Below are 230,686 nucleotides of genomic sequence, written 5' to 3'. Positions count from 1 at the left end.
TAGTCCTTGCTAAATACCGGACGGTGCCAATTTTACCCTAATAAGGGAGTTTAAATGTCTTTGAGAATAGTCATAGTCTGCGCATTCTGCTTGATGATGCTCTCCATAGCGAGTGCTGAAAGCGTCTCATTGCCTTTAAAATCCGTGAAGAAGCCTTCTTCAGATCTGATCAGCAGTTCAGGAAGTCCTTTGGATGTCGGCCAAGCGGCCGCTCTTGCGAACCAAGGAACGGATCTAAGTCTTCTTAATCCCCAAGAAAATAAAATGTGGCAAAACCGTATTTACCAAGCCACCGAAGAGATCGCCGGGACTTATCCTGTTGCCAACAATGGCGTTCAGTTCCTTTCTGAGGAAGCCGCTTTGCCGTTCACCTATATGTCTCGCGTTCAATCCCGTGAAAATCCAGGATTGTTCTATCGTTTAAGTCTCAGCCGTTATAGCCACACGACCTTGATGCGTGCGGCTCTCTTAAGGAAACTTGGCTACTACGTTCCGTCTCCAAAGTACTACCGCAATCTTCGTGTTTTCTTCGCCAATGAAGAAGAAAAAAAATCCTTCCTAAAGAACGCTCAAGAAAGCATGATCTCTGACTTCCAAAGCCGCGGTTGGGTGAGCCAAGACGATGCGGGCAGCCACTCCGTTGTTTTCACAGACGCTGTTCTTGAACCCGCTTTGGCAGAGTATTTCGATATTCAATGGGGTTACGCTCCAGATCCAAACAATCCAGATCAATTGCCAGCGGTACAAAGATTCTCTCGTTACAGAGCTTACCGTGCGTTGATTCTTCCATTTGCTCTTGTTGACGTTCCAGAAAGTATCAACCGTTTCTCTGCGAAATTCGGTTCGGTTCTTTCCGGTCACGTTGTGATCAATCATCCTTCGGCGGAATCATTTTCTGCTTGTACTTACGAAGATGCCCGCTGGTTGGTCAGACGTCTGGCAGATCTTCGCTACCAGGACATTCAAGACATCGTAAAAGCCGGTGCGTTTCCAAAAGAACTTGAAGAGCTGGTGCTGGCAAAACTTCTTTACCGCGTGAACAACGCTTTTGAATTGTTCAATCTTAAAGGCAATAACGGTTTGCCTCTTCCAGATTTAGAAAGAATCAATTCTGCCAACGGCCTCGTTCAAAACGGAAAGGTGATGAAGGAATTCGTTCCTGGTTATCCGCAGCGTTTTGCGCACGGGGACCGTCAATCGCCATTCCAAGATGGCGATTTGGAACGCTACATCGGTATCCGTGCGAAGTCGGCAGCCATCGGTACGGCTTTAAATCATATCAATGAAAAATTAGATCTTCTGAAGGTCAGCGATCTTTACCAAGGTCGTCGCGAAGAGATTTCACAAAGAATTGCTCAACATATTAAAGAAAAACCTCTGGAGCCGTTGTATCAGAATGTCGAAGCCTGGGGTGGCCCTGTAGGGGGATTTAACCTCGCAGCCACTCGTCACGTGACGACGGGAACTTATTTCGGAAGCTCTGCGCCGATTCAATTGGTGGATAACTTAAGCGTTGCAGGTCGTTTGGGTTACTTCATGACTCTGGATGGAGTTCCAAATGTGATTCCAGCATTTGGTGCTAACGTCATGGTGATGAGAGATTACACTCACGTTCGTCCTCTTCTTTCTATTAAAGAAGGTACGAAAGTTCCATGGCAGGATCTTTTGATTCCGAAATTCATGAACAACGTCTCTAAAGTTTTGACGGAAAAAGATCTTGTAAAGTCGGCCGACGGTAAGAGCATGCGTCAACCTTTGGATGCATTCTTGGCAGACATGCGTGAAGGTGAAGTATTCACCATCACGGATTCCATCGCTTTGTCAGCTTATGGCCAATTGTCGTCTTCCCTTGATGTATTGATGGGTATTTCACCATTGAGCTTCATCACCTCCGTGTCAGTCGGCGCAGATGGTTCAAGAGCGATTCTTCGTCAAACAAGCTTCATGAGAACTAAAGAAGGCGTGCAAGTTTACGTGCGTGCACAAACGGGTAAAGCGTTGGGTGCGACACTGGACTTTAACTTCTTCATCAATGTTATGCGTGTCCGTGCTAACACGACATGGACTGATTTGAATACCGATGCCTTCGTCATTGACTACAACCCTGAGTACGCGGAACTTTTGGATACAGGCAAAGTCGATCAAAAATTCGTTAAAGATTTTGTCGACACTCGCGATAATTTAAAGCCCGCTCTTCGTGCACTCTTTAAGAGCAACGATCCTGAGTTGTTGTATGCGAAATTTTCGCACAAAAAATTTGAGATCGACCACGACCTTAAAACCAAAGAACTTCGCACGAAGTTCCTTGCTTGGCGCGTGAATTCTTTCAATGAAGATCACTTGCTTAAAATCCGTTATCCGCGCAGCTCTGAGGCTCCGGATATCGATCCTAAAGATGAAGAAGTGACGTTGTTCTCAAATAAAAAAGGAGAACTCAAAGGTCGCGATCTTCTTGGTTTTGCCTCTGACTGGATTGACGGCATTTTGAACAAATGGTCGCCGAAGAGCCGCGTGGACTTAGCCCGCAGTGATGATCCAAATCCAGCGAATACGCCATTTGGTAAAGCGTATTGGAGAACCGTCAACACAGAGTCTGATTTGACGGTGAATTCAAAACAATATCCTTCCGTTGCGATCGTTCAACACGTTTGGGGCGGATGGCATTTAAATCGCAAAAAGTTCTTTAAACTTTTGGATGAAGTTCAAGGCGAACTCAATGGAGCTCCATTGATGAACTATCGTTTGATTGAGCCAGAAGCTTTTGCCAACGTGACTGCCGTGGATTTCTATCGTATCACAGCGAATCTTTCGATCTTGCCAGGTGGTTTAGATAAGATCCGTAATTTGATCACACAGCCCGACGCCGACGGAAAAGCAGCTAGAAGACATAAGTTTGTGAGTGGTCTTTTCCAAAAACTCAGCGAAAAGATGGGTCATAAAGCCCGTGCCAACGACAAAGAAATGTTCGACGACATGATGTTGATCCTGGGTAACGGCAACATGGAAAAGGGCAAAGGCAAGTACTGGGAAATGTGTGAAGAAGCCCAGCAAAAAAGCCGTGGCGGTAACAATGACCGTGGTGGTAGCGACATTCCAACTTCTGCCTGGGTGAATGGAACGAATTACGTTTGTATGGTTCCTTGGATGGAGAAGCTTTTGGACCTTTCTGCAAAGTATCCGAAAGACAAGCTGTCACAAACGCAGTGGATGACAAATGTGATCTACGTGCTTGAAGAAGCGATTCCACTTCCTCAGTTGTTGAAATTCTTAGGTGAAGAAAATTACATCTTTTTTGTTCGTATCAATGGCTTCCGTACCGGCGATGAAGACGGTGACTTGGAATACTTCTCAAACACTTTGGGAGATCCAAAAAAGAATATCGATTACGCCAGCGGTTTAATTGCGATGTTTGCGAATAAAACGCGCATCTCTCCAATTGAGCTTGATCGTTCGCAAGGGAGCTTCCGATGAGACACTTACTCTTAGCTCTTTCGATTTTAACCACGGTGTCCGCTCATGCGGCGGATCCGTTCTCGGCTTATCAGTGGGGGCTTAACAATCAAGGCCAACCGCAAATGGTGGATCTTGATCCTTTGCATACGTACAAAGTTCCTGCGCGCGCGCAACAAGACGTGCGCTTGCCTGTTCGTCAAAAAGCGCAAAAGAAAATTCTGGTGGCGGTGTTAGATACGGGCATTCAGAAAAGTCATCCTGATTTAAAAACGGTGATTCACAGAAATGAACCGGAGTGCCGTGCTTTAGCAAAATTCAAAGCCTGCCTTGAAGAAAACGACCGTAAAGTCTGTGAAGCGAAGTGGATGGATTTAAAAAATCCTGAAGTCGATCAAGATAAAAACGGATATCCACTGGATTGCCAAGGGTGGAGTCTTCTTGGCGGCGTAAATGCTGCCGGAATTCTGGGCCGTCCTGACTTTGACGATGAACAAGGCCACGGAACCCACGTAGCGGGTATTATTGCTGCCGAAGCGGACAATAATATCGGTGTCCGCGGTTTAAGTGAGAACGTGGAAATCCTGCCGGTGCAAGTGATCGGTGTTCAGCCTAGTGAACCGATCAAGCCTTTGTCTATTTATGATGACCCGACAGAAGCGGGGAAAGAGTCTATCAAAAGAAGTCTCGGTGACGTTGTCGCTCGTGGTGTTATCTATGCGATGCGCTCAGGCGCTAAAGTGATCAACTTCTCTATGGGTTGGCCACAGACTTCAGACTCTGAGTTCATGAGAAAAGTGATCGAAGAAGCGCAAGCACGCGGCGTGATTATCGTCGCCGCAGCGGGGAACGACTCAACAAGAGCGTTGTTGAGACCCTGCGCTTACCCCAACGTGATTTGCGTTGGTGCTTCCGGTCCCGACGGAGCGATGACACACTTTTCAAACTATGGAAGTGGCGTTGATATCGTGGCTCCTGGTTTAAATATTTTGAGTACGTTCCCGGAAGGCAAACGCCCTGTGCGTTTCCGTTCAACACTGGGTTATGAATATCTTTCTGGAACTTCGCAAGCGTCTCCTTTCGTTGCTGCGGCGGTGGCAGAAATGTTAGCACGCGGAATTCCGGCCAACGAAATTTATCCGCGCCTTGTTTTGGGAGCGAGACCTCTTCTTAGCAACCTTTCTTTGCTTGAAGGCGGCTCTCATGAGAAAGGACAAGTTCTCAGCCCAGAAAGGGAAATTTATAAGAAATATTCTGTGGCAGGAAATTTAGATTTAGAAAGATCTTTGAAAGTCCAACCACAGCCTTTCATTACGATCGCGAATAAAGAAAAAACGGAAATCCCTTGGGATCGTAAAAGCAAAGATCTGTATTTCGAAATTTCTTTTGTAAATAAATGGTCCGATGTCGACGTTTCTAAGGTGAAGATGAACCCGCAATTCATCAAACCTCATCCAGAAGCGGTTCGTCCTTGGATCACATCGGTCAAAGAAGTGGCTCCGTATCCTTCAATGTGGAAGTCAGGTGAAGTTCGTAAGTACGTTGTTGCGATGTCTATCGTAGACAATGCAGATTCTTCACAATCTCGCATTCCAAGTGAGTTGGATTTAACAGTGGACGTAAAAGTCGGGGACCAAGAGCCGCGCCGTTATGTTTTTGAAACTGAAATCACGGTGGACGTAAACGAAAACATGGCGGGAAAAGACATCCGCACGTACCCTATCGTGGGCATGCCAAAAGGACGCGTTTCTTTCATTCCTTTAGATCAAAACTTGGATAAAAATCCCGAACAACGCGATTACTTGGCGTTGATGGAAAATAAAAATCAATGGCAGTTGTGGGTGATTGCGGATTCCGGCATGGGCTCTTACAACGCTGTCGGTGGCACAAAGATTCGTATCGAAGGCAACAGTGAAAATCTCTTAGATAAAGTCACGGCTCGCATGGATATGAATGGTGACGGCCAAAGCGAATACGTTTTGGGCGTGCTGGAAGATAAGAGCGACGACGAAAATGCCAAGGGTTCGCCAATGAGTTTTTTCGTTTTTGATAAATCGATGAAGCTTATTGAAAGCTTTGGCTACAATGGTGAGATGGCAGCGATGCCGCTGGATGCTTCTCAGATCTACTGGCAGAAAATCGGTGGGACCAAGCGCCCAGCCTGGATTGGCGGAGGTAAAGATCCGGACCGTAAGCGCAGCTTGAGAGACCGTTGGGAAAATCCAAACGATATCGAAAAACAAAAACTTCGTTTCTACTTCCTGAATGAGAAGAACGAACTTAAAGCCCTGGAAGAGTACGAAGACTATAAAATTGTGGATGTGATTCAACCGCGCCAAGATCAGATTGAAGCCGGCCGTGTTTCTATCTTGCTTGCTAAAAACCAAGGGACGGAAGCGAAGCCCTCTTATTTGTACAACTTTGCCGTGGCGGAAGTGGTTAACGGAAAGATTGAAAACTTCATGGAGCTTGATTTGTTCCATGATACGAACGTCTACCGTAATATTTTAGATACGCGCGTTGATAAAATTCAAAGCCTTGATTATGCCAAAGATGAATTCGCTGGCAGCTTCTGGTTCGGTGAAGGGCTCAGTCGTCAGCAGCGTTTGACGTTGTTTGATAATAAAAACTGGGATCTCTTGGATCGTCAGTTGGCAGCTCAGCGGTCCCAATTTGACTCCGCTTTGCGTGTCAGAGCGGTTTTCGCGGGGCTTCAACGTAAGGGGGCCTTTGTACTTACAAACTCCGAAATTCAATATCATGACCTCATCACGAACCAGGTTTGGAGTCGCAGCTTAGACCGTTACACGTTCTTCCCAGACAACCTTTTTGTCTCTCTATATATACCACTCACGATTCGCGATGCGCGCGACGCATCAACAAAGCTTCCTGCGATCTTTACAACGGAAGGCGCGGGTCTCAGCCGTGGTGTCAAAATGTTGGTACCGATTTTTGCAAAGGATGGCTCTGCAGTCGAACTGGTGTCACCGGCTCGTTTGAGATTTAAGTCGTCGGGTTGTCGTTCAATGGAAACGGCCGTCTTCGAAGGATCCAAAGGCGCCCACTCGTTTGACTACTACTGCGGCGATAAATTGCTGCGAGTTAACTTGACTTACTAAATAAAGAATCGTTTTTAGCGGTTTTGAAAATAAAAAAGATTCCATAGGAGGAACCACGAATGAAAAATGTATTGCGTACGATGGTAGCAGCAGTTGTAGCAACTAGCTTCGCAGCCTGCGGTGGCGGCGGCGGCGGTGGTGGTGGAACACCAGGCGGCGGCGGAACTACACTCTACTATCCTTATGAGACTGTTTACGGTGATGCTTGTAAAACTCAAGAAGCAACTCCAGGTTGCACATTCTTCGCTTCTAACGGAAAGAGAATCACAGTCACTGAAGATCCTCACTACAATGACTACGGTCACGGTTCTGACGACCTTTGGTATGTTAAATTCGATGCTTCTGGTAAAGCAGCGGTTTACGATGATTTGGGTCGTTTCCAATACTATGCAAACGTTTCTGAATTTGCGGGTTATGTTGGCGGTACAACTATCGGCGTAGGAACAACTGGTTTCTATTGGGAAGATATCTCTAACGGAACTTATTGGTTGGGTAAAAACGGCGTTCTTTACAATGCGAACACGGGTGAATCTAACTACGGTCAAGCGATCAACGAGAAAAATGCTTCTTCTGCATCAGATACAAACTTCGCTGCTTTGAACTCTGATACAAATAAGAAACTTGTTAAAATGGCTTCTGAGAAGTTGATGAAAGAATACGGCTTCAAACAAGACAAAGCGGTTGCAGTTGCTTCTGCATTGAACTCTTGGGCGGTAGCTGCTGCTGAGCGCGGTACGACTTCTGAAAAAGACATGGACAAAACTTTCAAAGCTGTTTTCGGTGTTCAGTTCTCTGACGCTCTAGCTGCTGCGAAAGACTTGGCAATGGGTGACAGCTCTTCTATGCAAGATTTGACTAACAGATCTGCGTCTGAATTGGGTTTGAAACCTCACCAAGCTCAAAAATTCATGAAGGGCATGTACAAAAAAGCTCTTGCTAACTGGGGTTACGACGAAAACAGCTTTAACTGGTAATCAGTTGGCTCTTAGTTAAGGCCTACAAAAAACCCACAACGGTTAACTCTGTTGTGGGTTTTGTTTTTTTATTGCCGACGATTTTAAACTTAGAAGTAAGCAAGAATTCCAACAGCCGTTGCAAGGCCTGAGATCGTGGCATCGCTGCCAACGCCACCGGATTGTTTTTGATAAATGTAGCCGGCATCAATGCGGAAACCGACATTGCTGCCAGTCGGGAACCATTTCACAAAAGGTCCCACGAAGAAATCCATCAAGTCTCTTTTGCTGCCAGAACCACTGTCAATTTGTCCCATAGAAGCTGTGCCGCCGACACCATAAAGAAAGGCCTCGCCAGGTGTGTTTGAAATCAGGTTGTAGTCGGCAAAGCCACCCACTTTGTAGGACGTTGTTGTGATGCTTCCTACTTGATCAGAAGCATAAGTCAGCAAAGGCCCGAATTCATAGCTTCCAAAATTCCAGCCGAACTTACCCGTTAAAGAAAGATCCGTTTCATTTTGTGCGCCGGCGGCATCGGATTTCGTATTCATAAGGCTTGCGCTTAAAGCGACAACGTATTTGCGAGATGTTGTGGAAACCGAAGAATCAGCAAACTCATCAGGAGCCAATTCATAAACTTGTCCGCTTTGAAGGCTACCGCCAGAAAACTCGATAACGGCTTGGTTGCCTTTCACGCGACGAACTTTGATTTTTTGCGCGAAGGACGCCGAAGAAAACGTCAAAACTGCCAATGCAAGAAGCCAGTGTTTCATTATGATATACCCCTCTTAAGACTAAAGTCTTTCAATCCACAAAGAGACTGTCAATGAGAACGTGAATCACAACAAGACGTTAAAATTTCTCGAATTTAAGTTTTACCTGTTTATAACCGAAAAATTTATATAAGGGGAAGGGAGTCAGAATGTCGTCTTCCTGGGGAGACATACCGGCGTGGGCCTATGGGGCTGCGCAGGCATTAATGCAATCATTGAAGCTGGTTGATCCGGCGACTTATGCGCATTGCTGCCGAGTCGGTGAGATGTCTCGTAAATTAGCGCGCGATGCTGGTCTTAATGAATACGAGCAGAAGCTTGCGGAGTTCGCAGGTCTTTTTCACGATATCGGTAAGATGGGGGTTCCCCAATCTATCATTTCTAAGCCTGGAAAATTAGATGATGCTGAGCACGTGATCATGCAAAGTCATCCGGTTCTAAGTGAGCAGATCATCAATCCTTTAAGTCATGACAAATTTTTTGCTTCGATCTTGCCAGCCATTCGCGGTCATCATGAACGCGTGGATGGAACAGGCTATCCCGACAAAAAACGCGGGGATGAAGTTCCTCTTTTAGCTCGTATTATTTTAGTTGTTGATACGTACGATGCGATGTCGCAAACACGCGCTTATCGCAAAGGCCTTCCGGTGGAAGTGGTCTACGCAGAACTGCAAAGATGTTCTGGCACTCAGTTCGATTCCCAGCTTGTGAAAACGTTCTTGCAAGCGCACAAGACATGGGAAACGCAAGAGGCGGATCAAGACACCTTAAACCACCTCATCAAGAAGATTGCCTAAGCAATCTATTTCATTTTATTTGTACTTTCGAAGATTTTATCAGCGGATTTGGCAACAAATCCCTGATAAAGTTTGCCGTTTTCAAGCGGGTAGCGCTTCGCAAATTCATAGTAGCAACCTGGAATATTGAAAGTGCCGTCATCAAACTTCACAGGAATTTCAGACGCCATTGTCGAGCTTTGCTCTAGATAATCCGCTGTCGTTCCTTTGATTTCTCCGCCGGAAGAGTTCAAAACAAAGCCTTTGCTTTTAACAAACTCATTAAGAACGCGGATGTCGTTAAACTTTTTAAGCTTGTTGATGTTGATCGTAAAGTGGTTCGGACGGAAGCCATAAGCTGCCACCCAGGAAGCGTATTCACTTTCTTTTGCCAGCTCAGCGTACAAAGCGTGAGTCATTTTCCAAGGACGTCCCGCCATCGCAAAATCTTCGCGCTCCATTTCAGAGTCAGGAAGTTGGTCGACAAGTTTATTCACAGTTTCGCGAATGAAGGGCGACACCTTTTCAAGTTCCAATTCGCTGATAAAGATTTTTGGCATGTCTTCATTGGGATGCTCATAGTGTTTTGCATAGAGTTTTTTCTCTACAAAAGTGTAATCACCTTTTTCAACATAGCCGTATTTTTTGAATTGTTTTGCCAAAGATTCAATACCCAAACGCGGATGGTTGAATGTGCGAAGAGCAATGTGGTCATTAATCACTGTTTCGCCTTCCGCAACAAAAAGATCGTGAATGCGTTTAGCAGCAGGATTAATTTGGCAATAGTCGACCCACATTTTTTCCAAAAGTGTCTCTAGGCTCATCATAAACAGTTCTCCTAATGAATGACCGAAGGTTACCGCTCTTAAATCGGAGGCGCAACGGGTCCGGCGCATAACTTTGAGCGTTATTCATTGGAGCTGGAGGATATTTCGCCAACAATAAGCGCTATGACGTCATTGCCTGAGATCCAACAAATTGAAAAAAGAATCCAGAGCCTGGGAAGTTCTGTCCGCTCTGAAGTTCTTGCCTACAGTGAGCTTGGTTCCTTGCGTTTTCCCATCTACAAAGTGACTTTCGGAAGTGAAGACCCCAAAGCACCAGTCCTGGGTTTTACAGGCGGCGTGCACGGTCTTGAACGCATTGGCGCGCAAGTGTGTGTGGCTTTGATGAATTCATTGGCGGAGCTGGCTCAGTGGGATGAGACGATCAAAAGAACTCTGCAAGATATTCGCGTGTTTTTTATTCCTACCGTGAATCCTGTTGGTATTTACAAAAAAACACGCAGCAATCCGCGCGGGGTGGATCTGATGCGCAATGCTCCTGTTGAAGGGGACGCTCCCGCACGATGGGTCGGTGGTCAGCGTTTTAGCAATCGTTTTCCTTGGTATCGCGGTGAAGTGGGAGCGCCGATGGAAATCGAAGCCCAAGCTTTGATCGCGGCCGTTGAAAAAGAAATTGCACAGAGCTCGTTGGCGGTGACGATCGATGTTCACTCGGGTTTTGGTTTTCAAGATCGCATTTGGTTTCCCTATGCGAAAACGATCAAACCATTTCCAGATCTTCCACTCGCATACTCGCTCAAAGATTTGTTAGATCGCACTTATCCTCATCACTTTTACCGTTTCGAACCTCAGGCGCAAAGTTACACGACTCACGGAGACCTGTGGGATTACCTTTATGACAATCATCTTCAAGCACGGGGAGAAAAAACTTATCTGCCGTTGTGTCTTGAGATGGGTTCCTGGTTGTGGGTGAAAAAAAATCCATGGCAAATTTTCCGCGCGGAAGGACCATTTAATCCAATCAAAGGTCATCGCCAGCGCCGAACGCTTCGTCGCCACAACACATTGATGGAATTTTTAATTCGCGCCGTAGCGTCTCCGCAAGCGTGGGCGGCTCTATCGGAATTGCAAAAAGAAGACTTTGATAAAAAAGCACGGGAGTTGTGGTATGCCACAAACTAAAAATTGGATTCTATTGCGAGGCTTGGCTCGTGGCGTAGGCCACTGGGGATCTTTTGTTGATAAAATGAAAGAGCGTTTCCCCGAGGATAATTTCGAATTGATTGATCTTCCCGGAAATGGCGCACGTAACGGCGAAAAAAGTCCGACAAATATTTCTGATTATGTCAAAGACCTGCGCTCTCGCTCCGAGTTTGTTAAAAAAGGGGAGCCGTTCAACGTCCTTTCCGTTTCACTCGGCGCAATGGTCACCGTTGAGTGGATGCGCGAGTATCCGCACGAAATCAAAAAAGCCTACTTGGTGTGCACAAGCTCTTCAGGATATTCGCCGTTTTATCAGCGCTTTTTGCTAATGAATTATGTCAAATCAATGAACTTGCTGGGCGCAAAAAACGATGAAGCTTTGTGGGAGAAAACTATTTTAGGAATGGTGACCAACAGTCACGAGCGTCGCGAAGCTGAAATCTTGCCGTTGATGGCCTACACAAAAGAACATCCGATGAGCATTGAAAACATGCTTCGTCAAATTTTCGCGGCATCTCGCTATCGTTTTCCAGAAGAAGCTCCTGGCGACATCCAACTTTTGGGTTCATACGGGGATCGTTTGGTGTCACCAAAGTGCACGCTAAGGATTGCCGAAAAGTGGGGACTAAAACCCACAATGCATCCGTGGGCTGGCCACGATATTCCGATTGACGATCCGCGTTGGCTGGTTGAGCACTTACTCTAAAAACAGCCTTCTATGGTATTTTTTTAGGGGTAAGTATTTCAAATCAAATGACGTTTTTTTACCATCAGCTCTCGTATATTTGATTTGAAGCATATCGACACGTGGCTCCGTTGACTCCCGAGGCCTTTTCTTATTCTCTACAGTCTGGACTTTTATCCAGAGGCGGATGTGAGGATAAGAACCTACATCGCGGCAGCACTTACCAGTGTTTCCGTGACCACAAAAGCGAAAACTCAAACCCTGAGCGTGAAGGATCTTCAGGCTCAAGGGGTGAGCTCTATTGAAGAGCCGAAACTTTCGTCTTCGCCAGCGCAGGTCTATGGACAAATCCGCATGGAGGGAATGCAATACTTCACTCCAATCCCAGAATCTCCACAACTTTCCTTTAGCCAACTTCTTTCAGCTCGCTTGTCCGCTCTTAAAGAAACTTCTTGGATCGACATGGCCGCGGATATTTCAGGCGGTACGTTTTTCTCTCGTGGGCAATCTCACTTCGTCGTGCATGAGGCCTATCTCGCTTCGCATGGCAATACGCCCTTTAAAACCTTCTTAGGGCGTAAAAAGAAGGACTGGAGTGAGATGGATCGCCGTTGGCAATTGGGCCTGTGGCAGCCGAAGTTTGCCATCGACACTCTTCGTCCGGAAGAACAAGGTTTAACGGGGCTTTTTGTCGACTACAACACGCAAGGCTGGGAGATCCTGGGCTTTGCAACCCCTGTGTTTATTCCGAGCATGGGACCTGATATCCGCGAAGAGGGTGGCGGCCTTGTTTCTGACAGCCGTTGGTATCGCGCCCCTTCACGCAATTACGATTTCAACAACCACATTAATACCATCAGCTACGAATTGGACATCCCTGATATGGCGAAGCTTGTCGGCAATGGCGGGGTTGGCTTTATGGGGCGCTTGGGTAACAAGGAAAACGGCCCGTGGATTGTGGCTAGTGCCGGTTACATGCCAGTGAATGAGCTGATTTTAAAACGTAAAAACTTTAAAGACGTTTCTGAAGATAAAGTGGATGTGACGGTGTCTCCAGATGTAGGTTATCACGGCATCTATTCTTTGGATATCGGTTACGCTTTCTCAAATCTCAAAGCTTCGTTGTCTTACTTGCAAGATGAACCGAAAGAAAAACTTCCTGAGGTGGATTGGTCCATTCAAAGTTTGAAACCGATCAAAGCCTATTCGGCGGCGTTTGATTTCTCCTTAGCCAATATCTTTACAAAAACTTTGGCGTTTCAGTTGGAGTATTTGAAAGTCGATGGCGGCGGTATTAAAGACGTTCTTTCAAATGGAAGTCCTGACGATTTCACATTGTTTGACCAGCGTTTGAAATTCACGAACGCGCTTTCGTTTCGTGTGGAAGGCCAGCTTGCAAGCTTCTTCCGCCGTCCTTTCGTAACAAGATTCAAGTATCTATACGACTACGATCAAAGAGGCTCTTTGCTTAATACAGAGTTCCTCTATTATCCGAGTCAAAAGTGGGCCGTTGTTATGGGCGGCGATATTTTAGGGGTGCAGGATGAGTCCTACAATCCCTCAAGTTTTCTCAATCAATATCGCGCCAATGACAGGGTCTACGGAGGCATGACTTATGTTTTCTAAGACTGATTTAAAGAGAGGCTTCGCAGCACTCTCTTTTTGCATTTTATCGGCGGGAGTTCTTTCGGGCTGTGACTCGAAACTCGGCGAGGAACCACCTCCGCCAGAGAGCCAGGAATTCAGTGGCACTCAATGTCTTTCGGAGATGAATCCCGTTGTGAAGGACTTCATCGTCGGGAATGCAAAAAAAGAAGACGTTGAAAGAAGCTGGGATTGCGCGACGAGTGCGGTTGAAAAATTTAAGCGCTACGTGCGTGGACGTGCAGCGGATCGTTACACTCCTCAGGAACTCGCGACATTCTTAGAAAAAAACTTTCTTGATCCAAAACAAAATCCTAAAATCACTGTCGGCTTGCAGACAGAATTTATGAAGCTTAAGCAGGTCTTCGTTGGTGGAAGTCCTGATTACATCACTCGCTCTGAAATCGATAAATTGATTGTCTTGTTTAAAAACTTCCGTGAAATGACGGTGGCCCTGAATCCGTATATGAAAGTCTTGTCGCTCAATTGGGCGGTGACGGATTCAAACAAGTTGCAACTCGATGTTCGCTATTTCGAAGATGCGAATAAAGAAGTTCAAAATGCCGCTCGCACTTTGGCTTCGTTGATTGAGAAAAACGGGCAGGGTTATAAGCTTTCTGACTTCGTTTCATTGATGGAAGAAATGAGTTCTTTCTTTGGTGAGAGCTGGGAATTCCCGAAAACAATCATGAAGTACATGCCGGTTGTCCAAAAAGTAAAAAAAGCTTTGGCCGGTGGTGATGAGAACACGATTACACCGAATGAATGGCGTCGTTTTTCTTTATTGGGTGCCCGCGGTTACGTTCAGTATCTTCGTTATTATTACTTCATTAAATCTGTCCCTGAAACGGGAACTGGCTATCGCCTTTCTTATCTTTCTCGCACGGTGGAAGATGTCTTGTCCGTATTCCAAGATCTGGTTGCAGAAAAACCTGAAGGTGTTGTTTCCCGTGATGAAGTGACGGAACTCCTTAAAACATTGCAAGTGGTATGGCCGGACTTCAAAGTTTCAAACAAACTTGTTTTTGAAGCGATGAAAGTAAAGCAGCTTTTCTTTGGCGGCAGTGTGGACTCTTTCACAACGACTGACTTTGAAACGGCCCGCTTAAAAGTCAGCCGGATTAAAATCTTAGTAGAGCGTTTCCTTCCTTATTATTCTATCTATGGCCGTGAGTGGGAACCAGAGATTTACGAACCTGAGGAAGCACAAAAGCTTTTCATGGAGTCTCAGTTTGTTTTGGAGGCGACAGTTCGCGAAGCCGGTGTGTTGTTTGAAGGCGCTTATGATCTTAAGGATCTCACAAGCCTGATTCACGAAGTGGAGCTTTTGTATCCACCGAAAGAAGTGGGCTACGAAGAACAAGTGAAAAAGTATCTGCCAATGGTGATCGATGTGAAGAACATGATCCTGGGCGGAAATGACTCTTCTTTGCGCAAAGGCAACTGGAGCGTTCTTTTAGGTTTTGCTGCCAGATTCTATTCGGATTTCCTGTATTATGACTATTTCGTAAAAGAAAAACCTATGGAGCAGCCGCTCACGGTCAGCTACTTGTCAGTGCTCTCAAATCAAAGTTTGAACATCTTGCGAGATCTTTTGATTGCGAAAAAAGAGAGCCAGTTCACTCGCGCTGAACTTAATAAAATTGCAGAGCACTTAATTAAGCTAGAAGTTCTGCCAAAGGGTTTGAAAGCCGAATCGCTCGATCAAGTTTTGGGTGTGGTGCTTAATAATATCTTTGTGAACCCAAACCAACGCATTGATGGTTACGTTCCTAATGCTCTGAACTTGGCTTCGATTGAGGTCATCCGCCATGAACTGCAAGTGTGGTTGGACTCGGAACTCTTTATTGCAACACTGACTGAAAACTGGAAGCCAGAAGACGGCCTTAATGCGAAAGCACTGAGCGATGTTTTAAAGAACGCTAAAAAAGCCGATACCGCAACAGAACCATTGCAAGCGGGCTTGGGTGAGTTCCTTTTATCGGTGGACACTCCTGTGCCAATCACTTTAGACAGTGAAAGCCGCGTTATTATCTCGAACAAGTTTGAGCAAGTTTATACAAAGCACACTCTTCGTCAGATGAATCTTTATAGAGGCATCACAAGACTTCTTCTTCGTTCTTTTGTGAACGATAAAGAGCGTGTAGCGACGTACAAAGGAGCCATCCTTGATGAAGTTCAGTCGGCTTTCTTTACTTTGAAGCCGGTCCTCGTGGAAATGGGATTGATTGAGCCGAAGAACGTGACCTTCGCATCTTCGCGTTTCCGTGAAGCGAATATCTTTGTTCCGCATTCAGATGGAAATACCTTGGCCTCTTACGCTGAAGTGACAGACCTTGTTGCGATGATCTGGTCGGGCGTGAACATCAATACGATGTTGCGTGAAGATCTTGTGCGCGTTTGCTTTAAGCACGGCGAGAAAGTGACAAACGATTCTCTGGTGGGTTTGAGTTGTGCTCGCGCTGCTTACAAAGATTCTATGCCGAAAAATATGACGGCCACGCCGGAGTATTTGAAATTCATGAAGGCCGCTTCGAAAGACGAGTGGGCTATTTACATGAATAACGTCTTTAAAGCTGCGGGTTATGTTCCGAATGATCAGAACATGGCGAAGATGGAAGACATCTCTTTGGCTCCGCACGTGATGCAATATATTGAGATGGTTTTTGCGCGCTTTGATAAAAACAAAGATGGTTTCATTTCGACCGGTGAGTCGTTAAATGCCTTCCCGGCGTTTAAAGGTATTCTTCTTGAGCTTGCAAAAGATCAAATCGCGAAGGGGACGTTGAAAGAATCAGACTTGTTGGATCTTTTCACGTACATCCTTCGTTATGGAAAACCACCAGAAACGATCAAAGAAAAACTTCGTTTCGTGTTGAAATGGAGAGGCAAACGCGACAATTGGGACGTATGGGCCGACCGTGTTCAGCTTTCTGAAATCTTAGGGTACATCGCCGACCAGGTGACTGCGGCGGCGAAGAAGGCCAAGGCAGAAGGTTCTAATCAAGAACTTTCTGTGAATCTAAACGTGCTGCCGTCACCGTTGAGTTCTGAATAATCAAACCGGTAAACGAACCGCCTCCTCGTTGAACGGGGAGGGACGAATTTAAATCTCCCGAACGGTCTGTATCTACATCCGCCGTGGCTGGAGCATACTCCACCATATTGCGTCTCCAGACAAAGACTCGCGCTTTGGAATTCACGTTGTGAACTTCAACGATCACATCAATAGAAGTTGGGAAATAAAAAGACATCTTGGAGCTATTCACCATGGCCGAGTTGCCGTTAAAGCTCACTTGCGCATTCACGCTGGCGCCGGAGCGGGTGAAGGTGACTGCAATACCATCATTTGAAGGAATGATGCTGTTGGAAGAATAAAGAACTACCGCGACCGAACTCATCGAAAGTGTGTCCAGCGAGGCCTTTAAGGCGATAGATTTACTGGAAGAGACAGTCAATAGTTCACTGAAACGAATGGTTCCGGAGCCTTGAATTTTATCGGAGCTGTATTCAGAAAAAGTAGAGGAGACTCTAGTGTTAGAGTCGATACCAGAAACTTCTTCCGGTTCGACTCCTGAGCACGCTGCTAATGAAAAGAGACTTAATACTAAGAGGGACTTTAGAATGAGTTTTTCCACATCATTGACTCTACTGGAATTGGTTTTTTGTCGTTATACTTTGCCGACGGTTTGACGTTGTAAGCCGTCAAAATATCGCCCTTTACTTCAAAGTATATCAACTGACCAATCGGCATACCAGTATAAACACGCACTGGCTGTTTCACCGAAATTTCCAGAGTCCAATAATTGCAGAAACCGACATCGCCTTTGCCTGCTGTGGCATGGATGTCTATTCCGAGACGACCTACGCTTGATTTTCCTTCTAAAAATGGGACGTGTTTTAGAGTCTCTGTGTACTCTAAAGTAACGCCCAAATAGAGAGTGTCCGGCATGAGAACAAACCCCTCTTCAGGAATTTCAAAGGTGCGAATCTTGTTATGCTTCTTGGCGTCCAGCGTCTTTTCTTCGTACACAGCTAGAGTACTGCCTAAATGAACATCGTAAGAGTTCGTTCCCAGGCACTCTCTGCGGAAAGGCTCAACTTTAATGGAGCCTGCTTCCATGTGTTGGAGAATCTGCTGATCCGTAAGAATCATTACTTAGTTTCTCTGTGAACTGTGTGGCGTTTTAGATTTGGATTGTATTTCTTTTTCTCAAGACGACTAGGAGTTTTAGTTTTGTTCTTAGTCGTAGTGTAACGAGAAACAGGTTTGCCTTCAGCGCGAGCTTCTGTGCACTCAAGAGTGATGATGATTCTTCCTGATTTTTTTGCCATTGCGGTGCCCCTTAAACTTCAAGTTTGTACTGCCATGCGTAATATGGAAAAAATGACAATACCTTTTCAAAGGGGGTCAAGGTATCAAAGGAAAAAGGAAACTTCAACAGACAATTTCGTGTCTAAGGGGAGAATTCGTGAACTCTTGGAGCCTTTTTCTAGTATCCGTGCTTTTGTCGGCCTGTGCTCATGCCCAAACTAGTGGCATTTTGAGGGGAAACACCCAACAGCCGGTCCGTTTGCAAGAAACCGTCAGTTCTGTTGCCCCAGGTTCTATCGTCATTATCGGAGAAAACCACGGATTTAAAGAACACCAGAACCAACAGCTGGCGATTATGACAGCCTTACGGGCTGAGGGCCTTAAGGTCTCTGTGGGAATGGAATTTTTTACATACACTCAACAGGACCTCGTAGACTCCTACCGCAAGGGCGCATTGACGGAGCCAGAATTCCTTAAAGCCATTGCTTGGGGAAGTCCCTCTTATGACTACTATCGCAGTCAGGCTGAGTTTCCGCTGCTTTCTGAAGGGGCTATGACCCTGGCGTTGAATGCGCCTCGTTCGTTGACTGGCAAAGTCTCTAAGCAAGGTTTGAGTTCTCTTACTCCTGAAGAGTCGGCATTGCTTCCGCCGCAGTTTTCGTTGGGTCGCGATTCTTACAAGCATCGTTTTTTAAGCATGATGCCTCATCTGCCAAATCCGGAAGCCGGAGAGCGCTACTTTGCTGCTCAGTCTATTTGGGATGACACGATGGCGTGGAGAGCAACGGAGTTTATTGCCGCTCACCCTGACCAGGTCTTGGTGATTGTCGTTGGCGAGTTCCATGTTCAGTACGGTGGAGGTTTGCCAGACCGAATTCATGCAAGAGCGCCTCAGGTTCCGGTTCTGACCTTTTCTCAAGTGAACACTTTGGATTTAACGGAAGAAGAAATTGCGACCGAGATCGCACCTTCTCCGGTCGAGGGACCGCGTGCTGATTTCTTGTGGCTCGCTCCCGCACAAAGTCTAGGGTTGTAAAGATTCTTTGAGCTTCTCTTCATGTTTTCTTTAAACTAAGACTGCAGAGGAGCCCTTACTATGTTTCCCCTAGAAACCCGCATTTTGGTTATCGATGACATGCCTTCCATCCGTGATCTTGTGAAGAACACGTTAAAGGCAATGGGTTATAAAAATATTCAAGAAGCTGCTGACGGTGAAGAAGGTCTGAAGGTTCTTGTTCAGAGCAACACTCCGGGAACGCAAATTCAATTGGTGATTTCAGATTGGAATATGCCAAAGATGAAGGGACTTGAACTTTTAAAACAAGTTCGTGCCACAGCGGAGTGGAGCAATCTTCCATTCGTACTTCTAACATCCGAGTCTGAGCGGGATCAAGTGACGGAAGCGGTTCTTGCCGGTGTCTCTCAGTACATCGTGAAACCATTCTCTGCGAAGATTTTCGAAGATAAGTTAAAAGCCGCTTACATGAAGCACAACAAGGCTTAGTCGATTTTTCACTTCGTGTTACGGGAAAATCCGTCGTCTCATTATGAGACAAGGAATTGGCGCCAAGAAGGACACCGTGTTTACTGTCTGAGCGCTCTTTGCACTTCAAAGATGTCTTATTGAGTTTTTAAGCAGGCACATGCTGTGCAACCTCTGCTTGTGAGGAAAATTATCAAGAGAGGTTCTTAATGAAAAAGCTAGTTCTGGTTTTAGCCGTATCCATGATGTCTGTAACTGCCTTTGCTAAATCGATCGAAATCACCGGAGAGAAAGCGGAAGCTCTGTTTTTTGAAATGGAGAAATCAGGAGCGACGATGACCATTCATACCCCGCGCTTGACGGAGTACAGCTCTAAGAATGTCACTTGTGTCGCAGAGGAACAATACACCGAAGACGGTGAGCGCACAGGTGTCGCGAGCTTCACGTGTCTGATTGACGTTGCTAAATGATTTTTAAGCGGCGATAGGTGTTTTTTCGTCTGATTTTTTGAACTCGGTGATGTAAGGCACTTCAACGAAGAGTGTTGTGCCTTTACCGAGTTCAGATTCGACCCACACGCGGCCTTGAAGTTCTTCGGCTGCGACTTTGATGGCATCCATTCCCACGCCACGGCCTGAGATTTCTGTCACTTGTTCACGAGTCGAAAATTGACTGTCAAAAATATGTTGGATCACTTCTTGGTCTGACTTGTTGCGAGTGTCGATCATACGTTTTGCCAACTTTTCGCGAATTTTTGATGGATCAATACCACCACCATCATCTTTGATTTGAATCATCAAGGATGGTTTTGAACCTGTGTTCTTGATTTCAACATTCACTTCAACATGACCTTCTGCGGTTTTTCCTTGATCGATGCGCGTGTCGGGAATTTCAATTCCATGATCGACGGCGTTTCTGAAAGCGTGCACAAGGGTAGAGAACAGAGAATTATAAATCTCCGGAATCACCATCACGGTGCCATTATTGATTTGCAACGGCGCCATCATCTTGTCAATTTTTTCAGCCAAACGAAGCATCACTTCGTTGTAGGGCTCTAGGAATTGAGACACGGGCTCCATCGCAAGTTCTAATAAAAGTTCCTGCGCGACAGGACCGCCACCAGGCAGAGTTCCTACCTTGCGAGCGATGTCGTTTAATTTACTGATAGCAATTTCAATTTGGCGTTCTTCTGAAGTTGCAGAAGAACCCAAGATGTCGCGCGTTTCTTCAAGGAACTTAAAGAAGTATTCTTCAATTTCAAAACACTTCGCGCGCAATGAAATAAATCCGGCTTGTGTCCAATTTTCTTTAAGCTCTGCCAAAAGGCTTTCACCTTGGTGGCAAGCTTCAGCGACTTCTTTAATAGAGAAAAGGGCCGCACCACCTTTAAGAGTGTGCAAGTTGCGGAAAAGAGTTTCTGAGTCATAAGGACCGTCGTCCTTAGATACCTCTTCGCGCACGGAAATTAAAAGTCCTTGTGCTTCTTGGATGAAGCGGTGGATTTCGCGTTTTGACTTAATCATATTGATGATCAGTTTTGCGTGTTCTTTTTCTGTTTCGGCTTGTTTTTGTGCCTCAACCAGTGAAGTGATATCGGAAGCGACAACAACAACGCCTTCCATCGCACCTTCGGTGGAACGAAGCGGGTGGTATTCAAGAGCGATATTGCGATTCTTTGAATGCGGATAAGTCACGGGGCCTAATGGTGCTAAGTCTTCAAATGGCAGCATTTCCATGAAAAGGGTTTGCATCCATTTTTTGAAACCTTCGACTTTGTTTTCAGGAAGTTTTAAAACATCCCAAATGAGTTTTCCATCGGGCTTCGATTCCACTGTGGTTTCGCAGGCCTTTGAAGAAACGTCGAGGATATGACCTTCAGAATTAAAGATGAAGAAGCCTTGTCCCAAGCTATCAAGAAGAGCGGACATGGTTTGATTGAGACGCGACAACTCGCGCGTGCGGTCGGCGACCATTTGCTCGAGGTTTTTACTGTAATTTTCAAGTTGGACTTTGGCTTCTTCAAGGGCTTTGATGACGTCTTCTTTTTGTTCAAGTTCGGCGCGATATTTTTTCTGAAGGCGTTCTTCCAAAGTCACGTCGCGCACAAAGACAATCCAGTTTTTATCCCCCATAGAGTCAAAAATAGGTTGCAGTGTGATTTGTACTTTTCCTTCGCCACCTTGGGACGTTTTAAAATTCACTTCTTTGTAAGGAGTGGCGTCGCAAATATGAATCAACTTATCAAGACCCTCAATCGGTTCACTAAACTCAAAGAGTTCAGAGAACTTCATGCCTCTTGTGATTTTGCGAATAGAAAGACCTGCGACGATCGCGGCCGTTTCGTTGCAATAGACGACCTTTTGCTCAGCATTTAGAACAAACACAGGTTCCAAAAGGGTGTCAAAGAGGGAGTACTGAATCTTCATTTTACAAACGTCTCATTTTTTTGATGGTAAAGAGTAAATTCACGCTTTTCTGTCCATTCAGACATTTCAGCGTCGCCTTTAGATTCCGCACGCACGCGCCAGTAGATTTTTCCAAGTGGAACGCGGTCTTTAATCAAATAACGATTTCCTTGCAGAGATTTTGCAATCAATGTGCGAGAGAAATCCGCTTTATCTGAAATTTCAATACGGTAAGAAGTTGCACCTTCCACCTTTTTCCATTCAAGCCAGATAAATGGTTCCATTTCCGTTTGCAGGAAGATCGAAGCATTGTTAAATGGCTCTAACAACGAAGGAGAAGAAAGAGGCGTACGGAATGTATAAAGCACTTCTTCGATATTTGAGAAACCTGTTAAAGGTTTGTTGCTTTCATCCATCGCCTGCACGCGCACGTGGTAGCGACCTGGATCCGGCACGGTTAAAGTCCCCGCATTGGATGAATATTCCAGTTGTTGTGGATGTGCGAAATTCTTATCCTTGTCCATTTGCACAAGATAGGATTTCGCAAATGGAACTTCAGACCAACTGATCGGAGTTTCTTTAGGGCCCGGAGCTTGGCCAATGGCATTGATCGTCTTCATCGGATCTAACGTGAGACCATCCATGTTGATATCAATTGTTCCAGTTTCACTCGGCTCACTCATAAGACCGTTCAGTCCACGAGCATAAACGCGATAGAAGTATTGACCTGGACGATATTGTGACCAAGACACTTGGTTTTGTGTGATATCGTATTTTTCAACTTCTTTGAAGCTAGCATCTTTAGAAATTTGCAAGATGTAGTTCTTCGTTTGTAGAACAGGTTTCCACGCCAGCTTCGGAGATTCCGGAGACGCCGGATTGCGATCTTTTCCTGTTGGAACTTTGAAGTCGACTTTCTTCGTCACAAGAATAGGGCGGTTTGGACGCTCTTCTTTGTGCGCAAAAAGATTCAAGGTGAAAGACACGGGCTCAGACCATGGAGATGGTTTTTGCGATTCTGTCTGACCTTGCACGCGCACCCAATAAGTTCCCGCAGGAAGTTTTGGAGTGACCGCCGCTAAAGTATTTGTCTGCCCTTCTTTCACAATCGTTGTGAATTCCGCATCGGAAGCCACTTGCCATGTGAAGTTTTTAAGAGACTCTTGCGCGCGCCATTGGATTTCCGTGCTTGTTTCCAAAGCCTCTTGAGGTTTTACTTTCAACTCAAGATTGATTTGCGCTGCTTGAGTCGGCGTTGTGATTTGCGGACCCACCAGATGAGTGATTTGCATGTGTTGAACTGGTGATGTGGCTGCCAATTGACCATTGTGGTCCGTCGCTTTCAAGCGCCAGAAGTAAGAGCCAGGCTCTAAAGGTTCAACCACTTGCGTTTTTTTATCTTGAGTCAGTTTTGAAATCGCCACATGACTGAAATCTTCCGTTGGCGAGATTTCAAGTTCAAAGCGCGCGACGTCTCCTTTGCTCTCCCATTCAAAAGGAAGAGGATCGTCAGGATTGATACGAAGCCAGTTTGTATTGTCTGCCGTTTTTAAGAACAGTTGCGGTTTTTCAACTTGTTTTACTTCCCCTTTTTTAGTGACAGCGACCACCGCGTTTTTCGGAAGCTCTTTGACAGCTTGTTTCTTTTTATCAACGTACTTCACGTCACCGGAAAGTAATTTCAAGTCGACGTTACCGCTGTGAGCTTTGTTGAACTGAATTTTAGATTTTTCAGGGGAGCCTTGTTGGCTCTCAAGTTTGAATTCTTCTGTGCCGGATTTGATTGTCAATGAAGAACCTTGCGCCAATTCGCCGACAAGGTTTCCGTAGCGCAAATCCAGATTCATTTGACCGTTTTTCAAGTTCAAAGTGATTAAAGAGTTTGGCTGGATTTTAATCTGAGTTCCGTCTTGCAATTGAATTGTTGCTTCGGAACGATCACCAGTAAAGATCGAATCGTTTTGATAGACAGCATCTTTGCGAGAAGCGGGGACCCAACTGAATGTATCAAGATTTTTGCGGCGAACGTCGTTTTGTGAAATCGCGACGTCACCGATGAGTTCTAATTTTCCGTTGTTGACTTTCGGGAATAGCAAAGAGTCATCGTACAAAAAGTACGAGAAGGCCAACAGAGCTACGATGGCGCATACAAAGATGATTTTTTCTGTTTGTCCAAAACGTGACATAACACTCCTGCTTGAGGGCTTATCGGTTGGAAATGACGAATGATTTACGGACCTTAGGCCAAGTTACATGAGAATTTCTTTTCGGGTTTCCTGTTAAAGGGCATACTGAACTCGTGAAAAAACGTGGCATATCAATAAGATATAAGATTCTTTTACTGCTCACTTCACTACCTTTAATTACACTGACTGTGTATTTAATTTTAGCGTTGAAGATTTTTGAAGACGACAAGATCGCCTATGTCTTTGATTCTTCAAGCAGTATGTCAGGAACCATGGCGGCTCAAATTAAGACACAGCTCAATGCTGTGCTTGGAACGACGAAGCCGATCTTTCAAGATTACCTCACCCAACAAAAATTCACGCCGGTTTCTGATTCTATTTTCATGAATGAGTTCAATCTTGAATCCATCGTGGTGTTTACTCCGTCACAAAGCGGTGCTTTTGAAAAAGCAGCGACTCTTGAAAAAGTTCCGGATCAGACAGCGAGTGTTTTGGCTTCTTTGCAAAATCAAATACCGTCGTATTTCGCGGAAGTGGAAGCCACACGCCGTGTGGTGAAAGTGCCTTTCAGCGACGATCGTATTTTCATCTTTGAAAAAGTCAGCGATGAAACAAAAACACGCAATACGGTGTTTCTTGTCATCGTGCGTATGAGCGAAGCCTCTGAAATGTTCAGAGCAGCAATGTCGCAAAAAATGTATTTGATCTCTCAAGATGGAACTGTGCTTTTTGGTCCGGATGGAATGCCGGGAAAGAAACTGCAAGAGACGGTGACGCCGTCTTTCTTGAAAGGCTCTTCTGCGAAAGTAGCACAAGGGGCCGAGACGGATAAAGCTGCTGATGGCACAGATCTTTTGGTGTCTTTCTCTAAAGCGGGTTTCGGTGATTTGATTGTTGTAACAACGGTAGAAAAAGAAAAAGCTTTGGGTGCCGTGCAAATCCTGATTCGCAAATCTTTGATTTTTTTCGGAATCTTGATTTCGGTAACAATCATTCTCAGTCTTTTTGCTTCCAGCGGTATCACGCAAGCTCTTACTCAGCTTTTCAACGCGACTAAAAAAGTGGCGGAAGGGGATTTCAATATTCGTGTGGATGTGAAATCCACGGATGAAGTTGGAAGTTTGGCGGATAATTTTAATATCATGGCGGCGGAAGTATCACGTTTGTTAGATCAAACGGCTGAAAAAGCGCGTATGGAATCCGAACTTCAAACGGCGAAAACCGTGCAAGAAACTCTTTTCCCTGAAACACGTGCGAAAATCGGGCCTTTGGCCATTGCCGGTTACTATGAGCCTGCCAGTGAGTGCGGTGGCGACTGGTGGCACTACTGTCAAATCGGAAATAAAATCTTCTTGTGGATCGGGGACGCCACAGGGCACGGTGCTCCGGCTGCCTTGATTACGAGTGCTGCAAAATCCGCTTCAACGATTATTGAGCGGTTAAACATTTCGCCATCAAAAGCTCTCGAACTTTTGAATCGCAGTATCTATGACGTTTCAAAAGGTCGTATCATGATGACGTTCTTCTTGGCGTCTTTTGATTTAGACACGGGCGAGTTGGTGTACTGCAATGCCTCTCACGAAGCGCCGTTCTTGATTAAAAAAGGTGAGGGGCCTCTTAAGAAAAAAGATTTAGTGCCCCTTAATGAAGTGAATAATCCCAGATTAGGGCAAGCGCGTGATTCCGTTTACCAACAGACGAGCATTCAGGTAGATGAGGGTGATTCTGTTTTCTTCTATACGGACGGAATTCCCGACATTCAAAATCCTGGAAAAGAAGCTTGGGGCGAGAGAGAATTTATCAAGGCCCTTATCGCCGCGAACAAAGACTATCCTGGCGTGAATGATTCGGTAGATCGTTTCGTTGTGAGCTTCCAAGGCCATCGTCAGGGAGCAACCTTAGTCGATGACGTGACATTTTTTGTGGTCAAACGAGAAGGTCTTAATTAAATTTAAATCTGTACGTGAATGAGGAGAAGAACCATGGGTAAACTCGATGTGAAAATGAATAAAGCTGCTGATAAACTCACAGTTCAAATGGCAGGCACGATCGATGAGGACGTCGATTTTTCTCAGTTTAATTTGACGGGAAACCAAGCCATCGACGTGGAGTTGAGCGGTCTAAAAAGTATCAACTCTTGCGGTATTCGCGAGTGGATTAAATGGATAGGCACGGCGGGTGGAGCACAGATTTCATTCAGCAATTGCCCGAAAGTGATCGTCGATCAAATCAACATGGTCGATGGATTCTTGCCTGCAACCGGCAAAGTAAATTCATTTTTTGTCCCGTACTACAATGATGATTCTGGTTCTGAAAAGAACGTTCTGTTTCGTTATGGGACAGAATTCAACGAGGGCGGCGTGACACCTCCTGCATCCGTGAAGGATGAAGAAGGGAACGAAATGGAAATGGATGTTATTGAATCCAAATATTTTAAGTTCCTCAAAAAGTAAGAAATCTTCGACATAGGTCTAGAAAATGCTGCGGGTCCTGGATGACAGGCCCGCTTTTTCTTTTTTATTCTAAATAGATCCGACTTATAGACCGACAAGGAAATGTGGAACCAGGAAAAACAAAGATCCTAATTTTGGAAGATGATGAAAGCGTCGGGCTGGCTTTAAAAGAAGTCCTCAGTCGCGCCGGTCATCACGTCTTTTTGGCGGCTCGTCCTGACGAGGCCAATACCATCTTATCCACAAACACCAACATCGAATTCCTCTTTTGTGACTGTCTTTTGCCGCAAATGACGGGTTTGGATTTTATCAAACAAGCGCGCACAAATTATCCTTCATCGCGTTTTAAAGTCGTTTTGATGAGCGGTATCTACACGGATAAATCATTCATTCAAGAAGCCACACAAAGTACACAAGCCGTGGCGTTCTTGAAAAAGCCTTTTGAGATGGAGCAAGTTCTTAAACTTGTTAAGAAAGAAGAAGCTCCGAAAAAAGAAGAATCCAGCGCACGTAAATTGCTTTATCAAATGTTTGCAAACCCGACAGTGACCAATCGTCAAAAAAGAAAGGTCATTGAATCCATCGAAGAGGTGAGCGGGTTTGACTTGCCGTTCTTATATTCATTGCTTGTAGAAACAAAGAGCAGTGGTTATTTGAATATTTATAATGCCGATGGCTCCGTCTCTGGTATCACGTTCTGCAATGGCAATATCGTCGGCGTGGACGTGGACGATAAGACGACGTTCTTAGGGGAGATGTTGATCCAAAGTGGTTATGCGACTCCGGAAGACGTGCAAGCGGCTTTGCGTGACAAGAACAACCGCCGTATTGGTAATTACCTTATTCAAAATAATCAACTGAGCCCTCATGCCTTTGATTTGATTTTGATGGAGCAAATGAACATCCGCTTGGTGCGCACGATCGTGGATCAAAAAATCCGCGTGAACTTTGCGTCGGCTGAAGTGGAGATGAGCAGCCCAAGTATTGATGCTGATACGTTGTCTTATTATCTGCATGACTGGATTGCTTCTAAGATTTCTATTAGCTGGCTTAAGTCTTTGTATGTGATGTGGTCCGGAAACGTGATCGTGAAAAGTCCGACATTCCGTGATGATCATCCGGCTCTTTCGATGTCGTTGTTAAAGTCTTTGGATGGTTTGACTGTGAAGCTCAACAACCAAATGACATTGACCCAGCTTTTGGATGTCAAAGGTTACAGTGAAGTTGCCGTTTATAAGGCGATTCATTTCCTTTTGACGAAAGGTTTGATCGTCTTTGCTCAGCGTGCGGCATTCACAAATCCGCTAGAGCAATTGAAAGTTTTAAAGAAAATCTGGGCCGAGCTTGATGGCAAGAACGGTTACGAAATTGTGGCTTATATGGAAACAGGTTCCGGTGGAAGTTCTATGGATTCTGCATTGGCGGACTTCATGACTATTATCGGAGATCAGCCGCAAGACACCGCATCTGAAGTTTATACGGTGTGGAGCAAAATCAAAAAAGCAGCCGAAGAAGCTGTCGCCACATCTCGTGATACGAATAAGATCGATCAGTTCCGTCAAGCTTCACAAAAATCTGAAGCGGAAGCGAAACTCAAAGCCACGACCTTGATGGAAGAAGTAAAAAAAGCTCTTCAGTACAATCAGTTTGCAAAGGCTTTAGAGCATCTTGCGGAAGTGGCGAAACTCAATCCACAAACGCAGCAGCTTCATCTCTATAGTTCATGGGCTAAATTGGGCTCTGTAGATCCTATGAAGAAACAGTTTGTCTTAAAAGAAGTGGAACTTGAGCTTATGCAAGTTCCACCGGATGAACGCTATGATACATTATTCCCATTCGTGATTGGTTTATTCAACAAAACCAAAGGGGATATGGTGGCTGCGCGCAAATCTTTCGAAAAGAGCGTGGCGCTCGATCCATCTTTCATTCCTGCGCGCCGTGAAATCTCCATGCTTTCTGCGGCTAACAAAAAGCAGGATGTTTTCAATATGGACCTTAAACAGGTTGTTTCAGGCTTTTTTAAGAAGCGTTAGAATTTCCAGAAGACTCCCGCATTCACACCAATTTGGCTTTCTTCTTTTGCGGCAGCCGGATCGTATTTGTAATCGCTGAAATCAAGCCCGTAGCGCAAATACCATTGCGAAGAGAATTGCCAGTAAGCTTGAGCTTTGAGCATATAGGCTGATTTCAGTTTAAAATCACTTCCTGAAGAACCTGCGAAGTAATGAAACTTCAATTCTGACCATTGCATAAATGGTTTTAACCAGCGTCCTGGTTTTTTAATCCAGAAAGCTCCTAATCCAAAAGCAGTCGCACTCGCGCTTTCACCTTGAATCATTTGTAAAGGCAATGAAAGGCCCCAAGTTTCATCAATCAAGTTGAAACCTTCTTTGGCTCTCCACAAAAGTTCCAATGTTGTGAAATCCACTTTCGGTTGATCGTCTTTTTCAGTCAGATGTTGCTGTCTTTCTAAAGCCAATCCCCAACGGAAACGGGACCAGTTGGTGTTGATCATCAAGAAATTTTCAATCCACCATTGGAAGTCCACCGAGCCAAAAACAAGACCTGACGGCGTGAGATAATGAGCACCCAATCCTAATCCAAAAGGTTGCCCGCGGAAAACATCGTAACCCACAGTGAAGTCGTGTCCTTCTGAAATCACAGAAAGATAGCGGCGAGTTTCGACACCCGCGGGGATGTTGCGAACGGTCCAATAGAATTGGTTTTTCTTTGTTGGTTCTAATTGCGCATCGGGGTCTTTTTCAGGAACTTTCACTTGCACACCTTCCGGGCTCACGCCACTAAAAGATAGCTGGGAAGAATAAGTGCGTGAAACAGATTTAGCTGAAATATAAGGTCTGCTCTTTTCACGTGGCAATGTGCCGCGCACGTAAAACTCTTGGCGCATTGGAATGTCGCCATCACCTTTTAAGTACAGAACAGGGCGGCCTTTCGGAAGAGTAATCTGCCAGTCTTCATCAGAAAGTTTTTTAACTTTGCTTTCGTCAACGGGTTCAGCTCCTGAAGCGGTGAGGATGATTTTTTCCCCGTCATCAGAAACAACCACGTCTTTGAAGTCAACGTCCTTTTTGCGCGTTTCAATTTCTAAGAAAGCGCCTGTTTGAGTTTGAGCTTTGAATGCGACATTTTCACTGCGGTCGTTGAGATAAATGATCCCTTGATTGCCGACCACTTTGCCGTTGATTTCAATTTGCGCGGCTTTCTTTGTGCTAGAGCGCGCTTTGACCACCATTTGGCCTTGTTGTGAGCTGAGATAAAGTTCTTTGGAGCACAGATACAAACGTGTCTCATCGCTTTCACGGTAGATACAAAACACCATGAACGGGAAGTACTTCATATCATCAACAACATTCGCTTCAACATCGTCGATGGCAAAAGTCGCAATTTCAGAACGCAAAGCTTCTTCCCCTTCTTGGGCGGCCCCTTGAGAAATTTTTAAATTGTCTTTTGTTAGCAGAGCATTGAAGACGGCTTTGCCAGAGTTGTTTTTAATCGCCAATTCGCCGTCTTTGATAAGCCCCGCAGGCCAAGTGAAACGAATACTGTAGGTGCCTCGTTTTTTTGCGGAAGGTTCAATCTGAAAGGTCACTTGGGTTGTGTCGATAAGGATGTCACCGACTTTCAAGCGATCTTCATCGAGCAAAGTGTATTCGAATCTTTGCGGAAGAACTTGCAGATTGTTTTTGTCTGCTTGGAAATACAAAGGCTTTAGTTTCGAGCGGCCTTGTGCAAAAGAAGAACACGCGATGCAAAAACAAAGTAGACCCAGCAGAGTTCTCATCATTGCAGAAGCTCCTTTTTGATATCCTCAGCACTTTTGTGAGCCATGATGGCTTTGATGACTGATAAAGACGTTGTCATTTTCGAAAGGAAGTCCTCGTTGTGAGTGATCACCACGCGACGGGGATGGCCTTCCCAAGCTTGTTTGATTTTTGTATTTAGATCCCAAGCTTCTTGGAAAGTTTCTGTACGAATCGGATTGTTCGTGTCGTAAAAATCCATGGAAGCCGTGTCGAGGTGGATCACCCAGTCATAGCGGGCCAGTTCCTGCTCGCGAGAGCTTTGAATGGAATTAAAGAAATTCAATTCATCTGCGGGCCAATAGGCAACGCTGTCCAAAGAACCACGATCGCACACGATCAAAGGTTTTTGGCTAAGCAGGCAAATCATCTCTTCAAGCTCTTTTTGTGTGTAGTAAATCGCTTTTTGCGCATGGATGATACCCTGGGCATCTTTGTAGCGCGGAAAACCGCCACGGTATAAAATACTTGCTGCTTCAGGAACGACAGCGCATTTTTGTCCAAGCTCTTTTTTTAGAGCTTCGATAAGAGTTGTTTTACCGCCCGAAGGGCCCCCAGTGATCGCGACTTTAACGTAAGAATTCATACATATAGGATCACTAATTCAGAGGGCAGGGTCAAAGTAAAAAACTAGAGCATATAACGCAGTCGGAAGGCGATTTTGTAGACAATCCTTGCGAGCCACGAAGGAGCCGCAAGATCTTTTTCGGCAACCAGTTTGGAATTCTTAATATCGACACTCCATTGCTGAAGCATGTTTGTGAGGCTGGCCTCGTCACGCAGAACGACCTCCACCTCAAGATCGTGCAAAACACTGCGGTGATTGAGGTTGAAAGAGCCGATAAAGACGTCGTTATCTATAATCATCGTTTTCGCATGCAAAATCGTCTTTTGATATTCGTAAATAGAAATTCTTTTTTGCAAAAGGAAGCGGACAATATTAAAAGCCGCCCATTTTACTGCAGGTACATCGGATTTTCCGGGAATAAGAATTTTAACGTCCACCCCGCGACGGGCGGCTTTTAAGAGAGCCAACAGCAAAGAACGGCGGGGTAGGAAATAAGCCGTCGTGATGTACAATCGCGACTGTGCTCCAGAAATGCGACGTAAAAGATCGCGGTACAATTGACGGCGCATGCGCTGAGTGGTGTTGAGGCGAAGCAAGCTGTCATGCGTGTCTTTGCGAAGTCTCCAGCGGGACACCCAAGAAAGCAGCCCTTTTACATACGTGCGCAGGTAACTGATTTGAAATGCCAGCACCAAGCGACTCAAGTCTTCGCCTTCAATATAGACACCGGTGTCTCTCCAGGCTTTTTCTCCAACAAGACTTTCACAATGATCTTGTGTGAAATTTAAACTGCCTAAATAAGCGCGTTTTTCATCAATGATCGTGATCTTGCGGTGGGTGCGACGATTCATACGTTTCATGATGAGGGACGCATTTAGCGAATATTTTGCAAAAAGTCGTCTTGCCCACAAAAGTGGATAGGGAAAGGGATGAAAAACACGGAACTCAATCCCGCGCTCTTCACACATTCGATCGAGTTGCGGAATGTAGTAGTAGGAGCCAAAACCATCGACAACAATTTTGATCGTGCAGCCGCGCTCGCGGGCTCTGGTTAATTCTTCCAAAATAGTTTGCGTAAGTTTATCTATGGCAAAAATATAAGATTCGATAGTGATGCTACGCTGAGCTTTGCGTATATCTTCGACGAGACTGTGAAAGTACTCGTCTCCTGAATGAAATATGCGAATCTGACTCCATGACTCCATATGTCGATTGTTCAATAAATAATTAAAAAAGTCGACAGCAAACCAAGGGGGAGGGCAAACTCGAATTATGACTAAGTGCAATCTATGGAATTTTAGAAAAGCTATGGCTGGTGCCGTTTTAATTTTGGCTTCTTGCGGAGCGACATGGGCGCAGGCGGCGTTGCCTCCGACAAAAACGACAGTGATTTATTTTGGCCAACAGAAAGCTGAAGACTTTGAATTGAAGGTAAAACCTGTTTTCGAAGAAAAGGTCCGTCCTTGCAAAAGCTGCGAGATCGTCAACTTCACTCCTTATACAAAAGAAGGCGCTGTTGACATGGAGGCTTTGCACGAACGTGTTGAGTCTTTGCCTGTGGGAACAAGCTTTGTCTTTTTTGATTTTAATATGAAAGTGAATGAGGCCAATAAAGACCTTATTGAAACTTTAAATAAAAAAGCTGATTCCGGTTTGATGATTGTTGGAACAGCAGGCATTCCAAAAACGTCGGAGGCTTCGGGGCCTTTGAGTCGCACTGTTTTGGGACAAATCCACGGCGCCATTATTATCGGTGAACTCGGAGAAAGAGACCGTTTGATGCCAACAGGTTTTTATGGCCCGGAGATGCTCACAGCTCTTCGTCCTCCCAAGGATATGTTGGGACAAGGCTACAGTCCTTTGATTTTTGCAGCAGCTTTGGCCGAGAACTGGCAAAAACGCAGCTCTTCAGAGTGGGTTGAGTATCTTAAGAATAAGAAAATGAAAAGTCGTAAGATCTGGTTGGAACTGGGAGATATGTTCTAATTAGCGTCCCGGGAAAAGCACCACGCGTTCATGATATTCAGAAGGAACGCGTTCCCGAATTAAGCGAAGTGCCTCTTTGTCGGAATAGCGGCTGGAGGCGTGAATGAACACAATCTGTTCGCTTTCAATATCTTTCAGTCGTGGAACGATTTCATCCAAATGTGTGTGGCCCCAATGGCGGGCTTGTTCGACGGTCTTTTTTTCATCAAGATAAGTGGCTTCCAAGAAAAGAATTTTAGATTTTCGAACCCAATCAAAACTATCTAAAAACTCAATTTGCGTGTCCCCAGTGAAACTCACCACCGGAGTGTGATGAACCTCATTGACGTCGATGTTTTGGCGACGAAGTTCAACGATTTCCTCCTTTGAAAGACCGCCGTATTCTCTTTTTAGTTTTTTATGAGTTTCAAAAACCGTGTAGCCGAAGGATTCAATTCGGTGAAGGGTCGGGAAGACCTTAACATAAGTTTGCGCGTTCAAAGGAATTTCATCACCACTTTGCACGCCGATAAAATCATACTTGTATTGATGCTTTTCGATTTGTTCCCAAAGCTTCATGATTTGATCAAGAGGCTCCACCAAGGACTTCGGCATATAGAATTTGCCGGGCTCTTGAGAAGTCATGGCTTTTTGCGAGATGATGTACGGAATGCCAGCCGAGTGATCAAGATGGCCGTGACTGATAAAGAAATGCTTTAAGTTTAAAAGAAAGGGATAACCTTGAGCCACATCAAAGCTCAAAGAGAGTTCCGGCATGGCTATCGCTGTGCGAATACCCGACAGCGACAAACCATAGAATTTATACTTTTGATAATTCCAACTCTCTCCGGCTTGAACTGACATGCTACATACAGCGAGCCACAAGGTCGTGACCGATCCATGCGACTGGAGATTTTGGTTGCCAAGAATCATGCAACATCACGTAACCACAAGATTTAAAGACCACTTCGCTGAGCACAGCAGTGATCAAATTCTTCTGATCTTTGTGAAGGTCAAACAAGTAGTCCGAGCTTTTTAGCATGTACTCCATTTGATCCTGGCGAGAGTGTTGTGGCCACTGTTCGTATTTTGAGAACGCCAAAGTCAGATCATTTGTGAGGTATTCATCGGTAAATTTGATGATCTGGTCAAATGTGACATCATCTTTAAGCAAAGCTTTACATTGTGCCAACACTTGTTCGCCGTGTTTTTTATCTCCGGCATCTTTTTGAATAGCTGCAAGCAAAGGATAAAGTGATACTTCAACGCCTTGAAACACCGAACTTGAGTTTGTCAAAATCTCTGGGCAGTTGTAAACGCAGCAGTGCACGCCTTGTTTTGCGAATTCTTCAGAGTATTGTTCCAAAGCCATTTTCGCCCAACCTTGGAAATAGCAGGTGTAAGTTTGCCACTTGTAATGACCACGAATCATCACTTCGGTTCCGTGATAGCCGTAAGCTGTGTAAGACACGTGGTTGCCTTGCGCTTCCAATTTTTTGCGAAGAGGTGTTGAAAGTTCAACGAGGTGACGGAATGTTTCCGCTGTCACTTCTTTAAAGTTTCTCAAACTGAATTGACCGATTTGTGAATCCAAAAGAGCTTGCGTTGGGATATGGCGATCGCCTGTGCCTTTAAATGCACGGTTTAAAAGTGGCATCAAGATTTTCGCACGCGGAACACCACCAGCCATCAAGTGCGCAAACAAAACGTTGGCTCCGGCAGGGATGTGCTTTTCAAGTTCTTTCAAAAAAAGTTCGGTGTTTTTTCTGAAACGGGTCGTTCCATTCTTTTCAGACTCCTCGATCGACTTCCAATCCAAAGTCGTCTTATCCCATTCTCCCATTTTGATATCTTTAAGCTGGTCACAAGGAGTGACACCTTTAGAGTCTGGCTCCATGTCGAAACCGGCTTCTAGAGGAACGTTGATAAAAGGTTGGGGAATGTTTGCGGTTTCTTCCGCTGTCAAAGCACGAAGAGATCCATCTTTTTCGCGGCGACCGACAGTGGCGCGCACAATCGTCATGCCACGACGTTCGGCTTCTTCAACCAAACCATTTGCATAACCGCGCGAGAAAAGTTCGCCAAATAACACAAGAACGTCGCCCTTTTTATACGGGCTCAAAGCTGGTTTCTCGTGAAGAGGGAAGAGTTGCGTCATAAATTAACCTCACTGTTAGAGGGCTATACTGTGCCGGGCACCACGGACGGTCAAGCTTTTGACTCTCCATGGCCCGGCGGGTAATCTTTAGTTTGGCGATGGAGGATATAAATGCGCGTAGTGAGTATGGTTCCGTCTTGGACGGAGACGCTATTAAAAGCGGGTGTGCAAGTTGTTGGACGCACGCGTTTTTGCATTCATCCTCCAAAAATGATCACGAATATTCCCATTGTGGGTGGGACCAAAGAAGTCTCTTGGGATTTAGTTATCGATTTAAAACCGGATTTGGTTCTTTTAGATCAAGAGGAAAATCCACTTGAGATGGCTGAGGAGTGTCCTGTTCCTTATTTGGCAACGCATGTTTCTTCGTTACAAAGTTTGCAGACAGAATTAGCACGCTTGGGAGAGCACTTTAAAAATCCGCAACTCATGGAACTTTCTGTCGATTGTCTGGATATTTTAGAGGCACCCGTGCCGCAATGGGATTTTCAAAAAATTCCAGCGTTCATGGAATGGGTGAAAGCGCCGTCACAAGGATATAAACAAGTCGCTTACATGATTTGGAAAAAACCGTGGATGAGTGTCAGTCGTGAAACTTACATCGGTTCCGTTCTAGAGAAATTAGGCGCAAAACTTGTCGAGTATCCTGAAGGGGAGAAGTATCCAGTTGTCGAATTAGAAGAAATGAAAGACACGTTCTTCTTGTTTTCGTCAGAACCATTTCCATTTCACAAAAAAATCGGTGAACTCAAAGAACTGGGCATCGAAGGCGCTATTGTAAACGGAGAATCTTATTCTTGGTTCGGCGTTCGCGGCATTGAATTTTTGCGCGAAACTCTTTTAAAAAAATAATCTGTGTTCTGGCACTCGTGCTTTAAAACAAGCTGAGAAAATAAAAAATCTCCTGTAAGAAAATTCTTAGGGAGGTCTTATGCTTTTCACTTTGGAATCACCCGCATTTAAACCTCATGAAGAAATTCCTTCTAAATACACCTGTGAAGGTGATGACAAGTCGCCACCTCTTCGTTGGAAGGGGGCGCCCGCCGGCACAAAAAGTTTCGCGATCATTGTCGATGATCCGGATGCACCAGATCCAGAAGCTCCGAAACAAACGTGGGTCCACTGGGTGCTTTTTAATATTCCTGCGTCTGTGAGTTCCTTGCCTGAAGATGTAGCAAGTTTACCGAAAGGCTCTTATGAAGGAGTGAATGATTGGATGGCTGTGGGATATCGAGGTCCATGTCCTCCTATTGGAAGACACAACTACCATCATAAAATCTATGCGTTGGATGCGGTTCTTCCGCACATGGAAAATCCCTCGAAAGCTGACTTGGAAAAAGCCATGAAGGGTCATGTTTTAGCGCAAGCCGATTTAGTGGCGACGTACAAGAAGCATCACCACTAAATAAACGAATCGACGAGATGGGGCTGCGCTGATTTTGAAGGAAGAAGTCTACCAGAAGAGTTTTGGATGTCTTCGTTTCGGCATTCTAAGACTCCTTCATCCATAGTTCGAGATGGCCATTTTCAATGTGTTTTGACGTGAGCATTCTCCACGAGGGTGGTATTCGGCCTCCAAACCCGTGGTAGGTAATTAACATTTTTCCTGTTTCTGCCCAGGCAAGTTGTCTGAAAACTTCAGATGTGTAATGAGCAAAATACTTAGAATCTAAGTCAATATTATTCTCGATCACGCAGAAGCGGCTTCCGTCTTGATGTTCCTGAAAAGGATTGTAGAGATAATAGACATCATACTCAGACCAATCAAGGTCTATCATGTTCATTGATTTTATCGAAATCTGTTTTAAGTTATTTTGTTTGATGATCGCCTGCGCGATTTTTACAAGATTCGTACGTTGTTCAATTCCGTGAATTTCGTGCGGCGTGAGTATTTGCAAAAGAAAGCAGAGTTTTCCCACTCCGCAGCCAATATCTATAAAACGAAGCTTTGGTTTTTCATTGAGCCAAGAAGCAATTTGTCTTGCGACCTCAATGGAGGACCAATGAATATCCGAGACCACTTGATAGTAAGGCGGAAAGATAGTGTCGAATTCTTGATCCCGAACTTTTTCGCCATTTAGAATGCGACGGATGAGATTTTCCGATAGTACTGGTGGGGCTGTGAATGTCTTCGGATATTGTTTGAGAATTTCAATATCTGACAAATTAAATAGATTCTTAGGAAGAGAGGGCTTCATGTTTTCACGCTCGAGTGTTTAATGCAACTTGTTGCATTAACGATAGTAACTCAGAAAGTGTGTCTGTGTCTCTTTAAAACGATACAATTCGTGGCTAATCCCTGTGAAATTGGATTGGAAGAAAGGAACCTCTCTTCCGCCGGAGATTTAAGAAAACTTAATATCTCCTACTGAACCAGATACATTCCCGGATACGCAGGACCTGACATTTGGAAAAGCTGCTCCATCATCTTGGTAGCCTGGACTTGTGGGTCCTCTTCTTTTTCCGCCGTCGTCGGCATCTTCGCATTGCCTTTCATCGCAAGAACGAATCTGTTAAAGTCATTCTTAGAACGAAGAGCGATAAAGAAGTTTCTGTTGCGAGCGTCACCATTGTCTTGCATTTGTGAGCTGTTAGACTCCTGGGCAATCAAATAGTAATTCTCTATGATATCCACGGGAGCTGTGCGCACAGTGCCTTCGCAGATCATCAAGCCGCGTGTTGTTGCTGTCGCCATTTCTTCTTCCGTCAAACGAGGGTTTAAGAAACCTAAGTAGTCGCGACGACCGAACCAAGACTTTGTGTCTTTGATGAAAAGAATTGGGTTTAAACGAACCACGGCACATTGCTCGTACTTATTCACACGTACTTTAAAGATATTTTGTTGCACTGTCATAGACGTGGAACCACTCACAGTCACAGAGTTGCTGGCACTATTTGAGTCCGATGTCGCCCAGGACATTGAGTATCCCAAATCCACACCGATAGAGAAAAGATCCAAGAACTTTTTCGACAAACCGAACTTCGCACTGATGCTTGTTGAGCGTGTTTTAGAAGTCGAGTGAGAAGCGCTCACGGAAAAACTTGTTCCCACAGAAAGACCTTGGTTCAGACCTTTCACGAATTGAGCGCCGCCAAGTTCTTTGATCATCATCTGTTTTTCTACTTGGAAGAACGCCGAAGGATTTTTTGCAACGGCATTGTAGCAGCTCATACCAAGACCCATCACGGCTTGTTGGCTGACGACGCCACCTTTATTGGCATACATCTTTTGCAGGTAATCAGAAGCCCAGAAAGCACACAGCTTTTGCGCAAGCGCTGGAGCCAAAGTTCCTTTGTTCGCGAAATCTTGCAAATCCGCTTTCGTCACGATCAAGCGTTCATTCAGTTTCGTTGTGCCCAAAAAAGCTTTTACAAGGGGAGCCTGGACATCGGCTTCTTTGAGTGAAATCAAATCCAAGTTGTTTTCTTTCGCAAATTGCGCTTTTTCAGAGCGAGCTTGAATTCTTTGGCGCTTTTCTGCTTGAACTTTAAGACCTTGCTCGACAACTTGTTTTACAACAAATTTTAGAGAGGCCTCGTTAGTGCCTTTTCCGTTGAGCAAGAAACTGCTCACGCCAGAGGCATCCAACATACGAAGAGGACGAGACGCTTCATCAATATTCAAAGTCACAGGACCCACAAAAGTCGGCGTTTCAAGACCTGTTGAAGTGTCAATCGCAGACTCTAAAGAGTCGTTGGCATTTTTCAAAGTCACTTGGCCGTTCGCGACGGTCACTTTGTTTTCGTCAATCGGATAGATCTCAACAAGCATGTTGTTGCGATTTCCCAAGGCTTTTAAGTCTTGAGTTTGAAAAGTGATGTCCGTGTTGATTTGACCACTCAGAACATTCACAAGTTTATCCGCAGATGTAACATAAGTGTTCGAAGTGTCATAGTCGCGGTTTTGTACGACAGCAAGTCTTAACAAGTAAACACCGTCACGAAGTTTTTCAACTTCGGCGCGACCATTTGCCAAGCTTGAGTAAACAAGAAGGCGAGGGTCCATCTTCATTTGAACTTTCTTTGTCACAGTCAGATTCAACATGGAATCAACGCTGTAGTTGTAAGAAAGAGTATTATAACTAAAGCCATCCACGATCAATTGCGTGCGCGGGCGTTGAGTTTCCTGGCAGCTTAAAATCAATTTCTCGCTTGGATCAACGTAACGCATATCACGAGCCACCGCACCTTGAGATTCCCAAGGATTGACGATGATCTCTAGTTTTTCGTTCATACCTAAATCTTTGTTTTCGATTTGAACGAAACCTTTTAAGTAGCGTTGGCAGTCAAAGTATTTAAACGTGATGCTTTCATCCCAGTTAAGGCAAGAGTTGTTGTCCGTTTTAACGCTGACACTGGAAGCTTCTTCTGTCTCTGATTGACGGAATTTTGTGATTTTAAATGTATGAGCACGTGTGTTTTTCTGGTCAAGACCGTTACGCACACAAGCTCTGATATTGTAAAACACTTCGCGAGTGGCTGTTTTTTCCTGGCCTACGCGGATAAAACGGAACTCCAATTGAGACACTTCGATTTTTGGCTTTTGGTAAGTTTCAGCGTCAATTGTTGAAGTCGTAGAGCCTTCTTGTTGTTGGTCTGTTTGAGACTTCTGAGTCACTTCAGTCAAAGTCGCATTCACGTAGTTAGAAATCTTGAAATCTTTTGTTTGCGCCACCAAAGTATTGAGTTTTAAGAATGAAGAACCTTTGATTTGGTCGTATTCACCCAAAAGATAAATACCATCAAAGCTTGTAAGACCTTGCGGACCGTTCACAGGTTGCAACTCAAGACCCAACATGATTTGGCCGCGCGTTGGAATTGCAGGTAAAGACATTGTGGATTTCACAGCCAAGCTGCCGTTATCCATCTTCACATCCATAGGCGCTGTCTCTGTCAAAAGACGACGAATTTCTTTATCACCTTGTTGATAGATGTGAACAAGCTTTAAGCGCGCTTTGAATGAGCCCGCCGTCAAAGGACGAAGGAACATCTCGCCATTCATTTTCGTCAGTTGGATAGAAGGATTTGGGCGCATTTCAACAAGAAGCTCAACGCCATCGCGAGTGAGTTTTTGTTCTGTCACGAAAAGGCGGCCATCTTCCACCCACAAAGGGCGTGAAGTGATTTGGTTGTCTTGAGAGAAACCTTTCAAAGCAAGCTTCGCCGCTTGAGCATCATCCACCAAACGAGGAATGTTATTGCCATCATCAGGATTCAAAACAGGCGCAAGGCTTTCACCATGCGACCAAGGATTGATGGCAAACGCCACCTTTTGCGAACCCTTGTGAAGTCCTGTTCCTTTGATATGTCTTTCGATACGGATGTATTGAGATTCTGCCAAAAAGTTAAAACTCACGCGCTCGGCCCAAGTTAAGCAGCCCGCTTTATCAGAAGTCACTTTGGTGTTCACTTCTTCAACGATGAATTCATGGCCGGAAATCGCTTTATCATAAGCCACGTCTTTTACGCAGGCTTGAAGATTGAAAACTTTAGAAGAAGGCAGAGCGAAAGTCCCTTGAACAGAAACTTCAAGAGCTTTGGATTTATCCGCCATCGCTTGCGCTGTGAATGTCGCCGCACTGGAACCTGTGTCGTTCTTATCTTTAGGGCTTGGCAAGTTACAAGCTGCCAGCGCCGTTAGAGCATAAAGACCTAAGAATGTATGAATGAGGTTTTTCTTAGAGATCAGCATAGAAAGTCTCCAGCTTAATGAACACAGTCTTTTCGCGAGATTGCACGGTATTGGCAAACATCACTTCTGAATCAATATACTTTAGACCGACAAGGAAGCCTTCTTTATTGAAAGCCAAAGAGCTTTCAGCGGCATAACCCACGCGGTTTGTTTCAAAACCGGAAGCATTGAAATAAGCCACAGCAGCCTCTGGTGCGACAGAGAAATAACTTCCGCCAATCACTAAATCCATATTCTTTGTCAGGTGAACTTCGCCGTTGGCATAATAACGATAAGCTTGGTTGTCTTTGGAAACGGCTTTTTGATTCATCACGTATTCACCGCCAATGTTCAAATCCAAGACCGAGAAAACAGGGAATTCAAATTCTGTTGAAGCTTCGATTCCTTCATATTTATTCGTAAATGCATATTGAGCGTCAGAAATTTTATCGACCTCATTGCCAAGCAAACGGGATTGTTGAGCCACTGCGGAAGGAAGATTGTTAAAAACAAAATATCCCGCCGTTGTTTTCCAATAAAGATTTTTAGCCGCTTGCCAATTGAGTTTTAAAGCTGCCCCATTCAAAGAGGGCGTTGCCTCAAGCTCTTTTGTGTTTGTGCTTAAAGATGTTGAAGTTGGAATAGCGGATTCCAGAGCCAAGCTTGATTTAAAGTTTCCGTATTTTAAGAGGCCTTCCATACGAGCTGCCGGGAAAGCCAAGTTGTCCATTAAAAGTTGCGTGTGCATGTGTCTTTGATTCAAAGCCCCTGCAGAAAGACGCAATCCTTGGAAAGGAAGATAATGAGCGGCCGCTTGATTTAAAGTGATTTTATTTTCTGGTTTATCTGCGCCATCCACGGATTGGGTTTGACCTGATTGCAAACGCAATGTCGGTTGGATATCGAGTTGAAGTGAGCTGCTAAGCAGATATTTTGCTTTGATTTCCGCACGGATATCAACGATTTTAGCTTGGCTTTGCTCGTCGTGCACGTCAGAACCCGAAAGACGCAAACGCCATTCAGCAGAGAATTTGCTTTCTTTCTTTGTCTCAGGCAAAGCCGTGCTGATCTGACCTTGCGCCCATGTTTGCGCAGTCAGTATCATAATGAGACAAACTGTTGATATTGCGGTTCTTTTCATTCCAACCCCGTATTCCTACAGTGACCATTTCAAGTTTCATGCTGAGGAGTTGGAGTTTCATTTCAAAAATAGAAGGTTTGGTATGGGCACCTTTATACACCTGACGTTTTTTGTCGCCCAGGTTGGAATCGCATATGAAGAGGTCTCGGGTCTTTAGTAGACTTGCTTGCAAGCTTGAAGGCAGCCTTTGGCGTCTTTCTGGGACTCACCAAACGTTGCTCCACGGAGAGTGGCAACGTAGTCCTCTTCGTCATAGTGAGTGCTGCGTTTGCAGTCTTTTAAATCGCGTTCTTCCTTAAGCCATCCGACGTAATCCGCCGTTTTATAGTTCGTGGTTTGGGAGATTCGACAGCCCATATAGCAGTGAGCGCGTTTGTCTGATTTCATCGAGTTCGCGAAGTCTTTCTCTGAGGAATAGACATTGTAAGCTTTTAAAAGAGAAAAGGGATTAGGGGTCCCAGGAGCGTGGGATCGCCAGCGCGACAGCTCTTCTTGATAATCTTGATCGGTTGCAAAGGCTTTTCCAGTACGTGGATTTCCCTCACTTTGATAGCAAAGAGAATCCGCCAAGGCATGAGAAGAAATAAGGCTGAGTATCAAGATCCAACGTTTCATAATTCGCTCAAGATATCAGAAAAGAACAGATGGAGGCGGTGGAACAATTGGGAACGAAAAGTTTTTAAAAGCAGTGACGATATTGGCCACCGGGAAACATCAAAGTCTTGTAACTTGCATTGGTTCCGTTCCTCCTTGAGAATAGAGACTATGTTTCGTAAACCGTTTTCTTTTTTAATTTCTTTAGTCATCTCGTTCACTGGAGGAACGGCGCTTGCGGAAACATGGGTGGTGGCGACCTTGGATTGGCCTCCGTATATTTGCTCTTCGTGCCCCCAAAACGGAGCCGCCGCAGATGCCATTCGCAAAGTTCTCAGCAAAAAAGGGATCACGATTGAGTTTGTTTTTTCTCCGTGGGTGCAGGCTCAAAAAAACGGAGGAAAGCCTTCTTATGTAGGGTATTACCCGGCATGGAAAGAAGAAGTTTTGCCGGGATTTTATTCTTCTGAGGCTTTGTTCACATCGCCAGTCGTGTTTTTGCAAAGAAAAGACAAACCTTTGAAGTGGAAAGAGTTGAAAGATCTTAAAGGAAAAACTTTTGCGGTGACTCAAGGGTATGGCAACACCGAAGAGTTCAATCATCTGGTTCAGAAAAAAATGATCAAAGTGATGCCGCTTTTAAGTGAAACGGCGACTATTGAAAAACTGGTCGAGGGCCTTGTTGACGGTGTTCTTATCGACTACAGAGTGGCGCAGTACTACTTAAAAAACAACTCTACAAAATACGCAGGGGTCTTGGAGATCAATCCGAAAATCATTGAAACAAAATCGCTGTTTTTTTCTTTCAATGAGCACAATAAGGAAAAAATCCGAATTCTCAACGATGCCGCAGAGAAAATAAATTTCTCCAAAATCGTTGATGAATACGTCATTCGCAATCTTTAATTATTGCAAAACTTTTTCAATCGAAGAAAGTACGCGCAATGTGGAATTGCGGTTTTTGCCGATTTCCGCGCGAATCTCTTCTTTGATGTGCGGAATCTGTTCCTGATGCTTTTTCATTCGCTGTAAAAGAACTGCGATGTCTTCAGCCGAATGCACCACTTGAACGATCATGCCCGAAGAAAAATTCTTCTTTTGGTAAAACAAAGCTTCACGGTTGTTGCGATGAAAAGGGCCTACCAGCACAGGTAAACCCGCCGCGAGGGCTTCCATCACACTGTGCACTTGTTTTTTAAAAGAACCGCCGACAAAGGCGATATCGGCCCAAGTGTAAAGCTCCGCCAAAATTCCGACTTGATCCACAATCAAAATAGAACCCGCAGGCCATACTTGCGCTTGCGAGTATCTAACAAATCTCAAGCCCAAATCGTGCATTTTCTTTTCAAGGCTGTCCAGGTGTTCAGGCGTTGTTTCATGAGGTGCAATGATCACCTGCATATGAATGATCTTTAGTTTTTCCAGAGCCGGTAAAAGAACGGCTTCATCTTCAGGCCACGTGGAACCCGCAATAAAAATAAAATCCTCAGGGCTGGGGATCAATTCACTTTTAAGAGCCTTCGGATTTTCAAGACGGTGAAAGACTTGATCAAAGCGCGTGTCACCGCTAGCCATAATCGGAACTTTTAAATGCAAGGATTCAAGATTCTGAATGTCTTCTGCCGACACGCAGTGGATCTCTGAAAGATGACTTAAAGCAAAGCGGGTCAAGTAACGAGTGATCCCTTTCAGACGAGATGAATTGTCAGCAAAAGTCGCTGAAAACAAAGCTGTCGGAAGATTCTGTTTTTTGGCGACAGAAGCTAAAACCGGCCACACATCCGTGCGGGAAAATAAAAGAATGCGGGGATTCCATTTCTTAATAAATTTCGCAACTAAAAAATCTAAATCCCAAGGAAGGGCAGCCCACACATCGACTTCATGAAGACCTGTTAAAATCTTTTTTGCTGACGGTGAAGAGTACGTCACCAGAATGGGAATATCAGGATGTTGTTTTTTTAGTTCGCGAATCACAGGGCGCGCGTATTCAATTTCTCCGCTGGCCGCATGAATCCAAAAAGGACGAGCCAAGGCGATTTCATTTTCGCTGTGAGCTTTTTTGATATGGTAAAAGCCTTGATTTTTGTCTTCGATCATTTCGCGCAATTTGCCGTTTAAAAAGGGACGGCAAAGCTGCAAAAGAAAATAGGCTAGCGGAACGATCACGAATTTATAGAAATAAAAAACAAGAATGCTCATGGTTGACGATCCAGGATGTTTTTAAGCTCTGTGGCGATTTGTTTTGGTGTGATATCGACAAGGCACTGATGGAATTTTTCTTTGTTTACGCACGGACCTTGTCCATGTTTGCTGCACGGACGACAAGGCAGTTCGATTTCCATAATTTTCGTCGAAGAACGTGAAGGAAAGCCAAAAGGCGCAGGACCCATCAAGGCAATCGCCTTTTTTCCTAATTGTTCCGCCGCATGCAAAAGCCACGTATCGTTAGTGATCAAAGTTGCTGATTGTGCAACCACTCCGGCACTCACAGGTAAAGAGCATTTTCCCGCAAGATTCATCACGCGCTCCGGAGCGACATCGCGAATGTCTTCAATGAACGAATCTTCTGGACCGCCGAGAAGGACAAATTTTTGGTTGGGGCAAAGAAGAATCAATTCTTTCCAATACTCTTTGGGCCAGCGTTTTAGAAAATGCGCTGCCGACGGAGCTAAAGCCACACAGCCGTTGTAGTCTTGTAAAATCTCTTGCGCTTTTTTGTAGCTCTCTTCACTTAAAAAAAGCTGCGGAGCTGCCGGAGGAGTTTTGGAGACACCCCAAGGACGAAGGGGCTCTAGCAAATCGCGCTGACCCGAGAACGGCATTTCAAAAGTGTTGATGCGAAAACGGAAAAGTAAAAATCTTTTCCAACGACGGATCGAGCGACGAATAAAGTGCGCGCCGATTCCTAAAAAACCCAAAGGTCTTAAGACCCACGAAATCACACGTGAGCGCATGTTGTTGTGAGCATCGTAGATATGCGTGAAATTCTCGCGACGCATTTGCATAGTGAGATTTATCAATCCACCAAGGCCGGCTTTGCGATCAAACTCCCACACGCGATCAATATTCGGATGACCTTTCAGTAGCGGTGCCATGTCTTTGCGTGTGACCCAGTGAATTTCTGCCGCAGGATAGGTTTGTTTGATAGCCGAAGGAACGCTCAAAGTCTGAACGACATCTCCGAAGGCGGAGAAGCGGATGATTAAAAATTTGGCAGTTTTGGCGTTCATGGAGCAAGCCTAGCAAAGACGCCGAAAAAGGTCACTTGTTTAAAAGTTTTTAATAGGATTGTTCGTAAAGTCGCCCTCAAGGGGGCACGGGCTTTGATCTATAAGCGTCTGAATAGGAGGCCTATGCCTTTCGTCCGTCGCTTTTTCTCATCTTTGATGGCGGCAGCTTTTGTGCTGTTGGCACCTTATTTTGCTTGGTCTCAGGTGCAGACTGAGATGCGACTTTTTTCGGACTCCTTTATCAGCCCGACCTTTGAAGCTACGCAAAAAACCAATTATCAATTTGTAGGTGCTCAGCTTAAAACCGATCCTTTTACGGATGAGACGTGGAAAGTGGATATATCGGGCGGTGTCGCTATGGGCGCGCCACTTCTGAATTATCTCAATTTCGCAGAAGCCTATATTCAGAGCCGTCAAAATGAGAATGAAACTTTTTATTTTGGCCGGAAGCGCATGTTGTGGAATGAACTCGATGCTCGCTGGGATTTGGGTGTGTGGGAGCCGCTCTTTAAGTGGAATCCTCTTGCTCCCGAACGCCAGGGCTTGACCGGTCTTTTCTGGCAAATCGATAAGCCTTATTACACTTTGATGCTCTTTGCTTCTCCCTTATATCTTCCGGATCAGGGACCCAGTTTTGAGATTGAAAATGGAAGTTTCGTAAAAGGAAATCCGTGGTTCCGCCGTCCTCCAGAAAGCATTCGTATTTGGAGTGAGGCGACAGCGATTGATTATAAATTTGAGAAACCCAATGAATCGCAAATCGTTTTACAAAACTCGTTTGGTATGAAGCTTTCCTTTGGCGATCCTCAAGCCTTCCGTGCACAGCTTAGTTATGCGTATAAACCGGCTAATCAGTTGGCGATCGGATACGAGGGAAAACTCGATATCGGACAGCTCAAAGGGGCTGTGAATTTACAGCCGCAAGTTTTCTATCATTCGCTTTTAGGCGGAGACGTCAGCTATAAAATGGATCAAGTGCGTTTCGGAGTCAGTGGTACTTTAGATCGTCCGAATAAAGATGATATTTTTGAAGAGCAGTGGACACATCCGGTTTTTGAAGACGCCTTCTTAGTCAGCCCCTTTGTGGAATGGAATAACGGTCGTTGGGGTGTAAGCGTTCAGCATTTGGATGTGTTTGGTGGAAACGTAAAAGAAGAAGGGGAACTTGCTAATCCGAATCGCGCTGCTTTGATGAGCCGCTATCCTTATAAGCAGGCGCAACAGATTTCTCTTTTAACGAATTATCCGTTTAGAAAAAATCGCCGTTTGATTGGAAAGCTCAGTTATACACATTCTGATAAAAACTCATTTGATCTGATTCGTCTAAGCACGCGATTCCGCATCTCGGGCTTGTGGTCCGTGATCGGTGAAATGCAAATCGTGAAGGCCGGTCCGTTAACGGCGGATAATCAAAATGAAATTGCGCAGTTCGAGAATAATGATCGTTTGATGGTAGGAGCCGCGTATGTTTTCTAAAACTAAAATCAACATCGCCTTAGCGGCGGTTCTGGCTCTTTCCTCTGCGGGTTGCAGTGAATTTTTAAATGGCAAAAAAGCCGAGCCAGAAGTGATCGAGTTTTCAGATGCCCGCTTTGCGTGCCTTAAAGATATTCCGAATCAGTTGCAGAAGTATTCTGTCGGTGATGCTGTTGAAAAAGACGTGCGCGACGGTTTTGATTGTATGACCGATGCGCTGAAGTATTTTAATAAACGCACCTTTGGTTCCGTTGAAAACGGTTACACTGTCGAGGAAATGCGTAAGTTCTTTGGAAAATACTTCTTAAAAAAGAATAACGTGTCGCCGGAATTTGCAGCTGAGTTGATGAAAATTAAAAAAGCTCTTCTTGGCGGATCCACTCTTTATATTACGAAAGACGAAATAGTCCGGTTGATTGATATTTTGAATATTGTGCGCGACGAAGCTGTTCAATTGGCTCCGCACGTAAAGATTCTCTTAAATCAAACCAGCCAAAAAAGTGCCGAGTGGGAAAAGATCACGTCTGCCACGAGTCAATTGCGCACAAGTCTGCAGCGATTGTTGGTGAATACGCAGATCGTAAAATCAGAATACAGTTTTGACGATGTCAAAAGAGCTCTCTCTGGATTTTCAGAATTCATCCGCGGTAATGAGCCTTTTGCACCCTATGATCTTTATGGTGAATGGATCCCTGTGGTTGAAGGGGTTAAGAATGTTTTAATGGGTGAGCGTGCTCACTTTGTGGATTTAAAACAATGGAGCGAAAGTCTTGATACCTTGATTGACCTTTATGAGTTGGCGTTGAAATATCACTACTCATTAAGCGATCTTCATTTTGAAGATTCGGGAAAACTCCGTCAGGCGAGCCAGTTTTTATACCAGGGTGTGAGGCTTCTTATGAACTCGCATCAAATGAAAACGCTCGGGCGTATTCCTGTGGAAGATATCGATAATTTGATTGATCAGGCTCTTCCCAAGTTGACGATGTCCATTCGTCCGAAGTCGATGAAGAAAACGTATCGTGCGGTGTTGATTAAAATCTTAGATCCAGATAAAAAATCAGATCCGCGTTCGCTTTTGGGGTTAGAGAAAAAACATCTCACGACATTGATCGGCGAATTTAATATCTGGCGCTTGCAGCAAAGTTTTATCGACAGCATTCCGATGGCGGATTCTGACGGAGGAATCACTCCGCAAGAGCTTTTGGCTGCCTATAATAAATTTAATAAATCTTTTGTTATTGAAAAAGGACTCACGGAAGACGCTTTCGAACAAAGAGCTTTGGAAAATGCCTGGGCTGATTACGGAGAGCTTTTAAAGAACCCAATGCCAGTGAGCTTCAATAAAGAAGGCCGTTTGTTGATTGATCAAAAAAGTCCCGCAGCAAAACAAACCTGGGCTTCGTTGATGAAGGCCAACCTTATGCGAGCCCTCTCGCGCATGTTGCTTGTTGGGTACGGGGAAAAAACCAAAGGTCGTTTGAGTGAAGCGGGAATGACAAAGGCTGGGCTTATCAGCTGGTATGATGATTTCCAAGAGCTGGGTCTGGATTTAAAAGCCTTTGATCCTCGCTCTGCCAATTCCGGAGGACGCAGTTTCCTTGAAGCCAATTTCTTTACGTTCAGCGGAAATGGCAATGATCTGATGGATCAGAAAGAAACTTATGAATTTGTGAGCACGTTGTTCGCCGCGGGTCTTTCGACATCTGAGGCGGTGAGTGATCACATGATCGCCGCTCAATGTGCGATTTCCGAAAAAGACGTCTTTGATAAGCCGTTTTTCAAAGAAAGCTGTTTTAAAGACCAGCTTCGAAAACACATCGGCGTGTATTTTAATAACCTCCCCGGTCTTGTGCAGTATGTGAAATCTTTGAGTGCCGCGGAGTGGGATCAGTTTTACAATTATTTGTCGGTCGCATCCGTCGCCGTGAATCAAAAAGTCGGCTATGTGGAAACAGCGAACATCCGCACGATGGTGACAATCCTGCACTATATCGAGGGTGTTGTGGTGATGTATGACCAGGATAAAAACCAGCGTCTGTCCTTGGACGAAGTTTATGGAGCGTCGCCGCGCTTTATTCCATTCTTTAGAACTGTCACTGATACGAAATCCGAGACTTTGTTAAAAGAAGGATTTGCCTATTTAGTGTTCAAAGGTGGCATCCCAGGGGCGGCAGACCTCGCTGGATTCCAGTTCAGCAAAATGTGGGGTGTCGGCGAAGCCACACGCATGGAAATTGTGCGCTTGTTTGGAACGCTGAAGGATCAATTGAATAAGGCCAAAAACTAAGATACCGTGAGCCTTAATGACTTTAAGGCTCTTTTTATCTGCATTGCTGACTCTAGGCTCTGGCTTTACTTGGGCGTCCTCTATGGACGACGAAGTTCCTATCATTGTGCGTGAGCCCGCAGCAGAAGACGCCCGCGCTATTCATCCGGAATCCCGTGCCCGCGTTCAATCTATCATCGACAATAAAACACTGAAGGCGATCAGCACTTTCAGTGACTGGTACATCGGAGAGATCATTGCGCTTGAATCGCAAACTCCGGCGGCTGGCATTATCGGGTTTGTGGAAGTTACGGGTATTGAGAATAAGCAAGACGGCACTTATGAACTGACGGCAGAGCTGCTTCGTCAATCGCGTTTAAACTTTATCCAAGTCGGTGATCAGTTGATGCACTTGGATTTAAGTTCGGAGAATGAAAAATACAAGGGCACGACAGATCTGATTGTCACTCAGTCGGGAAAAAATATTTCTTCAAAGTACAAGCCTCTTTTCACCCAAGGTGTTGCGGTCGGTGAAACGGCGCAAACATTGTGGCAAGGCGAATACATGATCACTTGGTTCGGCCAAGTAAACTATGGACTAAAAAAGTGGCTGACAGTGGGAACCGTTGTTCCAGCTGATTTTTTGGGAGCCATGAATGCCTCTGCAAAAATGCAAGTGTACGAGTCGTATTCGAATGTTTTTGCCGCGGGTTTAACTTACGCTAAAATTCCCAATCAAACAGGCTCAACCCTCAATCTGAACGTGCATTGGGATTCGATTTCTTCTGAGAGTGTTGTGTCTCACACCCTTTTAACGGTCGCCCTTTTTACCTTTGATGAAGCCCAAGATGCTACGGCGATCAAATCTTTGGGAACGAGCTCTTTTCAAACAGGTTATGAATTTATCCTCGACAACTGGGACCGCGTTCTTCTGGGCCCGAGTTATAACTTTGAAAAGAAAGCTGTCGGGGGATATCTGACGTATTTAAAAATCTGGGATAAGTTTCATTTGAGTTTTTCTTTGAATGCGACAGACGTTGCGTCGTTAAAATTTTCTCCAGTCGACGGTTACTATCTTTTGTTTGACGCCTACTGGAGATTTTAATTCATGAATCGTTTTTTCGTCGCGACCCCGTTGGATTATGAAGAAAGCACACTGCTTGAAATGAAAGAAGTGTGGCCGTATCTTTTGGGGAAGGATGCAAAAACTCATTCATTGCCTTTTCCTGAAGTGCAAGTTCTTGAAGGGGGCCTTGAGTTTGAAACAGAACTCTTTGCGGGGCTGCAGCTTAATTTCTTTTTAAAGACGGCCAACCGTATTTTGTTGCGTATGGCTTCTTTTAAGGCGCGCGATCTTCCGAAGTTTTACCAAAAATTCAAATCCCTTCCGTGGAACGAATTTCTTGCTCACGGCACTGTGGAGTGGGAAGTGGCGGCTCAGAAAAGTCGCTTGAATAATGAAAAGCGTCTGCAAGAAAGTGCCGAGAAGGCTTTAAAAGAAATCTTTGGTGACAAACAGGGTGCTGAGCCTTGCGCAAGTATTTACATTCGCATGGATGATGATCTTTGCACCATCAGTCTTGATTCAACGGGTGAGCACCTTCATAAAAGGGGCTGGTCTGTTTTAAAAGGCGAAGCTCCTTTGCGTGAAACGATCGCGGCTCATCTTTTAAAAAATCTGATCGGAGATGCGACTCCGGCTGAGATCGGCCAAGTCACTTTGTTGGATCCTATGATGGGCTCTGGAACTTTTTTAACAGAGGCTCGTGCTTTGTGGAACGGCCAGTTTGTTCGTCCCTATGCTTTTCAAAAATGGAAAAAAACGCCGAAGTTGTTTTTGTCACCGAGCTTTGTTTTTAATTATGAGCTTCCTCAAGAAGTGATTTTTAAAAAGTTCGTGGGTTTTGACATCAATGAAGAGATGATTCCCGTTGCGGAAAGAAATTTTGCAGAAGTGGAAAAACAGATCGCGACGGCTCGTAAAAAGAACTTTAAAAAAGCGGAAGTGGAATTTCTTCTAAGGGATGCCTTAGAAGGCGAAGATCAGTCTAATTCCGCAAGTAGCCATGTATGGATGATTGTAAACCCTCCGTATGGGGAACGTCTTCCGGCAGCCGTTAAAGGAGGCCTTAAAAGCCTGGCCGAGGTCCTTTGCCGCCGCTATAAGCCAGAAAAGCTAGGTATTTTATACCCAGAAAAGGAGCGGGTTCAGCCAGTGCCGAAAGGCTACCGCATCCTTAAAGAGCATAAAATCAATAATGGCGGACTTCGCTGCCTGTTCACGGTTTTGACACGCCTGTAAATTTTTAGGAAATGGTTAGAATTAGGCGAAGTCCTTGTACTTCCTCTAGAAACTTCGCGGTTTTCAAGCTAGATTCCTGAGCCATGAAAACAGCCTATATTTTCTCAGCTCTTCTTATTTCGTCTGCCTTGTTAACTTCTGCTTGCACGCCTCAAGATAAGGCTGTGGTGGATAAAAATCTGCGCGCCACAATCCAACAACAAAACGCAAGAAAAGCGGGTAAAGGTGGCGGTGCTACTCAAAGAAATCCGAATCAATTTTCTTTGACGGACTACGGGTTGTCAGCGTTCTTGATCGAAAGATCCATAGAGGCGGTTGAGCTTGTGAAATTAGCCACAGGTTCCTTGGATGCAACAAAGACTCAGTATGCACTTGAAAAGCTTGCTGATAGCGATAAAGGTTTAAAGCAAGTGAAGATCACAGGCGCTAAAGAAAACCTTGAGTATGCGAATGAAGAGGGCGCTTGGAAAACTAAAGCGATGAAGTCTTTGGATGGCACGCATGGCGAGTTGAACGGTGACTTGGGTGTTGAAATCAAAGCCGCGGGCCTTAAATATTCAGTTGATGCCACTGATAAAAAAAGATTTTACGTGAACCTTGTTGATAACGTTTATGAGTTGGCTTTGGTTCCATCTAAAAACAACAAAGACGCTTATGAGTTGGTTGTTAAAATTGAAGGTTCTCTTGGCGGTGCTAAAGGCGCTGGCAACGTAAACAACAAAATCTCCATGGATCTTGCGATGACAATTGATAAAGCGTCCTTGCAAACTTCCGAAGTCAAAATTCTTTCGATGAATTCTTCAATGAAGTATCCAGGATCTAACGATCGCGTTTTCAACTCAGGCGTTTCTGGCGCGAACGTGACAATGAAGATCGAAGGTCTTTGCTCTGAGCTCATCGGTAAAGTTAAAGGATCTGCAGGTCCTAAGAAAACTTACGACGTTGTGGCTGGTAATGAGCAAATTCAAATTAAAAATGAAATCAGAAAACTTGTGACTTGCGGTAAACGTCCCACTTTGGATTTAAGCCGTTTGTTAAACTTCTAATCCTGAAAAATCTGATTTAAGAATGAAGAAGGCTCTCGTGTGAGGGCCTTTTTTATTTTCTGCGCGTGAACTTGAGAATACTCCGAAACGTTTGAGACCTAAGGCGGGAACTAGGGCGCAGACTGATTTTTATAGTGCCGACTACTTAGTGATGCTTATTAAATAAGCACACTTAAACGGGAGGTGCCATGGTTCTAAAAACCCCACTGCGAGCGATTCTTATTTCGTTTATCGCCTTAACATTTGTGTCTTGCTCAAAATCTTCATCAAGTTCTCCTCCTTCTGAAGACACCAATCACACGGTTGACAATGAGACTCCGGCACCAACACCGACTCCAGCTCCGTCGCCTGCGCCAAGTCCTAGTCCCGCACCATCGCCACAACCGCCACCGGCGACAGAAATCCCTGCAATACCTTCCAGTGATCTTTCTCGTGAAAACATTGGATCACGCGAACGCGTTTACAATCTCTTTGATCGTTGGTCTTTGAAGAGTTCAGTTTCAGGCGGAAGAGGATCGAAGTGGGCTGACGTCACAGTCAGCTGTCACGGAAAAATTGATTTGCCCTATGCTTTGACCGCACAACAGTGGCAAGACAGCACAAAGCGAGGCGACTACTATCGTGAGGTGAATGAACTCATCGAACAAACAGGGGCCAAACTTTTAGCAGACCATGGCAATGTCTTAAAGGGCTCTGAACGGACCATGTTTTTACGAGCACTCAAAGCTCTTTCGTGGCAAGAAAGCAACTGGCAGCATTATGTCCGTTATAAAGATTGGTTTTTTATTTTCTTAAGTGGCGGTTCTTATAATGTTTTAGATGATTGGGGAATTTCACAAGTCGCTCGCTCAGGATTTAGTGCAGATGAATTACTCAATGCGGAGTTTTTTAATAGTGGCAAGTACTGCGGCATCGGTAGCACTCTGTATTACGGCTTCACTGAATACTACAACAACTACATGGAAGCGCGCTCGGCAAGTTGCAATCAAACCGGAGATCCCATGCATAAAATTTTAGGCGCATATAATAGATATTCATCGGGTTACAGCGCTTGTTACAATGGACTTTCTAAAGACTCTGCCTATCGCAACTATCAGATCAATGCGATGAATGGACTGAAAGGTCACTACGATGCGCAGCCTTGGTTGAGACTGATCGGCCCTGAATAGTAGAAACTATGAAAATAAAAAAGCCGCGTTGTTCGCGGCTTTTTTATTATTACTTCTTTGATTTTGCTTTTTTCTTCGGTGTCTCTTTTTTGACTTCGGTTTTAGGTGCGGGTTCTTGCACCGGAGTTTTCGCAGGACCACGTTGCTTCAAACGAACATAGAGCGGGAAGTGATCTGACACACCTTCCAGTTTGTCATAATCCCAACGCTTCGGATATTTTCCTTTTTTAAGATGAACGTCGTTGTAACGAATGACGTCGATTGTGTTTGGCTCCATTTGATAGCTGCCAGCACCTTCCGCCAATAAAGCAGGGCCATAGATGTGCGCATCAAGGAATGACCAAGACTTGCGATAGTTGTGTGTGCCTGGGCACTCTTTGCAACCGACGAAGTGAGAAACAGCTCCGCCTTTTGCAAGAATATCGCGGAAGATGTGTTCTTTGTCTTCTTCTTCCGCAGAGATATTCAAGTCACCACCGGCCATAACCATCGTATTCGGACCTTTTTCTTTTATTAATTTAGTCACAAACTCTGCGGCTTGTTGGCGCCAGTAAGTTGGATTTGCTTGTGAAGGAAAGTGCGCTACCAAGAACGTCAAAGGATCACCGTTCGGTGCTTTGACTGTCACTTCAAGAACATTACGAGATTGCTCCATCCATTTTTTGTCTTCCTCGTTTTTTGGTTTCCAAGGAATCGGGTGAAGAACTGGTTTTCCAACTAAAGGAAAACGAGACATAAAGCCCACGTCGATACCGCGTTTGTCTGGGCCTTCAATCAACACAACAGTTTGATAACCGGCTTTTTGCAGGTAGTTTTTATTCCAGATGTTTAGAACGTTGATGTTTTCCACTTCGATCAACATCAATACGTCAGGACCGTTGGTGTCGACATTCAAAACGACTTCAGAAAGATTCTTTAGCTTTTGATCGAGCTGAGCATCGTTCCAATCTGTACTCAAGCATTCGTTCAAGCGGTAAGAGTTGTCAGCGTTGATTTCTTTGCAGGCTTGTTGGTACTTGGGATTGGTTTTTTTCACCATATAAGGCAAGTACGCATAGTCGTTGCGGTCTTCATCATGAACCGTGTCGAAAAGGTTTTCGACGTTAAAAGACATCACAGACACTTCATTATCCGCCTTTGGAGGCAGGTCCCAATGCTTCTTTTTAAAGCTAATGGCACAACCAGTTGCCAGAGAAAGAACAAGAGCGAGGATCAGGTTTCTAAATGACAGTAATTTTTTCATGACCCAGTTGTAAGGGGATTGGGTTTTGGACTCAAGCGCAAAGATTTTCAGGAAACGGTTGAGACTCAGCCTGTCTAAAAATTGGATATTGTGTAACGTGCTGCAATATGGCATAAATCCATGGATTTTCCGATCTTTTAAGGAGTTCTCATGCTTAAAAAGGCCTTGGCCCTCACACTGGCAATTTCTTGTTTTGGACCGTTCGTACATGCCCAAGAGCGTGAGGAAAGTTTGGTTATGTCCGCGGGTGATTCCTTCCGCCGTAACTGGAACGTGACGTTCTTCTCTATCGCTTCCGTCTCTAATATGAGCTACGGCAAAACAGCTTCGGGCGATCGTTCTTTGGAGTCTTACAACTACTTTGGTTTCAACAACAAGATCGATGCGGATACAAAATTCTCTGTTCGTCTTCCTTTCACTTACAACACTTCCGGAAGAAACAAATACGATGACCAAGTTGCAGCAACTGCTGATCTTCAAGATATCCATTTCGCTTACTCAAAATATGATTTGGGTTACATCGGCGACGTCGATATCTCTGGCAACGTAAAACTTTATTTGCCAACAAGTCCTTACTCGCAAAATTCCAAAATGGTGACGAAGGTTCGTTTCGAAGGTTACTTTGAGTATGCCATCGGTCGTTTCTCTTCGATCACTTATGCGGTGAAGCCTGATATCTACTGGCAAAGACAAACAGCTTACTTCGATCCTGAAACTCCACAGTACGATGATGGTGGATACAAAAAAGATCCACGCAGCACAACGAAGCAATACTCCTTTGAGAACTACGTAGAAGCGGTTATCGACATCAATAAATACTTCTCTGTAAAACCTAAAGTGGGTTTTGATGAAGACTGGTATTACTCTTCTGACGTTGAAGATCTTGAAGGCAGCCACGTGACTCGCTTAAGAGCTGGCCTGGGTCTTGAGATGCGCCCTATGCGCGGTTTGACTTTCACTTTGGGTTTCCAAAACCAAACAACATTGGGAAGCTACAAGGGTAAAGACGTTGCATACTGGCAACCAGAAAACACACAGTACTCCTTGATGACCAATGCCTATGTATTCTAGGTTTTAAAACTATGCGATTCTCCTGTGAGCGGGTTGATAAAGCTCAGCTCACAGGCTTCTAGTTCGACTCTCTCTTCTTCCCATAACCTCTTAGCACCATAGGCATGATCGCCGACAATCGGATGATTTTCGCAGCCTAACTGCGCGCGGATTTGGTGCGTGCGCCCTGTGTGCAGGTGAATGCGCACTTCGCTGCGGTTTTCTTCTTTCAACTCAATATCTAAAATCTCAAGCACGCAGTCTTGCCAGCCATCTTGTTTTTCACGCGCCACTTTTTTCGGTGCGCGGGGAGAAGGCTCCATATAATGAATCAACATACCCTTAGAGAGGTTTTGTCCTTCCACCAGTGCGCGATAGATTTTTTTTATTTCGCGGGCGATGAGCAGTTTGTTGAAAGCCGTTTGAAACTCTTGCGTCTTTGCATAGACGATCAACCCACGTGTTGGAACATCCAAGCGGTGAGTGCCATAGAGCGTGCAGCCGACAGTGTTCTCTAAATAACTTTGCAGATGTTCTTTTTGATTGTCGACGCTTGCGTGTACGGGAAGGCCTGAGATTTTTTTTGCGACAACGAAATGTTCGTTTTGAAAAACCAAACGCTCGGACCATTTTCCATCGTTGGCTAAGAACCTGCGAGGCTTGGTATGGACTCGAATGTAATCGCCAACGGAAACCGAGGAATTTTCTTTTAATCGATTGTGATTTAAATAAATGGAACCTAGGTCCAACAAAAAGTGGATGTAATCACGATCAAGATCCAAAATGCCTAATAAAACATCACAAACAGCTCCCGACTGAGGGCTGATTATGTGTCGGACTCCGTATTCAAATCCTCTGGCACTCTGCATACTATTCCTTAACGCGAAAACTACACATAGCACGGTGTAGCAAGTGTGTTCAAGTGGGACCGTTTACTCCATATTAAGTGGCTCAGGGGAAACTATATTGGAATTTGCTAACGAACCGATCTTTCAATGGATGTCTCAGTTTGCGTATCAGCCGGGAACGGTTTACGCAGCTTTGATCGGTATGATGATGCTTTCTGCTGTGGGTTTTCCCCTTCCTGAAGAGGTGACTTTGATCAGCGTCGGTATTCTGGCGTTTATGGGAGCTCACCCTCAACACTTTCCACCTCCATTTGAAGGCGCACCTGTTGTGAGCGTGCATACGGCTTCGGCCATCGCGTTTGCCGCCGTTGTGGTCAGTGACTTCGTGATTTATCTGATAGGGCGGATATTTGGGCGAAAGCTTCTTTATCATCCGCGCGTGCACAAACTTTTCCCAGAACATTTGATGAAACGAGTGGAAGAGTGGACTCATAAATACGGCGCTTATGCGTGCGGTATTTTCCGTTTTACTCCAGGTCTTCGTTTCCCGGGTCACTTAGCTTGCGGAATGTTGCGCTATCCTGCGTGGAAGTTTTTAGTGATCGACGGTATCGCGGCTTTGATCAGTGTGCCGACACAGATTTATCTTTTGGCCCACTATGGAGAGCCGATCCTGACGAAACTTCGTCAATTCAAGTTAGTGGTCTTTGCGATCATCGGACTTTTGTTGGTGTACTTCCTGATCAAAAAATTAAGAGATCGTTGGAAGTTGCAGAAAGCTTCTCAATAAAAAAAGGTACCAGGTACCTTTTTCCCCAAAAAAAAAGGAGTCGTGAAGACTCCATTTTTATTTTTGGCGAAGGGCTTACTTAGTTCGCTTCTTCTCCATATTGAATTCCCTGAGTCACAGAGTCTGTGATTTGTGAATCCGTCATTGCTGGAGGAGTTGGTGGAAGTGGTGTTGTGTGCCAGTTTCCCTGAGCATCTATCCATGCCACAGTGGGAAGTTGAACTAGAGTTCCTGTTTCTCTGAGTGTTGCGCCACTGCAGTCGGCGTTTTCTTTGATTTCACCGCGAACAGTGTAGGGAACTGCGGGAACGTAGTTGCCACTCCACCAGGCACGCATGCTATAGGCGGGAACACAGCCCCAGTCTGTTTGTTGACCGAAAGTGTAGATCGTAATCCATATAGATTTATTCATGAGATTGTAAGTAGGGATTGGCAGGATGTCGGCTTTCGCTTGCAAAGTGCTGAAGCTCATAACGCCAAGAAGTAACATAGCTAGGGCTTTAGTTGCGATTTTCATAAATTCTCCTTATCCGCGTTTTGCGGGTTTGTTTAAGTTTCTTGCTCAAGGAGAATTGCATCCGATGTGCCAGCGGTTGTGCGTGTCCTAAACGAAGATATGCGCTTTGAAGAAGCTCTTGCCGGGAATCCGGCAGAGGGAGTTGCCGGAGAATTAGCGGCTGCCGAAAGGGCGGCGGGGTGGGAAATGAAAAAAAGGAGTCATTACTGACTCCTTTCTTTGTTAAGCCGATTTTTTTCCAAACACAGTTTCGTCAGTCAACTCACAGCAAAGGTGAAGGCTGACAGGTTTTGCGTGGAATTTTGGCTCAACATCTTTCCAGAAGATTTTTTCGTAGCCGCTTTGTAAAGCAAAGATCTCTTCGCGGATTTTGAAAAGCAAACCAGCAGGTGAGCCTAGGAGCCAATCCATTTGCACAAGATAAAATGCTTCTTCAAGCTCTACTGGATTCATCGAACTGATAAAGTCTTTAGGAAGGTTGTCTACAAGGCAGCACGCATTGTGTGAATATTTTTGGAAGGCTTTTTCCATTGGATTCACCAAAAGTTTTTCAACACGTGTGTCAGGAGTTTTTGGACCCGCAAACGGTTGAGAGAACTTTTTAAAGTTCCAATACAAAAGAGCATCATTCACGACATACTCAGCGCGAGGCAAGTAGTCTGTGATTGCATCCACTTTGACACCTTCATGAGAAGGATCTTCCGTGTGAGCATTGTGGTCAACAGCCACAAGACTGCGCAAGTGGTAAAGGAAAGAGTAAAGGGAATGAAGCTTTTCCATGAACGGTTTAGAAAAATTCAAACCGAAATTGTAAAGAAGCGGAGATCCCGTTTTGTTTTCAAACCATTGGAAAGAATCAAGCAAAGGCCAAAGAGCTGTGAGGTCTACACCCCAAGGTTTCAAAGCCATTTCAAAATGTTCGTTAAAATGATTTTCAAACTCTGTGCAGGTTTCTGGATTTACAACTGCTAAATGAGATTGCAATGCACGCACGCGAGGTTGTGATCTTTCATAAAGCTCGATGTGGGGATCCAAAGCTTTCCAAGCATCAAAAGCAAAAGAGTAATCTAGGTGAGGAGTTGCAACAGGGCTTTTAATGTAATGATTCAGTTTGACCAAAGACAAACCGACCAAAGCGTCTGCCATATATTTGAACGGTGCAGAAGGTTTAAACTTTGAATAACTGCTTTCTTCATTCCAGAATTGAACCTTCAATGGCTTCCAAGTTGAGCCTTTCTCTATGCTAACATCAAAGCCTAAACGCAAACTCTTGTGCTTCATACATACTCCTTCACTTGAAACATATCGGCGGAACTTGCACCTTGTTCGAGTCCGGGAATTCAGGATATAACCTAGACCTATGGTTGGATTTGGTTTTTGGATCGACGCTCACGGACACCTTGCCGACCCTCGATGGGAGGGCCAGCAGGATCGTATTATTCTAGAAGCCCGAGCAAAAGGGATTCACTTTTTCATGCAGGGAGGAGTGGGCCCGGAGGATTGGGAAATGCAGCGCGCTTTGAAAGCCAGACACCCTGAGCATATCGGTCTTTGTTTTGGGCTTCACCCTTACTGGGTGGCGGATCACGATGAAGATCAATGTGAAGAAGCGTTGGATCTTTTAGCGACGCAGCTTGTGGAAGCGGAAGCCATTGGCGAGATGGGTTTGGATCTGCGCCCGCACATCATGAAAGACTCCCGCGAACGGCAGATGACTGTGTTTGAGCAGCAGATTGAGCTTGCTCACATTTCACAAAAACCGATGGTTCTTCACATAGTGCAGGCGCATGACGAAGCGATTCGAATTTTAGACTTGTGGGGCGTTCCAAAACAAAAAGGCCTGGTGCATTCTTTCAATGGCAGTTCGGCAAAGGCCAAAGACTTTATCCAGAGGGGTCTTTACCTTTCCGTCGGAGGCCCCGTGTGCCGCCCGGACAATCAAAAACTCCATCAGGCCGTGAAAGAAATGCCTTTAGAGTTTTTATTGATCGAAAGTGACAGCCCGGATCAGGCTCCTCCTGCGTTTAAAGGCCAATTAAATCCTCCAGAAAGCATCTGGGAGGTGGCAAGAACTATAGGGGAGCTAAAATCACTTGATCCTCTGGAAATATTAGATATCACTACGGAAAACTTTCGGAGATTGTTTGCCCATGGAAATGAACCCAGAAAATAACTTACCTCAACCCCCTGAAACTGAATACGTTTTGCACCGTCGCTTTGATCGTATGGGCCGCCTTGTAGGTGATCCAACGATGAAAAAACTTTTCAACACACACGTGATGGTGATCGGACTTGGTGGAGTGGGTTCTTGGGCGGCTGAATCTTTAGCGCGTTCAGGCGTTGGTAAAATCACCGTGATTGATTTCGATGAAATCTGCATCACAAACGCCAACCGTCAGATCCATGCACTGCAAGGTCTTGTCGGTAAGAAAAAAGCAGAAATCATGGGTGAACGTCTTCGCAAAATCAATCCTCAGTCGACAGTGAACGTGATTCCTGAATTTTATAACGAAGAAAATTCTGAGATGATGTTGTCACACAATCCTGATTACATCGTGGATGCGATTGACAACCTCACAGCGAAAGCTCATTTGCTAGCGACATGCCGTGCAAAAGGCATCAAGGTGATCACGACAGGTGGCTCGGCTGCGAAGATGGACCCGCTTCGTATTAAGATGGCGGATCTGGGTGAAACTTACGGTGATCCGATGGCGGCGTCTGTGCGTAAGATTTTGCGCCAAAAGCACAACTTCCCTGAATCAAAAAAATTCGGAATTCCTTGTGTATTCTCTGACGAGATTCCAAAACTTCCTGAAGAGTTGAAGTATGATAATGGCCAAGGTTTCAAATGCGTGTGCCCAACGAAGAGCAGTCTTCACGGCTGTGACAACCGCAATGTCATTCACGGAACGGCGAGCTTTGTAACAGGTGCGTTTGGTCTTGCGATGGCTTCTTACGTCGTAAATCAAATCCACGCTGAAGTAAAAGCGGCGACGGCTCCTAAAGAAACATCGGGTGAAGTATGATCGTTTTAGCTTGGTTCACTCTTGTTGGATTGATTATTCTTGCAGGCTTCACGATGCTCGGAGCGACTTTCGTTCACTGGTATCGTGAAAACAAAAAAGCGGCTGGAAAGCCCACTTCTAAGTAAATATCAGAGCGCAATAAGTTGCCACTTTTGCGCTCTTCTTAAAAAAACTGATCATAAAAAACTCCTAATACCGATATTACGGCTTTCTGACGCTGGCATAGTTATGGCTCCTAAGAATTTACAATTAGGAGCGTTTCTATGAAAAAGAGCAGATTTTTATTGGGCTTGGTTGCCGTTACAATGGGTTTTGCATTTTCCTCACATGCGGCTCCGCAAATCTCCATGGCCTCTGAAGATAAAGCTTTCTTTGATGAGTCTTATGATCTTTTAAAGACGGTCTACTCTGTTGATAAAAACAATCGTTTTACTCCGGCTCGCGGTATTGAGCTTTTTAAAATGCCGACGAACAATATTTATGGAACTGAATACGTGCGTGTAGTTCCTCCGGTGTTGTCTTGGGCTAAAGAAGTGAAGACGACAGAGGATACTCGTTATTTTGATCATTGCGCAGGATTTGATTCGAGCTCTCCGGATGGTTCTGGCGCTTTTCCTGCTGCTGAAATAGCTCGTCGTTTTTATTCTGGATTTAAAATGATCAATGGTTATTTCAACTCGGCACGCTTGGAAAGAGCTTATCGAACTGTGCAGTTGGCGGATGGCCGTCAAGCGATGGCGACAGAAGTGATCGAGGCGGTGATTGAATCCGTCGATCGCTATCCGGAAAAATATATCAATCAACAAATCGATACATACAAGAAAAACGGTATTGAGGCTTTGGATAAAGCAACGAAACGTTTCCCAGAGTTTATCACTCACACGGTTATTTATCGTGATCTGGAAACTTCCAAAGTTGTCGGCATCGAGTACTTTGAATCGGGATTAGAAAGAACTCATCAATTGGCGCAAGTTCGCATGAATGATTCAGCGCTTTTGTCGCAAAACCAAATGCCGAAGTCTCTTTTAGCGTATGCCCGCTGCATGCTTCCTCTTGCCAAGGCACAATAAAAGTCATGTAACGCGGAGTCTTGTGTAAGAAAGCGCCAAAGAGTAGTCTGATAGGGAAAGAGGTTTTTTATGAAACTGAAAATTCCCTATCAGGATAAGATCACTCTTGGCTATTCTTTGGCGCGTTCGGCGCACTTTGCAGTCCAGCAGTTTTCTTTGCCGATTTTTGAATTTTTAAGCACTGGAAAAAATAAAAAACTCTCGGCCTTAGAACCGCAAAGAATCAAGGCTGCTTATACAGAGCTTTTCCGTCTTCTTAAAAAAGACAGCGAGAACATTGCTAAAGGTCTTTATCCCATCGAAGTTTTAAAACCCGAAAAAGTAACGGAACATTTAAGGCGCTATCCGCGCATTATTATGGACGGCTATCAAATCTCCAAACGCCGTGAAGAAAAAAATCAGCAAGATTTTAACGGCGAGGCGCAAGAATTTCTCAAAGGACTTCCCGAGTATTACCAACGCAACTTTCATTTTCAAACGGGTGGTTATCTCACGAAAAAATCAGCCGATCTTTATGAGCATCAGGTGGAAATTTTATTCTCAGGCGCTGCCGATGCGATGAGACGTTTGATCATTCCTCTGATTAAAGAAACTTATCCCGGCGACGGGGAGGGTTTGCATTTTCTTGAAATGGCGGCAGGCACAGGACGATTGACACGTTTTATGAAGCTGGCATTTCCGAAGGCCAAGATCACGGTTTTGGATCTCAGTTATCCGTACCTCAAAAAGGCCCAAGACAATTTGCATGAGTTTGATCGCCTGGATTTTGTGCAAGGGGCGGCGGAGGATTTGCCTTTTCAAGACGGTAAGTTTGACCTCGTCTATTCTTGCTTTCTTTTTCATGAACTTCCTTTGGAGATCCGTCGCCAAGTTGTGAGTGAATCTTTCCGCGTTTTGAAAGAAGGCGGCCTTGCGGGGCTTGTTGACTCTGTGCAAAAAGAAGATGTGAAAGAATTTGAGTGGGCCTTAGAGCAATTCCCGGTGGATTTCCACGAGCCTTTTTATAAGAACTACACCATGAATCCGATGGAAGGTCTTCTGACTTACAAGGGATTCGACAAAATTAAGAAGGATCTCGGTTTTTTTGCAAAGGCTGTGGTCGGGCAAAAGCCATTCTCTTCTTGAGTTTTGGGATAAAAGTGCTACTTTCGTGGCCTTTGATGATATCTAGAAATTTTTAAGCTCCAAGCTGCTTGAAGATTTTCAGCTATTATTAAAACTACAAGGAGCAATGATGGGACCAATTACTCAATTTATCGATCATCACTATCGTCATTTCAACGCGGCAGCATTGAAGGACGCGGCTAAAGGCTACAAAAAGCACATTGAAAACAAAGGCCAAATGCTTGTGACTCTTGCAGGTGCAATGTCTACAGCAGAATTGGGTCTTTCTTTGGCTGAGATGATCCGTCAAGGCAAAGTGCACGCGATTTCTTGCACAGGTGCGAACCTTGAAGAAGACGTATTCAACTTGGTTGCTCACGATCACTACGTGCGCATTCCAAACTACCGTGATTTGACTCCACAAGATGAACAAAAACTTTTGGAAAAACATTTGAACCGCGTGACTGACACTTGCATCCCTGAAGAGGAAGCTATCCGTCGTATTGAAAACGTGGTTTTGGAATACTGGCAAGAAGCTGACAAAAAAGGGGAGTCTTACTTCCCGCACGAGTTCATGTACAAAATTCTTCTTTCTGGCAAATTGAACCAGTACTACCAAATCGATCCAAAAAATTCTTGGTTGTTGGCGGCTGCAGAGAAAAACCTTCCAATGGTTGTTCCAGGCTGGGAAGACTCGACTTTGGGTAACATCTTTGCTGGTCACTGCATTAAAGGCGACATCAAAAAATCCACAACTGTAAAAGGTGGTATCGAGTACATGAAGTCTTGGGCTGAGTGGTACATGGGTGCTTCTAAAGCGGCTCCCGTTGGTTTCTTCCAAATCGGTGGCGGTATCGCTGGTGACTTCCCAATTTGCGTGGTTCCAATGCTTGAGCAGGACTTGGGTCATGAAGATGTTCCTCTTTGGAGCTACTTCGCGCAAATTTCTGATTCTACAACTTCATACGGTTCTTACTCTGGTGCTATTCCAAATGAGAAAATCACTTGGGGTAAACTAGCTCCAACAACTCCTAGCTATATCGTTGAATCAGACGCGACTATCTGTGCGCCTTTGATCTTCGGTTACGTTTTGGGTTGGTAATAGAGTTCCGCTAGCGAACACTATATAGATGCTCCGGTATTTTTCGGAAATAAAGGGTCTCGTTTTGAGACCCTTTTTTATTTTTGGCTTTGGGTAATGTGAGGTGTCTCATACACTAATGAGACTATGAGAAAAATCATCTTTACCTTGATCGTTCTTTCGGTATGTAACGCGCATTCAGCAGCCCTTTTCGGGCGACCTAACAAAGTGATTGATGGAAGCTCTTCGGGAGGCAACACCACGACAAGCTCGGGTGTGACGGCTTACTCGGCAGCACCTTCTTACTCCGTCAGCGGAGGAAGTTGTGGAAGTGTTCCGGGTCATGTGAAGTCCGCTTTTTCCCAAGCGAAAAGCTTCACCAACAGCTGTCCTGTGGCGAAACTGGCGACAGGAAAATACATCGCTGTTAATGACTATTCAGGCGATGGAAAACCTACGATGTACATCTTTGACCAAACAGGTGGTTGCGTAAAATCCGTTCCAATCAGTTGGGGAATGGGGTCTGATAAGAGCCGTCGTCTTGAGGCTTGCAGTACTGATAACTCTCACAAAACGCCTCCGGGATTTCATATCACGGCTCGACACAATGGAGCCCGCTATAACGACTCGAACTCTTTGGGCTTGGCAGGACTTTCTGGTCAAGACAGTCTAGGTGCTCGTGGCGTTGTTATTCATGGAAAAAGACCAGCAGGTGCGGCCAATACTTGGGGTTGCACTGGCGTTCCGTTTGAAGATTTGATGCAGATCAAACGTCTTTTAGGTGTAGGCTCTTTGGTCTACAATTATTTCGGTGATACTCAAAGTCGCAATTGCAGCGACAGTTCAGGAACAAGTCCTACTTGTAGACCAGAACCAGCAGCGATTGCAGCAGCTTCCGAAGCGCGTGGAGAAAGAATAACTTATTCTGCACCTTCGGGCGGTGGATACTCAGGCTCTAAAGCAAAAAAACGCGGTAGTGCAAAATAATTTTTAAGGAGCGATGAAATGCGTTTTCTAATTATTCTAACAATGATGTTATCCTTAAATAGTTTTGCTGCCGAAAAGAAATCAGCAAAACCAGAACCTAAGCGCGAACCCACGGCTGAAGAGCTGGCGGCTTTGAGCATTCGTAAAGACACGCAAATCGAAGTCTCTTATTACGATAAAGACTCTGACACTTTTGAAGTCGTGATTGTAAAAGAACCGGGAGTGGGACCGAATGTCGCAACTCCAGAGGCTCTTCATAAAGCGGCTGGCATCAATGCGGATATTGAGACGTTCCAAAATAAAAAAGCAGATTATGTAGGTGCTGAGTTTCAGCTGAAAGAAGATCTTTCTCTTCTGGATGATGAACAGATTGAAAAGCGCCGCGAGCATAATAAAAAATAATTCAGTAAGAGTTCGTCGAATAGCAGTCCTGCACGACGAACGAATCTCCGGGTCCGGTCGTGACCGTTAAGGGGATTGTGACGACTTCCGTAAGAAGGGGTTCCTGCGTCGTGGTGACCTCTAAAACAAGATGAGTCCGATGAAGTATGTAAATAGAGCCATTTGCTTTCTGCACTTGGCTGCGTATCGTTTCCTTATCCAACCACAAATTTTGAATCCGTAAATGACTAGGAATGGGCGGTACTCCTGTCGGTGAAAGTTCAAAGCGGGGGTCATCACTATTTCTGTGGCTTCGGCCATCATATAAGATCGAAGAGCCTGTTTGTGAGTGCATAAGCTGTCTGCAAAGTTGCGGTATTTCTAGCTGCTCTTGAGTTTGTGCGAGAAACTGCTGAAGTTCTTTTTTAAATTTAAGTCGATCAATAAATTCCGTCCTTAAAAATTGAGTGCCAGAATTAAGTTCGGCAAAAACCAGTAGGAAAATAGTTAAAAAGAAAGACATCAGCGAAAGTTTAAAGAGGGTCATCATGGACCTTCAGTCATTTTAAGTGGACGCAAAATCACTTCATAGACTCCGGCATTGAGTTCCTGAAGTAGGACCTCTTTGGGTAGAATATTTTTCGTCGGATTTTTGCGTTGTCTTCCGTAAAGCTCTTCGACGGAAATATTTAAAGTATCGCAGAGGCGAAAAAGATGTTCCATCTTTCGAGGTTGTTGTCCCGACAGCCAATGATAGATCGTTTTCGCTGGTACTCCCGATTGTCGGGCAATTTGGGCCACGGTGATTTTTCGATCATCCAAGATGCGGCGTAAGCTCTTCGTGAGGCTCATAAAAGACCTTTCGACCAAACCAGGATTAGTTTTACTTTCTTGGTTCAGGAACAAAATTCTCGAAAACGAGAAGCAAATTCTCGTGCGCGAGAAGAAATATTTTCGATATGTCTTGAATTAAGCTGATGGCGTGCGAATAAAAAATCAGCTCCACGATGTCCATTTAGGCAACAGACTAAGCCTCAAAGCCGTTTGGCAAATTGAGTATAGAATCCGTAGAGGAAAAATAGCAAGTATGAATTTATTCAGCAAGATGAGTTATGTCTTGCCTTCATGCGGACAAAAAGAAAGCATTTAGAATATGAAGATTGAAGAACTTTATATTTACCCGATCAAGTCCGCTCGCTCTCAAAGTCTTAAAGAAATGAAGATCACTATCGAAGGTCCCGATGGCGATCGTCAGTGGATGCTCATTGATGAAAACGGTAAATTCATTTCGCAAAGAACATTGCCCAAGCTTGCAACTGTGGAGGTCTTTCATGATGAGGCTTCTTTGACGATCGGTTTTCAGAAAATGTTCTTTAAGATTTCTAAAAACAGTTCTTTTCAAAGAAAAGTGAAAGTTCAAGTATGGAATGATACTTTCGAGGCGGCACTTGAAGCAGATCTGTATTCTCAGGCATTGTCGCAATATTTGGGAGTGAATTGCCGTCTTGTTCGTTATGCTCCGTATTCGCAGCGCCGAGTCCGTTCGTTGTCTATGGAATGGAAACCGGAAGTTCGATTTGCAGATGGACGTCCTTTGCAAATTCTGAATCTTAAGAGTCTTGAAGAATTAAATTCTCGTCTGCCTTCTCCGGTAGGTGCGGATCGCTTCCGCGCGAATATTGTTTACGCTGGAAATGTTCCATACGAAGAAGAGCAGTGGAAAAGAATCAAAGTGGGCGAGGTGATTTTTTCTCAACCGAAAAAATGCTCTCGTTGTGCAATCACGACAATTGATCAAATGACAGGTGTGCCTTCCGGCCCTGAGCCTTTAAAAACTTTGGCGACATATCGTCGCGAAGGTAAAGATATCTTTTTTGGAACGCTGTGGATTCCTGAGAATATCGGAATGATAAAAAAAGGCGATCAAATCGAAGTTATTGAGTAAGTTCGCTTGGTGACGGAAATTTTATAAAGAACTCGTCTCAAATCGGGATTTCTCGACATTAAACTTTGAGGTCTTCTCGGAAAGATATGAAAATATTGTTCTGGGGGGATTGATGGCTGCTGGTAATTTCGGAATTAGCATCGCAAAGATGTTATGTCGGCTTTTGATCTTTTGTCTCTTCATTCCCTTTTTCAGTCACGCCTACACAGATCAGGCATGTGTAGATGCGTGTAATACAAAATACCAAGGCGGCAATGATCGCTTTTTTGATAGATGCGTTGAGTCCTGTTACATTCCCGACAGTGAAATTCCACTTCCCCCTCCGCGCCCTACAGATTTGGAGTTGCCGAGTTCCAATGTTCCGATTCCAAGGCCCAGACCATCGGATTCTGGGCAGGCGAACAATCGTAATGGCGGAAATAACAACTCCGGTGGGGGCGGGCAGTGCCAATCGCAATACGACAGTTTAAAAGCTCGCTGTGAACAGGAAATTGAAAATACATCGTCGACCTGTGATGAAAAAAATGACTCTGGCTTAAACAGTGTCTCGGGAACAGCGTCTCAGTTGGCCCTGGCGATGGGACAACAAACTTCATCCAGTGTTCAATCTGCTTGTTCGGGAATGGGTGACGTTTCTCAAGCGGCCAATGCCGCTCTCGCGGCGTATCGTTTAAACTGTAGCAATGCTTTGAGTGATTGCCGTAAGTCTTGCAACGAGTTAGTTGATTACGCGAAAAACAATGAGTCTTGCTTGGGTGGCTCAACTCCTAAAACTGTTGCGGAAGATAAAGTTCGTAGTTGCAATAACTACGTTGCGAAAGTCAATGAGGCAAACCAGGCAATCAAAAACTACGGCGCGACGGGAGCCAACGCTGCTCAATGTGAAAACCAAACGAAGGGAGACACCAATGCGGCGGACCCTTCGATCATGGAAGTCTGTAAAACAAATCCAACAAACCCAATCTGTCCCGGAGCTGCGGCTCTCGCACAAGATTGTGCAAACCCTCAGTTTGCAGCAACCAATAAGGTTTGCGTTTGTATTTCAAACCCGAACGACCCAAGTTGTCGTGGAGAGCAAAAGGCTGGTGGAGATACGGCCGTTGCCAGTCAGATTGACTCTTCATCCAGAATAAAAACGGGTGGTGAGGGAGCGGATATCGCAGGTGATCTTCCGGGACTCCCAGGAATTCAACACGGACCTCGTCCCTCAGGTGGCGCTGGTGAAGATGTTGATGGTAAGCAAGGCAGTGGGGTGAATTTCGAATCCGCCGGAAGCACTGGCGGAGGCGGAATGAAGTCGGCGTCGAGCGCGGGTGCTGGCGGTGGTGCAACGGATTCTCCAACGGCTCCTGCCGGTGGTGGAGGATTTTATGGTGGCGGAGCCGCTCGTAACGGCGGCTCTTACGGCAACGATGATGGCGGAGGATACGCAGGCGCTGCGCGTGTTGCAGGAAAAAATGGGACAGCAAATCCAACGGGTCCTGATCTTCGTCAATTCCTTCCCGGCGGTAGATTAGATCCACGTCTTCGTGGAATCGCAGGGGCTGAAGGCATTGATGGAATCACAGGCCCGCATTCAAACATCTGGCAAAAAATTCAGAACAGATATCGAGTGATAGAACCAAGTTTGTTGGTTCCGTAAAAATCTTTTAAATTAACGAATGCCGCAGATCATTTTCTTGATTGATTGATTGATTGATTGATTGGGCTTTAGCGCAAACTCCTAAGCCCATTTTCTTTGTTGTATTTATATCGATTATGTTTTCCACAAAGAACTTGCAGATTCCGGGCTTCATTGCCACCACCAATCCAACGCGACGTTTTATGATCGATCTGCAAACCATAAGTGCTCTGACAAATCTTTCCAGTTTGAGGGGCGCGATACTGGCAGCAAGCATCTCGCTGTAGAATGAGCTTACGAGTTTTCGGAGTTAACGTTTTATTATAATCATTCACCACCGCATCGGTTCTGCTAAGCGTTGTAGAATTGGTTTGCGTCGCAGAACCGTGTACATTTACGTCTATTGCCGTATCTTCTTTCGATGTTTCTACTTTTGAATTTTCTGTATGGCTTTTTCTGAAAGTCTTTCGCAAATATTGATCGGCCAGCAACTCGAATAAAGAGGCCCAAGAGGAATCCTTATGGTTTTGTTCCAACAAATGCGCCGCCAAGTCTTTGCACTGAAGAAGCTTTTGGTATTGTTCTTTGCTTAAAGTGATTTCTAGGCGCAAAGATTCATTCTGTTGCATCTTTTGCTTCTCAAATTCTTTGACTGGTAAATCCAAAGCTAACGCTAATTCTTTTTGAGTGTCCAGTGTCGTTTTACTTTCAATCTTTGCGACAAGTTCACGCTTTTGAAGTGAGGATACTTTTTGGCCCGTCGTTTTCTCTTTTTCTTTAATGGAACGGGAAAGTTCACCGATTTGAGAAAGATTCAAAGAACCTTCCTGAATTTTTTGAGCCATAGCAGGTACTTCATTTAAAAGTCTCGCAGCTTCAATTCTTCTCATGGCGGCCGATCCAGAGTAACCAAATTCTTTGATCAAATATTCATACAATGAGGAATAAGCTCTTCCCAAATAAAGCCTTCTCGAATCAATTTCTTTAATATGCTCAAGAATTACATGAAGAAGCTTACGCTCCTTTTGGACGAGATCTTTAAGATTCGCTTCAAGTTCTTGATTAGAAAGTCTCTTCAGTACTTGCATAAATTCCTCCGAAGAATTCATGAGAAACTTATAGCATGGTTTTTTCGAGCTTAATTTTATACATCGAAGTGATTGTTTTTAATTCATTCGGAAATGAATTTATCGCTCTTATAGAGGGCGATCGGAGTCTATTATGAAAATTTAAAATCTATTCTTGAAATCTTTTAACTGAGATCGTTTTAGAGCTTCAGAAAACTCGTCAAATGTTTTCTTGTTTTTTATTATTTTTTTGTCTTGTTGTTATTCCGATAATTCATTTCGTATAACGGGAAATGTTTGCCTACCTCTAAGGCATCAAAATAAAATTTGAAAAATTGTTCTAAGCTCATGGGGCAAAAAAGATAAACGTAATGAAAATTGTTGGTGGATGAGCCTTTAAAAAAAGCGATGACACAGTGAAGAACCGATGCGGTGGTGGATACTGCAGAAACAGTTTTGCGTTCTTCCGCCATCCGTGAGCTGGCTGTTTCCCGCTCTTCCTGAGCGGGAAAGGAAGGTACATGGGAGAGCTGTTTTGTTTTTTTGTTTTCTTCTTTCTTTATCTCTTTCTTCCAACAAGAAAATCCTCCCCCTTTTATATCCCCTGACGAGCACGATGCTCGTCAGGAAGGCCACTCAAGGATGGTAGAGCTGTTTATTAACCACGAGTAGCTGTTCTACCAAGAAACACCACAACCAAGCCCTCCTCACAAATGACACTTCTAAGCAGGGTGTTGAGTTCTTATTCACCTAAGCTCTCCTAAATTTTTCCTCTGGTGGGCCTAGGGAATGCATGAAATCCCTTAAGAAGTCTAACTTCCAAAGGGTGTATCATGTTGAGACAGCTCAAATTCTTGTTAATCGGTTGCGTTTTTGTATTCAAGTTTGCTTGGGCCGCCGCTCCCGCGACGACGGGACTCTATCTGTCTTTCGAGCAAAGACTGGCTTTGACTTATGCGCTGATGGCTCAAGGTGAAGGTGAGGCGCAAAAAGAAGAGATTCTTGCTCGCGCGAAGAATTATTTTAGAGGTGTCTATGAGCTGGAAGCCAAGACGATCAAGGTAAAAAACTTCAATGAATTCTTAACGCAGTTCCGAGGAGAATGGCCCAACACTCAAAGCGTTGCTTTGGATATGGAGCTTATTGAAAAAGCAGGCCCTCAAGCATTAAAAACTTTTGTTTCTGACAGTCCTCGTGTGCAACGTCAAATTGAGGAATATATCGAATGGCAAACCAATCAACTTAAATCCTCTGTAGAAGACAAAGCCGCAGGTAAAGGCCAAATGGAACTCTTGGGTGCGCAGGCGATGGCTCTTTTGCAAAACCCAGATGCACAGAAGATGGCAGAAAAATGGGCTTTAAATGAAAGTGACGCCATTCTGAGCGATCGCATGAAAGAACTAGATCGCGTCGGTGAAAAAATGGCGCAGTCGAGTTTTGCCCAACAGCAAGATGCGACCATGCGTATTTTTATGCAGACGATGTTTAGTGAGTATTTCTCCCGTCTAAGTCCTGCATCTAAAAAACTGATTGTGTCTTCTTATTTGGGTGGAGATCTAAATCTTAGTGATATTAAAAAGTTTGAGTTGATGGTGCAAAACAGCGGACCTCAATTGCAAAAACTTTTGCAAGTTGTGGCACGCCAGGCAGACTTGAGCCCTGAGATGCTGGAAGTTTTCCGTGGACTGGAAAACTCCGTAAGACCTGTCCCTTGGGTGCAGGTGGATGAAATCCTAAAACATGAAAAGAATAATTATAAATTCACTTACTTTGAAAGAAAACCTCTGGGCGTTGGAACAATGGCTCAAGTTCATCGTGCGAAAATATTGGTAGACGGTCAAAGGCACGATGTTGTTGTGCGTTTTATTAAGCCAGGTATTTCAGATCGCGTGGAAGAGGATCGTAAAATCCTGACAGCGGTGGCGGAAATTTTAGATAACAATCCTGAATTCAGAAAAACAGGGGCACCAAAACTAGGCCCTGTCGTCGAAGATATCACGGCGACTGTGACGGCAGAACTCAGCCAGGAAGACACAATCCAAAGACAGAAGCTTGCGAAAACTCGCTATGAAAAAACAGGATTTTTGAAGTCTCCTGAATACAAAAATTATATCCAATTTCATGTACCAGAAATTTACGATTCGAAAGGACCGTCAAAGTTCATGGTTCAAGAAATGGTGATCGGGAAAAAACTTGATAAAGAAGCCGCGACATACTCTGAAACGATTCCGACTTTGAAGCGCAGTGTGGTTGAAGAGATGAGCAAAGTCTGGGCCTATGAAGTTCTTTTTGGCGGTGGATTTTATCATTCCGATCTTCACCAGGGTAATTTCATGATTCGCGTTACCGAACCTAAGATCTATGTGAATATTTTGGATTACGGCATGGGCGGAATCCTTTCTGCTGATTTGCAGCGCCAAGTGATGGTGCTAGGAGCAGGAACAGAGTTGAATAATGCGGATTTAATTTCCAGAGCCTTCTGGAAGATCAGCAATCGCTCTCAGAACACCGTGAATGAAACACAGTTTAAAACTTTGGTGAAAGAACGTCTGAAACTTATCGTGTCTGGTCAGGAAAAGAACGCCTCACTGGAACACTGGACAGCGTGGGCGATGGACCAGGGCTTAAAACTTCCTTACGAGTTTATCAGTCTGAACCGCGGTATTGTGATCGTGAATAAACTTTTGTCGGATGCAGGAAGCAATATGTCCGTGACATCTTTGATGAAGACCTTTGCGCGATCCAATCCGACACTGATGTACAAGCGTCTCGTGCTGGAAGAAAAAATATCTCACAGAGATTTGATCAAGCTTGGCTGGTCAGAGCTCAAAGTAATGATGACAGGTGAAACTTCAGCTCCTGCGGTGAAGAAGCCGGAAGTGTCTAGTTCTATTCGCTGCGAAATGGTTTTCCAATAATTTTGTGAGTTCACAGGGGCTTAATTAAATTTAAGCCATCCATACAAAATCATTTGTTCTCAATCAACCCCTTCTCAAAAATGGAGCTATCCAAAGGGAGGGGTTTATGGCTGCATCAGCCGACGCAACGATTTCGACAACAGAGAAACGAAATATTTGGAAAGTCATAGCGGCCTCTAGCGCTGGAACTCTGATTGAGTGGTATGACTTTTATATTTTCGGAAGTTTGGCGACGATCATCTCCGCGCAATTTTTCCCGAAAGGACATGAGACGGCGGCACTTTTAGGAACACTCGCGACGTTTGCCACGGGATTTATTGTCCGTCCGTTTGGAGCCCTGGTGTTCGGCCGTGTTGGTGATGTCGTCGGGCGCAAATACGCTTTCATGGTGACGTTGCTTATTATGGGGCTTGCAACAACAGCCATCGGTCTTTTACCAAGTTACGAAAGTATCGGCGTATTAGCTCCAGTCCTATTGCTTGTTCTGCGGTTATTACAAGGTCTTGCGTTGGGAGGGGAGTACGGCGGTGCTGCCACCTACGTCGCCGAACACAGTCCCGACGGAAAAAGAGGATTTTACACGAGCTTCATTCAAACAACCGCGACTCTGGGGTTGTTCGTTTCGCTCGGAGTGATTCTTGCCACACGTCTTTCCATTGGAGAAGACTCATTTAAAACTTGGGGCTGGCGTGTTCCCTTTCTTCTGTCAGTAGTTTTGGTGATCGTGTCCTATGTCATCCGCCGTCGCATGGAAGAATCTCCTTTGTTCACACAAATGAAAGCAGAAGGAAAGACTTCAAAGAGTCCATTGCGTGATAGTTTTCTGCATCCACAAAATCGTCGTCTTGTGATCTTAGCTCTATTCGGAGCAACGGCAGGCCAAGGGGTTGTCTGGTACACAGGGCAGTTCTATGCTCTTTATTATTTGCAGACAGTCTTGAAAGTGGATTTCGTTTTAGCAAATCAAATCATTGCCACGGCCTTGTTGTTCGCAACACCGTTCTTCGTTGTTTTCGGTTTGCTTTCTGATCGCATCGGTCGAAAACCGATTATGATGGCGGGATGTTTGATCGCGGCTCTAACGTATCTTCCCATCTACAAAGCGATGGAAGCGTATTCGGGATGGAATCCTTTAGAGCCTAATGCCACGGCCGTGAATCCGAATGTCTTGATGCTGACGGTGCTGGTTTTCGTGCAGGTTATTTTCGTGACGATGGTGTACGGTCCCATTGCGGCATTTCTGGTTGAGCTTTTCCCAACGCAGATTCGTTACACCTCGATGTCTTTGCCGTACCACATCGGGAACGGAGTCTTTGGCGGACTCGTTCCTTTTATTGGAACGGCATTAGTGGCTTCAACCGGAAATCATTTTGCGGGTCTTATTTATCCGATCTCCATTGCAGTTCTAACGTTCATTGTTGGTAGCATTTTTATTCGCGAAGATCGCAGTGTTCGTTGGCACCCAATTACGTCTCATTCTGAGAAGGGCGGCGGCGTTCCTCCGTCGCGTTCTGCATCGTCTCCGAGTGAAGCGCGTTTATGAAAAGACGGATAAAGTCTCACTTTAAGTCTTAATCTTAACCCCTAGGCGCCGATAAGTTTACTATGCACGTTGGCGCGTTGGGGGCTCGTTTATCTCTGCGATCTTTTTGGAGAAATATCTTTCTCGTGCTCCTATTTCTGGTCACTACGGCGTGCTCTGAAAGAAATCTCGAAATCGGTTTTTTAAGCAAAGCCATTCAAGGCAAAACTGAGTTCAATGTTGATAATGTCGTCGGCGAAGGTGACATGCTTCCTGATGCGACTGAGTCGTCGCTTCCGATGGACGTCAGTTGTAGTAAGAACGTGAGCATGGTCGAAGTTCAAAATCCGGTTAGCAAAGAGTGGAAGAAGGTGACGGACTTCGTTGCCGGAACTGTCTTTGATTGTTCAGCGACAGGAAAAGTGTCTTTGACTCTTCCGTTAGAGTATGTGGCTCCCTATGTAGCTCCGACAACGCCAGGAGATCGTCGTCAAGATTTCCAAATTCGTTGGATGGTGAAAAATCTTGAAGGCGAAACTTCGGTTTACTATCGTACATTGTCTGCGTTTTTTAAATCTCCGACAGTGACAGTGACGGCGGGAGATATCAACATCGCAGCCGCGAACTCGGGTTACATCGTCAGTGGAACTTGTTCTACTGATGGCGGGATTGTATATCTGACGGGACCTTTTGCAGATACGCAGGCGGACTGTATGAGTGGCCACTATTCAGTGCAAGTGGCTGTAAATTCAAATCAAGCCAGTGGTTCTGTAGCCGTTCAAGCAAAACATCAAAAAGGATCGCAAGCTCGCACTTACGCTGAAGCTGAGAAATCAGTGAACATCGATATGCAAGCTCCTGCTTTAAACTTTTCAAATCCCACTCAAGGAAAAGTATTTTCTTCGGCGGATGTCGCGGCCAATCAGTCTATTCATGTCGAGGGAACTTGCAGCGAGACGATGTTGCCTGTGCAAATCCTTCTGAACGATACAAAAGCTGTAGAAGTGACTTGCTCTGCGGCGATGTCATTTGCTGCCGACGTCGTTGCACCAGAAGGTGCTTTTCAAATCAAGGCAAAGCAAACGGATTTGTCGGGAAATAACGGCGAAAGCGCTATCTTGAGTTTACAAAAAGATACGACTCCGCCTGGAATATTTTCAATCACCGGTGTTCGCTCGCAAGGTGTTGAAGACTCCACAATCGATAATATTTTAACGGCAATGAATCTTCGCGTGGACCTTGGTTCGGCGACGGATGCTGTGACCTATGAAGTTTTCGTCAAAGATAGTGCCGGAGCTACAACGATCTGTCCTGTGCAATCGAACACCACAAGCTATGTCATTTTTTCTGCATGTGTTTTACAAAATAATACGACTTATAAGGTTTATGCTCAGGCAAAAGATTCGTTAGGTAACGTGCGTGTGACAGAGAACAACGGTTTTTCATTCACGACACAATTCCCAGTTCCCGCGATTACAAAGATCTATAGTGATGTTGCGAGCAATACGACTTATAAGGCGGGCCAGTCGGTTCCAGTTTATATTGAGTTTTCAAGACCGATTTCATTTTCAGGGGCACCCACTATCACTTTAAACTCGGGTGCGACGGTGAGTTCGCCTTCGCTTGTAAACGGTGGTAGCGGTACGACGACGTTGCGTTTTAGCTATGTCGTCGGAGCCGGACAAGATGCGCGTCCTTTGGCTCTGAGTAGTCTCGCTGTGAGCGGAGGACAAATTTATGACGCCAATAACTCCGCCGCGATTGCGACTTTGAGTTTTAGTGACACCGGCTCCGATCCTAATTTTTTAAAATATAGAAATATCAAAATTGATGCGAAAAGCCCGAGCCCTGTGACATCTTTGAGTTTAGGGCCAGTGCCCGCAAAAATTTTAGATTCCCCGACAGTATCTTTTGGTTTTCCAACGGATGCAGATCCTTTAACAGCCTGGGTTCGCATTGTTAGAGTTTATGATGGTGTTGACATGGTGTCATGGAGTCAGGCGGGCACAGGGGCTTATTTCAATATGTCAGGCAGCGTGACTTTAGGAACCGCCTACAGTGTCGAAGTGAAGCTTAAAGACCCTGTGGGGAACGAGAGTTCAGTGATGTCCGCAAACTTCAATAGTTTTAGTTGCCCAACAGATTTTACATATGTCTTCAATCCTGCTGGAACAATCATGAATCCTTTCTGTGTCGGTCGATTTGAAGCGAAGGGAACAACGTCTTCTCCTCAGTTTGTTGCCTCTGGGGCGCCGATTGTAGGAATCAGTCAAATGGCGGCGATAGGAAGTTGCACGGGCAAAGGCACCGGCTATGATCTTATCTCCAATCAAGAATGGAATACTGTCGCGGATCTTATTCGTCAGCGACCTGAAAATTGGACGGGCGGAGTTGTTGAAAGCGGAATTCTTCATCGCGGAAATATGGCGGTGTCATCAAATCCTGTCGCCGCTACGACGGGAGACCCTTGTTATCCTGCGGATGCAACTCAGTGTACGAACTCGGCGGCCCGTAGGGTCAGTTATCTTCCATATGCTCAGGAAATCTGGGACTTTGCAGGAAATGCCTGGGAGGTCGCTAAAGAAGCTGATTCTACCGGTTATGTTCCGAACTATGGTTTTGTCGTGGATTTAGCGGGAACAGACTTGATTCGTCAGCGTTACGGAACTTTGTTGTCTTGTGCCTCTTCTGCAGCTGCCGAACGATGCGGTTACGGCTATTTAGATTTTACTTCCGTAGGACCGGTGATCTGGCGCGGGGGAGCTGCGTACAATACGATAACAGCTCCGTCAGACGGCGGAAATCGCGTCGGGGTCTTTGCTACGAAACGAACGCTGGATGCCGCTCAAACTCTTGTGAACGGCGGCTATCGCTGCGTCTTCCATCCTTAGTTTTTAAGATAACGACGACTCAAAATATGAAATCTCCACGTCAGTAAAATCGACGCGAAGATAAGACCAATTAAAAGACCAATCCAAATTCCGACAGGACCGACTCCCAAGTGGAAAGCTAGAACGTAGCCTAAAGGAAGTCCCATGATCCAATAAGCAAAGAAGGCAATAATGCTCGGCCACTGCGTATCGCTCATACCACGAAGAGCACCGATGGCGACGGCTTGAATGCCGTCAAAGATTTCAAAGATTGCGACAACAACAAAAAATTTCGCGGCCCATGCGATCACGTCTTGATCGGACACGTAGAATGTCGGGAACCAATGACGAAAGAAGAAAAACCCTAAAGCACAAAGACTCATATAGGCGGCACCTAATTTAATAGCCGTAAATCCTGCAAAGCGCGCTAAAGAATAATCTCCGCGGCCTAGCTCGTAACCTACGCGAATGCTTGCGGCGATGCCGACACCAAGAGTGATAAGAAAGCTCGTACTTGCAAGACTGATAGTGATTTGATGAGCCGCCAATGGTGTGGCGCCAAACCAGCCCATCATCACAGCTGCCGAAGAAAACGCGCCGACTTCAAACAAATAAGTTAAGCCGTTGGGAATTCCCAAGCGAATGATGTTTTTAAGAAGGTGACGATCAAAACGATGAGTCCAGCGCTCTGCCAGATAACGTTTAAAGTGCGGATGCAAGTGCACGTAGAAAATCATCGCCAACGCCATCAATGTGCGCGCCATTAACGTGGCCCACGCCGAACCATTTAAACCCAATTTTGGAAATCCGTAGTAACCGTGAATCAAAACATAGTTGCCAGCAATATTGAAAATCACGCCAAAGATCATCACGTACATAGAGACTTTGGTTTTTCCAATACCGTCGGTGAACTGTTTGTATGTTTGATAAATCAAGCTTGGCAAAACGGACCAGGCGATGATTTCAAAGAAATCACTGCCGAGTTTTAAAACCTCAGGTGTTTGTCCAAACAAATGCAGATTCGGAAGAAGAATATAAAGAAGCCCGATGACGAAGCCACTGACGACCAACGCGATCGCGATACTGTGCCTTAGAAGAACGCCTCCGTAAGGATAATTTTCCTGTCCCTGCATACGCGCAAAAAGAGCAGTGAGGGGGGCGAGCATTCCTAAACCAAAAATCAAAAAGACAATAAAGACACTTCCGGCAAAAGCCGAAGCTCCCAAAGCGAGAGGCCCTAAAGAGCCAACCATGATCGTGTCAGCCAAAGTGATCAGATTTTGTCCGACTTGGCTAATGACGATAGGACCCGCTAATTTGGCGAGGAATTTACTTTCATGAAAAAACTTAGACCGCGACAACTTCTTGAATCTCCGGGAAAAGTTCTTTCATGCGCGTTTCAATACCCTCTTTAAGAGTGATCGAAGAACTTGGACAGCCGGAGCAAGCGCCCTTCATGTGAATATAAAGGATGTTGTTTTCGTATTTGTAAAACACGATGTCGCCGCCATCAAGTGCCACCACCGGGCGGATTTCGCGATTCAAAACAGATTTAATATTGCGAACCATCGGAGAATCATTTTCGTCATCCATTGGCGTTTCCACAAACTCAACAACCACGGGTTCATTGCGATCCAAGTGCTCTTGAATAAGACCGCTCAAAGGTTGCGCTAAAAGCTCCCAGTCCACCCAGTCTTGCTTCGTGACTGTAATGAAGTTTGGACCTACGTAAACAGAGCTTGTCCAAGGAAAACCAAAGATTTTTGAAGCCAAAGGAGAGCGCTCGGCCTCCTGAGCCGTCGGGCAGTCAAACCCGTTCTCAGTCACCTGACGAGGTAAGATGAATTTCATCGTCGCTGGATTGGGAGTGGGTTCAAATGTAACGTTTGTGCTCATAAAATCCTCATTTAGTGCTGCTTCAGCTCCGGGCCCCGGGCCCTCCGCTCTGCCGGCGTCCGCCGAGGAAATTATACCACAGTCTCTTTTCTGCCAAGCGTGTTAATCTCTGAGACGCGCTTGATTATATGGAAAAAACTCAATAAGTTTACAGCGCTCAAATAGAGTTTTACACACGTTTCCCCGAGTAACAGGAGATAAGATGACGCCAAGAGTTAGAGAGATTTTAAGCTGGTACGGAGCTGACAACCCAGGAGTACTTACGAATTTAGCTCGCATGATGAATCACGGAAAGCTTGCTGGCACAGGTAAGTTGGTGATTTTGCCAGTGGACCAAGGTTTTGAACACGGTCCGGCTCGCTCTTTCGCGAAAAATCCAGATGGTTATGATCCTGCTTACCACGTTGAACTTGCCATTGAATCAGGTTGCAACGCCTACGCTGCTCCATTGGGTGCGATTGAAGCTGTCGCTCGTGATTATGCGGGTGAAATTCCATTGATCTTGAAAATCAATAACTCTGACACTCTTTACGGAGACAAGCGTCCGATCTCTGCAGTCACTTCTTACATCGACGATGCTTTGAGACTGGGTTGCGTAGGCATTGGTTTCACAATTTATCCAGGATCTGGCGAACGTAAACACATGTACGAAGAAATCGCGGAAGCTTCTCGCCTAGCCAAACAAGCAGGTCTTGTTGTGGTGATCTGGTCTTACGCACGTGGTGAACAAATCTCTAAAGAGGGCGAAACGGCGATCGACGTGATTGCTTACGCAGCCCATGTGGCAGCTCAATTGGGCGCTCACATCATCAAAGTAAAACCACCAACAGCACACATTGAACAAGCAGCGGCGGCAAAAGTTTACCAAGAACAAGGTATCAAAGTAGCGACGTTGGCAGATCGTACGAAACACGTTGTTGATGCTTGCTTCAAAGGCAAACGCATCGTGATCTTCTCTGGCGGGGAAGCCAAAGGCACCGAAGATATCTTGAAAGAAGTTTCTGAATTGGCCCAAGGTGGCGGTTTCGGTTCGATCATGGGCCGCAACGCTTTCCAACGTCCAAAGAAAGAAGCGATCCAACTTCTTCACAACGTTATGGAAGCCTTCGCAGGAAAGAAATTATAAAATGTCTATCAATGAAAATCCGCTCAGAGCGGAAAAACGTAAAAAACTTCATGCTCTTCGTGAGAAGGGGATCAATCCCTATCCTTATGTTTTCGAAAATAAGGCAAAGATCTCTGAAGTTGTTGCTGAACACGCGGCGACTCTTCAAGCGGGCGAAAAGAAGCCTGAGTTCGCGTATCGTATCGCAGGTCGTTTGATGACTTTGCGTATGATGGGAAAGGCTTCTTTCTTCAATCTTCAAGATCAAACGGGCACAGTGCAAGTATACGTGAAGACGGAAGAACTTTCGGAACAAGATCGTGAAGCCTTCAGCCTTGTGGATTTGGGTGACATCGTTGGTATCGAGGGTTTCGTTTTCAAATCACAAAAAGGGGAGTTCTCGATTTACGCAAAGAGCTTCCAGATTTTGACAAAATCCATTGAACCATTGCCGGAAAAATTCCACGGTGTTCAAGATATCGAAATCAAATATCGTCACAGACATTTGGATTTGATTTCGGATGCGGATTCTCGCAAGGTTTTTGAAACGCGCTCTAAGATCATCAAAGAAATTCGTCGTTTCTTGGATGACCGCGGATTTATGGAGGTGGAAACACCAACGCTTCAACCGGTTTACGGGGGAGCGGCGGCAACGCCATTTACAACGCATCATAAAGCTTTGGACATGAAACTTTACATGCGTATTTCTCCAGAGCTTTATTTGAAACGCCTGATCGTGGGCGGTTTTGAAAAAGTTTATGAGATCTCTAAAAACTTCCGTAATGAGGGAATCGACCGTACTCACAACCCTGAGTTCGCTCTTTTAGAGTTCTACGAAGCTTACACGGACTACAACTATCAAATGAAACAGTTTGAAGAGTTGATCTCTCAGTTGGCTTTGAAAATCACAGGCAGCATGAAAGTCACTTACCAAGGAAAAGAAATTGATTTCACTCCTCCTTGGAGACGTTTGACTGTGCATGACGGCGTTCGCGAGTACGCGGGCATTGATCCGGATAAAGCGACAGAAGAAGAATTGTTCCAAGCCATCCGCAAACACGGTGGCGATATCGATAAGCCGGGTAAAAAAGGCGAAATGGTGATGGAGCTTTTCGAACTCACAGCTGAACAACACTTGTGGCAACCAACATTTGTGATGGATCATCCGGTGGAGATTTCTCCATTGACGAAAATCCACCGCAGAGACAGCCGTCTGGTTGAGCGCTTTGAGCCGTTTGCAGCGTGCATGGAAATCGGAAACGCTTATTCAGAGTTGAATGACCCTGAAGATCAATTGGCTCGTTTGAAAGAACAAGAAGCCAATCGCGCGAACGATGAAGAAGCTCATCCTATGGACGAAGACTTCTTGCTTGCGATTGATGCAGGTATGCCGCCAACAGGTGGTGTGGGTATCGGTATTGAGCGTATTGTGATGATCATGACAGATCGTCCAAGCATCCGTGATATTATCTTCTTCCCGACGATGAGAATTACGAAATGAAGTTAGGGCTTTTAGTTGCCTCTCTTCTAGCTGTTTTGGTGGGCTGCCAACAAAAGCCCACTAAGATTGTCACGCAAGAACCTGTGATCGGCGAAAACATCACGGCTGAGCGTTTGATGAAGGACAATCCAGTCATTTTGGATGCTCGTCCTTCGTTTGAGTTCAACTTGGCTCATGTGCCCGGTGCAATCAACGTGCGCTGGGAAGATTTCTCTCAACAAAATCCAAAATCTCGCGGGCTTTTACAGCCTGATTTGTTCTCTTTAGCTCGTCGTTTGTCTTTGATCGGCGTTGATCCGCAAACCAAAGTTTTGGTTTTAGGTAAGGGACCACAAGGAGCCGGTGAAGAAGGCCGTGTCGCTTGGACGCTCAAAGTTTTAGGCGTAAAAGAAGTCTATACGGTTTTGCATACATCTTATCGTGAAATGAATCCGACGAAAGAAGCTCCTTTGGTGCAGAACAAACCTTATTGGAAGCCGGACGTTGCAGAGACACTTACGACTGACTTTAAAGATTTCAAAAATATGGTGAGTAAAGCAGATAGCAGCTTGGTTGTTATCGACGTGCGTTCTGCTCAAGAGTACGCCCTTCGCAATTTATCACAAATCAAAGATGTAAAAGCTTCTGTGATCAATATGAATTGGACAGAGTTCTTTGGTGAGAAGGGTCTTCCTGAGAAAAAAATCGAGAGCGCTCTTTACGAAAAGAATATTTCTAAAGATACGAAAATTCTTGTCATTAGTAATCACGGTGTCCGTTCCGGAGCAGTAACTTACGCCTTGAACTTTTTAGGTTATAAAAAGGCCAGCAACTTTGCTGGAGGCTATGAACAATGGAAATAAACTCGGAAGAACTGATTGGCATCCTTAAAAACAAGATCGCTTTGTACGAGCACCTTGGTATTGAGGTGGTAAAGATCCGTTCTGAAGAGGTTCGTTTCCGTGTATCTCTAGAGAAAAACCGTAATCATAAAGGCACGGCGTTTGGTGGAAGTCTTTATGCATCGGCTGTTTTAGCCGCTTATGCTTTGGTGTTAGCAGGTCTTAAAGAGCGCTCCATTCCTACGGAAAATATTGTGATCGCCAAGGGAGAAATCCAATATCTCCGTCCCGTCGATACGGATTTTGAAATCGTCTGTCGTTTTCCGTCTCAATCCCATGAAGAAGATTTTTACCGTGAACTCACTTCCACCGGAAGGGTTCGCGGGTCTATCACCAGTCAAATACTGGGTGCGGGTGGTTCTTTAAAAGCATCGCTGACGGGTGTCTTCGTGGTTAAGTTGTGAACGAGAATTTCTAAGATTTCACTTTTTTTTACAGGCTTAACGGCGTAAGCGTCGCAACCTGAAGCAATGGTTCTTTCTAGATCTTCAACCACCGCCGTCGCTGTTAAAGCGATGATAGGCGTGTGTCCAAGATGTCTTTCTTTTTCCCAATAACGGATCAGTTCGGTTGCGCGGTAACCGGTCATGATCGGCATCTGCATATCCATAAAGATCAGGTCATATTTTGTGGTTTTAAATTTATCCACGGCTTCTTGACCATTCACGGCCTCCTCACAATCAAAAGGAAGATTTCGTAAGTAATGGATCATCAAAACACGATTGTCCTCGGAGTCGTCGACAAGAAGAATACGAAAGCGTCGGTTGGGAAAAAGAGTATTCCACGAAACAGACGGTGAAACTTTTGCTTCTAAATGACTGCTTAAATCCGGACGGTGAGGAAGAATAATGCGAAATGTGGTTCCTCTGCCTGAAAGGCTTTTCATTTCCATGCGACCGCCCATGATCTCCACAAGATTTTTGGAGATGACAAGACCCAGGCCCGTACCTCCGTATTTGCGGGTGATGCCGGGATCAGCCTGAAAGAACGGAGAAAAAAGACGGGCTTGTTTTTCACGAGGAATACCAATGCCTGTGTCTTGCACTTCAATAAGAAGATTTTCTTTTCCAGCAAGCTTTACGGCGACAGAAACCGTCCCCTCATTGGTAAATTTCAAGGCGTTTCCGATTAGGTTAAAAAGCACTTGGCGCAAACGTGTGGGATCTCCCCATTGATGTTCTGGCACGTCGTTTTGAATATTCAATTCAAAATGAATTCCTTTTTCTTCGGCCTTAATCTGTAGAATTTCAAAAACACTGCGAACGGTGGCGTGCAGATTGTAACTGACATTTTCCACGGTCAAAGCTTTGGCTTCGATTTTTGAAAAGTCCAAAAGATCATTGATCAATGCCTTGAGATTTTCCCCGGCATGACTAAAGAGTGTTAAATAGCGGGCTTGGTCCTTTGAGAGTTGAGTTTCCTTAAGTAACTCCAACATGCCGAGCACGGAATTTAAAGGTGTACGAATTTCGTGACTCATCCGTGCAAGAAATTCCGATTTTGCCTGAGAGGCTTCTTCGGCTTGCTCTTTTGCACCTTTCAGTTCGCCTTCCGTTTCTTTTAATTTCGCCAGTTTTTCCGTCAAAGTTGTCACGGCGGATCCCGTGATTAAAGAACAAAAACACAATGTCAAAAGAGTCGCGGGCGTTTGCACCAGAACGGGTTCGTTCTCCCATGGCAGATGCAGAATTTTGGGTAAGACAATGGTGATGGCCATAATCCAGGTGTTGATAAGCAAAGACGCATAAAGACCGTACCATGCGGCAGAAATTAGAATCAGAATTCCGTAAACGTACCAGGTTTGCGACAGAGGCAAAGATATTCCGACAATCAAACTTCCCGCCAGCACGCAAATCGCAAGGGCTTGTTCTTTTTGCGATAGTTTTTCTAAACGTAAGGGCGGAAGAGATTCATACACGAAGAGCGAAAGATTTTTTTTATATAAAAAAGGAGAAACGAGAATTAACAATGGAAGAGTCAAAAAGACGGCCCCGGTTAAATCTCCAATAGTCGTAACCAAAGACGCCCAGAAAAAAAGAGCCTTGTCGATAAAACCCGTCAAAACTAAAATACCTTGAATCGCCGTTGAACAAACAATCGAAGGAATCAATAGACCATAGACGAAGAAAAGACTGATGTTTTTTGGACTGGGTTTCCAGGTTGAAAACGACTTGAACCTCTCGCGCACAAGCATCCACGCCATAAAAACTTCCAGTGTTTCAGGAATGGCATAAATAGGATAAAAGTAAGCGTGAGGAAGATGTAAAAGGCCAGCTGCAATAAGTCCATTAAGATATACGGCAATAAGAACTCGTGGACCCCACCACAAAGTCATAATGACTCCCAAATTGATGGGAAAATAAATCCAGTAAACGCCTTGAGTTGTGGTGTAAGAAAGACTTGAGAAAGTCCCGGCAAGTAGAATCAAAAAAGGAAGAATCCACGTCCACCATGGCAACCGCTTTGTATCCATGATTTTATTCTAATGGAAGTGGGATTCGAAGCTAAGTACGACTGTAAAATGTGTTAAAGGTCAATGCGGGAGGCTTTAAAAAATCTTTCACCGAAGCAAGTGCCATTCTTGCAACGGTTAAAGTTCAAACAACCGCCTTCGGTTTGAATACGATAGATGTCATCTTCCAAGATGTCTTCCATGCCGGTGCTCAGAATTCCGACGACTTCACCTTTGGTGTTGAATAACGGAGAGCCCGAACTTCCTTCGAAAGTATCTACTTCAAGTTTTAAGTAATTTCTGTCAGAGGAATCTTCAAGAACTTTTCCCAGATCTTTTTTTAAAGGAAGACCGAGCGGATAAGAAAGACTCAATAAAGTTTCCCCTCTGGCGAAAACCGTTTCCGGAGCAATTTTCACAGGCGTGACATCTTGCACGTCGCGGTCTAATTCGACAATAGCGTAGTCAATACCTTTAGCACGTTCATTGGTCATCGCCACGATATTTTTGCAATGATAGACTTCAGAGTCAGGAGCCGTCTTTGTCAGAGACTTTTGCAAATTCCAGCCAAACAGGAATTTCGTATCTGCACAACGATCTGCTTTATCCATGCAGTGACCGGCAGTAAGAACTTTGTTAGGTCTGATAAGAACACCTGTGCAGAAACCCAGAGCTTGTTGTTTAGCGAATTTTTCATCGGGGCAAATAGGTAAGTGCTTATCCAGGGCTTCGGAGTCTAAATTCCAGATATCTCCTTGTTTACTCATCTTACGTTCCTCGACAAGCATTGCCGTGGCTGAAGCCGCAGAAATAAAAGTCTCGTTTTTGCTCACATCTTCGCGCGAGTCTTTACCGTAAATAACGCCTGTTCCGCTAGAATCAACTTCGGAAGTGGACTGTTTTTCAGAGCAAGCCAGCACAAAGAACGGCAAAAGAAGAAGCGTTAAAAATCTCATTAAGGCTTCTCCGGTTTAGGATTGATAAGTCCCGTCACAACGCCATTGATGGCGAGATAGCCATCGTCATGAGCACTTTTCTTAGGGCTCATGTGAAGCCAGTGGACAACGCCTTTAAACGGGGAATAAGGATCTGCGACAAAATCACCACAAGCGACGATTTCATCGCCCGGTCTATTTTCTGGAAGGGGACCGAACTTCGTATTGTAAATCACTTCAATGCGATCATCTTTAGAGTTTAAATCACGGTCAAAATCGACTTCAAAATGCACGTGCTTTTGGCGGTCTTCCATCACACGGACAATGATGCCTTTAATAAAGGCCCGTGCGGTTTCTTTTTTATCAAGATGATCGCGCCAAACAAGCACCTGATTTTCATTAAAATCAAGGCGGTCTTTTTTATCCATGCAGGCCGGCAGTTTGGCAAAGCCTTGAGACGAAAAAATCAGCAAAAATGAGAAGAGAAAAAGACCGTGTTTCATTGCTCGCGAATATACCAGAAAGACCGCTGTCTTCCCTTGCGGAAGACAGGGTGTGAAAACTATTTCAAGACTGTCTAAGATTTCGACACTTTAGTATTTAGCGCCAGAATCAATCCAGCGCTTCAGATAATCCAGCTCATCAGCCGTTAGAGGGGCGATTCCCGTGCGAGTAGGAGGCATAAAGCGTTTATACATGCCCGGCACTACGATCTTGTAGAGAAGGCTGTTCTCGGCCGTTTCTTTGATAAGTTCTTTGGCATTAATATGCTCAAGGTCTTCTAAAACGGTCTTTTTTGCAGTCTCAGTAGTATGGCAGCTTAAGCATTTGGGAGCCAGAATTTCGGTTTTCAAATTCTCAAAGCTCAACTCAAGATTTTTAAAGTCCGTTTTTGGTTTTGCTTTCGGAGCTTCAAGCCCTGCGCAAGCGGGAAGGTCTTTTACTTTTTGCACTTCAATACGGTTGTGAGTTTGATCGTCAATCCAGGTTTCAAGAATTTGTTTTTCGCACGCTGTGAGAGGCTTATAGCCTGAAGAACGAGGAGGCATGGATTCCTTATTGACGGCGCCTAGAATGGAATCTTTTTGCGCCAAAACTTTCTCGGCGGTATTCATGCTGCGGTTGCCGGTGGCGTGACACTCTAAGCATGTGCGCATAGAAACAGAGACAACGACTTCAAAGCTCACTTTTTGATCGGCAAACTGGAAGGCTCCGACTTTAGGAAGGCCATCGGAAGTTTTAAAAAGCCCCACTTCTTCCAGAGCATAACTGCATCCGGTTAAAGTGAATCCCGCTATCGCCAAAGAAATCAAAAGTGTCTTTTTCATAAGTCCCAGGTTTTACCAAATTTTGTGAGAACCGGGGGACGGTTTTAAGAGTGTGGAATTAAATACAAGAAGCTGTCTAGAAAGACGACAGATTTTAGTGACGGCCTTTGAATTTCAATTTTTGAAAAAGGTCATTGTCGTCAGAAGCGGGTTTGCGAGCCCCTTTGGCATCGTTCACACAAGACTGGCGCTGTTCATCAGAAAGGTCTTTATCTTCGCCACATTTTTCCAAAGCTTGAGGATTAAAGCTTTTGCCTTTAACACTGTCCCAGCAAATCCAAAAAGCCGCATCGTCTTTTTGAAGATTGCATACCGCACCTGCATACCAATCGACGTCTTCTTTTTCCGTGCGCTCTTTGCAGCTTTGAATGTCTTTTTCTCCGATAAAGCGTTCGCAGTATCCAGAAGGACTTGCGGGCTCAATCGCCAAAGTTAAAAGTGGAATGCTGGCAATTAAAATCAACGAATACCAAATATGCTTCATGAAGCGACCTTAATTTTGAAAAGAACTGAATACATAGCTTTCAGCATGTCGGGGTCATAGCGTCCCGCAAGCTTTTCTTTCATCATTGTCACGGCATCAATCGGAGTCATTGGAACGTTGTAAGATCTTTGGGTTGTCATCGCATCGTAAGTGTCGGTGATAGCGACAATGCGTGCGAAAGGATGAATTTCGTCGGCGACAAGTTGTTGCGGATAACCGTTGCCAGCCCAAGATTCATGGTGTTCAAAGCAAGCTGCTTTGACAGCGTCACTGATGTTGGGGTGATTGTTCAGAATCACGAGGCCATACTGCGGGTGCATTTTCATCTGCTCCCACTCCGCATCTGTCAGGCCGCCTTTTTTGCAAAGGATATCGAGACTGACATTGCGTTTGCCGATGTCGTGGAAAAGAGCTCCAACGCCCAACTCCTCGAGGGTTTTTGCGTCGTAACCCAAAGCCTTCCCTAAACCCAAGGAATAAATACTGACATCGAGAGAGTGGTTGTAAGTATAAAAATCGTGGCCCGAAAGCGAGATCATAAATCCCATCGCCTCAGGAGCATTCTCCATAAGATCAATGAAGTCCGTGATGATGGGACGTGAGTCATCAAGGGCTTTGTTCACATCTGGATTTTCGAAAAGATCTTCCATCAAAGCGACGGAGGATTCACGCAAGATCTTGGCTTTTTCAAAAGGATCGATGGCGTCTGAATTCATTTCTTCGCGAACCCAGTCGCGATATTGCTGTTTGTCCTCGGTTTTTACGAAGAAAGAATCTCCCGTGTCCTTACGGTGCATGGATTTGATTTTTCCGTCAGAAAGACGATCTCCGGCACGTAAATACAAGATATGTTTTTGGTCCACGTAGATATAAATATCGAAAGTGGTCACTTTATCAGGGCGAATCGTGTTTAAGCGGATGCGAAAAAAAGAAGAAGACTCCATATATCAAAATTCTGCCATGGATACATTGACTTAGAAACAAAATCCTGAATAATCGAAGGCGATGGCCCTTCGTCTAGACACCCAAATTCAGTACCTTAAAGGAGTCGGACCCAAGCTCGGAGATCTCTTCTCACGGAAGGGATTAAAGACATTGGGCGACCTTGTAGAGTTCTATCCTAGAGCGTACGAAGATCAAAGGGCGGCTCGTAACATCGCCAGTCTCAAACCGGACGATATTGTCAGTATCAAAGCTCAGGTTGTGGCGGTTCATAGTATCAATATGGGACGCTCGACACGAAAAATGTATGACGTCGTAGTGCGCGACTCTTCGGGTCAGATTCATTGCAAGTACTTCCGCGTTCCTTACAGAGGATACTTCGAGCGCTTTAAGCCCTTCACTGAAGTCCGCGTCGTCGGCAAAGTGACGGAGTATCGAGGACGCATCGAATTTCATCATCCGGACATTCGAGATATTGAACCTGACGAAGAAACTCAAGATGCGTTGATTCCGCTCTATACGGAAATCGAAGGTCTTGCGACGGCGAAAATCATGAAGCTGGTTCGTCAGGCTTTTGCGCAAATGGAAGAGTGGCCGCCGGAGGCTTTGCCGAAGTGGATTCTTGAAAAATATCAGCTTAAACCTCGCAAAGATGCACTTAAAGAAATCCATTTTCCCGATCCTAGCAGAGCTGCTGAATACGCTGAGTTTCGAAGTGCCGCCCAAAAAAGAATTATCTTTGATGAGTTTTTCTGGCTGGAGCTTTATTTAGCTTCTAAAAAAACAGGCTTTCAAAAAGAAGGCGCTCCGCAGATTCAAAACAAAGGCGAAAAACTCAAAGCCTTGGCAAAATCGCTGCCGTTTGAAATGACGAATGCTCAGAAAAGAGTCTTTGCAGAGATCAAAGCGGATCTTGAAAAATCTCATCCCATGCATCGTATGGTTCAAGGAGACGTGGGAAGTGGTAAAACTTTGGTGAGTTTCATGGCGGCGATCTATGCAGCAGAAAGCGGTTTTCAATCTTGCTTGATGGCTCCGACGGAGATTCTCGCTGAACAGCATTTTAAAAATGCTAAAAAGGTTTTAGAACCTTTAGGAATTCGCTTGGCGATGCTTGTGGGGAAAACCAAAGCGTCTGAAAAAAAACAAGTACTCGCAAGTCTTCAGGCGGGAGAAATCGATTTGATTATCGGAACGCATGCTTTGATTGAAGACGACGTGCAGTTTGCAAATCTAGGGCTTGTGATTATCGACGAACAACATCGCTTCGGTGTCGAGCAGCGTGGTGTTCTTAAAAACAAAGGAAATTCACCGCATTTCTTAGTGATGACCGCAACTCCGATTCCGAGAACTCTGGCAATGACGGTGTACGGAGATCTTGACGTTTCGATTATTGATGAAATGCCAGCAGGACGAAGTCCGATTCAAACCCGCGCGACTTATGAAAGCAAACGTCCGCAAGCCTTGCAGTTTATGCTAGAGCAATTGCAAAAAGGTCGACAAGCATACATCGTGTATCCTCTTGTTGAAGAGAGCGAAAAGATTGATTTAAAAGATGCGGTTTCCGAATACGAAAAATTGAAAACGCAGTTTCCGCAGGTCAAGTTCGGTCTTTTGCATGGAAAAATGAAGCCTGATGAAAAAGATCAGGTGATGACTCAATTCCGCAATCAAGAAATTCAAGTCTTGGTGTCAACAACCGTGATCGAAGTGGGAGTGGACGTACCCAACGCGAATATCATGATCATCGAACATGCTGAGCGCTTTGGTCTTTCGCAGCTTCATCAGTTGCGTGGCCGTGTGGGACGAGGGGAATACAAAAGCTTCTGTATTCTTATCGTGGGTTATGCCGTTTCTGAAGAAGGCCGTCAAAGAACAGAGATGATGGAAAAAACTTCGGACGGATTTAAAATTGCCGAGTTCGATTTAGAAATGCGTGGGCCCGGAGAATTTATGGGCACGCGCCAATCAGGACTTGCCGGATTTAAGATGGCAAATCTTGTGCGCGATATGCAGATCTTGCAAAATGCTCGCGAAGCGGCCTTTGAAGTTTTAAAGAAAGATCCCAAACTGAGTTACCAAGAAAATTCGGAGTTGCGCGCGGAACTTTTGCGCGAACACGGTCCTGCGGCTCTCGCTGGAATTGCATAAAAGCCCGCTATCTTTAGTATTTCGATTTGAGACGTTTTTTTCGAGGATTTCTTATTTTGGGCTCTAAATTAGTGTTCCAAAAGATCCGATAAATTAGTCATGATCAAGTCGACTTTTTGTACGTTTTGGGGACTGGCTCTTTTTTCTATCATGCTGACTTCAACAGGTTGCACGTTGGAAGCATTTCTTGAAAGAAGAGAATCATCTAAAAGTTTAGATGATGTGATTCCTCTTTCTATCACCATGGATGTCGGGTCTTCAAAAGCAATTGAACCTCTTGGCGGAACGCCTCCGTATACCTATAAAGCAGCGACATCAGGATTTTTGGATACTTCAACAGGCCTTTATTCAATTCCAACGAATGCTCAGTTAAATGATGAAGTTCTTGAAATTACCGACAGCACCGGAAAAACATTTGCAGTGACAGTCCATCGAAAAGGATTTCGTGAGTTCAGAAAAATCGACATGCCTCAGTCGGCACAGGATCAGAATTTTATCAGTGACGCCATTTGGTTGCCCTCGGGAAAAATTCTGGCGACGGCGGTCGGCAGTGATAATATGGGAGAGCGCTGGGCCACGTATCGAAGTTCTGACGATGGTATGACATGGAATCGAGTCGATCACTTCATGGGTTTTCACTATAACGGAGAGTCTCATCCACTGGCGATGGCAGCGAAGGGCAGCACGATTTTTGTTTGCGGTTATGCTTACCTCTATGATCAAGCGCCGACAGATCCTAATGCGGGATGGTTCGTAAGAAAATCCACCGATGAAGGAACAACGTGGGCCACGGCGGATGCTTGGTGGGAAACGGCGGGGTACGATCATGTTTGCTACGACATCGCCGTTTCTCCGACGACGGGTTTTATTTATGCTGTTGGATATGCACAGACGGCAGCTGGAATGAGCTGGATTATTCGCGAAAGTCAGAATGACGGAGCTACCTGGCAAACTATTTACCAAAGTGCCGCTATCTCTGCTTGGGATGTATCCGCTTATCAGATTGATGTATCTCCTTCGGGTGATCTTTTTGTTATGGGTAAGTCAGGCTCTCCGGCATATATGTATTTCTTAAAGGGGACTTTTAGTGGCGGCACATGGACTTGGACACCTGCAACCACAATTCCCGCAGTCTCCAATCTCGGAGATTATGAATTGCGTGGAACTCTGAAGGTTGTCGATAACAATACAGCTTATTACTCCTGCTCCGTCGGTGGCGTAGGAAGGGTTTATAAAACACTCGACGGTGGCGTTACTTGGACACAAGCTTATTCGGGACAAGGTCTTTTGCAAGGAATGACACGAACTTCTTCGGGTGTGTTCATTGCCACAGGCGGCAGCCGCGCCGCTAATCCCAATGATTGGAAAGTCGTTTCTTCTCCGGATGGAACATCATGGACGGCTGTGGATTTAGATGCGGCACTGTCGCCAACAAAAGATCCTTATGGATTGACGATTGTATCCGATCCATCGAGCAATAAAGTTCTCGCATTTTCATATAACGACAAAGGCTATCAATCGACAGTGGCATATTCACCGGATGCGGGAGGATCGTGGACTCTTCGCAGTGAAGTTCGTTTTGAATGGGCGTTCTGGAGTACAATTAGAAAATTAATTCGAGTATCGCCGACGACTCTGTACGCTATTTTGAATGCGGGTGACTTAGATGGCAATTGGCCGTGGGTCATCATCAAGAGTTCAGACAATGGAGTGACCTGGCAGGATTCAGATCGATTTACGACAGCGGGGAATGATCCCTATATAGAAGATTTGATTCAAGGGCATGATGGTGCCCTCTATGCCGTCGGCATAAAGAGTGGGAACAGGATTATTCGCCGTTCAACGGATGGAGTTTCGTGGACTGAAGTATATTCTGTTGTTCAAAATAACTATAATTCTGCATACCTCATAACCAATCAGACAAACGAAACATATCTAGCCTATCCTGATGGAACGGACGTTCGATTTCTGAAAACGACAGATGGCGTAACATGGAATCTGGTGCAAACCTTTGCACTTCCGGGGGGTATTGATGAAATTCGGGTGAATTCGTTAGCGGTGGATCAAGCAGGTCATATATATGCGGTTATTCTAGAGCGAATGGGAGCAACCGGAGATGTCGTGCTTTACCGGTCCGTGGATAGCGGGGGCTCTTGGTCCGAAGTCAAAAAAAGTGCGGTTCAGCCAAGTTTCTGGGACATGAAGACTGTCCTAAAGATGGCTCCATCAGGAGAAATATTCTTCCGTGATGGAATCGACTTGTTTCAATCCACAGACGATGGCGCCACTTGGAACATCTTTAGCAACGCCCCAAGCGGTATCTTGGATATCGGTTGGGCTGCCAGTCGAACATACTTTATGGTTAAAGACGTTATTCATAATATTGCCGTAGTCACGGAAGGAAATGTCCCCGGAAGTTGGATTGTCGTGGAAAGTCTTAAACAAAGGGAAGTAACCGGAGAAATCATCGGAGAATATGAAACGGATTTGGCGACAACAGAGTTTATAAATTTAAGTCCGACGGAATTATTGCTCAACTATACTTACAATGATGCCTATCTGGGCGCACGAGCTGTTTTTAGAGTTTTAGATACTTCTCAATAATCACTCTCTACGGCAAATGGCATAGAGTAAGAAACCTCCTCTATGCCATTGTAGTTCTTAGTTCACATTAGTTGCGATTTCATAAAATCTCATTTGTAAAACCTTAAGACCTTTATTGTCGTAGCTCCAAAAGTAATCTTGGAGTCGGTCGTCGAAAAGAGGATAGCGTTCTTCAACACCGTCGCCATCCAAATCCGCATATATGTACAAGAGCTGCTTAGTCACGTTTGTAAATGAAGACTTACCTGATTTTCTCACGGCCACAGTACTTAAAGTGCTGCACACTTCTTCACCTGTGAGTGGATCCGTCGCACAGGTAGAAACGCGCGCTTCTCCGCCGGGTTTTCCTAAAGCTCGCACAAAGACAGAATAGTTTGTGATGCCGTCGTTATCAGGATCTGGGTTCGGCAACTGAAACTTAGCAGCGCCGTCTGTACCATTGGCATCTAAGACTTGAAATTCAGAACCTTCTTGAAGAAGAATTTTGGCCGTTCCGTAAAGAGGCATGAAGATTCGATGGCCGTCATTAGTAGACAGGTCCGCCGACTTACCCTTGGAAACTCCGATGATGTTCAAGTTGTAGTGAGCTCCCGAAGGTGCACCGTTTCCGGCTAGCCCCACAGAACTCATCATTACGCAAATAAAGACCTTCACAATGGACTGACCCATTATTTCCCCCTTTTATTTATCGCTGATACTTAATGACTGATTTACGGTTCTTATTTAAGGCTGTAGTTTTTAATAACTGTGTTAGGTCCCTTGGCTGATTTAACCTGAGCATTGACCAGAGCGACCGTTGAGTTATTCATCTGAAGATCTTCAATTTCACCATTTACAATGATGATGTGGTTTTGGGTTCCTTTGATGTTTTCGATATGAGCAAAATCGCAAAGTATCAAAGTGGAGTTATTAATATGAATAGACTCTGCCAGCGCTCCTTCGTTTTGTGCTCGAACCACAACAGAGCTTCCGTAATTACCTTTGAGTGCCGTCACTTTTTGAACATCCACACTCACGCTTTCGTGGTTGAACTTAAGGTCCAAATCAGGGATGACTTCAAGAGGTGTTTCTGATTGGCAAGCACGAATGGCATCTGCAACTTCGTCATCTGGAATGTCAGCGGGAGCCGGATCCGTTGTTGATGGAGTAGGTTGGGATCCGACCTCTACTTCTGTGGAAGGATCTTCTTTGACACCATTGTCACCTTTACCTCCTCCATTATTAGGAGCGCTTGTGACTGGATCATTCCCGCTATCATTGACAGGATCGACTGCTACGGGTTCGGCGACTTGTACGGAATCAAGGGACAGTACTTTTTCATTTACTGCGATTCCGTTTGTTCCCAATTTTGAACAGTTCTGAAATCCGAAGAGAAGTGCTGGTACTATAATAATGATGGCAATTTGAGTTAATTTGATCTTCATCTTTCCCCCTTGAGCAACATGCAATTGTCTAATGCAAAATCGGTGCATGCTGCTTTTTACGGATCGACGCAAATATACGAAACTTTAGTTGTCGATTTATTAAATTTGCTAATTACCTTAACAGTCTTAAAACCGTTTTAAGGTGTTGCTCCGAAAATAAAGAAATAGGCCTGCCGTTGCTCCCAAATTTTTGGAAACAGCAGAGCTTATTTACTCCGTGCAAATTTTGAGAGGGTTTGCGCCCAACGATTTTAAAACGTCTAAAGTTGTCCACTTTACGAAAAGCTGATCTGGAGAGTTGAAGGCTGTTGCATCTAGATCTTGATATGATGTTTTTTGTTTCCAGCAATAATCTATATCCCATCCACTTTGCACTGCTTTCTTTACGAAAGTGCCGCAGCCTTTGAGTGCTGCAGAATGAATCAGGTAATTTAATTTCTTTGCGAATTTCAAAGTATTCATATCGAACGAATCAATACGGGACAAAGAACAGGTGTCAATGAGATCGTAGATCGTCGCGAGATCTTGACTTGAAGGTAAGATCTTAGCCATGAGTGCTCCGGAAAATTTATAATCGTGGTCAGAGAAACCAACTACAGGAAGCATTTCATGCAATACAAGTTGGATTTTTTGCTCTTCCGAAAATCCCTGCCAGAACTTTTGAGAAATAGTAATTCTTGGAGGAGAGAAGTAAGGATTGTTGATGGCACTGAGTTCTTTATCATTTAAAAATACAGAAGGAGCGGAAATAACGTCTAAATTTGATCTTTGCTTCTTTATTTCAATCAGTTGGACCTGCTCAATATCTTCTAATGATTTTGAATTCAGTATTTTAATAGTATTATCAAGGACTCTATAGAAGTCTGCGACAAATCCGTCGCCGCCGTTTGTTTCGGTGCCATTACGAATATAGGCGAAGGATGTTGTTGGAAGCAAAAAACTAAATAGTAAAGTTAAGATTATTTTCTTCATAATACCACCGGATAGAGAGCTAAGCTAACATTATAAAGTTGATCACGCTTCGTACGCTTTTCAGAAATTCCATTAATGCGTGCTCGCGCGCGCTTTAAGATGGCCTTTATGGCGTTTAAATCCTTTTCCGAGACCGGAATCGTGAGGGTGCTGTGATCTCTCAGTTCAAAAGGAACTAAATCGATAGCGTCATGGGCTTTTTTTAAAAATTCTTTTTGCAAGTTTTTCCTTTTCTCACTTGTGAACCCAAGGGGTACTGTTGAAAAGGATTTATACAAAACTTCAAATTGATCTCCGACAATGCGGACGGCGCCTATTCCAATCAGTTGATTAATCACTTCATTGAGTTGAATGAGAGAAACACCCAGTGATTCGGCAAGAGCCGGTGTTTGACGAGTGCTTCTAAATTGAAGCAAGTTCAGTGATTCCATCGTGTGAATGTGGAGAATATCAAAGTAGGTTTCGAACTCTTGGACAGAAAATGACTGCATTCCATTTTTCTTGCTTGGTCTGGAAGAATTTTTTCTACGGTTTTCAAGCTCATTTAAAATATCGGTTTGAACGGTTGCTGGGGTGTTTAAATTTTTTAAAAGTGTCACCGCCGTTGCATGGGTCGCCAAACGCTTATTGGTCATGATGCGAAGAAGAGCACCAGCTTCGATATTCAAACTTTTTGCGAATGCTCTTAGGCTGTATCTTGTATTCTTGCTTTTTCTTTTTTCGAATTCGCTTTTTAAAAGTACCGATAAATCCATGTAAGCCTATTCATTACGGAAATGAGAATTTGTCAAATTACCTGGCTGCTTTTCTATCTAGGAATAATGAACTGTTGCAAGTTCTTTATTTAGAGATACGAATCTATTATGTTGCTGGAAAAATTTATAGCAACATCATGAGAGCTGTTTTCTAGGCCGTTCGTGGGAGACCTTTGCTTCCAGTTTTTAAACGCAACAAAATTTGGTTTCAAGCCCGTCAGAATATTTAAGATCATCTCATATAAATCCGAACGGTTAAGGTGTCATTACCGAACGTAGGTGGATTTAGATGAAAAGAACAGCTTTAAAAATTATGACTCTATTTCTATCAGCTCAAGGGCTCCTTTTATCTGGATGCGGCCTTGATGCTTCCATCTCGAATTTAAGTAAAACAGCAGAAGAAAGTGACCACAAACAAACTAAAAGTGGTCAAGCGGAGATGACTCAGACCGAATTCATTACGACGGCTTCAGGGTACAAGATTCAAGGAACCTGGAACGAATTAGCGCAAAAAAAGAAATTGGCGAATGGATATCAAGTGGAGGGAGTCTTTTATGAATAACTTCATTTGGAGTTTTTTGGTCGTCCTTGTCGCCCTATTTCCTCAGTATGTCTACGCTCAGACTCATAAGGGCATGACGTTTCAGGCTTATATTAAACAACCTAATGGCAATCCGTTGAGTGTCACTGGAGTCCCGCTTCGACTCCAAGTATTGTCTCCCAATGATTGTATTTTGTATGACGAGACTCATGCCAGCATAAATGTGACGGAAGGGTATTTGAACTTGGTCGTGGGCGGGGGAGCTCGCAGTGCCGGAGATCCAGGTTTTACGATGGGCTCGGTGTTCAATAATAAAACGTCTAAACCTAATTTAAACTCCGTTTCTGGAGGAGTAGGAACTTGTACGTATACTCCGACAGCCGGTGAGCAGGATGGCAGACGCCTTCGCCTTATTTTTAATGCTTATTCCGACACAATCGACGTGGACTTTAATATTCGCGCTACGGCGTTTGCTATTGAATCGGAAAGGCTCGAGGGGAAATCGGCGAGTGAGTTTATTCAAACATCACCGAAAATCAGCCAGGCGTTGCTTGAAGATTATTTCGATAAAGTGATCACATCCACAAACCAAGGTATTGTATGGAATGGAAGTGGATTCACTTCATATGATCCTAAAGATGGCGCAAGTCTTACAAATGTTCCTTGGAGTGCACTGACAAGCGTGCCTTCACCCATTTCGGGAATTGCGGGGCTTAATTGTGCCAACAACGAAATTTTAAAATGGAATGGTTCTGCTTGGGCTTGTGCTACCGATAACGCGGGTGTCGGGACGGTGACTTCAGTCACCGCACAATCGCCACTAAACAGCAGTGGCGGAGGAACGCCTGTTATTTCTCTTAGTGCAGGCGCTGTAGCTGGACAGACACTTCGCTGGGATGGCAGTGCTTGGGTCGCTCAAAAAATGAATTATACAGACATGACGAACGCCAATTCGACAAGTCCTTGGCCTGCATCTTCTTGCGGGCTCAATGAGTTTTTAATATGGAGTTCTGCTTCTGATTCATTTGTTTGTTCTGCTTTGAGTGCGACGGGGGTTACAGCGGGAACTTATGGCTCGGCCAATACGATTCCGCAATTGCAAGTAGATGCTCAAGGCCGAGTTGTGGCTGTGACAGGCATTACTGTAAATGACACGACAAAGTTACCACTTTCGGGGGGAACTCTTTCTGGTGATATCAATATGTCGGGAAATAATCTGCTTTATACAGGTTACATCACGATGAATGCTGGAAAGTCCTTGCATCTTTCCAATAACGCTTCGGATCCGACAGGCTTAACTGCCGCAGATGCGGGAAAGATCTGGTACAATTCAACGACCAACACCGTTAAATATTGGGACGGAAGTTCTGCGAAAAACTTTATCGCAAAAACGTGCGCGGTGGGGGAGATCCTTAAGTACAACGGCACTGATTGGGTTTGCGGTACAGCTGACGTCGCTAATAATACGACCTTGAGCGATGGAAAAATTTGGATTGGTGATGGAACAAACAAAGCGCAAGAACAAAATCTAACTGGAGACGCCACACTTTCCAATGCTGGCGTTTTAACGCTTTCAAACTCCGGTGTCACGGCGGGAACTTATTCAAAAGTGACTGTCGATGCCAAAGGGCGGGTGACAGCCGGTGCGAATATTGGATCAGCGGATGTGATGACAGCTCTTGGATATACGCCATTAGACAAAGCCGGTGATGTCATGGCAGGTCCTTTGGGTTTAAATGCCGTAACATCGGACCCAACAGGTTTAGGTGCAGGCGACAACGGTAAAATGTGGTATCGCACTGATACCAATGAAATTAAATATTGGAATGGAACTGCGGCGATTGCATTAGGAGCGGCTGGCTCTGGTCTGCAAAGTATGAATGGTTTAAATGGATCAACACAGACATTCGCAACAGGTTCTACAGGTACTGATTTTGGTATTTCTTCTTCAGGAACAGTACATACGTTTAATTTGCCAAGTGCATCTAGCACAAACCGTGGTCTTTTAACTTCGTCGGATTGGTCGACATTTAATTCAAAGCTAGACGCAGTTTCTAACTCCGCGAATTTAGCTGATACTAAAATTTGGGTTGGTGACGGAGCGGGCAAGGCGCAAGAGGTTTCTCTTAGTGGAGATGCAACAATTTCCAATACAGGAGCCATGACCCTCGGAACTGGTGTTGTCACGTCGGGAAAAATTTTGGACGGAACTATTCTGGGTTCCGATTTGAATTTCACCGGTGTGAATACGGCGACATCAGGAATTGCGGTTGTTGATTCCACTGGAAAGTTTTTTAACTTTGCGTGTGCGACTACGGGGCATGTTCCTACATGGACCGCGACGGGTTTTGCGTGTCAGGCCCCGGTACCACTTTTGCCTTCATTAGCCAGTGGAAAAATTTGGATCGGTGATGGTACAAATGCAGCAACTGCCCAAACGATGTCAGGAGATGCTGCGATTGATAACGCGGGTGTTGTAACTGTAAATAATGTTCGTGTGGATCATGTGTCTTCAGCTGCAGGACAATATCTTTCTTATAAACCTAACAACATGGCTTGTGCGAATAACGAAATTTTAAAATGGAATGGCACAGGTTGGATTTGCGGAACTGATAATGCTGGAACAGGAACTGTGACTGGCGTTACGGCAACGGCGCCGCTTGCAAGTTCTGGAGGTGCAGCTCCTGTTATTTCTATTTCAAATGGTTCAACAACAGGACAAACGCTTCGTTGGAGTGGATCAGCATGGGTTGCTGCACAACTTGCAAATTCTGATATTACAGGTTTGGGTTCTTTGGCGACAAAAAATGCAGTAGATCTTGGAACTGCAGACGCAACAGGAACTTTGGCAGCGGCGCGTATGCCGGCTCTGACAGGAGATGTGACGTCAACAGCGGGATCATTGACGACAACGTTAGCAAACTCTGGTGTCACAGCGGGAACTTATTCCAAAGTCACAGTGGATACGAAAGGTCGTGTCACGACGGGGACGAATATTGGGTCGTCTGATGTGACGACAGCTTTAGGTTACACGCCACTCAATAAATCGGGTGACGTGATGACTGGCAGTATTGGTCTAGCTAATTATACGAATGCAACCGAAGGGACTCTTGTTGCTGGATATGGTGCTGGAGATAAAGGTAAAACTTGGTTTAATACGACAACAGGCCAAGTGAAATACTGGGATGGAGCCGCCGTAAAAGCTTTAGGTATCTCTGGTGCTGGTTTGACGTCTCTTGGTGGGCAAACAGGTTCAACACAAGGATTTGCAATTGGAACAACAGGACCTTCTCCTGGATGGTCTTCAGCATCTGACACTCATACTTTGAATATTCCCATGGCGTCGACTGCAGGAACGACGGCCGGTCTTTTAAGTAAAACAGATTACGACGCGTTTAATACGAAACAACCTGCAGGAAATTATCTCACGGCATTGACGGGTGATGTAACTGCGACGGGTCCTGGATCCGTTGCCGGGACGATTGCTGCGAATGCTGTGACATCGGGAAAAATTTTAGATGGTACTATCGTTGGTGCGGATCTAAATTACAGCGGAGTCAATACTGCCACATCTGGGTTGGTTATCAAAGACAGCACAGGAAAGTTTTTTGATTTCGCTTGCGGAACGACTGGTAATGTAGCCACATGGACAGCAACAGGTTGGGCGTGTCAGGCACCAACGCCACTTCTACCTTCACTTGCTAACGGAAAAATCTGGATTGGTGATGGAACGAATGCAGCAGTTGCACAAACAATGTCAGGTGATGCGACGATTTCAAATACGGGCGCCCTGACACTCGCAAACTCGGGTGTAACTGCAGGAACTTATTCCAAAGTCACAGTGGATGCAAAAGGTCGTGTCACGACGGGGGCCAATATTGGTTCTTCCGATGTAACAACGGCTTTAGGTTTTACTCCCGTGAATATCGCCGGAGACACGATGACAGGAGATTTAACGTTCAGTGCAACGAAAGGTATCAAGTTAAAAGATACTACGGGTCCTGAAAGTGTCTATATTAAATCGCCTGGGACATTAACGGCTGCTTATACACTGACATTGCCAACAAATCCTCCAACTGCAAATCAAATGCTTCAGTCGGATGCCTCAGGAAATCTCTCATGGATCTCTAGTGCTGGTGGTGTAACCAGTGTTACTGCGGGAGCACCGCTTTCCTCAAGCGGTGGTGCAACTCCGAATATCACAATTGCTCAGGCTACTACTTCAACGGATGGTTATCTTAGTTCAACGGATTGGAATACCTTTAATACAAAACAAGCTGGTGGCAATTACGTGACAGCCCTTACCGGTGATGTCACTGCTTCCGGTCCAGGCTCTGCAGCAGCGACAATTGCGGCGAACGCAGTAACAACAGGAAAAATTTTAGATGGAACTATTCTCGGTTCTGATTTGAATTTCACAGGTGTGAATACGGCGACAACTGGATTTGCCATGGTGGATAGTACGAACAAATTTTATGAATTTGCTTGCTCGACAGTAGGGCACGTTCCGACATGGACAGCAGCTGGTTTTGCGTGCCAGGCTCAGACGGCGCCAGGCGCATTGCAAACTTCCGGTGGCACAATGACGGGCATGCTGACGTTGGCAACTGGTACAACAACGCTTTCTCCGATGAGAATCCCTGCGGGAGCTTTGGTGACAACTCCAGTTAGTGGTAATATCGAAAGCAACGGAACAAATCTGTATTGGACAAATAGCACGCCAGCAAGGCAAAGAGTTGTAAGTTATCCCGACGCCAATGCGGCGAACGGCCAACTTCTTATTGGTAACGGAACTGGCTTCTCTTTAGCTAACATCACAGCAGGTTCCGGAATTACAGTGACGAACTCTTCCGGAGGAATCACGATTGCTGCTTCTGGTGGTGGCGGAACAGTGACCAATGTCACTGCGACTTTGCCATTAAGTTCAACTGGTGGCACAACTCCGGCAATCTCTCTAGCAGGCCTTTCATCGTTGGGTACTGCAAATCAGATGCTGGGAATGAACGCTGCTGGAACTGCTTATGAATATAAGACGGTTAACGGAACAGCTAATCAGATCACTGTTACGAATGCCGCAAATGCGATTACACTTTCCACTCCTCAGAATATTCATACAGCAGCAAGTCCGACGTTCACAGGTATGACTTTGTCTGGAATGAGTACGGCTGGTTTTGTGAAGAATACGGCAGCAGGTGTTCTCTCTGGTGGTAATTCTGTGAGCTTAACGACTGATGTTTCTGGCGCATTGCCAATCGCAAACGGTGGTACTGGTGCGACGACAGCTGTAGCAGCACAAACAAATTTAGGTCTTGGTACTGCGGCAACTAAAAACACAGGATCATCTTCAGGTACCGTTCCTTTGATCGGTGTGAGTGGGATTACGAACAACATGATGTGTACGTCAGATGGAACGGGATCAATTATCTGTAATACTGCGATTCCAAGCGCAGGAATCACAACTCTGACGGGAGATGTGACTGCTAGTGGATCTGGTTCCGTAGCGGCGACTATCTCTGCCGGTGCTGTGACAAATGCGAAGATGGCCAATATGGCTGCGAACACTTTAAAAGGAAACAACACGGGTTCTGCGGCAGCTCCAACAGATATTACGATCTCAAGTTTACAAGGGACGACGGCAACAACTTTTGCTGCGGGTAATGACTCGCGTATCACGGGAGCAGTTCAGAAAACTGGTGACACGATGACGGGCATGCTGACTTTAGCAGTCGGTTCCACCGCTCTTTCACCAATGAGGATTCCAGCTGGATCATTGGTCACAACTCCCGTTGGCGGAAATATTGAAAGCAATGGAACAAATCTTTATTGGACAAATAGCACTCCAGCAAGACAGAGAGTCGTAAGTTATCCTGACGCCAATGCCGCAAATGGACAGCTTTTGATTGGTAACGGAACAGGATTTTCTTTAGCCAATATCACAGCGGGTTCCGGAATTACGGTTACGAACTCTTCTGGAGGAATTACGATTGCGGCCTCTGGTGGTGGCGGAACTGTGACGAATGTTTCTAGTTTTAACACGGATATATCGGTTGCAACGCCTACGACAACTCCAGTTTTGACTTTGAATTCAGGAACTGCGGGTGGCGCAGGTGATGCAAATAAAATCGCGAAACTAGATGCGAGTGGATTGCTTGCGACAGCTATGATTCCTAGTCATGATACGAGTAAATTAACATCAGGCGTTTTACCAATCGCTCGTGGTGGAACAAACAACGGATCTCTTGGAGTTACTGCTGGTGGAATCTTGTATATGGATGGAAGTAAAGCCATGACAACAGCCGCAGGAACTTCAGGACAAGCATTGATTTCTGCAGGAGCAGCAGCGCCTGCCTTCGGAACGTTGGGGCTCGCGGGTGGTGGTACAGGAGCCACCACGGCTGTGGCAGCAAGATCCAATTTAGGTCTTGGTACTGCGGCAATTCAAAATACAGGAACAGCTTCCGGTAACGTACCTTTGATTGGTGTGAGCGGAATTACGAACAACTCAATGTGTACATCGGATGGAACAGGATCATTGATTTGTAATACGGCGATTCCGACGGGCACCGGTGATTTTAAATCAGATGGATCTGTTGCGATGACGGGACAGTTCAAAGCGGCTGCCGGGACGTCAACTCTTCCATCCATCACATTCTCCAGTCAAAACACCGATGGATTTTACTCGGTCGCGGCATCCAGTGTTGGCTTTTCTGCTGGTGGTGCCCAACGATTTGCGTTTACCAACATCGGAATTCAGGGCGTGGGAGGAACAGGCTCCGCTCTGATCAATTCCTCAGGCGTTGCAGTGACGACTCCACCTTATTCGTTTATTGGGGACACCCAGACAGGAATCTATCGTCCAGCGGCCTCGACAATAGGTTTTACCAACGGCGGGCTCGAAAAAATGCGTATCGATTCTTCCGGCAACGTCGGTATCGGAACAACGCCCTATGTAAACTCGCGTCTTCATGTCGCGAACTCTGGAACGGTTCGTACGACTATTGGTACAGGAGGAGCTGGGGCGACAAATTCAGCGGTTTTAGAAATCGTAACGTTGAACGGGAATACCACTGGTCTGGCAGATGCTACGTCCAAAGGTTGGGCTATTGAAGGTAAAGGCAACGCATACACGACAGCGGCTCAGCAAAACGATCTCAACTTTACATTTTATAATGGTGTTACACCTACGACCGCACTTTCCATGGATAGCGCAACCGGCAGTGTTGGTATCGGTACAACCACTCCAGTTTCGAAACTTCAAGTTTCCGGTGGATCTCTTACAACGGCTTATTCTGCGATATCAAGTCTGACGGTCGATTTCTCGACAGCCAACGTTATCGCAACGACAGCGGCTGCAGGTACATTGGTACTAAATAACATGCAAGATGGAACAAGTTATACGTTGATTGTTCAGAATACGGGAAGTTACACGCTCTCCGGTTCAAGCGTTACTACTTGGAGATGTGCACCAGCTTGCTCGGGTGGCGTGATTTCGAATACGTCAGGACATGTTTTGGTAACGATTCTGAAAGCGGGAACAACGGCTTACGTCAGCTATATCTCGGATATGTAGTATGAATAAATTTATTATTTCATTTTTTATTTTTTTCGGAATTGCAAACTTCGCATTGGCGGGAGGAGTCTTACCGACGGGTACATGGGCGATGCTCTTCCCGCAATTCAACTCGGAACGGGCAAGTAAACATGAATAAATATTTCTTGTGAGACAGTCCTGCAGATCAAATAAATCAAATATAACACGGCTTCCTTTTTGCTTTTTCTTAAAGGCACTAGTTTTACAAATGAGGTTTTATGAAATGATGATGTAAATTAAAAATGAAAGCAGACTCCATACGAGCTTAGAGGAACTGGCAGTTTCCTCTAAGCTGTTGCTTTTTTGATTTCATCGCAACACGAATGAAAATATCTTTTTCGTTTGTATTCCTGCAACTACAAATTTCTTAAGTGGTCTTTTTGCATCCTCCAAAATTAGGATCCCTCGCCAAGAGCATGTCGCTCAAAAAACAATTTAATCCTGGGAGGATTCTATGAAAAAGTTTGTATCAATAATGTTGATCTCATTGTCTTTATTTGGATCGTTGTGTTTGGCATCCACCGATTTAGCTCAGATAAATACGAATGAAGGAATTAGACTCGTACCGCTTCATGGAGATTGTGATCAAGTTCCGATGCCGACGAACGGTGGAATGACTTGCAACCCTGACAACGAAGGATGTCCGCCGTGGACCGAGCCAGTTGCAAAATACTGCTGGGGAGGCTGGGGAACAGGCTTCTATCGCTGTGGATTTGCTTGTCACAAAGTAGCTGATGGCGGTCATAATAATGATCGTGGCGGGCATGGCGGTCATAAAGGTGATCACGGTGGCCACGGCGATCATGGCGGACGAGATTAATCAATAAGAAACTCGAGATGGCAGCGAGAGGTTGGCGGTCATGTGAAAATGGCTTCTCGTTGCCGCTCACTTAGTAATTCGGCTCACGAATGACTTTTTGAGTAAATCCCTAAGTTCCTGGTCATCTATTGCCTCTCTAAATCTGCCATCAATACGTCGAAGACCCGTAATTTTTAGAAACGCGGGAAAATACTTTCCTTCAATGATCACCAAAGAAACATTTCGAGAGTTTGAAATATCATTGCAATTTCCCTCGGTAATCATCTGAAACCCGTTTGCGGAGAGTTTGTAAATCTGTCCAAGAAGAATGCCTCGGTCGAATTCGATGGCGGCTTCCAGTCTGACGGTTTGAGCTTGATCGTTCTTTTTTAAGATATTATTTAAAAGACGGGAAAGGAAATTGGAGTCCACGGAAGCCTCACAGTGTTTGCTAATATATCGGATATAATTAGAAACACTTGCTACATACTTTAATATTTCTCGTTGCTAGGAAGGTTATATTAAATTCTGTGACAGCGCTGTCATCACGATAAAAGCGACAGTTCAACGAATAAACAGAGTAAATTAGTTTTGATCTTCCATCGATGTTGCTAAATTTATCCAAAGCAACGATGTAAATAAAATAATTAATGTTATGCAATTTTGGGTATGTTGATGTAACAAGGGGCAACTCTCGCTCTTATTTTTTATCTGAGGAAAAAGTTTTTGGCATTTAGGTTGCAAACAGAGGCATGTATTCAATTATTCAAAAAACGGAGAATAAAAATGAAAACAATTTTAGCCTTTATGACTTTAACGCTTTTTACTCAAATTTCTTATGCGCATGGTTTGCCTGAAAAACTTGTCGGATCTTATCGAATCGAACCAAGTCAATGTCAGACTAATTATGACAATAAATATAATAAAAATATCGGCGTTCTTTCGATTTCCTATGCGGAGATAAATCATTTAGATATCACTCTTTCGAAAGAAGGTGAGCGAGATGTTTTGTTCATGCGCGATAGCGGTACTGAAAAGGCTTTGCCTCTGTCAGGAGAAGGTTACGAAGAGAAATATTATGCGAAGGCAAAGTATACCATTTCAGAAGGTTCTGTTGATTTCCAAGCGAAAGGTAAAGAACTTTCAACTTGCTCGGTAGAGTCAAACATCGGTCTAAGTTATCCGTGCATTAAAAAATGGAATGACCGAGTGGCTTTGTCTTTGAGTGAAGCAGGAGATTTGCTTATTCGCTGGTCTATTGATGGTCAAAAAAATGGCTACTGCCAATTGAAAAGAGTTAGATAGTTTTTGCACAACGAGCTGAAGGGGTAAAGATGAAGGGTTCGTATTTGGTATTGCTGGGGTTGTTGTTGGTTGGATTTTTTGCGCATGCGGAGGTTCAAACTGAGAAATTGCTTGATGGCTTGGCTGTCTATTGTAATGCTCAAGCAACCCCAGTTCCTGGAAATAAAGCGATCAAGGTGGAGTTGGTTTCAGAGAAGTCCACCGAAGAAAACAATGAAGCGACTTTAAAGGTGTCCGTTGTTAAATGTGAAGATTCTAAGTGGGTGGCGGATCACCTTCCAAATTCGGAAAGTTACGTGGCTCCCAATGGTTTGAAAGTAAATGTTACTTATAGCAACTACGAATTGATCTTCGTAAACAGCCGATATGAAGTTATTCTTCGTACAAGCTTGGAACAACTTAACACAGGTGTCGACCAGCAAGACTATTCAATGTCTGTGGCGAAAGCGAATGAGGATACACATGAACTCGAGGTCTTCGTTCAAGCAACGAAAACGGTAAAGGTAGAAAACGGCTATCAGTATTCTGAACCAACAAGATTCGGCGGCTTCCGTATTCGAGTGAAATAGGCTCCGAACTTACGAATCGTTGCTCGATCTCATCGGGGCAACATTTTAAATCGATCATAATCTAAATTTTGTTAAGAGGGCGAAGTCGTATCCGAAAAGATCGGGTATGAGACTTCGTCTTTATTCTATAGTTCTTATCATTGGTATTTGGTCATCTATTGCCGATTCAAGGTCTATGGTCGCTGATGATTTCTCGATAGAGGTGAAAGTGCTACAGAAGATCGCTCGCTGCGGTCGCTCTTGCGCTGAAGATCCGCTCTTTAGCGGTTTTAATCAAGCGCATCTGGATATGCTTCTATCCTGGTTTGATGAGCAAACTAAAATGAGCAATCCTGAAGTCTGTCCAAAATCTGAAACCGAATTTATTCCTGCCGAGATGCTTAAAAAAACCGAAACTGTATTGTGCTCGAAATCTAAAAAGGAATCTCTGGAAATGACCGTACTTTTTTTCATAAGTGAAAAGTATGGTAAGGTGATCCTTTTGAATTTTAAAGAGCCGTAGTAAACGGCCCGGCAATCCAGAAACTTAGTGTCCAATCTTTCTACAGTCAGATCTATCGGCATCTATCTAGATGTTATCTCTTCTTTATGGCTTGATCGAGGGATCGATTTCCAACGCTCGACGTTTTAGATCGGGATTCTGAATTTTCATATTCATGATCGTATAGGCAGACCGTTTCTGTTCAGCCGGGTTGGGAGACAAGAGTCCTTTAGCAATTAGCGAAATCGTTTCTGCATCTGGATTGCGGATTGACGCTAGGGCACTCATCGCGGCGGCTGCAATATTCAAATCTTCTGAATAAAGAAGTTTCGCAACATTTCTTTGTAAGGCCGGATCCGCTTTTAAATTTGGTGACAAGATCTTAAGTGCCGATGTCGTCGTGTCGGCGTCTTTGCTGTTAAGATGTTTAGTGATATTCGTAACGTAGTGAGGAGGTAACATCTGGGCCTTATTGTTTTGCCAGCATCCTAAGACCGTCAAAAATTTTGTATTATTAAACCATTCAGGCTTGATTTGAGACTCCGAAAAAATTGGGGGATTGTTGATATAACAAAGTGATCCGATGGTATCACCATTTAAACCTTTTTTTAACGAAAGAGACACTGTTTTAAAATATTCATCCTTCGCACTTTTTTCATCCATCCATCCCAGCGTTTGGGCTAAATTCACAAGAGGAAACTTGGTTTCAAGTACAGAGTTAAGTTGTGGCAAAAGGCTCAGCAATTCTTGCGATGCTTGTTTGTTATTGTGGATGCGCTCTAGAACCTGCCTTTCGTCGGAACTAAGACGGGAGAGATCTTTGTCTTTAAAGAACTCTTCGATAGCTAGAAAATGGTTTTTGCGATTTCCATCATTCAATAGTGATTCTACCGTTAACAGCTTTTCAAAATCAGATTTCTTGTCGTCAGAAAGACCGCATTCTTTCCTGGGACCCGGTGTAGCTCCCACACAAGAAGCGTAGGCCGTTCCTTTCATGGATGAGTTCCAAGGTCCGGAAAATTGAGTGCCGATCTTTCCTGTCTTTTCTATTTGAGAAACCACCTTTGCAGCCTCCAGCTGATTAAGACGTTCTGCATAGTTCGGGATTTTATTTAAATAAGAATTCAGAAAGGAGCTGACCGTTTTTCCAGAAGGACCTACAGAGTCAAATCCATAAATCTGCGGTACACCAGCAAAAACTTTCCGCATCGTAGTCTTAAAAGATTCTCCGACGGGGCTATAGCGAGCAGCAACAATTCGATTCATATAGCCTTCAGCGATACCGTCGTCCTGAAGAATGCGGCGATATTCAGCGGGAGTTCGACGATCCGCTTTTTTGTCAGCGAGAGTATTGCAGCCAAACAAATAGACCTCTTTGGGTTGAGACAGAATTCCCTCACACGTGCGACTACAAGCTTTCTTTTCGAGAGTCTTTAGAGACAACGTGAGGCTTGTGTCTTCGCCAAAGAAGGTTCCTCCAAAGTGTCCTGAGATGATGAGCGAATCACATTTCACGCCACTTTTACAGGCGTTATCGAACCAGTCGTTGGGATCTTTCAATCCGTTTTTAAAATCAGTAAGCTCAACAAATTTCAGATTTTCTTTTTCATACTTTCTTTTGAAAAGGCTTCGTTCGTGTTCAGAGTTGAGCGTAACGGTGCAAACAGTTCGTTGAGCCGAAGCTTTGTTAGAGAGCAAAATCAAAGAAAGAATTAAAAGTCTTTTCATAGGTGATGTATCGGATTGAGAGTGAATCTGCTTGAGAATTCATTGCTCCACAAAATGTTGCTTTTAATTTTCTAGCAACGTTAGCGGCACAATTTGTGAATTTACGAAGATCCCTTTGACAGAAGAAATGAACTCTGGTGTTGGTAAGCGCGGCACGACTTTCGCTTGTTTATTTTTAAATCAAAGGAGTTCCTATGAAAAAAATGAAAGTTATCTTAGTTAGCATTATCAGTATCTACGGAAGTTTGAGTATGGCTTTGTCTGCGCCGTTTGGTTCCGTGATCCAAGTGCCGGAAGGTTCATGTATTGCTTCGGTTGGCAAAGCCAGCTGTTTTGAGCAAGACAACGCATCAGCAGCTTGTGTGGCAAACATCTTGGTTCAAAATGAACAAGGAGTTGTTTCGCAAGTGGATTTGGGCTTGCAAGCAGGAGCAAATTTTTCACCAACTGAACCAAGAAATCCTTTCCGTGAAACGACGACGGCAGGAGCTATTGGCGCGACTCTTGAGTGGCCTTTCGCCGCTGTTGCCTATATTGGCGAAGAAGCTACGAAACATTTAGTATTAAAAAACAAAGTCGAAAAAGCTTATCAGCAATTGCTCTCTTCAGATGAGGTGGCGCAATTAAAGTGTCGCTAGAAATGACTTGAAGCCCGCGAAATGCGGGCTTTTATTTTTAAGACGTCCAAACGGTTCCACTAAGATTCCTTGTATTCATAAAATAGGTGGAATCAGCCTAAAATTTTTTGATCTCAAGTCTATTTGGAAACCGGTAAAATAGCAAAAAGCACTTGATATAACCGCTTATTCTCAAAAAGGTCCGAATCCATTTCTAAAGTCTTCTCGCGAATTCTTGCTTCAGTATCTTTCGTGTATTTATTGAAATCTTCTTCATTTAAGGCCACAAACCAGCTTCGGTGTTTTCGGGAAGGTTTTGGAAAGTTGATGGATAAAGAAGCTTGATGAAAACTTTTTCTGTAGAACTGTTCAAGTCCCATACTAGAAAAGTTGTCTGGTATTTTAATATTTTTGTGAGTGCTTGTGAATTGTCCATCGCATTCTTCAATAAGACCTAAAGTGCGTAGAATATCGAGTGCCTCAGTTATTTTTTCTGTTTCAACTTCTAGAGTATCTGCCAACTGTTCCTTTGTCTTTTTATAATCCTTAAACGTTAAAAGAGTCCTAATCATTAAAGCGACGGGATTCATCAGCATTTCATGATGATGTTCAATTTCGAACTGGTGGGGAGACTGCTTAATAAGTCGTATAAGTTCTTTACCAAGAACTATTTTCCTCTCATCGGTGCAGCTTTGGCTATAATAACAAAGAATTTCGAAAATTTTTTCTCATGATTATCAAGGCTCAAATTCACTTTGAGATTTTCTAAAAGTTTTGGACTGATGGGTCTTTTTCCTAAGGTTACAAATCGGATGTACGATTTATTTTTGAATCCTAGTTCTTGGGCCCATATCGAGTAAGAAAATTGCGTCTCGGTCCTTTTTCGATAAGCATAGTGATCTTGAAGAAATTGAAAAACATTGATGTAGTCGCTAACGATGGGTTTCATGCTCCCTATCGTTATCAGATTATTTTGATAGTGCAAGAGTAACCAACAAAGGGTACGCCTCTTTGTTTCTCCTTCAATTTGGCGTACGTGTTTAAACTGTAAAATCATTAGCTAGTTTATAAAGCTGTTTGGTGATTTTAAGTCTATGGCACGGCTCTTGAAGTCATAGCAAGTATACCGTCTGTTTCGAGTATGTCGATTGTTTCACCGAGATGCTTTGGTCGCGGATAAAAATATTAATTGTGAAATAAAAAGCAAAAAAATTAGGAGAATTTTATGAAAAAAATGATGATGGTAGTAATGATGGTTGCTTCAACAATTGCAAATTCAGCTTTCGCGGGAACGACACAAGTCGGCTCTAGTGGAAACTCTGTGATGAGTGAAGCTAAAGAGTTGTGCTGGATTTCTGATTCAGGATCAGTATTTATGAAAATGAAGGCCAAGCTGGATGCAAAAAATCCGAGCTTCAAATTCTGGGTTTGCGAGAAGTGGACGTTAAGACAGGAAAAGATCTTACTGTGAGAAAAAATCTTTCTATCAAACTTAACAAAATTCGCTTTGCTACGAAAGCGGACGATGAAAGTGTATATGGCACCGGTAAAAACAATGTTTTACTTTTTCCTAAAGACGGCCAAACTATTGACGGAGCAGAACTTGATAGTTCAATTCCTCTAATGCTTGTAAAGGTAAATCGCGACGTGGCGTTGTTTGGGCAAGGCGGCCTCATTGGAGGTACATCTCTTTGTAATGCAGATAGATAATAACGACCGCAAAGTTTTTGAAAAAGGTCTGAGCAAAAACTCAGACCTTTTTGCATTTTGCAGCACTGACTTAAAAGTTTCGACAGTGTTGCGGTTCGTAATCTAAGCAATGCATGTCGTATATCCTTTCCATCTACCGTAACCTTGCATCTCAAATGTTCCATAAGGGACTGCCGTAAAACCTCTGAGACATGACGATTCCCATTTTTGGATTTGCAGTTCTGCAACTGGTACTTCCTCCATTTAGATCATGCTCTTAGTTGTATGGTCTCCATCTTTTGCAGGCACTTTAAAGTCTAAAAATTCTTTTTGCACTTTCGTAAGTATCTGGAGGCAGAGGATTCTCCCAGCATATCACACTTTTCCTTATTCTTTTTGATATGGAATTTAAATAGTTCCTCTTCGCTAATATGAGTAGGGCAGTATCCCCAGGATTCAACATCACCTATTAAGAATGAGGGACGCTCATCGTAACTTCCGCCAAATTGCCCCCAGCATTCGCATTCAACTTTGCAAATATCAGGAGTCATGGCTCCTAGTTCTGCAGCCAGAACCGTTGTCGTTCCAAAGGATATTGCTAAATAGATAAGTAATCTCATTTTTAACTCCTTGGAGGACATGCTAACTGAAAGTAAGTGGTGGGTCAATATCAGGGGTTTAAAGATGCTGCTTCGAAGTATACGAGCAACAATTTGTTTAAAAGCTGAAACTCTTTAGAGTAGAGTTCCAGCTACTTAAATAAAATTAATATGGAATCAAAGTGCACTGATTTACGATAGTACCTTGTCCATCTGCTTCAGTGACAAGAACCCCAGCACCAGTTCTTTCAATTGTTTGTGTGCCTGCCAATTCGACGGGATCGTCGTTAAAACGTGCTTGAGAGACCGTGAGGATAAAGTTAGCTCCTTGGTAGCCTGCTTTATATTCGCGGAATCCCTCACCTAAATTGTGAAGTCGGCTGACTCCGATAGGATAAGATTCAGTTGTTGTGAGGGCGGGACTCATCAAGTTCATTTCGCTTGGGATATCAATCACGAATGATGTTGAAGAAGAGTTGATGCGCACAATGCTAGAGGAATAATTGCCGTTGATCATCTTACAGTCAGAATGATAAATTCCTGTGAGGGCTGTCTCAACGGAATTATTTTCTGGCAACGTCACTCTGTGGCCGCGGTTTATGCATCTTGGAAGACCCTTGCCTGTGCAAGGCATCACGCCTCGACTTGAGCTTTTGGCAAATGCCGGAACAGTCAGAGCGAAGGAAAAAATTAAGCTTACGATTCCAGTTAATTGAAGCAGTTTCATATGGACTCCTTGGTTAAGTAGTTGAGCCGACTATAGGAAGATTTTTTCATAAAATAAAATGATTTGATTTCATCGTTTTAGTTGAATAGTTTTCAGGCATGAAACTCGATCAACTTACTTATTTTTTAGAAACCGCAAAAACGCAACACATCGGAAAAGCATCTCGGAGACTGAACGTAAGTCCCAGTGCTATCAGCCACAGTATTGCGGCTCTTGAAGAGGAGCTTGGACAAGTTCTCTTCGAAAAAGTGGGGAAGTCTATCAGCTTGTCAGCAACGGGCCGAAGTTTCGCAGAAAAAATTGAGCCCCATCTTGTTGCGCTATCGCGAGCAAAAGAAGAATGTCAGTCAGAAAATGTGGAGCTCGAGGGTATTTTTAGAATGGCTGCGACTCATGGTTTGGCAGAAACCTTCCTTGTGCCCATACTGACAGAACTTGCTGAGGAACATCCGAAGCTCGTATTTGAATATTACAGTCTGCGCTCGGCTCAAGTCATTGAAAATGTCGCGCGCGGTGATCTGGATTTTGGGATTTGTTTTGCACCAACGGCGTCTCCGTCTCTGGTCATTCATTCCCTTCGTAAAGAAAATCTGGTTATTGCCGTTAGAAAAAATCATCCGTTAACAAAACTGAAGGGCCATGAGCTTGTTCAGTCTTTAGCAAAGTACCCTCAAGCTTCTCCAAAAGCTTTTGTTGGGATTGAAGTTTGCGAAGAACATCCCGCCATGGTTAAGCTAGGCATTCCCTTTAAACCGACATTCATCTATGACTCTTATGAAGTGGCGTGCGAAGCGATTTCTCAAGGACTTTATTGGAGCTTGGTTCCGCAGTTGTACCTTGAAAGAGAAACTTTGGTGAAATTAGAGATTCCCGGATTTGAGGCGCTCACGCAGGTGTGTGCAATTACACCGAAAGGTCGGCCTCTCCCTAAAGCACTTCAAAGGTTTACTGGTACTCGTTGATGATTGTTGCTTCATTCTAAATAGCAACGTTTGAAGTTTTGACGAAGTGATAAAATCCTCAGGGGTTCTATTACACTTCCGAATAGTTGAGATTTTTTCGATCATTTGAATTATAGTGCACCCACTCTAATAAATAAAAATGAGGAGAAAAAATGAAAAGAATTATTTCGTATTCAATGATCGCTTTTTTTGCTTTATCGTCTTTCGCTTTTGCACAGACAGTTCCAGTGCAATTTCAAAAGGGAAGCCTCACTCCAAGTGAAGTTCAGACTTTCGTAACGAAGCTCTTTAATAAAAAATGCCAAGGAGCTGTCGCTAAAGCTCTCGAAGTTGGGACGACACCATACACAGATTTTGAAGACAACTATCATACATATGAAAATCGCAATGTCGTAAGTGCACACTACGATATTGTTTACGATGCCAAATTCCCGCGTGATATGGTGGCTACAATTGCCATTAATTATACATTGCTTGAAAATGGTGGAGTGAAAATCAATGCGGCTCGTATCATGGGTGCGTGGGACACTTCTCACTGTGAGGCTGGCATTTATCGCGTTCAACAGCCTTAACGTGATGCTAGGAAAACTCTAGCAACAATCCGGGCTATAAAATCGTTCTTAAGAATGGAAATTCAGCTCTGGAACCATTTAAACGAATAAGAATTATGTACTTAGTCGCAGATTATGCGACTAAGTCAATGACGGCTCTAAATCCGTGACTGGCAGCCATGGCTTGAACAAGAGTCCTAAGAGATAGAATATTTTTTCCCGCTGAACCGATAATTCTTCCACGATGTTCAGGAAGCATGTCTAGTTTATAGATGGTGGTTTTTTCACCTTTATAGTAAGTTACGTTCAGCGAGTTACCGTCGAGAGAATGGTCGGCAGCTGTCATTTCCTTCATAACAATGAGGATGATAGCAGCGATTCTTTTACGAACTTCATCTTGGTTTACTGTTGTGTGTTCTAAGTTTAGCGCTGCACTCGAGTTATTCATTGAACTCTCCTTCATAATGTTTTCTTCTCGGGTGAAATCCGTTGCGACGTGATGGCAAACGCAACGGATTATGTGAGTTCTACTTTAAGCTGTAATGTTTGAGAAACGTATTTGCTTTTAAAAAATGTATGTCAGGGCTGCATCAAGACTTTGGCTGATCTGAATTTTTTTATCAAAATCAGACTCGCTAGGCGTTGGCGCACTTGATCCCAAATCTGCGGAAGCAGGATCCAGAGTTTGATATATTAAAAGGCGGTAGGACAGGCCGATGCCGACATGCTTTTTAATGAAGACTTTGTGGCTGATACCAAATGAAGTCCATGGTAAATTCTGAGACCCCATTTTGTGAACTCCGATATCCGTTTCAGTGGAAAGAACGGTGGGTACAACAGTGTCTTTGCTGACGCTCATTTTCCCGTATAAAAAGGACCATCGATAGGATGCTGTCATTATTGTTGATGGCGTAGGAGCTTTTTGGAAATCGAGCTGAGCTGAGGTATTCTGAAACTGTTCAGAGTAAGAGCTAATTCCATTGAGTCGATTAGCATATTTAATCCCCCAAGCCGAGTCTTCGTTATAATAATAAAAAAGTTGCAGGCCCCAGAGAGTGTTATTAAAAAACATTTCATCTATTACGGAGCCTGTCATTACGCCTATTTCAAGGCGTCCCGAAAATGGGATAGAGCGATTTTTAACGGCCATATTGCTATCTAAAATCGGAATAACGGATTCTGCCGGAAGTTCGTCGGCTTCGATTTGGATAACTTCGGCCCGAGAGGCGAGAGTTGCAAAAATGATGGAAAGAAGAATAAATCTTTTAGTTCCCTTTAAAATCATTGATTCCTGCTTCCATTTCATTGACGAAGTTTTCTCTCACGCGAATCAGTTTCTTGTAGTTGAAATCAGTCTTGGTATTGAAGCTGCTCATATCAGGTTTTTCGGTAGAGCCAGTTACGAGTTCATCTTCAAAATTGAGTTTCACTCTACGACTTTTTTTATTTGTTTCAGAGACAGACTCTTTCTTCGTCTGGCTCCAGACGCTTAAAGAAAGGGTCAATATAAGAGTCAGGATAAAACTATTCTTCCACACAGCGATTTACTCCTAAATATTGATAATTGCCGATTTCGTCGCGCCAGTATTCTCCTTCAAAAGGCCAATAGCGATAACCGTTTTTTACATAGAAGTCTCGTGTCTCGCTCGCGTTGATTTGAGACGAGGAGTTGTTGACTCGTCTGATATATTCTTTGCGGGCCGCCTGCTTCTTCCCATTCAAAACCTCATAGCGCAACAGTCCGATGTCGCCGGTAAATAACGCCAGTTCCTGTTCTTTATTGTAAAGCGCATATCGAAGTGATTCCCCAGCGCTCTTTGAGCCGTTTGCCAGACGCGAGTCCAAGATTTTGAGGGCGTACTTGCGGAGCGTAGTATCCTCAGGACGACTAAAAATTTTTAAAACACGGTTTTTTTCTTCTTGGATTCGCTCGATGTAATCCAGCTTGTTTTTAAGCGGCGGCACATCTAAGAGGGATCTTACGATAAAAAAAGGCAGACGGCCTTTATAGTTCGGACGTTTTCCACTTTTGATATCTTTCAAATACTTTTGGGCTTCTTCGATTTGAGAAAAATAAAACTGCGGTGTCTCAGTGGACTTATTCAGATCTGAAAGAGCTGAGAAGGCCGAGGTGTAGTTCTTTTGAAAGTTTTCTAGAGCTTTCTCGGCTTCATCGTTTTGGCACACGAAGATAAGAATAATAGTCCGCAAAATCAAGGACTCGGGATCATAAAAGTTTTCGTAAAAGGGTGTGTGCAGAGTTTGAACCGCACTCATTGCGCTCCGAAATTTCCCCGCACGAAATAGAGACCAAGTCAATTCCATCTGAGACTCACGGTAAAGAGGGTGGTCTTTGGGAATTTCTCGGTACAATGCCTGTGCCTCATTCCAACGCTTTGCTTGATAATAGGCACGCGCTAGGGCGACAGCGGCGCGGCCTCTTTGTATATCTGTGATGGGGTTCTGATAATATTTGTTGTAGAGTTTTTCTAGATAGGGCAGTGCCTGAACTGTGCGATTTTGTTTCAAGTGAATAAGTGCGGCGGTATATAAAGCCTCGTCACTGTCGGACTTAAGTTGCAAAGCCTGCTGAATAAAACCGAGTGCTTCGTTAAATTTACCTTCGCGTATGAGTGCTTGGGCCATACGTTTTAAGTAGAGGTCCTTGGCAATCTCATTCAGATTCTGCGAATCAAGTTTTTTCAGCGTGAAGTCCAGGAGACTTGTGTCGTTAAGGCGTTCAGAAATTTCTACCAAGTTTTCAAAGGCGGTTTGTGCGGGCTTTGGAGGCGCGTTCTGTGCCACGACGATAAAAGGAAAAGCGGCAGTCTGATAAAGCTTTAGTTTAAAAAGGGATTGGGCCAGATAAAATCGAGCTTTCATTTTTTCTTCTGCGGTACTTTGCGAAGAAAAAATAACTTTATAAAATTGATTGGCGGCTTTTCGGTAATCCTGATTTTTGTTTTGCGATTGAGCCCATGCCGGGATGCTACCCAAAAGAATAAGTGAAATAATAATATTTTTTGTCATCGGTAGATTGGCTCCGGAAAGAAGTGTCCATAGCTGACTGTCAAAAATAGAGAGTTCGATGCTTGTTTTTCACCGAGATAATTGTGGGCATTGTAAAATGCCCAGTTGAGATCTATGCGTAAGGCCGAAGATCTTGAAAGAGAAAAAATATCTCCGATACCAACTTGAAAGCTGGTCGTTTCTTCATCATCGTGAGTGCGAACTTTACCGAGACCGACGGTTTGATAAACTTCAAAAGGAATGATGCGATAATTGAGAAGGGCGGTCTTGCCATAGATAGAGTTAAAGTACAGGTTGAGCCCATAAAAAGCGGAAAGGGACACTAGATTTTTTACTGAAAGCTTCTGAACGGATTCGAGCTTGTTCACTTCATCACGGGCTTGTGAGGTGAAAAGGTATCCGAAGGCTTCTACCCCCCAGGTTTCCGTGAAGTGATAGCTTGCTTTTAAATTTAATCCGATTGTGCGATAAAAAACGTCCGAAGGTAGAAGGGTAAACCCGGCGCCTAAATGAATCCTATTTGTTTTAGGCATATAGTTTTTTTGAATGGTCGCAAGGTCCAAAAAAAAACCTTCAGATTGAACTGAAGTGTACTCAGCCTTCTGTGTTTTTTGCTTAGGCTCGAAGGATTTGGAGGGCGCACTTTTGAATTCGTTGGCTTTTGTTTCTAAAAGTTTCTCAACGAAATCGATGTCCTTTTGTTCAGACTCCGCTGCATCCTGCGCCATGGATTCTGTTGAAAGTAGGAACAAAACAGCGGAAAGAAATATCTGAATACGAAGTAAGTTCATAGACACAACTTCAACAATTTGTATTTTGTTTGGCAACACTGCCAGAGTCCGGGAACCGTCATATCGTTGCTTGCAATGACCATGAATGGAGCAAGCAACGTCATGGACTCTTTTAGTCATGTCCAAATTTTTATCAGCCATAAATAATGTCTATAAAATTTCAGCGAGATGCACTGTTGCTTTTAAATTTTTCGACTGAGTTTTGATCAAAGCGATGTTTTGGATTTTATAATAGAGGAGCTGGACTCAACGTTATGTTATTGAGCGTAACGGAATGATTCACGCAATAATACCTGCGACCAAAGCTGAGTTTGATGACTTCGAAGTGGAACGCGGAGTGAGTTATACATATCGAATTCAAGCAGCGGATGCGGCGGGAAATATTTCGGAGTATAGCTTACCCTTGACGATCACTCCATGAAACAACTTATCGATTGCCTAGAAAATACTGTTCTTCATTGTCAATTTGAACGATGGCTCGAATTCCTTGATTCGCAGCCATCGCTGTGACCAAGGTTCTTAATGAGTTGATGGTCTTTCCTCCGGATCCAAGAATACGACCGAAATCGGGTTGGATGGTTTTAATTAAATAGATCGTCGTTCGTTCGCCAATTTGAACTTCCGCACGTGTATCATCAGGAGAAACAACAAGCGTTTTGAGTGCTGCGTTGACGATATCCAGAATTTTTTTTCTGACAGTATCTTGTGACTGATCCAAATGTAAGATGGCCGCGTTTGATTTGGGCGAAAGACAATCAATTTCTTTTTTAGCCTGTCTGCGAATTACTTCTGGAACTTTCATCGTCATTTGAAAATCTCTCCTCTTTGAAGAGTAACGCGAAATATTCTTAATGTTGTAGCATAAAAAGAAAATAGCGTTGCGGCAGGGAACTCGCTCGCAACATGCTTAATCAAACTGAAATGGTCACGGAACCACCACTGGATAGAATGCCAAACAAAGATTGTAAAGGTGGCTGTGCTTGGTTCTCTTTGCGGAAATCTTATGAATTTTGGAATACGTGTGTTTTAGTATCATCTTAATTTTTTCAATATCTTTGCTGGAGATAGGAATAGAAAGCATATCTGTCTCTCTTAACTCAGGAGGAAAGAGATCAATTGCCTCTTGTGCTTTTTTCAAGAATTCTTTTTGCAACATCTTGCGTTTTTCGCTGGGAAAATCATAAGGGACGGCCGAAAAAGATTTATAAACAACTGCAAAATTCTCATCGAGAACAGAAATGGCTCCGAGCTTTGTCAGAAGATTAATGATATTGGTCGCTTCGTCTAGTGAAATACGAAGAGCGGAAGCAAGAGCTGGCACCTGATGTGTCTTCTTGAATTGTTGAAGGTTTAGCGCTTCCAAGGTATAAATATGGTGAATGTCTATATGGTCCTCAAACTCATGTATTGGAAAAATCTTCTTTTGAGGAGCGATCATTCTTTTCTTATTCATCTGTCGACGGTTTTCAAGTTCCCGGAGGATTAGCGACTGAACTTCCAGCGGAGCTTCGAGTTTTTTTAGGATAGAGATTGCCGTTGTATCCTTTGCAGTCCGTCTGCCTTGCATAAGTCGAAGCAAGGCCCCGGCCTCCATTTCGAGACTTTTTGCAAAAGCTCTGATGCTGTAACGTTGATTTCTATTTTTTCTTTTTTCAAACTCATTATGAAGTAACGTCGATAAGTTCATGATTCTACTGAGTCCTTAATGCTGTGGAAGTTTTTAAGTGTGTCATTGCTTTCGTCAATTCGGCTTAAAGGGACTAAACCGATGCAAAGTCCGTAGACTTCTGTGCGAGGTGCAATATCTAAGAGTTCACTCATTTCAATGAGAAAGGCTTGAATTTTTTCTTTGGCTTTGGGGAGTTTGTCTGGTCGTACGGACAAAGTGATGGAGTTTATGTCACTCATTCCTTTAGGTAGGTTGCCGATTCTTTCTGCGACTTGCATGAACATCTGCCGGTGATGCTCCCGCATTGACAAGCTGGGTGTTGTTGTTGCGGCCACTAGACAATCGGATGAAATTTTATATGTACCTTGATCGTCGGAAATAATTCCCAGTTTTTTTAGATTCTGCAGGCTATCATGGACTATGGATATATCCAGATGCAGTCGACGGGCGATCCACTGGGGGTCAGGTCTGAAGTCGTCTGTTCCGATAAGAGCGAGAATTGAAAAGTTATGCCAATTTTTAATTTGTTCAAATGTTGAATCGGCAAGAATGTTTTCGCGGAAAAGTTCCCCATTGCGCGCTTTAATATCTTTGGCGACACATTCGCGAAGTTCGGTCGCAATGGCGTTGTCATTGATGTTTTCAATAATTTGTTCGATTGCGGCTGCGGTAATCTGGCGGCTTCCAGAAAAATACTCTGAAAGTCTTCCGATAGAGACACCCAGCTTGTTGGCAAAAGCTCTTAATGAAAATGACGGGTTTTTAGAGCGAATACTGCTGTGCCATTTACGAAGGTAGTCCACGGTGTAGTTCATTGCTGCTTCTCGATTTCTTATTTTCTCAATTATCGTTAAGTGCAGAATAGGAATCCGTAAGAATTATTGTCAAAAGTGGATTGTGGGCCTCCTCACAATATCGCTCCAGGTGCGATGGGAGCGATGATCGCTCAAAAAGGTGGTGACGCTCTTCATGTACCGCTCTCGTTCGCAAACATGCTCCCACAATATTGGGAGCGTGATAAAAATACTGATCCCGCACACATGGATTCAGATATCGCTGTCGATTCCTTTTGCATTTAATTCCACGAACCGAAATAGAATGTATGAAAACTCACAAACGGTTCGTAACTACCAGCAGTTTAATAGCGTTCCTCTTTTTTCCACTGATTTCATGGGGTGCTCCAACAGCCCTTACATATCAAGGAAGGATTCTTAAAACCGACGGAACTCCGTTAGAGTACAGCAGCGTCAGCTTTATTTTTCAGATCACGAATCCGGCGGGTTCTTGCGTAATTTATCAAGAACAAGTTTCTGGTTACAACATGGTGAATTCCGGCGGTGTGTTTGATGTGGCAATTGGAAATGGTACGATTCAATATCCTCTAGGTGGATCTTTTTCCGTTTTGGATTCTTTTAATAACGATAGAACGTACACTTGTGGTGCGTGCTCTGTCGTGGGCAGTACTTATACTTGTGCAGATACTTCGGCGAATTATCCACCCGCTGCAGGTGATGGCCGCCGTTTAAGAGTGCAATTCTATGATGGCAGTGGTTGGAGAACGATTTCTCCTGACAATGTGATTCGGTCGGTTCCATTTGCGGGATACTCTTTATCGGCTCAAAAATTGGGAAATAATTTACCGACAGATTTTGTTTTAAAAACGAACATTCCTAGTTGTGCGGCAGGACAAGTGTTGTCGACGGTGAGTGGAAATCTCACTTGTGTGACTGGCTCTTCAGTCACCGGAGTCGTGAATTCTGTTACAGGAAGTGGTCCCGTTACAGTTTCTGGAACAAATAACGTAACAGTCGGTGTAACAACGGGAACAACGGCAGGCACTCTTGCTGCGGGTGATGACCCTCGTTTTGGAAACGCTCGCATTCCGACAGGAAACGCAGGTGGCGATCTTACGGGAACTTATCCGAATCCAACAATTGCAGATGGTGTTGTAACAACAGCAAAACTTTTTACAAATCCTGGTGTGAATCGTATAGTCTCCACGGACTCAACTACGGGAGCAACCTTAACTCATTTGGATTGTGCCGCAGGAGAGCTTCTTACCTGGACTGTTGCAACGGGTTGGAAATGTACATCTCCAAGTACTTTGACAGTGGGTTCTGCGACTAATGCGCTTCCGCTTTCTGGTGGAACGATGAGTGGTGCTATTGATATGAATAGCAACAACTTGACGAACATCGGTTATATGACGATGTCGGCAAATAAATCTTTGCACTTATCAAATAATACTTCAGATCCAACGGGATTGACGGCGGCCGATACAGGTAAGGTTTGGTATAATTCAACAACGAATCAAATTAAATATTGGAATGGAACGGCTGCCGTCGTTGTTGGCGTTGCCGGATCCGGCGTTCAAAGCATCAATGGTGATACAGCAAATGCACAAAGTCTTGCTCCAGTTTCTTCTGCCAATTCTTACGGATTCACGACAGCGGGCGGTACGCATACATTAAGCATTCCTTCAGCCTCTACAGGTGGAGTGACTGCGGGTACGATTTCAAATACTGAGTACACGAACTTCAATAATAAATTAGGAACGGCTTCGACGTTCAGTGGAGATGTGAGTGGGACATCCAGCACAATGAGCGTAGATAAAATCAAAGGCAAAGCTGTCGTTCCTGGTGCATACGCTTCAGGTCAAGTTCTTCGTTATGACAGTGCCGCTGGGAATTGGGTCAACACTTTGCTTAATTTCTCTGATCTTACAGGGAAGCCGACGACTCTTGCGGGTTATGGTATTACGGATGCGCAAAGTTCAACACTTGCCGATGGTAAAATCTTAGTGGGTGATGCTTCTAATACTGCGGCGCCGGTGACTGTGTCAGGTGATGCAACGTTGAGCAACTCAGGCGTATTAAGTCTTAAAGCCACGGGCACTGCGGGATCTTATTATAAAGTGATGACGGATGCTCAGGGTCGTGTCGTATCAGGAAGTGCTTCTTTAACTTCCACTGATATCACGGGAAATATTCCGTGGTCGCAAATTTCAAGTACACCGACGACGTTAAGTGGCTACGGTATTTCCGATAGTCTTGTTACGAATGGTGGCGGCGTTGGTAAGATCTCGTCTGGTGCAGATTCTGCGAAACCTGGGGCTCCGGCAACGGGTGATCTTTTCGTGGCAACGGATTCACAAAAAATCTATCGCTATAACGGTTCTGCATGGGACTTGATCAGTTCTGCCAGTGGTTCAGGCGGTACGATTACTGGTGTTACGGCAGGAACAGGTCTTAATGGCGGAGGAGCTTCTGGCTCTGTTATTCTAAATCTAGCAAACACGGCTGTGACTCCGGGGAACTATGGTTCTACAACGGAAGTGCCAACGTTCACTGTAGATGCTCAAGGTCGTTTGACTGCAGCTGGTAACATTACTATCACGGGCACGGCTCCTGGTGGTGCTGCTGGTGGAGATTTGAGCGGCAACTATCCTAATCCCACTGTAGCAAATATCCAAGGTCGCAATGTCTCCAACGTGCTTCCAGTAGATGGTCAAGTGATGTTGTGGGATACAAACACCTGGAAGCCTGAGTACGTGCGCATGCAAGACATTCGCAATGCTTGGGGTGGAACGCAAATGATTCCGACTTCTCCTTGTGCTGCGAATGAAGCTATGGTGTGGTCTGTGATCACTGATAAGTTTCTTTGCCAAGCGATTGGTTCATTGAATGCTTCTGCTATCACAAGTGGTGTTCTTAATGTCGGAAGATTAGGTTCCGGAACTGCGGATGGTACGAAGTATCTCAGTGGTGATGGAACTTGGAAAACTCTGAATACAGCTGATAACACGAAGTTGCCTTTAGCTGGCGGTACAATGTCGGGTGATATCGACATGGGCACCAAGAATATTTCCAACGTAACAGCCTTGGGTGCAGGCACTGTTTCTACAGACACAGTGAAATTCAATGCGACGACTCCTTCGTCGCCTGCAGTGGGCAGTCTCTGGTATGAAGGCGGAGTCCTTAAATATCAAAATGGCTCTGGTACCCAAGTTCTTGGAGTGGCTGGCAGCGGAATTACTTCCATCAATGGAGATACGACGGGCGCACAAAGTCTTGCTCCTGCGTCTTCTGCAACATCCTATGGTTTCACTTCGTCAGGTGGCACGCATACACTCAGCATCCCTTCAGCATCTACGGCTGGTGTGACTGCCGGTACGATTTCAAATGCGGATTATTCGAATTTCAATAACAAACTTGGTGCCTCTTCCCCATTCAGCGGTGACGTGAGTGGAACATCCAGCACAATGAGCGTAGACAAAATCAAAGGTAAGGCTGTCGTTCCTGGTGCCTATGCCACAGGCCAAGTTCTTCGTTATGACAGTGCCGCTGGAAATTGGGTCAACACTTTGCTTAATTTCTCTGATCTAACAGGGAAGCCGACAACTCTTGCGGGTTACGGTATCACGGATGCGCAAAGCTCGACATTAGCTGATGGTAAAATCATCGTGGGTAACGCTTCTAATACAGCGACTCCTGTGACTATGTCAGGGGATGCAACGATTTCAAATACGGGCGCATTGACACTCGCAAATTCAGGAGTGACAGCAGGGACTTATTCAAAGGTAACAGTCGATGCCAAAGGTCGCGTCACTGTTGGTGCAAATATCGGTTCTGCAGATGTAACGACGGCATTGGGATACACGCCACTTAATAAAGCTGGCGACGTCATGACTGGAGCCATTGGTTTAGGTAATTACACAAATGCGACTGAGACAACTTTGACCTCTGGCTTCGGTGCTGCTGATAAAGGTAAAACGTGGTTTAACACGACAACAGGCCAAGTGAAATACTGGGATGGATCTGCCATCAAAGCTTTGGGTATTTCTGGCGCTGGTTTGACTTCTCTTGGTGGTCAAACGGGTTCAACACAATCATTTGCAGTGGGCACTGCGGGAACTGCTCCGGCATGGAACTCAGCATCTGACACTCACACATTGAATATTCCAATGGCGTCGACGGCCGGAACGACAGCGGGTCTTTTGAGTAAAGCGGATTACGATACATTTAATGCAAAACAAGCTGCAGGTAATTATGTAACTGCATTGACTGGTGACGTAACAGCAGCAGGTCCTGGTTCTGCAGCGGCGACAATCGCAGCGAATGCAGTAACGACAGGAAAAATCTTAGACGGAACTATTTTAGGTGCCGATCTCAATTACAGTGGTGTCAACACGGCAACGTCAGGCCTAGTTATAAAAGATAGCACAGGAAAGTTTTTTGATTTCGTTTGCGGAACGACTGGTAATGTAGCCACATGGACAGCAACAGGTTGGGCATGTCAGGCTCCGACACCATTGTTACCTTCGCTTGCGAATGGAAAAATTTGGATCGGTGATGGAACAAATGCAGCTGTGGCACAAACCATGTCAGGTGATGCCGCTATCACTAACTTAGGTGCGGTGACGGTTAATAACGTTCGCGTGGACCGTGTTTCTTCAGCAGCGGGACAATATCTTTCTTATAAACCTAACAACGTGGCTTGTGCGAATAACGAAGTTTTAAAATGGAATGGCACGGGTTGGATCTGCGGAACTGACAATGCGGGAACTGGAACTGTGACTGGTGTGACAGCAACGGCACCTTTAGCGAGTTCAGGAGGAGCGGCTCCGGTAATTTCTATTTCAAATGGTACAACATCAGGACAAACACTCCGTTGGAATGGAACAAATTGGGTTGCAGCTCAACTTTCAAATTCAGATGTAACAGGTCTTGGAACTCTTGCTGCTAAAAACTCTGTAGATCTTGGAACTGCGGATGCAACAGGGACACTGGCAGCAGCGCGTATGCCTGCATTAACGGGTGATGTAACTTCGACTGCGGGATCATTAACAACGACACTCGCGAACTCGGGAGTTACGGCGGGAACTTATTCAAAAGTCACTGTCGATGCTAAAGGCCGTGTGACTGTGGGTGCGAATATCAGTGCCGCCGATGTAACGACAGCATTGACTTACACGCCAGTGAACAAAGCTGGTGATGTGATGACAGGTTTGTTGGGTTTGAATAGTTTGGCGAGTGATCCAGCAGGTTTAACTGCTGCCGACAAAGGTAAAGTTTGGTATAACACGACATCAAATCAAATTAAATATTGGGATGGAGCTGTGAAAGCACTCGGTGTTTCTGGTGCGGGCTTAACATCTCTTGGAGGACAAACAGGTTCAACACAATCATTCGCGATTGGTACTGCTGGATCAGCTCCAGCATGGTCTTCAGCCTCCGATACTCACACATTGAATATTCCAATGGCATCAACGGCAGGAACGACGGCGGGTCTTTTAAGTAAAACAGATTACGACGCATTTAATACGAAACAACCTGCAGGAAATTATCTCACGGCATTGACGGGTGATGTAACTGCGACGGGTCCTGGATCCGTTGCCGGGACGATTGCTGCGAATGCTGTGACATCGGGAAAAATTTTAGATGGAACTATTCTCGGTTCTGATTTGAATTTCACAGGTGTGAATACGGCGACAACTGGATTTGCCATGGTGGATAGTACGAACAAATTTTATGAATTTGCCTGCTCGACAGTAGGGCACGTTCCGACATGGACAGCAGCTGGTTTTGCGTGTCAGGCTCAGACAGCACCGGGTGCGTTGCAAACTTCTGGTGGCACGATGACAGGTATGCTGACATTGGCAACTGGTACGACGACACTTTCACCAATGAGAATTCCCGCAGGAACTTTGGTCACGACTCCAGTCAGTGGTAACATTGAAAGTAACGGAACAAATCTGTATTGGACAAACAGTACACCAGCAAGGCAAAGAGTTGTAAGTTATCCCGACGCCAATGCGGCGAACGGCCAACTTCTTATTGGTAACGGAACTGGATTCTCGTTAGCTAACATCACAGCAGGTTCCGGAATTACAGTGACGAACTCTTCCGGAGGAATCACGATTGCTGCTTCTGGTGGTGGCGGAACTGTGACGAGTGTGACAAGTGCGAATTCTGACATCTCTGTTGCAACAACAACAACGACTCCGGTATTGACGTTGAATTCGGGAACAGCGGGTGGAGCTGGTGATGCAAACAAAATTGCAAAATTGGATGCGAGTGGTTTGCTTACAACAGCGATGCTTCCGAATCATGACGTCAGCAAATTAACAACAGGAGTTTTACCTGTCGCTCGTGGTGGTACTAACAACGGAACTCTTGGCGTAACTGCTGGTGGTATCTTGTACATGGATGGAACTAAAGCCATGACAACTGCTGCGGGAACTTCGGGACAAGCATTGATTTCTGCCGGAGCTGGCGTGCCGGCATTTGGAACATTGGGACTCGCAGGTGGTGGTACCGGAGCGACCACAGCGGTTGCAGCAAGATCAAATCTTGGTCTTGGCACCGCGGCAATTCAAAACACAGGTACAGTTTCAGGCAGTGTTCCTTTGGTTGGTGTGAGTGGTATAACGAACAACTCGATGTGTACTTCTGATGGAACGGGATCAATCATCTGTAACTCGGCGATACCATCGGGCTCTCAATGGACGACTTCAGGAAGTAATATTTATTATAATGTGGCTGGCGGTAACGTCGGTATCGGGACGGCAACTCCGAGTGCTCTTTTACATCTTGAGAGAAGCAGCAACGGGATTGAAACAAGTTATATCTACAACCCAAGTACTGGAACCGCCGGAGTTGCGAGCTTGGGCGCAAGTTCCTCAGCTGCAAACATCAGCATTCAAGCATATAGCATTGGATATACTGCTTCTGGAGCGGCAAAGACAGGTGGTACGGCTCTGACTTCAAGTTCCTCTACAGGCCTTGCTGTGGTTTCGAACAACGCTTCAGGAAATTTGCGATTTTATACGGGCGGCAGTGCCGACGTAAATGAACGTATGCGCATTGATGCCGCTGGCAATGTCGGTATAGGGACGGCAACCCCAACTACAAGACTTTATGTGAGCGATTCGAATCCGACATTGACAATGTATGATACGGGTTCTTCGACGGAACAAGACTTGCGCGCAACTTCCGCTGGACTCGAAATTCGCAAAGGCGGTATCACTTATTATAACTTTAGCACGGCTGGGAAGGGATTGGGGCTCGGTACGACTCCGTTAACCGGGAATGCGCTTACTCTTTCGACAGGCGCAAAAATTGGATCAACTCGTGGGACGGGCCTTGGTGACTTACAAATTGAAGCAGGTGGCGCGACGGCTGCAAGTACGAATGCGAACGGAAATGACTTGGCGCTTAGGTCTGGTATTTCAACGGGAACTGGTTCATCAAATATTGAATTCTACACAGCAACATCTGGTGCCACTGGAACTTCGGACAACACGCCTTCACTTAAAATGACAATTTTAGGTTCAGGTAACGTCGGTATTGGAACGCCTGCCCCAGCTGGACGGCTTGAGAGCAACTTAAGTACGAGTACAGGCGGCACTACCGGCCGTGGAGTCTACAGCAATATTTTGCTTACCGGAAGCGCAGCATACAGCTCGCTCAATGGATTTGATGCCTATATGGATCATACATCAAGCGGAGCTGTCACATTAATGAATGGTCTTCAGAACAGTTTACGAATGAATGGAACGGGCTCAATTAGTAGCGCCAAAGGTGTCAACACCGCGATCACCGCTTTCGCTGGAGCCATCACTACAGCCACGGGGGAACACATCGCTATACTTTCTGGGGGAGGTACCATTGCGACGGGTTATGGCGTTCGCATCCAAGACATCCAAGCTACGACCGCTTATGGAATCTATCAAGAGGGAACGGATGACTTGAACTACTTTGCTGGCAGCATTGGCATTGGCAAGACGAACCCTAGTTACAAATTGGATGTCGTGGGAGATATCAGTGCATCGGGTTGCTTGCGTTCGAGTGCCGGGGTTGCCAGCGGAACGTGCGCGTCGGATGAGCGCTTAAAAACTGACGTCCAGTCCTTTGATTTGGGTTTGGACGCTCTTATGGGTATCAATCCTCACTTCTTTAAGTACAACGGCCTTGGTGGACATCCTGTCAGCGAAAAACCTGAATTGGGAGTGATCGCCCAAGAAGTCGAAAAGACGGCACCACAGCTCATTGTAACTAAAAAAGTAAAACTGAATCCTGGGGATGATCAAAAGACAGAAATCAAACAGGTGAACTATACCGCTTTCACTTACGTTCTTATCAATGCCGTTAAAGACCTTTATCACCGATGGTTTGACGACAGTCAGGCTCTTCACCGTGAGATTGCATCTGTAAAGGCCGAGAACGCGCAACTGAAGGTTCGTATAGATAAATCCGAGCAAGAAAACGCAGCCAAGACGAAAGAGTTGGAAGCAATTAAGGTATACCTCTGCTTGCAGGATCCGAAGGCTGTCATTTGCAAATAAACTTTCCTTTTGTACACTGAAGATTCGGGAATCGTCATTCACTCAGTCGGCGTGAAATGCATGTCTGCATTTCCGATCCCAAAGCCCCCGAGCGGGGGCTACTTGCAGATCCCAAAGTAAGGACTGACAAACTCATAACCCATTGAAGGTGTTCTGATACGAACTCTATAGTCATTGCCCAGAGGCATAGTTTTCGGAATCATCTCTGAGATACGGCTTAAAACAAGTTGAGCATTCCAGCTATTTTCAACGACCGTCTTATAAACAGTTTCGCCTTTTAGAATTTCAATCGTGCCGGGAAGTCGAAGAGTCGCAAACTCTCCAGCCGCTGACCATTGCATATAAATAAGAGGTTTTTTCCCTGATCTTTTAAAACATTTCCCTGCGGTCGGTGAAATCCAACTCACAGTGGGAACGGGCGGAGCTACAATAGAAAATGCGCCGCTTTGAGAAAGAACTGACGAATCATTTAAATTCACAACTTTGATTTGATAATCGGCACCAGGTTCTTGCCACGCCGGAATAACCCAGTGTGCCGTCATGGAACCACCTAACGATATATAAGTCGACTGAACACGGTTGACCAATTGACTGCCTTTGTACATGTCGAAGGCGATAGGTGTGTTCGTGAAATTACTCCAGCTATAGAGAATATATGTCGTCTCCCAGGATGAACCAGAAGTGGAGGGATTGGTTCCTGCCATGATGGTTTCGCCACCTACTGGGTAATTTAAAGAAAGAGTTTGGGCTTGCACCAAATTTCCGAAGAAAAGCGCAGCAACGATAAAAAAAGAATGAGTTAAATTAGATTGTGTCATCTTGAATACCCCCACTGAACATTCAAGCATGTGCTGTGCCACTTGCTTGCATAACATCGTGGTGACGTTGGCTAAAAAAATTTTGATTGAGCTGTTTAAGAATTTGAAAACGAAAATTTCTTCTACACAAAAAAGACTCAACGATCCCAATTGTACGGGAGCAAAGAATACAGAGTCGAAATTGGAACGGCTTCGCTCCCATATTGGTCAGAGTTTTCATCAACATTTATCAAGAGGTCTGCAGTGTTGAAGCGAGTGCTTCCACGATTAGACTTATTGCGATGAATTTGCACGGGAAAGTTTTAGAATACTCTGAGGGGAGAGTCGCTGGGGGTCGTATATTCTTAAGTGAATACTCTTTTAAGTTTAAGGGATCTAGCTTGTCTCATTACGAGACAAGCTAGATTACTAATGAGTTAATACGAATAGTTTTGCGTTGGATGTTAAACATCGGTTAAGAATCTTCCGATAAGGAAGACATGGAACACTTTATCCGGAACGTCCTTCTGTTAAGTGCGATTGTTTTTTTATGGGCAGAGCCTCTTCACGCTTCTCCATCCGCTTTGACATATCAAGGCCGTATCTTAAAATCCGACGGCACTCCACTTGAGTTTTCCAACGTCAGTTTTATTTTTCAAATTACAGATCCTTCCGGTCAGTGCGTTATCTATCAAGAGAATGTGACGGGCATTAACATGGCCAATTCTAAAGGCGTGTTTGACGTTCCGATTGGTAAGGGCACGATCAACTATCCTTTGGCTGGCGGCACAACCGTTCTTGATGCTTTTAATAATTCAGCGACATTCACTTGCGGCGCTTGTAGTGGATACACCTGTTCTGATGGTTCCAGCACTTACGCTCCGATTAATACAGACGGACGGTTGTTGCGCGCGCAATTCCACGATGGCAGTGGATGGAGATTGATTTCTCCAGACAACATCATTCGCTCTGTTCCTTATTCTGCCTATGCAGCTTCAGCACAAAAACTGGGAACGAATATTGCGAGTGATTTCTTACTGAAGACGACAGTGCCCACTTGTAACGCAAACGAATTTTTATCTTGGAACGGAACAGCTCTCTCTTGCGCAGCTGTGACAGGAGCTTCCGGAGGAACAGTTACTTCCGTGACATCAGCGAATTCTTATATCTCTGTCGCCAATGGAACATCCACACCGCAACTTACTTTGAATGTGGGAACGACGGCGGGTACGGTGGCTGCAGGAAATGACTCGCGCTTTACGGACGCTCGCACGCCCACAGGCGGAGCGGGTGGCGACTTAAGCGGAAATTATCCCAATCCTTCTGTTGTCAAACTTCAGGGAGTCGCGATCTCAAATGCCGCTCCTGCAAACGGACAGTTTTTAAAATATGACGGAACTCAGTGGTTGGGCTCTGCGATTGCGATCAGTGATGTTACGAATCTAAATTCAACTTTGAATAACTATCACACTGTGGCTGCGTTCAACTCTGCTGTGGGCAGTGCAAACTGTGCCGCCTATGAAACTCCTTATTGGAATTCGGTTTCGGGTTCTTTCCAATGTCAGCCCATCAACGTTTCAGTTGCCGGGGATGTGAGCGGAAGCATCGGAGCTGTTTCAGTTAACAAAATCAAAGGTGTTAACGTTGATACAACAGGATTAGCTGCAGGACAGATTTTAAAATACGACGGAACCAAATGGGCTCCGGCCAACGACAACAATGCTGGCGGAACTGTTACAAGTGTTGCGACGGGCACAGGACTCACTGGTGGAACGATCACGACGACTGGAACAATTTCGCTTGCAAACACAGCGGTGACAGCAGGTTCTTACGGTTCAGGAACACAGGTTCCAAGTTTTACAGTCGATGCTCAAGGACGTTTGACTGCCGCAAGCAACGTCGCAATTCCAACCGCAAGCACTTCGACGACGGGCCTTTTAACTTCTACAGATTGGAATACATTTAACGGTAAGCTGGGTACGACGACGTCATTCAGTGGAGACATCTCTGGCACCTACAATTCAACAAGTGTCGATAAGATTAAAGGGATCTCAGTTTCAGCGACAAATCCTACATCAGCGCAGTTTTTAGTCTATGATGGAACAACTCAATATTCTCCTGTTGCCCTCAGTGGTGACGTAACGATGTCAGCAACTGGTGTGACCACTCTTAAAAACACCGGTACTGCCGGCACATATACAAAAGTCACATCCGATGCTCAAGGTCGCGTGACTTCAGGAACAACATTATCAGCGACAGACATCCCCGCACTTGATTGGAGTAAAATCACAACGGGAAAACCAACAACTCTTGGCGGTTATGGTGTGACCGATGCTGTTCAAAATGCGGGGGGAACCCCTAGTATCAAATCAGGAACGGACGCGACAAAAGGTGCGGCAGGAACAGCAGGACGTCTCTATGTCGCAACGGACACTTTTAAAATCTATCGCGATAACGGAACTTCCTGGGATGTTGTAGGTTCTTCAAGTGGTAGTGGAGGAACTGTTACGAGCGTGGCAACCGGTACGGGATTAACGGGTGGTCCTGTAACGACAACCGGAACGATTTCTCTAGCAAACACAGCGGTGACAGCAGGTTCTTACGGTTCAGGAACACAGGTTCCAAGTTTTACAGTCGATGCTCAAGGTCGTTTAACTGCAGCAGGTAACGTGGCCATTCCGACGGCAAATACTTCAACGACGGGTCTTTTAACTTCAACGGATTGGAATACCTTTAATAACAAACTTGGAACGGCGACAGCGTTCAGCGGAGACGTTTCCGGAAATTACAACTCAACAAGTGTTGATAAAATCAAAGGCAAAGCGGTTTCAACAATAGCACCAACAGCGGCACAGTTTTTAGTTTATGATGGAACAACTCAATATGCGCCGGTATCCATCAGCGGAGACGCCACGATGTCTTCTGCAGGAGCTTTGACTCTTAAAAACACAGGCACGGCTGGCACATATACAAAAGTCACAACAGATGCCCAAGGGCGTGTGACAATAGGAACAACATTATCGGCAACAGATATTCCTGCACTTGACTGGAGTAAAATCACAACCGGCAAGCCAACAACGTTGAGTGGTTATGGTATTACGGATTCAATCCAGAATGTCGGCGGAACTCCAAGTGTACAAACAGGAACCGTGGCATCTCGCCCAGCAGCGGGAACAGCAGGTCGACTTTATATCGGCTCGGATGACAATTCGCTCTATCGAGACACAGGAGCTGCGTGGGTTAAAATTGGTGACGGAGCGGGTTCAAATGGTGTGACAACTGTGACGGCTAGCGCACCTTTATCTTCCAGTGGTGGCTTAACTCCAAACATCACTATTTCTCAGGCGAATACTTCGACGAATGGTTATTTAAGCTCCACAGATTGGAATACGTTTAATGGTAAACTTGGAACGTCATCCACATTCTCTGGAGATGTCAGCGGCACATCAAGCACAACCAGCGTTGATAAAATCAAAGGTAAGTCTGTGGCTCCTGTTGCCTATGCAGTAGGGCAGACTTTGAGATACGACGGAACTAATTGGGTCAATGCCCTTCTGGGATTCGGAGACATCGGCGGAACTATTGCAACGTCTCAGCTTCCAACGATTCCTGTTAGTAAAGGTGGAACAGGTGTCACTTCACTTACTGCCAACCGACTTCTTGCGAGTGATGGCACGGGCTCGACAGTGACAGCGTTTAACTGTTCAGTAGGACAGCTTTTAACCTTCGATGCTGCAGGTGTCATGGGTTGTACGAACTACTCTGCATCTGGATTTTTTAGTAATGGTGGAAATAGTTTTGCTGGAACGGCAACGTTAGGAACAAACGATGCTTATGATCTAAACATTGAAACCAGTGGCGCAACGAGAATGACTATTGCTTCTGGGGGCAACGTCGGTATCGGGACTGCGACGCCGGCTTCACGGCTGCATATTCTAGGCTCCGGAGTCTCGGGGCCGACGGGAAGTATCACCATCGAACAGCCCGGAGCTGGTGAACCGTATTTATATTGGTATCGTTCTTCATCCTTAGTTGACAACAAGTACTGGCGCGCGCGAGCAACAGGTGGCTCTACTTGGCAATTAGAGACTGTCAACGATGCGTTGAGCGCTAGTACTCCTGCCATTGTTGCAACTCGTTCTGCAAACACAATCTCATCAGTCACCTTTCCTAATGGCAACGTCGGTGTCGGTACCAGCACACCCGGTGTAAAAATGGAAGTGGTCGGTAACCTGGGGATTGGTTCCGGTATTGCCGGAAACAGTCGTACGACAGCAAGTTATTTGACGATAGCTACGGCCAGCGGTACGGATCGCCGAAGCGCCATTCAGTTTAAGCAGAGTGCAACAAGTACATTTGAAATGGGAGTAGATGCTTCCGTCAACAATGGACAGAACTTTTATATCCACGATAACGTCGCCAATAAAAGCCGTTTCTTCATCGATCCTAACGGAAGTATTGGTATGGGAACGAATGCGCCTGATACGACATTGACAGTCACTCCGCCCGGAGCTGGTCTGACTTCAATGCCTGGTGGATGGGGAGGCGGCATTCATACGTGGGATATTTATGCAGAAGGTACGGTCGCCGTAGGTAAGAATGGCGTGCAAGCCGCTTCTATGGCTTCGTCAGGAAATATTACGGCGACAGGATGTGTGAGTTATAACGGCGGTACCAGCGGTACTTGCGCTTCCGATATTCGTCTTAAAAAAGACATTCGCAATTTTTCTTTGGGATTGAATGAGGTCCTTGGAGTTCGCCCGGTTTATTATAAGTACAATGGTTTGGGTGAAACTCGAGAGGACACGCACGATCGATTAGGAGTTATTGCACAAGAGTTTGAAAAAGTAGCACCGGAACTTGTCGAAACTCGTCAGGTGAAAATGCATCCGGGAGATACTAAAGAAACAGAAATTAAAGTCGTTAACTATAGTGGCTTTTCTTACATGCTGGTGAATGCCACTAAAGAAATTTATGCACTTGTTATTTCATTGATGGATTCTCAAAAAGAACAAAAGGCCGACCTTGCCTCATTAAAGGAGGAAGTTCAGTCTTTGAAAGAACAGAATCAATTGATGAAATCGGAATTGTGCAAAAAAGATTCTAGCTATCAGTTCTGCCAGTAGTTTTCCTCGTATAAGATCTAAGAAATCGCAAATTATCACTTGAAATTTTATTTGCCGAAATTGAAAGTGCTCCTTTAAAACAAGGAGCACGATCCCTGATCGTCGGGAGCACACCTTCTCTATATGTTCCTAAAAAAAGAGGAGCGGAAACATTGTCGGTTAGCGGGTTTTAATCAGAGTCTTCTTCAGGAATCCCAAATTACATACGATAATTTGAATAATACTCGAACTCTCAAGGGGTAATCGATGGAAATAAAAGTGATTAAGATGATTCGCAAAAGCAATTTAGCCTCCGAGCCCGCTCAAACAGAAGAATTACCACCCGAAGGTGAATTGGATCATCGAGAGGAAACCCGTGAGTTGTTAGAATCCATTATCAAAAGTATCGTTGACGTTCCGTCGAGTGTTCGCGTGACCTATGATGTGGGAGCAAGAACAACTGTCTTTAAGGTCGACTGCTGTCGTGAATCCATTGGAAGGTTGATCGGCACCAAAGGTCGCTGTATCAATGCTCTGCGAGTCGTGATTTCTTCGATAATGGCAATGCATGGAATGAGAGCCATTATCGAAATTCCGTATTACGCTCCTAAGGATTAATGGTGGTAGCGCGATCCAAAATTCCCGCAAGACGCTTCCACTTGTCATATTCAGCTTGTGATAAACTGGAGACACGATTGGAGATGATCAATCCAACAAAATGACGAAGTCCTTCAGACGATGACATGTCAGGATTTGTTTCTCGAGCGTGACGATAGAGGACCTCATGAACAATGGCGATGCCTTTTTGATTGTTTGTTAGTAGCTGCCAATGATCAAAGTCCACCCAATATCTGAGATCCCCAGGGAAAATGGGTGGTTTTTGAATAATCAACTGAATGTATTGACAGTTGCTAGGAATAAATCCAAATCCAATATCGGGTGTATTTAAAAAGCGGCTTTCAACTAATAAAGCAGCATCACCAATAAACGACCTGGCATAACGGGCAGCAATCTCAAATAGTTCTGGATCGAATTTTTTAATACCTTCTAAAAAAGCCACGGCACTTTCTTGTGGAGACTGGTCGCCCGGTAAGCGTGAAACGTAATAATCATAGCGAAACCTAGCTTCATATTCATCATAAAATAGAATTTCGGTTGTTCCAGTGAGGTCGTACTTACAAAGAAGAGCTCCACCGCCATTTCCAATCTCATCGCCAAGCCTTAAATGTGAATGGGCAGACGTTCCTGTTAAAAGCATCACCGTTCCAATGAGAGTAGAAACATACTTATTCATTTTCATAAGAGTCCTGTGGTAAAACCGGAAAAAGGGCAACGTTAAGATTGTAAATTTCTGTCGCGTGACCGCTCTCAAGAAGCTCGCTCAATTTCGCTCTAAATTCGGCAATTAAACTTTTTGCCTTAGGTAAGTTCTCTAATGAAATACACATCGTCATCGAGGTCATATCTCGCTTGTCGACAGGAACGTTGTCCATTGCTGACTCTGCGATTTTTAAAAATTGCTTATGGGCCTGGCGAATGGCCTGCGAAGGCACGTCATTGGATGTTGTAACTCTTTGATTTGTACGAACGTAACCATATTCCGTCTGTTTGACGAGGCCCGCATTTTCTAAGTTGCGAATGTGTTCTTCAACTTCTCGAACGGAGAATTTTGTTTTTTGAGCAATCCATGAAATCTCAGGCTGAAATTCGCTGCTTTTAAAAAGCGAAAGGATAGACCAACATCTCCAGTCAGAAACCTGTTTGAATTCTTCTTCTGTAAGTTGCCGATCAAAACCCTGACCGCGAGACATGTACTTTTGTTTTTCCAAAAGCTCTCTAACGGATTCCATCTCAAGAGATGAAAGGGCTAATGATGAAGAAAGTTTTTGCAGAGTGATTTCGCTAGGAATTGTATTACCCGACAGATAGTCAGTCAGGCGCCCCGAAGACACGCCAAGATCCCTAGCAAATGCGCGCAAGGAGTATTGCGGATTTCGAAGTTTTCTTCGCTCATGATGTTCTTTTAAAAAATCGGAAAATTCCATATCCCCTCAGTGTCACCAAGGGCGTAAGGCATGAGGTAAACCGAGTCAAATGCTCCGATATTGGTAGGAGCGCAATTCATGGAATAAGTCGCACCAATGTAATTTATTTACAGGTAAGTGGGCCTGTTGCGCTCACCCGATCGATGGACGGAGCAACACAAAAAAGACTCGTAAAGTTAGAATCGTGTAACAAATCGAAATGTTTTCTTCAAAGTTCGGTCAAAAACACCGTTATGTATTGCGAGGTGGATTTTGACTCGTTCGTTACAGTATCTAATTCTTAATAACGGGGTCGCCGCGTTCTTAACAATAACGCTGGCCGCCTGTTCTCCGTCGCCATCACCAAGCTCGGAAGAGCTTATCAAGACGAGCGTTCCCACTTTTGACGGATCAGACAACTATTCGACGACAACTCCAACCACAAAATTTGTACTGGTAGGAACCTGCGACACTAAATCGTATGGGTTGGAATACTCTTTTGATGGCTCAAGCTGGCAGCGCTTAGCTGATAACTGTGCCAGTGGGCGATTTACAGTTCATTTGATTGTTCGCGGTCTGTTGGATATTTACGTTCGCGCGAAAACAAAGATGGGGCATACGGCCGCCGCCAAAGCACGTATTCGCTTCGTATTGCCAGCAACCTCGGCCTCATTTCAAGTGGTTTCGTCAGCAAACGCGATCGAAGACACATCAGGCAAAGTTCAATTCACATCAAGTATTGCGGGAACTGACGGACATTTTAGTTCTCCAACAATGAATTTACAAACGGGGATAACAGGGATTGTTTATGGCCCATAAATTTATTATCGCATTCATTATTGGAATGGCCGAAGTGGCTTTCGCTGGAAACAGCGTGCCTCAGCTCATTCCATTTCAAGGACGTCTTACTGACACAGGTGGAGTTCCTATCAACACACCGGTCACTGTAAAATACCGAATCTATCCTCCGACTGGATCATGTTACCTTTACGAAGACACCCAAAGCGTTTCACCAAATGCTTTCGGAATTTTTTCGGTTCTTATTGGAGCAACAGGACATTCGACAGGTCCGGGTAATAACTTTGCAAATATTTTTAATAATAGTTCTCCCGGCATTTCAGATTCGTGTTCGGGAGTTTATGTGCCGGTCGCAAATGATTGGCGCCGTATTGAGGTTCTTGTCGACGGTGTGCCGTTTTCAGATATGCAGACGGTGGGTGCCGCACCTTTTTCGTTTAATACAAATATGCTAGAGGGAAAACGCGCTGCTGATTTTATTGCGAAAGATGCAACCGTAACTCAAGCGGCTTTAACGTCATTGTTAAATGGATCTGATGCCAGCAGTTTACACAACCATGATTCTCTTTACGCGAAAATTGATGGTTCCAATTCGTATACAGGAAATATCTCGACAACAGGAAATGTCGGAGTGGGAACAAGTTCCGCGACGGCCGACGTGGATATTCAGAAAAATTCTCCACGACTTCGTTTGGGAGCTGCGACGGGAGCCGGAGGAACAAGCTCTGTTGAGTTTTACAGTGGTACAACGACACAACGAGCACGTATTGAAAGCAATGAAAACTCAAATGGTCTAAAATTTTATACGGGTTCTGCAGAGGCCATGAGCATTGACGCCAATAAAAATGTCTATGTTGGTGGCTCGTTAAAAGTAACGGGAACTGTGGGAGTGGGAGCTTATACGGCAGCTCAAGATGCGACTCTTGTAGGACAGTTGGCATCGTTAGGTGTCAGCGCCACAGGATCGATGTGGATTCAGTCGACATCGGGACAATTGCGTTATTGGGACGGAACTGCTGCAAAAACGTTGTTACCGCAAGGAACAGTGATTGAGACCAGTGCTGCTTTCGGCGGAGACGTTTCTGGAACTTATACTAATTTAACAGTCAATAAAATCAAAGGCCGTGTTGTTGACGACACCGGATTAACTGCGAATAAAATTTTGAAATACGATGGAGCAAAGTGGGTCGTTGCTGATGATGGAGTCGGCTGGACGGCATCGGATGCTTCTTATTCTGCAAAAGGTATTGTTCAGTTCGATACCGATGCGACGACGTCAGGGTTGAGTGTCGCTAGTGGTGTTGCAAGCGTGAACACGGGAACAACGGCTAATAAAATCGTAAAACTGGATGGAGCCGCAAAACTTCCGGGAGTGGATGGAAGTCAGTTAACGAATATTCTCGCAACGGATCTTGTTTCTTTATTAGGAACAGGCATCGTGCAAAAAAATGGGGCAGGTTCTTATTCGACAGTGACGGTAAATGGACCATTGACTTACACGGCAGGCGCCCTTGGACTTGTGGATTCAGGTGTGACAGCAGGAACATATTCTAAGGTGACAGTAGATACGAAAGGTCGCGTGACTGTTGGAGCTAATATTGGATCCGCAGACGTCACGGGTGCTTTAGGTTACACACCACTTAATAAAGCTGGTGATGTTATGACAGGCAGTATTGGTTTAGGCAACTACACCAATGCGACTGAAGCGACTCTGATTTCTGGCTACGGCAGTGGAGACAAAGGTAAGACTTGGTTTAACTCGACAACAGGTCAAGTAAAATACTGGGATGGAACTGCGGCAAAGGCGCTGGGAATTTCTGGTGCAGGTTTAACTTCTCTTGGTGGACAAACAGGTTCTACACAAACATTTAGTACTGGAACTGCAGGAACAGCTCCAGCGTGGTCTTCAGGATCAGATATTCATACTTTGAATATTCCGATGGCTTCGGGAGCAGGAACGACGGCGGGTCTTTTAAGTAACGCTGATTACGTTGCCTTTAATTCAAAACAAGTAGCAGGAAATTATATAACTGCATTGACTGGTGATGTGACGGCTTCGGGCCCAGGTTCAGCGGCAACGACAATCGCAGCAAACGCTGTGACAACGGCAAAGATCTTGGATGGAACTATTTTAGGTGCAGACTTAAATTACGGTGGAGTGAATACTGTAACATCAGGTTTAGTGATCAAAGACAATACCGGTAAATTCTTTAACTTCAATTGTGGAACGACGGGTGATGTAGCGACTTGGACCGCGACCGGTTGGGCATGTCAGGCACCAACGGCTCCTTTGCCATCTTGTGCGGCGAACGAAGTTTTAAAATGGAATGGCACTGGGTGGGCCTGCGGCACTGATAATGCGGGAACAGGAACTGTGACTGGTGTTACAGCAACGGCTCCTTTGGCGAGCTCTGGTGGTGCGGCTCCGGTGATTTCAATTTCTAATGGGACAACAGCGGGACAAACTCTTCGTTGGGGGGGAGCAAGTTGGGTCGCGGCACAGCTTTCCGACTCTGATATTACTGGTCTTGGAACTCTTGCGACAAAAAATTCTGTAGACCTTGGAACTGCGGATGCCACTGGAACATTGGCAGCAGCACGTATGCCAGCATTGACCGGTGATGTGACTTCTACGGCGGGATCATTGACGACGACTCTTGCGAACTCAGGTGTCACGGCAGGAACATATTCAAAAGTAACTGTGGATGCAAAAGGCCGTGTGACTGTTGGCGCGACGATCAGTTCTTCGGACGTCACAACAGCATTGACGTATACACCGCTTAATAAAGCGGGTGATGTCATGACGGGAACAATTGGTTTAGGAAACTATACGAATGCGACTGAAGCTACTTTGATTGCGGGTTTCACAGCGGCTGATAAAGGTAAAACTTGGTTTAACTCAACAACAGGTCAAGTGAAATACTGGGATGGAGCTGCGGTGAAAGCTTTGGGAATTTCTGGCGCAGGCTTAACTTCTCTTGGTGGACAAACGGGCTCCACACAAACATTTGCCATTGGAACTACAGGCACGGCTCCAGGATGGTCTTCAGGATCGGATGTTCACACTTTGAATATTCCGATGGCAGCAACGGCAGGAACAACGGCGGGTCTTTTAAGTAAAACAGATTACGATGCATTCAATTCAAAACAAGCCGCTGGTAATTACGTGACAGCATTAACGGGCGACGTAACGGCATCAGGTCCCGGATCTGCGGCAGCAACAATTGCAGCAAATGCGATTACGACGGCGAAGATCTTAGACGGAACTATTTTAGGTACAGATCTAAATTATGGCGGAGTTAACCTTGCAACCTCAGGACTTGTTATTAAAGACAACACAGGAAAGTTTTTTGATTTTGCCTGTGGAACTACGGGCAACGTCGCAACGTGGACGGCCACAGGTTGGGCCTGTCAGGCACCAACGACGTATGTGACAGGAGTTACGGCGACCGCACCACTTGCAAGTTCAGGTGGCGCGGCTCCGGTGATTTCAATTTCCAATGGTTCAACAACAGGACAAACTCTTCGTTGGGGTGGAGCAAGTTGGACTGCCGCGCAACTTTCAAATTCCGATATCACAGGCCTTGGAACTCTCGCGACTAAAAATTCCGTGGCTTCTGCGGATATCACAGACGGCACAATCACCGGAGCGGACGTCAGCACTTCCGCTGCTCTTTCTGTGGCTTCTGTCACGACAAGTGGAAATGCTTCTGTCGGTGGAACACTCACGGTAACAACAAGTATTTCAGCGCCAAGTTATAACTACACGTCAGATCGTCGTCTTAAAAAAGACATTGTGACGATGTCAGGTCTTGATACAATCCTCAAACTCAGGGGCGTTCGTTTTAACTGGATTAAAGATGGCAAACCAGAAGTGGGTCTCATCGCTCAAGAAGTAGAGCAAGTAGAGCCAGATCTCGTGGTCACAGATGAGCGAACGGGATTTAAGGCTGTGAAGTACGGAAACGTTGTTTCTCCCTTAATTGAAGCAACCAAAGAACTTTATGGGATATGTGTGGCTCATGAAGAAGTCATACATAAAAACACCCGCGATGTAGCGTCTTTAAAAGCCGAAGTGCAAGAGCTTAAAAAACAAAATGAAGATTTGCGTAAAGAGATTCAAGAAATTCGCAATATGATTATGGAACAAAAAAGATAAGGAATTTTTCTTTATGCGCGAACTGTTTTTAGCTTTATCTTTTTTTTCATCTCTCACTTACGCGGATACAGGACACATCATTTGCGCAACGGGTGTGACAAGTTGCCCGCAGACTCCGAATTCTTTTACTCAGGACAATCCCAAAGAAATCACGGAATACTCTGTTTGCAAAAGAGTCACCAATTCCAACAATTACGGAATTTTTGTTCCCACATCTTCTGCAACCGAATGGACAAATTTTTATAGTAATCCTCCTCCGGGAGTGACCATTGGACTTTGCCAAAGCTGCAGTCCAGGCTCCCAAACGATCACTTCAGATACAACGACATGGACTGTTCCTGTTAATTGTACTTCCATCACGATCAAAGCTTGGGGCGGTGGCGGTGGCGCTGGTGGTGCCGCTTCTACGAAGTCAGGTTCCGGCGGAGGTGGTGGTTACTCTACGAAGACGCTCACGGGTTTGACCCCTGGTGAAACCTTCACGATCACCATTGGTCAGGGAGGAACAGCAGGAGGCGCTGGCACAGGAATTGGTGGTAGCGGCGCATATGCCGGAGGCACAGGGGGAACAACTGCCGCCGGTGCTGATGGTGTAGGTTCAGGCAATATAAGTGGCGGAACAGCACAAGGAACGGGAACCGCCGGTGGAAAAGGAAATTACGGTGGCGGCGGCGGCGGTGGTCTTGCTGCCAATCGTGGCGGCGGAGGCGGTGGTGCTACGTCTGTCATCCGAAACACAGGAAGCGTGATTCATGTCATAGCCGGTGGTGGTGGCGGCGGTGGCGGCGGAGAGAGTAACAACAACGGTATTGGTGGTGCCGGTGGTGGAGGTTGTGGCGTCGCTGGAAGTAATGCAACGGCGGCTGGAAATAAAGGTGGCGGCGGCGGCGGCGGAACTTGCGTCGGCACAACAACCGCGGCTGGCAGTGGAGCAACGCCAGGAAACTCGGCAGAAGCAGGAACTTCGGCGGCAGGGGGAGCAGCAGCTTCAACATCTCCAGGAGTCGCAGGACAAGTGATAATTTCTTATCCTTAGTGCTACTTTAACGGAGCTTGCAATCCAAATTCATACATCAAACTTAAATAATGTCCTGTCAATTCGACAGTGTTCGGAAGTCCGATAGGATCATTGGTCGCATACTCTGCATGCTCGACATTGTAAGTGTAACCGATAAGCCATTTGTTAAGCTCATCTGATTGATAGGTGCCAAAGAGGCTGCCCTTATAAGAATAACGATTTTTTTGCGACAGCCCATTAGGTGTTCCAAGATCTTGAGTGCCAAGATAATACGAAGCTTGAATCTGATAACCGATACGCTCCGTAATTGAAGCAAAATACGCGGTTCTCAATTCAGGACCCATGCTTTTTAAAAGTTTCACATCAACTTGAGAAGTAAACGGATGAGTTAAAACTTCCGGTATTTCTTTATAGGCATATCCCAACCAAAATCGGAGGCGAGCACCGTTGGCAAGAATATGGCGATATCCCAAATGAATTCCAGCGTCGTTGTAGGCATGATATTGGCCGTCAATAATAACTCCAGAAGTACCCACTTGACCAAGAACACCTAAGCGCGATTTGCGATGCCAATAACCAATGGCTCCCTCTGTTTCACCAGAGTAAAGAGTCTGATTAACAATTGAATTCAAATCATAATTGGCGCCTTTTAAACTTGAGAAAGAAGAAATCTGTCGAGCCCAACCGTAAAACTGAGAAGATTCTTCCGAGACACCTAAATCCAGTTTCACATAATTATTAATTGCAAATTCTGTAGCAGAAGCGGGAGCGCGATCCACCGGATTTGACTTTTCCCTTGGAGATAAAGCCTTCACAGACCATTTGTATCGCTGTCCCGCAGGAAGATTTAAAATAACCCAAGGATCTTGTGTGATTTTTGTTTCAATTAGGGAGCCGTCATCTGCAAACAATGAGAACTCGTATCGATCAGCACCTTTGTCGGCCAACCATTCAAAACGTGTTTGAGATTTAAGATCGTCGGTGGACTCCACGGTGCTTTGTGGTTCAGGACTGAGCGGGCGAGGAGCCGATCTTGCAATGAAAAAGCTTGAAGGGGCACTCCACTCCGAAGGTGTATTGCCCTCTAAAATATAGCGACTCCGAATTTCATATTCACCGGGGGCTAGCTTTAAGGCAACGCCAGGGCTAAAGGAATCATAGGTAGAAGGTTCTGAAGTTTCATTGTTTTTGCTCACACTAACGACTTCGAATTGATATTTTTCAGCTTTATTATTCGCCGTCACCTTCACGTTAAGAACTCGCCCGCCTTCCGTCGCTTTTACAAGAGAAAAACGGTGACACGAAACCCCACCTGTTTGTTTTAAGAGCGAGAGGGCGTGGGATTTATTTTGCACCGGCAGAACAGACCAATAGTATTGGGATTCGGGCTGCAAAGACTCCCGCAACCAGTTTCGTTTTGTTAGAAGTATTCTTAAGTTTTCACCTTTATGGTTTTTCAGAATATATAAATAAAACTTAGCACCGTCTTTTTTAGGCCATTCAAAAGTGATGGTTTCATTTTTATCTGATTTCGCTTCCACCACAGAGTTAGGTTTTGGAAAGGCACTGCGCAGAGGAGAAAAATTAACCCAGAAAGCTTTGTAAGGCCCCCAAGGCCCAGGCATCCTCTGATCGCTCAAAGATCTTGTGCGAATTTGATATTGTCCGGGATTTAATCGAAGACGAATGATGGGTTCTGCGGTCGGGACTGTGAACTGCATCGGTTGCGCCCAAATATGTTTGTACGGAACGACCTGTGCTTCGTAAAAAGCAGCGTTTTCAACAGTTCCTAATGTGACTCGGATACTTCGAGCGGGAGTGTCTTGTTTTAAACCATCTTGCGTGTCGACCTGAATGTCTTTCATTTCTAAAGCCGCGTCACGAGTTTGGATTTCATCTTCAAGAGTATTGATATTTTCTAAGGCGCCGTCTTGCAATAGATCAATATATGAATCGTCCCTGGATTGCACCCAGAAGGGGACTGCGACCACTAAGAGGATAAACAAAGTCAAAAGGTTCGCCCAAGAACGATTCTTCATTCGTTCTCGATCGTAATTTCGTTGATAGAGGGCGCTGTAAGATTTTTCAGAGGACGAATACGAACTTCGTATCGTGGACTTATGGCACCTTCTTCATTCTTTCGGTTGATCGTAGAAAGAACAACCGAGTAGGGCGTAAATGGAAGGCTTTCGTTATACGCTAATTCTTTGAGATAAATCGTCGTACGCGGAGTGGTGTAAGTTTTTACAACCTTCCCTACAGGATCTAAAACTTGCAAGCGATAGCGGGTGGCGTGAGGGACCGCATTCCAAGCAACGCGGACTTCACCTTCGTGATTAGAAAGAAGCGGAGTTGCTAAATTTGCCGAAAGACTTGGGGCAGGTAAAATACTATCAGTAGGATCCGTGGGGCATTCTTTGTAGACGATCTTTTCTGGTGCAGACTCTTGCTTCTGTATCGACGGCGGTGCAGACTCGATATTGTTTAAAGGAGTAGGTCTGTCAGTGACCTTTCCAATTATAAAACCAATCAAAATACCTGCAAATGTGCTGAAGATGATTTGTTTGTTCACAAAAACAGTGTAAGCCGTAACAAATTATATCGAGTAGTCGAGATTTGTCTGCCACTGCCAAGGAACTGTTGCTTCATTTCTTTTGATGCAACATCTCTGATGAGTGACTTAGTTTCTTTGGCTTGCGATTCCGCGAGAGGGCTTTTGTGTGACATCCGTAATATACACAGATTTTGTGGGATCGCCCCAAGACGAGAAAACTCGGCGGGTGGAGGCACAGGCTACAGAGCTAAGAATAGCCGCACATAAAAGAATTTTTAAAACCATATAACCTCCTCGGATATTCAGTGTACGTGCAATATCGGTGCACAGGGAGTTTGGTGCTTGGTAGGAATTTAAGGTCATACCAAATGTCTAAAGATTGGAATTTGCCTATTACCTTGACGCCACATCGAGCGTTGCTTGTGTATGCAATTGAGCAACGGTTTATGGTCGTGGGGTGAGTTCCTGTTAGCGCCTATCGAACGAAAAGCTTTTATCTTTGTATATGTGAAAAGTATTGGTTCGTATCAAATCCTAAAATCCATCGCCAAAGGAGGAATGGCAGAAGTGTTTCTGGCCAGATCCACAGTAAGTCATGGCCTGGGTAAGATTGTCGCTTTGAAGAAAACTCTTCCGGATTATTTAGACAGTCAGGAGATGAGGCAGATGTTTCTGGATGAGATGCGAATTGCGGCGTGCCTAAATCATCAAAATATTGTGCAGACCTTCGATTTTGGAATGGTGAATTCCGAAGCCTATTTCGTGATGGAGTTCATCCACGGAGTTTCACTTCGGGAACTGATCGCTTATCTGCGTGAGAGCGAAGAATTGCTCGACCTTCCCTTGGTTTTTTATATTATCAAAGAGATCGCCGAAGGATTAGATTATGCCGTTCATGTGCAGGAGCCTTCCAGTGGCAAGCCATTGAATCTTATTCATAGAGATCTGAGTCCGCATAATATTATGCTTACCTTTGATGGCGAAGTGAAAGTGATTGATTTTGGAATCGCCAAGGCGTCGGCATCCGAGCATACAACCCACGGTGTTGTAAAAGGCAAAGTCGTCTACATGAGTCCTGAGCAAATTCACGGAGAGCCCATAGATCATCGCACGGATCTTTTTTCTCTGGGAATTATTTTTTGGGAGTTATTAACAAACCGTCGATTCTTTTCAGGCAGCAGTATCGAAGAAGTTCGCAAAAAGGTGATAGAGTATAAGATAGATAATCTCAACTTTGCAGAATCTAATCGCATCGATTTTTCGAAAAAGATTCTAGAAAAACTTCTTCATCATAAGCCGGAGTTCAGATATCAAGGAGCGCGGGAACTCATAAAAGATCTTAATTTTATTCTTAATCGCGTGTATCCGCAGTTTTCCTCTCAAGAGTTGAGTGACCACTTAAAATATCGCTCATTTGTCCGACAGTATTTAAGTTCATTCGAAGAGTTGAAGACGTTCAGACAGGAGCCCTCTGTAAAACAGACGCACCCAAAGTCGGTTTCCATGCTGGAAAAAACCATTTTGACCCTAAAGAGGGTGAACCCTTTTTTATCGCCACGATTGCCGCCTCAAAAAGTCTTGAGAATGGATCAACTTCGGGTCGTTAGCGAAAACGAAAGAATTCCTTTAGGAAGGATGTTCTTTGGATTGGTTTTCGTAGTTATTGGGTGCTTTGCGAGTGTGGCTTTTCGGGTTTATTTTCCAAATGCCAGCGTCCCAAGCTATAGCCTGGATTTAGCTAGTTATAAGAACACATTGAGAGAGTTTAATGAGGCCTTTCAAGAGCGGTTCTTTAAAAAAAAGAAAGTCATTGTCGCGCCCGCGAGAATGGTCTCTATTACATTTTCATCAGTTCCGAGTGGAGCAACAATGTTAGTTGATGGACAGGCTCATTCGTTAGCTGTTCCAGTTTCATTGGCTATGGAACAGAATAAAGTTTATCAAGTTGATATTTATAAAGAAGCTTATATTCCGCACAGCTTTAAATATGTTCCGAAGCAAGAGACGCATCATATAGTTCATCTGCAAAGTTTTCCGACTTTGAAAATCACCGAATACCATGAAAATAAAATCAAAAAAAAGGTGAGTCACAAAAAACCGAAAAACAAATAGTTTTATTCTTTTATTTTAAATAACTGTTGGGAACAGCCTCTTTGTAGAGGGGTTTGCGGTACCATGACTTCAGTATTTCTTGGTATCTTCCGGACTTATGAAGAAGCTTCAGCCCCTCATTAAATTTATCAATAAGCTGTGGTCCATTTTTAATTTTTTTGGAAATCACCAAATGGTAGTCAGCCCGATGGATAATGTGCGGGCTGTGTGTGAATTTACTCGCGTCTTTTCCATAAAGTTTTTTAAGGTAGACATAACCGACTTCTAAATCGCTCGGCACGGCTTGCACTCGCTGGGTTAGGAGCATATTAAAACTCTGAGTGTCCGACGTGAGCCTTAGAACTTTAATGACGCCGTTTTTTTCGGCCTGAAGAAATTTTTCTCCCATGCCTCCGTATCCACGGGTGGAGGCGATAGTGATATTCTTAAGATCAGTATAATCGTTCCACTGCAAAGGATATGATTTCAGATGAAAGAACACATATTGGCCCGTGTAGATCACATCGCTGTAGTAATAAGCTTTTTCTCTTTCTTTAAGTCTGACAAAAGCGATGGTGCCATCCCACTCGCCGGATTTGGAAAGTTCGCCGGCGCGTGCCCAAGGGAAAAATCCCAACTTTATGTCAAACCCAACGCGTACGAACGCTTCTCGCGTGATTTGAGCAATCAAGCCATTGTTTTCTAAGGACTCAGAAATAAACGGCGACCATTCTCCTGTAGAAATACGAATGGTTTCTTTGCCGTAAGCTGTGTAAGCCGCTAGCAATAGAAAAAATAAAACAGCTATGGAATTCAGAGTTTTCACACCGCCTCCATGTAGAATGCTAAGAGGAAGAAGTGAAAAAATCCACCGCAATTTAGTTCACGAAACGATGTCCATAAAATGACAAATCTTGCCCGCATGTTTGAATTTCCCTTCTGTGAGTTTGATGTTGCTAAAAAAGTCGCACTCCCGTATCTGATTAGTAAGAAGGAAATACTGTCGTGAAATATCTCTCTTTTATTTTTGTACTTTTGCTGAGCCCTTCGCTTTTCGCCCAAAAGAAAACCCCCTCTTTTCAGATTATGACGGCAAATTTTCCGCCATTTAGCTATATCGATGAAAAAGGAAAACCTGCAGGTTTTATGACTGAAATCGTCGACGAACTTTTACTCGAACTTAAAAAAGAGGGAAAAGTAGACCTTGCCAATACACCTATTCAAGTCTTTCCCTGGAAAAGAGCTTATAAAATCTCTACCGAAAACCCGAACATCTTGATGTACCCCTTGGGAACTGTTCCAGTGGAGCGTGAAAAATATTTTAATTGGATCGGTCCGAAAATGACCCGCAGTATTTGGATTTATGCTTTAAAAGAAAAAGCAGCCCAGCTTCAGTTGAAGTCGAAAGGGGAACTGAAAGGAAAAGTCGTCGGGGTGACGCGAGGATATTCATGGGCTGAAGATCTACAAAAACTGGGTGCCACCTTGGATGAAACTGTGGACGATAGAATGCTGGTGATGAAATTGATGGGACACCGGATGCCTTATATGGCCATCGATGAAGATGTGTTGGATTATGTTCAAAAGGAAGTAGTTAAAGAAAATCCCGTTTATGCAAAAGTCAAAATGGAAAAAATTGTGCGCTTATCTGATTTAGGGCATCGCACATTTGGCTTATCAAAGACGAGCAGTCCTGAGTTAGCAGAAACGCTCCGCAAAGCATTTGAGAATTTAGAAAAGAAGGGTGTTATCAAGCGACTTCAAAAACGCTATCCCTATTTGGAGGTTACAAACTAACTGTTGCTTGGGAAATATTTGGCAGCGAGATGGAGTCATTTTGTGTCTGCGATTTGCGGTCTAAATTTTGCTAAATCCCTAGCATAAGATATGAGCAAAATTATACTGGCCCTCACACTTCTAGCAGGATTCATTCTGAGCTCTAAAGCGGCTCCTGCTCAAACTTTTGACATATCATCTAAAAGGGACATTTTCGTCCTTAAGAGCTATCCAAACGTTATAGAGACCAAGAATATCTCTCACTCAGTTATCGCGGCTGATAAATTAGATCTTCTTGAGCTAGAAAAAAATCTGTCGCAAAAACTGAAGCAACTAAACAAGAATCAGCTTCAGCAGGGTGGCGTTGATTCCGGTGGCGGCACCTTGTTGTTGATCTGTTGAAGGCAGTATTTTGGAGAGCTCTTCACTGGCGCTTCTATCTTCGGAGCCGGTGTCATCTTCAACATATGAAACTTCGACAGTTGGAGCCGGGGTTCAAAAGACACTGGTGATTTTATTAAACTTTCCAACTTCGAAGCAAGTCTGCACGAAATCCCAAGTTGATAGTTTGATGTTTAGCGGCAGCTCCTCAGTTAATAAATACTATCAAGAAAACTCGTTTGGAAAAGTCGGATTTCAAGGCACAGTAACAGAGGCCATGACAATTGCAGCACCAGCGTACTGTGATTTAAACAGTCTGTCATCTAGTGGTGATGCGGTTGCAACTCAGGCAGGTTATGATCTTAATCTGTTTCAGAAGCGAGTTTACGTTCTTCCTCCTAATTCTTTAAAATGTGGTTGGACGGGGGCTGCCTTTACTGGCGGTAATAAAGTTTTCATTGATAGCAGTGGATGCAGCAACTCGATGGTTTATGCTCACGAGCTTGGTCATAGTCTTGGGATGAATCATGCGTCCAGCGCTGGTGGCGAGTATGCGGATCATTCCGACGTGATGGGGGATCCTTCATCAACACCTCACTTTAACTCTGTTCATAAGATTGCTATGGGATGGATTCCGTCGTCGCGTATTGCGAACATGAGCGGCATGGTGGGAACGATTGCTGATTACAGAGTTGCTCATCTGGAACAAGATGTTAACGATCTTCAAGCTGTTAAGGTCCCTATTGTTGGAACAACGGATTCTTATTATTTGTCGTATCGTCGCGGCCTTGGATTTGATTCCATTTTAAGTTCGGGATTTTTAGATTCCATTAGTGTGCATAGGGCTGGTTTGGGAACCCGATCCTATCTTGTTGGGACTGTGAAAGCTGGGGAAGTCTGGATAGATCCAACAGGTGCATTTAAAGTGCAGTTGCTTTCACGAGATACAACCTATGGCAATGTTCATATTGAAGTGAGTACTCCGGATGTTACTGCGCCATCAGTCCCTTTGAATTTGCAAGCCTCCGTGAAAACTGTCACTTCGGGGAAAGGTCGACGTGCAGTAACGACGACAGTTATTCACTTGTCGTGGTCGTCTTCCAATGATGATCGCGGTGTCCAAAAGTATTTGATTGAACGTAACGGTATTCTATATACTGTAGTGCCAGGTGCTGCATTCGATGATTCTTATTTGCTGCAGGGAATGAGTTACACTTATCGAATTCAAGCTGTCGATTATTCTGGGAATATTTCAGATTATAGTTTGCCTGTGACAGTAGGTCCGTAGTCGTTGCTTTTTGCTTTTTAGGGCAACGATACTTGAAATACCCTCTTCAAAAACAGAATTTGTTTACCGACATGAAAAACAGATCAAGAGCATCAACAAAGGGGAGATGTGATGAAGTCATTCTGGATTTTCTTTCTTTCGACGTCGTTGTTGATGAGTTCGGTGGGATTCTCTGAAGAAGGCGCCCCTTCCGTCGTGAATACAAGTGAAGATGCTCGAATCAAGGTTAGTGATGGTGGTTATACGGACGAAGCGCAAAAAGTGAAAGCGGCGACATCGCTGATTGTGCAAGAAGCAAAAAAAATGCCTGTACTGGGCGTTATGATCAATAACCCCGAAAGTCTCAAGGCATTAGATAGTGCGGCATCGTGGTATTCCAACGGACACGGGGCCTGTGTAAAGACTCAGAGTGCCGCTTCCTATGTTTGTAGCGAGAAAACCAGTCCAAAGCTTCAAGAGACACTCAATCAAATGAATATCTATGCAAATATGTTTGGAGCTGCGTTTGGGATCAATGACTCTTGTAGTGGTATGGGCCAAGCCATGTCTACCGTTAAAGCAGGTTTGACGGCCTATGTGACTGCTTGTTCAACAGCGAGGGCGGCATGCGAGTTATCGTGTTCCACTGTTCAAACAAATCTCAAACGTATTCTTGAAATCGTAAACGCGCATGAATCCTTTAGTTGCAGTGTGGACCCGAAGACACCTGCTGTGCAGATGGGAACGGCTTTGTCGGCCTGTGCAGACTTCATCGCGCTTAGAGATGCAAAGTTTGAAGAGATTAAATCAATTGCGAATAAAGATAATGACGAGAAGGGAAAGATAGACACTGAGAATAAATCTATCGCCCTGAAAAATGTTGCATGCACGTATTCCTACGTAAATATGGTCGCTTCCGCCGTCACGGGTATAGCCTCGATGATTGATTCAATGAAGCAAGCCTCAGCTTGTGAAGAAGCCTCTCGAGGAACAGCCTCAGTTGCTGCTGCTGATATGTGTTCGGATTCTACTAAAGCAAAAACAGAAGAATGCGTTTGCAGAAATCCCAATTCACCTGAATGCATTTGCATAAAAAATCCTCGCACAGCGGGTTGCGCGAATACTTTGCAAAAAAGCGCTCTGACTGACAGCAGTGGAATAAAAACGGGAGCAACTGATAAAAACAATCTTCAAGCGAAATCCGAGGGGCCTGGTTTAAGTAACACTCCAAACGGAATTGATGGTTTCAGAAATCCAAGCAGCAGTGATGGTGGTGGCGGAAGTCTTCCCGCAGGAAGTTCTGCAGGCCTAAGTGGTGGCGCTGGCGGGGGCTCTGGGGCGGCTCCGGGAGGTCATGATGGCGCGAACAAAAAATCACTAAATTCAAATGTTCTTGATGGAGCCAGTGGCGGTGGCGGCGGAGGACGTTTCGGGTCTTCTTTTTCATCGGGTTCTTCCAGTTCTCAATATCGGGCGTATCTTCCCGGAGGCGCTAAAGATCCCAACAAGGGAGTGGGGGGACAAGAGGCGTGGGTAAAAGAAGTTACAGGTTCCGGCGGAAAATCAAATTGGGAAAAAGTGAAGAATCGCTATCAGGATAACAAAAACACTCTCTTGAACAATTGATGGGTATTTTATGAAAAGCTCTTATTTAAAAAAGATTTTCTTGTTCTTAATCGCTTCTCAGTACGTGGTCACTTTTGCTGGAACCACTTTTGCGGCTCTATGAAAACATTTGCGATCTGCGTAATTGTATTTTTCTCTGAGTTGTCATTTTCTGAAGAAATTGAAAAGTCATGTTTCGATGAAGCTTATATTTATTTTCAATCGGCATATTACAAGAATTTGTCCAAAAAAGACGCGACGAAGGCTGCGAAAGAGTATTGTGTAAAAGTCGAGAACGGAGACTGTTTAAGGAAAGCATTTGGCTATTTTTATGGCTATATGAATTCTCATAATTACTATGCAGTTTCAAGAAACCATGCTTTCAAAATCTCCGAAAGCTACTGCAGCGCTAAAAAAAATGCAGATTGTTTATTAAACAGCTTCGCGTATTTTTATCCGAAGTACAAAGATGGAAAATCCAACGACGGTATATTTAGAGAGGTCGAGAAAATTTGCACTCGGGATTCTCTCAAGACGATGCAATTAATAGATTTATAATAGAACGTGAATATATTTTGATAATTGATGTGGCTTTCAAATTTTAAGCAACAATTTTGGGGTGCTTTCTATTTAGTGTAAAAAAATCTTTACCGATAGGTAATGTACTATGTACGTAACAGCTTTTTTCGCCATTGCATTCACAGCTATTTTCTCTTTTCATTCCAGTGCTTACGCAAGCCCTGGCTCTCTGACCTATCAAGGTCGTATTCTTGATTCTTCCGGAAGTCCTCTGGAGTATGAAGCGGTCCAGTTTCAATTTGAGATCACAAATCCAACAGGAACTTGTGTTCTTTATCGTGAAGTTTCGCAAGTAAATGATATGAGAAACTCCAATGGAGTTTTTGATATTCCTATTGGTACTGGAACTAAAAGTTTTCCTGCGTCTCCGACGTTCACTCTTCTAGAAGCTTTTGATAATACAAAGACATTTAACTGTGCCGCTGGTGGTACATATACTTCGGCGGACGGAGATAAACGAAAACTTCGCGTGCAGTTCAAGGATGCTGTAGGATGGAAGTTGATTTCTCCGGACAGTGATATTCGCTCTGTGCCTTATGCTGCATATTCAAAAGTGGCGCAACAACTGGGTGATAAAACAAGCAACGACTTTGTTTTAAAAACATCTCTGACAACTTGCGGAGCGAATCAATATCTGACTTTCGATGGAACTAATTTTGTCTGTCAAAACGATGCGGGAGCTTCGGGTGTCGTAACGAATGTAACAGGGACGTCTCCCGTTACGGTGACGATGTCCGGAAGTACGGCGCAAGTGTCTGTGAGTGTCGGAACGACGGCCAGTACATTGGCTGCGGGTAATGACAGTCGTATCACGGGCGCATTTCAAAGTGCGACTGCTCTTGGCGGAGATTTATCTGGAACATTGCCAAGTCCTTCCGTCGTAAAAATCCAAGGTAAGACTATTTCGGCGACAACTCCAAATGATGGCGAATTTTTAAAATACAACTCTGGCTCATGGACTCCATCCGCTCTTGCCGTCAGTGACGTCAGCAATTTGCAAACAACGCTGGATGGAAAAGTTGCGAAAAGCAGTCTTGTCACTTGTGATAGTTCCCAACAAACTTTGAGCTACAATATTGCGACGGGTGTCTTCACTTGTCGCAATATTGATGATAGCGCGAAATTGCCATTAGCTGGCGGCACGATGACCGGTGCTATTGAGATGTCCAACAATAATTTAACGAATGTTGGATATGTCACAATGGCTGCTGGGAAGAGCTTACATCTTTCCAATAACAGTTCCGATCCCTCTGGTTTGGCAACTGCGGATAAGGGTAAAGTTTGGTATAACTCAACGACAAATGAAGTAAAATATTGGGATGGATCTTCGGCGAAAACTCTAGGTGTTGCAGGCAGTGGTCTGCAAAGTTTCAATGGCCAGACAGGGAATGCACAGACATTGGCAACTCCGGGGAGTGCAGGGACAGCTCCCAATTGGAATTCTGCGGGTGATGCGCATACTTTGAATATTCCAATGGCATCAGGTGCGGGCGTAACGGCAGGTTTGATTAATAAGACGGACTACGATAATTTTAATAATAAACAATCTTCTGCTCTTGCAGACGGAAAAGTGTGGATAGGTAGCAGTTCTAACGTAGCAACCGCTGTGACTTTAAGCGGAGACGTCACGATCACAAATGCGGGTATCTCTACCGTTGGTAAAATTCAGACGAAGCCCATTGTAATCACGACTTTAGCTTCAGGTGAACTATTAAAATATGATGGCACCAACTGGATCAACGTTGCCTTAGGAATTTCTGATATCTCGGGCTTATCAACTCAGCTTTCAAACAAAATCAATGCGGGACAAATGCCGGCGAATTGTGCCTCAGGACAGACGTTGACGTTTTCTTCGCCGTCGGGATCTTGGGTTTGTTCTAATATTTCAATTAGCGATACACAGATCACTTATACTTCAAAAACGGCGAATACATTTTTGGCTGCACCCAATGGAAGTGCTGGCGCACCAACGTTTAGAACGATTGCAGCAGCGGATTTACCAGCAAATGCTTATGACTCGACCTATTTTAAAAATGGCGGGAACAGTTTTGGTGGCTCTGCTACTTTGGGAACTAACGATAATAATTCTTTGGCATTCAAAACTAATAATTCGACCCAAGTGACAATTGATCCTTCAGGAAATGTCGGAGTGGGAATCGCAAGCCCCACTGCGAAGCTGGAAGTTAATGAAACTTCCGGCGCAACTATTGATCTTCTTTCTGTGAACGATGTTGATTCGGTTCGCAAGATTCGCGTTACCAAAGATGCGCAAATAATTGCTGAATCAGCTGCGGGTTCAAATAATGCAATTCGTTCAAGAGTTAGCGGCGACGCCAATGATCGTCTGGCCATCAGTGGCGCTGGCAGAGTTTCATTCGGCGACGGTACGAATCCTCCAGATACTTACATAGAAAGATTGTCGTCTGGTTCAGGTGTTTCTGTTATGGGTGGAAACGTGGGTATTGGAACATCCTTACCCGAGTCGAAACTCCATGTTTTAGGTACTGGTTGGGCAGACAGCTCTATTTATGCGACTCGCTACGGGAATCATAATTCGGGCTCGGGAATATGGGGCGTGAAAAACAGAGGCGCGACGAGTAGTACTTATTCGCCTGTTCTTTCCGGGGATACGATCGTGACCTTTGGTGGAAGTGGGATTGTTGATACGGCTGGCACAGGAGTGTCGGCAGGCAATATTGCTATCGTTACGGATTCTGATTGGTCTACGGGTGTGACGCCATCGAGTATCGTTTTCAAAGTCAATGATGGAAATGATGTTTCTGCTCTGACTGAAAGAATGCGTATCAGCTCGTCGGGTAATGTCGGTGTCGGCACATCTTCTCCCTCCGTTTCACTTGATATCGGATCTAAGACAGATGCTCTCCGTTTACCAAATGGAACGACGGCGCAACAGCCGGGGGCTCCGCTGAACGGGATGCTTCGCTATAATACCACAACGAATTTACCTGAAGTTTATCAGAATGGCGCTTGGGTCAGCTTAACAACGTCTGCCGGTGGATCAAACATCACAACAAATTCATCTGGCGCCGTGACAGTGGCTGCGGGTGGAACAAATCAAAATGTGACACTGCAAGCTTCAGGTACAGGCGTAGTGACTTCTCCAAGTGTGATGACATTGACAAGTGGTCAAGCTTCAACGGCGTCAAATAATGGTGCCTTAGTCGTGAGTGGTGGTGTTGGTGTTAGTGGAAATATTAACGCTGACGGAAATATTTATTCCAGCGGCAGCATTTCTTCTGGAACAAGTATTTATTCTCCAATCATTTACGGTGGAGCTGCCGCAAGTGGAAATTTGACTTTGGATTCCACCTCGGATGTGACGAAGGGCAAAGTGATCATCGCGCCAAGCGGTGGCAATGTTGGTATCGGAACGAATAACCCGGGCTATTTGTTGGATTTATATCAAGCGGTCAATGGAACTGTTTCGGTTCACGTGAAAAATGACGATGCTGGTGCATCCGGAGACACTAGATATATTCTTGATAATGGAACAATATCCGGTGGTCTCCAGCTTCGGGGAACGGGCCACACCACGGCTCCCAATACTCTGAATCTTTATAATGGCGGAGCGAATCCTATTACGATTTATACTAATGGTGCTGAGCGAATGCGTATTGATGGAACTGGTAAAGTGGGTATCGGGACAACAGCCCCAACAGCGCCACTGCAAGTTTCAGCTGGGATTGGACAGTCGGGAATTTGGAGTAATTCAACAGCGCTTCCGACGGCTGCTGGGCAGAGAATGGGGGTCCTTGGTTTTGGCGCGGACACTGAAACAAGTAAAGGCCAGGCGCGAATTGAAGGATTTGCTTCGAAAGCATGGACAAGTAATTCGGATACGCCAGCTTATTTATCATTCTCGACGACTCCTGATGGTGCAACGGCTTACGTTGAACGTATGAGAATTAATCCAGATGGTAACGTTGGGATAGGAACAACGTCCCCCTCTGTGCGATTACACGTCGCGGGAACGCAATATCCTGCCTTGATGGTCGAAACTAACAATACAGCTGGGGCCGGTGATTCTCAAATATCTTTAAAAGGCAGTAGGTCGGGTGGGGGAAACAATCTAGCTTATATCAACGTCGTAAATAATGCTAGTGGTGGAGATATATCCGTCGCACGCGTACGATTTATCGCCGAATCCAGCACTGATGATGGTCGGATCGACTTTGATACGAAGCCGACCGGAGGTGGCTTGTCAACTCGAATGACCATCCGCTCATCTGGTTACGTCGGTATCGGCACGGCTTCTCCTGCAGGCCCTCTTGATGTTCAAGGTGGAACGAATGCTTCTGGAGCGGGTTCAGCAATTAATCTCATCGGACAAAATGCAGCGGCGGGTACGAGCAATGTCGGTGGAAACATTGTTCTCACAGCAGGTAATGCCGTCGCGGCGGCCACAAGCAAAACTGGTGGTAATGTGTTAATCACGGGTGGTGTGGGAGCATTTTTTAGTGGAAGTCCCATTTTATCACGAGGCGGAGGAGTCACTATCACGGGTGGAACCGGAGCATCTTCAGGACAAGGTGGAGCTGCATCGCTCACAGGTGGTAATGGTGGTGCGACTCTAGGAGCTGGAGGTGCAGCTACAGTTGCTGGAGGTGCCGGATCCGGAGCTTATCAAGGTGGAGCCGTATCTCTTGTCGGAGGAGCCGGAGGAGCCACAGATGCTAATGGTGGTAACGCGATTATAAATGGGGGTGCTCCAGGAGGAGCCGGTGCTTACGGAAATGTTGTTATTGCCAGCTCTGGTGGGAACGTAGGTATTGGAACGACGGCTCCATCGGAAAAACTTCATGTCGTTGGCAATCTTCGCGTGCAAGGTTCGACGGACTGTACGCTTGGTGGTGGATCTGGTGCAACGAACTGTACGTCTGATAGAAGACTTAAAACGAATATCAAAGAAATTCCCAATGCACTGGCAAAGATTTTAAGTCTTCGCGGTGTGGAATTCGATTGGAATGAAAAAGCCTTAAGTCCTGGTCGCCATGACATCGGAGTGATCGCGCAAGAAGTGGAAAAAGTTTTTCCGACAACAGTTATTGAAAATCCAGACTCTGGTTACAAGATGGTGGATTACGCGGCATTGGTTTCACCTTTGATTCAATCAACAAAAGAGCTTTACGGGATGTGTAGGGCCAGTGAAAGACAGATGTTAGATTTATCTTTGAAAATAGATCGCAACACTCGCGATATCGCTTCGTTAAGGATTGATAATTTTCAGCTGAAAAAGGGACAGCAAGTTTTAGAGAAAGAAAATGCTGAACTCAAAAAGACCGTTGAAATGATGAAACAAGAGAATGCTGAATTTAAATTGCGTCTCGAACGAATGGAAAAGTCTTTAAAATAATTTAAATTCAGATTGTGTTGTTGCGAGTTTTTGAAAAAGCAACGATATAATTTTAATCGAGTTTTTACAGCTTCATGACTGTGATCATTCTGCCGAACTACTATACATATGGAATGTAGTTGGAGTCTCACAAAAATCACGGTCGTTCTAGTTTCAATTCTTTGCTTTCCGCTTCAAAGAGCAGAAGCAACTCCGGAAAGCTTAACCTATCAAGGACGTATATTAAAATCGGACGGCACAGGCTTAGAATACAATAACGTCAGCTTTCTTTTTGAGATTGCCAATCCCAATGGAAGTTGCGTGATCTATCGTGAACAAGTTGACGGCATCAACATGACAAACTCCAATGGTGTTTTTGATGTGGCCATTGGAAGCGGAACTAGATTATTTCCAACAGGTCCTGTCTATAAAATCTCTCAAGCCTTCATAAATTCTGTGGATCATGCTTGTTCTGGTGGATCTACTTATACGGCTTTAGAAGATGATCTTCGTATTTTAAAAGTACAGTTTCATGATGGCACGGGATGGAAACAAATCAGTCCTTCCAACGTTATTCGTTCCGTACCATTTTCTCATTCCGCTTATTCAGCTGCAAAATTAGGAACTTTGGGCCCTGATGACTTTGTTCAAAAGACACATGTTCCTGGTTCCGCTTGTAGTGCAGGACAAGTTATTACTTTTGATGGAACTAATTTCAATTGTGTCACGGATGCAGGTGGATCGGGTGTCGTTACCGATGTTGTCGCTGGGGCCGGAGTCAGTGTTTCTGGTACGACAACGAAAACGGTGGGAGTTGTCTTTGGTTCCGCGGCTGGAACTGTGGCGCAAGGAAATGACAACCGCTTTAGTGATTCACGGACTCCGACTGGAACTGCCGGTGGGGATTTATCTGGAACCTATCCAAATCCTTCAGTGGCAAAAATCAATGGGACATCAGTAGCTGTTTCATCTCTGACATCGGGGCAGTTTTTAAAATATGATGGAACGAATTGGGTGAATGCCACTGTCGCAATTTCAGATGTTGCGAATTTAAGTTCGACATACTTAACTCAAAGTGCTTTCAATTCTTATGTCAGTTCTGCTTCATGTACGTCAAGCCAAACCATGTACTGGAATTCCGTTGCTGGTAACTTTCAGTGCCAGTCCGTTAATGTGGGCGTTGCAGGGGACGTGAGCGGATCTATCGGTGCTGTCAGTGTTGATAAAATCAAAGGCGTTGAGGTTGATGCCGTAGCACCTACATCAGGACAAGTATTGAAGTTTGATGGTGCCAAGTGGGCTCCAGCTAGCGATAGTGCTGGTACTGGAACGGTCACAAATGTTTCCGGCACAGCACCCATTAGTGTTGCGACGGGAACGAGTACACCTGTTGTGTCAATCTCCCAAGCGGGAAGTGGTAGTGCCGGTTATTTGTCTTCTGCTGATTGGAATACTTTTAATAATAAACAACCTGCAGGCAACTATGTGACATCTCTGGCGGGGGATGTGACAGCCAGTGGGCCAGGGGCTGCTCCAGCTACAGTAGCAAAACTTCAAGGTAGTACTTTGACGATTACAACTCCTGCGAGTGGTGAGTATCTTAAGTACGATGGAACTGCATTTGTGAATTCAACACTCAATGCCGCAGATTTAAATGGAGCAATTCCAGCGGCAAGTCTGCCAGCGTTTTCAGGTGATGTGACCTCTTCGGCTGGATCAACGACGCTCAGCTTGGTAAATACAGGAACTGCGGGAACCTACTATAAAGTGACTACGGATGCCCAAGGTCGAGTGACTTCTGGAAGTGCGGCTTTAGTTGCCGCGGATATTCCAAATTTAAATTGGAGTAAAATCACAGGCGGAGTTCCAACCACACTATCTGGATATGGAATTACTGACGCCGTTAAAAACGCTGGGGGCGTCGGAAATATCTCTGCAGGTCTTGATACAAGTAAACCAGGGACTCCAGCGGATGGGGATCTTTTCGTCGCGACGGATTCGCAAAAAATTTATAGATACAATGGATCTTCTTGGGATCTAGTCAGCTCTGCTGGCGGAACGGGCGGAACTGTCACTTCAGTCACGGCAGGAACAGGTCTTAGTGGTGGTACGATCACGGGAAGCGGAACTATTGGGCTTGCAAATACAGCGGTGACAACGGGCTCATATGGATCGGCGACACAAGTTCCGTCGTTTACGGTTGATGCTCAAGGACGTTTGACAGCAGCTACCAACGTTACGATTTCCGGAGTGGCTCCTGGCGGAAGTGCGGGTGGAGACTTAGGCGGTACTTATCCAAATCCGACTGTCGCAAAAATTCAAGGTATGGCTGTGAGTTCCACAACTCCTTCAGCAGCAGGACATGTGCTTCGCTATGATGGATCGACTCAATATGCTCCAGGTTATTTGAGTTTGTCGGACATTCATTCAAGTGTCGTTCCTACGAGCACGGCTTTTCCCGCGACAGCTTGTACTGCGGGACAAACACTCACATGGGTTTCTTTGAATGACACTTTAGCTTGTTCGACGATCGCTATTGGTGATTCACAAATCACTTATTCATCAAAAACTGCAAATACATTCTTAGCGGCTCCGAATGGCAGTGCGGGGGCTCCGACGTTTAGACCAATTGCAACAGCAGACCTTCCTGCGAATGCTTACGATTCGACTTATTTTAAAAATGGCGGAAATAGTTTTGGCGCGGCTTCATTGGGAACCAACGATGCAAACTCACTGGGATTCAAAACCAACAACAGCACACGCATGACAATCAATACGTCCGGTAACGTGGGAATCGGTACAAGCAATCCGCTTTCGCGACTTCAGTCGGAGGTTACAAGTACTCAAACAAACTACGGTACATTAGTGCCAGCTGAGTATGGGCTGATATTGAGAAACACTTCGGCGACAAATAATACAATGAACGTACTCAGCTTTGCTGATGGTGGCAGTATTCAAGTTGGTCAGATTGGTACAGTTAATACAGACCAGACGAACCACTACGGCGATCTTTTCCTGAGCACAAGAGGAGCTGACACAGGCACCATGACGAAAAGAGTAACTATTCAATCCGATGGGGATGTGGGGATTGGGACGAGTTCTCCCGCGACGAAATTAGCTATTCAAAATGACGCTGCTGTTGCAATGAGTTTCATCAATAATAATTCTGGAAGTAATCAGGCAGCAGATTCTGAAATTGGGCGCATTGGATTTTATCCTCGATATAATGGTGTAACTTCGAATGAGGTTGCAGCAGTGTCGTCGATCTACACAGGAAATGGAACAACTCGTAAAGGGGACCTAGCCTTTCTGACAACGGACTCAGCGGCCCTTGTCGAAGCTATGCGCATTAAAAGCTATGGTTGGGTCGGAATCAATACATCAAATCCAGGTTCTGAGTTGGACGTGAATGGAACCATCACTGGTAATTCTGCGCAAATCAATGGTGGAATGAATAACTCTAGCGGTGCTGTTTACGGATTTAATGGAGCTGACTTGGCTTTAAAAACGAGCTGGTCAAACACCAGACTGACGATCAAAGATGGCACTGGCAATGTCGGAGTCGGTGTAAGTTCACCAGCGACAAAACTCGATGTTGCGGGCGCAGTTCGCGTCGGTACTGATTCAACAGCATGTGCTGCGGGAATTGCGGGAGCCATTCGTTATAATAGTGGCAATGTCGAATATTGTAATGGCACAGCTTGGACTGCTTTTGCTGCCAGTGGAGCTGGGATTACTTCTTTGAATGGTTTGACTGGAAATACTCAAACATTTGCAACTCCTGGGACTTCGGGCAATGCACCAGAGTGGTCCTCTTCGGGATCGGCACACACATTAAACATTCCAATGGCTTCTGCTTCAAGTGTGACTGCAGGTCTTATTTCTAAAACAGATTACGACTCATTTAATGCTAAGCTTGGAACGTCGACAACTTTCTCTGGTGATGTCAGCGGCGCTTACAATGCTACGATTGTTGATAAGATCAAAGGAAAAAGTGTAGTTCCAATTGCGTACTCAGCGGGTCAAGTGCTGAGATATGATGGAACAAACTGGGTGAATGCGGCTGTTAATGCCGCAACAGATTTGTCGGGTCTTGTTCCTGTTGCCAACGGTGGTACAGGTGCAAGCTCCTTGGGATCTGGAAATCTTTTAGTCGGATCTGGAACAGGAGCCGTCACGTCTTTGGCTGCCGGAAGTGCAGGCAACGTTGTGTATGCAACGGGTGCGACCACTTGGTCCAGTGGTTCTCCGGATGCTGCGGGACTTGTTGATAAAACAACGACTCAAACGATCAGTGGTGCGAAAGCTTTCTCGAACTACATTCAAATGAATGCGCAAAACTCTGTGAGATTTGCGGATTCTGATTCTTCGAATTATGTGGGGCTTCGTGCGCCTGCGACAGTGGGAACAAATGTCACTTGGACATTGCCAGATGTCGATGGAACAAATGGACAGGTTTTAAGTACAAATGGCACTGGCACTTTAAGCTGGCTTTCTCCAGCTTCGGGAAGTGGTGACTTTAAAGCCGACGGTACTGTTGCAATGACAGGCGCGTTGAAGGCAGCTAGCGGGACAGCAGCAGCACCTGGTGTTACATTCTCGAGTGATACTGGAAACAACACGGGGCTTTTCTTGCCCGCGCAAGATGCAATTGGTTTGAGCACTGGCGGAAGTGAACGTGTGCGCATTGATTCCTCAGGGAGTGTTGGAATTGGTGCTACGTCTCCAGTAAGAACGCTGGATGTTCGTGGCGATGTTATTACTTACTCTAGCAATGGAAGTTATTCTGAAGGAACCAACTTGGTTTATACGGGAGCTTCGGCTAACGGTGGTGGATATAACTTACATGTTGCCTCTACGGGAATAGCGCCATCCTCAAGTACAATGAAAGGTTCTTTCCGAGTTCGCAATGGCGGAAACACGAATTTATGGATCAATAACTACTACGCTTCTACAGACCATACAGCGATCGAATTTAATAACTCTAACAATGATATTTGGATGACACCTTCAGGTGGAAATGTGGGTATTGGTTCTAGTTCGCCAGGATCGAAACTTCACGTGTCTAAAACTCCTATTAGCTCCACTGATTATGTCGCACGTGTTGATAATAACGGAAGCGGCACTTACGCAACGGGCTTTTTAGTTTCCAACTCCAGCGGTTCCGGTCACAAATTTGTTGTCGCCGCGGGAACAGCGGGAACATCTTTGCTGGCTAGCGGCCCTATGAGTTTTGCAACGAGCTCGAACCTCGATCTCAACGCGCCTACCAATACGCGAATGACGATTGATGCTTCCGGCAATGTGGGGATCGGAACGACAGGTCCGACTAATCCTCTGGAAGTGGTTTCAAACACGGATGCCATTAAATCCGCTTTGGTGGGATCCAACAACAGTGCTGGGACATCAGCCGGCATGCAAATTCAATTGAGCAACGGCACGACAGCTTATTCGTTCGGAGTTTTGGGAGCTAACAATACATCATTGCCAACTTACGGGACAGCAGGCAGTGTCTTTATTCGCGCGGGCGGATCTAATAATGGGTTAAATATTATTCAGCCTGTACCAAATAAAAATATTCAATTCTTCGCTGGAAATGATGCCTCAGCAACTCCAACATTGGTTTTATCAGGAACTAATCAAAGAGTTGGTATTGGAACAGCCAGTCCCGGCGCGAGTCTTGAGGTTGTGGGTCAAGTGAAAATCACTGGCGGCACACCTGGCGCTGGAAAAGTGTTAACGTCAGATGCTGTGGGTTTGGCAACATGGCAAACTCCGGCAGCGGGAAATCCTGGGACTGTGACGGAAGTCACGTCTGCCAATGCCTACTTGTCTGTTGCGACGACAACGTCAACTCCCGTGATTACAGCCAACGTAGGAACTGCGGTGAATACTTTAGCGGCGGGCAATGATGCAAGATTTACGGATGCGCGTACTCCAACAGGTTCTGCTGGCGGAGATTTGTCAGGAACATATCCCAATCCTGCGGTTGCGAAAATTCAAGGAAATGCTGTGAGCACTGGGACTATTCCTGGTGCTGACATTGGAAAAGTTTATCGTTGGAATGGAACGAGCCTCGCTGCGGCCTTCTTAAATTTCGGAGATTTAAGAACAGCAGCGGGAGCCCAACAGTTAACAGCCGTGTGTGCAGCGAATGAAAAAATACAATGGTCTGCTCTTACAGATGCATTCACTTGTCAGACAATCGGTTCATTAAATGCTTCGGCAATTACTGCGGGAGTTATTGACAACGCCCGCTTGCCAGCCTCTGCGACGGCTTGGGCTGATGGTGGATCTGGAAAAATTTATTACAATGGTGGCAATGTCGGGGTTGGAACCGCGACTCCGGCTACCGCACTGGAAGTTACAGGAGCTGTTCGCGTTGGTGAAGAAGCCATCACGTGTTCGAGTTCTCTTGCGGGGGCGATGCGTTTTAACTCAACGATCGGTATTATGGAATATTGCTCTGGAACGAATTGGATATCCATGACGGCGCAATCAAACTCTGTTCCTGCAAACACGGTTCTTTTAATGGCATCATGCCCGGCTGGATGGACCGACAACGGCATGACTGGAGGTGGAACTGGTCTAGTCACCTGTAACGGAGTAAGCTGTCACCAATGTCAAAGCCCGACTTCGAGTTCTTTGATTCCAGCCAGTTCTGTCGTATTAATGGAATCATGTCCTTCCGGATGGACTAATCTAGGAGCTGCAACAGGAACTGCGATTGCCGGTTATCAATCTCAAAACTTTACTTCATGTCAAAGCCCTGCTTCGGCGGTGGCTCTTCCGATCAACTCGCGGGTGATGTCTTCATCTTGTCCGTCTTCTTGGAATGATCTTGGTGCAAGTGGCCCGGGAACCTTGTTGGCTACATGTGGTGGCAGCTCTTGCCGAGTCTGTGAAGTTCCGGGAGCTAATTTGCCGACACATATTCAAGGAGCGTCAGGAGCGACGACATCGAGCGGACAAGGCTTTGCGCTGGTAGCAGGCGCGGGTGGAACCACATCGGGATACGGTGGTGGTGTGACCATCAATGCCGGTATGGCACCGGCCGAAGGCATGGGTGGCGGCATTGGAATCAGCGCAGGAAATTCCAATACGGCCACTAACATGGCTTACGTGGGTGGAAGTATTAGTATAAGTGCCGGAGTCGGCGCTTATACTGCCCCAGGTGGCAGTATAACGCTCAATGCCGGAAGTGGAGGAAGCACCAATGCAAACGGCGGAAACGTTTCGCTTAGTGGTGGAGGGGCGACCGGTACGGGAGCGATAGGATATGTTCTTTTGAACCCATCCAATGGAGGAAATGTCGGCATCGGGGCAACAACTCCTGTGGCGAAATTGGATGTGAATGGGGGCGTGCGTGTCGGATCCGATAGCTCAGCGTGCAGTACTTCAAACAAAGGAACAACACGCTATAACTCCACAGAAAATATCATGGAGTATTGCAATGGAACTTTATGGTCTGACTTCAATCCTCCGGGCACACATTGTGGATATTATTCTCCTAGAGGGAGTGCAAATTGTCGCGGGGTTGACGTAACAACTTCTTGTCCCGCGGGATATACTAGAACTTTACTAATGATGCAGACATCACCGGGAGATGCCCTTGACTACTACACGTGTTTGAAAAATTAAAATATTATTCCGTAAGCTTTTTTCTGCGGGGGAAGGGCTTTTTCTTTCGCACGGAACTTGCGAATAAACTGCTGTTCCGCAAATTTATTTTTTTCGATATTCCGCTTGAACACGACAAAAAACCTTGTCACTATTGATTTATAAATCACAAGGATGTGGTTCAAATGAAAAAAAGTATTCTCAGCATTGTTACGGCTTCGTTTTTAATTTCTGTGAACTCTTCTTGGGCTGCGACTCGAAATTATCAAGTGAGCATGCGCGTGGGGCTTAAGGGGCAATCTCCGATCTCTATTAATACGGTAGCCAAATCCGGCAAAAAAAGTTTCGTAAGTCAGTTCTCTGATGACGGACAAACAGAAACTTTGGTTGAAGTTTTCGCAAAAAAATCTCAGGTGAATAAAAAAAACGGTCTTTACATGGATGTTCTCGTAACAAAACGTGTGCGTGGGCAAGCTAAGGCCACTGAGAGAGCACAATTGTTTGCTCCCGAAAATCAAGAGATGGAAATTGGCATGAATTCCAAAGGAAGAACTGCTGGAAATCTGTCTCTCGCCGTGATGGCTCACCAACTCTAAAGGTACCTGCTTCCCTCCGTGTTGAAAAAGTACATTGATATGTTCTGTTTTTGCACGGAGGGAAGCAGGTACCTCTTTCTTTAGCCGCGGCGCAATTAGAATTCTTTATTGCTCCACGACTTCGGTCGTGATCTGATTTTCCTCGTAGAGGGGGGAAATCTATGAATCATCTTGTGAAAAATATCACAGTGGCATCCGCTGTTGCGATGTTAACAGTGAGTGCAGCAAGTGCCGGCACAGTTTTGAAACTGAATGCAGGCGCCATTGATACGAATAAAATCTCTAACAACTACGCCGCATCTTGGATGATGGAAACTCAGGCGACTGAGTACATCGTGCAATTTAAAAAGGCGATCACAGAAGCTGACAAAGCAAAACTTAAAGGACAGTTTGAAGTTTTCGGTTATCTTCCAGATGATGCTTTAGTGGTTCGCGGTACTTACGCAAATCTAGTTTCTTTCAAGAATAACCACCCAGAAGTTCAAGCAGTGGTTAAATATGCTCCTTCTTATAAAGTAAGTTCTCAGTTCGAAGTGGCGAGCATCTTTAATAAAGACACGGTTCAAAGTGTCTTAGTGAAGATCTTTAAGTCTTCTGAGGCTGAAAAAATCGCTTCTCAAATGACGGCACTAAATCCTCAAGTAGAACTTCAAGTTGTTGGTGGAAAGTCTATTATGGCTTTGGTTCCTCGCGGATCAGTAGCTCAAGTGGCAGCATTGACAGGTGTTGAAAACGTTCAACCAACTCCAGAGATCGAACTGTTTCACTTCGTGATGGATCAAGATATTGCTGGTGATGTTCACGCAACAGCGGCAGGCGATTACTCGGATCTAACAGGTGACGAGCCTGGAACTCGCGTGATGAAATTTGATGCCGCTTGGGCACAAGGCTTCACAGGCCGCGGTCAGATCGTTTCCATGGCTGACACAGGTTTGGATTCTGGAAACGTAGCTTCTATTCATCAAGACTTCGCAGGTGGAGTGACTTCAGGTTACCCATTCGGTTTGTGGTCTAAAACTTGGGACGATCCAATGGGTCACGGAACTCACGTTGCCGGATCTGTGATGGGTCGCGGAACAGCTTCAAAAGGTCTTCTTAAAGGCGGAGCTTACGAAGCAAAAATGGTGGCTGAAGGTATGTGGTCGCCAATGCTTAAAAACTTAAGCGTTCCTTCGAAACTGGGTGATCTTTTCACAAAAGCATACTCTGAAGGCGCTCGCATCCATACAAACTCTTGGGGTGGTGCTCGTACTTTTGGTGCTTACGACAACTTCGCAATCCAAGTTGACGAATGGCTTTACGCAAATCCTGATATGTTGATCCTATTTGCGGCTGGTAACTCTGGCGCAGATAAAAACAAGGACGGCCGTATCGATGCCAACTCCATGGCGTCTCCAGGAACAGCGAAAAACGTTCTCACTGTGGGAGCTTCTGAAAACAAAGTTTCTACAGGTGGTATCCAAGTTCCAATCAGCAAACTAAGAGCAGCTAAAGATGAATGGCCAGCGGAACCTATCTACAGCGATTACATCTCTAACAACGAAAATGGTTTGGCGATGTTCTCTTCTCGTGGACCTACAAGTGATGGCCGTGTGAAACCAGACATCGTGGCTCCGGGAACAAACATCTTGAGCGTTAAATCTCAAGTGAAAGACGCTTCTGATTTGTGGGGCGCTTACAACAAAGACTACGTTTGGTCGGGCGGTACTTCAATGGCAACGCCGTTGACGGCAGGTGCTGCGGCAGTGGCTCGTCAAATCGTGATTGAAAAGTTGGGCGTGCAAAATCCATCAGGCGCTTTGATGAAAGCCGTGATGATTCACACAGCAGTTGATATGTATCCGGGGCAATTCGGTGAGATCGGTGCGGCTCGTGGTCAGGAGATTTTGACTCGTCGCCCGAACTCTGACGAAGGTTACGGTCGTGTGGATGTTTCCAATGTTTTGAACTTGGGACCAAAAACGAAGTTGATCGACAACCGTAACGGTGTCGCGCAAGGATCTGAGGATTCTTATGAGTTTACTTTGACTGGCACTGGCAAGCTTTACGCGAACCTTGTTTGGACAGATGCTCCAGGTTCGGCGAATGCCGCTCAAGCTCTAGTAAATGACTTGGACTTAGTTTTGACGATGCCTAACGGTCAAACATTGAGCATGAACGATCACATCAACAACCTTGAAATGATCGAAAAAGCAGGCCTTCCGGCTGGAACTTACAAATTGACTGTAAAGGGTTATAAAGTTCCTCAGGGCAAGAACGGCGCTCAGGCTTATGCACTTGTTTATACAGCTACTGAGTTGTAATTCTAGTTTATCGTTATAAGTTATTGGTATTACTAAAAAAGGCTCGGTTTATTCCGGGCTTTTTTCTTTTGAAAAATCCTCTGAAATTATTTCCAGACACGGTGCTCTGATTTGATAACTTGTGTCAAATTTGATAGAACGTTGAAGGTCGTAACCCTATCTAATTTCAGGGGGAGGTTCTCGAATGCAAACGTTTAGTATCGGTGATAATGCAGTTTATCCTGGATATGGCGTTGTTAAAGTGGTTTCTATTGAAACCAAAGAAATGTTGGGCACAAAGACAACATTCTACAATATGCAGTTAGTGGACACGGGCCTGAAAATCATGATTCCAACAACGAACGTTAAATCTGCGGGACTTCGTCCTATTATTTCTAAGACAGAAGCAGCACGCGTTGTAGGTATTCTCAAAGAAAAAGACATCAAGATCGACAACCAAACATGGAATCGCCGTTATCGCGAGTACATGGAGAAAATCAAGACAGGTTCTGTTTTTGAAATTGCTGAAGTTTTACGCGATTTGTTCCTTCTAAAAGCGGACAAAGAGCTTTCCTTCGGCGAGCGCAAGATGCTTGATTCCGCTCGTAGCCTTCTTCTAAAAGAACTCACTTTGGCAACAAGCCAAGAAGAGCTTTTCAAAGAAGAAGAAGTCAAAGCGATCTTCGGTATCACCGCGTAAGCCGCTGGACGAACTCCAAAAAACATAATAAATTCAAGGCTTGGTTTTAAAGACCAAGCCTTTTTTATTTTGGAGCATCCATGACCTCAAAAATCGCCCCACATCCTCGCGTTCGTTTCGCCCCCTCTCCGACGGGATATTTGCACGTCGGCGGAGCTAGAACCGCTCTTTACAACTATCTTTTTGCCAAGAAAAACGGTGGCGAATTTATTCTTCGTATTGAAGACACGGATGAAGCGCGCTCAACAGAAGAATCTCTTCGTGGAGTTGTGGATGATCTTGTGTGGTTGGGCCTTCTTTGGGATGAAGGGGTGGATCCAAGAACTTTAAAAGACGTCGGTCCTAACGGTCCTTATCGTCAAAGTGAGCGCCAACATATCTACAAAAAATATGCGGACCAACTTCTTGAAGCGGGCAAAGCTTATTACTGCTTTTTGACTGATGAAGAAATTGAAAAACAAAGAGCCGAGGCTTTGGCTGCCGGCCGCTCTCCGCATGTGAATTCTCCCTATCAAGATTGGTCCTTGCAAAAAGCGTTGGATCATTTGAAGGCAGGCAACAAAGGTGTTGTTCGTTTCAAAACAAAAGGTCTTGCGAAAGATTATATCTTTACAGATCTAGTGCGTGGAGAAGTGAAGTTCCCATCAGACATGGTGGGCGATTTTGTTCTTTTACGCTCTGATGGTATGCCTGTTTATAACTTCTGCTGTGTTGTTGACGATCACTTGATGAAGATCACGCACGTCTTCCGCGCGGAAGAACATCTTCCAAATACTTTGCGCCAAATGATGATCTATGAATCTTTGAACTGGCCATTACCAGAGTTCGGTCACATGGCTTTGATCTTGGATGAAGATCGTCAAAAACTTTCTAAGCGCAAAGGCGCTGTGGCTTGCGGCCAGTTGAAAGAAGAAGGCTACTTGGCTTCCGCCGTTTTGAATTTCATCGCTCTTCTTGGTTGGTCACATCCCGAAGGCAAAGAGATCATGACTGTGGAAGATATGAAGCAGGCATTTGATATTTCTCGTTTGAATCCATCAGGCGCGATCTTTGACCGTGTGAAATTTAAGTGGATGAACTCGATGCACTTGCGTGCGCTTCCGAATGCAGAACTTTGGAAAGCGATTCAGCCGTTCTTGGCGCGTGAGAAAATGGAACTTCCGCAAGATCCTGTATGGCAAGATAAGTCGATTGCTTTGTTTAAGCCGTATATGGAAATTTTGGCTGATGCCGTGGAGCTTTACAGACCTCTGAATGACAAGTCTTATGTGATTTTGCCAGAGGCTGATGAGACTTTGAAATGGGAGCCGACAAAGGCTGTTTTGACGGCGTGGTTGGAACTTGTGAAAGCGCATCCTTCTGATTTTATGACGGAAGATGAGTTCTTGAAGTATCAAGACGAAGTGAAAAACAAGACAGGTGCAAAAGGGAAAAATCTCTTTATGCCAATTCGTGTGGCGGTGATCGGAAAACCTCACGGAGCTGAATTGAAGATCCTTGTGCCTCTTATTAAGAAAACATCTTTGATTGCTCGCGCAGAGCAGGCATTGGCGAAAACATAGGTGAAATATGTCTTTAAAAATCTACAGCACGCTCAGTCGCCAGACAGAGGAATTTAAACCGCTCACTCCAGGTGAAGTGAAAATCTACGTCTGCGGTCCGACGGTTTATAATTTCCTGCACGTGGGAAACTTTCGCGGTGTTGTATTTTTTAACCTGGTTCGCAATTGGTTGGAGGAGCTTGGTTATAAAGTTCAGTACGCTCTGAATTTCACCGATGTGGATGATAAAATCATCGCGCGCGCCAATGAAATGGGGAAATCGGCGGGAGATGTTTCGGAACTTTATATCGCTGAATACAAAAAAGATTTTGCGACATTGGGTTTACGTCCTCATGACTTCAATCCGAAAGTCACTGAGCACATGGACGGCATTCGTGCTGTGATTTCGAAATTAATTGAAAATAAAATGGCTTATCAGGCCGACGGCGACGTGAACTACTCCGTTTCATCTTTTGATGGATACGGAAAATTGAGTGGTCGCAAAGTGGAAGATCAACAAGCGGGATCTCGCATTGATGTGGATGAAAAGAAGCACAATGCTGAAGACTTTGCTCTTTGGAAGTCTGCGAAAGCGGGCGAAATTTCTTGGCCTTCTCCATGGGGGCCTGGACGTCCGGGCTGGCATATTGAATGCTCAGCGATGATCAAAGATATTTTTGGTGATCAGATTGATATTCATGGTGGCGGTATGGATTTGATTTTCCCGCACCATGAAAATGAAATCGCGCAAAGTGAAGGCTGCACTCATAAGCAGTTCGTTAAGTACTGGATGCACTGGAATATGATCAACTTCGGTTCTCAAAAAATGTCGAAGTCTTTGGGGAATATCGTTTCTATGCGTGAGTTCCTGGAGGTGAATCCGCCGGAGGTTTACAAGTGGATGATGCTCAATGTGCATTATCGCAGTGTCAGTGATTTCTCGGATGATTCTATTGGTCGTGCAGTAACAGGACTTGCGCGGATTTATTCAGCACTTGCCGTGGCAGAAAGTTATCTCCCAGTTATTTCTGGATCTGATTATAGTATTTTACCACCTGAACCTGGTTTTGAAAAAATCACGAAGGAAGCTTGGGATAAAGTAACAACAGCGTTGAATGACGACTTCGGAACTCCAGAAGTTTTTGCGGCGTTGTTTGAAGTGACTCGTCAGTTTAACAATCAAGTTCGTCGTGGTTTAAAAGTAAATCCAGCAGTTCAGGGAAAAGCACTGGCGTATCGTAACTTCGTTCATCGCGTGGGTGCCTTGATGAGCTTGTTCCAACAACCAGCTCAAGCATTCTTGCAAGATCTAGACAGCCGTTTGCTTGCGCAAATGAAAATTGAGCGCTCGGCAGTGGAAGCTGTGATTGCAGAAAGAACAGCAGCCCGCGCCGCCAAAGATTTTGCGAAGTCTGACGAATTGCGCGCGAAGCTCACCGAAATGGGTATTTCAGTGAGCGACACTCCAGAAGGCAGCTTCTGGGAAGTAACGAAGTAGGTCGGCGGACGCCGGCAGAGCGTAGGGCCGGCGGCCCGAAGCTGAAGCAGCTTCATTGTCTGTTTAGAGTCCTGCGATCACAGAATTAAGATCAGGTTTTTTCAAAAGAGCGGTGTTGTTGGTGCGGGTATTTTTGCTCACAACACCGAATGGAATATTTCCCCACCATTTTTCAACAGTGCTCCCATCGGATGCGACCGTCGTCATTTTGCAAGTGTCGTAGTTGCCAGCTGGTGTAGAGATTTTCTCAACAACTCCGCCTTGAAGCATGCAATTGGCCATCATTTCTTTGTAGCGGTCAGGGGAGTAGAGATTGTCCACTTGAATGAGCTGAGTCGAAGTTTCGCTTCCCATTGTTGCTTCGTATTTTACAGTCCACTTATTTTCTTTTTTATTAAAGCTCGTCACTTCTTTGATGATTTTTACTTCCATTAACGAACCATCAGGTTGTTTCACGGTGCCTGTCCATTGAACTTTGTCTCCCACGTTGGGATAAGCAAACACGGTTCCGGCTAAGAGTGTCGCAAAGAAAAATGTAAAGAGTTGCAATGCCATAACATCTCCTTCTTACAGAGTGATAGTGGCACAGGGAATTCTGAGCGAGACCTAATCTTTTTGTAAGGTGCGAGGATACAAGAGTCCAGTGTCACTTAGACTCCTGTGCGTTTGCATTTACTCAAGAATGAGTTCATGGGTTTTTGCGGCAGCGATGTCTTTTTCATCCATCAGTTGTGGACGATATTTTCCGTCGAGGAACATTTGCACTTGGTCCTTGTAGAAAGGAGAAAGCATGTGTCCGGAGTTTCCGATGGGATTGATGCCCCAGCTTTTTTGTGGATTTGCAAAGTCGATAATACGGCGAGTGGACGGTCCGGCAACGACTTTAAAGTCGCCACCCATGGAGCGCATTTTATTGTTGTTGATGTCGTTGTAGGAGCCCGGCATTGGATAAGGACCAAGATTGAAGATCTTATTCAAAGGGTAACTTCTTCCTAATGGATGCATGTATTCAATCGTGTGCAGTGTTCCCCAAGTTGGATTGTTAGAAAGTTTTTCGGCCGCGGCCATAAAACCCTTTGTTACAACCTTTGTATAATTCTTATGAGTCCACCATGTCGAAGTTGGATTTAAGATAGCTCTTTCATAGAACACCCAAGCGTAAGGAGTGTTGAGATAAGCAGCTCTTGTGTCTTCGTCGAAATCTTCAAGCATCAATAAAATATTTTCGTTGTTCCATTGATGGAAGAGGCTCGCCTCTTTGGAATTCACATCGGACTGCATATTCCAAGACTTAAGGGCTTCGAGTTTATTTTTGTATTTCGCATTTTCGGTATCGTTGAGGCGAACATGCTCAAACATTTTATTCAGAATATTTTTATTCTGATAATTGAAATTTTCAGTTTGAAGCGCTTTGAATTCTTCCACACTCCACTGATCTTTTTCGGCAAGGGCACGAGAAATTGTTTGGAAGCGATCGTCAGACTGCCAGTCGCCGCGAATATTCGCGTTCAATCCTTGAGGACGAGAGTTCGCTGTCACGATAAAGCCTGACTCTGGATTGACAGAGTGTGGTTTTTCATTCCACGGAAGAAGGCGTTCGTATTCGTCAGTTCCAGTGCTGCCATTGAGAATCATATCCGAGTTTGGATTTTTCTTAACGGCAATATCGCCAAAAACCCACCATGCGATATTCTCTGCATCGGCATACATCACGTTAAGTCCAGGCGCTGTGCCATACTGCAGAGCCGCCTCAAAGGCATTGATGTCTTTAGCTTCTGCCATATTTCTTAAAGCACGCATCGGATTGTTTTCAGGACGGTGGAAGGCCCATTTGAGTGCCAAATTTTTCTCTGACAAAAACTCATCCATGATAGGGCCATGAGAAGTTTCAATCATATTGAGCACAAGATCCGGTTGATCTTTGATTTTAATAACTTCTGTCCACTCTTGATAAGGTTGAGGTTTGTTCTTAAATAAAACTGTTTTCTTTTCCTTATCTAAAGTTTCACGGAAAAGATCCATGTCGTCTGCAAGGGACATAGTAAAACCCCAAGCGTGATGACGGTTGTGACCTAAAACTGCAAACGGAACTAAAGGCAGATAGTGTCCGTAAATTTCAAACTCCGGCGTTTGGATGTGTGCTTCAAACCAAACAGCCGGAGAGCTGTAACCAATATGCGGGTCATTTGCGAAAATACTTTTTCCCGATTGCGAGCGCTCGGGCCCTACAAGCCACGCGTTACTCCCTTCGAATGAAGGAATAAAGAGTCCTTCGGGAGTGATAGCATGCAGAGCGGAGGACCAGCGGTCCAAAGCTGAAGTCGCCGCAATTTTAATGGGTGCCTTCAGTGGGTCATTTCTCAGGGCCTGAAACTGATTGAGAGGAAGTTTGTCAGCAAGCTTCGTCATTAAGGGGTCAGCCTTTAGAGCAATTCCAAAGCTGTAAGCCATGTGACCTGTCATGATGTAGGCATCAAGAGGCGTGAATGGGCGAGGTTTAAGCCCCAAAATCTTCATCTCATACGGAAGCGGGCGAGTGGCGATATACTGATTGATGCCATCAAAGTACGCCTCCATCTCATTCCATACTTGCTGATCAAAACGGCCTTGGGATTTTTCAAGAGCGAGCATTCTTTCAACGGACCGTTTCAGCATCAAGCTGCGATAAAGTTTGTCACTCTTTAATGCGATTTCACCAAAGACTTCGCTCAGCTCACCTTGAGTCATGCGGCGAGAAAGCTCCATCTGAAAAAGACGTTCACTGGCCTGAACAAATCCCAACGCTCTTAAGGCATCGAGTTTATTTTCCGCGCGAATGTGAGGAATTCCAAAAGTATCACGAGTCACTTTCACCGGATGTGAGAGGTTCTGAATTTTCAAAGTCCCATCCATGGGGGCTTGAGAACTTTTAAGGAAAAAATAAATTCCGAGAGAAGCAATACCAAGAAGAATGACAAGGCCGAGCAGGCTTCGTTTTAAAAATTTCATGCCCAAAGTCTACTACGGTTTCTGGCTACACGGCATCATATCTAAGTTTCACTCGCAAGTTGATGCGTTGTAGCCAGAAAAAAGAAGCAGGCACCTTTTGAAATTATGGTAGGCTTAGAGGGATGGGCTCTACTTATAAAAAGAACTTTCAACTGGTGTCGGAGTTTCAACCTTCTGGGGATCAGCCGCGCGCGATTCAGCAGATGCTTGAGAATTTTGATGCGGGTTTGAAACATCAAACATTGTTAGGCGTGACGGGATCGGGAAAAACTTTTTCGATGGCGCACACGATTGCGAAGTTGAATCAACCAGCACTGGTGTTGGCTCCGAATAAAACTTTGGCGGCGCAGCTCTATGCAGAGTTCAAAGAGCTTTTTCCTCACAACGCCGTTGAGTACTTTGTTAGTTATTACGATTACTATCAGCCAGAAGCTTATATTCCTTCCACAGACACTTATATCGAAAAAGATTCCGCGATCAATGAACAGATCGATCGCATGCGCCACTCGGCGACGCGTTCTTTGTTTGATCGTCGCGATGTTATTATCGTGAGCTCGGTTTCTTGTATCTACGGTTTGGGTTCTCCGGAAGCGTATGAAGGCATGATGATTCAAATCGTTTCCAATACGGAAATGAAACGAGATCACTTACTCCGAGAACTTATTCGCATTCAATATCAAAGAAACAACGTCGATTTCTCTCGTGGCACTGTGCGTGTGCGCGGGGATAATGTTGAGATCTTTCCTCCTTACGAAGAAGAACGTGCGGTTCGTGTCGAGTTCTTCGGTGATTTTATCGAAAGACTTTCGTGGATTGATCCTCTGACAGGACAAGTGTTGGAAGAGATCGATCAGATCGGCATTTATCCGGGAAGTCACCACGTCACTAGTGACGACAACTTGAAACGCGCGATTAAGACCATTCAAGAGGAATTGCGCGAGCGTTTGGTTGTGCTAAATCAAGAAATGAAGTTCTTAGAAGCTCAACGTCTGGAGCAAAGAACTTACTACGATATCGAAATGATGGAGCAAATGGGTTTCTGTCAGGGGATTGAGAACTACTCTCGTCATATGACAGGACGGGGGCCCGGTGAGCCTCCTCCAACATTGCTTGAATACTTCCCAAAAGATTTCGTTACTTTTATTGACGAGTCCCACGTCACGGTTCCGCAAATTGGGGGCATGTATCGTGGTGACCGCGCTCGTAAGTCGACTCTTGTAGAGCACGGTTTCCGTTTGCCATCAGCTTTAGACAATAGGCCTCTGAACTTTCAAGAGTTTGAAAGCATGATGGATAAGGTCGTTTATGTTTCAGCGACCCCGGGTACTTATGAATTGCAAAAATCCGAAGGGATCATCGTCGAGCAGATTATTCGTCCAACAGGATTGATTGATCCTATTGTCGAAGTTCGTCCGGTGAAACATCAAGTGGATGATCTTCTTAAAGAGATCCGCGAGCGCATTAAAAACAAAGAGCGTGTTCTCATCACGACTTTGACAAAACGTTCGGCAGAGGATTTAACCGAGTATTATGAAAGTCTTGGAATCAAAGTAAAGTATCTGCACAGTGACATTCAAACGGTGGAGCGAACTGAAATTCTGCGCGATCTTCGTTTGGGAGTTTTCGATGTTCTTGTTGGTATCAACCTTTTGCGTGAGGGTTTGGATATTCCTGAAGTCAGTCTTGTCGGCATCACCGATGCGGATAAAGAAGGTTTCCTGCGCTCCGAAAGATCTTTGATTCAAACGATTGGCCGTGCCGCGAGGAATATCAACGGGCGAGTGATTCTTTACGGTGATACAGTGACTGAAAGCATGCGAAAGGCGATCGGTGAAACAGATCGTCGTCGTCGTATTCAACAAGAATACAATCAGACCCACGGTGTTACTCCGCAGTCGATTCGTAAAAGAATCAAAGAAGGTCTTGGTGAGGTCTTCGACGGGACTTTGGCGAATACGGTTCTTACGGGTGAGGCTAAAGCCGGCGCAATGAAGAATAAATTTGCGCATCAGCCAGAAAAGATCCAGCAAGAAATTGAAAAGCTGCGTGCCAAAATGAAAGAGTATTCAGCGAACCTTGAGTTTGAAGAAGCGGCGAAAATCCGCGATGAAATCAAACGCCTGCAAATTACTGAATTAACTTTGAGAAGCGGTGAAGTCGAATCGGACAGTGCGGAGGTTGTTAAGGATGGCCTCAAGTAAGTTCGACGAATGCCGGGAGAAGGTCAAAGAATTCCCCACGCAGAGTGGGGTTTACCTTATGAAAAATATTTCCGATAAGATTATCTATATCGGAAAAGCGAAAAATCTGCGCAATCGTGTTCGAAGTTATTTCACAGACAATAAAGATCATTCACCGAAAACGCGTTTGCTCGTTTCGAATATCTGTGAAGTTGAATACATTCTGACAAAAACTGAAGTGGAAGCTTTCTTACTTGAAGCTTCGCTTATTAAGAAACATCGACCGAAGTACAACATTCGTCTCCGTGACGATAAAGCCTATCCATACATTCGTTTTTCGTGGAGTGACGAATATCCGCGTCTGTATTTAGCACGTAAGGTGAAAAAAGACGGCTCATTGTATTTTGGTCCGTACACTTCGGGCTTTGCCGTTCAGGCGACCATTCGTTTTCTGAATCGCACTTTTAAAATCCGCGACTGTGGCGATGCGATGTTTAAGACACGCACTCGTCCCTGTATGACTTATCAAATCGGTCGCTGTACGGCTCCGTGTGTAGAATATATTTCCAAAGAAGACTACCGCGAAGAGGTGGAAGGCGCGAAGCTTTTCTTGAAAGGCCAAAACAAGAAGGTCATCAAAAGTATCACGGAAAAAATGATGACGGCGGCAGAAGAAGAAAAATTCGAAGTCGCCGCTCGTCTGCGTGACTCTGTTCAGGCGATTAAAGCGATCTTAGAAAAACAAGCCGTGATCAATGACACTTCTGAAAAAGATCAAGATGCCGTGGGCTTTTATGGTGACGAGCGAGGATGTCTTGTTGAGACAGTCCACGTTCGTGCGGGTCGCGTGATCGGTACTAGATCGCATTTCTTACCTCACTTTGATCCTAATGATGCGGGTGAAGATCCACGGGAATGGTTGGTGGACTTCCTCAATCAATACTACGAAGACAACTTTATTCCTGATGAAGTGTTGTTACCGCTTGATATCGGCAATGATTTAACAAAATTGATGGCCGAGGTTTTAAAAGAACGCTCGGGCAATAAGTCCGTCGTGCGTTTTGCAACGGATGAGCGTGGTCGCAACTTAGTGGAAATGGCGAACGAAAACTCTAAGTCACATTTCTTGAAATACGTTTCTAAATCCGAAGAAAAACTTCGTGGTTTGGATGAGATTAAAGAGAAACTACATTTGCCAGAGCTTCCTCGTCGTATCGAGTGTTATGACATTTCAACATTCCAAGGTGCAGAGACGGTGGCGTCTCAGGTTGTCTTTGAAGAAGGTGTTCCGGCGAAAGAACACTATCGTCGTTATAAAATTAGAACTGTGAAGGGCATTGATGACTTTGCTTCCATGTATGAAGTTTTAAGTCGCCGCTTTAAGCATAGGGAATACGACGATCCACAATTGATTGTGATCGACGGTGGTAAGGGGCAGTTGGCTCAGGCTATTAAAATCCTCACGGAGATCGGACGAAATGACATTCCGGTGGTGGGTTTAGCCAAAGCTCGTACCGAAAGCGACTTCCAAAAACAAGAGGTGGAGTCCACAGAAGAAAGATTCTTCCTTCCAGGCCGGGCCAATCCGGTGACCTTTAAGCACAATGCCGAAGCGTTGCACATTTTGACCGGCATCCGCGATGAGGCCCATCGTTTTGCGATCACTTACCACCGTAAGCTACGTGAAGGAACCTCTTTAGAGAGTGAACTTGATTACGTGGTGGGTTTAGGTGAAAAAAGAAAGAAAGTTCTTTTGACTCATTTCAACTCTATTGATGAAATCAAGACGGCGGTACCCGAAGAAATTGCGCAACTTAAAGGCTTTAATAGGGTGCTGGCAGAGCGTATTCTGCTTCAATTAAATGAACCGGATGAAGAAGAAGCTGAGGTTGAAGAGTGAAGAGTCATGCCCTTTTAGTGGGTTTGGGAATTTTCTTAAGTCGTATTGCGGGTCTTGTCCGTGAACGTGTTTTTGCTCACTTCTTTGGAAACTCCGACGCCGGGGATGCTTTTAAAGCGGCTCTTAAGATTCCCAACTTCTTGCAGAATCTTTTTGGTGAGGGAGTTCTTTCAGCAAGTTTTATTCCCGTCTATGCACAGCTCTTAGCAAAAAAACATGACGAAGAGGCGGCGAAGGTGGCTTCTGTTATCGGAAGTTTACTTTTCGTCATGACATCGCTTTTGGTTTTAGTCGGTGTTTTCGCCACACCATTTTTGATTGACTTGATTGCGCCGGGTTTCCAGGGAGAAAAAAGGGAATTGACGATCAAGATTGTGCAGATTCTTTTCCCAGGGACTGGCTTTCTTGTTATGTCCGCTTGGTGTTTGGGGATTCTAAATTCTCACAGGAAGTTTTTTCTTTCTTATGTGGCTCCGGTTATTTGGAACGTCACGATCATTGCAACTCTTGCAATCTGGGGCTCTAAGCAAGGGCAATTTGAATTAGCAACAACGGTTTCATGGGGTTTAGTTGCAGGAAGCTTTTTGCAATTTGCGATACAGCTTCCGTCAGCGCTTCGTCTTGGTAAAAAGATTTATCCGTCACTGAATACGCAAATCAGTCATGTGAGAACCGTCGTAAAAAATTTTGTTCCAGTTGTTATTTCTCGCGGTGTTGTGCAAATCAGCGCATACATCGACAACATGCTTGCGAGTCTTTTACCAACCGGTGCGGTCTCGGCGCTGGCTTATGCGCAGACTCTTTATTTATTGCCAGTAAGTCTTTTCGGAATGAGTGTTTCTGTTGCAGAGCTTCCGGCGATGTCGCAAGCGACAGGCTCTGAGCATGAAATCAAGGAATACCTACAGGGAAGACTCAATCGCGGTTTAGAGCAAATCGCTTTCTTTATCATTCCTTCTGTTGTGGGATTTTTGCTTTTAGGAAACCTAATTGTCGGTGCTGTTTTCCAAACAGGGGAGTTCCAAGAAGAAAACACACGCTACGTATGGATGGTCTTAGCGGGTTCTACAGTGGGTTTGTTGGCTTCAACATTAGGACGTCTGTACTCTTCCACGTTCTATTCGTTGAAAGACACAAGAACTCCGTTGCAATTCGCCATTGTGCGCGTGATTTTCACGACATTGTTGGGAGTTCTCTTTGCATTCTATCTTCCTAAGGCTTTGGGTTTTGATTCCCAATGGGGAACACCAGGGTTGACAGCATCGGCTGGGCTTGCCGGATGGATCGAGTTTTATTTCCTAAGAAAAGCCCTGAATAAAAAAATCGGAAAAACAGGTTTAAGCTTCAAATACCAAATCAAAGTTTGGATGATAGCACTTATCAGTGCGGGCGCCGGTGCCGCGATCGTTCACTACGGAATGGAAAAAAGTGTCCATATTATTTGGCGCGCGATTGTAGGTCTTTCCATCTACGGAGTTCTCTATTTCGCTCTAGGTTACGCAGCGAAAATTGAACAAGCGCACAGCCTTCTGCAAAAAGTCCTCCGCCGAATTAAATAAGCTCCTACCAACGAACGCCCCAGCCATATAGGTCGACGTAAATGCTATCATCCCAAAATGCAAAACGAAGTCGGCCGGTGAAGTAGCCTTCGTACCAAGGACGGAACTCCACTCGGGTTAGACAGGTTTGTCCCGGAATTAAAAAGTTTGGACAATTGCTCCACGCCCAATAACCAGAGCCCATAATGAAGACGCCACGAATATTTAAGGGCTCCACCCCCGTATTGCGCAGGGTGATGTCGGCCCACTCGCTGAAATTCAGGCGTACGTTTCCGAAGTTATAGTAATAGTAGCGGCCTGATTGTGATGAAAGAGAAGAAGGGCTGACTGAAATCTCTACGGCATCTGATTTTGCAAAACAGGGATGAGAAAGAAAAAACCCGAGTAAAATACTCATTAAGAGTTTCATAGGGCCTCCTGATACTTTTATTTTTTCTGAAACAAAGATCGCCCGCAAAGATTTTCCGTTGTATGATTCAGATGTCATGAACGAATCCGTTTGGTCTCCAATGAAATTTTCTGTGTATAGGTCCTTCTGGATCTGTGCGTTTTTGTCAAATCTCGGAACCTGGATTCAAGACGTGGCTGCCGGATGGGTGATGACACATTTAAATACATCACCTCTTGTAATTTCTCTTCTTTCTTTTTCAAGCAGCTTGCCGATTTTATTTTTAAGTATTCCTGCAGGATACGTCGCGGACCTTGGTCATCGCAGAAATATTTTGCTCTTCGCTCAAGGTCTTATGTTTTTTGCCGCAGGTCTTTTAGCGTATTTAGTTTGGCAAGAAAAAGTCACGGAGCTAAGCCTTTTAGGATTGTCCGTTGTGATGGGTATTGGGCTCGCCTTAACAAATCCAGCATTTCAGTCGGTACTTACTGATTTAGTTCCTTCGCATCTGCAAGCGCAAGCCGTGCTCGTTTACTACATGGGTATCAACATCACACGCGTCTTAGGACCCACAATTGGTGGAGGTCTCTTAAGCGGTTTCGGTCCCGGTAGTGCCTTTTTTGTGAATAGCATTTCGTTTTTAGGTCTCATCATTTTTTTCTATCGCTGGCCAGTACACGCGGCAGCGGGCAGTGCTGAAGCAGCCGCAGCTCCAAAAATAAAACTCCAACCCGAAGATTGGATTCCACTTTTTTCTCTGCACAATTTAAAACTTTGGATCGAAATTTTTCTTGTCACGTTTTGTGCTTCTTCACTCTGGGCCTTGTATCCAACAAGAGGTCGCGTTGAGATGGGACTCAGCTCCCTGCAATACGGATCCCTCTTAGGTTTCTTTGGTTTGGGCGCGTGCCTCAGTGCAATTTTATCAGATAAAATCATGCTTCCGCATCGCACTCACAAATCTTTAGCGGGCTCTTACATCATCTATGCCTTGGGAGTTTTGATTTTAGGTTTTGCACCTAATTACGGATTCTTATGTGCCGCGATGTTCTTAGCTGGCACAGGGTGGTTGGTCCTGGCAACACTTATGAACATGAGTTCAAGACAGATCACCGGAAAATCCCATTTAAAAGCTACGATGCTGGGAGTATTCCTCGCAGTGTTTTATGCAGGAATGGCATTAGGTTCCGTCACGTGGGGAGCGATTGCAAAATTGAGCCACTCATCGATGGCTCTTCTTATTGCCGGAATTCTTTTAATGCTGATCGGTTTTGCGAAAGGCCTGCGTGCTGCCTTTTAATGCACGCGGTGACGAGTCGATTCTTTTTCAGAATCACAGCATGAACACTTCGCATCTTCTTGAAGAACTGCAAAAGCATTTTCCTGCTTATAACTAAACTCAAGAGCCGCCCCACAGATCTCGCAGTTGTTCACGGCTTTGCGGAAATCTTCTCTTTTATTAAATTCTTCAGTAGGAATAATGTTGAATCTGAAAACTTCCATACGACCTCCGTGTCTTGAGATCTTATCGGCAGAAATCATCTCAACTTGAGACCGGCGGATGCCGGCAGAGCGCAGGGCCCGCGGCCCGGAGCTGAAGCAGCTTCAAGTCTATTATATGTGACCTCACATCCCTTGAGCGCCGCATTAGCATCCGGTTTTATTAGTCTACCGCCTTTAGTCTAGAGTAAAATGCGCTCAATTGGGGCTGAAATGAAAGACTATATTCAATATCTGCAAGACGTTCTTGGACTTCAAAATGTCATGCTGTCGCCAGGGGAAGCCGGTCGCACAGGTGATGAGGTTAAGACGCGTTTTTTTTCAGCAGAAGGCCCTTTCACGGCCCACGAGTTTCAGCACTATGAGTTGGTTTTTTTAAACATCCTAACTCAAGCCAAAGAAAGTTTTTTCAATAAAGACGTGCGCGATCTTTTTGATAAAATGAAAGCGGCGATGAAATTAAAAAACATTCAAGTGTTGGAGTTGGATTGCACTGTTGACGATCGCTCTCAGCTTCCCTCCGAACTCGCAAAAATTTGTGAAAGCAAAGTGGTTGTGGTCTTTAGCTCCTTTCCTAAAGATATTGGAGAGTTGATTTTTAAAGGCCCCGGGAAGTGGATTGAGACCTACAGTCCTGCTTATTTGCTCGAAGATGCGGCCGCCAAAAAAGTCGTGTGGAACGATTTGCAAAAGGTGATGAAGGAGCTGGGCTTATGAAAAACCTGGCTCTTTTTTTATGCGTCCTTTTTTTAGGAACTTTTAAAGCTCAGGCCAATTGCACGGTCGGTGTGACAATCAACGAAGCTATTTCTGCTTCGACAACGGACTATTTAGAACGCGCTGAAAAAAGAGCCAAAGAAAAAAAGTGCGACTCCATTTACGTGCGTATGAATACTCCCGGCGGGAGTTTACAAAGCACGCGTTTGATTGTGGAACGCATTTTAGCGTCTCCTATTCCTTATCTCTGTTTGATCACACCAAGCGGTGGTCACGCAGGCAGTGCAGGGGCTATTATTTTGCAAGCTTGTCACGTCAACGGTGGAGTTGTTGCTACAAACATCGGTGCAGCGACACCGATTTTAGGCACCGGAGAAAAGACACCTGAAGATCTGCGCAAAAAACTTGTCAACGACACGGTCAGCTGGATGGAAGGTGTGACGAGACTGCGCGGGCGAAGTTTGAAATTCTCAAAAGAGATTGTGACCGAAGCACGCGCTTTGAGTGTAGAAGACGCCGTTAAAGAAAAAGCCTTGGATATATTAGCGGGAAATGAAATTGATTTTCTGCAGAAGGCTCAGGGTCGGATTGTTTTGGTGGATGAGAAAAAAGAACTCGCCGTAAAAGTAGGTGATCTTCAAGAGTTCACGCCGGACTTGCGCTATAAAGTTCTCAGCTTCATCGCAGATCCCGAATTTGCGTATTTATTATTTATGGGAAGTTTGGCACTTCTTTATGTTGAAATCACCCATCCCGGAATGATCGCTCCAGGTGTGATTGGTGGTATTGGTTTGCTTCTTTCTTTGGTGGCTTTCCACAAACTAGATGTGGCGTGGGGAGGACTTGCGCTCATTCTTTTAGGAATTGCTTTTTTAGTTTTAGAAATTTTCCTGCCAAGTTTTGGAGCGCTCGGTATTGGAGGGTTGATCGCCGTGTTTGTCGGAAGTTTATTTTTGTTTGATGCGCAGACGACGGGATACACTCTTCCGCTCTCATTAATTATTTCTGTTGTCTCAGTGTTGGGTTTATTCTTCTTAGCGGTTGGATATCTCGCTGTGAAAACGATTCGTCACAAATCCAGTGATGTTGATTCGGATTTAACAAAGGTAGATGGCATTGTGGTTACAATCGAAGCCAACGGCCATCGTGGGCAGATTCAAATCATGGGAGAAACGTGGAAGTTTGTCTCTGAGGATTCATTAAAAGAAAATGATCGAGTGCATGTCACTGCAAGACAGGGACTCACATTGAATGTAAAAAAAGTAAAATAAGGAGTACGTGCGAATGGAATTTTTAATAGCGATAGTTGTTATTGGCGGGATCATCTTAAGTTCCATGATCAAAATTCTAAACGATTGGGAACGTGGTGTTGTTCTTCGTCTTGGTAAAGCCGTCGGCGTTCGAGGTCCCGGTTTGATTCTTCTTATTCCATTTGTTGAACGCATGATCAAAATCGACACGCGTACTGTGGCGATGGACGTGCAACCTCAAGACGTCATCACAAAAGACAACGTGAGTATGCAGGTGAATGCTGTTGTGTATTTCAAAGTGGTATCTCCTCTTGAGGCGATCACAAAAATTGAAGATTATTATTTCGCGACAAGCCAGTTGGCGCAAACGACTTTGCGTTCAGTGATGGGACAATACCCGCTTGATGATGTGCTCGAGCACCGTGATAAAATCAATTCGGCCCTTCAAGGTATTTTAGATAAGCACACGGAGGCGTGGGGTATTAAAGTCACGATGGTCGAAGTAAAACAAATCGATCTGCCAAAAGAAATGCAAAGAGCGATGGCGCGTGAAGCGGAAGCAGAGCGTGAACGTCGTGCAAAAGTCATCAGTGCCGAAGGGGAAGTGCAAAGAGCGCAAAAACTTCAAGAGGCGTCGCTGACTTTGGCGGGATCACCTTCTGCATTGCAGCTCGCTTACATGCAGACTTTGACGGAAATCGCTGGCGACAAATCCAATACGATCATTTTCCCTTTGCCGCTGGACATCATTAAGCCCCTAGTTGAGATGCAAAAGAAAAACTAGACTTTCATCCTCCTGGATGGATGAGGTTTAATTAAGAGGTCAGAACATGAAGTTTTGGCAAATTTCTACGGATGGAAATTGCAGTGAAACTGATTTGGGCCTCTTTGTGTTTCATCTTTGTGTATGTCAGTTTTCTTTCGGATGCTAGATCGGCATCTTCCGAGGTCGTCCGGGTGCGCTTGATGAGCGCACCTAAAAAAGTTCAGATCTCTGGCTTGGCTCTTCGTTTTCAAAATCTCAACCAACCTTATAAGCCTGTTGCTATCCCAAGAAACGCACAAGCTGAAGTTCGTTTGCTCGAAAAGGAAGGGAAAAAAGTTTGGGCCTTGCGCGTGAACAACCAAGATCCCGAACATCTTTTTTCTGAAAAATATTTGCTCATTCAAGGTGAAAACCTTCGCGTCGGAGCGCAGGCATTACCGTCGCGAGTTCTTCTCAACATGAACGCAAACAAGAATGTCGATGTTGTAGGTGTTATGCCTTTGGAAGATTACGTCGTCGGAGTTCTTGCCAGTGAAATGCCCTTGTCATGGCCGCTGGAAACTTTGAAAGCGCAAGCGGTAGCGGCAAGATCTTATGCTTTGGCTGTGATGGAGGAGCGTAAGGATAAACCCTATCACTTAGAAAGCAGCATTCTCGATCAAGTGTTTCGTCACGTGCTTGCGGAAGATGAAAATGATCCGCTCATCAAAAAAGCCGTTCAAGCGGTTCGTGAAACGGAAGGAATTAAGCTTTACGCTTCTAACAACAAAGTTCTTAAAGCCTTTTTCCATTCAGATTGCGGCGGCAAAACCACAACACCACAAAATGTCTGGAACTATGGCGTGAATGCGGGAACTACGGTGGACACTTCTTGTCCGACAAACCCTCGCGCTCATTGGAAATTGAGCCTTAGTAAAGAAGAGCTAAGTCGTCGTTTGCATGTCGAAAATTTTTCTTCCTTGGAGTTTATTAAAATTCCATCAGAAAACCGTATCAAAGCTGTGCGTGTGGCTTTCAACGATGCCCCATCGAAATTGATTTCGGCCAATGACTTTCGCCAACTGTTGGGATTTCAGGATTTGCGCAGTTCGCTTTTTGAAATGAAAAAAATCGGAGAGAGCTTTCAGTTTCAAGGACAAGGTTTCGGTCACGGCGTAGGACTTTGTCAGTGGGGCAGTAAAGCCTTGGGACAAGGTGGTCGCAATTATAAGCAAATCTTAACGCATTATTATCCTCTAGCTCGACTTAAGTAGTTTCAGTTTCAGCTCTAATTTCCCGAAAAGAACGGTATGAGAAAACAGATCGTTCTTGCCAGCATCGTCGGGGTTTTAGGATTTTCTATCTCGCTTTTTGCAACGGAAGCAGAAGGACCTTGCCTTAACTGTTCAACTGAATCCAAAGAAGAAGTCAGCTCTGTCGGTGCACTCGAAAAAGTCGCAAAAGCAATTAAAACGGGAAATTCAAAATGGGTCGACGCCTACTTTATGGTCGATACCAAACCTGTCGGTAAAGAACTCGATGTCGTTTTTAAAAATCCACAAGATCTCAATATTTCCAGTGACCGACTTGTGGTGGTAAATAGTTATTACACGCAATTTCTGAGTCAAAGCAATTTCAATGACGCTTTGAAGTTTACCAAGGGAAATGTCGCCGGATTAAAGCCGGAAGAAAAGTTATTGTTCTTAAGCATGCTCGGCAGTCGCTTGTCTAATGGCTATAGTGAAACAGGAAAAGAAAATAAAAATCTAGAGTCCGTTTATCAAAATGCCGTGAAGGCTGCCAAAGAAGGTGGCGTTTGTGGAGACATTCACAAACTTTTGGGCGAAGTCGCAAAAAATTTGGGCTTTGAGGCAGTGGGGCGTCATACGGGGCAATGGCAGCAAGATCTTACGAAAGACAACGCCGGTGGGCACGCGATCTTGCATTTTCGCGATCCAAAAACCGGCGAATATTACGTTCAAAATTATTCACAGATTTATAATACAAAACAAAAAAATCTGCAGTCTGCCGTTGATGTTTCTGCAAAAGTCTTAGGTGTTCTTACGGGAGCGCAATACGTAGAATCTCGTCCCGGAAAAATACACGAATACGTACCCGCAACAGCCCAATGGGTGCAAGACTCGATTGAAGGTGTGGCACGATTCAAGCCTGACTCCGCCGCTTTGACGGTGAGAGCCAGTCAAAACGAACAAACTATTTCCGCGCAGTTTGGAACAGATTCAGTAAAAGGATTTATGCTTGGAACAAAAGTGATGACGGACGAAGGGGCTTACCGTTTGGAAGCCGCGGGAGTTTCAGCGCGCACGGGAACAAGCATTGTTACCGATGGCATGTTGGTTGATGAAGTGCGTGCGACAGCGGAAGTTTACGGTGGTGCTTTAAAAATTTCAGCGCCCGGATTTGATGCTATGACAAGAAGTTTTAAAGAAGGGGAGCGCAGCAGTTTATTTTTTGGCTCTCACTTAAAAGGCGAAGCTCGCATCAACGATACGACAGGCAAAATCGAAATCAACACAGTGGCTTTGGATTTAAGACCTCTCGGCGGAGATCAAAAAAAGACAACCTCTTCTGGAGTTCGCAATGAAATCAAAACCGGCGTCGATCACCAGTGGAAAGATCTCAACCTCACTGTATCCGCAGATAGAACTTGGAGTTGGCAGCCACGGGACATTGAGCAAAAACATCATGGTCAGTTGACGACGACTTATGATCGTATTGGTGTGATCTACGACACAAGTAAACCTGACAAAAAAGAAGCTTACCTTGTTGTGGGAACGGATGTTTATTTTCTCGAAGGCGTGAATGTTACTTCCGCTGTCGCTTTGAAAAACTCAATCAAGGCGGTTGTTCCAACGGAAAAACTAGGTACCTTTTCGGTCGGAGCGGACCTTGGCAGAATAGTTTCAAATAAAAGCAAAGACCCGTTTTATGACACGGTTCCAGTTTCTTCGATTCACATTGATTGGACTAAAAAGTTAAGCAAGCTGGTAGAAGTGGGAGCGTCGGTTTCACAAACGCGGGGAAATCAAATCACACCATTTGGAGTTGTCGGACCAGTCAGTCCTGTGATGGGCACAACGGAAAAGAAAGTGCAGGGGATGATTTATCTGCACGCAAAATTTTAATTTATCGAAGTCTAAAAATTAGAATCCCAAAAAGACTCGGGCTGCAAACATGAAAACGGCGCCCAAGATCAATACGTTTGTTGCTGTGATTGTCATGACTATTTCCTTTATAAATTCTGTACAAATCCCATTTCGGTAAGCCGAGGAAAAATCTTAAATATTTATTTTTTCGTCGAACTTTTAGACAGTTCTCTTTAAGGAGGGGGTGGTGGGACTGTTACGTTGAAGCTGAGAGGATTTGAGAGATTGTTTTCAAACCCGCCGTCATTGATCTGCAGACGGACTTGGGTCGTGCCAGGGGTTTTTCCAGTAAGAATGATTTGAGCCACTCCATTTACAAACTTATAGCATTTAACCTCGACCACGTTGGGCTGTTGGCTTTCGCATAACTGAAAGATAAATTTTTGAATTTCTGAAGGGTCCCCAGCATCCGCCGTGACGGCGATTTTTTTCTGTTCGGCCACGTTTAGCGAAAGATCGGAAATCGCCGCGATGATAGGTTTGTAATTTAAAGGAACTGAATAAATGAACTGAGTCTTTTCGTACTTAAGCTGTGATCCAGCTTCCAAAGGAAAAAGCTCCAGTGTCAAAATGAGATAGTCCGCATGGTCACAAGCGGATAGGTCTCCAGGGCAGTGGGCTCTGTATTTTGTAACTGCTTTGTACCCACAGATTTTTTCAGGATCGCTTCCCGGCGGAGCTGCGGAGTTAGGACAAGGCTCCCCCGATTTTGAGTAATAGACAGGAGCTGCCATTGTTCCACTGAGCCGAGTCAGAGACGTCGCCTTGGGATCGAAGAAAGAAAAATAGACATCTTGATTGGCCTGACACTGGCTTCGGAAGCAGACCTTGGTGGAATTGGAAAAAAAGTTTCCGCCCTGAGTGCAGGGACAAAGAGCATCATTTTCAGGAGAGATTAAAGCACTTCGAGAAAGGGACGTTTCCGTAGCGAGAATTTTTTGTTTTAAATCGTTGTTTTGTATAATTCGCGAAGCTTTTTTATCAACGTCAGAAATCCTTTTTTGAATTTCAATCTGAGGCATGAAAACGACGACGGCAGATATAGCCAAGATACCAATTCCGACCATAAGTTCTATGACTGAGAGTCCTTTGTTGTCTCTAAGCATGCTACTTTAAATACACCTTTACCAGATCATTAGGCTGAAGAAGCCCGGTTTTGAAAATAAGAATTGTTCCGGAAAGTTGATAATCCACATTGGCAATAAGTTTTATGGTCACTCCTGATCGGACGATTTCAACGCCACTCATATTGGCGGCCACAGAAGGCGTGAGTTGAATATCGTTAGCGCCAAGGGTTTCGGTCCACTGAACGATTTTATCCATTTGTCCGGTATAACTCGTATTACACACCGGAATGACGGAAGATTTCACTCCTGGTTTTTTTGCAAGATTCATGTAGCGGGTGCCAACCTGAGAGCCCGGAGTGATCGTGCAAGTCGTGGCATCAGGATGGACAACCGCTGTGTAATAAAGATTTTCCAAGCCCAGAGTTTTTTGAATGGCGGCGTAAGTCGTGTCAACGACATTGTCTATTGTTGATGAAAAGAATGAGGTTGTGCTAATGTAGCCGCCAGTGGCGCCCGAGCCTCCGGGTTGAAAGTTTTCGTAGCAGCTGCCTTCGACATAAGAGGCCTTCATCTTCTTCTGACCGTTGGCAATTTGCTGACAGATATCCTGAGGGGTCAGGTTTCTCAAACTGATAGGTATTGTAGTGGAATTGTCGACGGTGCATTTTTTGATTGTGAAACCGTCACCGACTTTATATGTCCATGCTAAACCAGAATAAATATTAACGAAGGCAGTTTCAATTTGACTGATCTTAGAGTTTGCATCGGTCAGACAGTCCGCGCCCGGGGGTTTAGTCGCGTCGTAAGGAACTTCATAAGTAATGGGCACTGCTGCATGATAGGGAGCTCCGTCCATAGTGGCATTGGCTTCAACGTCCATTTTATAGGTCTGTGCTTTTCCCCAATAGTGATAGTAGTCCGGATCTATTGTCCATTTTATTGTCTCAGATTTTTGGCAACCGCCCTGGTAGCTGGGCTTAGCATTGGACTCATCGTCTTCGTTTGAAATAATGAACATCGCCGTGGGAGTCATAGAGTCAAAATTAAACGGAGCGAAGGGGCCTGGAGCCTCTAATAGACGAACTAAATTACATAAAGGCGTGTCCATTCCGGCGCCAGGATTAGCAAGCAAGTATTCCACGAGATTTTTTACCGCACTTATTTTGGTGGCTCTAACGGTGTCGGAATCTGTTGAGAGGAATTCGAAGGTCCTGTAGGAAGAACCGAGCGAGGTGAGAAGATATGACGGATCTTGATTTGTGTATCGGGATGGGTAAGTGGCTATGGCGGTATCTAATTCGTAGTAAACAAATCCAGGAGTTTTAGGGGGCGCGGTCATGAAGACTTGCTGACCATCGCTGTCATAGTAATAATAAGATGGTTTTGAATATGAGGACGTGCTTAACGTATAAATCCCCAAAGTGACATCCATCTTAGAAATCTTATTTATAAGCGCATCCAAAGCATCCTTAATTTGATCTTTTGCAAAAGCCATACTGTTAGAGTTATCCAAAAACAAAAGGACGTTGATGGGACGCCCCGGTGCTAAAGTCGCATCGGGTACATAGGTCACAACATTGTTAAACTCGGGAACCACGACACCTTGTTTTTCAATGCTAGAAAAACTAATTCCGTGTTGATCGAAGTACGTTTTCACAATCACCGTGAAGTAGTCTGCTTTATCACATTTCAATGCATTGTTGGGGCAGTGAACTTTAAAGAAAATCTGATCTTTGATTGTAGGATCTACCGAACCGCTGGCTAAGCCCAACGGTTGATTCGTCGCTAAGTCGAAAGGATTTACAGAATACTCTACGCTGCTGTCGCACTCTACGGTGTCCGTTGTCATGCAGGACTTGAGTTGCGCATTGTCCGGGTACTTGCTTAAAGCGCCAAAATAAACGGGCTGCGTGAAGAGTTTTAGCATTTCAAGATTTTCAACGTTTCGATCGGACTTCGAGGCTTCTGTTTGCACAGAGCGAATAATCCAGGCCGAGAAAGACATCACTCCTGTGACGACAAAACTGAAAACTCCCAGGGCGACGAGGATTTCAACAAGAGTAAAACCTTTTTGAGTGGTGGTTAAAGAAGTTTTCATGGCGGTGAAACTCCTGGAATGACTTTGACATTCAATGAATATTCTTTGGAAAGATTATTCTCAAGGGCGCCGTCGCTGATTTGCATTGTGATTTTTGCGTCGCCCTGTGCTAGGGCCTTGAGTCTGATTTTCGCAACTCCTCCGCTGAAGGGTTGATCTGCGGGAGTCGTGAGTTGAACTGTTCCTGGATTTTCGCTAATACATTTAGTGAAAACAAAATTTTGGATTTCGGACGGATTGCCTGAGTCACCGAGAACAGAAACTTCTTTGTCTATCCCGTCGCCCAGATAAAGGGTCACATCTGGAATCGGAACGATGGAAGGTTTGTAGTTGCGATCATTGAAGTAGATAAAATCCACATCTTGATCCTTCATCAAAACTTGATTGGTAAAGGCCTTCGGATTGGCGCGCAAATGAACGGAAATTTTTAAATGCTCTGCGTGCTCGCATGTTGCGGAGCCTCCGGGACACACCGTTGTAAAGGTCCCCCAAAGGCTATAAGCACATTCGGCCGAGTTGTTGGCCGTCGGTGTACAAGGAGCTCCGTTGAAATAATAGGACGTCGGAGCACTCTGTGGGCCGAGAAGTTTTCTTTTAAGTGAAACGTTGGTGTTGGTGTCAGAAGGGTCCACATAATAAAATCCTGCAGTGGTTCCGTGAACGCAGCAATTCTCTGCACAGGTTGATGTCGTTCCACCATTAAGACAAGTGTAGAGTAAACTATTGTCGGCAAGTCCTGCCGATTCCGCCAACCCGTTAGGTAGCTTTATCAGGCGGACCATTTGAGTTAAGTCGAAATTCGTATTGATGGAAGTCTTAGAATGAGACACATGCTTCTGAAGATTCGTGATGGTGCTGCTAAACGAAATACTAAAAATAGAAAGCGCCGCAATCATCACGAGGACGTAGACGAGAATGGAACCTCTTTGGTTTTTCAAGTCTTCATGTTGATCTGGAAGCAATTCGACTCCTTAGCATACCTAGTTATTATCGTTAAAAATTTGAGATTTTATATGGAGCTGAAAAAATTAAGTGTTGCTGTTCGAAAAACTCTAATTTTCAGCGGCGGGTTTTGAGATAAACCGAGGAAAGATCTCTAATATTTAGTTTTTTGTCGAACTTTTAGATGTCTCAAGATGTGACTGTGTGCCCTTTTTGCGCTCCTTCCGCAGACATTAGACGCTCAACCCCCATTTGTGTCACCCTGAGAAACCTCATAAAAGATCCGTGGTTTCAGAGGGTTATGTGGGTTAGGCAAGGTTGGCACAGGCATCGCAATAGAGTCTTGGTGAGAGGTTCTTTTTAAAACCGAACTTCTTAAAGAGAGGCTGATATGAAAACATTCAACTCAAAACTGATCTTCCTTCTAGCAGTGTTTGCACTTGCAGGTGTTGGTTGCGGTAAGAGCAATGAGTTCCAAACAAACTCTGCAAACGGAGTTTATCAGCCAATCACTAATGATGGTTCAACACCTGTTTCTCCAGAAGGTCCTGGTTCAGGAACTTCAACGGGTTCTTCAACAGGTTCTAATACAGTGAACTTCACTCCGGTATCTATTGCTGAATTTAACTCTTACGTAGCAATGCATCCATTGAACAATCCATCCAACTTCAAGTTGACTGTGGATTTGCAAAACGCTGGAAACGGTCGTTATGCAGGTTCAGTGAAAATCTCTTACGTAGATACTGGTTACAACTATGAAGGTCGTTTTGAAGCCGGTTCAGGCACTAACGTTGATATGTATAAGTTGAAAGACGCGGGCCTTATGGAAGCTGAATTCAACAGATGGTTTATCATCAACGGTAAGTACTACTTCTCAGCTTTCTTCCAAGATGCTTACGGTGCGATCGTTCTAGTATTCGATAACTATATCAATCAAGGTGACGCTCAAGGTTCAGGTGCAGTGTCAGGTCGCGTGTACTACAAAAACTTCGCGCAATCTTACGCTCAACAATCACCTTACAGAAAATGCTGGTACATCTACGAAGGTCCTTACAACTGCCGCGCTTCAGCTGTGATCAACAAAAACACTCCATACCCAGGTGACGGCTACAGATTGTTGGGAACTTTCAGCGGATTGGATAAAGCGGCAGCTATGAAGTAGTCGGCGCCGCGGTAGCGGGCAGTGCCGGAGCGCCGGATGGCGCGCAGGCTGAAGCAGCTTAAATAACGATTTAACAAAGATTTACGAAAGATTTTTAACCCGGAATTACTAGGAGAAGAAAAATGGAAAGACTTAACTATAAAACTTTAAGTTTTCCAGCAAAGTACATCTTACGAGCTTTCGCAGCGCTGGGAATGGTTCTCGCTTTGGCGGCTTGTAACAACGGCGGTGGCGGCGGTGGTGCAGTGGTTCCTCCAATTTACGGAAGTGGATGCACAAACTGCGCGGGCTCTATCCCGACTCCTGTTGTTTTGACAACTTTCCAAATGCAAAGTGCGAACGGAAATATCACGTTCTCAAACATGCAATTGGTTGGTCAATCAACACGCATCACTCCTAATGCATCAGGTAATAACTATCGCAACTACGAGGGACCTATCGCGATGCAGGGACAAATGGTCGTAGCAAGACAAGAGATCGACCCTTACAATCCTTCATGCGTGATCCAACCTGGCACTTATGCATTGCAAACGTACTCTGTGGGTCAAATGGGATTTGCTGGTGGCGATATCGTAGTACCTACTCTTTTGACAACAACAGGTTCTATTGAAATGCGTGTAGACTCTCCAGATCCAATGATGGCGGGCGGCCTTTTGACTTCCTCAGGTCAAAGACTTTATGCGAAGGTGACGGTTCTAAGAGTGAACGGTTACAACTGCTCACAAACTTTCTACGGAATTTTCAACTAACAAGATCTTGAAAATGAATCACCAAGCCCCGGCGTAAAAACCGGGGTTTTTTATTTTTATCTTTGCTCTTGCGCTTAGAGGAAAGTCTAGGTCTAATAAGAAGTATGGAATTACCTCTTTGGATCGACTTCTTTGATGAGCTGCAAAATGTACGAGGACGTTCCCAGAATACGGTGATGGCATATCGCCGCGACCTGGAACTCTATATCGAGTATCGTAAAACCAATAAATCAGTCAGTGGCTTTTATGAGTTTATGAAAAAAAATAAACTCTCGACACGTTCGCAAGCCCGCGTGATTTCTTCTCTGAGAACTTACTTTAAGTTCTGTGAGACGCGCGGAATGAAGTGCGAAGAGCTGCGTGAGCTTCGTCCACCGAAAGTGAAAGTGGGTCTTCCAAAAGTTTTGACTCCGCAAGAGTTTCAACAGTTGTTTGATGCGGCCGAAGTGCAAGATGCTGTGAAAACAGCGCGCAATCAACTGACGTTGTTGTTTTTGTATGGATTGGGTTGCCGTGTTTCTGAGTTGATTGCGTTAAATGTTGTTGATTTCAATGCGACAGACCGTTGGATTAAAGTTCTCGGTAAAGGAAGCAAAGAACGTTTGGTTCCTTTAACTGAAAAGCTGGCTGAAAATCTCACGGCTTATTTGAAAGAGCACCGTCCTGCTTTGGTTAAAGAAAATTCTCCCTCTATCTTGATCAACGATCGCGGGCACCGTCCTTCGCGTGTGGATGTATGGAGATGGTTGGCAGCATGGTCGGCGAAAGCTGGCTTCCCGGAACCTGTGAATCCGCACAGATTCCGTCATGGATGCGCAACGGCTTTATTAGAGAGTGGTGCAGACTTGCGTTCGATTCAAATGTTATTGGGACACGCAAGTATTCAGACAACACAGATTTATACGAATGTGACCACCAATACGATGTCACGAACAATCGAAGATCACCATCCTCTTTCGCGTATGTCGGAAGTGGAAAAGTAGATTGTCCGAACCTCGTAAGGGCCTCTCAGTGAGAGGCCCTTTGCTTTTCTTTTAACTGCGGGCCCACTTTTGCTTTGTCGCCCGTGCATGAAAATACAATCCCTTATTCGCGAAAATGACCGTCTTGTTCCTGTGGAAGTGGAGTTGAACTTCATTCCAGGACTTCCTCAAATTCAATTCTTAGGTTTGCCTGATCAGGCCATTCGAGAAAGCATACACCGAATTAAAAGTGCGATTCGCTCGCAAGGTTTTGAATTTCCGAAAGCTCAACAAGTGCTGGTCAATCTTCGTCCGTCGCATTTGAAAAAATCTTCGCGCGGTTTGGAGTTGGCGGTGGCTTTGGGACTTTTGTGGGAAAGTGAACAAGTTCCCAAGCCTCAAGAAGAATCTGTATTAGTTTATGGAGAGTTGTCTTTAAATGGGGGTGTTTTTGAGCCCGATGATCTGCGAGAAGATTTTGATCCTCTGGAAGATCTGACGGTGTGGACGGGGACCTCCGAAGAAAACAAAGTTCCTTTCACTCGCGCGCGTTTGACAGAGCTTCGTGATTTGGCTTCTCCCAAAATTCTTCCAGGAATGCCAAGAGAATATAAAGTTGAACGTCCTTTGTTTGGTCTAGATCTGGAATTTCCCGAGCGGCAAGCAGAGATGTTAAAGCTTGTCGCAATCGGCGAGCACTCGTTGCTTCTTGCAGGTCCTGCAGGATCGGGCAAAAGCACCATTGCGAAATCATTGCTTTCGTTATTGCAGGCTCCTTCGCAAGAAGACCTTCATGAAATTATTAAATCCAACAAAGGTTCTGGTGGAGAATCCTTAAGTTGGCGTCCCATGGTGCACCCCCATCATTCAACGTCGCCCCTCGGCCTTATTGGTGGGGGTGTTCCTCCTTTTAAAGGTGAGATCACAAGGGCACACAAAGGTATTTTAGTTTTAGATGAATTGTTAGAGTTCAATCCTCGCGCGCAAGAAGCTTTGCGTGAGCCGATGGAGGAGTTTTGCATTCGCTTGCGACGCGGACGTTTTATCGAAGAGCATCCCGCTGAAGCCTTAGTAATTGCGACAACAAATTTATGTCCGTGTGGAGATTGGGTTCCGCAAGCCAAAGTTGTGTGCGGAAGATCTCTTAAAAAATGTCAGTCTTATATGGAAAGATTGTCGGGGCCACTGGTAGATCGTTTTCAATTGATCTTCTTTACGCAAAAACGGGAACTCAGTGGTGTGGTTTCTGGAGTGGAAATTTTAAAAACTTTGGAAGATGTCAGAGGCTTCCGAAGTGAAATGGCCGTGAAAGATCCGCGCTTCACAAAAGTAGCAGGTCGTTGGAAGTGGGAAGAACTTATCCAAGATTTGCCGAGCTTTTATTTGCAGGAACTTTTCCCAAGAGAATTGGCATCCCGTCGTCGCGATCTCGCAACGCTCCGAGTCGCAAGAAGCTATGCCGACTTGGAAAAGGCCGAAAAGCTGACTCCGAAGCACGTCGAAAAAGCCCTTAAAGCGACTTATTTGCCATTTGAAGCATTGAAACGTCTTGGGTGTTAGGAAAAATTTGGAGGTGACGAGCGGATTTGAACCGCTGTAGCAGCTTTTGCAGAGCTGAGCCTAACCCCTCGGCCACATCACCTTTAGAGGAAGCTTAATTTAGAGCTGAACCTGTTTTAAGTCAACGCGAAAGAAATCATGCTGCTCAAATTTCCAGATTATGGCTTTTTAAAACTTCGCCGCTTAGCTTCTGCTTTAGCTCTAATAATGCAGCCTTCGGCATGATCATTTATAAGACCCATAGCTTGCATGAAAGCATATACGGTCGTGGGGCCAACAAATTTCCAACCCTGTTTCTTTAATTCCTTGGATAGCGCCATAGAGGCAGCCGAGGTGGAAGCGGTCTGAGGTCTCGCGAGGTCTTTTTTGTCCGGCTCAAAGCTCCATATAAAAGCAGCAAGAGATCCATGGCGTTCAACGATTTCTTGAGCTTTCTTGGCATTGTTAATAACAGCTTCAATTTTTCCTTTGTGGCGGACAATGCCTTCATCTTTTAATAATCGAGTGACATCTTTCTGCGTAAATTTTGCGATCTTGTTAAAGTCAAATTGATGAAAGGCTGTGCGAAAGCTTTCGCGCTTGGCAAGGATTGTGCGCCAACTAAGTCCCGATTGAAAACCCTCAAGACTTAGTTTTTCGAATAAGCGATAATCATCGCGAACAGGAAAACCCCATTCTTCGTCGTGATATTTTAGAAAATCAGGAGCTGACTCGCACCATTTGCAACGCTTTTTTCCATCAGCGGAAGTTACGATATTATTCATAGTTTATTGTTTCTCTCCGAAAAATATTTAAGCAATTTGGGCTTTCAACCATTCTTCCATGTGACGAACCTCATTTTTAATGAACTTCTCGTCCTGAAAAGTATTGGCCAAGGTCGCAATCCCTTGGCTGCGTGACAAAAGATGCATAGCGAGTTCATCAGCATCTTTTTTGCGACCCGCTGCTAAAAACTGTCCGCTCAGCCAAGTTTTAAATAAGCTCATAAGTTTATTAGCATGAGATTTGGAAGCATGATCCATTTTTGCTAATTCGGTACAAAGAGTTCCCACGGGACAGCCATAAAGCTTTATCTTCGCCTGATTCATAATCAGCATTTGAATAAACTTTCCAATTCGCTCCGTCGGGTTTTGGCCGATGGATTCCCAATTGTTTAGCATTTCTTGGGTGCGTTCCAGGCGCAACTCAATGACTGCTTCAAGTATTTCATCTTTGGATTTAAAGTGATGATAAAAATTTCCGCGCGAGATTTTCACTTTCGCGGCGATGTCTGCAAAAGAAGTGCATTCAAAACCTCTATGATAGAAAAGCAGATCTGCCGCTTCAACGATTTGCCGTCGAGTTGTTTTATCTAATGCCATAAAAATACTGCCACCTAGAATTTCATATTAGGACACTTGTCCTAGTGTTTGAATAATGTAGGACGAGTGTCCTAATCTGTCAAGAGCGTGACTTTGTTATGGCGGCAAACTGATTTAATTCTTCGACAGCGCAACAGCTTCCGGTTTTAAGTAGATCGTCGCCTTCTGATAGAGCGTAAGATTTGTCGCGGGTTGGTTTGGTTTGCTTGGGTAGTTTACGTAAGCGTAGACAGCGGAAGCGTTGACGATTCTTGCAGGCAACGGAACCGGAACGGATGTTCCAGGCGGAATTTGTAAAGAAACGATCTCGACCCTTCCAGCGATATCGTTGATTAATTGGTACTTTCGCGCAAACCAATCTGTCGCCGTTCTCGGAAGAGTTCCTGTTACTGACGGATCATAAATCATCACGATATCCAAAGAAGTCGTGGTGTTCTTGTTAGCACCTTTTTCTGCAACGATGTTGAGATCATTCAATGCCTTGACCGTGGCGGCAGGCGTCTTGCGAGCAACTTGAGTTGTGCATGCCGAGACAAAAAGAAGTGAAAGCAGTAAGAGAATCTTCATGGGTAACCTCCCGCCGAGAGTTCAATTATTCTTTCAATTTTTTTCGATAAATCAAATAAAAAACATAAGTTTTGGAGAAAAGCAGTGACAATCAACAGCAGAAAAGGAGGTGACGGCGGCGAATCAATAAATAAGATACGAGAATGGCTGAGACATCGCGTTCTAGATGCAAAGTGTGCGGCACTCTTCTTCCAGTTCCAGAAGGAAAATCGTGGTCTGTGGAATGCCCTCGCTGTGGGACTATGAATCGGATTCCCACCGTATCCGCGCATGCAACTTTGGTGTTTGCAATGACGGCGTTGATTCTCTATGTGCCCGCTAATTTTTTTCCTTTTGTCAGTTTAGAAATTTACGGAAACAAAAGCACGTCCACGGTCTGGCAGGGGATCGTGTCATTAGGCAACGCTGGTTCGTGGGGAGTTGCCATCATCGTATTTTTGGCAAGCATTCATTCCGTTCGTTAAACTGATTATTCTGTTTTACCTAGCACTCACTGCGAAGAATGGAAAAAATCTTAAACTTAAAACGAAGATGTATCTGATTGTTGAAGCCATTGGCCGCTGGTCGATGCTGGATATCTTTTTACTCGCGATTTTAGTTTCAATTATGAAGCTGGGTCATTGGGCTAATGCGGAACCGGAAGTAGGTGCTGGAATATTTGCTTTGGTGGTCGTGTTTACGATGCTTTCTTCAGCGTTTTTCGATCCGGAAGTGCTTTGGGAGAACGACCGTGAAAAACCTTAAAGACACTTGGTATCTTTGGCTGTTTCCACTTTTTGCGGTGATGTTGGCCGGATGGTTGTTTTGGAACTACTATCGTCACCGGGGACCTACCATTACTATTTACTTTAATGAAGGGACGCGGATTAAACCTGGGAAAACAGAGGTGCGTTTTCGTGGAGTGCAGATTGGTCTTGTTAAGGATGTGACGATCACATCGGATCTAAAGAAAATTGAAGTGATAGCAGATTTAAATCGTGATGCTAAAAGTTTTGCGCAAAACGGAGCGAAATTCTGGATTGAATCGCCGCGCATTAGCTTTGAAGAAGTCCGTGGATTAGATACCCTTGTGGAAGGAAGCTATATCGGGGCACTTCCCGGAACGGGGGATTTGCAGCGTGAGTTCACTGGACGTGAAGCGGCCGATTTAAAATATCCCTTAGACGAAACAGCGGGCTTTAAACTAGAGACTAAAAATGCAGAGTCCATCGGAGAAGGAGATCCCGTTTTTTATCGGGGCGTGAATGTCGGCTCTGTCGCAAAAGTAACGTTTTCAAAAACCGGACAGACAGTTTTTGTGAATATTCGTGTACCGTGGGTTCACGCGAAATTAATTCGTGAAAATACCGTCTTCTGGAGAAAATCCGGATTTCAAGGGAAGTTGGGCCTTTTTAAGTCGGAAGTAAAATTAAGCTCGCTAGAAGCTTTACTTAAAGGCGGAATTGAATTTGCCACGCCGGAGCCTGCGGCACAAAAAGCGAAACATGCTCAAACATTTCAGCTTCAGGCCAATGCTCCAAAGGATTGGGAAAAATGGAATCCTGATTTAGATTAGTTTTAAAGTTGCTGTTTCGCCAAAGTGCCAAGAGTTTTAATGGCGGCATCAATTTCTGGACGCCAAAGTCTGCCACAATTCAGTCTTAAATAATTGCGGTAGTTGCCGTTGGCAGAAAAAATCACTCCCGGTGCTATACTGATTTTTTTCGCCGCTGCGGATTTGTACAACTCCAATGAATCAAATTTTTTAGGAAGCTCCAACCAAAGCATGAAACCACCTTGAGGTTGTGTGAAGCGTGTTTCTTCCGGAAAGTGCTTCAGAACAGACTGAGAAACCCTATGAAGCTGCTCTTGCAAGACAGGTCGAATTTTGCGGAGGTATCTTTCAAATGCTCCTGTCGCCATAAACTCAGCGATCACGTATTGCTGCAAGCGATTCGAACCTACGGTGCTGCTTAATTGCAGGCGACGAAATTCTTTTTCAAACTTTCCTGGAAGAGCCCATCCTGTTCTGGACCCCGGAGAAATAGTTTTGGAAAACGAAGAACAGGAGATCACAATTCCTTCTTCATCAAAAGCTCGAAGAAGTTTGGGACGAATTCCAGAAAACGCAAGATCTCCATAGATGTCGTCTTCAATCACGGGAACTCCGAATTTACTGAAAATTTTAACAAGCTCTCGCTTATTGACGTCGGGTATGACCGATCCCAGAGGATTATTAAAGTTCGGCATCAAAACAGCCGCACCGATTTTGTATTTGGAGAGAATTCTTTTAACATCGTCCGGATCAACACCTGTTCTTGCATTGGCGGGAATTTCAATAACTTTGAAACCAAGGCTTGCGATAGATTGAAGAATTCCAAAATAATTGGGAGACTCAATGAGAATCGTATCTCCTGGTTTAAGGATTGCTCTTAAAGCGAGATGAAGAGAATCCAATGCTCCGTTAGTAATAGTGACTTCAGAAGCGCTGACTTTATGTCCGGTGCGTAAAAGCCTCTTTGCGATTTGTTGTCTTAAAGGCAAATGACCGGGAGTAAATTCATATTTCGCATTCACATCACTGTGAGTTCTTAAGATAGACCTTGTAATACGGGCCACGGCTTCGTTTGGATGAAGCTCCGGAGACAAGCACGCTGCTCCTAAAAGAACATACTTATCGTTGGCAGCTGCTTCGAAGAGATCTGATACCAAATCAGGAATTAAAATCGGGGCGGGTTTTGTTTGGACGTCAGCTTCTGGGCGCACCTCTTCTGTTGTCACTATTTTTGAAACGTAGAAGCCAGATTGAGGGCGAGATTCGATAACTCCACGGCTTTCAAGAAGAACGTAAGCTTGTAGGACCGTATTGATACTGACATTAAAAAGTTTGCTTTGCTCTCGCACAGAGGCGATTTTTTCGCCGACACGAAGATCACCCATTTGGATCTGCGATTCAATTTCTTTGGCTACTGTCTCGTAAAGGAGCTGGTCTTTGTTTGTCATGATTCAAATATAACTCATTATTGAGTGAAAACAAAACTGTACCCATTAAAAATTATATGAACTGAATCTGTATCCTTTGTGGAAAAAGTTATAAGTTAGATCTCAGGAGTCCTTATGCGAAAGACAGATCATTTCCGGCTACTAAAAGGTGAGATCTACACGCGATCAAAACAGGACGTGGATATCACGTGTCTGACAGGAAGCCTCTGGATTACCCAACCGGGTACTGGGCAAGATATCGTGCTTTCTCCTGGAGAGTCCTATTGGGCTGAGAAAGGAAAAGGCAAGTTGGTGGTCCAAGCCCTCTGCGATGCAAGCCTTCAGGTTTCCGGTTGTAGGGCTCATGGGGAAAACTATCAGGTTCGCACTGTAATAAGTTCCCGGCCCGGAACTGCATAATAACTTGTCTGGAAATGCCTTTTTATATTTTTTAAAAATCCTGTAAAAGAACGGTCATGAAACCACAGGCGCGTTTTTTACATGTATTGACGATGGCTTTACTGATTTTTCTAGCAGCGGGAGCCAAGGCCGACGCCTTGGCAGACTTCTGTGGGGCTCCTTACAAAACGGTCTGTGAGCGACAACAAAATGCCAAGACGCGCGAAGCCCGTATCGAGGCCATCGAAAAAAAACTCAGCGATCGCGCTTTGGATGAGACCTTCGAATATCTTTATGATTCCAAAAATCGTCCTAGCTCTTTTACCTTGGATGATATCATGTACATGCCAAAGAAGACTGAACGCAAAAGAGCCTTGGGTGTCTTCTATGCTTCTTTACGCAAACAATTTCGTGTCTATTTAAAGCAGAATCATGTTCCTACCGATTTAGGAATTGCGGAAATCAAATCGCAGCTGTCACAAGCGATCGAGCTTTCCAGGGAAATTCCGAATGATAACAAAGCAAAGATGCAAGAGCTTTTGCAAGAGATCCGTTTGATTTCTTTTAACGATCTTGATCCCGACGAAGATGGCGCTCCCACAGCGGCGGACATCAATAAAATCTATAAGGGTTGCACAAAAAATCACTTTCTTGATAATGCCTTTGCTGACAGTAATAAAAAAGGCGAAAAGTTCGTGATCATTTGTCCGGGCGAAATTGTCGGCTCCATCGAATTTTCCAAAGATTATGAGATTCCGCAAAAGTATCAGCTTGTTCCCTTGATTATGACGTTGGGCCACGAGCTCTCTCACCATTTTGATTTCAGTGTTATGCCCGAGGCTTACAGCGCTACTTTAAAATCCGTGATGGCAATAAAGGATGAGCTGAAGCACAATAAAATTGAGAACTATATGGGGGAGATTACCGCCGATCTTTGGGGTATTAAAACCTTTGTAGTTGCGACACAGAATATGGAGTCAGAGTTTCAGGTGGCTTTTATTAAAGGTGCCGTCAATGATCTGTGTAGTACAGAGGACGACGGTATTCACCCTTCAGGGAAGTTCCGTATCAATCGACTGTTACCGCCTTATATTTGTCGAGCTCGCTAGTATTCCCGTGTTTCTTTCAAAAAATAAAATGGATTTCGTCAAAGATTGGGCGATCGAAATTAAACATCCTTAATCTAGCTTATTCAACTATCCATTTTTTCATTTCACCTATATGACCATGTTTCACAAAACATTAGAGGGGATAAAATGAGATACTTGGTTGTTGAAGACGACTATGAAATTGCACGTCACGTAACAGACGGTTTAATCAATACGGGCGCCACAGTGGACGCTGAGCCGAATGGTCTTAGAGCTTTTGAAAGAGCCACAAGCTCTCACTACGATGCTATTGTTCTTGATTTATCTTTACCCGATATGGACGGATACACCTTTGCACAATCTTTAAGAGAGAAAGGCATGAATACTCCTATTCTCATCTTAAGTGCATATCAAAATTTGGAAGACAAGCTGAAAGGTTTTAGTACAGGTTGTGACGATTATCTTTGCAAGCCGTTTTCAATGGCGGAGCTGCAAATACGCACGAAAAACTTAGTAAGGCGATCGCAGGGTACGAGAGAATCGGTCCGTCTTGGTTTTAAAGATTTGGAAATCAATCGTCTAAAAAGACAAGTCACGCGCGCTGGGAAAATAATTGATTTGCAAGATCGTGAATTCCGTCTTTTAAATTTGTTCGTTTCTAATCCTGAAAAAGTGATCAGCAAACAGATGATTCTTAAAGAAGTGTGGAACTATGATTTTGATCCTCAAACAAATGTCGTAGATGTTCTCGTTTGCAGACTGAGAGCGAAAATCGAAAAAGATTTTCCAACGGCTTTGATTTATACCGTTAGAAACTTTGGCTATATTCTTAAGTAAAAGCGTATTACAGGAATAAAACGAGCTTAAATAAAACGCGCGTGCTAAAAAATGACTCCTTAAAACAATCCCACCCCAGGAGATAATAATGAAGTCTATTTTGGTAGCGTGTTTTTGCTTTTGTACTGCTTTTGGTTCTGCTGTTACGGCGCAAGCGTCTGAGGAAGATGCTGTCATTTTCATTCGTTGCACGATGAGAACTACTGTTGACGGAGAATCCAGACAAAGTCTTTTACCGCCACTCATTCTAAACTTCGAACCTGTCTCTGAAGAAGTGCAAATGATGGCCGAAGCTAACGGTTTTAGTTTTGGTTTCTCAGTGCCATATTCAGTGGATGCCCCGCTGGTCGCTTTGCATGTTATTTCGCCAACGGAACACACCGTGATTACACGAGAAGTTCCATCTCGTGGACATAGTCTCGTTGGCTACTCAACAGTGGATCGTGCAGGTGGTGTAACATCCTTGAGTTGTCAAATCGGCACTCTTATTTCGAAATAAGGTCAAAGCGGAGTCGATTTTTGCAGGGCCGAACGAATTTTTTCTAAAAGAAGACCGAGTTTGTTTTTCCCTGTGCGGTCTCCGCAATCACCCCAGTAGCAATCATTTTTTGTATGTTCGTAAAGGCGGGCGGAGCCTGTCGAAAGCAAAAGCTCCGCAAGCTCCGGATATCTTGTGAATTTATCCCAAACGGCTTTTTCCATAAATTCATCTTTACGTTGTTCCCAGTCAGATCTTTTTTCGATGTTCTTATCGCGTCCTCGAAGGGCTGCTTCCATCGGAGTTGGCGCACTTTGCACCCATTTTTGTAGTTCTGTATTTTCATATTTGTGAGCTTGATAGTAGTGCTCACTTGTCGGCCACCATTCGCCATCGACAAAAACTGGGAAGAGCGCAAAGTTTGAGAACTCTCCGTAAGGGTCTTTCGTCGAATAAAAATCTAAAACGGCTTCTTGATAGGGAGTTGCCGCCGTTTTTGGAAAACTATTATAATGAGAAGCCCCTTTGTGTGAACAAGATGCACAAAGAACTAAAATGATCCAGAGCCCGAACAGATTTCTAAATTGTTTCATTAATCTGTTATTTCAAAATTGATCCTCAAGATCAAGGGGCAATTCGACCTTCCTTAAATCCCTCCTTTGCTGCAAAATGGGTAAAGAAAGAGGTTTTTGATGCGGAAGTCTTAAAAAATAGTGGCTCTGATTGCGTACGACGGGAAAGCATGTGCAGATGACGGGACTTAAAGTAAAAAGGTATCTTTCCGGGTGCCGTTAGCGACCAAAAAACGGAGCCTCTTAAATAAAAGTCCCGGCGAGAGCCGGGACTTTTTTCTCTTCAAGAAGAATTCGCTTACTTGGTCAGAGTCGCTTCGACTTCTTTGGCTTTTGCGAGGTGTTGTTCGACGTGTGTCTTAGTTTCGTTCAAGAAGTTTTTAAACTGAGGATTCTGTGCTTGTGGAATGTACTTTTGTTCAAGGTCTGTCAGAAGTTGTTGGTGCATATTGATTTGGTTTTGAATGTAAGCCAAATCGAAGTCTTTGCCTTTCCTTTTCTTAAGATCAGAAAGCTTTTCTTTGGCGTCCTTTTTCAGGTCTTTCGCAGTGTCGTTGGATTTTGTACTGATCTTTTCATCCTTGGTGATTTTCTTACCTTCTTTTTTATTTTCTTCATGCTCTGAGACCATGTGTTCAGCAAAGTCTTTCACGGTTTTATCCGCCGCTTTGGATTTTGCAACTTTGCCGGCGTCAATCTCCGCTTCATTGGCGGTCATAAGAACTTCAGCGATTTCTGAATCGGATAAAGCCCACGCGTGAACAGCAGAAAATACAATAACTAGTGATGCTAAAACAGCTCTAAATAAATTCATAAAATCTCCTTTTGTTGAACAAATCAAAGTTATATTCAGGAATAGCAAAATCAACTTGTACTTTATCAGGGAAGTTTGCGTCTTATTAACAAAGGAAAAATATACCAAGCAGTGATAAAACCAATAAAAAGAATCGAACTCACGATACCACTGACAACGTAATTTTTAGTGATGGCGATTCCGATCAAAAAAAAATCTATCACACACCCCAGAGCCAAAGGGAAGAGCGAACTTTTCAGCCACAGATTGCTAAAATGGGTGAAACGCCGGGAAGCCGTATGCGGTTCGGCCAGTCGGTGATAAGCGGCAGGTGAAATAACGAGGATCGCAGATACCGCCGAGCACGCAATAGCGCCCCAGTGCAGAACTTGTTCGTTGTAATTTAATGTAATTGCAAAGCGATCGTTGAAAACGGTGACAAGTTGAAAGCCGAACAACGTCTGAACGCCCGGCAAAATCATTCGCGTCTCACTTTCGATATGCGTGATTTCGTCCTTCAGATTTTCTGTTTCTGAGTGTTGGTATTTCAATATGTTTCTCCACGATTGGAATAAAATAAAAGAAGACCGAGTATGGCCGAAAAAGATTTATAATGCAGAAGCGGCCATACACCTGTGGCAAAGTAAAACAATCCCTGGATCAGCAGAACAATGGTGGTCATGTTAGTGACGAGGCGGCTCTCGGCGGGCTCGTGGAGATCGGTCTCGCGTATCTACTTTGGTTCGACGCAAAGAGCGTAGGGGGCGTTCTGAGCTTCCGAAACTCATCTCTTCATGATCTGAAGAATTACGGCGACCTTGTGTGAAGTAGGGTGCTTCCCGGCCGGTTTGACGGTCGCGACGCGGTCCTTGTGAGGTGCGAGGAGAGTGAGAGACATTGTCTTCCACAGAGCGCAGGTAAGGCCCACTGTGACGGTGAGGTGCCTCAAAGTCATAGTCTTCCGCAAATCCCGGATATTCTGCGAATGGATGGGCGGCGTCTTTTTGACGTGTGCGTTTAGTTGCCGATTTGGATTTCTTTTTTCCGCTGAGTTTGGTTGCCAAGAGAATCTCCTTTTTTAAAGATTAGGATTTAAAAATACTTCGGTTGTTATTATTCGATTTTTGACTCGCCAATTGTTGGGTCAGGGCTTTGTTCGCAAGAAGATCGATTTCCAACTGGGCCATACTTTTCCAGGTTTCTTCCCAGGACATTTCTTCAAAGAAGTGATCGATTTTTTGTCGGTGTTCTACATTGTTCTTAAAAGGTAGCAGGGATTCCACCTTGTGAATGAATTCATCTGGGGTGTGGGCTACTTTGATAAGATGATTTTTCTTATATGGTTCCAAGGTATTAAAAAATGCCATTGAAACAATCGGAAGTCCTGCCGCTAGATATTCAGGAATTCTCATTGGACTTGTGTATTGGGCCAACTCGGTTTTTCGAAGTGGCAGAATGGCACAATCCCAATTGCTAAGGTAGGGTGCCAGCTCGTTGTATTTTTTTGTTCCTAAATAATGAATATTGTTTTCTACAGGAAGGTCGGCGGCATTGATCTGCACAATGGGACCAATTAAAACAAACTGCCACTGTGGTTTTAGAAGAGCCACTTCTTTAAGAAAACTTAAGTCCACGCGCTCATCGATGATTCCAACAAAGCCGAGCCTGGGAAAATCAATGTGCTTTTGGTCCTCCGGGTCTAGAATAAACTCCCGGGCTTTGCGAAAGCCGTTTCCCTCCGGGGGGACGGGGTTGCCGTTGACAACCAGATCCGCTTTCTTCAATAAATTTTTTTCCATCTCGCCTGTAAAAGAACTCTTTCCTTCGGAATCTACCAATGGCTTTACGCAGTCATACACAATAAAGTCGGGGGTTAATCTGTCACTGAAAGCCAATGCCTGCGGATCATAGTACCAGCATGAATAGTTCTCAATAGAGGCGGAGTTGATCAATCCCAAAAGAAGAACCGTCATGATTTCATGGTTCTGTTCTTTGGAAAGAGATCTCGCCAAGTGAGGGGTGACAATGCAGAGCCTTTCTTCCAGAACATGAAGATCTAAAAATGGATCTTCATGGTTTTCATAGGAAAGAGGCTCAACAAAAAACACCCGACGATAACGCGCGTATCGAGTCATAAGATGTTGTGGACGTTGAAACTCAGAGTTCCAGCTCACATGGGAAAACACCAAAAGATCGGAGTCTGCACAGAGAATTTTCATGGGGTCCTCCTTGAGCCTCAATCATGAGGACTCGGAGCGTGAATTGTTTCTGGTTTTCCGTGAGCTGGTTTTTTTACACTTTGGCCAATGTCTGGACGATTCTTTTTAGTAACATAATCCAGTTTGACCGAACGCTTGGTTCTTGCTGATTCGAAAATAGCGTTGATGATTCGAATATCATAGAGTCCTTCTAATGCCGAAGGTTCCGGATCTTCGTTGTTAAGAATGCATTTAGAGAAATATTCAATCTCCGGAGCGAACTGATCATGTTTTTTAAAACGTTTGACCGTATCTTTTTCGTCTATCGTTGTTGTCATCTTCATGTCATCCGCATATTCGTAGGCGTGCTCTAAACGCAGGGAACCTTCTGAGCCGATTAGGTCATATGCTGCCGTCGCTGCAGCTCCGAAGCTCACGACGAAGTTAGCAAGTCGTGCTTTACGGAAGCGCAAAGTGACAGCCGCCATTTCCTCAACCTCGGAGAATCGTTCATCGCGCGGATTGCTGAGAGCTGTGGCAAAAACCTCCACCGGCTCGTCCTGGAAAAGGTATCTCGCGGCGTTGATACAATAAGTGCCAATATCATAGAGAGGCCCGCCACCCATATCGTACTTTAGACGAATGTTATTGGGATCTGTCACTTGATAGGTGAAAGTTGAATTAAAGATTCTTAGTTCACCTAATTTTCCGTTCCTGGCTGTTTCGATGGCTTGTAAATTGGCAGGATCAAAATGCAAGCGGTAGGCAACCATGAGTTTAACATTGTTGTCTTCGGCTTCTTCGAGCATCGAAATGCAATCGTCTTCGGTCAGGGCCATTGGTTTTTCCGTCAAGATATGAATGCCGGCACGTGCTGCCTCTACTGCAAACCCGTGGTGATTTACGTTAGGAGTTGCAATATAAACAGCGTCGATTTCTCCGCTGTGAAGACATTTATCAAAATCCCGATAGTTATAAAGATTTTTGACTTTATATTTCTTTCCCAAAGTTTTTAGCTTGTCGTCATCGCCCGAAACCAGGGCCGTGAGCTCAGAATTTGCGCTCGCACCTTTGAAAGCAGGAAGAACCGCCACCTGTGCAATATTTCCCAGCCCAACAACCGCATAGCGGATTTTTTTATCACTCATAACGACTCCTTCAGTTTCAAGATTTTTTTCGAGATGATATTGATGCCAAACCCTTCACAAGTTTTCAAAACTTCTGCTCTGAAGATGCACAAAAACAAAAGTATCGTGGTGTTATATTCAGACATTACTTAGGAGAAACGCTCGAACTTTGCTGCTACTCAACGAACTGTTTTTTCTCCTTTGGTGAAAAAATAGGCAACCGCATATACTAAAAAGAAAAGGAGGGGACCATGAAAAAGATCGTGATGATTTTAATTTGTTTTTTTTTCCCTTGGGGCTTTTGCACAAAGCTCGGAACCGGAATCCATCCCCGCAACAACAGAGAGTTATCAAAGTGATAAACAGAACAATCCGTCGGGTCGTAAACATAAAAAGAAAATGCGTCACAAAAAAACCAGCAAGGCCAACTCGAGCGGAGTTTCAAACTCTTCAAAGTCCGGGTTAAACGATACTTATAACAGCGGTGAAAATCAAAACAATCAGAACAACCAAAACAAATAGGAGGAATTATGCCGCAAGGATCAAAAGAGAAATACAGCAGCAAACAAAAGCGCATGGCTCATCATATTGAAGAGAGCGCCAAGAAACGAGGCTACTCCGCAAAACGAGCCGCACAGATCGGGTGGGCAACAACGAACAAAGAAACCGGTGGTGCCGGTAAAAGTGTGAAGAAAAAGGCATCGTCATCGAAAAGTTCTCACGCTGCACGTTCTAGAGCCGCGAAGAAGGGCTGGGAAACCAGACGTCATGCACATCATTGAAAAAAAAGAAAACGAGGGGGCGCCTCGTTTTCTTTTTCTAAATAATCATTATCTATTTTGTTGACCGCCGCTTTTATTGCCTGAACTTGAGCTAGAAGAGCTATCAGATCTTCCAGTGTCTTTTTTATTAGGATTCATTGAGTCTCTTTGTTGACTGCTGTCTCTTTGAGAAGAAGTGTTGCTGGACTGATTTTGATTAGGGTTTTGGGTATTTTTACTCATAACTGCCTCCTATGTGTTTTAGATTTAATACTTGTTTTTATGCTGATAATCATAACCCCGGGTATCACGATTCGTGAAACCTAGATCCTCACGCCGAAAACTTTCGCGATCTCGAGTGTTATCTTGTCGCAGGTTTTGGCGCTTCGTTTGATAACTAGGATTTGGATGATCTCGTTCGGAATCTTTAATATGTTTTCTTCCAGGTCTTCTCATCTTCCGTCCTCCTTTTCCGACATGTCCAGTTTGCTGGAGTCCGAACGAAAATTTCAACAACTGTGGCAAAAAATGGCCGAGATACATTTCGGAAACGTGTCGGATGCCTGTGCATCTCGACTTCGGTCATTGTAAATTTCGAGACTTGTCAGGAGCGGTTGGGGCTTTCTCCGGACTCTATTACCCTATAAAAAGAAGACTTGCGAGGAGGATTTATGGAGATATACGAACTGCTTAAAAAAGATCACAAAGAAGTTAAATCACTTTTTCATAAAATCGAAAACGCACTGGAAGAAGAAGATTTCGATGAAGTAGAAAGCCTATTTTCAGAGGTGCGAGACCAACTCACAGCGCATTCTAAGGCAGAGGCAGAAGTTTTCTATCAACCTTTAAAGATGATCACGGAAGAAGAAGGCGAGGAGCTGGCTTGGGAAGGTGAGGAAGAGCATCACGTTGTTGCTTTAGTGCTCAATGAACTTTCTCGCATTTCCGTAGACGAAGAGCCTTGGAAGGCTAAATTTACGGTATTAACTGAATTGGTAAATCACCATGTGCAAGAAGAAGAAGGTGAGATATTTAAAGCCGCAAAAAGATATTTCAGTTCTGATGACGCCGAAGAAATGGCTGAAAATATGGAAAGTTTGAAACAAACTTATTTGGGCATGGTTGATAGCGCCTTGGATGAAGATATTGCCTTGCTTTTGAATACAGTTTCACAAGTTAGTCACACTCAAAATTCAAGACACGCCTAATATAAAAAGAGATAATCCACAGAAAAATTTCTGTGGATTATCTCTGACATTCTAACGATAGTTTTGATTACGGTAAGAGCTTCTTCCATAGTCTTCGTCATTGTCTGTATCGTAATCTTCATCGTAGTCTCGAGAACCGGCTTGCAGTTCTTCATCCTCATTGTAATCGTTGTCTCTATCATAAAGGTCTTCGTCTTCATACCAGTCCTGATTTTGTGAGCCACGAGAAGACAAGCCTCGGCGGGAGCTGCTTTCTTGGCCGCCACGATAGTTACGACCTTCGTATTCGTTAAAGCCTCTCCCGTAACCTTGATTGTAGCCTTCTCCTTGGTAGCTGCTGCCTCGTCCGTAGCCACGCTCTCTATCGGAGTAACCACCGCCACCTACGCCGCCTTGACTGTACCGACCGCTAGTTCTGCGTCCTTCAGAACCGCGATAAGATTCGCCCTGATAGCTTCCACGACTTGGATATTCGTCATAGTCCTGGTCCCAGTTTTGAGTCGAGCGAGTGCCGCGTCCACCATACTGAGAACCATATTGTGATTGTGATCCTCTTTCGCTGCCGTAGCCATAGCCACGATTGCGATCTTCGTTTTGCGAATAGCCTTGGGACCCCCTGCGGGATGATCCTCTTGTTGCCATAGTTCCTCCTTTATCAATAAAAACCGGATTTATCCGGAGTCCTTGTTAAGTCTTTATAAAAAATTATCTGTTTTCAGTATTCTTGTTACGTTCACTGCGGTTCTGATTCTGTGAATTTTCTTTATCCGTGCCTCCGGATCTTTGTGTGGTAGATGATTTAGAAACATTATCTTTGTTTGTTGTACGGTTTTGATTTTGGGTGTTTTTATTCATGGAAATATCCTCCTTGTTTCACTCTAGCGGAATAAAAGAAAGAAATCGGTTTGTTATTCATAAAACAAATTGTGAACTAAAAGTGCTGACGATTTTTAAGAAAGTCGAACGTAGCCTGCTCCACAGCAGGAAGACTTTTAATTCTGTCGCTGACAAGACTGCTGTTCAAAGGTCGCCGCGCACGGAAATTGAGGCAATCGTGGGTGCAAGAAATCAAAAAGGCATGTTTGTTGAAACCCGATTGTTTGTGCGCAAGGGACGCCAGTTCGAACCAGGACATTTTTCCCTCGTTGGCTAAGTGAACGATACCCGACTCTTTATCAATCAAAAGTTCCAGACTGGTGTTCACCAGATCTGGAACATAGGTAGGCGAAATCTGGATTCAAGGAAAAATAAAAAGGGCAGCAGACTTTTTCAATTTTGGCGGTTGCAAGCTGTTTTAAATAGTCGGCTTGTAACGGAATTTCAATGCCTGCGCCAATTTTTAACGTGTTCACTTTGCGCCTCTGGCAGTGTTAAAACTCGTTTGCAGTCCTTCGGCTAATAGAGGAGAAAAACCTTTTTTTCTTGTCAGAGCGTCGATTTCTAAAAGAGACATCCGCTCCCAAGTGTGATCCCAAGAAGCGTTTTTTAAGAATTCATCGACACTTTTAATTCGTTGCGAAGAGGGTTTTTCCGCAAGAACGATATCCAGAGCTTTGACAAAATTTTCGGCATCGTCGGCGACTGCTAAAAGATTTTTGCCGTGATATATTCGAGTTTCCGCAATAGACGTTGTGACAACAGGAAGACCCGCCGCCAGGTATTCGGAAATTTTTGTAGAGTACGCAAAACGGATGCTTTCATGTTTAGCTAGGGGAACCATCGCGCAATTCCACGAGCTCATGTAAAAAGGAAGATCCGCATAACGTTTCATTCCCAAATAATGAATATTTTCTTTCTTCGGCAATATGTCTTGAACCGTTTTTGCGACTTGTCCCAATAAAATGAACTGCCACTCCGGGCGTAAGGCCGCGATATTTTCTAATAGCGAAAAATTCATGCGACCGTCGATGCCGCCGACAAAACCGATGCGGGGACGCGGTAGATTTTCCTGGTCCTCCGGATCCGTTAAAGCGAATCGCGCCTTTGAAAAATGAGTCGTGTCGATGGCACTTGGAAATGAGTGAACCCTTTTGTGCTTTTGTTTCTTTTCTTCATAAACAGAGTTCCCTCCTGTGAAGACAAGGTCCGCCCGCCGAAGTAAGGCGGTTTCTTTTTCCGCCATTGTTTGTGAGAAGTTAACAAGATCATCAACACAGTCATAAATAGTAACTTGTCCGACGAGATGGTCAGAAAAGTTTAAGGCCATTGGAGTGTAATACCAAATACTGAAGTTTTTGATATTTTCTCCTTGAATCATCTCGTCCAGAAGTCCCCGTGACATGTCGTCGCGCTCACGGTTTGAAATCTTCAAAGGTAGGTGGGGGATGACCACACAAAGACCCGGAGACTCTTCTTTAAGGCTTAAGTAAGGTTCAGTGATATTCTCAATCACGGGTTCTTCAATGAAAAAAACTCGGCGATGGTTTGCAAAGCGGCTCATCAGATGTTGTGGCCGTTGAAACACAAGGTCCCAGCGCAGGTGTGAAAAGACCAAAAGATCATGGGTGGCACACAGCGTATCCATAGCATCTCCTTGCTATTTATTTCTGCTTTTTTTGAATGAGGAGATCTATCAATGAGGAAAAAATCGCCTATGAGCAAGGAGGTCTTTCCGGGGCTGACTAAATACAAAACGGAAAGAGGATTTGTAACAGGAAAAAAGCGTAGATTTCCATTTGTGAAATCTACGCTTTTAAAAATTTAATAACTGCGACTGTCGTCTGTTGAATTTGTGTTGGTATTTGTATTTGTGTCCCGGGTATTGTTCATGTTTCGGCGATCACGTTGCTCCTGAGTAGAGTAGTCAGACTCTTCCCATCTGTCTTTTTTACTGATGCGTTTTTGTTTCGTTGTGCCTTTGGCAGTTTGTTTGTCTTGAACGTAAGGATTGGGTGTCTGATTGACATCATTTGTTCTCTCAGACATAGAGTCCTGCGCAATACTAGCACTAGCAAATAAGAACACAAAAGTTGCCATGATTAGTTTTTTCATAGAAACCTCCTATGTGCAGAATTGTGCTATCCAATATGTTTTGCAATTGTTGCAGGCAAAAATGGGTATTTACATATGAAGCGGTTGTTAAATTATAAATTCAAGACTTTTGGTGACGTACTTCCGACGGGTTGACATAAAACTTTTTAAGTCTATTTTTGAAAGGAAAGGGGGCAGTTATGAAACTCACGTCATATATTTTATTGGGAGTTGCGGCCAGCGGTGCTGCTGCGATTGCCTGGGGTTATAACCGTAAAAAACAAAATGAAATCTCTCCTCGAAGCGCGAAAGTAGATCAAGCTTCGGAAGAATCGTTCCCGGCAAGTGACGCGCCTTCTTGGGCTGGGGGTGAATAAAAAAGCTGGCTCTCAGGAGCCAGCTTTTTGCTTATTGACGACTGCGATATCCTCGGTCTTCATCTTCATCGCGTTCATAATCAGTGTCATAATCTTCGTCATAATCTCCGTAGTCTTCGTCTTCTTCAGAACCAGCGTGCATTCTGTCATCGTCGTAATCTTCATCATAATCTTCGTCTCTCCAGCTGCGACCGCGGCGACCCTCATTGTAATCACTTTCATAATCTCGACCATGGCCACCATGGCTGGCATGACCGCCCATCGCTGCGATACGGCTGCGTTTTTCAGGTGACATAGCTGCGAATCCACGACGAGAGGATCCGCCACTACTACGTCGTCCGCCTTGTCTGCTGCTGCTGCGACCATCATCACGGTCATAATCGCTCTCATAGTCTCTGCCGTGACCGCCATGGCTGGCATGACCGCCCATAGCTGAGATACGGCTGCGTTGTTGTGGCGACATCGCTGCAAAGCCACGACGTGATGATCCGCCGCTGCGGGAAGAGCTGCTACGTCGAGTGCCTTGATCGTAATCATCCTGATGGCTGCGTCCTGTGCCACCATGACTAGCCCGACCACCCATTGCAGAAATGCGTCGATGTTCTTCAGGTGACATAGAAGCAAAACCACGACCTCCGCCTCGAGAAGATGAGCGAGATGAAGAAGAGCTCGATCTACGACCTTGCGAACCTCGGCTTGAAGCCGCATGACGACCGCGGCTGGAACTTGAACGCGAACGTCCTGTTTCGTGTGATTGTCTTGGCATAAAATAGTCCTCCTGTTAATGAACCGTTTTTTCGGCTCTAAAATTTTTGAACTCTGGAGTCATAGAAGTTTTAAGTCCGCATAAAGGCAAGCATGTGAATATGAATTGAGAAAATACAATTCATGCTTTTGTATTTCTTCGAATTCTCGGAAATTTCTCATGCAAAATTATTTAATAAAACAAAATGAAAATGAAAATGAAAATGAAAATGAAAAAGAAAAAAGAAAGCACGCTATGCCTATTATAAAAAAAGAAACAAAAAAAGAAGCGCTCGTAAAATTGGAAAAAGCTGCGTCCGATTGTCAAAATTGCGATCTTTATAAAAATGCAACACAGGTTGTTTTTGGGAAAGGTGCGGTGACCGCGAAAATTATGCTCGTCGGCGAACAGCCCGGACACTACGAGGATTTGCAAGGGGAGCCTTTCGTCGGACCTGCGGGGAAAATTTTGAAAGCCTGCATGGAAGAAGCGGGCTTAGAAGATCGCATGGTTTATTTAACGAACGCGGTGAAACATTTTAAGCATCACGTTTCAGGAAAGAAACGCCTGCATGATAAGCCAAACTATCAACAGATCAAAGCGTGTCGTCCGTGGTTACAACAACAACGGGATGTTCTGAAACCTAAAATCATCGTCGCCATGGGGGCGACAGCAGCTCGCAGTGTTTTAGACCGGATACCGACCCTAGGAAAAGAGCGGGGAAAAATAATTAAAGAACTTCCCAGTGGGGAGTTGGTGATTCTCTCGTGGCATCCGTCGGCGATTTTAAGAAACTACAGAAGTGATCAAGCCGACAAGATGAAAAAGGAACTGATTAGCGATTTAAAATTAGCAGTTAAAACTCTTAAAGAACTAAAAAAAACCTAAATCCGCCGTAAGATTTTTTCCGCAGCTTCGCGACCGGATTTCAATGCACCCTGAACTGTTCCACGGTCCGCGCCCTCAGACAGAGCTTCTCCGGCTAAATAAATATTTTCATGAAATGGTTTTTGCAGTCTTTTCCACGAGATTTTTTCGTGAACGCCCACGTAACTATACGACCCTCGCGTATAAGGATCCAGCGTCCAATTGTGCATAAAATGATTCACGTAATTTTTTTTTAGGGTCGCGAATGAAAGATCCGTGATTTTACTCAAAGTCTGTAAGGCCAATTGCACTTGTTCTGATTCCTTAAGGTGACTGATTTCAAATGCTTTAGGTCCTCCTTGCCAGGCGGTGAGAAAAGGAGTCCGTCGTGGCATCTGGGTCCACCATGTCGGGAAATATTCCTTGGTATCTATGTGCAAAAAGGCTATGGGCTTTTTCGAAAGCCTTTCCCAAAAGCGTTCCTTAAACTGGAAAGTGATTCTTAAGGCATGTCCCATTTCTACGGTTCTTAATGCTTGAGTTAAATCCGGAAGGGGAGGATCAAAATAAATGGAACTTTTTAAAACTCCGACGGGAAGGGCTAAGACCAAAAAAGGCGCTGTGAAATTTTGAAGCTTATTCTTTTTTAGATTTAATGCGACAACCGTTGGATTTTTTGCATCCGTTAAAACTTTTTGAACTTCGTGTTCAAAAAGAATTTCTGTAGAGGAAAGCTTAATATCTTTAAAAAGTCCCTCCATCACCGAGCTATAGCCGGGCAGAGGACGAAACTGACTTTGGCCGTTGAGTTCCGGAACTTCCTTTTTTTCAGATTCCGCCAGACCTTTTTCTCCTGCTAAGTGAAGATCCATGGCCTGAAATCCTTCAAGGTAAGACACGTAAAGGTCTTTAAGGTTGGAAATTTTCTTTCGGTGCGCTATTAGAAAGTCCTGCATGGAGCGGTCTTTTTTTATTTTGGGATTTAAAAGCGCATTGACCTTTTCGACCTTTTCCCAGAATCCCGAAATGTTTTTCAACTCGGAGTCTTTTCTCTCCAAGTGGTGATCCAAAAGATCTTCGAAACTCAATTGATGTCGTTCTAAAAGATCTATTAATTCTTTCTGCGCGCCATGGATAAACTCAGCCCCCAGCTCTACATTGTGAGCCGGAGAGGCCTGTAATGTCCAAATCCGTCCACCGATGCGATTGCGAGCCTCCAGAATTTGGCATGCAACTCCAGCGTCGCTCAAAGTTTTAGCGCATGACAATCCTGAGGCTCCGGCGCCGATGATCAAAACTTTTTTCATTCCCGTCTAAGGAGATTGTTCTTCGACGTTTTCCTCGATAGTTCCCGACGGTGTGTGAATCACGCCACCAAAATGGGGTTCCTTTTTATGAGGAATATCTTTTTTATTGTTTCGTTCAACAGGTTTCTCAGCAGAGGCTCTCATAGATGCTTTTTTTGATCCTGGGGATTTTTTCATAAATTCTCCCTTTTCAAAAAATATTTAATAGCAGCATAGAAGGAGTAGTCCGATTTATAAAAAGAAAGAGACAGGATCAAAAAAATACAAACGGTGTCCCTGATAATTAGCACAAGGATGTTATTCTTTAATAAGACCGTGGGAACTTAAAATCCGTAAGGTTCCTAAAGGTCCTGCGACGGACAGTGATTCTTCAAATTTCTCCCAAAAGTTTTTGGGGCGAAGGGCTTCCGTCTCGTCAATGAATCCCAAAGAAGATGTTGAGCAATTGTTGGAAAAAAGCTGATAGACGTCTTGCAGTTTTTTGGAAGCACTCTTTTGAATAGCCCTATGGAAAATTTGCGGAACTTGAGTGTCAGAAATTTGAAGCGTGTGTAAAATCACCGGATGTTTGTATTCTTGAAGCCATCTGGTCAATTCATCACCGGTCACCAAACGGTGGGCGAGGAGGTAATGACCTTGAAAGCTTTCCCACAGACTGTACTTATGATCTTTAGGGGGAACGCCTTCGGAAGAAATCACGAGAGACCGGGTTTGCAATTGATGTTCGGGATGAAGCTGCTCTTTTAAAAGAAGAGCTGACGAGTTTTCTTTCACAGTGAATTTCAAAAACACGTGATAAACGCCAAAAACAAATTCTTCAAAGCCCACTTCGATTTTGTCCAAATCCTGAAGGGGAATCTGTGCTTCATAGTATTTTCCATAATGAAGAATGTTTCCCAGGTGCAGTGTTTTTTCATCCTTGAAAATATGCACAGGACGAAAACGGCAGGAATCAATACACTGTCCATTGAATTTACCGAAAGAAAATCGTTGCGGCTGTTCTAAAGGATCTTCGACTTTCATGTCACAACGACAAGAAGAGTCTTCCGCCGTTAAAGACGCTTGCGCATAAGAAACCAGACTAAACAAAGAAGCGACGAATAGCACAGAAATGAATCGAACTCTTAAAAAAGCCATGATGTTTCCTTCGAATTTTCACTTGTAATATTCTAATTATGGGAACTCCAGAAGAATAAATTCGTTATATTGGAGATAGTCCTCTAAGAGACCTGTAGATTTTTGAGACTTCCTGGTGTTTCTTAGAGCGACCATCGGGATCGCCCAAAAGGAGTAGAAATAATACTTCTGTATTACTTTTTTCCTTTAGTCCCATCATTACAACGCCGAAAGGTTCGGTAGCAAACAAATCTGGAGTTGCATGAACATGTCTGACCCGAACGAACTCAAAGTGATCCGTAAAAGATCTGAATCCAAAAACCCGGACGTTGATCGCGAAGAAGGGCGCCAGCTTTTGGAGCGTCTTATCCGAGGTTTGGTGGATTACCCAGAAACTGTCACGGTGGGTTTTGCAATGGGTGATAAGACCACAGTCTATAAAGTAGAGTGTGACCAAAGATGCCTAGGGCAGATTATCGGAGCAAAGGGTAAGAATATCACGGGCATTCGTGCCGTCATCTCTGCAACAATGGCGCGAAAAGGGATTCGCGCTGTTGTGGAAATTCCTTATTATTGTATCGAAGCCTGATTAAGGCAGAACATCGACGGTGAATTCAGACTGTTCACCATCAACATTAAATCGAATGTTCCAACGACCCGACATAACAAAGTAAGCCTCGGACACGAAGTAAACGCCTTGTGATTGTTTAACGATTTTCACTGGCGATGAACCGTGGCCGTGACCACCCATATTCATCCATAAATCCAATTTAATATTTTGCGGGTCCACCATCACGTGTTCACCGTGAGCTGATTTATGGTCAAAGAATTTCACCAAGAATTGTGATTCATCACCGTTCAACGGACCTTTTGTAAATTCAATTTCGGCGCAAACATCAGCCAGTGCAAAATACACAGGACAAAGAGTGTTGTGGTCGTGATGGCCGCCGCCGCCATGATCACCGTGTTCGCAAAGTGCCTGTGCGCTGTTTGCGCCTAAAAATAGAAATGCAGCTAGAGTTAATTGTAAAAATGTTTTCATATATTCTCCTAGCGCGGCCAGCGCTGTTGATAGCTTAAATTAATTGTTTTTGATAGGCTTGAATTCACAGGGTTCCCAATCAAACTTTGATCGGCATAACTGACAGTCACAGCGGATTCAAGATTGAGCATATAACTTCCAGAAATTCCCAGCGTGAAGTTTTTCTGGGCGGCACCGTCTGAGTTTGTGGCGCCATGAATTTGAATGGCTTCTTCATAAAGAAAGCTTAAAGAACTTCCCACACGGTAATCGCCATGATTCCAACCAACTCCCAAAGTGTGCGAAGTGCCCCAGCCAGGTGTCACTTCGATATTTCCACCGTAAGAAGCACTGGATGTATTTTTTGAAAAAGAACGATGAACCTCGGAGCTCCAATTGGCATCCCAAACTTTCCAGGATTTCAAAAGTGCCAGTCCCGCACCTAAGGAGTAAAACCCGCGACCACGGCTTTCATTGGCGGTAGTCGCCGTTGCATCATAAATAGATGTTCCGGTAGGCAAAGTGAGCTGAAGAAACGTAACACCCTTAGGTTTCCATTTCGAATAACCTTTTTCAGGAAAAGTTTCATGACCAAAATAAAGTGCGGCATCTCCTAATCCTGAAGAATCGGCTGAGCCGTCAGCAGATTTAGTCATGACCGGAAGACTAAATCCTGCTTGCATGGATTCGGAAATCAAAACAGCACCTTCTAATTTCAAAGTTTGGGACAAATTATTATCTCCACGCTTTAACCAACGTCCGCTGCTAAGAACATCATCACTCACGGACGAATAAGAGTATGAGCTGGTGATTTGCGCTTTGTCGTCCCCTAAAATCAGAGCAGGAATAGAAAAACCACCACCACAGCAACTTGCAGCCCAACTAGCGGAAGAAAGAAAAGTCAAAAAGAGTGCCGTCAATAAATTCATGGGACCATCATCGGAATAAAGAGTTGATCCAGAACCTGACCGGATTTTTTCAAAGTCAGGCGCACTTCCCAATCGCCAGGCATAATAAAATAAACATTGGTGACTCGATATTGAGTGGCGGAAATCTTTTCGATCTTCACGGGGGCTGAGCCGTGTCCCATGGAAGGCATCCATAGAATAATCGCCAGGTCGTCAGAGATAGTGACATCACCTTGTAATTCCAAAACAAACTCTTGCGCTTCAGTGCTGTTCGGGGTTTTGGTCCAAGTTAAAATGGCACAAAGGTGAGCGGTTTTAAATTCTCCGGTGCAAGAGTTGGCTGTTGCCGGATTGTTCAAATGCTGCCACTCTTCAGAAGAAATGTAATCCGGTCTAGCGCAGGCCAAAGGCAGCAATAAAAAAAGCAAGGCGCAAAGAGATTTCATCAGTCGTCCTCCCTTTGGATATAACAACCCAGTGCACGGCCCTCTTTGTGGCGAGGAGTTTTACCTGCGCGAAGATCTTCTAAAACATCTTTTAAAAAATTCTTTTTCGCACTAGGACCGACGTGACTGTCTGTGACTCCGCCTTGGTAAAGAACTTCGCCATTTTTATTAAGAACAAAAACGTGCGGAGTTTTTAAGGCCCCTAAGGTATTCGCGAGAGTATTTTTTTTATCTTGAACAATCGGAAAAGCAAAAGAGCTTTCAGAAAAATGTTTTTTGGTGAGGTCAGAAGCTTCATCTGAATTGGAGTGCACACCTACGAAAGAAAATTCTTTAAACTCAGCACTGAGCGTTTTCAAAATGTCTTCATGGCTTGCCGAGCAAGGACACTTCGCTGAAAGAAAAACCACAACTGTGGCGGCCTTTTCCGAAGGAAAGTGGAGCTGTTGCTCTTTTTCGGTGACGACATCCGTTCCTTGGATTGACGAAAGCGAAAGGGCCTGAGCGTTCAAGGACAAGAGGAAAATATAAATCAATAGTGAAACATTTTTCATAATGGCTTTCATAGCACATGAGGACTTTGTGCGTTAATGCCACGAAATGTTGCGCGGAGATACTTTCGTCGCAGTGCATTTTAAATGCACGTAGGGGATGCGTTTAAAAAGTAATTCTGTAAACTTTACTTATGTTTACAAAACTTAAAGCGTTTAGAAATCGACTTATCAAATTCCAACAAAGTGGGAAGGTCCATAGTGATCTGGATGTTCTTTTAGCGTCGGCAAAAGACAATAAGCAGCTTGAAGACAAATTGCAGTGGCTTGTGAAGCTGATGCAGTGGATTCGCTACGAGGGGGCGGTTGATTCTCATTTAGAAAAAGAAACCGGCCGTCTTCCGGTGGCGCGCCTGCGTTTTCTTTTGATGGTCCTTGATCGCAATCCGGAATGGAAGAAATCGGTCGCAGGAATTTTGCGAACAGTCGTGCATGAGGTCAGTGGCCTGGAGCTTTATACGGAAACGGGTCTTCCAAAAGAGTTGGGTCTTTGGGGTGAGCTTTTAGATCGTATGACGATGAAGGTTTTACCGATGCCGCCCTTGGATCACGAATTAGGGTATTTGTTTTGGGCTTTGTTCCCAGATAAAGATGACCCAATGTGGCTGGCATCTATTGATAACGTCACCTTTGAAAAAATCGCGGAGCTTTTCTTTTACGAAGTAGAAGCCGATGAAACCGATTGGAACCGTTTAAAGTCAGATTTAGAAGATGCGCTGGTCTACTTGGTGATTCAAGTGCGCGCGATTGGTCTTTCTCCGGCTATTCGCGAGCGTCTGGATAAACCAAACTTTCGCGATTCCGCTTTCTTTGCGCTGGTGCGTGGACTTGAAGAATTCACAAACGCGTATCATTCTGGTGACACCTCACTAACTTTGGAGAAAGCGTCGCGCTTTCGCATGATTATCTGGGAATGCCGTCGCGAGCTCAGTCAAGTTCACAAGCATCTGGATGAGTTCGGTGTCAGTATCAATCTTGTTTTCCAAATGATTCGCCTTAGAACTTTCCTGCAAAGAATTGACAGTCTTCTGGAAATTTTGCTCACGGAAAAATTGGACAGCAAGAAGGTCACAAGTTTTCTTTCAAAACTTGTCGAAGAAAATCAGGACCTGCGCAGCATTCGTTCTTTGTTCTCTCAAAATATTTCTCTTCTCGCACGCAAGGTGGTCGAACGAGCTGCAGAAACAGGCGAGCATTATATCACGCGCACCAAAGAGCAATACCGTCACATGGTGCAAGCAGCCGGCGGTGGTGGAGCCGTGACCGCGATCACGGTGTACGTCAAAATCGGTATCATTGCTTTAGGTCTTTCAGGATTTATGGAAGGCTTCTTAGCTTCGGTGAACTATGCTCTGAGTTTCGTGGCCATCCATTTGTTAGGATTCACTCTGGGGACCAAACAGCCCGCGATGACGGCACCAGCTTTAGCCGAAAAAATGCAAGATGTCGGAACTGAAGAGGGGATGGAAAATCTTGTTACAGAGATCGTGCATTTGGTGCGCTCGCAAGTGGCTTCAGTTTTAGGAAACGTGATGTTTGTCGTTCCTTGCGTGATGTTGATTGATACTGGATTTTTTCTGTTGTTCGGTCACCATTTGATGTCACCACAGAAAGCGCAATATGCTTTTAACTCTGTCGACATTTTGGGGCCCGCGGTACTGTATGCCGCTTTCACGGGAACTCTCTTGTGGCTTTCAAGTATCTTCGCAGGATGGGGAGACAATTGGTTTGCCTTGCATTCTCTTCGTAAAACATTAGCACGCAGTCCTACATTACGCGCGATCTTTGGTCGTCATGGCGCGCGCAACATCGCCGTGTTTTTAGAAAAAAACATGTCAGGTCTTTTAGGAAATATTTCTTTAGGCGTGATGTTGGGAATGGTCCCTGAGATCATGAAATTCATTGGTCTTCCTTTGGATGTTCGCCACGTGACTTTGTCGTCGGGAACCTTAGGAGGAGCATTGCCTTTATTGGGTGTGGAGTTTTTAAAAACGCCTGCCTTCTGGCGCGCCGTCGTGGGGATTTTCTTTATTGGAGCGTTGAACGTCGGTGTGAGTTTTGGAATGGCTTTGTGGGTGGCCATCAAAGCACGCGGCATCAACCCTCCGCAACGTCGTGCGATTCGTAAAGCGGTGGCAAAAAGATTTTTCTCAAGTCCTTTGAGCTTCTTTTTGCCAGTGGGCTCGACTGTCGGCAAGTCTTCTGAAGGCGGACACGGTCACTGATGATTTCGATTTCTGTGGTGATTCCCGCCTACAATGAAGAGCACCGTTTGCCGGAAACACTGAAGGTGTTAAATTCTTTCGTTGCGCAACCAGCGCCTTGGGTGATTCAAGAGGTGATTGTCGTTAACGACGGCTCCACAGATAAAACCGCGTCCTATGTGGAAGAAGAAAAAAAGAATTGGCCTCTTTTGAAATTGCACTCACTTGCAGTCAATCAAGGTAAAGGAGCTGCAGTTCATGCAGGACTTCAAATGGCTTCTGCCGAATGGATTTTGATCGCCGATGCGGATATGGCAACTCCCTGGGATGAGTTAAAAAAGTTAGCCGCGCACAGTTCGCAAGCGGCGTTGGTGATGGGTTCCCGCGCTCTCCCGCAAAGTGATATCATCATCCGCCAGCATTGGATTCGTCAGACCATGGGAAAGACCTTTAATAAAATTTTAAAGTTTTTTATCGGGCTTCCCTTTAAAGATACGCAGTGTGGCTTCAAACTTCTTCGCAATGACTCTTTCTTTCGCACCGAAGTTCTTCCGCGTCTGCAAGTGCAGCGTTTCTCTTGGGATGTGGAATTGATTTTATTCTTAATGAAATTTCAAAAAGCCGTGATCGAAGTGCCGATTCGCTGGGAGCATAAGGAAGAGTCGCATGTGCACATCGTGCGCGACAGTTTTGAGATGCTTTTCACCGTGCTCAAATTGAAGAGAAGAGTTCGCTCAGAGTAAAAAGATCCCTGTCTTAGAGACTTTGAAACTGCGTGGAAACAAGAAAATGAAGACGCATAGTATCAATAACTTTGATTTAATATTAAGCAGTTTGACCTCAAATAAATGATACCTTCTATAAGAGTTATTAATAGTTGGACGCGTTCTGGTCCTAATTTTGAACTGGGGTGCCACTTTGGAACTACGTCATTCATGACAGAAAATTTCACTTTTTTGCCTCGAAAAAAAAAGTGTAGGTGGTTCCAAAAAGAGTCTTGATAAATCTTACAACCTGAAATGAAGTGCTCCTCCATAAGGACTTCAATAGTTGGAGTCCATGGAATCGGGGGGATTTAAATGAAACGCAACGTGTTTGCACTTATCCTATCAGTGTTGTTTGCGACAGCAGCTCATGCAGAGCGCGTGATCGTAATCATGAAAGACAAAGAATCTTTCAAATCAGCACACATGGCGTATAAGATGAAGGGGTCTTATGCACTTAAGGGATTCAAATTGGGCGGCCAACCAGCTGCTGTAGAAGGCCAAGTTGAAGACAGCCTTGAAAATTTGAACACACTCATCATCAACACTAAGGATGACGCTGAAGTTACAAAACTTAAAGCAAATCCTGCTGTAGCTTACGTTGAAAAAGAAATCTTCCACGAAGCTCCACGTCCAGTAAAAGGTTTCTTGGCAGCGGCTAAGAAAACATCTCAACAAAAAGTAGGTCAAAGAACTCCTTGGGGTATCTACGCTGTAAAAGCTCCTCAAGCATGGGCAGCTGCTAAAAAAGGTGAAGGCGCTCGCGTTCTAGTACTTGATACTGGTATCGACCAGGCTCACCCTTCATTGGCTGCAAACTTTGAAAAAGGTCAAGACTTCACAGGTGACTCTAATGGTTCTGATTTCACAGACCACGTTGGTCACGGTACACACGTAGCGGGTACAATCGCTGGTGTTCTTGATAAAACAGGTTTCACTGGTGTAGCTCCAAAAGCAAAAATCTTGGCAGGTCGCGTATGTGCTGAGAACGGTTGCTCTAACATCGCTATCGCTCAAGGTATCAACTGGGGTATCCAAGAAAAAGTAGACGTAATCTCTATGTCTTTGGGTGGCGCATGGTCGACTCCTGCTGAGCGCGATGCTGTTAACAAAGCTGACAAAGCAGGTGTTACAGTAGTAGCAGCTTCTGGTAACAACGGAACTAACAAAGTTTCTTATCCAGCAGCTCTTCCAACAGTGATCGCAGTTGGCGCTATCGACAATACTCTTAAAAAAGCAGACTTCTCTCAATGGGGTCCAGAGCTTGCAGTTGTTGCTCCGGGTGTTGCAGTAGTTTCTTCTGTACCACAAGGAACAGGCCGCGAGGCTTCTGTTGAAATCTCTATCGGCACTAAAGCTGGTAAAGTAAACGCTTCTACTTTCCAAGGCGCGAAAGAACTTTTGACTCCTGAGACAAACGTTCTTGTTCCAGCAGGTCTTGGTAAAGCTGAAGACTTCGCGAAAATCGATGTTAAAGGTAAATACGCTTTGATCGCTCGTGGCGAAATCAAGTTCTCTGAAAAAGTTGATAACGCTATTAAAGCAGGTGCTTTGGGTGCAGTTATCTACAACAACGCTCCGGGTTTGATCCAAGGTGCATTGACTGAAGACGGTTCTGTTCTTCCAATCGCGGTATTCATGATCGAACAAACTGTAGGTCAAGAAATCGTAAAACAAATCGCTGCAGGTCAAACTGTTAAAGCGACTTTGCAAACGATGGCTACTGACTACGCAGCGTTTGACGGTACTTCAATGGCAACTCCTCACGTATCTGGTGTGGTTGCATTGATGAAAGCGGCGAACAAGTCTTTGACTGGCGCTCAAGTAAAAGCAATCTTGAAGCAAACAGCTCAACCTTTGGGACCTAACACTGCTAACGAATACGGTTCAGGTCTGGTGAATGCGGAAGCAGCGGTTAACGCGGCTCTTCAAACTCACTAATTAATTCTGACAAAGAATTGATGTGAAAAGGCTCCCTCTGGGAGCCTTTTCTATTTGTGGGATTAATAAAGTCTTGTCATACTTTTACGTATGCACAATCTACCCTCGATGATTTCTGATCTGGCGCTCATTCTTGGAACCGCCGGTCTTGTGACTCTTCTCTTTAAAAAATTAAATCAGCCTATTGTATTGGGATACTTGGTCGCAGGCTTCCTAGTAGGACCTAAGACATCTATTTTTCCAACGGTGGTGAGCGGGGAAAGCATCAATCTGTGGGCCGAAATCGGTGTGATCTTTCTTCTTTTTGCGTTGGGGCTTGAGTTTAGTTTTAAGCGTCTTTTTCGCGTTGGTGGAACGGCGAGTTTTACGGCGATCTTAGAAATCTCTTTGATGATTGTCTTTGGTTATGTCACTGGACGTCTTCTTGGATGGAGCACCATGGATAGTTTATTCCTTGGTGGAATTTTATCGATTTCATCGACGTCTATTATCATTCGCACCATCGAGGAACTGGGATTTAAAAACTTAAAATTTGTCAGCATGGTCTTTGGAGTCCTTGTCATCGAAGATCTTGTTGCGGTTCTTTTAATGGTGTTGCTGACAACGGTGGCTTTAACCCGTGATTTTGCGGGAAGTGAAATGCTAAGTGCCATCGTCAAACTTTCATTCTTCCTGGCAATTTGGTTTGTTGCAGGCATTTTTATGCTGCCGTCTTTTTTAAAACGTGCGCAGAAGCTTTTGACAGAAGAAACCGTCTTAGTTGTGGCGGTAGGGCTTTGTCTTTTAATGGTGGTCTTCGCAACGACTGTGGGGTTTTCTTCAGCCCTTGGTGCGTTTATCATGGGTTCGATCCTTGCTGAAACAATCGAAGGTGAACGCATTCATCACTTGGTTGCTCCAATCAAAAATCTTTTCTCTGCTGTGTTTTTTATCTCTGTCGGAATGTTGATTGATCCACATGTGATCGCACTTTATTGGCGTGAGGTTTTGCTTCTTTCCGCAGTCGTTATTGTTGGAAAAACCTTTAGCGTCACCTTGGGCTCCGTACTAGCTGGACAAACCTTAAAGTCTTCCGTGCAGTCGGGAATGGCTCTTGCGCAGATTGGTGAGTTCTCATTCATCATTGCAACATTGGGTTTGAACCTTAAGGTTATCAGCGAAAAAATGTATCCCATGGCAGTCGCGGTTTCTGTTGTCACAGCCTTTACGACTCCTTATATGTTGCGAGCTTCAGAAAAAGTTTACGGACTTATAGAAAAAGTTTTACCGGCCAAAGTAGTTTCCGCTTTGGATAGTTACAGCGTGATTTCTTTTTCGATGTCGGGAAATAAAGAATGGAAAGAACAGGTTCGCGCCTACATTTTAAAAGTGCTTTTAAACTCTGTCGTTGTTGTTGCGATCTTTTTGTTAATGGCTCGGGTGTTTTTACCGTTTTTGCTTGAACGACAAGTTGAAGAGGGACCAGCGAAATTTATTTCTTTAAGTGCGACATTGTTTTTAAGTGCGCCGTTTTTGTGGGCCTTGGCTTTCGGAAGAACAAAGCAGTTTGAAATTCTTTTGATGGAGCAAGGAAAAGGCAGTCACAACTACGTTTTCCTAGTGTCACGAATCATGCTGGCTGTGGGGCTTTTAGGGGCCATGGTTGCGCAATTCGTTCCGTTGGGGTGGGCGATTGGTATCACATTGTGGATGGTTGTTGTTGTCGGTTACGTACTCTCGCAAAAACTGCGCAACGTCTATCAATGGTTTGAAAATAGATTCCTCTCAAATCTTCACGATGACGTTCAAAAGAAACATGCGAGAAAAAGCAATCGCGCTTTGGCTCCTTGGGACGCGCATATTACGGAATTCACGATTCCTTCGGAAGCACCCTTTGTTGGTGTCCCTTTGCATATGCTTTCGATCAGAGAAAAATTTGGCGTTACGATTGCTTTGATTGAGCGGGGCCGTCGCCGTATCACAGCTCCGGGAAGAAACGAATCCCTCATGCCCCACGATCAAGTGCACGTCATTGGAACCGATGAACAGTTGATTGGTTTTAAGCTTTTTATTGAATCTGATGACGAAGCCGCGGTTTTTCCTGAATCGGATTCTGAATACAGTCTTGAACAATATCTTTTAAGCGAAAAGTCCCCGTACTTAAATAAAAGCATTCGCGATTGTGGATTGCGTGAAGCCACTCACGGCTTGGTCGTTGGCATTGAGCGCGAAGGGCAGCGTATTCTAAATCCCGATTCCAGCGAAACTCTGCAAAAAGGGGATGTTCTTTGGATTGTCGGTGATCGGGAAAAAATTCTTTTATTAGAATAATTTCCAGCGCAGCATCGTCTTGAAAA

The 230,686-nt window shown here is 44.7% G+C and carries 193 protein-coding genes, 1 tRNA gene and 1 pseudogene (1 of these 195 running past the window's edge); 104 read left to right on the top strand and 91 right to left on the bottom strand.

The annotated features are described in order from the left end of the window. Positions 1 to 54 precede the first annotated feature (54 nt). The 3 genes from AAAA78_RS11430 to AAAA78_RS11420 are packed head-to-tail and all read left to right on the top strand — an operon-like array spanning position 55 to position 7,543. A complete protein-coding gene (locus AAAA78_RS11430; protein WP_340592181.1) occupies positions 55 to 3,471 on the top strand; it encodes a hypothetical protein in 3,417 nt (1,138 codons plus the stop codon). Continuing rightward, complete coding sequence (locus AAAA78_RS11425; RefSeq protein WP_340592180.1) at positions 3,468 to 6,569, top strand: S8 family serine peptidase; 3,102 nt, start codon at positions 3,468 to 3,470, stop codon at positions 6,567 to 6,569. The genes AAAA78_RS11430 and AAAA78_RS11425 overlap by 4 nt, the downstream gene beginning before the upstream one ends. A gap of 59 nt (positions 6,570 to 6,628) precedes the next feature. Further along, positions 6,629 to 7,543, top strand: a complete 915-nt coding sequence (locus AAAA78_RS11420; protein WP_295905455.1) for a hypothetical protein — start codon at positions 6,629 to 6,631, stop codon at positions 7,541 to 7,543. A gap of 89 nt (positions 7,544 to 7,632) precedes the next feature. On the opposite strand, the gene AAAA78_RS11415 is transcribed toward AAAA78_RS11420, so the two are convergent. Beyond that, positions 7,633 to 8,295: a hypothetical protein gene (locus AAAA78_RS11415; RefSeq protein ID WP_340592179.1), complete on the bottom strand. Its 663-nt coding sequence runs from the start codon at positions 8,293 to 8,295 to the stop codon at positions 7,633 to 7,635. Positions 8,296 to 8,444: 149 nt separating this feature from the next. Here AAAA78_RS11415 and AAAA78_RS11410 point away from each other — a divergent pair, with 149 nt between their 5' ends. Then, positions 8,445 to 9,092 carry an HD-GYP domain-containing protein gene (locus tag AAAA78_RS11410; protein ID WP_340592178.1) on the top strand — a complete coding sequence of 216 codons (648 nt, stop codon included), beginning with the start codon at positions 8,445 to 8,447 and terminating at the stop codon, positions 9,090 to 9,092. 5 nt (positions 9,093 to 9,097) lie between these two features. Here the strand turns inward: AAAA78_RS11410 and AAAA78_RS11405 are convergent, their stop codons facing one another. Then, positions 9,098 to 9,898, bottom strand: coding sequence for a DUF1338 domain-containing protein (locus AAAA78_RS11405; RefSeq protein ID WP_340592177.1), 801 nt, complete (start codon positions 9,896 to 9,898; stop codon positions 9,098 to 9,100). Between the two features lie 123 nt (positions 9,899 to 10,021). Here AAAA78_RS11405 and AAAA78_RS11400 point away from each other — a divergent pair, with 123 nt between their 5' ends. The 4 genes from AAAA78_RS11400 to AAAA78_RS11385 all read left to right on the top strand — a co-directional run bounded on the left by AAAA78_RS11400 (position 10,022) and on the right by AAAA78_RS11385 (position 16,446). Then, positions 10,022 to 11,038 carry a M14 family zinc carboxypeptidase gene (locus tag AAAA78_RS11400; RefSeq protein ID WP_340592176.1) on the top strand — a complete coding sequence of 339 codons (1,017 nt, stop codon included), beginning with the start codon at positions 10,022 to 10,024 and terminating at the stop codon, positions 11,036 to 11,038. After that, on the top strand, positions 11,025 to 11,765 hold the full coding sequence (locus tag AAAA78_RS11395; RefSeq protein WP_340592175.1) for an alpha/beta fold hydrolase: 741 nt from the start codon (positions 11,025 to 11,027) through the stop codon (positions 11,763 to 11,765). Before AAAA78_RS11400 ends, AAAA78_RS11395 begins: the two co-directional genes overlap by 14 nt. 168 nt (positions 11,766 to 11,933) lie before the next feature. Next, the gene (locus tag AAAA78_RS11390) at positions 11,934 to 13,370 is read left to right on the top strand and encodes a transposase (protein WP_340592174.1); all 1,437 of its coding nucleotides are present in this window, start codon (positions 11,934 to 11,936) and stop codon (positions 13,368 to 13,370) included. Next, on the top strand, positions 13,360 to 16,446 hold the full coding sequence (locus tag AAAA78_RS11385; protein WP_340592173.1) for a hypothetical protein: 3,087 nt from the start codon (positions 13,360 to 13,362) through the stop codon (positions 16,444 to 16,446). Before AAAA78_RS11390 ends, AAAA78_RS11385 begins: the two co-directional genes overlap by 11 nt. Here the strand turns inward: AAAA78_RS11385 and AAAA78_RS11380 are convergent. Genes AAAA78_RS11380 through rpmG form a run of 3 tightly spaced genes read right to left on the bottom strand, consistent with a single transcriptional unit; the run spans position 16,388 to position 17,723 of the window. Then, entirely contained in the window at positions 16,388 to 17,026 is a 639-nt protein-coding gene (locus AAAA78_RS11380) for a hypothetical protein (RefSeq protein ID WP_340592172.1), read from the bottom strand. The genes AAAA78_RS11385 and AAAA78_RS11380 overlap by 59 nt on opposite strands. Then, entirely contained in the window at positions 17,008 to 17,544 is a 537-nt protein-coding gene (dcd, locus tag AAAA78_RS11375) for a dCTP deaminase (protein ID WP_295900036.1), read from the bottom strand. The genes AAAA78_RS11380 and dcd overlap by 19 nt, the downstream gene beginning before the upstream one ends. Then, complete coding sequence (gene rpmG, locus AAAA78_RS11370) at positions 17,544 to 17,723, bottom strand: 50S ribosomal protein L33 (protein ID WP_041873421.1); 180 nt, start codon at positions 17,721 to 17,723, stop codon at positions 17,544 to 17,546. Before rpmG ends, dcd begins: the two co-directional genes overlap by 1 nt. A 137-nt stretch (positions 17,724 to 17,860) precedes the next feature. Here rpmG and AAAA78_RS11365 point away from each other — a divergent pair, with 137 nt between their 5' ends. From AAAA78_RS11365 to AAAA78_RS11355, 3 genes are all read left to right on the top strand, one after another. After that, a complete protein-coding gene (locus AAAA78_RS11365; RefSeq protein WP_340592170.1) occupies positions 17,861 to 18,739 on the top strand; it encodes a ChaN family lipoprotein in 879 nt (292 codons plus the stop codon). A gap of 60 nt (positions 18,740 to 18,799) precedes the next feature. Next, a complete protein-coding gene (locus tag AAAA78_RS11360) occupies positions 18,800 to 19,207 on the top strand; it encodes a response regulator (RefSeq protein ID WP_295900034.1) in 408 nt (135 codons plus the stop codon). 188 nt (positions 19,208 to 19,395) lie between these two features. Then, positions 19,396 to 19,656 (top strand): hypothetical protein, encoded by a 261-nt coding sequence (locus tag AAAA78_RS11355; RefSeq protein ID WP_340592169.1) that lies wholly within the window; start codon positions 19,396 to 19,398, stop codon positions 19,654 to 19,656. A 3-nt stretch (positions 19,657 to 19,659) separates the two neighbouring features. Here AAAA78_RS11355 and AAAA78_RS11350 read toward each other — a convergent pair whose 3' ends face one another. Both AAAA78_RS11350 and AAAA78_RS11345 read right to left on the bottom strand, forming a co-directional pair. Beyond that, complete coding sequence (locus AAAA78_RS11350) at positions 19,660 to 21,612, bottom strand: ATP-binding protein (RefSeq protein ID WP_340592168.1); 1,953 nt, start codon at positions 21,610 to 21,612, stop codon at positions 19,660 to 19,662. Further along, on the bottom strand, positions 21,609 to 23,777 hold the full coding sequence (locus tag AAAA78_RS11345; RefSeq protein WP_340592167.1) for a FecR domain-containing protein: 2,169 nt from the start codon (positions 23,775 to 23,777) through the stop codon (positions 21,609 to 21,611). The genes AAAA78_RS11350 and AAAA78_RS11345 overlap by 4 nt, the downstream gene beginning before the upstream one ends. A gap of 188 nt (positions 23,778 to 23,965) precedes the next feature. On the opposite strand from AAAA78_RS11345, the gene AAAA78_RS11340 reads away from it, so the two are divergent. The 3 genes from AAAA78_RS11340 to AAAA78_RS11330 all read left to right on the top strand — a co-directional run bounded on the left by AAAA78_RS11340 (position 23,966) and on the right by AAAA78_RS11330 (position 28,263). Then, positions 23,966 to 25,726: a SpoIIE family protein phosphatase gene (locus AAAA78_RS11340; RefSeq protein WP_340592166.1), complete on the top strand. Its 1,761-nt coding sequence runs from the start codon at positions 23,966 to 23,968 to the stop codon at positions 25,724 to 25,726. A 33-nt stretch (positions 25,727 to 25,759) separates the two neighbouring features. Beyond that, on the top strand, positions 25,760 to 26,230 hold the full coding sequence (locus tag AAAA78_RS11335; RefSeq protein WP_340592165.1) for a hypothetical protein: 471 nt from the start codon (positions 25,760 to 25,762) through the stop codon (positions 26,228 to 26,230). Positions 26,231 to 26,334: 104 nt separating this feature from the next. Then, complete coding sequence (locus tag AAAA78_RS11330) at positions 26,335 to 28,263, top strand: response regulator (protein WP_340592164.1); 1,929 nt, start codon at positions 26,335 to 26,337, stop codon at positions 28,261 to 28,263. On the opposite strand, the gene AAAA78_RS11325 is transcribed toward AAAA78_RS11330, so the two are convergent. From AAAA78_RS11325 to AAAA78_RS11315, 3 genes are read right to left on the bottom strand one after another with little or no spacing between them, the layout of a single operon-like run. Further along, positions 28,260 to 30,035 (bottom strand): hypothetical protein, encoded by a 1,776-nt coding sequence (locus AAAA78_RS11325; protein WP_340592163.1) that lies wholly within the window; start codon positions 30,033 to 30,035, stop codon positions 28,260 to 28,262. The genes AAAA78_RS11330 and AAAA78_RS11325 overlap by 4 nt on opposite strands. Then, the gene (locus AAAA78_RS11320) at positions 30,032 to 30,637 is read right to left on the bottom strand and encodes an ATP/GTP-binding protein (protein ID WP_295900020.1); all 606 of its coding nucleotides are present in this window, start codon (positions 30,635 to 30,637) and stop codon (positions 30,032 to 30,034) included. The genes AAAA78_RS11325 and AAAA78_RS11320 overlap by 4 nt, the downstream gene beginning before the upstream one ends. Positions 30,638 to 30,681: 44 nt before the next feature. Continuing rightward, a complete protein-coding gene (locus tag AAAA78_RS11315) occupies positions 30,682 to 31,824 on the bottom strand; it encodes a phospholipase D-like domain-containing protein (protein WP_340592162.1) in 1,143 nt (380 codons plus the stop codon). 67 nt (positions 31,825 to 31,891) lie between these two features. Between AAAA78_RS11315 and AAAA78_RS11310 the strand changes: the two genes are divergently transcribed. Next, positions 31,892 to 32,605, top strand: a complete 714-nt coding sequence (locus tag AAAA78_RS11310; protein ID WP_340592161.1) for a hypothetical protein — start codon at positions 31,892 to 31,894, stop codon at positions 32,603 to 32,605. Here AAAA78_RS11310 and AAAA78_RS11305 read toward each other — a convergent pair whose 3' ends face one another. Together AAAA78_RS11305 and AAAA78_RS11300 are read right to left on the bottom strand one after the other, a co-directional pair. Next, entirely contained in the window at positions 32,606 to 33,448 is an 843-nt protein-coding gene (locus AAAA78_RS11305; protein WP_340592160.1) for an MBL fold metallo-hydrolase, read from the bottom strand. A 1-nt stretch (position 33,449) separates the two neighbouring features. Further along, complete coding sequence (locus AAAA78_RS11300) at positions 33,450 to 34,742, bottom strand: enoyl ACP reductase FabMG family protein (protein WP_340592159.1); 1,293 nt, start codon at positions 34,740 to 34,742, stop codon at positions 33,450 to 33,452. A 111-nt stretch (positions 34,743 to 34,853) separates the two neighbouring features. On the opposite strand from AAAA78_RS11300, the gene AAAA78_RS11295 reads away from it, so the two are divergent. Beyond that, positions 34,854 to 35,594, top strand: a complete 741-nt coding sequence (locus AAAA78_RS11295) for a helical backbone metal receptor (protein ID WP_340592158.1) — start codon at positions 34,854 to 34,856, stop codon at positions 35,592 to 35,594. 79 nt (positions 35,595 to 35,673) lie between these two features. Beyond that, positions 35,674 to 36,147, top strand: coding sequence for a YbhB/YbcL family Raf kinase inhibitor-like protein (locus AAAA78_RS11290; RefSeq protein ID WP_340592157.1), 474 nt, complete (start codon positions 35,674 to 35,676; stop codon positions 36,145 to 36,147). An 85-nt stretch (positions 36,148 to 36,232) separates the two neighbouring features. On the opposite strand, the gene AAAA78_RS11285 is transcribed toward AAAA78_RS11290, so the two are convergent. The 4 genes from AAAA78_RS11285 to AAAA78_RS11270 form a co-directional block, all read right to left on the bottom strand. Further along, positions 36,233 to 36,940, bottom strand: a complete 708-nt coding sequence (locus tag AAAA78_RS11285; RefSeq protein WP_340592156.1) for a methyltransferase domain-containing protein — start codon at positions 36,938 to 36,940, stop codon at positions 36,233 to 36,235. Between the two features lie 167 nt (positions 36,941 to 37,107). Next, complete coding sequence (locus AAAA78_RS11280; protein ID WP_340592155.1) at positions 37,108 to 40,434, bottom strand: hypothetical protein; 3,327 nt, start codon at positions 40,432 to 40,434, stop codon at positions 37,108 to 37,110. Beyond that, positions 40,421 to 41,554 (bottom strand): hypothetical protein, encoded by a 1,134-nt coding sequence (locus AAAA78_RS11275; protein WP_340592154.1) that lies wholly within the window; start codon positions 41,552 to 41,554, stop codon positions 40,421 to 40,423. Before AAAA78_RS11275 ends, AAAA78_RS11280 begins: the two co-directional genes overlap by 14 nt. Before the next feature lie 153 nt (positions 41,555 to 41,707). Beyond that, entirely contained in the window at positions 41,708 to 42,169 is a 462-nt protein-coding gene (locus tag AAAA78_RS11270; RefSeq protein ID WP_340592153.1) for a hypothetical protein, read from the bottom strand. 150 nt (positions 42,170 to 42,319) lie between these two features. On the opposite strand from AAAA78_RS11270, the gene AAAA78_RS11265 reads away from it, so the two are divergent. After that, positions 42,320 to 43,054 (top strand): substrate-binding periplasmic protein, encoded by a 735-nt coding sequence (locus AAAA78_RS11265; protein ID WP_340592152.1) that lies wholly within the window; start codon positions 42,320 to 42,322, stop codon positions 43,052 to 43,054. Here the strand turns inward: AAAA78_RS11265 and AAAA78_RS11260 are convergent, their stop codons facing one another. Both AAAA78_RS11260 and AAAA78_RS11255 read right to left on the bottom strand, forming a co-directional pair. Next, positions 43,055 to 44,347, bottom strand: a complete 1,293-nt coding sequence (locus AAAA78_RS11260; RefSeq protein WP_340592151.1) for a 3-deoxy-D-manno-octulosonic acid transferase — start codon at positions 44,345 to 44,347, stop codon at positions 43,055 to 43,057. Next, positions 44,344 to 45,378, bottom strand: a complete 1,035-nt coding sequence (locus AAAA78_RS11255; RefSeq protein WP_340592149.1) for a glycosyltransferase family 9 protein — start codon at positions 45,376 to 45,378, stop codon at positions 44,344 to 44,346. Before AAAA78_RS11255 ends, AAAA78_RS11260 begins: the two co-directional genes overlap by 4 nt. A 123-nt stretch (positions 45,379 to 45,501) precedes the next feature. On the opposite strand from AAAA78_RS11255, the gene AAAA78_RS11250 reads away from it, so the two are divergent. The 6 genes from AAAA78_RS11250 (at position 45,502) to AAAA78_RS11225 (ending at position 53,640) form a co-directional block, all read left to right on the top strand. Next, the gene (locus AAAA78_RS11250; RefSeq protein WP_340592148.1) at positions 45,502 to 46,854 is read left to right on the top strand and encodes a hypothetical protein; all 1,353 of its coding nucleotides are present in this window, start codon (positions 45,502 to 45,504) and stop codon (positions 46,852 to 46,854) included. After that, positions 46,844 to 49,144: a hypothetical protein gene (locus AAAA78_RS11245; protein ID WP_340592147.1), complete on the top strand. Its 2,301-nt coding sequence runs from the start codon at positions 46,844 to 46,846 to the stop codon at positions 49,142 to 49,144. Before AAAA78_RS11250 ends, AAAA78_RS11245 begins: the two co-directional genes overlap by 11 nt. A gap of 16 nt (positions 49,145 to 49,160) precedes the next feature. Beyond that, the gene (locus AAAA78_RS11240; RefSeq protein WP_340592145.1) at positions 49,161 to 50,228 is read left to right on the top strand and encodes a hypothetical protein; all 1,068 of its coding nucleotides are present in this window, start codon (positions 49,161 to 49,163) and stop codon (positions 50,226 to 50,228) included. A 3-nt stretch (positions 50,229 to 50,231) separates the two neighbouring features. Beyond that, entirely contained in the window at positions 50,232 to 51,425 is a 1,194-nt protein-coding gene (locus tag AAAA78_RS11235; protein ID WP_340592144.1) for a THUMP domain-containing class I SAM-dependent RNA methyltransferase, read from the top strand. 83 nt (positions 51,426 to 51,508) lie between these two features. Then, the gene (locus tag AAAA78_RS11230; protein ID WP_340592143.1) at positions 51,509 to 52,471 is read left to right on the top strand and encodes a hypothetical protein; all 963 of its coding nucleotides are present in this window, start codon (positions 51,509 to 51,511) and stop codon (positions 52,469 to 52,471) included. Positions 52,472 to 52,659: 188 nt separating this feature from the next. Then, entirely contained in the window at positions 52,660 to 53,640 is a 981-nt protein-coding gene (locus tag AAAA78_RS11225; RefSeq protein ID WP_340592142.1) for a hypothetical protein, read from the top strand. A 49-nt stretch (positions 53,641 to 53,689) separates the two neighbouring features. On the opposite strand, the gene AAAA78_RS11220 is transcribed toward AAAA78_RS11225, so the two are convergent. After that, on the bottom strand, positions 53,690 to 54,883 hold the full coding sequence (locus tag AAAA78_RS11220; protein WP_340592141.1) for an endonuclease/exonuclease/phosphatase family protein: 1,194 nt from the start codon (positions 54,881 to 54,883) through the stop codon (positions 53,690 to 53,692). 150 nt (positions 54,884 to 55,033) lie between these two features. On the opposite strand from AAAA78_RS11220, the gene AAAA78_RS11215 reads away from it, so the two are divergent. Further along, positions 55,034 to 55,954 (top strand): hypothetical protein, encoded by a 921-nt coding sequence (locus AAAA78_RS11215; RefSeq protein WP_340592140.1) that lies wholly within the window; start codon positions 55,034 to 55,036, stop codon positions 55,952 to 55,954. On the opposite strand, the gene AAAA78_RS11210 is transcribed toward AAAA78_RS11215, so the two are convergent. After that, entirely contained in the window at positions 55,951 to 56,802 is an 852-nt protein-coding gene (locus tag AAAA78_RS11210) for an RluA family pseudouridine synthase (RefSeq protein ID WP_340592139.1), read from the bottom strand. The genes AAAA78_RS11215 and AAAA78_RS11210 overlap by 4 nt on opposite strands. Positions 56,803 to 56,899: 97 nt before the next feature. On the opposite strand from AAAA78_RS11210, the gene AAAA78_RS11205 reads away from it, so the two are divergent. Continuing rightward, entirely contained in the window at positions 56,900 to 57,571 is a 672-nt protein-coding gene (locus AAAA78_RS11205) for a DedA family protein (RefSeq protein WP_340592138.1), read from the top strand. Positions 57,572 to 57,650: 79 nt separating this feature from the next. Here AAAA78_RS11205 and AAAA78_RS11200 read toward each other — a convergent pair whose 3' ends face one another. Both AAAA78_RS11200 and AAAA78_RS11195 read right to left on the bottom strand, forming a co-directional pair. Beyond that, a complete protein-coding gene (locus AAAA78_RS11200) occupies positions 57,651 to 58,088 on the bottom strand; it encodes a hypothetical protein (RefSeq protein WP_340592137.1) in 438 nt (145 codons plus the stop codon). 222 nt (positions 58,089 to 58,310) lie between these two features. Further along, positions 58,311 to 59,369, bottom strand: coding sequence for a hypothetical protein (locus AAAA78_RS11195; protein WP_340592136.1), 1,059 nt, complete (start codon positions 59,367 to 59,369; stop codon positions 58,311 to 58,313). A 79-nt stretch (positions 59,370 to 59,448) separates the two neighbouring features. On the opposite strand from AAAA78_RS11195, the gene AAAA78_RS11190 reads away from it, so the two are divergent. From AAAA78_RS11190 to AAAA78_RS11155, 8 genes are all read left to right on the top strand, one after another. Continuing rightward, positions 59,449 to 60,261 carry a TatD family hydrolase gene (locus AAAA78_RS11190; RefSeq protein WP_340592135.1) on the top strand — a complete coding sequence of 271 codons (813 nt, stop codon included), beginning with the start codon at positions 59,449 to 59,451 and terminating at the stop codon, positions 60,259 to 60,261. Continuing rightward, the gene (locus AAAA78_RS11185; protein ID WP_340592134.1) at positions 60,239 to 61,114 is read left to right on the top strand and encodes a tRNA threonylcarbamoyladenosine dehydratase; all 876 of its coding nucleotides are present in this window, start codon (positions 60,239 to 60,241) and stop codon (positions 61,112 to 61,114) included. The genes AAAA78_RS11190 and AAAA78_RS11185 overlap by 23 nt, the downstream gene beginning before the upstream one ends. Beyond that, positions 61,111 to 61,239, top strand: coding sequence for a hypothetical protein (locus AAAA78_RS11180; RefSeq protein ID WP_340592133.1), 129 nt, complete (start codon positions 61,111 to 61,113; stop codon positions 61,237 to 61,239). Before AAAA78_RS11185 ends, AAAA78_RS11180 begins: the two co-directional genes overlap by 4 nt. A gap of 138 nt (positions 61,240 to 61,377) precedes the next feature. Further along, complete coding sequence (locus AAAA78_RS11175; protein ID WP_340592132.1) at positions 61,378 to 62,184, top strand: hypothetical protein; 807 nt, start codon at positions 61,378 to 61,380, stop codon at positions 62,182 to 62,184. Between the two features lie 69 nt (positions 62,185 to 62,253). Then, positions 62,254 to 63,309: a class I SAM-dependent methyltransferase gene (locus AAAA78_RS11170; protein WP_340592131.1), complete on the top strand. Its 1,056-nt coding sequence runs from the start codon at positions 62,254 to 62,256 to the stop codon at positions 63,307 to 63,309. A 109-nt stretch (positions 63,310 to 63,418) separates the two neighbouring features. Next, positions 63,419 to 64,390, top strand: a complete 972-nt coding sequence (locus AAAA78_RS11165; RefSeq protein WP_445292001.1) for a deoxyhypusine synthase family protein — start codon at positions 63,419 to 63,421, stop codon at positions 64,388 to 64,390. 126 nt (positions 64,391 to 64,516) lie between these two features. Continuing rightward, positions 64,517 to 65,356: a hypothetical protein gene (locus AAAA78_RS11160; RefSeq protein WP_340592129.1), complete on the top strand. Its 840-nt coding sequence runs from the start codon at positions 64,517 to 64,519 to the stop codon at positions 65,354 to 65,356. A gap of 18 nt (positions 65,357 to 65,374) precedes the next feature. Further along, entirely contained in the window at positions 65,375 to 65,758 is a 384-nt protein-coding gene (locus AAAA78_RS11155) for a hypothetical protein (RefSeq protein ID WP_340592128.1), read from the top strand. A gap of 1 nt (position 65,759) precedes the next feature. On the opposite strand, the gene AAAA78_RS11150 is transcribed toward AAAA78_RS11155, so the two are convergent. Continuing rightward, positions 65,760 to 66,260: a hypothetical protein gene (locus tag AAAA78_RS11150; protein ID WP_340592127.1), complete on the bottom strand. Its 501-nt coding sequence runs from the start codon at positions 66,258 to 66,260 to the stop codon at positions 65,760 to 65,762. Positions 66,261 to 66,283: 23 nt separating this feature from the next. Beyond that, positions 66,284 to 66,589: a helix-turn-helix domain-containing protein gene (locus AAAA78_RS11145; RefSeq protein WP_340592125.1), complete on the bottom strand. Its 306-nt coding sequence runs from the start codon at positions 66,587 to 66,589 to the stop codon at positions 66,284 to 66,286. 301 nt (positions 66,590 to 66,890) lie between these two features. Here AAAA78_RS11145 and AAAA78_RS11140 point away from each other — a divergent pair, with 301 nt between their 5' ends. Beyond that, positions 66,891 to 67,682 carry an MOSC domain-containing protein gene (locus tag AAAA78_RS11140; RefSeq protein ID WP_340592124.1) on the top strand — a complete coding sequence of 264 codons (792 nt, stop codon included), beginning with the start codon at positions 66,891 to 66,893 and terminating at the stop codon, positions 67,680 to 67,682. Positions 67,683 to 67,794: 112 nt separating this feature from the next. Beyond that, the gene (locus AAAA78_RS11135; protein WP_340592123.1) at positions 67,795 to 69,324 is read left to right on the top strand and encodes a hypothetical protein; all 1,530 of its coding nucleotides are present in this window, start codon (positions 67,795 to 67,797) and stop codon (positions 69,322 to 69,324) included. 68 nt (positions 69,325 to 69,392) lie between these two features. On the opposite strand, the gene AAAA78_RS11130 is transcribed toward AAAA78_RS11135, so the two are convergent. Beyond that, positions 69,393 to 70,391, bottom strand: a complete 999-nt coding sequence (locus AAAA78_RS11130; RefSeq protein WP_340592122.1) for an HNH endonuclease signature motif containing protein — start codon at positions 70,389 to 70,391, stop codon at positions 69,393 to 69,395. Between the two features lie 812 nt (positions 70,392 to 71,203). On the opposite strand from AAAA78_RS11130, the gene AAAA78_RS11125 reads away from it, so the two are divergent. From AAAA78_RS11125 to AAAA78_RS11115, 3 genes are all read left to right on the top strand, one after another. Then, positions 71,204 to 73,288, top strand: a complete 2,085-nt coding sequence (locus AAAA78_RS11125; RefSeq protein WP_340592121.1) for an AarF/UbiB family protein — start codon at positions 71,204 to 71,206, stop codon at positions 73,286 to 73,288. A 106-nt stretch (positions 73,289 to 73,394) separates the two neighbouring features. Then, positions 73,395 to 74,831, top strand: coding sequence for an MFS transporter (locus AAAA78_RS11120; RefSeq protein ID WP_340592120.1), 1,437 nt, complete (start codon positions 73,395 to 73,397; stop codon positions 74,829 to 74,831). A 125-nt stretch (positions 74,832 to 74,956) separates the two neighbouring features. Next, on the top strand, positions 74,957 to 77,701 hold the full coding sequence (locus AAAA78_RS11115; RefSeq protein ID WP_340592119.1) for a hypothetical protein: 2,745 nt from the start codon (positions 74,957 to 74,959) through the stop codon (positions 77,699 to 77,701). Here AAAA78_RS11115 and AAAA78_RS11110 read toward each other — a convergent pair. Beyond that, positions 77,698 to 79,041: an MATE family efflux transporter gene (locus AAAA78_RS11110; RefSeq protein ID WP_340592118.1), complete on the bottom strand. Its 1,344-nt coding sequence runs from the start codon at positions 79,039 to 79,041 to the stop codon at positions 77,698 to 77,700. The genes AAAA78_RS11115 and AAAA78_RS11110 overlap by 4 nt on opposite strands. Beyond that, positions 79,028 to 79,576, bottom strand: coding sequence for a NifU family protein (locus tag AAAA78_RS11105; protein ID WP_340592117.1), 549 nt, complete (start codon positions 79,574 to 79,576; stop codon positions 79,028 to 79,030). The genes AAAA78_RS11110 and AAAA78_RS11105 overlap by 14 nt, the downstream gene beginning before the upstream one ends. 202 nt (positions 79,577 to 79,778) lie before the next feature. On the opposite strand from AAAA78_RS11105, the gene AAAA78_RS11100 reads away from it, so the two are divergent. The 4 genes from AAAA78_RS11100 to AAAA78_RS11085 are packed head-to-tail and all read left to right on the top strand — an operon-like array spanning position 79,779 to position 83,467. Further along, positions 79,779 to 80,702, top strand: a complete 924-nt coding sequence (locus AAAA78_RS11100; protein WP_295900602.1) for a class I fructose-bisphosphate aldolase — start codon at positions 79,779 to 79,781, stop codon at positions 80,700 to 80,702. Between the two features lies 1 nt (position 80,703). Continuing rightward, the gene (gene lysS, locus AAAA78_RS11095; protein WP_340592116.1) at positions 80,704 to 82,182 is read left to right on the top strand and encodes a lysine--tRNA ligase; all 1,479 of its coding nucleotides are present in this window, start codon (positions 80,704 to 80,706) and stop codon (positions 82,180 to 82,182) included. Next, on the top strand, positions 82,179 to 83,024 hold the full coding sequence (locus AAAA78_RS11090) for a sulfurtransferase (RefSeq protein WP_340592115.1): 846 nt from the start codon (positions 82,179 to 82,181) through the stop codon (positions 83,022 to 83,024). Before lysS ends, AAAA78_RS11090 begins: the two co-directional genes overlap by 4 nt. After that, positions 83,015 to 83,467 (top strand): YiiD C-terminal domain-containing protein, encoded by a 453-nt coding sequence (locus AAAA78_RS11085; protein ID WP_340592114.1) that lies wholly within the window; start codon positions 83,015 to 83,017, stop codon positions 83,465 to 83,467. The genes AAAA78_RS11090 and AAAA78_RS11085 overlap by 10 nt, the downstream gene beginning before the upstream one ends. On the opposite strand, the gene AAAA78_RS11080 is transcribed toward AAAA78_RS11085, so the two are convergent. The 6 genes from AAAA78_RS11080 to AAAA78_RS11055 all read right to left on the bottom strand — a co-directional run bounded on the left by AAAA78_RS11080 (position 83,401) and on the right by AAAA78_RS11055 (position 89,206). Then, on the bottom strand, positions 83,401 to 85,536 hold the full coding sequence (locus AAAA78_RS11080; protein ID WP_340592113.1) for an ATP-binding protein: 2,136 nt from the start codon (positions 85,534 to 85,536) through the stop codon (positions 83,401 to 83,403). The two genes, AAAA78_RS11085 and AAAA78_RS11080, sit on opposite strands and share 67 nt — an antisense overlap. Positions 85,537 to 85,589: 53 nt before the next feature. Beyond that, positions 85,590 to 86,471 carry a trypsin-like serine peptidase gene (locus tag AAAA78_RS11075; RefSeq protein WP_340592112.1) on the bottom strand — a complete coding sequence of 294 codons (882 nt, stop codon included), beginning with the start codon at positions 86,469 to 86,471 and terminating at the stop codon, positions 85,590 to 85,592. Further along, the gene (locus AAAA78_RS11070) at positions 86,471 to 86,953 is read right to left on the bottom strand and encodes a hypothetical protein (protein ID WP_340592110.1); all 483 of its coding nucleotides are present in this window, start codon (positions 86,951 to 86,953) and stop codon (positions 86,471 to 86,473) included. The genes AAAA78_RS11075 and AAAA78_RS11070 overlap by 1 nt, the downstream gene beginning before the upstream one ends. A gap of 90 nt (positions 86,954 to 87,043) precedes the next feature. After that, entirely contained in the window at positions 87,044 to 87,778 is a 735-nt protein-coding gene (locus AAAA78_RS11065) for a c-type cytochrome (protein WP_340592109.1), read from the bottom strand. 94 nt (positions 87,779 to 87,872) lie between these two features. Further along, the gene (locus AAAA78_RS11060) at positions 87,873 to 88,262 is read right to left on the bottom strand and encodes a hypothetical protein (protein ID WP_340592108.1); all 390 of its coding nucleotides are present in this window, start codon (positions 88,260 to 88,262) and stop codon (positions 87,873 to 87,875) included. Next, complete coding sequence (locus tag AAAA78_RS11055) at positions 88,259 to 89,206, bottom strand: HD-GYP domain-containing protein (RefSeq protein ID WP_340592107.1); 948 nt, start codon at positions 89,204 to 89,206, stop codon at positions 88,259 to 88,261. Before AAAA78_RS11055 ends, AAAA78_RS11060 begins: the two co-directional genes overlap by 4 nt. A gap of 61 nt (positions 89,207 to 89,267) precedes the next feature. Here AAAA78_RS11055 and recG point away from each other — a divergent pair, with 61 nt between their 5' ends. Next, on the top strand, positions 89,268 to 91,355 hold the full coding sequence (gene recG / locus AAAA78_RS11050) for an ATP-dependent DNA helicase RecG (protein ID WP_340592106.1): 2,088 nt from the start codon (positions 89,268 to 89,270) through the stop codon (positions 91,353 to 91,355). 99 nt (positions 91,356 to 91,454) lie between these two features. Next, positions 91,455 to 93,959, top strand: coding sequence for a sialidase family protein (locus tag AAAA78_RS11045; protein ID WP_340592104.1), 2,505 nt, complete (start codon positions 91,455 to 91,457; stop codon positions 93,957 to 93,959). A 57-nt stretch (positions 93,960 to 94,016) separates the two neighbouring features. On the opposite strand, the gene AAAA78_RS11040 is transcribed toward AAAA78_RS11045, so the two are convergent. From AAAA78_RS11040 to AAAA78_RS11025, 4 genes are all read right to left on the bottom strand, one after another. Continuing rightward, complete coding sequence (locus tag AAAA78_RS11040; protein ID WP_340592103.1) at positions 94,017 to 94,628, bottom strand: hypothetical protein; 612 nt, start codon at positions 94,626 to 94,628, stop codon at positions 94,017 to 94,019. Positions 94,629 to 94,678: 50 nt separating this feature from the next. Then, positions 94,679 to 95,383, bottom strand: coding sequence for a hypothetical protein (locus AAAA78_RS11035; RefSeq protein WP_340592102.1), 705 nt, complete (start codon positions 95,381 to 95,383; stop codon positions 94,679 to 94,681). 210 nt (positions 95,384 to 95,593) lie between these two features. After that, positions 95,594 to 96,355: a hypothetical protein gene (locus tag AAAA78_RS11030; RefSeq protein WP_340592101.1), complete on the bottom strand. Its 762-nt coding sequence runs from the start codon at positions 96,353 to 96,355 to the stop codon at positions 95,594 to 95,596. Continuing rightward, complete coding sequence (locus AAAA78_RS11025; protein ID WP_340592099.1) at positions 96,352 to 97,110, bottom strand: TIGR02147 family protein; 759 nt, start codon at positions 97,108 to 97,110, stop codon at positions 96,352 to 96,354. The genes AAAA78_RS11030 and AAAA78_RS11025 overlap by 4 nt, the downstream gene beginning before the upstream one ends. A 289-nt stretch (positions 97,111 to 97,399) precedes the next feature. Between AAAA78_RS11025 and AAAA78_RS11020 the strand changes: the two genes are divergently transcribed. The 3 genes from AAAA78_RS11020 (at position 97,400) to AAAA78_RS11010 (ending at position 106,062) form a co-directional block, all read left to right on the top strand. After that, positions 97,400 to 97,672, top strand: a complete 273-nt coding sequence (locus tag AAAA78_RS11020) for a hypothetical protein (protein WP_340592098.1) — start codon at positions 97,400 to 97,402, stop codon at positions 97,670 to 97,672. Further along, on the top strand, positions 97,665 to 105,221 hold the full coding sequence (locus AAAA78_RS11015; RefSeq protein ID WP_340592096.1) for a beta strand repeat-containing protein: 7,557 nt from the start codon (positions 97,665 to 97,667) through the stop codon (positions 105,219 to 105,221). The genes AAAA78_RS11020 and AAAA78_RS11015 overlap by 8 nt, the downstream gene beginning before the upstream one ends. Positions 105,222 to 105,696: 475 nt before the next feature. Next, complete coding sequence (locus AAAA78_RS11010) at positions 105,697 to 106,062, top strand: hypothetical protein (RefSeq protein WP_340592095.1); 366 nt, start codon at positions 105,697 to 105,699, stop codon at positions 106,060 to 106,062. Positions 106,063 to 106,128: 66 nt separating this feature from the next. On the opposite strand, the gene AAAA78_RS11005 is transcribed toward AAAA78_RS11010, so the two are convergent. Beyond that, a complete protein-coding gene (locus AAAA78_RS11005; RefSeq protein WP_340592094.1) occupies positions 106,129 to 106,473 on the bottom strand; it encodes a hypothetical protein in 345 nt (114 codons plus the stop codon). 354 nt (positions 106,474 to 106,827) lie between these two features. Between AAAA78_RS11005 and AAAA78_RS11000 the strand changes: the two genes are divergently transcribed. From AAAA78_RS11000 to AAAA78_RS10990, 3 genes are all read left to right on the top strand, one after another. Next, complete coding sequence (locus AAAA78_RS11000; RefSeq protein ID WP_340592092.1) at positions 106,828 to 107,346, top strand: hypothetical protein; 519 nt, start codon at positions 106,828 to 106,830, stop codon at positions 107,344 to 107,346. Between the two features lie 29 nt (positions 107,347 to 107,375). Further along, positions 107,376 to 107,915 carry a hypothetical protein gene (locus tag AAAA78_RS10995; protein WP_340592091.1) on the top strand — a complete coding sequence of 180 codons (540 nt, stop codon included), beginning with the start codon at positions 107,376 to 107,378 and terminating at the stop codon, positions 107,913 to 107,915. A gap of 106 nt (positions 107,916 to 108,021) precedes the next feature. After that, on the top strand, positions 108,022 to 108,417 hold the full coding sequence (locus AAAA78_RS10990) for a hypothetical protein (RefSeq protein ID WP_340592089.1): 396 nt from the start codon (positions 108,022 to 108,024) through the stop codon (positions 108,415 to 108,417). A gap of 84 nt (positions 108,418 to 108,501) precedes the next feature. Here the strand turns inward: AAAA78_RS10990 and AAAA78_RS10985 are convergent, their stop codons facing one another. Next, complete coding sequence (locus AAAA78_RS10985) at positions 108,502 to 110,124, bottom strand: hypothetical protein (RefSeq protein WP_340592088.1); 1,623 nt, start codon at positions 110,122 to 110,124, stop codon at positions 108,502 to 108,504. Positions 110,125 to 110,318: 194 nt separating this feature from the next. Between AAAA78_RS10985 and AAAA78_RS10980 the strand changes: the two genes are divergently transcribed. Continuing rightward, positions 110,319 to 110,762, top strand: coding sequence for a hypothetical protein (locus AAAA78_RS10980; protein WP_340592087.1), 444 nt, complete (start codon positions 110,319 to 110,321; stop codon positions 110,760 to 110,762). A gap of 119 nt (positions 110,763 to 110,881) precedes the next feature. Here the strand turns inward: AAAA78_RS10980 and AAAA78_RS10975 are convergent, their stop codons facing one another. Beyond that, positions 110,882 to 111,337 (bottom strand): DUF4423 domain-containing protein, encoded by a 456-nt coding sequence (locus tag AAAA78_RS10975; RefSeq protein WP_340592085.1) that lies wholly within the window; start codon positions 111,335 to 111,337, stop codon positions 110,882 to 110,884. Positions 111,338 to 111,966: 629 nt separating this feature from the next. Here AAAA78_RS10975 and AAAA78_RS10970 point away from each other — a divergent pair. Both AAAA78_RS10970 and AAAA78_RS10965 read left to right on the top strand, forming a co-directional pair. Beyond that, positions 111,967 to 112,212, top strand: coding sequence for a hypothetical protein (locus AAAA78_RS10970; RefSeq protein WP_340592084.1), 246 nt, complete (start codon positions 111,967 to 111,969; stop codon positions 112,210 to 112,212). After that, positions 112,209 to 112,451: a hypothetical protein gene (locus tag AAAA78_RS10965; RefSeq protein WP_340592083.1), complete on the top strand. Its 243-nt coding sequence runs from the start codon at positions 112,209 to 112,211 to the stop codon at positions 112,449 to 112,451. The genes AAAA78_RS10970 and AAAA78_RS10965 overlap by 4 nt, the downstream gene beginning before the upstream one ends. Positions 112,452 to 112,747: 296 nt before the next feature. Here the strand turns inward: AAAA78_RS10965 and AAAA78_RS10960 are convergent, their stop codons facing one another. Both AAAA78_RS10960 and AAAA78_RS10955 read right to left on the bottom strand, forming a co-directional pair. After that, positions 112,748 to 113,050: a hypothetical protein gene (locus AAAA78_RS10960; protein ID WP_340592082.1), complete on the bottom strand. Its 303-nt coding sequence runs from the start codon at positions 113,048 to 113,050 to the stop codon at positions 112,748 to 112,750. Positions 113,051 to 113,195: 145 nt separating this feature from the next. Beyond that, on the bottom strand, positions 113,196 to 113,756 hold the full coding sequence (locus tag AAAA78_RS10955) for a hypothetical protein (protein ID WP_340592081.1): 561 nt from the start codon (positions 113,754 to 113,756) through the stop codon (positions 113,196 to 113,198). Between the two features lie 98 nt (positions 113,757 to 113,854). Here AAAA78_RS10955 and AAAA78_RS10950 point away from each other — a divergent pair, with 98 nt between their 5' ends. Both AAAA78_RS10950 and AAAA78_RS10945 read left to right on the top strand, forming a co-directional pair. After that, a complete protein-coding gene (locus AAAA78_RS10950; protein ID WP_340592080.1) occupies positions 113,855 to 114,718 on the top strand; it encodes a LysR family transcriptional regulator in 864 nt (287 codons plus the stop codon). Between the two features lie 152 nt (positions 114,719 to 114,870). After that, positions 114,871 to 115,290: a hypothetical protein gene (locus AAAA78_RS10945; protein ID WP_340592079.1), complete on the top strand. Its 420-nt coding sequence runs from the start codon at positions 114,871 to 114,873 to the stop codon at positions 115,288 to 115,290. A 112-nt stretch (positions 115,291 to 115,402) separates the two neighbouring features. On the opposite strand, the gene AAAA78_RS10940 is transcribed toward AAAA78_RS10945, so the two are convergent. The 5 genes from AAAA78_RS10940 to AAAA78_RS10920 form a co-directional block, all read right to left on the bottom strand. Next, positions 115,403 to 115,717 carry a KH domain-containing protein gene (locus tag AAAA78_RS10940; RefSeq protein WP_340592078.1) on the bottom strand — a complete coding sequence of 105 codons (315 nt, stop codon included), beginning with the start codon at positions 115,715 to 115,717 and terminating at the stop codon, positions 115,403 to 115,405. Between the two features lie 117 nt (positions 115,718 to 115,834). Beyond that, entirely contained in the window at positions 115,835 to 116,575 is a 741-nt protein-coding gene (locus tag AAAA78_RS10935; protein ID WP_340592077.1) for an outer membrane beta-barrel domain-containing protein, read from the bottom strand. After that, positions 116,535 to 116,699: a hypothetical protein gene (locus AAAA78_RS10930; protein WP_340592076.1), complete on the bottom strand. Its 165-nt coding sequence runs from the start codon at positions 116,697 to 116,699 to the stop codon at positions 116,535 to 116,537. The genes AAAA78_RS10935 and AAAA78_RS10930 overlap by 41 nt, the downstream gene beginning before the upstream one ends. Positions 116,700 to 116,793: 94 nt before the next feature. Further along, on the bottom strand, positions 116,794 to 118,299 hold the full coding sequence (locus AAAA78_RS10925; RefSeq protein WP_340592075.1) for a CDC27 family protein: 1,506 nt from the start codon (positions 118,297 to 118,299) through the stop codon (positions 116,794 to 116,796). Beyond that, on the bottom strand, positions 118,296 to 119,231 hold the full coding sequence (locus AAAA78_RS10920) for an outer membrane beta-barrel domain-containing protein (protein WP_340592074.1): 936 nt from the start codon (positions 119,229 to 119,231) through the stop codon (positions 118,296 to 118,298). Before AAAA78_RS10920 ends, AAAA78_RS10925 begins: the two co-directional genes overlap by 4 nt. Before the next feature lie 133 nt (positions 119,232 to 119,364). Here AAAA78_RS10920 and AAAA78_RS10915 point away from each other — a divergent pair, with 133 nt between their 5' ends. Further along, positions 119,365 to 119,511 (top strand): hypothetical protein, encoded by a 147-nt coding sequence (locus AAAA78_RS10915; protein WP_340592073.1) that lies wholly within the window; start codon positions 119,365 to 119,367, stop codon positions 119,509 to 119,511. Positions 119,512 to 119,517: 6 nt separating this feature from the next. Here the strand turns inward: AAAA78_RS10915 and AAAA78_RS10910 are convergent, their stop codons facing one another. The 3 genes from AAAA78_RS10910 to AAAA78_RS10900 all read right to left on the bottom strand — a co-directional run bounded on the left by AAAA78_RS10910 (position 119,518) and on the right by AAAA78_RS10900 (position 121,574). Further along, the gene (locus tag AAAA78_RS10910) at positions 119,518 to 119,898 is read right to left on the bottom strand and encodes a KH domain-containing protein (protein WP_340592072.1); all 381 of its coding nucleotides are present in this window, start codon (positions 119,896 to 119,898) and stop codon (positions 119,518 to 119,520) included. Positions 119,899 to 120,015: 117 nt separating this feature from the next. Continuing rightward, entirely contained in the window at positions 120,016 to 120,777 is a 762-nt protein-coding gene (locus AAAA78_RS10905; protein WP_340592071.1) for a DUF4423 domain-containing protein, read from the bottom strand. Then, positions 120,774 to 121,574 (bottom strand): DUF4423 domain-containing protein, encoded by an 801-nt coding sequence (locus AAAA78_RS10900; RefSeq protein ID WP_340592070.1) that lies wholly within the window; start codon positions 121,572 to 121,574, stop codon positions 120,774 to 120,776. The genes AAAA78_RS10905 and AAAA78_RS10900 overlap by 4 nt, the downstream gene beginning before the upstream one ends. Before the next feature lie 66 nt (positions 121,575 to 121,640). Between AAAA78_RS10900 and AAAA78_RS10895 the strand changes: the two genes are divergently transcribed. Together AAAA78_RS10895 and AAAA78_RS10890 are read left to right on the top strand one after the other, a co-directional pair. Further along, entirely contained in the window at positions 121,641 to 121,838 is a 198-nt protein-coding gene (locus AAAA78_RS10895; protein WP_340592069.1) for a hypothetical protein, read from the top strand. A gap of 23 nt (positions 121,839 to 121,861) precedes the next feature. Then, positions 121,862 to 130,105 (top strand): tail fiber domain-containing protein, encoded by an 8,244-nt coding sequence (locus AAAA78_RS10890; RefSeq protein WP_340592068.1) that lies wholly within the window; start codon positions 121,862 to 121,864, stop codon positions 130,103 to 130,105. Between the two features lie 98 nt (positions 130,106 to 130,203). On the opposite strand, the gene AAAA78_RS10885 is transcribed toward AAAA78_RS10890, so the two are convergent. Continuing rightward, a complete protein-coding gene (locus AAAA78_RS10885) occupies positions 130,204 to 130,923 on the bottom strand; it encodes a hypothetical protein (RefSeq protein ID WP_340592067.1) in 720 nt (239 codons plus the stop codon). Between the two features lie 479 nt (positions 130,924 to 131,402). On the opposite strand from AAAA78_RS10885, the gene AAAA78_RS10880 reads away from it, so the two are divergent. Together AAAA78_RS10880 and AAAA78_RS10875 are read left to right on the top strand one after the other, a co-directional pair. Beyond that, positions 131,403 to 136,028 (top strand): tail fiber domain-containing protein, encoded by a 4,626-nt coding sequence (locus tag AAAA78_RS10880; RefSeq protein WP_340592066.1) that lies wholly within the window; start codon positions 131,403 to 131,405, stop codon positions 136,026 to 136,028. A 246-nt stretch (positions 136,029 to 136,274) separates the two neighbouring features. Continuing rightward, a complete protein-coding gene (locus AAAA78_RS10875) occupies positions 136,275 to 136,625 on the top strand; it encodes a KH domain-containing protein (protein ID WP_340592065.1) in 351 nt (116 codons plus the stop codon). Here the strand turns inward: AAAA78_RS10875 and AAAA78_RS10870 are convergent. Next, entirely contained in the window at positions 136,615 to 137,307 is a 693-nt protein-coding gene (locus tag AAAA78_RS10870; RefSeq protein ID WP_340592064.1) for a hypothetical protein, read from the bottom strand. The two genes, AAAA78_RS10875 and AAAA78_RS10870, sit on opposite strands and share 11 nt — an antisense overlap. Continuing rightward, complete coding sequence (locus AAAA78_RS10865; protein ID WP_340592063.1) at positions 137,294 to 138,052, bottom strand: DUF4423 domain-containing protein; 759 nt, start codon at positions 138,050 to 138,052, stop codon at positions 137,294 to 137,296. The genes AAAA78_RS10870 and AAAA78_RS10865 overlap by 14 nt, the downstream gene beginning before the upstream one ends. A 252-nt stretch (positions 138,053 to 138,304) precedes the next feature. On the opposite strand from AAAA78_RS10865, the gene AAAA78_RS10860 reads away from it, so the two are divergent. Genes AAAA78_RS10860 through AAAA78_RS10850 form a run of 3 tightly spaced genes read left to right on the top strand, consistent with a single transcriptional unit; the run spans position 138,305 to position 144,024 of the window. Next, entirely contained in the window at positions 138,305 to 138,850 is a 546-nt protein-coding gene (locus tag AAAA78_RS10860; RefSeq protein WP_340592062.1) for a hypothetical protein, read from the top strand. Further along, a complete protein-coding gene (locus AAAA78_RS10855) occupies positions 138,840 to 142,988 on the top strand; it encodes a tail fiber domain-containing protein (RefSeq protein WP_340592061.1) in 4,149 nt (1,382 codons plus the stop codon). Before AAAA78_RS10860 ends, AAAA78_RS10855 begins: the two co-directional genes overlap by 11 nt. Before the next feature lie 13 nt (positions 142,989 to 143,001). Continuing rightward, positions 143,002 to 144,024, top strand: a complete 1,023-nt coding sequence (locus AAAA78_RS10850; protein ID WP_340592060.1) for a hypothetical protein — start codon at positions 143,002 to 143,004, stop codon at positions 144,022 to 144,024. 2 nt (positions 144,025 to 144,026) lie between these two features. Here AAAA78_RS10850 and AAAA78_RS10845 read toward each other — a convergent pair whose 3' ends face one another. From AAAA78_RS10845 to AAAA78_RS10835, 3 genes are all read right to left on the bottom strand, one after another. Further along, positions 144,027 to 146,045 (bottom strand): hypothetical protein, encoded by a 2,019-nt coding sequence (locus AAAA78_RS10845; RefSeq protein WP_340592059.1) that lies wholly within the window; start codon positions 146,043 to 146,045, stop codon positions 144,027 to 144,029. Then, entirely contained in the window at positions 146,042 to 146,578 is a 537-nt protein-coding gene (locus AAAA78_RS10840; RefSeq protein WP_340592058.1) for a hypothetical protein, read from the bottom strand. The genes AAAA78_RS10845 and AAAA78_RS10840 overlap by 4 nt, the downstream gene beginning before the upstream one ends. Positions 146,579 to 146,686: 108 nt before the next feature. Continuing rightward, complete coding sequence (locus AAAA78_RS10835; protein ID WP_340592057.1) at positions 146,687 to 146,845, bottom strand: hypothetical protein; 159 nt, start codon at positions 146,843 to 146,845, stop codon at positions 146,687 to 146,689. A gap of 141 nt (positions 146,846 to 146,986) precedes the next feature. Between AAAA78_RS10835 and AAAA78_RS10830 the strand changes: the two genes are divergently transcribed. Beyond that, entirely contained in the window at positions 146,987 to 148,672 is a 1,686-nt protein-coding gene (locus AAAA78_RS10830) for a serine/threonine protein kinase (RefSeq protein WP_340592056.1), read from the top strand. 10 nt (positions 148,673 to 148,682) lie between these two features. Here the strand turns inward: AAAA78_RS10830 and AAAA78_RS10825 are convergent, their stop codons facing one another. Beyond that, positions 148,683 to 149,477 carry a substrate-binding periplasmic protein gene (locus tag AAAA78_RS10825; RefSeq protein WP_340592055.1) on the bottom strand — a complete coding sequence of 265 codons (795 nt, stop codon included), beginning with the start codon at positions 149,475 to 149,477 and terminating at the stop codon, positions 148,683 to 148,685. Positions 149,478 to 149,737: 260 nt separating this feature from the next. On the opposite strand from AAAA78_RS10825, the gene AAAA78_RS10820 reads away from it, so the two are divergent. From AAAA78_RS10820 to cysS, 11 genes are all read left to right on the top strand, one after another. Next, positions 149,738 to 150,448, top strand: coding sequence for a substrate-binding periplasmic protein (locus AAAA78_RS10820; RefSeq protein WP_340592054.1), 711 nt, complete (start codon positions 149,738 to 149,740; stop codon positions 150,446 to 150,448). Between the two features lie 90 nt (positions 150,449 to 150,538). Further along, a complete protein-coding gene (locus AAAA78_RS10815) occupies positions 150,539 to 150,829 on the top strand; it encodes a hypothetical protein (protein WP_340592053.1) in 291 nt (96 codons plus the stop codon). A gap of 49 nt (positions 150,830 to 150,878) precedes the next feature. Further along, a complete protein-coding gene (locus AAAA78_RS10810; RefSeq protein WP_340592052.1) occupies positions 150,879 to 152,096 on the top strand; it encodes a hypothetical protein in 1,218 nt (405 codons plus the stop codon). Positions 152,097 to 152,207: 111 nt separating this feature from the next. Then, positions 152,208 to 153,701, top strand: coding sequence for a hypothetical protein (locus AAAA78_RS10805; RefSeq protein ID WP_340592051.1), 1,494 nt, complete (start codon positions 152,208 to 152,210; stop codon positions 153,699 to 153,701). A gap of 646 nt (positions 153,702 to 154,347) precedes the next feature. After that, positions 154,348 to 159,633 (top strand): tail fiber domain-containing protein, encoded by a 5,286-nt coding sequence (locus AAAA78_RS10800; RefSeq protein WP_340592049.1) that lies wholly within the window; start codon positions 154,348 to 154,350, stop codon positions 159,631 to 159,633. A 108-nt stretch (positions 159,634 to 159,741) separates the two neighbouring features. Beyond that, the gene (locus AAAA78_RS10795) at positions 159,742 to 167,253 is read left to right on the top strand and encodes a beta strand repeat-containing protein (RefSeq protein ID WP_340592048.1); all 7,512 of its coding nucleotides are present in this window, start codon (positions 159,742 to 159,744) and stop codon (positions 167,251 to 167,253) included. A gap of 164 nt (positions 167,254 to 167,417) precedes the next feature. Next, the gene (locus tag AAAA78_RS10790; protein ID WP_340592047.1) at positions 167,418 to 167,828 is read left to right on the top strand and encodes a hypothetical protein; all 411 of its coding nucleotides are present in this window, start codon (positions 167,418 to 167,420) and stop codon (positions 167,826 to 167,828) included. Between the two features lie 161 nt (positions 167,829 to 167,989). Next, entirely contained in the window at positions 167,990 to 170,131 is a 2,142-nt protein-coding gene (locus AAAA78_RS10785; RefSeq protein WP_340592046.1) for a S8 family serine peptidase, read from the top strand. Between the two features lie 184 nt (positions 170,132 to 170,315). Beyond that, complete coding sequence (locus AAAA78_RS10780) at positions 170,316 to 170,810, top strand: CarD family transcriptional regulator (RefSeq protein WP_340592045.1); 495 nt, start codon at positions 170,316 to 170,318, stop codon at positions 170,808 to 170,810. A gap of 80 nt (positions 170,811 to 170,890) precedes the next feature. After that, positions 170,891 to 172,372: a glutamate--tRNA ligase gene (gltX, locus tag AAAA78_RS10775; RefSeq protein WP_340592044.1), complete on the top strand. Its 1,482-nt coding sequence runs from the start codon at positions 170,891 to 170,893 to the stop codon at positions 172,370 to 172,372. A gap of 7 nt (positions 172,373 to 172,379) precedes the next feature. Further along, positions 172,380 to 173,849 (top strand): cysteine--tRNA ligase, encoded by a 1,470-nt coding sequence (gene cysS, locus AAAA78_RS10770; protein WP_340592043.1) that lies wholly within the window; start codon positions 172,380 to 172,382, stop codon positions 173,847 to 173,849. Between the two features lie 63 nt (positions 173,850 to 173,912). Here the strand turns inward: cysS and AAAA78_RS10765 are convergent, their stop codons facing one another. Together AAAA78_RS10765 and AAAA78_RS10760 are read right to left on the bottom strand one after the other, a co-directional pair. Beyond that, on the bottom strand, positions 173,913 to 174,404 hold the full coding sequence (locus AAAA78_RS10765; RefSeq protein ID WP_340592042.1) for a hypothetical protein: 492 nt from the start codon (positions 174,402 to 174,404) through the stop codon (positions 173,913 to 173,915). A 117-nt stretch (positions 174,405 to 174,521) separates the two neighbouring features. Next, positions 174,522 to 176,837 (bottom strand): penicillin acylase family protein, encoded by a 2,316-nt coding sequence (locus AAAA78_RS10760; RefSeq protein ID WP_340592041.1) that lies wholly within the window; start codon positions 176,835 to 176,837, stop codon positions 174,522 to 174,524. Between the two features lie 122 nt (positions 176,838 to 176,959). On the opposite strand from AAAA78_RS10760, the gene uvrB reads away from it, so the two are divergent. Genes uvrB through murJ form a run of 3 tightly spaced genes read left to right on the top strand, consistent with a single transcriptional unit; the run spans position 176,960 to position 182,476 of the window. Further along, positions 176,960 to 179,038 (top strand): excinuclease ABC subunit UvrB, encoded by a 2,079-nt coding sequence (gene uvrB / locus AAAA78_RS10755; protein WP_340592040.1) that lies wholly within the window; start codon positions 176,960 to 176,962, stop codon positions 179,036 to 179,038. Then, complete coding sequence (gene uvrC, locus AAAA78_RS10750; RefSeq protein WP_340592038.1) at positions 179,025 to 180,917, top strand: excinuclease ABC subunit UvrC; 1,893 nt, start codon at positions 179,025 to 179,027, stop codon at positions 180,915 to 180,917. The genes uvrB and uvrC overlap by 14 nt, the downstream gene beginning before the upstream one ends. After that, complete coding sequence (murJ, locus tag AAAA78_RS10745; protein ID WP_340592037.1) at positions 180,914 to 182,476, top strand: murein biosynthesis integral membrane protein MurJ; 1,563 nt, start codon at positions 180,914 to 180,916, stop codon at positions 182,474 to 182,476. The genes uvrC and murJ overlap by 4 nt, the downstream gene beginning before the upstream one ends. Positions 182,477 to 182,480: 4 nt before the next feature. Here murJ and AAAA78_RS10740 read toward each other — a convergent pair whose 3' ends face one another. Further along, positions 182,481 to 182,885 carry a hypothetical protein gene (locus AAAA78_RS10740; protein WP_340592036.1) on the bottom strand — a complete coding sequence of 135 codons (405 nt, stop codon included), beginning with the start codon at positions 182,883 to 182,885 and terminating at the stop codon, positions 182,481 to 182,483. 76 nt (positions 182,886 to 182,961) lie between these two features. On the opposite strand from AAAA78_RS10740, the gene AAAA78_RS10735 reads away from it, so the two are divergent. Next, entirely contained in the window at positions 182,962 to 184,164 is a 1,203-nt protein-coding gene (locus AAAA78_RS10735; RefSeq protein WP_340592035.1) for an MFS transporter, read from the top strand. Here the strand turns inward: AAAA78_RS10735 and AAAA78_RS10730 are convergent. After that, positions 184,161 to 184,367 (bottom strand): hypothetical protein, encoded by a 207-nt coding sequence (locus tag AAAA78_RS10730; RefSeq protein ID WP_340592034.1) that lies wholly within the window; start codon positions 184,365 to 184,367, stop codon positions 184,161 to 184,163. The two genes, AAAA78_RS10735 and AAAA78_RS10730, sit on opposite strands and share 4 nt — an antisense overlap. A gap of 210 nt (positions 184,368 to 184,577) precedes the next feature. Here AAAA78_RS10730 and AAAA78_RS10725 point away from each other — a divergent pair, with 210 nt between their 5' ends. The 5 genes from AAAA78_RS10725 to AAAA78_RS10705 all read left to right on the top strand — a co-directional run bounded on the left by AAAA78_RS10725 (position 184,578) and on the right by AAAA78_RS10705 (position 190,222). Continuing rightward, positions 184,578 to 185,081: a hypothetical protein gene (locus tag AAAA78_RS10725; protein WP_340592033.1), complete on the top strand. Its 504-nt coding sequence runs from the start codon at positions 184,578 to 184,580 to the stop codon at positions 185,079 to 185,081. Beyond that, on the top strand, positions 185,078 to 186,352 hold the full coding sequence (locus tag AAAA78_RS10720) for an NfeD family protein (RefSeq protein WP_340592032.1): 1,275 nt from the start codon (positions 185,078 to 185,080) through the stop codon (positions 186,350 to 186,352). The genes AAAA78_RS10725 and AAAA78_RS10720 overlap by 4 nt, the downstream gene beginning before the upstream one ends. Positions 186,353 to 186,365: 13 nt before the next feature. Further along, positions 186,366 to 187,115 (top strand): slipin family protein, encoded by a 750-nt coding sequence (locus AAAA78_RS10715; RefSeq protein ID WP_340592031.1) that lies wholly within the window; start codon positions 186,366 to 186,368, stop codon positions 187,113 to 187,115. An 83-nt stretch (positions 187,116 to 187,198) separates the two neighbouring features. Then, positions 187,199 to 188,350, top strand: a complete 1,152-nt coding sequence (locus AAAA78_RS10710; protein WP_340592030.1) for a SpoIID/LytB domain-containing protein — start codon at positions 187,199 to 187,201, stop codon at positions 188,348 to 188,350. Between the two features lie 36 nt (positions 188,351 to 188,386). Next, positions 188,387 to 190,222, top strand: a complete 1,836-nt coding sequence (locus tag AAAA78_RS10705) for a hypothetical protein (protein ID WP_340592029.1) — start codon at positions 188,387 to 188,389, stop codon at positions 190,220 to 190,222. A gap of 194 nt (positions 190,223 to 190,416) precedes the next feature. Here AAAA78_RS10705 and AAAA78_RS10700 read toward each other — a convergent pair whose 3' ends face one another. Genes AAAA78_RS10700 through AAAA78_RS10690 form a run of 3 tightly spaced genes read right to left on the bottom strand, consistent with a single transcriptional unit; the run spans position 190,417 to position 194,370 of the window. Continuing rightward, the gene (locus AAAA78_RS10700; protein WP_340592028.1) at positions 190,417 to 191,349 is read right to left on the bottom strand and encodes a hypothetical protein; all 933 of its coding nucleotides are present in this window, start codon (positions 191,347 to 191,349) and stop codon (positions 190,417 to 190,419) included. Between the two features lies 1 nt (position 191,350). Next, on the bottom strand, positions 191,351 to 193,408 hold the full coding sequence (locus tag AAAA78_RS10695; RefSeq protein WP_340592027.1) for a prepilin-type N-terminal cleavage/methylation domain-containing protein: 2,058 nt from the start codon (positions 193,406 to 193,408) through the stop codon (positions 191,351 to 191,353). Continuing rightward, positions 193,405 to 194,370, bottom strand: coding sequence for a hypothetical protein (locus AAAA78_RS10690; protein WP_340592025.1), 966 nt, complete (start codon positions 194,368 to 194,370; stop codon positions 193,405 to 193,407). Before AAAA78_RS10690 ends, AAAA78_RS10695 begins: the two co-directional genes overlap by 4 nt. A 371-nt stretch (positions 194,371 to 194,741) precedes the next feature. On the opposite strand from AAAA78_RS10690, the gene AAAA78_RS10685 reads away from it, so the two are divergent. The 4 genes from AAAA78_RS10685 to AAAA78_RS10670 all read left to right on the top strand — a co-directional run bounded on the left by AAAA78_RS10685 (position 194,742) and on the right by AAAA78_RS10670 (position 198,783). After that, positions 194,742 to 195,512, top strand: a complete 771-nt coding sequence (locus AAAA78_RS10685) for a hypothetical protein (RefSeq protein ID WP_340592024.1) — start codon at positions 194,742 to 194,744, stop codon at positions 195,510 to 195,512. Positions 195,513 to 195,634: 122 nt separating this feature from the next. After that, positions 195,635 to 196,261 carry a hypothetical protein gene (locus tag AAAA78_RS10680; protein WP_340592023.1) on the top strand — a complete coding sequence of 209 codons (627 nt, stop codon included), beginning with the start codon at positions 195,635 to 195,637 and terminating at the stop codon, positions 196,259 to 196,261. 104 nt (positions 196,262 to 196,365) lie between these two features. Continuing rightward, entirely contained in the window at positions 196,366 to 197,244 is an 879-nt protein-coding gene (locus AAAA78_RS10675) for a site-specific tyrosine recombinase (protein ID WP_340592022.1), read from the top strand. 87 nt (positions 197,245 to 197,331) lie between these two features. After that, positions 197,332 to 198,783, top strand: a complete 1,452-nt coding sequence (locus AAAA78_RS10670) for an ATP-binding protein (protein ID WP_340592021.1) — start codon at positions 197,332 to 197,334, stop codon at positions 198,781 to 198,783. Between the two features lie 8 nt (positions 198,784 to 198,791). Here AAAA78_RS10670 and AAAA78_RS10665 read toward each other — a convergent pair. The 4 genes from AAAA78_RS10665 to AAAA78_RS10650 all read right to left on the bottom strand — a co-directional run bounded on the left by AAAA78_RS10665 (position 198,792) and on the right by AAAA78_RS10650 (position 200,711). Then, positions 198,792 to 198,865 (bottom strand) — tRNA-Cys (locus AAAA78_RS10665). Positions 198,866 to 198,941: 76 nt separating this feature from the next. Next, a complete protein-coding gene (locus tag AAAA78_RS10660) occupies positions 198,942 to 199,547 on the bottom strand; it encodes a DNA-3-methyladenine glycosylase I (RefSeq protein WP_340592020.1) in 606 nt (201 codons plus the stop codon). A gap of 27 nt (positions 199,548 to 199,574) precedes the next feature. Next, positions 199,575 to 200,144: a TetR/AcrR family transcriptional regulator gene (locus tag AAAA78_RS10655; protein ID WP_340592019.1), complete on the bottom strand. Its 570-nt coding sequence runs from the start codon at positions 200,142 to 200,144 to the stop codon at positions 199,575 to 199,577. A 114-nt stretch (positions 200,145 to 200,258) separates the two neighbouring features. Then, the gene (locus AAAA78_RS10650) at positions 200,259 to 200,711 is read right to left on the bottom strand and encodes a hypothetical protein (RefSeq protein ID WP_340592018.1); all 453 of its coding nucleotides are present in this window, start codon (positions 200,709 to 200,711) and stop codon (positions 200,259 to 200,261) included. Between the two features lie 143 nt (positions 200,712 to 200,854). Here AAAA78_RS10650 and AAAA78_RS19700 point away from each other — a divergent pair. Continuing rightward, positions 200,855 to 201,455: pseudogene (locus AAAA78_RS19700) on the top strand (paraquat-inducible protein A). Further along, entirely contained in the window at positions 201,442 to 202,266 is an 825-nt protein-coding gene (locus AAAA78_RS10635; RefSeq protein ID WP_340592015.1) for an MlaD family protein, read from the top strand. The pseudogene AAAA78_RS19700 and the gene AAAA78_RS10635 overlap by 14 nt, the downstream one beginning before the upstream one ends. A gap of 2 nt (positions 202,267 to 202,268) precedes the next feature. Here AAAA78_RS10635 and AAAA78_RS10630 read toward each other — a convergent pair whose 3' ends face one another. After that, on the bottom strand, positions 202,269 to 203,693 hold the full coding sequence (locus AAAA78_RS10630) for an aminotransferase-like domain-containing protein (RefSeq protein WP_340592014.1): 1,425 nt from the start codon (positions 203,691 to 203,693) through the stop codon (positions 202,269 to 202,271). A gap of 114 nt (positions 203,694 to 203,807) precedes the next feature. Here AAAA78_RS10630 and AAAA78_RS19695 point away from each other — a divergent pair, with 114 nt between their 5' ends. From AAAA78_RS19695 to AAAA78_RS10615, 4 genes are all read left to right on the top strand, one after another. Continuing rightward, a complete protein-coding gene (locus tag AAAA78_RS19695) occupies positions 203,808 to 204,092 on the top strand; it encodes a DUF2917 domain-containing protein (RefSeq protein ID WP_445291980.1) in 285 nt (94 codons plus the stop codon). 56 nt (positions 204,093 to 204,148) lie between these two features. Then, entirely contained in the window at positions 204,149 to 205,180 is a 1,032-nt protein-coding gene (locus AAAA78_RS10625; RefSeq protein WP_340592013.1) for a hypothetical protein, read from the top strand. A 147-nt stretch (positions 205,181 to 205,327) separates the two neighbouring features. Further along, positions 205,328 to 205,996 carry a response regulator transcription factor gene (locus AAAA78_RS10620; protein WP_340592012.1) on the top strand — a complete coding sequence of 223 codons (669 nt, stop codon included), beginning with the start codon at positions 205,328 to 205,330 and terminating at the stop codon, positions 205,994 to 205,996. A gap of 88 nt (positions 205,997 to 206,084) precedes the next feature. Continuing rightward, the gene (locus AAAA78_RS10615) at positions 206,085 to 206,495 is read left to right on the top strand and encodes a hypothetical protein (RefSeq protein WP_340592011.1); all 411 of its coding nucleotides are present in this window, start codon (positions 206,085 to 206,087) and stop codon (positions 206,493 to 206,495) included. A 2-nt stretch (positions 206,496 to 206,497) separates the two neighbouring features. On the opposite strand, the gene AAAA78_RS10610 is transcribed toward AAAA78_RS10615, so the two are convergent. The 6 genes from AAAA78_RS10610 to AAAA78_RS10585 all read right to left on the bottom strand — a co-directional run bounded on the left by AAAA78_RS10610 (position 206,498) and on the right by AAAA78_RS10585 (position 211,185). Beyond that, the gene (locus AAAA78_RS10610) at positions 206,498 to 207,067 is read right to left on the bottom strand and encodes an NADAR family protein (RefSeq protein ID WP_340592010.1); all 570 of its coding nucleotides are present in this window, start codon (positions 207,065 to 207,067) and stop codon (positions 206,498 to 206,500) included. Between the two features lie 277 nt (positions 207,068 to 207,344). Continuing rightward, positions 207,345 to 207,860, bottom strand: coding sequence for a DUF4142 domain-containing protein (locus tag AAAA78_RS10605; protein ID WP_340592009.1), 516 nt, complete (start codon positions 207,858 to 207,860; stop codon positions 207,345 to 207,347). 65 nt (positions 207,861 to 207,925) lie between these two features. Continuing rightward, on the bottom strand, positions 207,926 to 208,390 hold the full coding sequence (locus AAAA78_RS10600; RefSeq protein ID WP_340592008.1) for a DUF6328 family protein: 465 nt from the start codon (positions 208,388 to 208,390) through the stop codon (positions 207,926 to 207,928). 132 nt (positions 208,391 to 208,522) lie between these two features. After that, positions 208,523 to 208,903: a hypothetical protein gene (locus AAAA78_RS10595; protein WP_340592007.1), complete on the bottom strand. Its 381-nt coding sequence runs from the start codon at positions 208,901 to 208,903 to the stop codon at positions 208,523 to 208,525. Positions 208,904 to 208,924: 21 nt separating this feature from the next. Then, the gene (locus tag AAAA78_RS10590; protein ID WP_340592006.1) at positions 208,925 to 210,058 is read right to left on the bottom strand and encodes a glycosyltransferase; all 1,134 of its coding nucleotides are present in this window, start codon (positions 210,056 to 210,058) and stop codon (positions 208,925 to 208,927) included. Between the two features lie 17 nt (positions 210,059 to 210,075). Continuing rightward, on the bottom strand, positions 210,076 to 211,185 hold the full coding sequence (locus AAAA78_RS10585; protein ID WP_340592005.1) for a Gfo/Idh/MocA family protein: 1,110 nt from the start codon (positions 211,183 to 211,185) through the stop codon (positions 210,076 to 210,078). A gap of 509 nt (positions 211,186 to 211,694) precedes the next feature. Between AAAA78_RS10585 and AAAA78_RS10580 the strand changes: the two genes are divergently transcribed. Beyond that, positions 211,695 to 211,946 (top strand): hypothetical protein, encoded by a 252-nt coding sequence (locus tag AAAA78_RS10580; RefSeq protein WP_340592004.1) that lies wholly within the window; start codon positions 211,695 to 211,697, stop codon positions 211,944 to 211,946. A gap of 48 nt (positions 211,947 to 211,994) precedes the next feature. Here AAAA78_RS10580 and AAAA78_RS10575 read toward each other — a convergent pair whose 3' ends face one another. Then, the gene (locus AAAA78_RS10575; RefSeq protein WP_340592003.1) at positions 211,995 to 212,168 is read right to left on the bottom strand and encodes a hypothetical protein; all 174 of its coding nucleotides are present in this window, start codon (positions 212,166 to 212,168) and stop codon (positions 211,995 to 211,997) included. Between the two features lie 428 nt (positions 212,169 to 212,596). Between AAAA78_RS10575 and AAAA78_RS10570 the strand changes: the two genes are divergently transcribed. Further along, complete coding sequence (locus tag AAAA78_RS10570) at positions 212,597 to 213,133, top strand: hemerythrin domain-containing protein (protein ID WP_340592002.1); 537 nt, start codon at positions 212,597 to 212,599, stop codon at positions 213,131 to 213,133. A 51-nt stretch (positions 213,134 to 213,184) separates the two neighbouring features. Here AAAA78_RS10570 and AAAA78_RS10565 read toward each other — a convergent pair whose 3' ends face one another. The 6 genes from AAAA78_RS10565 to AAAA78_RS10540 all read right to left on the bottom strand — a co-directional run bounded on the left by AAAA78_RS10565 (position 213,185) and on the right by AAAA78_RS10540 (position 216,124). Continuing rightward, on the bottom strand, positions 213,185 to 213,775 hold the full coding sequence (locus AAAA78_RS10565) for a hypothetical protein (protein ID WP_340592001.1): 591 nt from the start codon (positions 213,773 to 213,775) through the stop codon (positions 213,185 to 213,187). A 63-nt stretch (positions 213,776 to 213,838) separates the two neighbouring features. After that, complete coding sequence (locus tag AAAA78_RS10560; RefSeq protein ID WP_340592000.1) at positions 213,839 to 213,988, bottom strand: hypothetical protein; 150 nt, start codon at positions 213,986 to 213,988, stop codon at positions 213,839 to 213,841. A gap of 76 nt (positions 213,989 to 214,064) precedes the next feature. Further along, a complete protein-coding gene (locus AAAA78_RS19690; protein ID WP_445291979.1) occupies positions 214,065 to 214,337 on the bottom strand; it encodes a sugar nucleotide-binding protein in 273 nt (90 codons plus the stop codon). Further along, positions 214,309 to 214,485, bottom strand: a complete 177-nt coding sequence (locus AAAA78_RS10550; RefSeq protein ID WP_340591998.1) for a hypothetical protein — start codon at positions 214,483 to 214,485, stop codon at positions 214,309 to 214,311. The genes AAAA78_RS19690 and AAAA78_RS10550 overlap by 29 nt, the downstream gene beginning before the upstream one ends. Continuing rightward, entirely contained in the window at positions 214,482 to 215,657 is a 1,176-nt protein-coding gene (locus AAAA78_RS10545; RefSeq protein WP_340591997.1) for a glycosyltransferase, read from the bottom strand. The genes AAAA78_RS10550 and AAAA78_RS10545 overlap by 4 nt, the downstream gene beginning before the upstream one ends. A 176-nt stretch (positions 215,658 to 215,833) precedes the next feature. After that, positions 215,834 to 216,124 carry a hypothetical protein gene (locus AAAA78_RS10540; protein WP_340591996.1) on the bottom strand — a complete coding sequence of 97 codons (291 nt, stop codon included), beginning with the start codon at positions 216,122 to 216,124 and terminating at the stop codon, positions 215,834 to 215,836. Positions 216,125 to 216,303: 179 nt separating this feature from the next. On the opposite strand from AAAA78_RS10540, the gene AAAA78_RS10535 reads away from it, so the two are divergent. Then, positions 216,304 to 216,480 carry a hypothetical protein gene (locus AAAA78_RS10535; RefSeq protein ID WP_340591994.1) on the top strand — a complete coding sequence of 59 codons (177 nt, stop codon included), beginning with the start codon at positions 216,304 to 216,306 and terminating at the stop codon, positions 216,478 to 216,480. Positions 216,481 to 216,511: 31 nt separating this feature from the next. On the opposite strand, the gene AAAA78_RS10530 is transcribed toward AAAA78_RS10535, so the two are convergent. After that, positions 216,512 to 217,246: a KGG domain-containing protein gene (locus AAAA78_RS10530; protein ID WP_340591993.1), complete on the bottom strand. Its 735-nt coding sequence runs from the start codon at positions 217,244 to 217,246 to the stop codon at positions 216,512 to 216,514. 159 nt (positions 217,247 to 217,405) lie between these two features. Here AAAA78_RS10530 and AAAA78_RS10525 point away from each other — a divergent pair, with 159 nt between their 5' ends. Beyond that, entirely contained in the window at positions 217,406 to 218,113 is a 708-nt protein-coding gene (locus tag AAAA78_RS10525; RefSeq protein WP_340591992.1) for a UdgX family uracil-DNA binding protein, read from the top strand. Here the strand turns inward: AAAA78_RS10525 and AAAA78_RS10520 are convergent. The 3 genes from AAAA78_RS10520 to AAAA78_RS10510 form a co-directional block, all read right to left on the bottom strand. Further along, positions 218,110 to 219,399: a flavin monoamine oxidase family protein gene (locus tag AAAA78_RS10520; protein WP_340591991.1), complete on the bottom strand. Its 1,290-nt coding sequence runs from the start codon at positions 219,397 to 219,399 to the stop codon at positions 218,110 to 218,112. The two genes, AAAA78_RS10525 and AAAA78_RS10520, sit on opposite strands and share 4 nt — an antisense overlap. 6 nt (positions 219,400 to 219,405) lie before the next feature. Further along, positions 219,406 to 219,576 carry a hypothetical protein gene (locus tag AAAA78_RS10515; RefSeq protein ID WP_340591990.1) on the bottom strand — a complete coding sequence of 57 codons (171 nt, stop codon included), beginning with the start codon at positions 219,574 to 219,576 and terminating at the stop codon, positions 219,406 to 219,408. A gap of 120 nt (positions 219,577 to 219,696) precedes the next feature. After that, entirely contained in the window at positions 219,697 to 220,536 is an 840-nt protein-coding gene (locus tag AAAA78_RS10510; protein WP_340591989.1) for a DUF4105 domain-containing protein, read from the bottom strand. 247 nt (positions 220,537 to 220,783) lie between these two features. On the opposite strand from AAAA78_RS10510, the gene AAAA78_RS10505 reads away from it, so the two are divergent. Beyond that, entirely contained in the window at positions 220,784 to 221,104 is a 321-nt protein-coding gene (locus AAAA78_RS10505; protein WP_340591988.1) for a KH domain-containing protein, read from the top strand. Here AAAA78_RS10505 and AAAA78_RS10500 read toward each other — a convergent pair whose 3' ends face one another. The 4 genes from AAAA78_RS10500 to AAAA78_RS10485 are packed head-to-tail and all read right to left on the bottom strand — an operon-like array spanning position 221,105 to position 223,444. Next, complete coding sequence (locus AAAA78_RS10500) at positions 221,105 to 221,557, bottom strand: FixH family protein (protein WP_340591987.1); 453 nt, start codon at positions 221,555 to 221,557, stop codon at positions 221,105 to 221,107. Between the two features lie 8 nt (positions 221,558 to 221,565). Then, complete coding sequence (locus AAAA78_RS10495) at positions 221,566 to 222,465, bottom strand: serine protease spb1 (RefSeq protein ID WP_340591986.1); 900 nt, start codon at positions 222,463 to 222,465, stop codon at positions 221,566 to 221,568. Beyond that, the gene (locus AAAA78_RS10490; protein ID WP_340591985.1) at positions 222,462 to 222,890 is read right to left on the bottom strand and encodes a serine protease spb1; all 429 of its coding nucleotides are present in this window, start codon (positions 222,888 to 222,890) and stop codon (positions 222,462 to 222,464) included. Before AAAA78_RS10490 ends, AAAA78_RS10495 begins: the two co-directional genes overlap by 4 nt. Beyond that, entirely contained in the window at positions 222,890 to 223,444 is a 555-nt protein-coding gene (locus AAAA78_RS10485) for a DUF6436 domain-containing protein (RefSeq protein ID WP_340591984.1), read from the bottom strand. Before AAAA78_RS10485 ends, AAAA78_RS10490 begins: the two co-directional genes overlap by 1 nt. A gap of 131 nt (positions 223,445 to 223,575) precedes the next feature. Between AAAA78_RS10485 and AAAA78_RS10480 the strand changes: the two genes are divergently transcribed. The 4 genes from AAAA78_RS10480 to AAAA78_RS10465 all read left to right on the top strand — a co-directional run bounded on the left by AAAA78_RS10480 (position 223,576) and on the right by AAAA78_RS10465 (position 230,660). Further along, positions 223,576 to 225,666 (top strand): site-specific recombinase, encoded by a 2,091-nt coding sequence (locus AAAA78_RS10480; protein WP_340591983.1) that lies wholly within the window; start codon positions 223,576 to 223,578, stop codon positions 225,664 to 225,666. Further along, a complete protein-coding gene (locus AAAA78_RS10475) occupies positions 225,666 to 226,388 on the top strand; it encodes a dolichyl-phosphate beta-glucosyltransferase (protein ID WP_340591982.1) in 723 nt (240 codons plus the stop codon). The genes AAAA78_RS10480 and AAAA78_RS10475 overlap by 1 nt, the downstream gene beginning before the upstream one ends. 336 nt (positions 226,389 to 226,724) lie before the next feature. Beyond that, a complete protein-coding gene (locus AAAA78_RS10470) occupies positions 226,725 to 228,350 on the top strand; it encodes a S8 family serine peptidase (RefSeq protein WP_340591981.1) in 1,626 nt (541 codons plus the stop codon). A 90-nt stretch (positions 228,351 to 228,440) separates the two neighbouring features. Then, positions 228,441 to 230,660, top strand: coding sequence for a cation:proton antiporter domain-containing protein (locus AAAA78_RS10465; protein ID WP_340591980.1), 2,220 nt, complete (start codon positions 228,441 to 228,443; stop codon positions 230,658 to 230,660). Here the strand turns inward: AAAA78_RS10465 and AAAA78_RS10460 are convergent. Further along, positions 230,652 to 230,686, bottom strand: the 3' end of a protein-coding gene (locus AAAA78_RS10460) for an aldehyde dehydrogenase family protein (protein WP_340591979.1). 1,372 nt of this gene lie beyond the right edge of the window; the window shows 35 of its 1,407 coding nt (coding positions 1,373-1,407); the start codon falls outside the window, past its right edge — the gene reads right to left on this strand; its stop codon occupies positions 230,652 to 230,654. The genes AAAA78_RS10465 and AAAA78_RS10460 overlap by 9 nt on opposite strands.

The sequence above is a fragment of the Bdellovibrio sp. BCCA genome (assembly GCF_037996825.1).
Taxonomy (GTDB): Bacteria; Bdellovibrionota; Bdellovibrionia; order Bdellovibrionales; family Bdellovibrionaceae; genus Bdellovibrio.
The sequence above is the reverse complement of the archived record's forward strand: the minus strand, read 5'-3'. Positions and strand labels throughout refer to the sequence as shown.

Excerpts from the sequence above, each read along its gene's own strand:
- AAAA78_RS11065 (WP_340592109.1), bottom strand. The coding sequence starts at position 87,778 with ATGAAAAAGACACTTTTGATTTCTTTGGCGATAGCGGGATTCACTTTA.
- AAAA78_RS11400 (WP_340592176.1), top strand. The coding sequence starts at position 10,022 with ATGACGTCATTGCCTGAGATCCAACAAATTGAAAAAAGAATCCAGAGC.
- AAAA78_RS10880 (WP_340592066.1), top strand. The coding sequence starts at position 131,403 with ATGGAACACTTTATCCGGAACGTCCTTCTGTTAAGTGCGATTGTTTTT.
- AAAA78_RS11000 (WP_340592092.1), top strand. The coding sequence starts at position 106,828 with ATGAAAACAATTTTAGCCTTTATGACTTTAACGCTTTTTACTCAAATT.
- AAAA78_RS11090 (WP_340592115.1), top strand. The coding sequence starts at position 82,179 with ATGAAGTTAGGGCTTTTAGTTGCCTCTCTTCTAGCTGTTTTGGTGGGC.
- AAAA78_RS10650 (WP_340592018.1), bottom strand. The coding sequence starts at position 200,711 with ATGAAGATTCTCTTACTGCTTTCACTTCTTTTTGTCTCGGCATGCACA.
- AAAA78_RS11310 (WP_340592161.1), top strand. The coding sequence starts at position 31,892 with ATGACTAAGTGCAATCTATGGAATTTTAGAAAAGCTATGGCTGGTGCC.
- AAAA78_RS10760 (WP_340592041.1), bottom strand. The coding sequence starts at position 176,837 with ATGAAATTTTTAAAACGAAGCCTGCTCGGCCTTGTCATTCTTCTTGGT.
- AAAA78_RS11125 (WP_340592121.1), top strand. The coding sequence starts at position 71,204 with ATGTTGAGACAGCTCAAATTCTTGTTAATCGGTTGCGTTTTTGTATTC.
- AAAA78_RS10675 (WP_340592022.1), top strand. The coding sequence starts at position 196,366 with ATGGAATTACCTCTTTGGATCGACTTCTTTGATGAGCTGCAAAATGTA.
- AAAA78_RS10735 (WP_340592035.1), top strand. The coding sequence starts at position 182,962 with ATGAACGAATCCGTTTGGTCTCCAATGAAATTTTCTGTGTATAGGTCC.
- AAAA78_RS10830 (WP_340592056.1), top strand. The coding sequence starts at position 146,987 with ATGCAATTGAGCAACGGTTTATGGTCGTGGGGTGAGTTCCTGTTAGCG.
- AAAA78_RS11100 (WP_295900602.1), top strand. The coding sequence starts at position 79,779 with ATGACGCCAAGAGTTAGAGAGATTTTAAGCTGGTACGGAGCTGACAAC.
- AAAA78_RS10590 (WP_340592006.1), bottom strand. The coding sequence starts at position 210,058 with ATGAAAATTCTCTGTGCAGACTCCGATCTTTTGGTGTTTTCCCATGTG.
- AAAA78_RS11280 (WP_340592155.1), bottom strand. The coding sequence starts at position 40,434 with ATGCTGATCTCTAAGAAAAACCTCATTCATACATTCTTAGGTCTTTAT.
- AAAA78_RS10485 (WP_340591984.1), bottom strand. The coding sequence starts at position 223,444 with ATGAAAAATGTTTCACTATTGATTTATATTTTCCTCTTGTCCTTGAAC.
- AAAA78_RS10620 (WP_340592012.1), top strand. The coding sequence starts at position 205,328 with ATGAGATACTTGGTTGTTGAAGACGACTATGAAATTGCACGTCACGTA.
- AAAA78_RS10500 (WP_340591987.1), bottom strand. The coding sequence starts at position 221,557 with ATGAAAACATTTTTACAATTAACTCTAGCTGCATTTCTATTTTTAGGC.
- AAAA78_RS10685 (WP_340592024.1), top strand. The coding sequence starts at position 194,742 with ATGAAAACATTCAACTCAAAACTGATCTTCCTTCTAGCAGTGTTTGCA.
- AAAA78_RS10740 (WP_340592036.1), bottom strand. The coding sequence starts at position 182,885 with ATGAAACTCTTAATGAGTATTTTACTCGGGTTTTTTCTTTCTCATCCC.
- AAAA78_RS10605 (WP_340592009.1), bottom strand. The coding sequence starts at position 207,860 with ATGAATTTATTTAGAGCTGTTTTAGCATCACTAGTTATTGTATTTTCT.
- AAAA78_RS10535 (WP_340591994.1), top strand. The coding sequence starts at position 216,304 with ATGAAACTCACGTCATATATTTTATTGGGAGTTGCGGCCAGCGGTGCT.
- AAAA78_RS11290 (WP_340592157.1), top strand. The coding sequence starts at position 35,674 with ATGCTTTTCACTTTGGAATCACCCGCATTTAAACCTCATGAAGAAATT.
- AAAA78_RS11180 (WP_340592133.1), top strand. The coding sequence starts at position 61,111 with ATGATCGTTTTAGCTTGGTTCACTCTTGTTGGATTGATTATTCTTGCA.
- AAAA78_RS11035 (WP_340592102.1), bottom strand. The coding sequence starts at position 95,383 with ATGAAGATCAAATTAACTCAAATTGCCATCATTATTATAGTACCAGCA.
- AAAA78_RS11070 (WP_340592110.1), bottom strand. The coding sequence starts at position 86,953 with ATGAAACACGGTCTTTTTCTCTTCTCATTTTTGCTGATTTTTTCGTCT.
- AAAA78_RS10890 (WP_340592068.1), top strand. The coding sequence starts at position 121,862 with ATGAAAACTCACAAACGGTTCGTAACTACCAGCAGTTTAATAGCGTTC.
- AAAA78_RS10960 (WP_340592082.1), bottom strand. The coding sequence starts at position 113,050 with ATGAGATTACTTATCTATTTAGCAATATCCTTTGGAACGACAACGGTT.
- AAAA78_RS11355 (WP_340592169.1), top strand. The coding sequence starts at position 19,396 with ATGAAAAAGCTAGTTCTGGTTTTAGCCGTATCCATGATGTCTGTAACT.
- AAAA78_RS10910 (WP_340592072.1), bottom strand. The coding sequence starts at position 119,898 with ATGACGATGAAAGTTCCAGAAGTAATTCGCAGACAGGCTAAAAAAGAA.
- AAAA78_RS10945 (WP_340592079.1), top strand. The coding sequence starts at position 114,871 with ATGAAAAGAATTATTTCGTATTCAATGATCGCTTTTTTTGCTTTATCG.
- AAAA78_RS11220 (WP_340592141.1), bottom strand. The coding sequence starts at position 54,883 with ATGAAAAAATTACTGTCATTTAGAAACCTGATCCTCGCTCTTGTTCTT.
- AAAA78_RS10815 (WP_340592053.1), top strand. The coding sequence starts at position 150,539 with ATGAGCAAAATTATACTGGCCCTCACACTTCTAGCAGGATTCATTCTG.
- AAAA78_RS11045 (WP_340592104.1), top strand. The coding sequence starts at position 91,455 with ATGATCAAGTCGACTTTTTGTACGTTTTGGGGACTGGCTCTTTTTTCT.
- AAAA78_RS10495 (WP_340591986.1), bottom strand. The coding sequence starts at position 222,465 with ATGAATTTATTGACGGCACTCTTTTTGACTTTTCTTTCTTCCGCTAGT.
- AAAA78_RS10980 (WP_340592087.1), top strand. The coding sequence starts at position 110,319 with ATGAAAAAAATGAAAGTTATCTTAGTTAGCATTATCAGTATCTACGGA.
- AAAA78_RS10720 (WP_340592032.1), top strand. The coding sequence starts at position 185,078 with ATGAAAAACCTGGCTCTTTTTTTATGCGTCCTTTTTTTAGGAACTTTT.
- AAAA78_RS11420 (WP_295905455.1), top strand. The coding sequence starts at position 6,629 with ATGAAAAATGTATTGCGTACGATGGTAGCAGCAGTTGTAGCAACTAGC.
- AAAA78_RS10855 (WP_340592061.1), top strand. The coding sequence starts at position 138,840 with ATGGCCCATAAATTTATTATCGCATTCATTATTGGAATGGCCGAAGTG.
- AAAA78_RS10780 (WP_340592045.1), top strand. The coding sequence starts at position 170,316 with ATGCAAACGTTTAGTATCGGTGATAATGCAGTTTATCCTGGATATGGC.
- AAAA78_RS11210 (WP_340592139.1), bottom strand. The coding sequence starts at position 56,802 with ATGCAGAGTGCCAGAGGATTTGAATACGGAGTCCGACACATAATCAGC.
- AAAA78_RS10525 (WP_340591992.1), top strand. The coding sequence starts at position 217,406 with ATGCAAAATTATTTAATAAAACAAAATGAAAATGAAAATGAAAATGAA.
- AAAA78_RS11165 (WP_445292001.1), top strand. The coding sequence starts at position 63,419 with ATGGGACCAATTACTCAATTTATCGATCATCACTATCGTCATTTCAAC.
- AAAA78_RS10470 (WP_340591981.1), top strand. The coding sequence starts at position 226,725 with ATGAAACGCAACGTGTTTGCACTTATCCTATCAGTGTTGTTTGCGACA.
- AAAA78_RS10570 (WP_340592002.1), top strand. The coding sequence starts at position 212,597 with ATGGAGATATACGAACTGCTTAAAAAAGATCACAAAGAAGTTAAATCA.
- AAAA78_RS10885 (WP_340592067.1), bottom strand. The coding sequence starts at position 130,923 with ATGACACAATCTAATTTAACTCATTCTTTTTTTATCGTTGCTGCGCTT.
- AAAA78_RS11155 (WP_340592128.1), top strand. The coding sequence starts at position 65,375 with ATGCGTTTTCTAATTATTCTAACAATGATGTTATCCTTAAATAGTTTT.
- AAAA78_RS10615 (WP_340592011.1), top strand. The coding sequence starts at position 206,085 with ATGAAGTCTATTTTGGTAGCGTGTTTTTGCTTTTGTACTGCTTTTGGT.
- AAAA78_RS11170 (WP_340592131.1), top strand. The coding sequence starts at position 62,254 with ATGAAACTGAAAATTCCCTATCAGGATAAGATCACTCTTGGCTATTCT.
- AAAA78_RS11240 (WP_340592145.1), top strand. The coding sequence starts at position 49,161 with ATGACTTTAAGGCTCTTTTTATCTGCATTGCTGACTCTAGGCTCTGGC.
- AAAA78_RS11230 (WP_340592143.1), top strand. The coding sequence starts at position 51,509 with ATGAAAACAGCCTATATTTTCTCAGCTCTTCTTATTTCGTCTGCCTTG.
- AAAA78_RS11395 (WP_340592175.1), top strand. The coding sequence starts at position 11,025 with ATGCCACAAACTAAAAATTGGATTCTATTGCGAGGCTTGGCTCGTGGC.
- AAAA78_RS11085 (WP_340592114.1), top strand. The coding sequence starts at position 83,015 with ATGGAAATAAACTCGGAAGAACTGATTGGCATCCTTAAAAACAAGATC.
- AAAA78_RS11190 (WP_340592135.1), top strand. The coding sequence starts at position 59,449 with ATGGTTGGATTTGGTTTTTGGATCGACGCTCACGGACACCTTGCCGAC.
- AAAA78_RS10785 (WP_340592046.1), top strand. The coding sequence starts at position 167,990 with ATGAATCATCTTGTGAAAAATATCACAGTGGCATCCGCTGTTGCGATG.
- AAAA78_RS10700 (WP_340592028.1), bottom strand. The coding sequence starts at position 191,349 with ATGCTTAGAGACAACAAAGGACTCTCAGTCATAGAACTTATGGTCGGA.
- AAAA78_RS11105 (WP_340592117.1), bottom strand. The coding sequence starts at position 79,576 with ATGAGCACAAACGTTACATTTGAACCCACTCCCAATCCAGCGACGATG.
- AAAA78_RS10975 (WP_340592085.1), bottom strand. The coding sequence starts at position 111,337 with ATGCTGATGAATCCCGTCGCTTTAATGATTAGGACTCTTTTAACGTTT.
- AAAA78_RS11315 (WP_340592162.1), bottom strand. The coding sequence starts at position 31,824 with ATGGAGTCATGGAGTCAGATTCGCATATTTCATTCAGGAGACGAGTAC.
- AAAA78_RS10730 (WP_340592034.1), bottom strand. The coding sequence starts at position 184,367 with ATGGAAGTTTTCAGATTCAACATTATTCCTACTGAAGAATTTAATAAA.
- uvrC (WP_340592038.1), top strand. The coding sequence starts at position 179,025 with ATGGCCTCAAGTAAGTTCGACGAATGCCGGGAGAAGGTCAAAGAATTC.
- AAAA78_RS10795 (WP_340592048.1), top strand. The coding sequence starts at position 159,742 with ATGGAATGTAGTTGGAGTCTCACAAAAATCACGGTCGTTCTAGTTTCA.
- AAAA78_RS10515 (WP_340591990.1), bottom strand. The coding sequence starts at position 219,576 with ATGAAAAAATCCCCAGGATCAAAAAAAGCATCTATGAGAGCCTCTGCT.
- AAAA78_RS10465 (WP_340591980.1), top strand. The coding sequence starts at position 228,441 with ATGCACAATCTACCCTCGATGATTTCTGATCTGGCGCTCATTCTTGGA.
- AAAA78_RS10660 (WP_340592020.1), bottom strand. The coding sequence starts at position 199,547 with ATGAATAATATCGTAACTTCCGCTGATGGAAAAAAGCGTTGCAAATGG.
- AAAA78_RS11040 (WP_340592103.1), bottom strand. The coding sequence starts at position 94,628 with ATGGGTCAGTCCATTGTGAAGGTCTTTATTTGCGTAATGATGAGTTCT.
- AAAA78_RS10510 (WP_340591989.1), bottom strand. The coding sequence starts at position 220,536 with ATGGCTTTTTTAAGAGTTCGATTCATTTCTGTGCTATTCGTCGCTTCT.
- AAAA78_RS11270 (WP_340592153.1), bottom strand. The coding sequence starts at position 42,169 with ATGAAACGTTGGATCTTGATACTCAGCCTTATTTCTTCTCATGCCTTG.
- AAAA78_RS11325 (WP_340592163.1), bottom strand. The coding sequence starts at position 30,035 with ATGATGAGAACTCTGCTGGGTCTACTTTGTTTTTGCATCGCGTGTTCT.
- AAAA78_RS11145 (WP_340592125.1), bottom strand. The coding sequence starts at position 66,589 with ATGAGCCTCACGAAGAGCTTACGCCGCATCTTGGATGATCGAAAAATC.
- AAAA78_RS10835 (WP_340592057.1), bottom strand. The coding sequence starts at position 146,845 with ATGGTTTTAAAAATTCTTTTATGTGCGGCTATTCTTAGCTCTGTAGCC.
- AAAA78_RS10935 (WP_340592077.1), bottom strand. The coding sequence starts at position 116,575 with ATGAAATGGAAGCAGGAATCAATGATTTTAAAGGGAACTAAAAGATTT.
- AAAA78_RS19695 (WP_445291980.1), top strand. The coding sequence starts at position 203,808 with ATGCGAAAGACAGATCATTTCCGGCTACTAAAAGGTGAGATCTACACG.
- AAAA78_RS11235 (WP_340592144.1), top strand. The coding sequence starts at position 50,232 with ATGAATCGTTTTTTCGTCGCGACCCCGTTGGATTATGAAGAAAGCACA.
- AAAA78_RS10985 (WP_340592088.1), bottom strand. The coding sequence starts at position 110,124 with ATGAAAAGACTTTTAATTCTTTCTTTGATTTTGCTCTCTAACAAAGCT.
- AAAA78_RS10560 (WP_340592000.1), bottom strand. The coding sequence starts at position 213,988 with ATGAATAAAAACACCCAAAATCAAAACCGTACAACAAACAAAGATAAT.
- AAAA78_RS10990 (WP_340592089.1), top strand. The coding sequence starts at position 108,022 with ATGAGACTTCGTCTTTATTCTATAGTTCTTATCATTGGTATTTGGTCA.
- cysS (WP_340592043.1), top strand. The coding sequence starts at position 172,380 with ATGTCTTTAAAAATCTACAGCACGCTCAGTCGCCAGACAGAGGAATTT.
- AAAA78_RS11430 (WP_340592181.1), top strand. The coding sequence starts at position 55 with ATGTCTTTGAGAATAGTCATAGTCTGCGCATTCTGCTTGATGATGCTC.
- AAAA78_RS10800 (WP_340592049.1), top strand. The coding sequence starts at position 154,348 with ATGTACGTAACAGCTTTTTTCGCCATTGCATTCACAGCTATTTTCTCT.
- AAAA78_RS11130 (WP_340592122.1), bottom strand. The coding sequence starts at position 70,391 with ATGCAAGTACTGAAGAGACTTTCTAATCAAGAACTTGAAGCGAATCTT.
- gltX (WP_340592044.1), top strand. The coding sequence starts at position 170,891 with ATGACCTCAAAAATCGCCCCACATCCTCGCGTTCGTTTCGCCCCCTCT.
- AAAA78_RS10545 (WP_340591997.1), bottom strand. The coding sequence starts at position 215,657 with ATGGATACGCTGTGTGCCACCCATGATCTTTTGGTCTTTTCACACCTG.
- AAAA78_RS10940 (WP_340592078.1), bottom strand. The coding sequence starts at position 115,717 with ATGAATAACTCGAGTGCAGCGCTAAACTTAGAACACACAACAGTAAAC.
- AAAA78_RS10915 (WP_340592073.1), top strand. The coding sequence starts at position 119,365 with ATGATTCACGCAATAATACCTGCGACCAAAGCTGAGTTTGATGACTTC.
- AAAA78_RS11020 (WP_340592098.1), top strand. The coding sequence starts at position 97,400 with ATGAAAAGAACAGCTTTAAAAATTATGACTCTATTTCTATCAGCTCAA.
- AAAA78_RS10505 (WP_340591988.1), top strand. The coding sequence starts at position 220,784 with ATGTCTGACCCGAACGAACTCAAAGTGATCCGTAAAAGATCTGAATCC.
- AAAA78_RS10850 (WP_340592060.1), top strand. The coding sequence starts at position 143,002 with ATGCGCGAACTGTTTTTAGCTTTATCTTTTTTTTCATCTCTCACTTAC.
- AAAA78_RS11135 (WP_340592123.1), top strand. The coding sequence starts at position 67,795 with ATGGCTGCTGGTAATTTCGGAATTAGCATCGCAAAGATGTTATGTCGG.
- AAAA78_RS11030 (WP_340592101.1), bottom strand. The coding sequence starts at position 96,355 with ATGAAGAAAATAATCTTAACTTTACTATTTAGTTTTTTGCTTCCAACA.
- AAAA78_RS11175 (WP_340592132.1), top strand. The coding sequence starts at position 61,378 with ATGAAAAAGAGCAGATTTTTATTGGGCTTGGTTGCCGTTACAATGGGT.
- AAAA78_RS10820 (WP_340592054.1), top strand. The coding sequence starts at position 149,738 with ATGACGGCAAATTTTCCGCCATTTAGCTATATCGATGAAAAAGGAAAA.
- recG (WP_340592106.1), top strand. The coding sequence starts at position 89,268 with ATGGCCCTTCGTCTAGACACCCAAATTCAGTACCTTAAAGGAGTCGGA.
- AAAA78_RS11195 (WP_340592136.1), bottom strand. The coding sequence starts at position 59,369 with ATGAAGCACAAGAGTTTGCGTTTAGGCTTTGATGTTAGCATAGAGAAA.
- AAAA78_RS10765 (WP_340592042.1), bottom strand. The coding sequence starts at position 174,404 with ATGGCATTGCAACTCTTTACATTTTTCTTTGCGACACTCTTAGCCGGA.
- AAAA78_RS10725 (WP_340592033.1), top strand. The coding sequence starts at position 184,578 with ATGAAAGACTATATTCAATATCTGCAAGACGTTCTTGGACTTCAAAAT.
- AAAA78_RS10655 (WP_340592019.1), bottom strand. The coding sequence starts at position 200,144 with ATGGCATTAGATAAAACAACTCGACGGCAAATCGTTGAAGCGGCAGAT.
- AAAA78_RS11425 (WP_340592180.1), top strand. The coding sequence starts at position 3,468 with ATGAGACACTTACTCTTAGCTCTTTCGATTTTAACCACGGTGTCCGCT.
- AAAA78_RS11305 (WP_340592160.1), bottom strand. The coding sequence starts at position 33,448 with ATGTCAGTTCAAGCCGGAGAGAGTTGGAATTATCAAAAGTATAAATTC.
- AAAA78_RS10490 (WP_340591985.1), bottom strand. The coding sequence starts at position 222,890 with ATGAAATCTCTTTGCGCCTTGCTTTTTTTATTGCTGCCTTTGGCCTGC.
- AAAA78_RS11335 (WP_340592165.1), top strand. The coding sequence starts at position 25,760 with ATGGGTAAACTCGATGTGAAAATGAATAAAGCTGCTGATAAACTCACA.
- AAAA78_RS10475 (WP_340591982.1), top strand. The coding sequence starts at position 225,666 with ATGATTTCGATTTCTGTGGTGATTCCCGCCTACAATGAAGAGCACCGT.
- AAAA78_RS11295 (WP_340592158.1), top strand. The coding sequence starts at position 34,854 with ATGCGCGTAGTGAGTATGGTTCCGTCTTGGACGGAGACGCTATTAAAA.
- AAAA78_RS10925 (WP_340592075.1), bottom strand. The coding sequence starts at position 118,299 with ATGACAAAAAATATTATTATTTCACTTATTCTTTTGGGTAGCATCCCG.
- AAAA78_RS10565 (WP_340592001.1), bottom strand. The coding sequence starts at position 213,775 with ATGGCAACAAGAGGATCATCCCGCAGGGGGTCCCAAGGCTATTCGCAA.
- AAAA78_RS11275 (WP_340592154.1), bottom strand. The coding sequence starts at position 41,554 with ATGAAAAGAACCGCAATATCAACAGTTTGTCTCATTATGATACTGACT.
- AAAA78_RS10480 (WP_340591983.1), top strand. The coding sequence starts at position 223,576 with ATGTTTACAAAACTTAAAGCGTTTAGAAATCGACTTATCAAATTCCAA.
- AAAA78_RS11055 (WP_340592107.1), bottom strand. The coding sequence starts at position 89,206 with ATGGAGTCTTCTTCTTTTTTTCGCATCCGCTTAAACACGATTCGCCCT.
- AAAA78_RS11265 (WP_340592152.1), top strand. The coding sequence starts at position 42,320 with ATGTTTCGTAAACCGTTTTCTTTTTTAATTTCTTTAGTCATCTCGTTC.
- AAAA78_RS11415 (WP_340592179.1), bottom strand. The coding sequence starts at position 8,295 with ATGAAACACTGGCTTCTTGCATTGGCAGTTTTGACGTTTTCTTCGGCG.
- AAAA78_RS10955 (WP_340592081.1), bottom strand. The coding sequence starts at position 113,756 with ATGAAACTGCTTCAATTAACTGGAATCGTAAGCTTAATTTTTTCCTTC.
- AAAA78_RS10790 (WP_340592047.1), top strand. The coding sequence starts at position 167,418 with ATGAAAAAAAGTATTCTCAGCATTGTTACGGCTTCGTTTTTAATTTCT.
- AAAA78_RS10995 (WP_340592091.1), top strand. The coding sequence starts at position 107,376 with ATGAAGGGTTCGTATTTGGTATTGCTGGGGTTGTTGTTGGTTGGATTT.
- AAAA78_RS10530 (WP_340591993.1), bottom strand. The coding sequence starts at position 217,246 with ATGCCAAGACAATCACACGAAACAGGACGTTCGCGTTCAAGTTCCAGC.
- AAAA78_RS10680 (WP_340592023.1), top strand. The coding sequence starts at position 195,635 with ATGGAAAGACTTAACTATAAAACTTTAAGTTTTCCAGCAAAGTACATC.
- AAAA78_RS10575 (WP_340592003.1), bottom strand. The coding sequence starts at position 212,168 with ATGAGTAAAAATACCCAAAACCCTAATCAAAATCAGTCCAGCAACACT.
- AAAA78_RS10715 (WP_340592031.1), top strand. The coding sequence starts at position 186,366 with ATGGAATTTTTAATAGCGATAGTTGTTATTGGCGGGATCATCTTAAGT.
- AAAA78_RS11405 (WP_340592177.1), bottom strand. The coding sequence starts at position 9,898 with ATGATGAGCCTAGAGACACTTTTGGAAAAAATGTGGGTCGACTATTGC.
- AAAA78_RS10705 (WP_340592029.1), top strand. The coding sequence starts at position 188,387 with ATGAGAAAACAGATCGTTCTTGCCAGCATCGTCGGGGTTTTAGGATTT.
- AAAA78_RS11360 (WP_295900034.1), top strand. The coding sequence starts at position 18,800 with ATGTTTCCCCTAGAAACCCGCATTTTGGTTATCGATGACATGCCTTCC.
- AAAA78_RS11320 (WP_295900020.1), bottom strand. The coding sequence starts at position 30,637 with ATGAATTCTTACGTTAAAGTCGCGATCACTGGGGGCCCTTCGGGCGGT.
- AAAA78_RS11260 (WP_340592151.1), bottom strand. The coding sequence starts at position 44,347 with ATGAGCATTCTTGTTTTTTATTTCTATAAATTCGTGATCGTTCCGCTA.
- AAAA78_RS11185 (WP_340592134.1), top strand. The coding sequence starts at position 60,239 with ATGGAAATGAACCCAGAAAATAACTTACCTCAACCCCCTGAAACTGAA.
- AAAA78_RS11200 (WP_340592137.1), bottom strand. The coding sequence starts at position 58,088 with ATGAAAATCGCAACTAAAGCCCTAGCTATGTTACTTCTTGGCGTTATG.
- AAAA78_RS10580 (WP_340592004.1), top strand. The coding sequence starts at position 211,695 with ATGCCGCAAGGATCAAAAGAGAAATACAGCAGCAAACAAAAGCGCATG.
- AAAA78_RS11410 (WP_340592178.1), top strand. The coding sequence starts at position 8,445 with ATGTCGTCTTCCTGGGGAGACATACCGGCGTGGGCCTATGGGGCTGCG.
- AAAA78_RS10900 (WP_340592070.1), bottom strand. The coding sequence starts at position 121,574 with ATGAACTACACCGTGGACTACCTTCGTAAATGGCACAGCAGTATTCGC.
- AAAA78_RS11150 (WP_340592127.1), bottom strand. The coding sequence starts at position 66,260 with ATGTCTTTCTTTTTAACTATTTTCCTACTGGTTTTTGCCGAACTTAAT.
- AAAA78_RS11285 (WP_340592156.1), bottom strand. The coding sequence starts at position 36,940 with ATGAAGCCCTCTCTTCCTAAGAATCTATTTAATTTGTCAGATATTGAA.
- AAAA78_RS10875 (WP_340592065.1), top strand. The coding sequence starts at position 136,275 with ATGGAAATAAAAGTGATTAAGATGATTCGCAAAAGCAATTTAGCCTCC.
- AAAA78_RS10865 (WP_340592063.1), bottom strand. The coding sequence starts at position 138,052 with ATGGAATTTTCCGATTTTTTAAAAGAACATCATGAGCGAAGAAAACTT.
- AAAA78_RS10610 (WP_340592010.1), bottom strand. The coding sequence starts at position 207,067 with ATGAAACAATTTAGAAATCTGTTCGGGCTCTGGATCATTTTAGTTCTT.
- AAAA78_RS10695 (WP_340592027.1), bottom strand. The coding sequence starts at position 193,408 with ATGAAAACTTCTTTAACCACCACTCAAAAAGGTTTTACTCTTGTTGAA.
- AAAA78_RS10630 (WP_340592014.1), bottom strand. The coding sequence starts at position 203,693 with ATGACAAACAAAGACCAGCTCCTTTACGAGACAGTAGCCAAAGAAATT.
- AAAA78_RS10670 (WP_340592021.1), top strand. The coding sequence starts at position 197,332 with ATGAAAATACAATCCCTTATTCGCGAAAATGACCGTCTTGTTCCTGTG.
- AAAA78_RS11255 (WP_340592149.1), bottom strand. The coding sequence starts at position 45,378 with ATGAACGCCAAAACTGCCAAATTTTTAATCATCCGCTTCTCCGCCTTC.
- AAAA78_RS11010 (WP_340592095.1), top strand. The coding sequence starts at position 105,697 with ATGAAAAAGTTTGTATCAATAATGTTGATCTCATTGTCTTTATTTGGA.
- AAAA78_RS11080 (WP_340592113.1), bottom strand. The coding sequence starts at position 85,536 with ATGGATACAAAGCGGTTGCCATGGTGGACGTGGATTCTTCCTTTTTTG.
- AAAA78_RS10540 (WP_340591996.1), bottom strand. The coding sequence starts at position 216,124 with ATGAAAAAACTAATCATGGCAACTTTTGTGTTCTTATTTGCTAGTGCT.
- AAAA78_RS10870 (WP_340592064.1), bottom strand. The coding sequence starts at position 137,307 with ATGAAAATGAATAAGTATGTTTCTACTCTCATTGGAACGGTGATGCTT.
- dcd (WP_295900036.1), bottom strand. The coding sequence starts at position 17,544 with ATGATTCTTACGGATCAGCAGATTCTCCAACACATGGAAGCAGGCTCC.
- AAAA78_RS10905 (WP_340592071.1), bottom strand. The coding sequence starts at position 120,777 with ATGAACTTATCGACGTTACTTCATAATGAGTTTGAAAAAAGAAAAAAT.
- AAAA78_RS11225 (WP_340592142.1), top strand. The coding sequence starts at position 52,660 with ATGGTTCTAAAAACCCCACTGCGAGCGATTCTTATTTCGTTTATCGCC.
- AAAA78_RS11300 (WP_340592159.1), bottom strand. The coding sequence starts at position 34,742 with ATGACGCAACTCTTCCCTCTTCACGAGAAACCAGCTTTGAGCCCGTAT.
- AAAA78_RS11245 (WP_340592147.1), top strand. The coding sequence starts at position 46,844 with ATGTTTTCTAAAACTAAAATCAACATCGCCTTAGCGGCGGTTCTGGCT.
- AAAA78_RS11060 (WP_340592108.1), bottom strand. The coding sequence starts at position 88,262 with ATGAAGCATATTTGGTATTCGTTGATTTTAATTGCCAGCATTCCACTT.
- AAAA78_RS10520 (WP_340591991.1), bottom strand. The coding sequence starts at position 219,399 with ATGAAAAAAGTTTTGATCATCGGCGCCGGAGCCTCAGGATTGTCATGC.
- uvrB (WP_340592040.1), top strand. The coding sequence starts at position 176,960 with ATGGGCTCTACTTATAAAAAGAACTTTCAACTGGTGTCGGAGTTTCAA.
- AAAA78_RS11250 (WP_340592148.1), top strand. The coding sequence starts at position 45,502 with ATGCCTTTCGTCCGTCGCTTTTTCTCATCTTTGATGGCGGCAGCTTTT.
- lysS (WP_340592116.1), top strand. The coding sequence starts at position 80,704 with ATGTCTATCAATGAAAATCCGCTCAGAGCGGAAAAACGTAAAAAACTT.
- AAAA78_RS10950 (WP_340592080.1), top strand. The coding sequence starts at position 113,855 with ATGAAACTCGATCAACTTACTTATTTTTTAGAAACCGCAAAAACGCAA.
- AAAA78_RS10845 (WP_340592059.1), bottom strand. The coding sequence starts at position 146,045 with ATGAAGAATCGTTCTTGGGCGAACCTTTTGACTTTGTTTATCCTCTTA.
- AAAA78_RS10805 (WP_340592051.1), top strand. The coding sequence starts at position 152,208 with ATGAAGTCATTCTGGATTTTCTTTCTTTCGACGTCGTTGTTGATGAGT.
- AAAA78_RS11160 (WP_340592129.1), top strand. The coding sequence starts at position 64,517 with ATGAGAAAAATCATCTTTACCTTGATCGTTCTTTCGGTATGTAACGCG.
- AAAA78_RS11120 (WP_340592120.1), top strand. The coding sequence starts at position 73,395 with ATGGCTGCATCAGCCGACGCAACGATTTCGACAACAGAGAAACGAAAT.
- AAAA78_RS11215 (WP_340592140.1), top strand. The coding sequence starts at position 55,034 with ATGCTTAAAAAGGCCTTGGCCCTCACACTGGCAATTTCTTGTTTTGGA.
- AAAA78_RS11075 (WP_340592112.1), bottom strand. The coding sequence starts at position 86,471 with ATGAGATTTTTAACGCTTCTTCTTTTGCCGTTCTTTGTGCTGGCTTGC.
- AAAA78_RS10970 (WP_340592084.1), top strand. The coding sequence starts at position 111,967 with ATGAAAAAAATGATGATGGTAGTAATGATGGTTGCTTCAACAATTGCA.
- AAAA78_RS11025 (WP_340592099.1), bottom strand. The coding sequence starts at position 97,110 with ATGGATTTATCGGTACTTTTAAAAAGCGAATTCGAAAAAAGAAAAAGC.
- AAAA78_RS11350 (WP_340592168.1), bottom strand. The coding sequence starts at position 21,612 with ATGAAGATTCAGTACTCCCTCTTTGACACCCTTTTGGAACCTGTGTTT.
- AAAA78_RS11385 (WP_340592173.1), top strand. The coding sequence starts at position 13,360 with ATGTTTTCTAAGACTGATTTAAAGAGAGGCTTCGCAGCACTCTCTTTT.
- AAAA78_RS10920 (WP_340592074.1), bottom strand. The coding sequence starts at position 119,231 with ATGGCTGATAAAAATTTGGACATGACTAAAAGAGTCCATGACGTTGCT.
- AAAA78_RS11345 (WP_340592167.1), bottom strand. The coding sequence starts at position 23,777 with ATGTCACGTTTTGGACAAACAGAAAAAATCATCTTTGTATGCGCCATC.
- rpmG (WP_041873421.1), bottom strand. The coding sequence starts at position 17,723 with ATGGCAAAAAAATCAGGAAGAATCATCATCACTCTTGAGTGCACAGAA.
- AAAA78_RS10625 (WP_340592013.1), top strand. The coding sequence starts at position 204,149 with ATGAAACCACAGGCGCGTTTTTTACATGTATTGACGATGGCTTTACTG.
- AAAA78_RS10585 (WP_340592005.1), bottom strand. The coding sequence starts at position 211,185 with ATGAGTGATAAAAAAATCCGCTATGCGGTTGTTGGGCTGGGAAATATT.
- AAAA78_RS11015 (WP_340592096.1), top strand. The coding sequence starts at position 97,665 with ATGAATAACTTCATTTGGAGTTTTTTGGTCGTCCTTGTCGCCCTATTT.
- AAAA78_RS11140 (WP_340592124.1), top strand. The coding sequence starts at position 66,891 with ATGAAGATTGAAGAACTTTATATTTACCCGATCAAGTCCGCTCGCTCT.